Origin of the sequence: Aquaspirillum sp. LM1 (assembly GCF_002002905.1) — a bacterium.
Classification (GTDB): Bacteria; Pseudomonadota; Gammaproteobacteria; order Burkholderiales; family Aquaspirillaceae; genus Rivihabitans.
Genome location: NZ_CP019509.1, coordinates 2,878,221 through 3,100,992 on the forward strand (window position 1 = coordinate 2,878,221; position 222,772 = coordinate 3,100,992).

The following is a 222,772-nucleotide window of genomic DNA, read 5'->3' on the forward strand; positions in this document are numbered from 1 at the left end:
AACGACGTGGTGGTCAAGGCCCTGCCGGCCAACCTGCCGGCCTTTGTGGAAGTGGACCTGTCCGCCCTGCAAAGCGGCCAGTCGGTTCACCTGTCCGACCTGCCGGTGGCAGAAGGCGTCGAGCTGGTCGAACTGGCTCGCGGTCACGACCTGGCCGTGGCACAAGCTTCCTGATTCTCCCCTTCGGGGCGGTCAGAGCAGAACGGCTCGTTGCCTGCGCAGCGGGCCGTTTTGTCATCCTGCGCGACTGATTTCTGCCTTTCTGGTTTCTGGATTCATCATGGCCTCTATCCGTCTGATTGTCGGCCTGGGCAACCCTGGCCCGGACTACGCCGCCACCCGGCACAACGCCGGCTTCTGGCTGGTCGATCTGCTCTCCCGCCAGCAGCACGCGCCCCTGCGCGCCGAAGGCAAGTTTTTCAGCCTGTATGGCCGCGCGGGCGAGTTGCACCTGCTGGAACCGCAAACCTTCATGAACGCCAGCGGCAAGGCCGTGGCCGCCGTGGCGCGGTTTTACAAAATCCAGCCTGACGAAATCCTGGTGGTACACGACGAGCTGGATTTGCCACCCGGTGCCGCCAAGTTCAAACTGGGCGGCGGCCATGGCGGACATAACGGCCTGCGCGACATCCTGTCGGCGCTGGGCACACCCGATTTCTGGCGCTTGCGCCTGGGCATTGGCCACCCTGGCCACAAGGCCGAAGTGGTTAACTTTGTGCTCAAGCCACCGCGCAAGGAAGAACAGGACGCCATCGACCGCGCCATCGACCATGCGCTGGACGTGATGCCCGACGTGCTGGCGGGCCGCCTGCCCGAAGCGATGCAAACCCTGCACACCCGCGCCAAATAACGCCTGCCGCCCCGGCGGCGCCCCTGAATACACAAGGACACCCCATGAGCCTCAAATGCGGTATTGTCGGTTTGCCCAACGTTGGCAAATCCACCCTGTTCAACGCCCTGACCAAGGCCGGCATTGAAGCCGCCAACTATCCGTTTTGCACCATCGAGCCCAATGTCGGCATCGTTGAAGTGCCGGACGCCCGCCTGGACGCCCTGAGCAAAATCATCAACCCGCAACGCGTGCAACCGGCCATTGTCGAATTTGTTGATATCGCCGGCCTGGTAGCGGGTGCGTCCAAAGGCGAAGGCCTGGGCAACCAGTTTCTGGCCAACATTCGCGAAACCGACGCCATCGTCAACGTGGTGCGCTGCTTTGACGACGACAATATCGTCCACGTGGCCGGCAAGGTAGACCCCATCGCCGACATCGAAACCATCGGCACCGAACTGGCGCTGGCCGACCTGACCACCGTGGAAAAAGCCATCCAGCGCGATGGCAAAAAAGCCAAGAGCGGCGACAAGGACGCCATCAAGCTGGTGGCCCTGCTGGAAACCATCCGCGCCCACCTCGACCAGGGCCTGCCAGCGCGCAGCATGGGCCTGGACGCTGAGCAGCAAACCCTGATCAAGCCGTTCTGCCTGCTGACCATCAAGCCGGCCATGTATGTGGCCAACGTGGCTGAAGACGGCTTCAGCAACAATGCCTTCCTCGACCGCCTGACCGAATTCGCCAGCAAGGAAGGCGCACCCGTGGTAGCCGTCTGCGCCGCCATCGAAAGCGAAATTGCCGACCTGGACGACGCCGACAAGCAGGAATTCCTCGATAGCCTGGGCCTGGAAGAACCCGGCCTGAACCGGCTGATCCGCGCCGGCTACGAGCTGCTCGGCCTGCAAACCTACTTCACCGCCGGGGTAAAGGAAGTGCGCGCCTGGACCATCCACAAAGGCGACACCGCCCCGCAAGCCGCCGGTGTGATCCACACCGACTTTGAACGCGGCTTCATCCGCGCGCAAACCATCGCCTACGCCGACTTCATCGCCTGCGGCGGCGAAGCCAAGGCCAAAGAGGCCGGCAAAATGCGCTCGGAAGGCAAGGAGTACGTGGTGCAGGACGGCGATGTGATGAATTTCTTGTTTAACGTCTGACGTGTGAAGCAAGCCCGGCATTTGCAGTCGGTTTGTTGATGTTGCGAAAAAAAGCCCCGTGGATGCGGGGCTTTTTTGATGAATAAGGGGTTGTGCGGTGCATCCTCAATAATATCTTCCAGGTCATCAGAACCCAGTTTGCCTCACTCGCAGGGCCACACGTTGTCGGTATCCAGGTCACCGCCTTGCACAGTGATTCACTCCCGGTTCACATCGAATGTCAGTCGCGAGATATCAATGCACGTTTGATTTGTCAGGACATCATCCGGACGCTACCATACCGATAGTGTCAAAACATGGGGGTTACCATGAGCGCCTCGAATCTCTCTAAAACCGAACGGATCGATGTCCGCGCCAGCAGTGCGGTCAAACAGTTGCTGCAGGAGGCTGCGCGCTCTTGCCATAAAAACGTCAGTGAATTCCTGCTGGATGCCGGGGTGATCGCGGCCAACCAAGCATTGGCAGACCGTCGTTGCTTTGTGCTGGACGATGAGCAGTGGCAGGCGTTTCAGCAGGCGCTGGATCGTCCCGTGCAAGCCAAGCCGCGCTTGAAGAAACTGCTCAGTGAACCTGGGGTTCTGGGTTGAGTGCAGCGTATGAGTCCGTCCGCAAGCTCACGCCTGCGGACTCGACCGAAGGCTTTGACTGCGGGCAAGCGCCACTCAACCAGTTTTTGCAACGCTACGCTCTGGTCAACCAGCAAGCCAACAGCGCCCAGACTTATGTGTGCTGCCTTGGCGGCCAGGTCGTGGGCTTCTACAGTCTGGCGGTTGGAAGTATTGATCCGCAGGGCACCCCAGCGCGCGTCATGAAGGGCTTGGCCCGGCATCCCGTGCCGGTCATGATCCTGGCGCGGTTGGCCGTGGATCGTGATCACCAGGGACAGGGTCTGGGCAAGGCGCTGCTCAAGGACGCGCTGCTGCGCACCGCACAGGCCGCTGACATTGCGGGCATTCGCTGCCTGCTGGTTCATGCCAAGGATGAGGCCGCGCGGCAGTGGTATGAGTCCTGGGAGTTCGACCCCAGTCCGACCGACCCTTATCATCTGTTCTTGATGCTCAAGGATCTCAAGGCGCTACTGGCGGGTTGATTTGATCAGGAGCGGAAATTTTTTGCGAGTGTTTTCCGAAACCTGGTTGAATCCCGTCTGTCCTGATCTTGATTTTCCAGCGTGCCCAGCCCTGGGAGCCAGGGACGCGCTGATTTATTCAGAAAAATCGTGTTTGCCAAAAGCAAAACCCAGCAAAATCAACACCCTGGATTCCCGCCTTCGCGGGAATGACGATTTTTTCAGCGTATCCCTAGGGATATTCTTAGCGTGAAACACCCTGATTTTTGCGAGCAAAAAAGCATCGCGAACAATCAAGGCGCGATGCGAGTAGCAAAGAGCAGGGACTTGACACTGTTCAATTTCTCGGTTGTCTATATCAGAGCGACCCTCCACGTGAAACCGACCACCTCGACGACAACGCCTCGGCCTGTTGCAGCACCGTTTGAACTGCCGTGTCTTGGAGGTCGGGCGGGTAGCCATACTTGCGGAGGGTGCGCTTCACCAGCACCCGCATCCGTGCGCGGGCAGAGTCCCGGTGGGCCCAGTCAACCGACACGTTCTCGCGCAGGCTCATCAGCAATTCGTGGGCGATCAGCTTGAGCTTGTCGTCGCCCATCATCTGCACCGCGCTTTCGTTCTCGGCCAGGGCGTCGTAGAAGGCAATCTCTTCGTCTGACAGCCCGGACTCTTCGCCACGCTGGCGAGCCGCTCGGATGTCCTTGGCCAACTGGATCAGCTCCTGCAGCACCTCGGCGGTGGTGATCGCATTGGCGTGATAGCGTGCCACGGCGTCTTCCAATCGCACCGAGAAGGCCTTGGTCTGCACCACGTTGGCCTTGCTGCGTGAGCGAATGCCGTCGTTCAGCAACTTGCGCAGTGCTTCCAGCGCAAGATTCCTCTTCTCCATCTGTTGCACTTCGGCAAGAAACTCGTCGGAGAGGATGGAGATGTCCGGGCTCTTGACTCCCGCAGCCGCCAAGATGTCCACGATCTCGGTCGAGACCACAGCACGGCTAACGATTTGCTGGATAGCCAACTCGCGCTCTTGCTGGGCCATGCCAGACCCAGTACTGCTCTTGACCAACGCAGCGCGAATCGCCTGGAAGAAGCCAACCTCCTCTCGAATTTCTCGGGCCTCGTCAGAGGCAGAGGCCAGAGCGTAAGCCTTGGACAATGCGAGCACGGCATCCTGGTATCGGCGGTGAGCGTTCTTCTTACCCTCCGCCGCTCTTTCCTTCTCAGCCAGCTTCTGCTGCAGATCGAGAATCCACTCGATGGCCCCCGCCATCATGGCCAGGCGCTCCTGCGGCGTGCCACTCAGCGCTGACGCATAGTCGAAGCCGTGGAACATGTCCCGCACGACCTCGTACTTCTCCATCATCACCGCAACGGCCTGTGCTTCGTCGATGCCTGTGCTCTCTTGGTCGCCCTTGGAATACCGCTGCAGGGCGGTTTTCAGGTTTTGTGCAATACCGATGTAGTCCACGATCAGCCCCGCAGGTTTGTCGCGGAACACGCGGTTCACGCGCGCAATGGCCTGCATCAGTCCGTGACCCTTCATCGGCTTGTCGACGTACATCGTGTGCATACACGGCGCGTCAAAGCCGGTGAGCCACATGTCCCGAACGATCACCAGCTTGAGTGGGTCTTGGGGATCGCGAGCCCGCTTGGCCAGCAGATCGCGCCGGGCCTTATTGCCGATGTGCTGCTGCCACTCCTGCGGGTCGCTTGCTGCGCCCGTCATCACGATCTTGACCGCCCCCGCGTTGTCATCGGCGCTGTGCCAATCCGGGCGCAACTTAACGATCTCGTCGTAAAGCTTGACGCAGATGCGGCGGCTCATGCACACCACCATCGCCTTACCGTCGAGGGCGGCCACGCGATCTTCGAAGTGGGCGACCATGTCTTGGGCCACCAGAGCAAGGCGCTTGTCGCTACCCACCAGGGCTTCAACCGTTGACCACTTCCTCTTGAAGCGCTCTTGATCGGCCTCGGAATCTTCCTCGGTCAGATCGTCAACTTCGGCATCGATCTTCGACTTTTCTGCTTCGTCGAGTTCGATGCGCGCCAATCGGGACTCGTAGTAGATCGGAACGGTCGCGCCATCCTCGACTGCACGGCTGATGTCGTAAACGTCGATGTAGTTGCCGAACACTGCCGGGGTGTTGACATCGTCCGCCTCGATGGGCGTGCCGGTAAAACCGATGAAGGATGCGTTCGGCAGGGCGTCGCGCATGTACTTGGCAAAGCCATAGGAGATTTCGCCGGTCTTCGCGTCCACCTTGGCCTTGAAGCCGTATTGGCTGCGGTGCGCTTCATCTGCGATCACGACCACGTTGCGGCGCGTGGTGAGCGGCTCCGCAACCTCGCCGAATTTCTGCAAGGTCGTGAAAATCACCCCGCCCGAGGCCCGGCTCAAGACCCTCTGCAAGTCTTCGCGGCTCCCGGCCTGCACTGGGGTTTGCCGGATCAGGTCGCGGCACATCGAAAAAGTTGAGAAAAGCTGATCGTCGAGGTCGTTGCGGTCAGTCAGCACCACCAGCGTTGGGTTGGCCATTGCCGGGTGTTTGACCAGTTGCCCGGCGTAGAACGCCATCAGCAGGCTTTTGCCGGAGCCCTGGGTGTGCCAAATAACGCCCGCGCGTTTATCGCCTTGACGTTGAGTCTTCACACTTGGCAAACCGTAGTCAGCAGGGTCTTCTGCCACACCTTGCACTGCCATCGAAGCACGAACAGTCGATGCCACCGCGTGTCGCACCGCATGGAACTGGTGGTAGCCCGCGATGATCTTGGCCAGCCCGGAACTGGTTTCGCCGAAGACCGTGAAGTAGCAGAGCAGATCGAGCAGGCGGCGATGCTCGAACACGCCTTCGATCAGCGTCGAGAGTTCCGGCGCACCTTTCGGAGCAACGTCCTTGCCGTCGGTGGTACGCCAAGGCATGCAGCGCTCAAGGTCTGCCGAGAGCGAACCCACCCTGGCTGCAATGCCATCCGAGGTGACCAGCAGCGCGTTGGTGTTGAACAGCGCCGGGATTTGCTTCTTGTAGGTCTGCAACTGGTTGAACGCGCCCAGCAGATGCGCCCCTGCGCTGCCCGGCGCTTTCAGCTCGATCACGCCCAGCGGCAAGCCGTTCACGAACACCACCACATCGGGCCGCCGGTTGTTCTGGCCGTTGATTACTACGAACTGGCTCACCGCCAACCAGTCGTTTTGCTCTGGGTGTTCGAAGTCGATGAGCGCGACCTTGCCCGCTGTTAGCGTGCCGTCGTCCGCGTAGTACTCGACGTCCACACCTTCCGTCATCAGCTTGTGGAGACGGCGGTTCTCTTCGAGCAGCGATGGCAGCTCGGACTGCATCACGCGCCGCACGGCATCCTGACGCGCTTCCAACGGAAGGCCAGGATTCAGACGCGCGACGGCGTCTTCAAACCGCTTCTTGAGCACAACCTCATCGTAACTTTCGCGCTCCGGTCGGTGTCCATCGGGGCCGATGTCCTCCTCGCGTTCGATGCTGTATCCCAGCCCTCGCAACTGTTCCAGTAATGCCAGCTCTACGGCGGCCTCCGACAGAAACGCCATTACGGTTCTCCTTGTTCTTCGATGGGCTGAATCGCCACCAGCTTCAATAGCCCGTCGTAATGCTCACGGTCGACAGCCATCATCATTTCGAGTGTGTCGCGCAATACGGGTTGGGTTTCTGCGAGCAGAGAAAGATCGTGCCCCGGATCAGCAATTGCGCCAGCGTGTGAGTAAGTGTTGAGCAGGCGGAGGATGCGGGTCTTTTTCGCATTGTCGAAATTCACACGCTCGAGCCGTGGGCCGAGATCCCCGCTCATCTCAGGAAAACGAAACGCGAGAAAGGCTTCGATCAACCGGCGCGCGACATTGGGCAAACCGTAGTGATGTTCCAGTTGAACAACGTCATTACGGTGGGCCTCCTCGTAGACTCGCTTGAACAGATACTGGTACTCCGACTCGTACTCCTCAAGCAGAGGGTCAAGATGGTCCAATTCGCTTGTGCGCGATCCGTTGGCGTGACACCGGGCGCGAAGCAGAAAGAAACGGCCTGGTCGGTCTTCAGTCTTTTTCTTCCGTTGTCCTGGCAGGTGATGAAACCAGTTCTTCACCAGCCGGAAAAACGAAAAGCTGTGGGTAAAGATGAACAGCTGCCCAGCTTCCTTGGTGCGATCCTTCATGTAGCCGAAGGCCGAGAACAGAGCGTTGTCATCCAGGCTCGATACCGGATCGTCAATGACCACAATGCCGTTCTTCAAGTCGAATGCTCTGTCCTGCAACGACTTGAGGAAATAGAGGAACGCAATCGCCGTACGCTCTCCATCGCTCAAATTCGCTACATACTGGCCGTTGCGGGTCAGCGCGTAGCCAGTGCCCTTCACCTCGAAGCGCAGTTCGTCGCGCCCAAGGTAGGCGCGCAGTTCTGCCGTCAGCTCCTCGGCAGGGCGGCGGTGTTCGAGAATCGCACGCTCCAGTTCATTGATCTGTGTCTGGGTGCTTGCCTGCGTAGCTTTTATGCCTTCCAGTTTCGAAGTCGCGGTCTTTACCGCATCGGCGAGCTGGACAAATTCGGCGTGTGCCTCGGCCACATACGACGCCTCAAGCTTCTTGCACGCACTGTCGACCGAGGCCGTGAACTCTGCGGATATACGGTTGTGCTTCTCTACGATCTCGTTGAAAGCAGCGACTGCATCAGTGATCGAGGAGGGTTTCGTCGCCGCTGGTGTCTGCGTGGCAGTCGGTGCGAACGGCTGATCGCGCTTTGCCTCGACACGCGCGATTAAGACCTCGAGCGCGGCTTGGGTCTCTGACTGCGCCGTCACCACCATTGCGCCTGCGGATGGCACATCGGATGCGAGCGCTTCATAGAATCGCGAAACATCGGGCAGCGAAAGCGAGGCCACAGCCTGCGTGGCTGCCTTCAGCTTTGAGAGAAGAACGGCCAGGTCTTTCTGGAAAATCGCGAAGGCATCGTTGAAGTGCGCTTCGAGCGCGGAGCGACGCCCTGCCTGAAGCGGCTGTTGGCAGAAGCGGCAAGTGTCGGTTGCGTGTTCTCCTGAGTGCAGATGAATCCCCTCCTGCACCCATGAGGCAAGCTTGGCATTGCTGGTCAGCTCATCAAGCGTCTGCGCGACGACGGAGCGTGCAACCAAGGTGTCGACCTCACGCGTCAGCGCATCAAGCTCGATAGATGGCGTGGCGACCTTCTCGACAAGGGGCTTTGGCTGAGCGTTCTTCTGGCTGTGGAGCGGCGTTTTCTGCTCGTCGGTCAGCGTCGCGGCCATCGCCTGCTGCGCATCCATTGCTTCAACGGCACGCCTGAAATTTCGCTTGTCATAGTTGTTGTAGGTCCGGCTGTTCGCGGTGGTCAACAGCTCCTTGATGAGCTTCGCCTTGTCCTTACAGACATCGTCCAGCTTCGACTCTGCTCTTGTCTTGTCGGTCTGCGCAGTCCGCAACTTGATGTCGGTCGTGGCAAGCTCCTTCTTGAGCTGCTCAACCCGCGTCTGTTTCTCAATACTGTCTTCGCCGAGAAAATAGATCGGCGCAATGCCGCCGCCCGCCTGCGACAGGGTGGCGTTGACGAAATCGCGGTTAAACACGCGCACTTGGGGAAGCGGTGACGAAGCAAAAGCGGTTCCTGCTACCTTGGTCGCGCCGTCGAGCTCCAGCTCCGCGTCACCCTCGATGAGTGCGATTTTTTTCTCAACAAGCGAAAGCAGTCCAGACAGCGTCGTCTTTCCACTGCCATTCCACCCGTAGATGACATTGAACTGGGCGAATGGGTGCAGATCCTTTGACCAAGCAAAGTCGCGAAACACTCGGAGCCGTAGCTTGGCGATGCGCGTCAACTTCATGCTGACTCTCCTTGTCCTTCGACGGGCTCCACAGCCGGAGCAGGTGCGCCGCGCGCCGCGTTCAGCGCTTCGACGTAGGCATCCCGATCCAGTTGGTAAAGCAAACGGCTGACTTCTATGTTGATGGGCAGCTCATCACCGCCCGGCAGCAGGAAGCGCAAGGTTGGCGAGTCGCCGTCCTCGGCATCCACTGTGAGCCCTACGTGCGCGTCGATCAGCGTGTTTTCTTCTGCAAATCGCTCCCACGGCTCGCGGGAGCTGACCGGGTCGAGCTGCGCATCCAGAAAGGCCTGATGCAGAAAGGCCACGATGGCATCAGCAGCCAAAACCGCGCTGCGCCGGTGGTGCTCTGCCAATCGCGCCAGATACGGGTCTTTGCCGTGGCTGGCGGGGCCCGCCTTGTTGCGCAGGTCGTTCAGTGCGTCGGCCAACTTGTGATGGCTGGACACCAGCTTCTTGAACCGGTCGTCACGGACATCGCCAAGTTTGAGCGCGCGAATTGCAGCCGTCAGCCAGTCCGAAAGCGATGGCGTCTCCTGTGTGGGCTTGAGCGGGTTTTGCTGGGTGTGAAAACTTTCCACCACCACGCGACAGACCACCTCGACGACGGTCTTGGCGCAGTCGATGCACGCATCGTTGTTGTGCTCCAGATTGTTCTCCATCGCCTCGAAGGTCTGCTGCAACATTGGCGCGTCGCGCCAATGGCCGCAGGCCTCGCGAATCCCCGGGCACCAATCCAAGGTCATACCGCCGCTCCGACGATGCGCTCGACATCCGGTACACGCAGCTCACCAGAAACCAGTTTCGGGAGAAGGGTGTCACGGAGTTGGGCGAGCGCGCGGGATTGCTGCGCGCTGCTGACCAATTGATCAAATTGCGAAGCAATGACGGCGTCAAACTTTTTCATGCTTTCCGGTGGTGCAACAGCAATGCGAGCCTCCGTGAGGTGTTTGCGCTGAATGTGGCCCATCGTGGTGGCCTTGCCAGCGGCAATAGCGCGGAAATCCGACAAATGTTGACGGGTGGCGAAGAAGTAGAACCACTTTGGCACCTCGTTGGACGTAACCTTAAACAGATGCTGGTTCAATGCGCCCCGCCCACCATTCCACACTTCAACCTCGAGGGAGCCCGACCACGAGAACAGCACGTCGCCGTCGACGACGACATATTCAGACTTAATTTGCGTGCTCGCCTTGTCTGCTCCAGTCGTATTTCCAGCGCGCAGTTGTGCGATCTTGATGACCGGAAGGAACTCGGTTTCGCTTTCGGGCGGAAATTTTTGTAGCGCAAGGCCATTGAGATAGCTCGCAATCGAGTCAAGCGAACGCATCTGCCAGCCCTCCGGAATCTCCCCCAACTCCGATTCGACGAGTCGGTCGGGAAAGACGTCGTAGAGGTGCGCAGGTAGGCCGGGCAGCGATTGTCCACGCTGCCAGCGGCCTTCCAGCTTGGCGCGCACCGGCTCGAAGTCCACGAACCACGCCTTGAATAAGGTGCGTGCCATCGCCTCCAACGCTTGAGTGACCCGGCGATTGTTGGATATGAGGTTGTCCATCGATGACAAAACACTTCCGATTCCACTTCGCTCAAGGCTGGAAAAGTCAGGAATATCGTAATCTGCGATTGCTTGCCAAGAGACCCTTTGTCGCCCGGAGGTTCCTTCCATACGGCCCTTCGCATAGGCTCGAAAGTCGGGATGCCTCGCAACGTAATAGACAAAATCTTCATCAATGCTTGGGTCTTTCGCGGCCATGACGATGAATTCGGTCGAGCCATGACTAACGGCGTTGCTGGGCAGACCGCTCACCTTCGCGGTTTTACCGTTTTCGAGGCAAGGTGTAATCCGGGCGAATAGCGTGTCGCCGTTCTTGAATTTGCTGCCGCCACCGTTGAATACACGGCTACCGATCCCTGAGACATCTCGCTCTCCCTCAGGCAAATCCGCCATCTCAATGAATGGCGTAAGGGCACCCTTTTCGAGCGGACGCTTCGGGTTGAAATCGATCAAATCGGACAGCTTCATTGCTCGAGCTCCACAATTGGAAACCCAATGAGCTTTAGCTGCTCTCGCATCGTCGCTTGAAGGCCTGCTGACTCTGCGAGCTGCTCCCCTAGCTCTATCGTGAGTCGAGTCATTCGTTCTTCGAAGGACTCATCGTCCTTGACGAGGTCCCCAGTCCCAACATAGCGCCCGGGAGTCAGCACATGGCCGTGTTTGCGGATCTCCTCCATCGATGCCGACTTGCAGAAGCCAGCCACGTCAGCGTACTCCCCGGCGTCTTTCTCGCCGCGCCAAGCGTGGTAGGTGTCAGCGATCTTCTGGACCTCCTCGTCGGCGAGTTCGCGCCGGGTGCGATCCACCAGAACGCCCATCTTGCGGGCGTCGATGAACAGCACTTGCCCACGCCGGTCACGCAGACCACGGCCAGGGTTCTTGTTGCGGGCCAGGAACCACAGGCAAGCGGGGATCTGCGTGGAGTAAAAGAGCTGCCCAGGTAGCGCCACCATGCAATCCACCGCGTCGGCCTCGAGCATCGCCTTGCGGATATCGCCTTCGCCCGACTGGTTAGAGCTCATCGAGCCGTTGGCCAGCACCACGCCCGCTGTGCCGTTGGGTGCAAGGTGGTGGTAAATGTGCTGGAGCCAGGCGTAGTTGGCATTGCCCACGGGCGGCACGCCGAACTTCCAGCGCACGTCTTCACGCAGGCGGTCGCCGCCCCAGTCGGAGATGTTGAAGGGCGGGTTGGCGAGGATGTAGTCGGCTTTGAGGTCGCGCAGTTCGTCCTTGTGGAAGCTGCCCTCGTTGTTCCAGCGGATGTCGGAGTCGATGCCCCGCACCGCCAAGTTCATCTTGGCTAGCCGCCACGTGGTGTAGTTCGACTCCTGCCCGTAGATCGCGATGTCCCCAATGCGACCACCGTGCTCCTGCACGAACTTTTCCGACTGCACGAACATCCCGCCTGAGCCGCAGCACGGGTCGTACACGCGGCCCGTGTACGGTTCCAGCATTTCGACCAGCACGCGCACCACGGAGCGAGGCGTGTAGAACTCACCGCCGCGCTTGCCTTCGGCACCAGCGAACTGGCCCAAAAAATACTCGTACACGCGCCCGAGAATGTCCTTGGAGCGGTCGCCTTCCTCGTTGAGCGCAATGCCGGAGATCAGGTCGATCAGCTCGCCCAGCATCACCTTGTTGAGCGCGGGCCGGGCGTAGTCCTTGGGCAACACGCCCTTGAGCGATTCGTTGTCCTTCTCGATGACGCGCATCGCGTCATCGATCAAGGTGCCGATGGTGGGCAGCTTGGCGTTGGCCTGCAGGTGCGACCAGCGCGCCTCCTTCGGCACCCAGAACACGTTGTCCGCGATGTACTCGTCCTTGTCCTCTGCGGCCTGTGCGTCTTCAGTCAGCAGCGCCTTGTGCTTGGCCTCGAAGGCGTCGGAGATGTACTTGAGGAAGATAAGTCCGAGCGCGACGTGCTTGTAGTCGCTTGGCTCCATATTGCCGCGCAGCTTGTCGGCGGTCTTGAAAAGATCCGCCTCGAAGCCGAGGTTGCCCCCGTTACCGTTTTTGGCGGTGTCCTTCTGTGCCATCGTGCTCTTATCCTTTGCGTGATGTCTTTGCTGCCGGGGCTTGATACCCCGGCGCGAGCTTTGCGTTCTCAACGCCGTACAGCGCCAGCGGATCGCTGAGCCATAGGCGGTACTGTTCTTCCTTTAGACGGTGATCGGGCGAGCAGTCCACGCGCCAGCGCAGCAGCATGTAGCCAGCGACAGCGGCGCGAACGCGCATCCGAATCGAGCCGTCGGTCATCTCATAGTCCATCTTGATGATCTCTGGGCGCTCAAGGCGCGGGTGCGGCACGAAGTCCAGCTCGACGATCCGCGTCCACTGGATGTCGTTGTCCGGCTGTTCGTTGGCCTGTGGCTCCTCATCAAGCAGCGTTGGCGCTTCGATACGTGTAACGACGAAGTCCCGAAACTCTCCGCTCTTGCGATCAAAGGCCCGGACATGCCAGCGCAGGCCGGTATCCACCAGCGCAAATGGCACGATGACCCGCTCGGACTCACCGCTGCTCATCGAGTGGTAGCGGATGGCGATTGGCCGCTTGGCGTGGATTGCCCGGCAGACCGGGGCCAGCACGTCCATCCTGGGGTTGCTCAGGGCAGAGGGTGACTCGCACGGCAGCAGCGACTGCGTCGCGCTGTTCACGCCATCGCCGAAACCCAGCGCCAGCGCCGATAGTACGCGCTGCGATGCGTGATCGAACAGCGGAGCGAACGCCTGCCCGATGCGGTAGATCTTGTTGCTACCGTCAAAGGTGATGTTCTGCGGCGCGATTTCCCGGTATAGAGCCGAATCGCGTGCCGCCCCTGCCGGAGCTACACCGAAGCGCTCAATCAGGTCAGGGCGACCGATCTCACCGAAGAAGCAAAGCTGGAAGTCGATGTAGGCCAGCCGCTCGCGCTAAACATGGCTCAAGCTCTCGACGCGCTGGAGTTTAGTCACCAAAATCTCCTTATCTGAGACGGACGACTAAAAGGCTGTAATTGGTTTTATATTTTTTCATTGACATGCGCATAATATCATCAAATTGATAATTTTGCGCCACAAACTTAACTCCTACAACACGGCATTACTTCTGCCTCGGATAGTGAAGTTCGAGACAGGCCTGAGCCCAATCTGATGCAAACGATCTACTGCCTTTGCTAGGGAGTCAACCGCTCAAGCCTGCACAGGCGCAGGGCTGAGCCGGTATTGTCTGAGGCCACGCCCCCCAGAGCAAAGCCAGTGGACAGAAAGCCCCCCGCTCACCGCCCCTTCCTCACCCCCAGCGGCACCACCTCCTCCATCGACCATTGCACTCGTGGCCGGTTGGCTTCCACCTCGGTCAGCGGCGCGGTGGCGGTCATGCTGGCCAGGCTGCGGCGGGCCAGCGCCTGGTAGCAGGCGGTACCGTCGCGTTTCCATTGCCGCTCGGTGTCGGTCAGCGGGCGCACCACCTTGGCTGGCACGCCGGCCACCAGCACGCCAGGCGGAATCTCCATGCCGGCTTTGACGAAGGCCGAGGCGGCGACGATGGCGGATTCGCCCACGCTGGCGTGGTCCATCACCACCGCATTCATTCCCACCAGCGCATTGCGCCCTACCCGGCAGCCGTGCAGCACTGCGCCATGGCCGATATGGCCTTCTTCTTCCACCACGGTGTCGGTGCCCGGAAAACCATGCATCACGCAGGTGTCCTGCACATTGGCACCGGCTTGCAGAATCAGCCGGCCAAAGTCGCCGCGCAGGCAGGCGCATGGGCCTACGTAGCAGTCCGGGCCGATGATCACATCGCCAATCAGCACGGCAGAGGGATGAACATAGGCGCTGGGGTGAACCACCGGGATCAGCCCTTCCAGGGCATAGACAGACAGAGTGTGCATTTGCGGCGCTCCTGTGGGTGTGCTGTAATATTCTGTATTAAGAAATCAATTTCTTATATCAGAACTATAACGCAAGGAATTCTGTCATGCATGAAGATCTGGAAGGCAAACACGGCGTGCAGTCGCTGGAAGTGGGCATGAGCCTGCTCAAGGCGATGGTGGGCGGGCAGCGGGCGATGATGCTCAAGGACATCGCCGCCGCCGCCGACATGCCGGCGTCCAAGGCACACCGCTATCTGGTCAGCCTGATTCGCAGCGGGCTGGTGGAGCAGGACCCGCTGTCCTCGCGCTACACCCTGGGGCCGTTTGCGCTGAACCTGGGCCTGGTGGCGCTGGACCGGCTGGACCGGGTGCGGCTGGGGCTGACCAGCATTACCGAGCTGCGCGACGCCATCAACGAAACCACGGCGCTGGCGGTGTGGGGCGGCCATGGGCCGGTGATTGTGCGCTGGGAGCGCCCACGCCGGCCCATTACCGTGAATGTGCTGACCGGCACCACGCTGGGCCTGCTGTCATCGGCGGCAGGCCGGGTATTTGCCGCCTGGCTGCCGGCCAGCCAGATTGATCCGCTGCTGCAGCAAGAGCTGGACAACGGCAAGGCCCCTGCCGGGGTCAGTACGCTGGCCGACGCCCACGCGCTGCTGGCCGAGGTGCGCGCCAGCGGCATGGCGGCGATTTCCGGCAGCAGCTATATGGTGCGCGGGGTAGAGGCGCTGGCCGCGCCAGTGTTCAATTTCAAGAATGAAATCTCGCTCACCCTGGTGGTAGTCGGCGTGGAAGGCAGCATGGATCTGTCGCCAGACAGCGCGCTGGTGGGCCAGCTGCGCCAGGCGGCCCAGGCCTTGTCGATGCGCATGGGTGCCACGCTGTTGTCCCTGCCGCAATAAGTCTTTCGCGGTTTTCGCCGCATCCCCGCCACGCCTGCCACACCCGGCATGCCGGGTGTGGCGCGTCTGTTCTGCTCAAGCTGGCAAACAAGATACAACAAAACACAAAATTTACCAATAATTTGTGTCATTTTGCCTGCCGGCCATTCATGGCAAAAAGCTGTTTTCAAAGTCAATTTCTGCTGTATCCCAATATTGCTCTGCACAAAAAGCGATACATAAAATTTCGTTGACAGAATTTATTGTGTCATTTCTAATGTACGTAACACATTACACAATACAGAATATCGGGCGGCCCACGCTGACCCGACCCCGTGTTCATCATCCACCAGAGGAGGCCAGGATGACTCACTTTCACACCATGCCCACACCGGCAGGGAGGGCATGATGCTGGCGCAGCTGCTGCAATTCCTGTTTTCCGGCCTGACGGTGGGGGCCACCTACGCGCTGGCGGCGCTGGGGTTCACCCTGATTTACAACGCCAGCCATGTGATCAACTTTGCCCAGGGTGAATTCATCATGCTGGGTGGCATGCTGGCGGTGATGTTTGTCCAGCTGGGCCTGCCTTTGCCGCTGGCCTTGCTGCTGGCCATCGTGCTGCCGGCGCTGGTGGGCATTCTGGTGGAAAAGCTCGCCATCGAGCCGGTGAAGGGTGCCGAAACCGTGTCGCTGATCATCATCACCATTGGTGCATCGCTGGTGATTCGTGGCCTGGTGCAGGTGTGGCTGGGCAAGGGCGCGCACAGCCTGCCGGCGTTTTCTGGTGACACGCCTATTGTGCTGCTGGGGGCCACGCTGATGCCGCAAAGCCTGTGGGTGCTTGGGGTCACCGCCGTGGTGGTGGCGCTGCTGTGGTATTTCTTCAAGTTCACCCTGCTGGGCAAGGCCATGCTGGCCACCTCGTACAACAGTCTGGCTGCCGAGCTGGTGGGGATTCACACCGGCAAGGTGCTGTTCATCAGCTTTGCCCTGTCGGCAGCGCTGGGTGCGCTGGGCGGGGTGCTGGTCACCCCCATCACCCTAACTTCTTACGACGTGGGCATCATGCTCGGCCTGAAAGGCTTTGTCGCCGCCGTGGTGGGCGGGCTGGGCAATGGCCTGGGGGCGGTGCTGGGCGGCTTGCTGGTGGGGCTGCTGGAAGCCTTGGGCGCGGGCTATGTGTCATCAGCCTACAAGGACGCCATCCCGTTTGGCCTGATTCTGTTCATCCTGTTTTTCATGCCTCAGGGGCTGTTTGGCGCCCGAACCACGGAGCGGGTGTAACCATGCAAGCACGTACTCAAGCTTCCCGCTCCCATCTGGGCCTGATTCTGCTGATTGCCGGCCTGGCCGTCTTGCCCTGGCTGCTGCCCAACAGCTTTTACCTTGATCTGGTCATCCGCATGGCGATCAACGCCATTATCGTGCTCGGGCTTAACCTGTTGATTGGCTTTGCCGGGCAAATCAGCCTGGGCCATGCCGGTTTTCTGGGCATTGGCGCGTATGCCTCGGCGGTGCTGCCCAGCCACTTTGGCTGGCATCCGTTGCTGGCCATGCTGGCTGGCATGCTGATCACCGGCGCGCTGGCCGGGCTGGTGGCGCGGCCGATTTTCCGGCTGAAGGGCCATTACCTGGCGATGGCCACCCTCGGGCTGGGCATCATCATCAATATTGCCGTGCGCAACGAAGCACAGTGGACTGGCGGCCCGGATGGCATGCCGGTGCCGGTGTTCGAGCTGTTTGGCTTTGCTCTGTCGGGTGACCGCAGCTGGTACTGGGTGGTGGCGGTGTTGCTGGTGGCCAGTGTGTGGATGTCACAAAACCTGATGGACTCCCCTTTTGGCCGCGCCCTGCGCGCGCTGCATGGCTCGGAAGTGGCGTCGCGCGGGGTGGGGGTGGACGTGGTGCGCTACAAGGTGGCCATTTTTGTCCTGTCAGCGATGTTTGCCAGCCTGATGGGCAGCATCACCGCGCATTACGTCGGCTTTGTCACCCCCAATCTGGCTGATTTTTTCCATTCGATCGAGCTGGTCACCATGGTGGTGATTGGCGGCATGGCGTCGGTGTATGGCTCGCTGATCGGTGCCATGCTGCTGACCGCGCTGCCCCAGCTGCTGGCCACGTTTGAAGGCTGGGAAACCGTGGCGTTTGGCAGCATCCTGATGTTGTGCATGATTTTCATGCCCAAAGGGCTGGTGCCCACGCTGGCCGCCAAATTTGGCAAGGGGGGATGAGATGGCTTTACTTGATGTCAGCCACCTGTCGATTCAATTTGGCGGGGTCAAGGCGGTGCAGGATGTCAGTTTCAGTATTGACGCCGGGATTGTCTACGCGGTGATTGGCCCAAACGGGGCCGGCAAGACCACGCTGTTCAATCTGATTACCGGGATCTACACCCCCACCCAGGGTGAAATTCGCCTGAATGGCGAGCCGATTCATGGCCTGGCCCCCGACACCCTGGCCCGGCGCGGCATGGCGCGCACCTTCCAGAACCTGCAGATCTGCATGAATATGCTCGCCATCGAAAACGTGATGGTCGGTGCCCACCTGCAGCTTGACCGCAATCTGTTCAAGGCCGCCGTGCGCTGGCCGGCGCTGGCCCGGCGCGACCATCAGCTGCGTGAACAGGCGGCGGAGTGGATGCGCTTTGTCGGTCTGGACGCCTATCTGGATGCCCGCGCCGACAGCATGCCCTACGGCGCGCTCAAGCGCCTGGAAATTGCCCGGGCACTGGCCATGCAGCCCAAGCTGATTTTTCTGGATGAACCCGCCGCCGGGCTGAACCCGAAAGAAACCCAGGAGGTGGATGCGCTGGTGCGCAAGGTGGCCGACGCCGGGGTGACCGTGGTGCTGGTGGAGCACGACATGAAGATGGTGATGAATCTGTCCGACCGGATTCTGGTGCTCGACTACGGCAAAAAACTGGCCGAAGGCGATCGTGACGCCATCCGCAGCAACCCGGAGGTGATTGCCGCCTACCTGGGTGCCCACGCCTGACGCAGAGGACTGTTCATGCACGCATTGCACATTATTCAGGACGAACACCGCAATCTGTGGCGCATCGCCCTGACCCTGGAGCAGGTGATTGACGACCTGCACGGCTCGCCGCGCAGCGAGCTGGCGTTTTTTTACGCGGTGTTTGATTACTTCGACCAGTTTGTCGATCAGGCTCATCACGCCAAGGAAGACCGCCATCTGTTCTGTCGGTTGCGCCAGCGCACCGAGCTGGCCAACGCCGCGCTCGACCAACTGGAAAGCGAGCACCGCCACGCCCCGGCGCGGCTGGCCAATCTGCGCCAGCTGCTGGCCGACTGCCTGCATGGCCAGGCCAGCCTGGACACGCTGACCACCGCGCTGCGCCAGTACACCAACGACCTGAAGGCGCATATCCGTACCGAAGAACAGCAGGTGTTTCCGCTAGCCAGCCAGTGGCTGACCGAACAGGACTGGGACGAGATTAACCAGGCCTTTCGCAGTCACCAGGATCCGCTGTTTGGCGATGAAGCCCGCGCCGAGTTTCGCGAGCTGTTCCACCGCGTGGCCAGCCTGGCCCCGGTGTCGGTGGGTCTGGGCGCGCACAGCGGCGGCGAACTGGCCGCCCCGGCGCAGGACTGGCTGCTGCAGGTAGAACAGATGGAAAGCGCCTATGGCCGGATTCAGGCGCTGAAAGGCATTTCGCTGAGCGTCCGTCGCGGCGAGACGGTTGCGCTGGTGGGGGCCAATGGCGCGGGCAAAACCACCTTCTTGCGCACCTTGTCCGGTGTGCATCCGCTACAAGGCGGCAAGATTGTGTTTGATGGCGAGGACATCTCGCGCCTGCGCGCCGACATGCGCATGCGTCGGGGCATCTGCCAAAGCCCGGAGGGGCGTCAGGTGTTTGGTCCGCTGAGCATCGAAGACAATCTGCGTCTGGGCGGCTACACCCAGCCCAAGCCGCAGGTGGCCAGCGACCTGGAGCGGATTTACAGCATGTTTCCCATCCTCAAGGAAAAACGTGCCCTGCCCGCCGGCACCTTGTCTGGCGGCCAGCAACAAATGCTGGCGATTGGCCGCGCGCTGATGGGCCGGCCCAAGCTGCTGTTGCTGGATGAGCCATCCATGGGTCTGGCGCCGCTGCTGGTGGAGGAGGTGTTCAACGTGGTGAAAAGCCTGAAAGCCCAGGGCATGACGCTGATTCTGGCCGAACAGAATGCGTTTTCGGCACTGGCGCTGGCAGATCGTGGCTATGTACTGGAAACCGGGCATATCACCCTGACCGGTAGCGGGCGTGAGCTGATTGAAAACGAACAGGTGCGTGCGGCGTATCTGGGGATGTAGGCGGTGCGTCGCCCGGTTGGGCCGACGCATCCGGCAGCAGTCAAGCCAGACTAGTCGTCAGTCACGTTGAAACAAAGGGTTCATGTGAGCCAGTTTATGCCGGGCATCTTGGTTTAATTTCTGTTAAAACATAGCCTTAATTTGCCACAGCAAACTGTCTTCCGCACCCCACCGCGTCATTCCCGCACAGGCGGGAATCCAGGCGTGTCCACAGCGTACAGCGGGGTGAGCGCTCATCAGCGCTACCTGCGCCATGCCCACCGCGCACGCTGTGGCGCGGTCTGGGTTCCCGCCTTCGCGGGAACGACACCTGAGGTGACACTCATGCCGAAAGCGCTCTAATCGCCTGTCAGTCGATTCAGATCATGGTGACTGGCTACTAGGGATACGCTGAAAAAATCGTCATTCCCGCGAAGGCGGGAATCCAGGTTATTGATTTTGCTAGGTTTTGATTTTGGCAAACACGATTTTTCTGAATAAATCAGCGCATCCCTAGCGCCACCACAGCAGCGCCAGGCCTCCGCCCAGCAGCAGCACCAGCACCGCCAGCAAGGCGTTCTGGCGTTTTTGTTCGCGCAGCAGGGTGATATAGCCCTGAATCAGCACGTCGCGGGTGTCGCTGGACAAGGCTTCGTTCAGCTTGCGCGGAATGGCCGGCAGCAGGCTGGCCCATTGCGGTGCTTCGTCGCGCAGGTTGCGCAGCAGGCCGCGCCAGCCAATCTGCTCGTTCATCCACTTCACCAGAAACGGCTTGGCGGTTTGCCACAGGTCGAGGTCGGGGTCGAGCTGGCGGCCCAGGCCTTCGATGTTCAGCAGGGTTTTTTGCAGCAGCACCAGCTGCGGCTGGATTTCCACATTGAAGCGCCGGCTGGTTTCAAACAGCCGCAGCAGCACATAGCCAAACGAGATTTCCGACAAGGGCCGGTCGAAAATCGGCTCGCACACCGTGCGTACCGCAGCCTCCAGCGCTTCCACCCGGGTGTCTTTCGGCACCCAGCCAGATTCGATATGGGCAATTGCCACCCGCTTGTAGTCGCGGTTGAAAAACGCCAGAAAATTCACTGCCAGATAATGCTTGTCGTAGTCGGTCAGGCTACCGACGATGCCAAAGTCCAGCGCGATATAGCGCCCGTCCGCCGCCACCAGAATATTGCCCGGATGCATGTCGGCATGAAAAAACCCATGGCGAAACACCTGGGTAAAGAAAATTTCCACACCAAAGCGGCTAAGCTGTTTCAGATCCACGCCAGCCTCGCGCAGCCGGTCGATCTGCCCCACCGGAATGCCGTCCATCCACGCCAGGGTGAGCACGTCGCGGGTGGTGGTGTCCCAGAACACTTCCGGCACAATCAGCATGTCCGAGTCGGTAAAGTTGCGGCGCAGCTGCGAGGCATTGCCGGCTTCGTGCATCAGGTCGAGCTCATCGTGCAGATAGGTGTCGAACTCGGCCACCACTTCACGCGGGCGCAGGCGCTTGCCGTCCACCAGCAGGCGCTCGACCCAGCCGGCCAGGGTACGCAGCAGCGCCAGATCCTGCTCGATCACCGGCAGGATGCCGGGGCGTAACACCTTGACCGCCACCTGGCGGCCATCGTGGCGACGCGCCTTGTGTACCTGCGCCACCGAGGCGCTGGCAATCGGCGTTTCATCAAACTCGGCAAACGCCTCATGCACCGAGCGGCCCAGGCTGGCCTCAATGACCGCGCGCGCCTGCGCACCGGGAAACGGTGCCACCCGGTCCTGCAACAGCGCCAGCTCGTCGGCGTATTCCGGCGGCAGCAGGTCGCGGCGGGTGGACAGCACCTGGCCAAACTTGACGAAAATCGGCCCCAGGCTTTCCAGCGCCAGCCGCACCCGACGTGGCAGCGGTTCGGACACATCGCGCGGCAAGGGCAGCAGGCGCAACAGCAGATGAATCACCCGCAGGCGGGAATGGTTGACGAAAAACTCGTCCAGTCCATAACGGTGCAGGGTACGAAAAATGGTGCTGAAACGGGACAGTCGCATGGTGTGGGGCTCTCGCCGGCCAATGGCCGGCGGAAAAAGGCAGGGTCAGTCGGGGTGTGCCGGCGCAGGCAGGCGCGGGGCCAGTGCGGCTTCCAGCCGGGCCAGACGCTTGTCGGCCCGCGCCACATCGTCGCGCAAGTGGTCTACCTGGCTGTGCCAGGCGTCCACCTGGGCATGCTTGCACAGCAACGGGGTTTCTTCTTTCAGGTGCTCGGCGTAGGCGCTGGCCAGCCGCCAGGCCACTTCGCCCTTGATGCCCAGCGCGCCGCGCACCCAGCGTTCGGCCCGATAGGCCGCCACATCGCCCACCAGCCGCGACAGGTCTTCCACCGCGTCCCAGCGCAGGTCGGCCAGAATGCGCGCCAGCGCCAGGCCCAACTCGTCATCACCGCTGAGCCGCACATCGCCGGCCCCTGGCGTGCCGCCGGTGGCGCGCTTGATCAGCGCCGACGACGACAACTGCACGGTGGCTTCCGGTTCGCCGTCGGTTTGCCCGGCGTAACCATCGCCCAGAATCACTGCGGTGACCCGCAGCGGTGGCAGCTCGACACGGATGCGCCGGCCAGCATGCTCGGCCAGACGCAGGCGGAGGGCTTCCTGCTGGGCCAGCAGGTGGTTGAGTACGGCAAGTTGCGGGCGGTTCATGCGGATTTTCCTCGTGACAACACCATTGGCCCGGCATGGCTGCCATGCCGGCGGACACAGCAGACAATTTTTTCCGTGCAGCCTAGCGCGGTGCCCAATTAGGCCGTATTACGGCCCTGGCCAAGCCCGCCGCAGACAAGTACAGGCGAGTACGGCGGACACCATCAGGCCAGACGTGTTGGGTGAACAGCGCTTAAAACTTCCAGCCCTTGTGCAACGCCACCACCCCCGCGCTGAGGTTATGGTAGTCCACCTTGCCAAAACCCACCTCCAGCATCAGCTGTTTCAGGGTTTCCTGGTCCGGGTGCATGCGGATGGATTCGGCCAGATAGCGGTAGCTGTCGGCGTCGTCGGCCACCAGCTTGCCCATCAGCGGCAAGGCCTTGAACGAGTACAGATCATACGCCGGCTTGAGCGGGCCCCACACCTGGGAAAACTCCAGCACCAGCAGTTTGCCGCCCGGCTTGAGCACGCGCAGCATTTCTGCCAGCGCCAGGTCTTTGTGGGTCATGTTGCGCAGGCCAAACGCCACCGACACCAGATCAAAGTAATTGTCCGGAAACGGCAACTTCTCGGCGTCGGCCAGTGCCACCGGCAGCAGCACGCCTTCGTCGGCCAGACGGTCGCGGCCCACGGTCAGCATCGAGCTATTGATGTCGGTCAGCCACACTTCACCACTGCGCCCCACCCGCTTGGCCCAGCCACGCGCCAGGTCGCCGGTGCCACCGGCGATGTCCAGCACTTTCTGGCCGGCGCGCACGCCGGCGGTGTCCAGGGTGAAACGCTTCCACAGCCGGTGCATGCCAGCAGACATGAAATCGTTCATCACGTCGTATTTATTGGCCACCGAGTGAAACACCTCGGCCACCTTGCCGGCTTTTTGTGCGGCGTCAACGGTTTTGAAACCAAAATGGGTGTGTTGTTCCATGCCTGTGTATCCGGTTGTGGCCAGAGAGCTGGCCGGAAATCATCAATAAGGGTGCGCGCGGCACCACGCCATCAGCTGGCTACGGGGTCGCGGCTGGCACCGGCGGCGGCCAGCCGGGCCAGATAGTCCGCCCAGCGCTGGTCGTGCTCCTGACCCAGCTGGTACAGATAATCCCAACTGTACAGCCCGGAATCGTGACCATCGGAAAACACCAGCTTGACCGCATAGTGCCCCACCGGTTCGATGCTGACGATGTTCACCGCGCGCTTGCCGGTTTGCAGCACTTCCTGCCCCGGTCCATGACCGCGCACCGACGCCGACGGCGAGCACACCCGCAGGTACTCGCATGGCAGGGAAAACTGCGCGCCATCGTCAAATTGCAGTTCCAGCACACGCGACTGCTGATGCAGGCGAATTTCACTCGGAATCGGGGTATTGGCGTTCAGGCCGCTCATGGTGTGTTCTCCTGCCGGACAGGCCGGGCGGAATGGGGTCAGGCGCTGGCTGCCTTTTCCAGCAGCATGGCGTCTCCGTAACTGAAAAAGCGGTATTGCCCGGCAATGGCATGCTGGTAGGCGGCGCGAATCGGCTGCAGGCCGGCAAATGCCGACACCAGCATCATCAGGGTGGATTTGGGCAGGTGAAAATTGGTCAGCAGCCGGTCCACCACGCGGAAACGATAACCGGGGGTGATGAAGATGTCGGTTTCCCCCTGGCCAGCCAGCAGGCTGCCGCTGCGCGCGGCGGATTCCAGCGCGCGCAGGCTGGTGGTGCCCACTGCCGTCACCTGCCGGCCCTGGGCATGGGCACGGGCAATGGCGGCCACGGTGTCGTCGGGCACATGGTAAATCTCGCTGTGCATGCGGTGCTCGGCGATATTGTCCACCCGCACCGGCTGAAAGGTGCCCGCCCCCACATGCAGGGTGACAAACGCCAGTTCCACGCCATGGCCGCGCAGCGCATCGAGCTGGGCGTCGGTAAAGTGCAGGCCAGCAGTGGGGGCCGCCACTGCGCCCTGATGGCGGGCATACACGGTCTGATAGCGTTCGTCGTCCGGCGCATCCGGGGTGCGGGTGATATACGGCGGCAGCGGTAGCTTGCCGGAGGCGTCGAGAATATCCAGCACCGGCGTGTCGCCGCTAAAGCGCAGACGGAACAGTTCATTCTGCCGTTCGACCATCTCAGCTTCCCAGCGGCCTTCCAGCAGCAGCCGGCTGCCCGGCTTGGGCGACTTGCTGGCGCGCACATGGGCCAGCACCTGCTGGCTGTCCAGCACCCGCTCCACCAGCACTTCCACCTGGCCACCGCTGAGTTTCTGACCAAACAGGCGGGCCTTAAGCACGCGAGTGTCGTTGAATACCAGCACATCGCCAGCACGCAGATAGTGAATCAGCTGGCTGAAGTGGTCATCGTGACAGTTCAGGCCATCCACATGCAGCAGGCGGCTGTTGCCGCGCACTTCGGGCGGAAACTGGGCGATCAACGCCTCGGGCAGTTCAAAATCAAAATCGGACAGTTGCATGAAAAAGACAGTCGGGCACAATGCCGGCCAGTATACCAGTTCGGCGCAAAGGCGCGGGGCCGGCAACCGGCAAACCCCATGCAAACAAATGTTTGAATCCCGGGAAAAGCTGGACTTTCTGCGGCCAATTGCGGCAAACTCGCGGCCATGATGACAAATTCTGTACAGAACGTCGCCCCGGCGCCTGGTGTTCTGGCGCTGCATGGCCCGAACCTGAATATGCTTGGCATGCGCGAGCCGCATCTCTACGGGGCCGATACGCTGGCCGATATCAATGCCCGTCTGGCGGCGCAAGCCCAGGCAGCAGGATTTGGCTTTGACAGCCTGCAAAGCAACGCCGAATACGTGCTGATCGAACGCATTCACGCGGCCTATACCGACGGCACGGCGTTTATTGTCATCAACCCGGCCGCATTCACCCACACCAGCGTTGCCCTGCGCGACGCCCTGGCAGCCGTCAAGATTCCGTTTATTGAAGTACACCTGTCCAATGTGCATGCGCGGGAAGCATTTCGCCACCATTCCTATTTCTCCGATCTCGCCGTTGGCGTGATCTGCGGTCTGGGTGCCAAAGGGTATGAATATGCTCTGGCACATGCACTGAATCATCTCCACGCCCGAGCCTGAGCCGCTGCCCCCAGGCAGCCGGCCCGACTCGTCGTCAAAGAAGGAACCCCATGGATCTTCGCAAGCTGAAAAAACTGATCGACCTGGTAGAAGAATCCGGCATTGCCGAGCTGGAAGTGACCGAAGGCGAAGAAAAAGTCCGCATCACCCGGGTACAAGCCGGGATGACGATGGGCTACCCCGGCCCGATGACCAATGTGGTCATGCCGGGTGCCGCGCCTGCCGCCGCGCCAGTGGCCGCCGCTGTCGAGCCGGCCAAGCCGAGCACGCAAAACGCGGTCAAGTCGCCGATGGTAGGCACCTTCTACCGTTCGGCCACGCCGGGCGGCAAGGCATTTGCCGAAGTGGGCCAGAAAGTGAATGTGGGCGACACCCTGTGCATCATTGAAGCCATGAAGCTGATGAATGAAATCGAATCCGACCGCGCTGGCGTGATCAAGGCCATTCTGGTTGAAAACGGCGAGCCGGTGGAGTTTGGCGAACCGCTGTTTGTCATCGAATAATTCCGTCGGGCATGCCGGCGGCCACGGCGCTGCCGTGCCATCGCCCATGCCTGCCGGAACCGGGCCCGACCGGAGACCATGCCGCCCATGATCTGTGCGGCATGCCCGGACGCCGTGGCGGTTGGGGTTTCTCGCCAGCCGCCCCACTGCTGGCACACCCCCTAGACTGTGCCGGACGCTGTTCAGGAATTCCCATGTTCGAAAAAATCCTTATCGCCAACCGTGGCGAAATCGCCCTGCGCATCCAGCGCGCCTGCCGTGAAATGGGCATCAAGACCGTGGTGGTGCATTCCGAGGCCGACCGCGAAGCCAAATACGTCAAGCTGGCCGACGAATCCGTCTGCATCGGACCGGCCTCGTCCTCGCTGAGCTACCTGAATGTGCCGGCGCTGATTTCTGCCGCCGAAGTGACCGACGCCCAGGCCATTCACCCTGGCTATGGCTTTTTGTCGGAAAACGCCGACTTTGCCGAGCGGGTCGAGCAATCCGGCTTTGTGTTCATCGGTCCGCGCCCGGACACCATTCGCCTGATGGGCGACAAGGTCAGCGCCAAAAACGCCATGATCGCCTCCGGCGTGCCCTGCGTGCCCGGCTCGGAAGGCGCGCTGCCAGATGACCCGGCGTATATCGCCAAAGCCGCCAAAAAAATCGGCTATCCGGTGATCATCAAGGCCGCCGGCGGTGGCGGCGGGCGCGGCATGCGCGTGGTGCACACCGAAGGCGCGCTGCTGAATGCCGTGCAGATGACCCGCACCGAAGCCGGCGCGGCGTTTGGCAACCCCACCGTGTACATGGAGAAATTCCTCGAACAGCCGCGCCATATCGAAATCCAGATTCTGGCCGACGAATACGGCAACGCCATTTATCTGGGCGAGCGCGACTGCTCGATGCAGCGCCGTCACCAGAAAATCATCGAAGAAGCCCCGGCACCCGGCATTACCGACAAACAGCGCAAGCAAATTGGTGAAGCCTGCGCCGCCGCCTGCCGCAAGATTGGCTACCGGGGTGCCGGCACCTTTGAATTCCTGTTTGAGAACAACGAATTCTACTTTATTGAAATGAACACCCGCGTACAGGTGGAGCATCCGGTCACCGAGCTGATTACCGGCATCGACATCGTGCAGGAACAAATCCGCGTGGCCGCCGGCGAAAAACTGCGCTACACGCAAAAACAGGTACACATCAAGGGCCACGCCATGGAATGCCGGATCAACGCCGAAGATCCGTTCACCTTTGTGCCCAGCCCGGGCCGGATTGAAGGCTACCACCCGGCGGGCGGCCCTGGCATCCGCATCGACTCGCACATTTACCACGGCTATACCGTGCCGCCGTACTACGATTCGATGATTGCCAAGCTGATTTCCTATGGCGACACCCGCGAGCAGGCCATGGCGCGCATGCGCGTGGCGCTGTCGGAAATGGCGATTGGCGGCATCAAGACCAATATCCCGCTGCACCAGGAATTGCTGGTGGATGCGGCGTTCAAACGGGGCGGCACCTCAATCCATTATCTGGAAGAGCGCCTGGCCCAACTGAAAAAGTCCGAAGTATGAGCTGGCTGCAAGTCACCCTCGACACCGATTCCGCCGTGGCGGAAAAACTCGCCGATGCGCTGATGGAGCTGGGCGCGCTGTCCGCCGCAATTGAAGACGCCGCTGCCGGCACCGATGCCGAAGAACCGATTTTTGGCGAACCCGGCGAACCGGTGGACCGCATGTGGCGTACCAGCCGCATTCTGGCGCTGTTCAACCCGGAACAGGACATCGCCCTGCTGATTGCCGCCGCCGCCGGCGAGTGCGGGCTGAGCACGCCCAGCTGGCAGGTGGAAGAAGTGGCCGAGCAGGACTGGGTACGCGCCACCCAGGCCCAGTTCGACCCGATCCGCATTTCTGACCGGCTGTGGATCACCCCCACCTGGCACGACGCGCCCAACCCGGACGCGATCAACCTGCAGCTTGATCCTGGCCTGGCGTTTGGCACCGGCAGCCATCCCACCACCCGGCTGTGCTTGCAATGGCTGGACCGCGAACTGAGCCCCGGTGCATCAGTGCTGGACTACGGCTGCGGCTCGGGCATTCTGGCCATTGCCGCGCTCAAGCTGGGCGCAGGCCGGGCGCTGGGCGTGGACATCGACCCACAGGCAGTACAGGCCAGCCGCGACAATGCCGTGCAAAACAGCGTGGAAGCCGATTTTTACCTGCCTGGCCAGTTGCCCGACGTGGAAACCGACGTAGTCGTGGCCAATATCCTGGCCAATCCGCTGCGCTTGCTGGGCGCCTTGCTCACCCGCCATGTGCGCGTGGGTGGGCACATTGTGCTGTCGGGCATCCTGGCCGAACAGGCTGACGAAATCCAGGCCATCTACCAGCAATGGTTTGACATGGACGCACCGGTGTTTGACGACGGCTGGACCTGCCTGTCCGGACGCAAACGCTGATTTCCCCCGCCGGCCTTGCCCCCGCCATCCCTGGCGGGGCGGGCAGGCGGCTGTCATTGCCCACGCGGCATTCAGGCATTTCTGCTATGCTCTTGCCACTGCAAAACGCTTAAGAGTTGTCTCCCGCCATGTACATCACGCAATGCCCGCACTGCCAGACCCGCTTCAAGGTCCAGCCGGGTCAGCTTGACGTCTGCGACGGCCAGGTCCGCTGTGGTCGCTGTTCCACCGTGTTTGATGCCCGCGCATCGCTGGAGCCGGTGGATAACGCCCCGGCTGTCGCACCGTCCGCGCCAGCCCCGACGCCCGCCAGTTCCCAACCCAGCAGCCCCAGCCAGTTGGCGGCGGAAGACGCCTTGCCGGCAGAAGCCGGCCATCTGGTGCGAGCCCTGGCCAATGCCCCGCAAAACGGCCAGTGGAGCAGCCCGGCCCCGCAGGACGAAGCCACCGCCATTCCGCTGCCAGCGGATCGCGACCTCGACCGCATCAGCAAAAACATCGACCTGGAACTCCCTGATTTTGCCGCGCCAGCGCCCCGCAAGCCCGCAGGCCGCCAGGAGCCGGTGCTGCGCCCCGATCCGCTGCCACGCCACGCCACGCCGCCCGCCAGCAGCAAACCGGCGGCACCAGCCCCGGCCCCCAGCCCGGCCCCCGCACCAGCCAAGCAGCCAGAAGTCATCCCGGATGAACAGGACGACGACGCCTTCCTGAAAAAGCTGCAGGCAGCCCGTCAGCACCTGAACGCCGCGCCGGCCAGCGAAGCCAAGGCCGAACCGGCCCCCAGTGGAGGCCGGGTAGAACCCAGTTTCAAAACCGAAGTCTTGCCCGATGACGACGACGATGACGATGGTGCCATCTATCAGGGCCGGCCACAGGCGGCGGATCCCAAGGTGGAGCCGGCACCGTTTATCGCCCACAGCGCCGAGGTACTGAAAAACACCCCGGCAGACAAGCCGGGCAAAAAGTTCAGCCTGCCCAGCTTCAGCTTGCCCAAGTTCAGTCTGCCAAAGATCAACTTCCCGGCATTCAACTTCCCGGCAGCAGCACCCAAGGCCGGCGGTGGACGGCTGCTGTGGCTGTGGACCGCCGCCTCGGTAGTGGCCGCGCTGGCCTTTATCGTGCAGGTGGTGTACGTGTACCGCACGCCGATTGCCGCCGAACTGCCGGGCTCGCGCGGGGTGCTGGAATCGCTGTGCAAGGGCTTTGGCTGCTCGGTACCGTTGCCGCGCCGCAGTGAGCTGCTGCGCACCGAATACTCGGAACTGGCCGCCGTGCCCGACCAGCCCAATCTGATTCGGGTGTCCGCCACTGTGCGCAATCAGGCGGCTTATCCGCAAGCCTACCCGCATCTGGAGCTGACGCTGAAAGACGCCGAAGACCATGTGCTGTCGCGCAAGGTGTTCGACCCCAAGGCCTATCTGAACAAAAACGACTTTGCTCTGGGCCAGTTCAATGGCAACAGTGAAGTGAAGGTGAACATGCAGCTGGACATTGGCATGCTGCGTGCCAGCGGCTACAGCCTGATGTGGTTCTATCCATAACCCAGCCGCCAAGCCCGATTGACAGCAAAACAGCAAAAAAGCCGCCAGACCCTGTTATGTCTGGCGGCTTTTTTGTCTGCCCGGCACGCTAACCAAGCCGGGCCAGCACTGCCTCGGCAAATGCCTGCGTGCCCACCCCGGCGGTGCCCAGCACATCCGGCGTGGCAATGCCGGCTGCCAGCGTGGCGCTAACGGCGTGTTCCAGCCGAGCGGCTTCGGTCGGGCGCTGCCAGGTGTAGCGCAATAGCAAGGCCACGCTGAGCAGTGCCGCCACCGGATTGGCAATGCCCTGGCCGGCAATATCGGGTGCCGAGCCATGCACGGGCTCGGCAATCGCCACGCCGTGCTCGCCCAAGTTCAGCGATGCCGCCAGCCCCAGCCCGCCGCCATGCGCCGCCGCCAGGTCAGACAGGATATCGCCATACAGATTGGGTGCCACCAAGGCCTGAAACTGCTGCGGCGCGCGCACCAGCTGATAGGCGGCAGTGTCCACCAGCAGCTCGTTGAGCACAATCTCCGGATATTCCGCCGCCACCTCACGACAGCAGTCGCGAAACAGCCCGTCGGTCAGCGGCATGATATTGGCCTTGTGTACCACCGTCAGCCGGGTCAGGCCCTGGGCGCGCATCACCTCGCAGGCGGCGCGAGCCACCCGGCGCGAAGCGCCTGCGGTAATCCGCTTGATGGCGGTGGCGGTGTCGCCGTCGCGCTGTTCCTCGCCGATGTACAGGTCTTCGGTGTTTTCCCGCACAATCAGCAGACGGACATCGTCGCGGGCAGTGGGAATCGGCAGCGGCGACACCGGGCGCAGATTGGCGTAGGCGTTCAGCGCCCGGCGCAGCGCCACAATTGGCGAACGGTAGCCTTCCACCTTGCGCGCGGGCGAGCTGACCGCGCCAAACAGCACCGCCCCGCACGCCTGCGCCTGCGCCAGGCTGGCTGCCGGCAAGGCCTGGCCGGTGCGGACAAAGCAATCCCAGCCCGCGTCGGCGGTGTGCACTTCCAGCTCCGGCAGCAACCGCTGCAAGGCGGCCACCGCCACCGGTGCCACTTCCTGACCAATCCCGTCGCCGGGCATCACACATAATTTCATTGGCAGCATCATCCACAAGATTGCACGGCCAATCAGTGTACGCCTGCGGCCAGGCCGGGGAAACGCTTACGCCGCGCTCAGTTGCCCCAGCGCCTGACTGGCATTCGGGCACAGATGCGCTTCAAACTGGCGGGTGGCCGCCGCCCAGCTGAAGCCCTCGGCGTACTGGCGCACCTTCTGGCGGTCCAGGCTCATGGCGTCCAGACACGCCTGACGCAAGTCCTCGCTGAGCACACCCGCGCCGCTGCTGGCCACCACATCCAGCGGCCCGGCCACCGGAAACGCTGCCACCGGCGTGCCGCAGGCCATGGCTTCCAGCAGCACCAGACCAAAGGTATCGGTCAGGCTGGGAAACACAAACACATCGGCTGCCCGGTAAAACCGCGCCAGTTCGGCTTGCGGATACACCCCGGCAAACCACACATTCGGGTAGCGGCGCTTGAGCGACTCCATCAGCGGGCCGTCGCCCACCACCCATTTGCTGCCGGGCAAGTCCAGCTGCAAAAACGCCTCGATGTTTTTTTCCACCGCCACCCGGCCAATGTAAACAAAGCGCGGCGGGATGGAATCGTCCAGCCGGTCGCGCTCGCCGGGGCAGAACAGGTCGGTATCCACCCCCCGGCTCCACACCACCACATTATTGAAGCCCCAGCCTTCCAGCGCCGTCTTGATTGATGGCGTGGGTGCCATCACTGCCGCGCTGGGGCCATGAAACCAGCGCATGAACGCATAGCTGGCCGACAGCGGCAGGCGCACGCGGGCGTGGATGTATTCAGGAAAGCGGGTGTGGTACGCCGTGGTGAAGCGCAGGCCATGCTGCATGCACCAGCGCCGCGCCGCCAGACCCAGCGGGCCTTCGGTGGCAATGTGAATGGCGTCGGGGGCAAACGCTTTCAGCATCGCTGCCACCTTGGCATAAGGCCGCCACGACAGGCGGATGTCCGGGTAGGTGGGGCAGGGAAAGGTGCGAAAGTCCAGCGGGGTGATCATGGACACGTTGTGGCCCAGTTCGCCCAGCTCGCGGCAGGTTTCGGTCAGGGTGCGAACCACGCCGTTGACTTGCGGACGCCAGGCGTCGGTGACAATCATGATGCGCATGAAGAAGCTTCCTCGGGGTCGGGATCGGGCTGGGCCGGTTCCGGCTTGCCCAGAATGCGCGGCCAGTGGACGATGTCCAGCTGACCATCCAGGGTTTCGACCAGGGCGGTCAGGCTTTCCACCCAGTCACCATCGTTGCAGTACAGCACGCCGTCGATCTGGCGGATCTCGGCCTTGTGAATATGCCCGCACACCACGCCGTCAAACCCGCGCCGCCGCGCCTCGTCGGCCAGCACCCGCTCAAAGTCGCTGATGAAGTTCACCGCGTTTTTCACCTTGTGCTTGAGGTACTGCGACAGCGACCAGTACGGCAGGCCAAAATGCCCGCGCAGACGGTTGAACCAGCGGTTCAGGTGCAGGATGCCGGTGTACAGGCTGTCGCCCAGATAGGCCAACCACTTGGCGTATTGGATCACCCCGTCAAATTCATCGCCGTGCAGCACCAGCAAGCGGCGGCCATCCACCAGGGTGTGCACTGCCTCCTGACGAATGGCAATCCCGCCAAAGTCCAGCCCGGCAAACTGCCGGCCTGCTTCATCGTGGTTGCCAGGGATGAACACCACCTGGGTGCCCTTGCGCACCTTGCGCAGGATTTTTTGCACCACATCGTTGTGCGCCTGCTTCCAGTACCAGGATTTTTTCAGCTGCCAGCCATCGACGATATCCCCAACCAGATAGAGGATGTCGCTGTCGGTGTGGCGCAAGAAATCCAGCAAATACTCGGCCTGGCAGCCTGCAGTGCCCAGGTGGATGTCAGACAGCCAGATGGCCCGGTAATGGCGGGCAATCGGCAGCGACAAGCTGAAAGAGGGGAGGTCGGTTTCAGGTTTCACGCTGCACATGCTGCCGGTGTGGCATTGCAGGGCGGGGTCAACCGGGTGACGGCGGCAAGAAGGTTTTTTGAAGGGAAGGTGAAGCGGCAGCGCGGCAAGCGCGGGCACAACAAGAATGCGCTAGAATAGAAAAAAACACACTGAATACAAGCGATTGTTTGCACAGCCACGACATTAGCATTGAACGCACATGAAAAAACCATCGCCCTACCACGCCATCGGCCTGCCTCGGCCCCCAACGGAACGATATGTCTCTCACGAACAGGCCGCCGTTGAGATTATCGAGGCAGGCAAGCGCCACGCCGCCACCCCGCAAACTGCACGCGCCTTCTTGCAACGGGTCGGCATTCTGGACGCTGACGGCCAACTCTCGCCCCACTACCGCTGATGTACAGCCGTCCGCCGGCCTTTGTGCAGTATCCCGGTCCAGTTTTTTCGACCCCCCCGATAGGGAATCAAGCGCTCAAGCCTGCACGGGCGCAGATTTGAGCCGGTATTGTCTTGCAAACTCTGCTGAGCTCATGTTGCCCAGGGCCGAGCTTAAAGCGTTTCTGGTTGTAAAATGTCAGCAGGTTTTTTGCCCCCAGCAGCATGTGTTTGCTATCCGTGGTGTGAGCAAATTTGCGCGTCCAGCAGGTTTTTAGGTCAACCGCTTTCAACAGCTTACGCACTTTGTCGCGCCCAAGCCGCACGCCGCATTCGGCCAGCGCGCAGTGCATTTTGCTGCTGCCATTGAGCCTTGGAGGTGAGCCTTACAGTTGGCTGATGATGGGCTGCATCATCGATAAGTGCGGGCGAACAAGGAGGAGGGGGTTTTTAGGATTTCGTTGTCCTTTTTGGCAATGCGCAGTTCAGCTTCAAGTTGGCGGATGCGTTGCCGGTCTAAGATCAGTGGCAGGCCGATGCCCGGCTGGCCGTTGAATTCGGCTTTGTACTCGGCGACCCAACGGTAGACACCGGTTTCGCCAAGGTTCAGTTCATGGCAGAGCTGGGTGATGCAGTGCTGTTACTGAACGATTTTTTTGGCGACTTCGAGTTTGAACTCGGGGGTAAAGTGGAGACGGGTTTGTGGCATATTCGATGTCCTTTGGGTGGTGGGATTGTTCCACCCATCGGCTTGTTCTAAAAAATTAGACTATGCACGTTATGGTCGAAGAAGCTCTTGATTAGGTGCTAAAATACCAGCCCAGTCAACGTGCTGCGCACAACGAAACAACTCGTAGTACGCGCAGCAAAAGATTCCAAAAGAGCCGTTGCAGTGTCTGTAAGTATGCTCCGTTGCCAACACATCAACCACAAGTTACAAGAGGAGCGGACCCCTCCCCCTGAAGTGCTTAATTAGGGGAGCACGTTACATAACAGAATGAGCAGAGACGATATTGTTGTATCTCTTTTTGCTGGGGCGGGCGGGTTCTCAACCGGATTTTCCCAAGCCGGGTTAACTCCGCTTTTCGGGGCTGAAATTAACTCTGACGCCTGCCAAACTTACCAGCTAAATGTAGGCAGCCCCTGCCATCAGCTCGATTTGAGCACGACCGAGCCTGCTCAGCTCGCACAGCTTACCGGTGGTCGCAAGCCATTTGTTGTTATCGGTGGTCCGCCGTGTCAAGGGTTTAGCACTGCAGGCCCCCGAAACTCTGCCGATCCCCGCAATCAGCTCATCTTCAATTACCTCAACATCGTTGAGAAGCTCTCACCTCGCTGGTTCATCTTCGAGAATGTCGAGGGACTTTTGACTTCTGGTGGCGGTAAGGACCTTGCACGCTTGGTCCGTGAGTTTATCAACATGGGGTACTCGATCCGGCTACAGAAGGTGAACCTCGCCTCGTATGGCGTACCTCAGACGCGCAAGCGAGTACTAATAGTCGGCAACCGGCTTGGCATCGACTTCCAATTTCCCGAGGAACTGTTTTCATTTGACAGCGGGAAGGCCAAGAAATCTTCTGACAAGCCCTTGGCACCTAGTCTCGCCGAAGCAATCGCAGGTCTTGGTCATGCAGCAACTACAAAGGGGGTACTAGTTCCGTACTCCAGCCCTTATCCAGTCAACGCATTCGAAGCTCGCATGAGGGAGGGCAACGTCGCAGGTACCGTGACTCACCACATCCGAGTGGAGCCCGCCGAACGAATGCAGGTGGAACTGCTTATGCCTGGTCAGACGATGAAAGACCTTCCACCCGAGCTTTGGCATGATAGCTACAAGCGGCGTGCAAACCGGAGGGTTTCGGACGGGACTCCGACCGAGAAACGAGGCGGAGCACCATCAGGCATCAAGCGCATGCATGGCAACTTGCAGAGCCTCACAATTACGGGAGCCGCCGCGAGGGAGTTTATCCACCCCACAGAACACCGTCCGCTCACCATTCGAGAGTGCGCTCGCATTCAAACCTTTCCTGACAAGTACCAGTGGGTCGGCAACAGCTCTAGCGTTATTCAACAAATTGGAAATGCAGTCCCACCACTCGCTGCAGAGCGGCTTGCCAAGCACTTGCAAGAGATTGACGGGTCTTTTGGCGCAGATATGCAGCCAGCGGGCGTGAAAACAGCAAAGCTTCTAGGGTTTGTCCTTACCGAAGCAGCGGGTATGAGCCCTGCTCTCAAGTCAACAGAAGCACTACTCAGAGAATTGCATCAAGGGGGATTTGTTTTTGATGATCACACGGCAACGGCTTAGTGCGGAAAGATCGCAGCAGCTAACTAAACTGCTCACTATCACGAAAACCGCAAACATGAGAGCTCTCATGGATGCCAGCGAGCTGGCAAAGGTAATTGCGCTTGTGGCCGTCGACATTGGCAAGGGCGACGAAATGGAGCGAGCCTTTCCAGTGCTTTGGCCGAAACTGGCTCCGCCGCAGGAATACTACAGCACAGCGGTCGATTGGTTCACTGCCCCTGACGCAACGATTACATCCTTCGACATAGTCGACATGCTCGATGCAGGTACGTCACTGGATCAGGACTTCATGACGTACCTAAAGTGCCTAACCGAACTGCACAAGCGGCGACGCAAATATGGGCTGATTCTTCAGAGGCAACCCCTGCCGACGATGGTGCAGATTTCGCCCAGGGCACTCATGGAATACGGCCCAGACTTTCCACCAGAAGCGCTTGCTTCGTGGCTAACTTGGCGCAAATTCTTCTACGACCTTGACAACCGGTCCGCACAGGAAACCGGCTACCTCTTCGAGCCCATCCTTGCCGCTGCCATCGGCGGCGAACCGAAGTCAGCACGCGAGCGCGTTGTCCGACGCACCGATGACTCGACGAAGGGTCGGCAGGTTGACTGCTGGAAAGTACTGCCAGATGGGACTCCGCTTGCATACGAACTGAAGCTACGCGTGACTATCGCAGCCAGCGGTCAAGGGAGGTTCGGTGAGGAGCTTTCCTTCGCCCGTGACTGCAGAAGCTCAGGAGCAAAGCCGATTCTTGTCGTACTAGACCCGACAGAAAACGACAAGCTGACTGGACTCCAAGCCGCGTACCGCGATGCGGGCGGCGCTGCTTATGTGGGTGATGCGGCTTGGGGTCACCTTGAGGACGAAGCAGGAGCAACAATGGCGTCGTTTATTGAGCGCTACGTCCGCGTGCCCGTGGCTTCTGTGTCAAGCTTTGAAAATGCTATCGAAGCTGATTCAGCTAACCGTAGTCGTATCCTACAGGACCTGCGGGCGAAGCTCGAGGGTAACGAGCTGACCATCTCGCTGGGTGAACATCAGCGTCGTATCGAGCGTCACGAGGACCAGAGCATGGCAGCCGACGAGGACGATGGTAGCGAGCCGCTCTAGTTGCTAAGAATCATGTACTGGTCAAGTTTTTTCGAACATCCCGATAGGGCGTCAACCGCTCAAGCCTGCACGGGCACAGGGCTGAGCTAGGGATACGCTGAAAAAATCGTCATTCCCGCGAAGGTGGGAGTCCAGAGCTTTGATTTTGCTGGGTTTTGCTTTTGGCAAAAACGGTTTTTCTGAATAAATCAGCGTGTCCCTAGCATTGTCTTTCAAACTCTGCCGGGCTCATATTACCCAGCGCCGAGTTCAAGCGTTTCTGGTTGTAAAACAATGGTGCCGCCACGCCAACAAGGCTTATTTGAACGTGGTTCAGTCAATCTAAGTTCTGCTTAAGCCTGCCCCTGCATACTGTCTCCCATGCCGTGACTGACACGGTCTTGTCACTGACTTCAGGAGATTTCCATGCAACGCATCGCACTCGCCGCCGTACTGTCCATCGCCTCCCTGTCTGCCTTTGCAGGCCAATCCTGCACCGACGCACCGAAGAACACCTGGATGACCAAGGAACAAATCACCACCCAGGTCAAGGGCATGGGCTACACCATCAAAAAGCTGGATGTGGAAGACAATTGCTACGAAGTGAAAGGCCTGGACAAGGATGGCAAGAAAGTCGAAGCCTACTTCAACCCGGTAGACGGCAAGCTGGTGAAAACCAAGTAATTCGCCTCACGCGCACGCTCAAGCCGTGTGTCCCTGGGGGGTCATGCACTTGAGTGATTCAGGCGGATGGTCAGCACACCCCGCAGCCCTGGCGGTGCGCTGGCCGGTCTGCCGGATAACTGCCTTGTCGCCCACATGGACACCACCATGCGGGCGTTTTTTTCTGGCTGGCGCGGCAGTCCGCCCAGTCACGCCAAAGGAGCTGCAGATGTCTGCTTCCCTGCCTGCCACCCCGTCCGGACAACCGGTTAAAGTTTGGGATGGTTTTATCCGTCTGTTTCACTGGAGTATGGTCGCCATCGTGGCGCTGAACCTGTTCATTCTGGAAGAAGGCGATGTCGCCCACCGCTGGCTGGGCTATGTGGCGGCTGGCGGCGTGCTGGCGCGGCTGGTGTGGGGCTTTGTTGGCAGCCGCTATGCCCGGTTCAGCGACTGGTTTCCCACTCCGGCCCGTCTGCGCGCCCACCTCAGCGCCCTGCGCCGGGGCGAGCCGGAAACGCATCTGGGCCACAACCCGCTGGCCGGGTTGATGATTCTGACCCTGCTCAGCCTGCTGCTGGCGCTGGCGCTCAGCGGCTGGCTGATGGGCACTGACGCCTATTTTGGGGTGGAATGGGTGGAAGAGCTGCACGAAGGGCTGGCCAATGGCCTGCAGGGCCTGGTGGTGCTGCATGTGCTGGCGGCGGTGCTGATGGGGCGCAAACTGCGTCAGCCGCTGATCCAGGCCATGGTCACCGGCTACAAGAAGGGCTAAGAACACGTTCAAAGTCTGCGAGATTCGGGTGATCCTGCGTTGAAATGCCCCCAAAAATCCTCATTGACCGCGTGTCAACTGCGTTTTTTGGGGGCATTTCGCCTTGGCTGACCCGTCGTTCGCTAGACTTTGCACACGTTCTAAGGCAAAGCAAACGCCCGGTGCATTGCTGGCGTGCGCTACACCGCCAGCACCATGCCTGAGGTCAGCTGCTGCACATCACAGGGTGCCAGGGCGGCGATTTGCGCCAGCGTGCGTTCGGCATCGGTGGGTTTCAGGTGGCTGATCCACACCTGCGCTGCGCCAGGCAGGCGGGCGAGATCTTCGGCCAGCCGGCTGGGAGAATAGTGGCAGGCTTCCCGCGCCAGCGCGGCTTCTTCATCCGGGAAGGCGCATTCAATCAGCAGATGGCGCAGGTCTGGGCAATTTTCCAGCTGCTGCCAGAAATCCGCGTCGTGCAAGGTGTCGCCGCTGAACACCAGGCTGCCAGTCGGGCCTTGCAGCCGGTAGCCCACCGCTGGCACGGTATGTCGCGCTGGCAGCACTTCCAGCACGCCATCGTCCACCTCAAAGCGCTCGCCCACCGCCAATGGGCACCAGCAAAGACGGGGAGATTGCGGGCTGGGCAGCTGGGTGAAGTCTGGCCAGATCTGCCAGTTGAAAATATGCTCGCGCAGGCTGTGCAGGGTTTCGGGCAGCGCCCATACCTGCAGCGGGCGTGAGCGGGTGGCCCCCACCGAATCAATCAGCAAGGGCAGCAGGGCAATATGGTCCAGGTGCGCGTGGGTGAGGAACACCTGGTCAATCGCGGCCATTTCTGACAGCGACAAGCTGGCCAGGCCGGTGCCGGCGTCAATCAGCGCGTGCGCACCCAGCTTCAGGCAGGTGGTGTGCCGGGCGCCGCCAATGCCGCCATCGCAACCCAGGACGGTGAGTTTCATGCAGTAATCCCTCTAAACCTGTCGTCACACGCCGGTCTGGCGGTGTGGGGGCATGTGCCGTGGCGCAGGCGGAGCACGCCGGGGTGGGCCATCCCGTTTTTATCTGGCCCCGGCGCAAGCGCGCTGCGTCGGGGAGGATTGCCCGGCGGCATGACGCGGGCCAACGCCGCCGGGGCTATATTGTGCGGGCCGGGCCGACGCAGGGCAAGGGCGGGATTGACCCCAGGCCAGCGCTGCGGTATCCCTTGGGCTTCCCGTGCCGGACGCCTGCCTGCCATGTCCCATTTTTCTGCCACGCCCATCCCGGATATCTACATCAACCGCATTTACAATGAAGCGGACCCGGATTGCGACGTCCACTGCGAAACCTTTGGCCGGCTGGCCGATGTGCTGGGGCGCAACACTCCGGCACACCGGCATTCACGCTTTTACCAGCTGCACCTGCTCAGTCGGGGCAGTATTCGCCTGCAGCTGGACGATCAAGCCTACTACGGCCACGCCCCGCTGGTGTTTTTTACCCCGCCGGCCATCCCGCACGCGTTTTATTCCGACGAAGACACCGAAGGCCATGTGCTGACCGTGCGCCAGGACGTGGTGCGCAGCTGGTTTGCCGCCCTGCCCGGCCAGTGGCCGGACAGCCAGCTGCGCGACGCCAGCTTTGTGCTGCTGGGTGAGCTGGATCCGGCGCTGCACGGCGAAGTGCAGCGTCTGTTCACCCTGGCCGAGCTGCTGCATCAGGAATTCACCGGCAGCGACAAGGGACGCTCGGTGGCGGTGCGCTCGCTGGGCCAGTGCGTGTTCATCAGCCTGAACCGCCTGCTGGCCGCGCATGCCTGCACACTGCCGCTCAAACGCGAGCGCGGCGAGGATTTACGGATTTTCCTGAGTTTTTGTGATCTGATCGAAGCACACTTCCGCGAACACCTAACCCTGACCGTGTATGCCCGTCAGTTGGCGGTAACCGAAGCGCGACTGAATGAGGTGTGCCGGCGCATGGTCAATCAGGCCAGCAAGGAAGTGGTCCACGACCGCCTGTTGCAGGAAGCGCGGCGCATGCTGCGCTTTTCCACCACCCCGGTGGGAGAGCTGGGTTACCAGCTGGGATTTACCGACCCAGCGTATTTTTCCCGGTTTTTTGCCCGCCGCGCCGGGATGACGCCAAGCCAGTTTCGCGAACGCTATCAGAAAGGCGGCTAAAGGCCGCGAGCAAAAGCTCGGGGTGCCGCTGAACCACAAGACACGCCACGCAGACAGGACAAGGCCGTGCAGCAAGGCAGCGCAACCCAGGAAACCCAGGATCAGGGGACGTTGTGAGTGGCGCGCCAAGGGCTGCCTCACAGAAATGCGCTCAGCGCTTACGCAGCACCACGCTGCCCATCGAATACCCGGCACCAAACGAACACACCACGCCAATGGCCCCGCTGGGCAGGTCGGCCTGGTGCAAATGCAGGGCGATGATCGACCCGGCGGAACTGGTATTGGCGTAACGGTCCAGAATCACCGGCGCTTCGTCGGCGCTGGCGTCTCGCCCCAGCAAACGGCGGGTAATCAGCTGATTCATTCCCAGGTTGGCCTGATGCAGCCAGTAACGCTGCACATCGTTGGGGCGCAGTTGCAGGCTGTGCAGATGGCCGGCGATATGCTCGGCCACCATTGGACAGACCTCCTTAAACACCTTACGCCCCTGCTGGACAAACAGCTTGTCAGTCTGGCCAATGCCGGATGGGTCGGCGCGGTTGAGAAAACCAAAGTTGTTGCGGATATTGTTGGAAAACACCGTGGCCAACCGGGTGCCCAGCACGTCGAAGCCCAGCCCTGGCCGGACGCTGTCGGCGCGCTCCAGCACCACAGCAGTGCAGGCGTCGCCAAAGATGAAATGGCTGTCCCGGTCACGGAAGTTCAAATGCCCGGAGGTGATTTCCGGGTTGACCATCAGCACAGCCCTGGCTGAACCATTGCGCAGCGCATCCACCGCCGTCTGAATGCCAAAGGTGGCCGACGAGCAGGCCACATTCATATCAAAGGCAAAGCCCTGGATCCCCAGCGCCTGCTGCACTTCGATCGACACCGCCGGGTAGGGGCGCTGCATATTGGAGCAGGCCACCAGCACCATATCCACCTCGGCAGCGCTGCGCCCGGCAGCGGCCAGCGCATCGCGGGCCGCGGCTATGGCGATTTCGGCTTGCAGCGACAGGCTGTCGTTGCCACGCTCGGGCAGGTTCGGGCACAGGCGTGCGGGGTCGAGAATGCCGTCGCGGTCCATCACATGACGGCTGTGAATGCCCGAAGCCTTGACGATGAACTCCGCCGAAGAGGGCTCGCGGGCCGGGCGCAAACCAGCGGCAATGTCGGCGGCGTGGGCGCGGTTGTCGGCATCCACCCAGGCGTTGAAGGCATCAACCAGTTCCTGGTTGCTGATACTGGCTGGCGGGGTGTAGAGGCCGGTGCCACTGATGACAATGTCGGAGGGCATGGTGCAGGAATCCTTGCGGGAGGGTGGCGGGCAATCGTTTGTTTGAATGATACCGCAAGGGGACAAGCACAGCCAGATGACTGTAACAAGGCAATGCCATGAATAAATATTGATCAGTTGCACGGCAAACCTCGCCCTTCAGGGCGAGGAAGGATAGCGCGGACAACCTAGTAGCCAGTCACGTTGAAACACGATGGCTCACGTTCCACGACGAACCACTCGCCGCGCCCCACCGCGTCATTCCCGCGCAGGCGGGAATCCAGGCGTGTCCACAGCGTACAGCGGGGTGAGCGCTCATCAGCGCTACCTGCGCCATGCCCACCGCGCACGCTGTGGCGCGGTCTGGGTTCCCGCCTTCGCGGGAACGACACCTGAGGTGACACTCATGCCGAAAGCGCTCTAATCGCCTGTCAGTCGATTCAGATCATGGTGACTGGCTACTAGCCGTCCTTGCCTTGCCGTGTTACGTCTGTGGCTGCTCACTGTATTGTTGACTGCGCTGCGCGCAGGGTTGATTGAGGCGAGAGTGCGTCTGAACTGTGGTCGGCGGCGGGGGAAGCCCCGCGCGCCCTTCTTTCTTTGCTTCGCCAAAGAAAGAAGGCAAAGAAAGGCGACCCGACTTCCGCGCCCAGCCTACGGCTGGGTGCCCTGCGCTTCTCAACCCTCAGGGCCGGCCCGGGAACTCGCGTCGGCTACGCCGCCGCTCAAACAACCGTGCCGGACGTCCCCCTGAGGGTCTGCGATGCTCGGCGCTGCACACGGGAAAATAAGGCGGTTAAGCGCCTCGGCAAGCACATATCGCTTGCCTTCACACCGCCCCGGCACCGCCTCATGACAGCAGACTTTCTGGCGCAAAACGCCACACGCCATTCTTGACCAATTTACTCGGATATTATACGCTACAGTCTGTCAGGAGCCGAACATCAGGCCAGGCTGCGCGCCGGTGCTCCGCTTCGCCAAGGTGCATTTTTCTTACCCTTATTTGCGGCCTGTTGCCGACCCAGGAGACTTTTGCCATGCGACTCACGACCAAAGGGCGCTTTGCTGTCACCGCCATGCTCGATCTGGCCATGCGTGACGTAAATGGTCCGGTGACGCTGGCCGGCATCAGCGAGCGCCAGGGGATTTCCCTGTCTTATCTCGAACAGCTGTTTGGCAAGCTGCGCCGCGCCGAACTGGTGGAAAGCGTACGTGGGCCGGGTGGCGGTTACTGTCTGGCGCGGCTGGTGGAAGACATCACCGTGGCCGACATCATCATTGCGGTAGACGAACCGCTGGATGCCACCCAGTGCGGCGGGCATGAAAACTGCCACGACAATCACCGCTGCATGACCCACGATCTGTGGACCGACCTGAACAAAACCATTTTTGCCTACCTTGCCAACGTCTCGCTGGCGAGCCTGGTGGTGAAACAGCGCGCCAAGGAAACCGCCGTGATGCAGGACCGCCGCCGTGTCGCCGCGCCTGCCCAGGATGGTGCCGCCCCCGCCTTGTAAGCCACCGTTGCGCTGGAGATTTCGCTCACATGACTGCATCCACTCAAAACTACCCGATTTATCTGGATTACTCGGCCACCACGCCGGTTGACCCACGCGTGGCCCAGGCGATGATTCCCTGGCTGACCGAACACTTTGGCAACCCCGCCAGCCGCAGCCATGCCTACGGCTGGGAAGCGGAAGAAGCGGTGGAAAACGCCCGCGCCGAAGTGGCCAAACTGGTGAACTGCGACCCGAAAGAAATCGTCTGGACCTCGGGTGCCACCGAATCCAACAACCTGGCGATTAAGGGCGCTGCCCAGTTCTACAAGACCAAGGGCAAGCACCTGATCACGGTCAAGACCGAACACAAGGCGGTGCTCGATCCCTGTCGCGAGCTGGAGCGCCAGGGCTTTGAAGTCACCTATCTGGTGCCGCAGGACAATGGCCTGCTGGATCTGGACGCTTTTCGTGCTGCCATCCGCCCGGACACCATCCTGGCCTCGGTGATGTTTGTGAACAACGAAATCGGCGTGATTCAGGACATCGCCGCGCTGGGCGAGATCTGTCGCGAACGCGGGGTAATCTTCCACGTCGATTCGGCCCAGGCCACCGGCAAGGTCGAGATTGACCTGGCCAGCCTGAAAGTGGACCTGATGAGCTTCTCGGCGCACAAGACCTACGGCCCGAAAGGCATTGGCGCGCTGTACGTGCGCCGCAAGCCGCGCATTCGCCTGGAAGCGCAAATCCACGGCGGTGGTCATGAGCGCGGCATGCGCTCCGGCACACTGGCCACCCACCAGATTGTCGGCATGGGCGAAGCCTTCCGCCTGGCCCGTGAAGAAATGGCCAGCGAAAATGTCCGCATCGGCGCACTGCGCGACCGCCTGTGGGCCGGCCTGTCCGACATCGAAGAAGTGTATCTGAACGGCGACCTCACCCATCGGGTGCCGCACAACCTGAATGTCAGCTTCAATTTTGTCGAAGGCGAAAGCCTGATCATGGCGATCAAGGAGCTGGCGGTGTCGTCCGGCTCGGCCTGCACCTCGGCCTCGCTGGAACCTTCTTACGTGCTGCGCGCACTGGGCCGCAACGACGAACTGGCGCACAGCTCGATCCGCTTCAGCATTGGCCGCTTCACCACCGAAGCCGATATCGAGTTTGCCATCCACCTGCTCAAGGCCAAGATTGGCAAGCTGCGCGAACTGTCGCCGCTGTGGGACATGTTCAAGGAAGGCGTTGATCTGAACACCGTGCAATGGGCTGCCCACTAGGCAGCGCCCCCGACGCCCTGCCCTGTTGCCGCCATCTGGCACCATCGGTTGGCCACAGGGCAGGGGCGCGGCGCGGCATTTTGTCCGCGCAACTGACGCGCCGATACAGAAACAAGGAGAATTCTCATGGCATATAGCGAACAAGTCCTCGACCATTACGAAAACCCGCGCAATGTGGGCGTATTTGACAAGGGCGATGACTCGGTTGGCACCGGCATGGTGGGTGCCCCGGCCTGTGGCGACGTGATGAAGCTGCAGATCAAGGTGAACGAAGCCGGGGTGATCGAAGACGCCAAGTTCAAGACCTACGGCTGTGGCTCGGCAATTGCTTCGTCGTCTCTGGTCACCGAATGGGTGAAGGGCAAGACCCTGGACCAGGCGCTGGCCATCAAGAACACCGACATTGCCGAAGAACTGGCGCTGCCGCCAGTCAAGATTCACTGCTCGATTCTGGCCGAAGACGCCATCAAGGCAGCGGTGTCCGACTACAAGGCCAAACACGGCCACTAACCTTTTATTGGGGGCATCATGGGCATTACCCTGTCTGAACGCGCAGCCGAGCATGTGCAAGGCTTTTTGCAAAAACGCGGCAAAGGGGTCGGCCTGCGCCTGGGGGTGAAAACCTCCGGTTGTTCGGGCATGGCCTACAAGCTGGAATTTGTTGACGAAGTGGACGGCGAGGATCTCAGCTTTGAATCGCACGGCGTGACACTATTCACCGACGCCAAGAGCCTGGCCTATATCGACGGCACCGAGCTGGATTTCGTCAAGGAAGGCCTGAACGAAGGCTTCAAGTTCAACAACCCCAACGTCAAGAACGAATGCGGCTGCGGCGAGAGCTTTAACGTGTAACGCCCCGGCGGCCCGGCCTGGCTTTCACCGCCGGGCCGCGCTGCTTTAACGGGCACGCTCTGGCCTGCCCGCCCCCTTTGCGGAACCCCTTGCGCATGAACTTCAACCAGGATTTTTTTGCCCTGTTCAACCTGCCCCGGCGCTTTGCGCTGGACCGTAGCGCACTGGACACCGCCTACCGCCAGATTCAGGGCGAGGTTCACCCCGACCGCTTTGCCGCCCGCCCCGACGCCGAGCGCCGGCTGGCGCTGCAATGGGCTACCCAGGTGAACAAAGCCTACCAGACCCTGCGCCAGCCGCTGGCCCGCGCCCGCTACCTGCTCAGCCTGTCCGGGGTGGACACCGCCGAAGACAGCAACACCGCCATGCCCACCGAATTTCTGATGCTGCAGATGGAATGGCGCGAAGCAATCATGGACGCACGCGCCGCGCAGGATGCCGGCGCGCTGGAAACCCTGGCCGCCGAGGTGCGCAGCGACGCGCAAACCCTGGAAGCCGAACTGGCCCAGGCGCTGGATCAGGCCGCCGACTTCGACAGCGCCGCCGGCCTGGTGAGAAAATTGCGCTTTCTGGACAAACTCGAAGCCGATATCGGCGACGCCCTGGAAGCCTTACTTTTTTAATGTGAACCGCTGCATGCCCGGCCCCGGCCAGGTGGGCGCGGCCTCAGACAGTGGATACGCTCATGGCCCTGCTGCAAATTGCCGAACCCGGCCTCTCCTCTGCCCCGCACCAGCATCGCCTGGCCGTCGGCATCGACCTGGGCACCACCAACTCGCTGGTGGCCACCGTGCGCAACGGTGCCGCCGTGGTGCTGCCCGACGAACACGGCCACACCCTGTTGCCCTCCGTCGTGCGCTACCACGACAGCGGCGACTGTGTGGTGGGCCACGCCGCCCGCGCCCGGCAAAGCGAAGATCCGCACAACACCATTGTGTCGGTCAAACGCTTCATGGGCCGTGGCCTGGCCGACCTGGATAACCCAGCCGCCATGCCTTACCAGTTTGTCGATGCGCCAGGCATGGTGCAACTGGTCACCCGCGCCGGGGTGAAAAGCCCGGTGGAAATCTCTGCCGACATCCTGCGTGCGCTCAAGGCCCGCGCCGAAGCCAGCCTGGGCGGCGAACTGGTGGGCGCGGTGATCACCGTGCCGGCCTACTTTGACGACGCCCAGCGCCAGGCCACCAAAGACGCCGCCCGGCTGGCCGGGCTGAACGTGCTGCGCCTGCTCAACGAACCCACCGCCGCCGCCATCGCCTATGGCCTGGACAACGCCAGCGAAGGCGTTTACGTGGTCTACGACCTGGGTGGCGGCACCTTTGACGTGTCCATCCTGCGCCTGTCACGCGGGGTGTTTGAAGTGCTCGCCACCAGCGGCGACTCGGCGCTGGGCGGCGATGACTTCGACCACCGCATCTACTGTTGGGTACTGGAACAGGCCGGCCTGTCGCAGCTGCCCGCCGCCGACACCCGTCTGCTGCTCACCCACGCCCGCGCCGCCAAGGAACACCTGACCGACGCGCTGGACACCGTGATTCAGGCCACCTTGTCCGACGGCAATCTGGTGCAGCTCACCCTCACCCTGGACACCTTCAACCAGATCACCCGTACCCTGGTGGACAAAACCCTGCTGCCGGTACGCAAGGCGCTGCGCGACGCCCGGCTGGGCGTGGACGACATCCAGGGCGTGGTGATGGTGGGCGGTGCCACGCGCATGCCGCATATCCGCAAAGCCGTGGGCGAGTTTTTCCGCCAGCCGCCGCTGACCAACCTCGACCCTGACCAGGTGGTGGCGCTGGGCGCCGCCATGCAGGCCAATGTGCTGGCCGGCAACAAGGGCGACGACGACTGGCTGCTGCTGGACGTGATCCCGCTGTCGCTGGGGCTGGAAACCATGGGCGGGCTAGTGGAAAAAATCATCCCGCGCAACAGCACCATCCCCACCGCGCGCGCGCAGGAATTCACCACCTTCAAGGACGGCCAGACCGCCATGGCGCTGCATGTGCTGCAAGGCGAGCGCGAACTGGTCAGCGACTGTCGCAGCCTGGCGCGCTTTGAGCTGCGTGGCATTCCGCCCATGGTGGCCGGCGCGGCGCGCATCCGCGTCACCTTTCAGGTAGACGCCGACGGCCTGCTGGCAGTCAGCGCCCGCGAACAAAGCAGCGGCGTGGAAGCGCGCATTGAGGTGAAACCCTCGTATGGCCTGACCGACGATGAAGTCAGCCGCATGCTCACTGAATCGATTGCCCATGTGCAGCACGACATTACCGCGCGCAAGCTGGCCGAAGCCCGGGTTGACGCCGAAGGCCTGCTGGCCGCCATCGACGTGGCGCTGGCCAGCGACGGCGACCTGCTTGACGCCAGCGAACGCCAGACCGTCGATCAGGCCATCGTTGCCACCCGCGCCGCGCTGGGCGCAGACAAAACCGTCGTCATCAACCAGGCCATGGCCGCGCTGAACACCGCCACCGCCGAACTGGCCGCCCGGCGCATGGACCGCAATATCCGCCGGGCGCTGACCGGCCAGAAAATCAGCGAGCTATAAGCCCCATATCCTCCCAGCGGCGGACGTGCCCCCGCCGCTGGCTTAGCCCAAGGACTGCCCATGCCAAAAATCATTGTATTGCCCCACGCCGACCTGTGCCCGGATGGTGCCCTGTTTGACGCCGACCCCAGCCTGAGCATCTGCGAAAACCTGCTGCGCCACCATGTGGATATCGAGCACGCCTGTGAAATGTCCTGTGCCTGCACCACCTGCCATGTGGTCATCCGCGAAGGCTTTGAATCGCTGGAGCCATCCGACGAACTGGAAGACGACCTGCTGGACAAGGCCTGGGGCCTGGAAGCCAGCTCGCGCCTGTCGTGCCAGGCCATGGTGGCCGACGCCGACCTGGTGGTGGAAATCCCCAGATACACCATCAATCACGCCAAGGAGAGCCATTAAGATGAAATGGACCGATAGCCTGGACATCGCCATCGCCCTGTGCGACACCCACCCGGATGTAGACCCGAAAACCGTGCGCTTTACCGACCTGATGGCATGGGTGATGGCTCTGCCGGAATTCAACGACGACCCGAAGCATTGCGGCGAGCGGATTCTGGAGGCGATTCAGCAGGCGTGGATGGACGAGGTGGAGTAACCTCACCTGCTGGTGTCACGGCGTCTTTTACTGATGGATGATCTGCTGCTGACGCGTCAGGCACGCCTCAAGGTGCTTGAGTGCGGGCGCTTCTACCCCCATGGATTCAAACAGGGGGTGCCAGTGCCCGACGCCCTGTAGCACCTCAGAGATAATCTGATCCGCTGCCGGTGTTGAGAGGCCAAAATGCCCCGCCTGGCTGCGCGCCAGCGCCAAACTGGGCGTCATCTGTTCTTCCACGATAGCCATGCTCATATAGCCCAGATTGGTGAGCTGTGGCACCAGATCGTAAGCGGGAGACAGCACATATAGATTATTGCCCGCATGCAAAACACCATGGTTCTTAACATGGTCATCGCTGTTATCGATCGCCATATTGAACACCATGCGACGGAACAGCTGGCTCAGATCGACAGCGACATTGGCACCGTATTTGCGCAGATGCTGGGCAAGCTTGACGTAACTGCCGGCATTGCTGTCATAAGGGCTGTTGGTGAAGGCCGCAGCAGACAAGAAGTGAATGCGTCCGCCGCTGTCTACCTTGCCTGGCCGATCAAAGCGGCGCAGTAGCAGGGTGTGGATTTTTCCCAGCCGCACCAGCTCGAAATCTGGTGTCTGAATACCGCACAGTCTGGCCAAAGCCAAGGTGCAGGCTTCAATCAGTTGCACATCCAGTTCATCGTCTTTGGCGGGAAACTTGGCAATCCACAGCGCGCCATCGCGCACAATAGAGGCCTTGGGGCGCGCGCCGCCCAGGCTTCCGCCATTATTGAGCAATCGCCGCAGGCTCGGCGGAACATCCATGTCGAATTCAAGCGCGTGGGCGGCTTGGGCCAATTCTTCAAGACTGAATGATTCTATCGCCAGGTCGAGGCTGGGGAGATCGGCGCGCTGTTCAGTAAACACCATGGAGCCCACGCGATCTGCGTTGGTTTGCAGCAGAACGTCTATATCGCTGAGTGTTTGCCATCCGTTGCGTGCTTGTATGACTAAAAGAGTCGTTCACAAAACTCAGCGAAGCGATCCTGGCTAGGCGTGTGACCGCAGACAGTACGAGTAGTACGGCAAGGTCACACAACAACGCCAGGAGAGGTTTGTTAGCGACGCTAAACGGCCCCAGGCATCGGGCAGCGCATTTTGCAGAGTCAGATGCAATGCGCCGCCATCGCGGGTGCGGGTGCGCGGCATGGCAAACACTTCAGGGCTCAATGGCAAATAAGCCGGATTAAGCGCAATAGGATGCGCGCAAGACAAATATTGGCGACCATAAGCCAGCGTGCCTTCTTCAAAGCCATTGTGTTGCTCAAACTTGATCAGGGCGACGGCATCTGCAGTTTGCTGGCCTGGCACCAACAGACCCGCATACATTTCTCGAATCATCCTTAGAAATCCAGTTCCTGGTGTGCGATGGCCGTTCCAATGCCTGTGCCCCGTTTGGCTCTTCTGCCATCAGCCAAAGAAGCCGGCACTGGCGCTACTGCATGGAGTGACTCCAGTTGACTGAGCAGCCAGAGCGCGGTGGCGAAGTTGCCCAGGCTGGCGCTTGGTTTGCCGGCCTCCAGATCGCGGTAGGTATTAATTGAGCAGAGCATTTTTTCGGACATCTGCGCGATGGTGAGCTGGCGATCAATTCGACAAGCGCGCAGGCGCTTGCCTAACTGCACGAGTGCCTGGGTGACTTCTGGCGTCAGTGTGGTGGCGAGGTTCTTCTTGGTCATTGTCAATATATCAATACTTAACGGCTTTAATAGTCATTATATTGAATGTTTTTGCTTGGGCAAGCAAGCAGGGCTGACACTATGCAGCGGGCTAGTAGCCAGTCACCATGATCTGAATCGACTGACAGGCGATTAGAGCGCTTTCGGCATGAGTGTCACCTCAGGTGTCGTTCCCGCGAAGGCGGGAACCCAGACCGCGCCACAGCGTGCGCGGTGGGCATGGCGCAGGTAGCGCTGATGAGCGCTCACCCCGCTGTACGCTGTGGACACGCCTGGATTCCCGCCTGCGCGGGAATGACGCGGTGGGGCGCGGCGAGTGGTTCGTCGTGGAACGTGAGCCATCGTGTTTCAACGTGACTGGCTACTAGGCGTGTGGCCGAAGACAGTTCGACGACCTGATGCAATGGACGCTGGTGCTCACCCGGCGCACTGCGGCGATCGCATTCAAAAAAAACCGCCCAGGGCCGGGGAGCCGTGGGCGGGTCAAGACACGAGCCGGCGTTGCACCGGCAGCGGAAACACACTGCTCAGCCCTGGCGGCGCAGGCCGCCGGGGCAAAAGGGGTTACTGTGGAATCATCCCGGTCAGGTAGTAGGCCTGGATATAGGTGATGATGCCGACCATGGTGGCAAACATCAGGCTGTGCTTGACGGTGAAGCGGAACAGGTCGGATTCCTTGCCCACCAGGCCCACGGCGGCGCAGGCCACGGCGATGGACTGCGGCGAGATCATCTTGCCGGTGACGCCGCCGGTGGTGTTGGCCGCCACCAGCAGGGTATCGGACACGCCAATCTGGTGCGCGGTGGTGGCTTGCAACGAGCAGAACAGCGCATTGGACGAGGTGTCGGAACCGGTCAGGAACACGCCCAGCCAGCCCAGGAACGGTGAGAAGAACGGGAACAGCGCACCCGTACCGGCCAGCACCAGCGCCAGAGTGGACGACAGGCCGGAGTAGTTGGCCACAAAGGCAAACGCCAGCACCATGCCAATCGAGTAGATCGGGCGCTTCAGCTCCAGCACAACTTCAGCAAAGGTACGGGCAGCTTCAGCCGGCTTCATGCGCAGCAGGGCAATGGAAATCAGCGCCGAGATCAGGATGGCGGTGCCAGTGGCCGACAGGATGTCCAGCTTGTAGATGGCTTCGTACGGCTTGGCGCTGGCCACAATCGGCGCGGCTTTGATCACCAGGTTATGCAGATGCGGCACTTCCCACTTGAACACCAGGCCAGCCAGCGGGCCGCCTTTGTCGAACAGCATCTTGAACGGCTTCAGGCTCCACACCGTCACCATGGCGGTCAGGATGATGAACGGGCTCCAGGCCTTGAACACCTGGCCACCGGTAAAGCCCAGCGCGCTGCCGGATTTGCCGCTACGTGCCACGCACACGCCCTTGGTGCTGCCGTCGTTGGCAAAGCGGAAGTTTTCTTTCGGGTGCCACACCTTCAGGAACAGGGTCAGGCAGATCAGGCTGACCAGCGCCGAGGTGATGTCCGGCAGTTCCGGGCCGACATAGCTGGCGGTAAAGAACTGGGTCACGGCAAACGACAGGCCAGCCACCAGAATCGCCGGCCAGGTCTGACGGATGCCACGGAAACCGTCCATCATGAACACCAGCCAGAACGGCACGATCACCGACAGCAGCGGCAGCTGATGGCCAGCCATCTTGCCAATCAGGAACGGGTCGATCCCGGTCACCTTGCCGGCCACCAGAATGGGAATGCCCATCGCGCCAAACGCCACCGGGGCGGTGTTGGCAATCAGGCACAGGCCAGCGGCGTACAGCGGGTTAAAGCCCAGGCCGACCAGCAGCGCGGCGGTGATGGCCACCGGGGCACCAAAGCCAGCTGCGCCTTCCAGGAAAGCGCCGAAGGAAAAGCCCACCAGCAGCATTTGCAGGCGTTGGTCTTCGGTGATCGACAAGACCGAGGCGCGGATAATGTCAAACTGGCCGGTTTTCACCGTGACCTTGTACAGGAACACTGAGCAGACAATGATCCAGGCAATTGGCCACAGACCATACAAAAAGCCATAGCCCGCAGCGGCAAACGCCATGTCCACCGGCATTTGGTACACCAGCACGGCAATCGCCAGGGCGATGGCCACGGTGATGGTGCCGGCCACATGGCCTTTCATGCGCAGCACAGCCAGCGCGATAAAGAAAAAGATGATAGGCAGCGAGGCCACCAGTGCCGACAGGCCCAGGCTGCCCAGCGGCGCATAAACTTGCGTCCAGGTTTCCATGAAACAATACTCCTCCGCGCAGCCCTGAAAAGGGTTGCGACACGATCAATTAGGGGTGTCCGGCCAGGTAGGCCGGGGGAGCGCACCAAAGCGTCCTCGTGTGCTGCCGGGGTGACCGGTCAGCACGCGGGCCTGGGCAATAGCGTCAGGGTGCTGACGCCGGGCCATCAGGCACCTGGCGAGGGGCGCTAGCGCAGCAAGGCAGTGGGCAGGGGCATGATGTTCTCCTCAGCGGGTTATTCGGGCCGGTTTCGCCACGCGCTTGGCCAAGCACGTGTGCTCGGGCCTGCCCCGAAGGGCGGCCCTGGTCAATGACCGGTCTATCAGGGGGGCAACACAGCCTGGTTTGACGCGGTACAGGCGTCGAGCAAGGCTTCGATACTCTGGTAATCCACGCCGGTATGCGTGGTCAGGCCAATCTGGCAGGTGCGGCTCATCGACACGCCGTGCGTGCAGCCCGCCGGCAATTGCAGGCGCTGCAGGCTGTTGGCGTTCAGTTCCGGGGTGGTAAAGCCCTTGTCGCCGGCAAAGCCGCAGCAGGCGATGTCTGGCACGCTCAGCTGTTTGGTGCAGCGGCGCGCCAGCGCAGTGAGCTTGCCGCCCACGCCCAGCTTGCTGGCGCTGCACGGCACATGCAGGGCCAACTGCGCCAATTGCTGGGTAAAAGTCAGCCGTGGGGCGATGAATTCACTCAAAAAGCTGGCGGCGTCGTATAGCTTGAGCCGGGCGTCCACCCGGCCTTCGCGCTGGGCGGTGATCAGCCGCTCGGCGCAGGGGCCGTTGTCGATGTACACCGGGATGCGGCCATTGTCGCTGGCGGCCAGTAGCGCCAGTGCGGTCTGGCTGCTGGCCAGCTCGGCGGCATCCGTGGCGTTTTTTGAGTCAAACGGCTGGCCGCAGCACAGTGCGTCCAGATTGTCCGGGTAGCGGGCGGCAAAGCCGGCCTTGGCAAACAGGCTCAAGGTGTGTTCCGCCACGCTGGCCACGCCGTCGCGGCCTTCGGCCAGGGTGCGGTTGACGCAGCTGACGAAGTACACCACCGGCTCGCCCTGTGCCAGCGGCGTGGGCAGGCGACGCGCCGGGCCAGGCGCGCCCAGCGGCACGATGGGAATGGATTTAAAGGTGTGGTGCAGGCCACGGTTCAGCGATTGCACCGCCGGCTTGCCCAGCAGCTTTTGTGCGCTGGCGCGCACGCCCAGGCCCAGCCGCGCGCCGGCGGTAAGCAGGCGCATATGGCCGGCAGCCCAGCGCGCCGCATCCGGGCGCGGACTGGCACCCTTGAGCTGCTTCATCAGCGTGCCGGTGTTGATGCCCACCGGGCAGCGGGTGGCGCACATGCCGGTGGCGGCGCAGGTGTCGATGCCCAGATAGCGATACTGGCGCTGATGATTGGCCAGCTCGGCAGAGGCGTCGCCGCTGCGTTGCAGGTGGTTGATGCGCCGCCACAGCACAATGCGCTGGCGCGGGGTCAGGCTCAGGCCGTTGGACGGGCAGGCTGGCTCGCAAAAGCCGCACTCGATGCAGCGGTCCACCAGCGGATCCGCCGCCGGCATGGCCTTGAGGTTTTCCAGGTGCAGTTGGTCGTTGTCGGTGATGATCACGTCCGGGTTGAGCACACCGTGCGGATCGAACAGCGTTTTGATGTCGCGCATGATGGCGTAGGCGTCGCTGCCCCATTCCAGCTCGACAAACGGGGCCACATTGCGGCCCGTGCCGTGCTCGGCCTTGAGCGAGCCGCCAAACTCCACCGCCACCAGCTCGCTGACGGCTTCCATGAAATCGTTGTAGCGTTTCACCTCGGCGCTGGTGTCAAAGCTCGGGGTGAACACAAAGTGCAGATTGCCTTCCAGCGCGTGGCCAAAAATCAGCGCCTCGCGGTACTGGTATTGGTCAAACAGCGCAGTCAGCCGGCGCACGCCTTCGGCCAGTGCCTCCACCGGGAAGGCCACGTCCTCAATCACCACCGTGGTGCCCACCGGGCGCACCGCGCCCACCGCCGGGAACAGGCCCTTGCGCACCGCCCAGTAGGTTTCACACACCTGGCTGTCGGTGGAGAAACCACTATTGGCCGCCGGGGCAAAACCGGCCACGCAGGCGTCGATCACCGCCATTTGTTCGGCCAGCGCTTCGGCGCTGGGCGCGCGGGTTTCAATCAGTAGCGCCGCCGCAGACGGGCCGATGTCGCCATACAGAAAATCCGGCAGGCCGGCTTTGTTTTGCACGGCGCGGATGCCCCGGCTGTCGATCAGCTCCACCGCTTCCACCGGTGCGTCGGCCTTCAGCGCGGTCACCGCGCGGCAGCACGGGTCGAGCTGGTCAAACAGCACCAGGCAAGAGGCCTTGTGCGGGTAATCCGGCACGGTGTCGAAGGTGATGCTGCTGATAAAACCCAGCGTGCCTTCCGAGCCGATCATCACATGGCTGAGCATGTCCACCGGGTCGGTGAAGTCCAGCAGGGCGTTGATGCCGTAGCCGGTGGTGTTTTTCAGCCGGTATTTGTGGCGGATTTTTTCCGCCAGCGCCGGGTTGCCATGAATACGCGCCGCCAGCGCCGACAGGCCATCCAGCAGGGGGGCGTGGCTGGCGCGAAACGCCGTGACGCTGGCAGCGTCGGCAGTGTCCAGCACCGTGCCGTCGGCCAGCATCACCCGCAGCGCCGACAGCGTGTGGTAGCTGTTTTGCGCAGTGCCGCAGCACATGCCCGAGGAATTATTGGCTGCCATGCCGCCAATGCGCGCGGTGGCAATCGAGGCTGGATCCGGGCCGATCTTGCGGCCCAGCGGGGCCAGGGTGTTATTGGCGTGCTGGCCAATCACCCCCGGTTGCAGGCGGATGCGTGCGCCGTCGTCCAGCACGTCCTGGCCGGTCCAGCCAGTGCCCAGGGTGACCAGCACCGAATCGGTCACCGCCTGACCCGACAAGCTGGTGCCGGCGGCGCGGAAGGTCACCGCCACGCGGTGCTGGTGGGCCAGCGCCAGCAGGGCGGCAATTTCGCTTTCGCTATTCACCTGGGCAACGATCTTGGGCACCAGCCGGTAAAAGCTGGCGTCGGTACCATAGGCCAGGGTGCGGGTGGGGTCGGTGATCAGCCGCGCCGGGTCGATATGCGCCGCCAGCGCAGCATGAAACGCCTGATAGTGGGCAGGTAAATTCATTTCACAGCGCTCCTGGCTCAGCGACGCGACTGGCGCTCGCGCACCAGCTCATGCAGGGATTTCGGTGCCGGGGTCAGCGGCGTGCGGTGTTCGGTCCAGCCCAGTTGTCGGCGTGGGGTCAACCCACGCAGGCGGGTGGCCAGCCAGCTGAAGGCGCGATACAGCGTCGGGCGGCTGTACAGCGTGCGCCACAGCGCCCATACCCGAGCCTGTTGTGGCGTATACGCCGCGCCCTGACCGGCCAGCGGATGCGGCACTTTTTCTTCAGGGTCACGCGCGGCTTCTTCGCGCAGGCGCATCAGCATTTCCGGGATGGGAATACGCACCGGGCACACCTCACCGCAGGCCCCGCACAAACTGGAAGCCGTGGGCAAATCCTGGGTATCGCTCAGGCCAAGCATGTGTGGCGAGATGATCTTGCCAATCGGGCCGGGGTAGACCGTGCCGTAGGCGTGGCCGCCGATGCGGCTGTACACCGGGCAGTGGTTCATGCACGCGCCGCAGCGGATGCATTGCAGCGTTTTGCGCAGCTGTTCGTCGGCGTAAGCTTGCGAGCGGCCATTGTCCAGCAGCACCAGATGCACCTCGCGCGGGCCGTCTAGCTCACCCGGCTGGCGCGGGCGCGAGATCATATTGAAATAGGTGGTGATAGCCTGGCCGGTGGCCGAGCGCGGCAGGATGGAATACAGCGGCACCACGTCGCTGAGTTTTTCCACCACTTTTTCAATGCCGGTGATGGCGATGTGCATATCCGGCACGGTGGTGCACATGCGACCATTGCCTTCGTTTTCCACCAGACACAGCGTGCCGGTTTCCGCCACGGCAAAGTTCACCCCGGAAATCCCCACATCGGCCTTCAGATACATGCCGCGCAGCGCATTGCGGCCCAGCTGGATAAGCGCGTCCACGTCCTCGGTGTACGGTGCCGCAGGAATATTGTCGTGAAACAGCTTGGCGATCTGCGCCTTGGTCTTGTGAATCGCCGGCATGATGATATGGCTGGGCTTTTCGCCAGCCAGCTGGACGATGTACTCGCCCATATCGCTTTCCACCGCCTGCACGCCGTGCGCTTCCAGGTAGTGGTTGAGCTCGGTTTCCTCGCTGACCATCGACTTGCCCTTGACTGCCAGCGTGCCCTGGCGGGCGGCAATCAGGCCATGGATGATGGCGTTGGCTTCTTCTGGGGTTTCTGCCCAGTGTACCTGCACGCCATTGGCGGTCAGCCGGGTTTCCAGGGTTTCCAGCAGTTGCGGCAGCTTGGCCAGGCAGCGCTGGCGCACGGTTTCGCCCAGGGTGCGCAGCGCTTCCAGCTCGTCATGGTCGGGAAACTGCGCGGCGCGCTTGGCCATCAGGAAGTCCATCGCGCCGCGAAAGCTCTGGCGCAGATGCGGGTTATTCACCGCGTCGTGACTATTGGCCTTGAAGCCGCGCGCCGGGTGTACGGTAATCGGATGGGTGCTCATTGCGCGGCCTCCAGTTCGGCAAGGTCGATGTCGTCAGGCGTCACCACCAGCACAATCAGCTCGCGCGGGCCGTGCGCGCCGTAGGCCAGTGTTTGCTGGATGTCGGCGGTTTTGGACGGCCCGGAAATCAGCAGGCTGTTGGTCGGCAAGCCGTTGGCCCAGCCTTCCTGGCTGATGGCCTGGTAAAAGTTTTCGTACAGGCGGCTGGCATCAAACAGGGCGATATGCACCGGCGGCACCAGGCTCATGGCGCGTGGCTCGTGCGCATCCGGCCAGACAATCAGCGTGCCGGTTTCGGCAATGCCGGCGCGGGTGGTGGTAAAGGCGGCGTCCACCTCGTTGAACAGCTCGGCTTTCCAGTCGTCGATGGGCCGGTCGTAGGCTTTCAGTTGCGGCGGCGTGGCCAGACCCTGCAAGGCCTGGGCGGCGCGTGCGCCATGCACGGTGTTCGGTGCCAGCAGCACATGCTGCCAGCCGGCCTGGGCAGCACGCTGGGCCAGCGCCTGCGGCCAGCTGTCGGCGCGGGTAAAAATCAGCTCGGTGTGCACCGCGCGCATCATCAGGCTGAAGTGCTGCAGGCGCGCCAGCAGCGGGGTATGCAGGGTGTGCCGGGCGTAATAGCCCGCCACGTCCGGCTCTACCGGGGTTTGAACGGGCGCAGCACGCAGCTTGCCCAGAATGCGGTCGCGCGCGCTCATGCCTTGCCTCCGGTGCGTTCCAGCAGAAAAGTGGCCAGATGCTTGCCGCGAAACGCCTTGCCATCGTGGGCCAGCTTGCCGTTGATATTCATCAGACAGCCGCCATCGGCGGTGACAAATTCCACCGCACCGCTGTTTTGCAGCGCGGTGCTCTTGTCGCTGACCATCGCCCCGGAAATATCCGGGTGGCGCAGCGAGAACACCCCGCCAAAGCCACAGCATTCCGATTCGTGGTCGTGTACCACCCGCTCCACCTGGGACAACTGGTCTACCAGCGCCCAGCCGTGCACATGGGTGTTCATCTCGCGCCGGGCCGAGCATGACGTATGCACCGCCACCTTGGCGGGCGCGCCCTGGTCGCGCAGTTCAATCTGCAGCACATTCAGCAGAAAATCGGCAAATTCCACCACCCGGCTGGCCACTTCACTGGCCTGCGCGGCATCGGCTTCGCCAGCAAACAGGGTAGGCCAATGGTGTTTCATCATGCCGCCACAGGAGCCAGATGGCACCACAATCGGCCACGGCTGATCAAACAGCCCCAGCTGCGCCCGCGCCACCGTGCGCGCTTCACCCGACTGGCCGCTGGTGAACGCCGGCTGGCCACAGCAGCTTTGCCCCTGCGGAAAATGCACCCGCACCCCTTCGCGCTCCAGCAGGGCGATGGCGTCCAGCCCGGCTTCAGGCAGGAACAGGTCAAGCAGGCAGGTGCCAAAAAAATACACGTCGCGGGGACGTGATGCGGCAGCGGTGGACGGGGGCATGGCTGTCTCTCCGTGGTTAATTGGTATGACCAATATTTTTTGTGTTCAGTGAATGTAAAATCAATGACTTCTGCTGTCAATCGCCACTAACTTAAGCACTTTTCTAACTAAGCGGATCGGGGTATCATTGGTAAGACCAATGTTTTCCATTGCGCGCACCTCGTGCGCGAGCTTGAGCATTTTTGGTGAAATTCACTGCGCGTTCGAACAAAAACGAAAAAAACACTGTTCGATTTGGCAATTTCCCCCCGTGTTGCGCAACATCGAAAATTTGCCCGACCCCAACCCGTTTTAGAGGAAGAGGCTGCCATGGCCGCACATAAAATGCCCGTTCAGCGCGTTAACGTGCCCAAACTTTCCGACGCCATCATGCACCAGCTGGAGAGCATGATCCTGGAAGGCTCGCTCAAACCCGGCGACCGTCTGCCACCGGAACGTCAGCTGGCCGAACAACTGGGCGTGTCGCGCCCCTCGCTGCGCGAAGCCATTCAGCGTCTGGCCGCGCGCGGCATGCTGCTCAGCCGCCAGGGGGGCGGCACCTATGTCACTGACCAGCTGGAAGCGGCATTTTCCGACCCCTGGCAGCAACTGCTGATGGAACACCCCAACCTGCACCGCGATGTGCTGGAATTTCGCCGCACGCTGGAAGGTGCCGTGGCCGAATGCGCCGCGCGGCGCGCCACCGAGCCCGACCGCGAACGGCTGGCCATGCTGATGGATGAACTGGAAGCCGCCTACGCCGGCAACGACTTGCTGGCGCTGTCGCGCATGGACGTGACCTTTCACCAGGCCATTGCCGACGCCGCGCACAATGTGCTGTTCGCTCATTTGTCGTCCAGCCTGCTGGCCATGCTGAAAACCCATGTGCGCGACAATATCGCCAACCTGTTTGACGTTGCCCCGGTGTCTGGCCAGTTGCTGGCCCAGCACCGCGCCATCTGGCAGGCCATCCACGAACGCAACCCGCAGGCCGCCCGCGCTGCCGCCGAGGCTCATATTGATTTTGTAGACCAAACGCTGAATGTGATCCGGGTGGAACACGAACGGGAAGAACGCGCCATGCGCCGGGCGCAGGCGGTGGAGAAGGGGTAAGACCTATTTCATCCGGCTGATTCAGAACATCACGGCAAGCGAGCTTCTCGGCGATGGAACACCCTTCACCCCCCGAAGCTCGCTTGCCCATCGCGCCTGAGTACGCCTGGCGGTGTGGTGTGGCGGTAAGCAATGCTGAACGACTTTTCGAAGATTTTGCGTGATTTGGCGCTGATGTCAAAATATGCGCCATTTTGGCAAACTGGCCTCACCAGCAAGCAAAATAGCGCCAATCAATCTGGCTGAGTGTCAGCACGGCGTACAGTCATTTTTCCAAACAGTAGGCGATCGGCCAGTACACCGAATACCAGGCCCCAGCAAGCCGCACCGATCCCAAAAAATGAAATACCTGAGGCTGTCACTAAAAAGGTGATTAAGGCAGGCTCGCGCTGGCTTTCATTAGCCAATGCCACGCCCAAGCCATTGGCCAGGGCGCTAAACAGCGCCAGTCCAGCAATGGACGCAATCAAGACCCCTGGCAGGGAAGCAAACACGCTTGCCATGGTGGCACCAAAAGACCCCACCAACAGATAGAGTAACGCACATGACACGCCTGCCACATAGCGGCGCGCCAAAAGCGGATGGGATTCTGCGCCCGTGCAAATCGCGGCAGTGATGGCCGCAAGGTTGATGCCATGCGCACCAAATGGTGCCAGCAACACGGAAGCCAGCCCGGTGACGGTCACCAGAGGATTGACAGGCACGTCATATCCAGCGGTACGCAATACCGCAATTCCAGGGGCGTTTTGTGATGCCATGGTCACAAAACAGAGCGGAATGCCCAGGCCAATAATGGCAGAGAGCGAGAAGCTGGGTGTGGTCCACTGCGGCTCAGCCAATGTGGCAGAAACGCCCTGAAAATCCAGTAGGTTCAGAAAAAAAGCACACAATACGCCGGTGATCAATGCCGCCATGATGGCGTAGCGTGCGCCTGTTCGTCGCGCCACCAGGTAAACCAGCAAAATAGGGAGCACCAAAGCAGGTCCTTGCGCCAATGAAGAAAATACCCCCACACCAAAACGAAACAGCACCCCGGCCAGCATGGCCGCCACCACGGCGACAGGCAACCGAGCCATCAGCCGTGAAAATAACCCGGTGACACCTAACAGGGTAATCAGCAGTGCAGAAAACACATATGCGCCAATTGCATCAGAATACCGATACTGTGCCAGGCTGGTGACCAGCAAAGCAGCACCAGGGGTAGACCATGCGGTAATAACAGGGGTTCGATAACGTAAGCTGAGCCATAAGCCACTGACGCCACTCCCGATGGAAATGGCCCACAGCCAAGAAGATAATTGCTCAGGCGTCAACTGCCCACTTTTTGCTGCTTGAAATACAATCACTAAAGGGCCGGCATAAGATACCATCACCGCAACCAGCCCTGTCACAACAGCAGAAACAGAACAATCTTGCAAAAAAACTTTCAGCGCGCGCATGGATAGGGTCATAGATACACCAAGATAATTCGACAATCACCAACCATAATGGATAAAATAAAAATGCGCCGTATCCCAGCGCATCTACTAAGGAACGCGCTGATTTATTCAGAAAAATCGTGTTTACCAAAAGCAAAACCCAGCAAAATCAACACCCTGGATTCCCGCCTTCGCGGGAATGACGATTTTTTCAGCGTATCCCTAAGAAAAAACACGTACACACCAAGCCTGCTGCCAGGCCACGGCGAGAGGGCATAGTATTCAATTCACCATAAAAAGATAAATACACAGACAGGACCGATTTATGCGATACAGAATGAAACCGGCAAAAACCCCCAGCCTACCGCCTCAGTCATCCAGCGCTTTCCGATACCAAGAAATAGCCAGCCGGCTGTGCGCGCAGATCACTGCCGGCGTATACCAGGCCGACAGCCGGCTGCCCTCGGCACGCACACTGATGGCGCAGGAACAAGTCAGCCTCACCACCGCAGTGCGTGCTTTGCGTTTACTTGAGCAGGATGGCCACGCTTATGCACGTCATCGCAGCGGCTACTTTGTGCGTGGCCACTCACCGGAAACCCGATGGAATGCACCTGTCAGCCCCCCGGAAGAAACCTTGTTTGACGGTGTGCCCGTGACCGTGAATGACTTGGTGGTGGACATGCTGGGACAGTCTGCGGTAGCCGATATCCTGCCGTTAAGCTCGGCGGTGCTTGCAGATCAATTGATTCCACAAAGCCAGCTTGGGCGGGTTCTGGCGACAGTTGCCAGGCGTAGCGCAGCACGCAGCGCAGCGCATGCCTCTGCGCCAGGTTTGTTTGAATTGCGCTGTGGGATTGCTCGCATCATGAATGCCCGAGGGGTGCTGTGCGGGCCAGACGACATCATCATTACCGCCGGAGATGGTGCGGCAATTGAATGCGCGTTACGCCTGGTAGCCAAACCCGGCGACAGCATCTTGATTGAAAGCCCTACCTATTTTGGCTTGTTGCAAGCCATTGAAATGGCAGGCATGAAGGCGGTAGAAATCACCACACATCCTCAAACCGGCATCGATATTCCGCAATTGCAATGTGCCATCCACGCCAACCGCAATATTGCCTGTGTGGTGCTCAACCCCACCTTGCACAATCCGCTTGGCTACACCATGGCGTGTTCACAGCGCAAGAAAGTGGTTGATTGGCTGGCGATGGCGCGCATCCCCCTGATTGAAGACGATGTTTTTCATGACCTGTACGCGGGAGATGAGCCTGTATTCGCCATGAAAAGCTACGATCAGCAGGGAATGGTGTTGTACTGCTCGTCCTTTTCCAAGGTGCTGTCTCCTGGCTATCGTGTTGGCTGGTGCGTGCCTGGCCGCTTTCATCGCCAAATGATGAATGACTTTCTGGGCCGTAATCTGTCCATCAGCAGTTTGCCCCAGCAAGTCATTGCTGAATTTCTGCGTAAAAACTACTACACACCACATACCGCCAAACTACGCATGCTGTTTGCCGCCCAGGGACACAAGCTGGTTTCATCCATCGAAAAACACTTTCCGGCCCACACCCATATCAGCAAGCCTGACGGCGGCTTCATTTACTGGATCCAGCTGGCCAAGCCAATCGACATGTCGCAGTTCTATGCCGCCTCGCTGTCTGCCGGGATATCCATCGCACCGGGTTCGATTTTTCACGCATCAGGGCAATGCAACACCGCTTTTAGGATTTGCCTGGGACAACCCTGGAGCCCAGCGATTGACCGTGCCATTGCCATGCTTGGCACACTCTGCACACGCCTCAGCGCCCAACAACATTACCCATGATCACCTGGTCCGTCAGGATATTGTGCTCACAATCAACCATCGCAGAGGATCCGGCGGCTACAAGCCACGGCGAAACTGGATGGCCTCGGCAATATGCCTGGCCGTGATCTGGGCCACCCCATCACCATCCAGGTCAGCAATGGTGCGCGCCAGGCGCAAGATGCGGTGGTAGGCGCGGCCCGACAGGTGAAAGCGCTCAATCGCCAGCGCGGCCAGGCCTGCGCCTTCTTCATCCGGGGTGGCCACCTGGTCGAGGGTGCTGCCTTGCAGTTCGGCATTGCTGCAGCCCTGGCGGGCCAGTTGCCGGGCAAAGGCGTGCGCCACCCGTTCGCGCACCACGGCGCTGGCTTCGCCTGGCGCGGCGCGTTGCAGGTCTTGTGCGGGCAGGCTGGGCACGTCGATGCGCATGTCGATGCGGTCAAGCAGTGGGCCAGAGATACGCAGGCGGTAGCGGCTGATCTGCTCGGGCGAGCAGCGGCAGCGCCCGGAGGGATGGCCGTGGTAGCCGCAGGGGCAGGGGTTCATCGCAGCTATCAACTGAAAGCGGGCAGGAAAATCCACCTGGCGGGCGGCGCGTGAAATGGTGATGCGCCCGGTTTCCAGCGGTTCGCGCAGCATGTCCAGCACCTTGCGGTCAAATTCGGGCAGTTCGTCCAGAAATAACACGCCGTGCAGCGCCAGGGAAATTTCTCCGGGGCGCGGATTGCTGCCCCCGCCCACCAGCGCCGGGGCCGATGCGGAATGATGCGGGCTTCTGAAGGGTCGCATCCAGAACTGTTCCGGGTCCAGGCCGTTGGCGCTGAGTGAGCGCACGGCAGCCACTTCCAGCGCTTCGTCTTCGCCCATGTCCGGCAGGATGCCGGGCAGGCGGGCAGCCAGCATGGATTTGCCCGTGCCGGGCGGCCCGGACAGCAGCAGGCTGTGGCGACCCGCAGCGGCAATTTCCAGTGCGCGCCGGGCGGCCAGCTGGCCTTTGATATCGGCCAGGTCCGGGTAGGCGCGGACGGTGCGCATGCAGGGCGGTGGCGGCACACTCAGGGTGCAGCGCCCGTCCAGCATGGCGCATACCTCCAGCAGGGTATCGGCCTGAGCCAGGCTGGCCCCTGGCCACAAGGCGGCTTCGGCGGCGCTGGCGCGCGGCAACACCAGGGTGCGTCCAGCCCGGCTGGCGGCCATCGCCATCAGCAATGCGCCGCGAATCGGGCGCAATTCGCCGCTGAGCGCCAGCTCGCCAACAAATTCATGCCGGGCCAGCAGGCTGGCGCTGATATGCCCGGCGGCGGCCAGAATGCCCAGTGCAATCGGCAGGTCAAACCGGCCAGATTCCTTGGGGAGATCAGCCGGTGCCAGGTTGATGGTGATGCGCCGGGCGGGAAACTCCAGCCCGGCCAGCAAGATGGCGGCGCGCACCCGCTCGCGACTTTCCCTCACCTCGGTGTCCGGTAGCCCAACCAGGGTCAACGACGGCAAGCCGTTGGCCAGATGGACTTCCACGGTCACTTCCGGGGCGTCGGTGCCGGCCAGTGCCCGGCTATGGATGCGCGCCAGTGACACAGGTGGCCAGAATCAGGAATGACCTTGCGCAGCCTGTTCGGCCTCAGCTTCCACCGGCGCAGCCTCGGCCACGGCTTGTGGTGGCAGCACCAGTGCTTCCAGCTTGGCCAGCCGGGCTTCCAGCTGCTCCAGCTTTTCGCGGGTGCGGGCCAGCACTTCCTGCTGCACGTCAAATTCTTCGCGGGTGACCAGGTCTAGCTTGGTGAACGCCGAGCCCATCAGGCTGCGCAGGTTTTTTTCCAGATCCTTGGCCGGGCTGGCCGCCAGGGTATCGCCAATCTTGGCGCTGATTTCGTCAAACAGTTTTTGGCTCAGCATGGCTGGCTCCTTGGTGAAGTAATAATTCAGGGGGCAATGCGAAGGACACGCACGCAGACCATCGGTTCAGATTTCAGTGTAGCAAAACCCGGCAACTGACGGCTGACAAGTGAATAGCCATCGGCAAAAAACCACAGCAATGGCATGCACCAAGCAGGTGCCAGGTGGTGAGCCAGCCTTGTCCAACACAGTGCATTGCACTGCGGGAGTGCGCCGGATCGGGCTATTTGCGGGCTGCCAGCGGGATTTTAAGGATGGCACGGATTATGCAAGCCTACCGCCGAAGCATCACGGGCGCCATTGTGTGACCCCTTCCCTCTCTACATCATCAAGGAGCTTGTATGAAACTGGTATCCGCCGTCATCAAGCCGTTCAAACTCGACGAGGTGCGCGAAGCCCTGTCGACGATCGGCGTTCAAGGGGTCACCGTGACCGAAGTCAAAGGCTTTGGTCGTCAAAAAGGTCATACCGAGCTGTATCGCGGTGCCGAATATGTGGTGGATTTTCTGCCCAAGGTAAAAATCGACATCGCCATCAAGGATGAGCTGCTCGAGCAAGTGCTGGAAGCCATCGAGAAATCCGCCCACACCGGCAAGATTGGCGACGGCAAGATTTTTGTCTTCGAGCTGGAGCAAGTGGTGCGTATCCGCACTGGCGAAACCGGGCCAGACGCGGTTTAAGCCACGCGCCAGAGCCAGAGGGACTCCAATATGAAAAAACTGATCGCAACCTTGTGCATGGCCGGTGCGTTGCTGACCAGCGCGCCGGTGTTTGCCGAAGATGCAGCGCCTCCCGCTGCGGCGGTGACTGCCCCGGTTGCCACACCTGACGCAGCACCGGCCCCGGCTCCGCTGGCGGGCCTGCAACTGGTGGACGCCAGCACCATCAATTCGGGCGATACCGCCTGGGTGCTGGTGTCCACTGCGCTGGTGCTGTTCATGACCATTCCGGGTCTGGCGCTGTTTTACGGTGGCATGGTGCGCAAGAAGAACATCCTGTCCACCCTGATGCAAAGCTTTGCCATCACCGCATTGATCACCGTGCTGTGGACCCTGATTGGCTACAGCCTGGCCTTCACACCGGGCAACGGTTTCATTGGCGGTCTGGACCGGGTGTTGCTGGACGGCATGACCTACGCCAAGGAAGCCGGCAAGCTGACGGTGAACGCCACGCTGGCCGGTACCATTCCGGAATCGGTGTTCATGATGTTCCAGATGACCTTTGCCATCATCACCCCGGCGCTGATTACCGGTGCCTTTGCCGAACGGATGAAGTTCTCCGCCATGCTGGCCTTTATGGCGCTGTGGTCGCTGCTGGTGTATTCGCCGGTGGCGCACTGGGTGTGGGAGCCGGGCGGCTGGATGTTTGAAAAGGGCGTGCTGGACTTCGCTGGCGGTACCGTGGTGCATATCAATGCCGGCATTGCCGGCCTGGTGTGTGCCTTTGTGCTGGGCAAGCGGGTGGGCTTTGGCCGCGAAGCCATGGCTCCGCACAATCTGGTGCTGACCCTGGTGGGCGCATCGATGCTGTGGGTGGGCTGGTTTGGCTTTAACGCTGGCTCTGCGGTGGCCGCAGATGGCCGCGCCGGGATGGCGATGGCCGCCACCCAGATTGCCGCTGGCATGGCGGCGCTGACCTGGATGTTTGCCGAATGGCTGGCCAAGGGCAAGCCGTCGGTGCTGGGCATTGCCTCGGGCGCGGTGGCGGGTTTGGTGGCCATCACCCCGGCGGCGGGCTTTGTCGATCCGAAGGGCGCGCTGGCCATTGGTGCCATCTCCGGGGTGGGCTGCTACTGGGGGGCCACCAGCCTGAAGCATATGCTGGGCTACGACGACTCGCTGGATGCTTTTGGCGTGCACGGCGTGGGCGGCATCATCGGCGCGCTGCTGACCGGCGTGTTTGCGGTCAAGGAAATCGGCGCGGTAGAAGGCAGTGTGCTGACCCAGCTGATTGGCGTGCTGGCCACGGTGGCCTACAGCCTGGTGATGACCTTTGTCATCCTCAAGGTGATTGATCTGGTGATTGGCCTGCGCGTGACCGAAGAGGAAGAGCGCGAAGGGCTGGACGTGGTGTTGCACGGCGAGCGCGTCGAGTAATCGGCTGCGGGTGCCGCGTTGGGGTGAAACCCGACAGTCACGGACCTTTCCTGCCAACCCCCTTGCTACGGCAAGGGGGTTTTTTGTGGGAATAACAGCAAAAACCAGCCCGTTTCAGCCAGAAACCCAGGGTTTTTTCGCTGGGCAGGCGTGTGCACTGGCCTGCGCAAGCAGGCACGAAACCTGCTCAAGAAGAAATGTACGCCAGGCATGACCCTGCCGACCGGTTGGTCGGCACACCCGCCTGGCACTCGCTGAGGAGAGCATCATGATGGGAAACCGGGATCGCGAACTGGCCATTTTGCAAAGCCGCCTGTTTCTGGAACTGCGCCGCACCCACTGCCGGGTGATTGACCTGAAATGGATGAATGAGGACGCCCGCTATGCCCGCCATGTGCTGGATTTGGCGGGTGCCTGTGACGAAGAGGATATCCGCGAGCTGGGGCGCAAGATTGCCCAGCACATGCGCATGCCGCCCAGTCAGGAGGTGGAACTGCGCACTCCGGCAGTCAGCCCGCGCCGCGCCGCCGATGTGGGCAGCGGCCATCAGGGCCAGGGCGGCTGGTGGCGGGCCTTGCAATTGCAGCGAGGATAAACGCCGTGGGCGCATGCGCTGCCGGGCAGCATGGGACGCACAACAATGGCACAGTCTGAAAGCAGGCTGTGCCATTGTGTTTTTGGCCCAGGCGGTAGGGGTCAGGCCAGGCGCTTAGGCTTCTACCAGCGGCACCCGTGGTGCCACCGCGCACATCAGTTCATAGCCAATCGTGCCGGCGGCATCCGCCACGGTTTCGATTGGCACACCCTCGCCCCACAACACCACCTTGCTGCCAATACCGGCAGCAGGCAGATGCGTGAGATCCACCGCCAGCATGTCCATCGACACCCGGCCCACCGTGCCGCTGGCCTGGCCATCCACCTGCACCGGCGTGCCCGACGGCACAATGCGCGGGTAGCCATCGGCGTAGCCACACGCCACCACGCCAATGCGCATCGGTCCCGAGGCGGTGAAGCGCGCGCCGTAGCCCACTTCATCGCCAGCCTGCAGGGTTTGCACGCCAATGACGTCAGCCTCCAGCGTCATGGTTGGGCGCAGGCCCAGTTGTTCGCCGGTTTCGCCGGCAAATGGCGAGCAGCCGTATAGCATGATGCCAGGGCGGATGAAGTCGGCACGGGCAGCCTCGTGGCGCAAAATCGCCGCCGAATTGGCCACGCTGACCGGCAGGCCCAGCGCTGCAGCCACCGGCTGAAAGCGTGCCATTTGCCCGGCAATGCCGCGTTCATCGTCGGCGGTGGCAAAGTGGGTCATCAGCGTGGTCAGCCGGACACTGTCCAGTGCGCGCAGGCGCTGCGCCACCGCCAGCGCAACTTCCGGGCGAAAGCCCAGCCGGTTCATGCCGGTGTTGAGCTTCAACCAGACGCTGACCGGACGCGGCAGCGGCGTGGATGCCAGCAGCGCCAGCTGGTGTTCGCTGTGCACCGAGGTCCAGATATCGTGCGCGGCGCAGGCCAGCAGTTCTTCGCGGTCAAAGAAACCTTCCAGCATCATCAGCGGTCGCACTTCTCCGGTCTCGCGCAGGGCAATGGCGTTTTCCAGGTTGAGCATGGCAAAGCCATCGGCGTGCGGCAAGGCGCGCACCACGCGGGCGTAGCCGTGGCCATAACCGTCAGCCTTGATCACCGCCAGTGCCTGGCTGCGGGGGGAAAGTTGCTTGGCCACGGTGTAGTTGTGGGCCAGGGCATCGCGATGGATGCGCGCTTGAATCGGACGGGTCATAGGGGCGATGGGGAATTCACAACAGGAAGTGGGCCATTATACCCCGCTTGGAGTACACTCACGGCCAGCGGGAGCGCCCCTGACGCGCCCGAGGACGCTCAATGGATATTTTGCAAGTACTTATCGACTTTTTCACTGGATATGGCTACTTCGCCGTATTTTTCGTGCTGCTGATCTGTGGTTTTGGCGTGCCGATCCCTGAGGATATTACCCTGGTGGCCGGCGGGGTGATTTCCGGCCTGGGCTATACCAATGAGCATGTGATGTTTGCCGTGGGCATGGCCGGTGTGCTGGCCGGCGACGCCATCATGTTCACCATTGGCCGGGTGTATGGCAAGTCAGTGCTCAAGCTGCGTTTTGTCGCCCGCACGCTGACCCCGGAACGCTTTGTCGCGGTACAGGAAAAGTTTGAAAAGTACGGTGTGTGGGTGCTGTTTGTCGCCCGCTTTCTGCCCGGCTTGCGTTCGCCGATTTTTCTGACTGCCGGGCTGACCCGCAAGGTGCCATTCTGGCGCTTTTTGCTGATGGATGGCCTGGCTGCGCTGATCAGCGTGCCCATCTGGGTGTATCTGGGCTATTTTGGCGCGACCAACCGCGACTGGCTGCTCACCTGGGTGCATCGCGGCCAGACTGGCCTGCTGGCGCTGATCGGCATTGCCGCTGCCACGCTGCTGGGCTACTGGTGGATCAAGCGCCGGCGCAAGGCGCACGCCAGCGAGCTGCGTCGGGCGGCTGGGCGGGAATAAACCGCACGCAAAAGGGGGCAATGCTGAGCATGCCCCCTTTTGCTTGGCACATGGCCTGCCCAGTGTCAGTCAACCGACAGCAATTCCACCTCGAACACCAGAGTAGCATTGGGCGGAATCACCCCACCAGCGCCACGTGCGCCGTAGCCCAGTGCAGCCGGAATGGTCAGCTTGCGCACCCCACCCACCTTCATGCCCACCACGCCCTGATCCCAGCCCTTGATCACATGGCCCGCGCCCAGCGGAAAGGTAAACGGCTGCTTGCGATCCTTGCTGGAATCAAACTTCTCGCCATCGGTCAGCCAGCCGGTGTAATGCACGGTCACTTCCTTGCCGCTGACGGCTTCGCTGCCCTCACCCACGGTAAGGTCTTCAATCAACAGTTCTGTTTGGCTCATGGGAGCTCCCTGAAATCAATCGGAGGGTTAAGCACCGCCCTGCGGGCGGTACAAAGGGGACACACGCCGGCATTGTAAGCGGGCCGGCGCGGAAAACGAAGCTGACCGAGGTGGGCTGGAACGCAAGCGCGCGGTGTGCATCGGCTGACGCAGCAGGGTAATCCGGGGCGGGAGGGCGGGCGCAAGCGATTTCCCGTCCTGGCAAAATCAGGCATGCTTGCCAGCCCCCATCCCCCTGTTTGTGGAGATTTTGCGATGACCTCGATTGTGTTTCTCGACCGCGCCAGCCTGCCGGCGGCGCTACCCGCCCTGCCCTTGCCGCATCACTGGCAGGATTACCCGAACACCCTGCCGGCCCAACTGCTCAGCCATGCCGCCGGGGCCGAGGTGTTGATCAGCAACAAGGTGGCGCTGCGGGCGGAACACTTTGCCCAGCTGCCGGCGCTCAAGCTGGTGGCGGTGGCGGCCACCGGGGTGAATCAGATCGACCTGGATGCGGCGCGGGCGCATGGGGTGGCGGTGTGCAATGTGCGCGACTACGGCGCTGATGCGGTGGCGGAACACGCCATGATGTTGATGCTGGCGCTGTCGCGCAATCTGCTGGGCTACCGGGCGGCGGTGGAGGCCGGCGAGTGGCAGCAGGCCGAACAGTTTTGCCTGTATCGCCCGCCGATGCGCGACCTGCGCGGGCGCACACTGGCGGTGCTGGGACGCGGGGCCATTGGCGATGCGCTGGCCGACAAGGCGCGGGCGTTTGGCATGCAGGTGATCCACGCCGAACGCAAGGATGCCACCACGCTGCGCGATGGCTATGTGCCCTTTGCCCAGGCGCTGGCCTGCGCCGATGTGGTCAGCCTGCATCTGCCGCTGACCGATGCCACCCGGCAACTGATTGGTGCTGCAGAGCTGGCGCAGATGAAGCCGGATGCGCTGCTGATCAATACCGCGCGCGGTGGGCTGGTGGATGAGGCCGCGCTGCTGGCGGCCTTGCAGGCGGGACGGCTGGGCGGGGCCGGGCTGGATGTGTTGAGCAACGAGCCGCCACGCGACGGCAATGTGCTGCTGTCGGTCAATCGGCCCAATCTGATCATCACCCCGCACGCCGCCTGGCAGGGCGACCAGGCGCTGGCGCTGATGGCGCAGCAACTGATTGACAATATCGCGGCATTTTTGCGCGGCGCACCGCAAAACCGGGTGGCCTGAGCCTGCGCGCCAGGACTACCGTGCTTTCAGCGCGGCTTCCACCCGGCTGACGCGGTCTGCCGACGCCGGGTGCGACGACAGCATGCTGGCTGAATCACCGCCCAGCGCCTGCAGCTTGCGCAAGGCCGACACCGCCGCCGCAGGTGGATAGCCGTGCCGGCGCATGAAATCCACCGCGTACAGGTCGGCGGCGTTTTCCTGTGATTGCGAGAACTGGGCATTGACCAGTACTTCGGCCAGCCCGCCAATCGCCGAGGCGCTAAGCTGGGCGATGGTCTGATAGCCACTGCCGGCGGCCAGCCCGCGCACGCCTGACGCAGCGTAAGCCACCTGCATGGCTTTTTTCGAGTGACCCAGCTTTACATGGCCAATTTCATGGCCGATGACAAAGCGCACCTCGTCATCCTGCATTTTGTCCAGCAAGCCGCTGTAAACCCGCACCGTGCCGTCGGCCATGGCAAAGGCGTTGAGCTCCGGGGTCAGGTACACCTTGAAATTCAGCACCAGCCCATCTTCCTGCTGCAAGCCGCGCACCATGCGCGACAAGCGCTGGGCATACGGATGTGTGGCCGGTGCCACCTGGTGCTTGCTGTCCTGATAGCGCGAGGCTTCAAATGCCAGCGCCTTGGCGTCGCTGTCGGTCAGCGTGGCCGCCTTGGTCAGCTCAATCAGCCCGCCGGCCAGATTGCCCAGGTCCAGCGCCTGCGCCGGCAGGCTGGTCAGCGCCGCCAGCAGGCTAAGCGCGCCCCAAAAAACACGGATTGTCATGCGATTGATCCCTTTCAGATTCACCCCTGCGCGTGGCCGTCATGGATTTGGCCTCACCGCGACATGCGCCGGTCAGTTTACGACCCCGCGCGTGGGCTGGCGAGTTCCCGCCGCCTGGCGCGGGCTGGCCCTGGCCGGCCACACACGCTGCGTCTTGGCATTCTCCGACGATTACATGCTGATATGGCATAATATGCGCCGATAGTTTGTGATTCACCGCCCATACAGGAAGCCCTCCCATGACCCAAGCCGGACAGCCCCAGCCTGCCAGTGGCCTGCCCATCAGCGTGGTGGAGCGGGAAACCGGCATCCCCAAGGATTTGCTGCGCATGTGGGAACGGCGTTATGGCTTTCCCCAGCCGGGCCGCGACGCCCAGGGCGACCGGGTGTATCCGCGCGATCAGGTGGACAAGCTGCGCACCGTGCGCCGGCTGATGGACCAGGGCTTTCGCCCCGGCAAGATCATTCACCTCAGCCCGGAAGCGCTGGCAGAACTGAGCGAGGCCCGCCGCCCGCGCGCCAATCCCCCTGCCGTGTGCGCCCGACTGGAAAGCCTGCTGAAAAGCCAGGACGGCCACGCCATTCGCGATGAGCTGCAAAGCCAGCTACACGGCCAGGGCCTGCGCCACTTTGTCTGTGATTTCCTGCCCGCCGCCAATCAGCTGGTGGGGGAATTATGGATGCGCGGGGTGGTTGAAATCCACGAAGAGCACCTGTACACCGAGCAGGTCACGCGGATTTTGCGGGAAACCCTGTCGGTGCTCAGCGCGCCGCCAGCCCAGCCCAGGGTGATGCTGACCACCTGCCCTGGCGAACAACATGTGCTGGGTTTGCTGATGGCCGAAGCGCTGCTGCGTCTGGCCGCCTGCGATGTGCTGGCCTTTGGTGCCGAAATGCCGCTGACCGACATTGCCCAGGCCGCCCGCAAGCATCAGGTGGATATTCTGGCGCTGTCTTTTTCCCAGTCATACGACGGCAACCCGCTCGACACCCTCGACAGCCTGCGCAGCCTGCTGCCCGATCGCGTCACCCTGTGGGTGGGCGGTGCCGGCTGCCAGACGGTCAAAACATCTGCCGGGCGCTGGCAGGTGTTGCGCAGCCTTAACGAGCTTGAGCCGCTGCTGCACCACTGGCGGCAATGCCATCCGGGCTGATAGCCCGTTCCGTTTTCAGGGGAGGTTTCTTTCCCGTTCTGCATCTTCCTGGCGAGTGTTAAGTCAGCATTAAGCTTGGCGCGCTTTACTCCATGGCTGCCCCAATCCGGCCTGCCTGATGCGCAGGCCCTGCTGACCTGAATGGAACCCATGAAAGCACTCCGCCCGGTTTCGCCGGAACGCCTGGCCCTGCTTGCCGCAGTGGGCCTGGTGCTGGCCTTCAATCTGCCGTTCTGGCAACGCCTGCTCGATATTGTCAGCCCGCTGGACGGCCATGGCCTGAAAATGCTCGGCCTGGCGTTTGCGCTGGTTACCACGTTTTTCTACTGGGTGCTGCTGCTGCTGATCTGGCCGCGCATCGGCAAGCCACTGCTCGGCCTGCTATTGCTCGCCACCGCCGCCATCAGCTACTTCATGAACCAGTACGGCGTGCTGATTGACCAGGACATGGTGCGCAATGCGCTGCAAACCGACGGGGCTGAAGTACGCGACCTGCTGACCGTGCGCATGGCGCTGACTGTGCTGCTGCTGGGCGTGCTGCCCTGCTGGCTGATCTGGCGGCTGCCGGTGGCCTACCGTCCCGGCTGGCGCATGCTGGGCCGCCGGCTGGTGCAGTTGGGCGTGGCCAGCAGTGTGCTAGTGGCCATTGCAGCGGTGGGGTATCAGGATTTTGCCTCGCTGTTTCGCAACCACCGCGAGCTGCGCTTTGCCCTCACCCCGCTGAACTACCTGCAGGCCACCTCTTCCTACCTGCGCCGGGTCAACGCCAAGGCTCAGCCGCTGCAGCCAATTGGCCTGGACGCCAAGGCTGCTCCGGCACACGACAAGCCCAGGGTGCTGGTGCTGGTGGTGGGCGAAACCGCCCGCGCCGACCACTTTGCCCTGAATGGCTACGCTCAGCCAACCAATCCGCAGTTGTCCCGGCGCAGCGACATTGTCAACTACCCGAACACCTGGTCATGCGGCACCGAAACCGCCGTATCGGTGCCGTGCATGTTCTCCGCCCTGCCGCGCGAACAATTCGACACCGACCGCGCCCGCCATCAGGAAAACCTGCTGGACGTGCTGCAGCGCGCCGGGCTGACGGTGTGGTGGCGTGACAACAACTCGGGCTGCAAGGAAGTGTGCAACCGGGTGGAGCGCGACATGCGCTACGACGAGCAACACCCGAAATATTGCAAGGACGGCGAGTGTTTTGATGAAATCCTGATCGACGGCCTGCCGGAGCGGCTCAGCCAGCTCAAGCGTGATGCGGTGATTGTGCTGCACCAGAAAGGCAGCCACGGTCCGGCGTACTACAAGCGCTATCCAGAACGATTCGAACAGTTCAAACCGGTGTGTCGCACCAGCGAGCTGCAGCAGTGCAACCGCGAAGACATCATCCATGCCTTCGACAACACCATTCTTTACACCGATTTCTTTTTGAGTGAAGTCATCCGCACCCTGGAGGCGCAGCCCAACGTGGACAGCAGCCTGGTGTATCTGTCCGACCACGGCGAATCGCTGGGTGAAAACGGCATGTACCTGCACGCCACCCCCTACCTGCTTGCCCCGGATGCGCAAAAGCACATTCCGATGCTGGCGTGGTTTTCTCCCGGCTGGCAGCGCAGCAGCGGACTGGGGCTGAGCTGTCTGCAACAGCAACGCCAGGCACGCTACAGCCAGGACAACCTGTTCCACAGCGTGCTGGGCCTGATGGGCGTGAGCACCGCGCTGTATCAGCGCGAGCTGGATATGTTTGCTGGCTGTCGCACCAAGTCTGCGCCTCCAGCGCTGTGAGCATGGCGATGCGGCGAGCTGGACAGCTGGAGTGACAATGCGCGCCGACGGTGACGGGCCATTATGTTTTTCCGGCTGCTTGACATCCTCCCCCGCCTAAAGTCGGGGGATTCCTACGGCGCTCATCTCGGCATCAAGCTGGCATAAGTCGCTTCGGCGGGTTCCTGCTGCTGGCGGCATGACCGCACCGCTCACTTCACAGGCTAACCGGGCGTGTCCCGCCCTTAATACGTTGATCGCGCCGACCACATCGGCGTTTTCCTCGAAACCACACGCCACACACTCGAACCTGGCTTGCGTCTGGCGATTCGCCGCCGACACATGGCCGCAACATGGACACGTTCGGCTGGTGTTCTGCGCCGGCACGGCAATGAGATGCCCGCCGTTCCACGCCAGCTTGTAGTCCAGTTGGCGACGGAATTCGAACCAGCCTTGATCGAGGATGGACTTGTTCAGCCCGGACTTGGCCCGAACCTGCTTCCCCGGCTTTTCGGGGCTGCCTGCCGACGATTTGGACATGTTCCTCACCTGCAAGTCCTCGATACACACCATCGCGTGGTTTTGGCTGATCGTGGTCGTGGCTTTGTGCAGATAATCGCGGCGGGCGTTGCCGATGCGGGAATGGATGCGCTGGACGCGGGCTTTCGCCCTCTTCCAGTTGCAGCTGAATTTGGTCTTGCGGCTCATGGCCTGCTGCGCTTTGCGCAAGCGGGCTTCGTGCCGCCTGAAGCTGTTGAGCGGCGCGTAGAACGCGCCATCCGAGAGCGTGGCGAACCGTGCAATGCCCATGTCGATGCCGACTGAGCCTCCGGTGGGTATCGGCTGCTCGACCTCGCGTTCGGTCTGGATCGACACGAACCATTTGCCGCAGGACTGGCTCACGGTGATGTTCTTCACCGCGCCCAGCACCTCGCGGCTGTTGCGGTAGCGCAGCCAGCCGAGCTTGGGCAGGAAGATTCGGCTGTTGGCCTGATCGAGCTTGATCTGTTTCGGGTCGGGATAGCGAAAGCTGTCGGACTGGCCCTTCTTCCTGAAACGCGGGAAGTCGGCCCGCTTGGCGAAGAAGTTGGTGTAGGCCCGTTCCAGGTCCTTGAGCGTCTGCTGCAGCGGATGAACGGGCGCATCCGCCAGCCATGCTGTCTCCGCGCTGTGGCGCCACTCGGTGAGCAGCTTGCACAGCCCTGCGTAGCCGAGCTTCTTCTTGCCTTGCTCGTAACGCTCCTTTTGCAAGGCCAATGCCTTGTTGAACACGAAGCGGCACGAGCCAGCGAAGCGGCGCATGTCGCGCTGCTGTTGGCCGGTCGGCATCAGTTCGTATTTGTAGGCTTGAAGGCGTTGCATACCGGTATTTTATACAGCCCACCCCCATCGACGGCAAGGACGGCTACGCCGTCCGCGCCATCCTTCTTCCCCGCCCTGAACGGCGGGGCTTGCCGCGCACTGGGTCATGAGAACGCCATGCTCGGTCTGGCAAGCAGCATTGCTGAACATATGGCTGTTGTTGTGGTGCGTTCCCCTTTGGCCATGGCCCCAGGCGCGTATTCAGCCTTCTCGGTGAGTTTCACCGCCGAGGGGCCCAAAATCGACGCCGCCGCCGCTGAAGCCAGCCGGCAAAAGCTCGTTCAGTTCATTCCCGAACTGCAATTGCGTTATGGCATGACCGCAGCGCAAACACTGATTGCCGGATTTAGCCAGGGGGGCATCATGTCGGCCAGCCTCGCGCTGACCGCCCCCCAATGCGTCCGTGGCTTCGCCCTGCTTTCCGGGCGCATTCTCCCGGAAATTGGCCCCCTCATTGCCCCGGCGGGAGATCTGAAGCACCTTTCTGCGCTGATCATCCATGGTGAAAACGATGACCGGCTGCCCTATTTCTGGGCCGAAAAAAGCGCTGCGCTGCTTCGGGAACATGGCATTCCATTCCGTCTGCAGCAGTACAAAATGGGCCACGAAATCACCCGCGAGGCAGCAACTGATTTTGCTGACTGGGTTTACCACAGTATTGGGCGCTGATTTTGGTAGCGGATCCGACCGTGATCCATACGCCGAAACCCTGCTCAATCCGCCTGTTCAGGCCACTGCCGCGAAATGAGCCCAGGGCAATCGCATGAATGCTTTTATCATGCACTTGACTGGGTTTTACCAACAACCAACAAGCCAGAGACTGTTTACACCGTCTTTACTTGTGGTGTTTTTAGACGGAATCATGGATAAAGAAGGCCAGTAGCAGCTGATATCCGTGTCGCTGTTAGGGACGCGCTGATTTATTCAGAAAAATCGTGTTTACCAAACAAAATCAACACCCTGGATTCCCGCCTTCGCGGGAATGACGATTTTTTCAGCGTATCCTTAGCAGCATTACGCGGTCCAGAAGCGGTATCTGTCCCAGCGGCTGAGGGATCAGGCGTCGATCGACAGGATGAGGCCGGCGTTGTTTGATGGGATAGCCGGACAGATCACCAAACGACGGCCTGACAAGCCCGCCCCGCAGCGCAAACCAAACCGAAAAAAGCCACGCCATCACCCCGAGCTTACAAATCAGCATTACTTGTAAGCCAAATGACTGTTTCCGCGGCAGTGCACAGCGCCCTCCCCCCGCACCGTCATATCCGGTTAAACTCTGGTTTTACCCGCCTGACCACACAGACTTCCTCCCGTGCTTTCTCCCATCCAGCAACGTCTTGAAGATTTTCGCCAGCAAGGCCGGGTACAGGCAGGCTCGCTGATCATTTCTGTCTTTGGCGACGCCGTGGTGCCCCGTGGCAGCCGCATCTGGCTGGGCAGCCTGATCCGCCTGCTGGAGCCGCTCGACCTGAACGAACGCCTGATCCGCACCTCGGTGTTTCGTCTGGCCAAAGAAGAATGGCTGCGTAGCGAGCCTTCTGGCCGGCGCACTGACTACCTGCTGGCCCCGTCTGGCCAGCGCCGCTTTGAAGAAGCCTCACGGCATATCTACGCCGCCAGCGCCCCGCAATGGGACCGCCGCTGGCGCTTGATCCTGCTGGTGGGCGAGCTCAGCCCGAAACAGCGCGAACAGCTCAAGCGGGCGCTGTTCTGGCAGGGCTTTGGCGTGCTGGGCAATGACTGTTTTGTTCACCCCGGTGTCGACCTGACCAGCGCCTTTGACGCGCTGATTGCCGAAGGGCTGGGCGAGGTGCTGGGCAAGCTCAAACCGCTGATCGCTGCCGACACCCCCTACGGCAGCGCCGCCAGCGATCTGGACATGGTGCACGGCGCGTGGAACCTGGACAAGCTGGCCACGGTGTACGCCGACTTTGTCAGCGCCTACCAGCCGGCGCTGGCGCAGCTGCGCGGCGACAACAGCCAGGAAATTGACGACGAAAGCGCATTCTTGCTGCGCATTTTGCTGATTCACGACTACCGCCGCCTGCTGCTGCGCGATCCGGAACTGCCGGAAGTGCTGCTGCCTGCCGACTGGCCAGGACAAAAAGCCCGCCAGCTGTGCCAGGAAATTTACCACCGCCTGTTGCCCGGCTCGGAGCGCCACCTCGACCGGCATTTTCAGCTGGCCAATGGTGACACCCCGGAAAGCGCCGTCAGCGTGTTTGCCCGCTTTCGCGCAGCGGACCCGCTGGGGTGACGGTGGCGTGGAAAATTCGACCGTGCCAATTTTAGGATACGGTTTTTCTGCCTGACGTCATCCACGCCGAGCGCACGGTCAGCCAGATGCCCCTGAGCGTACGGCCATCCCAACCCACCCTTCTGCCCCATGGCCCCCAGCCGGCAGCGCATGGGGCACGCAGCGCATGCCGCCCTGCGGCCCCGGCGCTGCACTGCACCATCCACAATCCCATGAAAAGTACCAGCCAATAGCGCTAACGTGCATTCACTCATATCTTAGTATTTGATTGAATAGCGCCTCACAGCAAGTGTTTTACCGCTTGCCCCTTCATCACTGCCCTAGCGGGCATGCAGGGGAAAATCATCGGAAAAAGACAAGCAGGAGGTGTTATGGCCACAGCCACATTCGATCCTGAACGCAAGTTTGTCCGGGTGATCGAGCAGCATGCCAACGGTTTGGTTGAATTTGAATTTGCCGTGGGCGAACCCGAACTGTGCGCCGAGCTGGTGTTGCCCCAGGCCGCGTTCAGCGCATTTTGCGCCAGCCATCAGGTGGTGTTTCTGCCATCCCGGCCTGCGCCAGCCGCCGAGCCCAGCGACTGGCAGTGGAATCTGCGCGACGCCACCCACCAGCGCTTTCGCTAACAGCCGGCGCGATCAATCGACAAGACAAGAGGAGACACAGCATGCAAATGGATTTGCGCACCGTCAGCATCACCCCGCTGCGGCAGACCTTTGGCCACCTGGCCCGGCGCATGGGCGCGGACAAGCCGGCGTCGCGCTACCTGGAAGGGACAATGGATTTGCAGCCGGTGGAAAACTACCACTACCGCCCCACCTGGGACCCGGCTCACGATATTTTTGACCCCCGCCACACCGCCATCCACATGAAAGACTGGTACGCGCTGAAAGACCCGCGCCAGTTTTACTACGGCGCGTGGACACTGGCACGCGGGCGGATGCAGGAAACCACCGAGGCCGACTTCAGCCTGGTGGACGAACTCGGCCTGGCCGCCAGCTATCCGGACGCCGGACGGCAGCGGGCGCTGACCGTGCTGCTGCCGCTGCGCCATGTGGCCTGGGCGGCCAATATCAACAATTCCTATGTGTCGGCCTACAGCTACGGCATCGCCATTTCCCAGGCGGCCATGTACGCCACCATGGACCAGCTGGGCGTGGCGCAATACCTCACCCGTCTGGGCCTGGCGTTCAACGACCTGGACGCGCTGACGGAGGCCAAACAGGCCTGGCTGCACGGTGCCGACTGGCAGCCGCTGCGCCAGTATGTGGAAGACCTGATGGTGGAAAAAGACTGGTTCGAGCTGCTGATTGCCCACAATTTTGTGCTGGATGGCCTGCTCTACCCGATGATCTACGGCAATTTCAACGACCTGCTCAATGCCGAATACGGCCCGGTGTTTTCCATGCTCACCCGCTTTCAGCGCGAGTGGCACGCCGAGAACCTCAAATGGGTCGATGCCGTCATCAAGGCCGCCGCCGCCGACAACCCCGACAACCAGGCACGGCTGTCTGGCTGGGTGCGCCAGTGGCGCGAGCGGGCGCAGGGTGTGCTGGCCCCGCTGGCCACGCTGGCATTTGCCGATCAAGCCGACAGCATTCTGCAAGAAGTGGTTCAGCAACTTGACGCCCGCGCCGCCAAAGCCGGCCTGACCGTATAAAGGATTTGATCGATGGCCTCCCACGCTTTTATTGCTTTTCAGAAAAACGAAGAATCGCGCTGCATCGTCGAGGCGATTGTTGAAGACAACCCCGGTGCCATCGTCAGCGACCAGCCGGCCATGGTGAAAGTGGACGTACCCGGCCAGCTGGTGATCCGCCGCGCCACCGTAGAAGACAAAATGGGCCGCGCCTTTGATCTGCAGGAACTGCAACTGCACCTGATCACCATTTCTGGCCACCTGGACGAAACCGACGACGAATTCACTCTGAGCTGGAACGCCTGATTTCGGCAACAAAGGAGACAACAATGGACATGAAAGTAGCCAAAAAGCTCGGCCTGAAAGAGCGCTATACGCTGATGACCCGCGACCTGGCCTGGGACACCACCTACCAGCCGATGGACAAGGTTTTTCCGCAGACTAGCTACGAAGGCATCAAGATTCACGACTGGGACAAGTGGGAAGACCCCTTCCGCCTGACCATGGACGCCTACTGGAAATACCAGGCCGAGAAAGAGCGCAAGCTGTACGCCATTCTGGATGCCTTCAACCAGAACAACGGCCATCTGACCGTCACCGACGCGCGCTACATGAACGTGCTCAAGCTGTTTCTGGGCTCCACCCCGCCGCTGGAGCTGATGGCGGCACGCGGTTTTTCGATGATGGGCCGGCAAATGGCCGGGGCTGGGCCACGGGTGGCTTGCCAGATGCAGGCGGTGGACGAATACCGTCACTTCCAGACCCAGATTCACTCAATCAGCAACTACAACAAGTACTACCACGGCATGGACGAGTTTGCCCACCAGCAATCACGCATGTGGTACTTGTCCGACGGCAAGTCGTTTTTTGATGACGCCATCACCGCCGGCCCGTTTGAATTCATGGTCGCCATCGGCTTTGCCTTTGAATACGTGCTGACCAATATCCTGTTTGTGCCGTTTATCTCTGGCGCGGCCTACAACGGCGACATGGCGGCAATGACCGTCGGCTTCTCGGCCCAGTCCGACGAAGCCCGGCACATGACCCTGGGCCTGGAATGCATCAAGTTCATGCTGGAGCAAGACCCGGACAACCTGCCCATCGTCCAGCGCTGGATCGACAAATGGACCTGGCGCGGTACGCGCAAGCTGGCCTCAGTGGGCATGATGATGGATTACATGCTGCCCAAGCGCATCATGAGCTTCAAGGAAGCCTGGGAAATTTACTTTGAACAAAACGGCGCGGCGCTGTTCACCGACCTGGCCCGCTACGGCATCACCATTCCCAAGTGTTTTGCCCAGACCATCGAAGAAAAAGAACACGTCACCCACCAAAGCTGGATCGGCTTTTACATGAAGCCGGATGCCACGCCGTTCCACACCTGGATTCCCTCGCCAGACGAAATGGACTGGCTGTCGGAGAAATACCCCAACACCTTCGATCAATACTACCGCCCGGTGCTGGAATACTTTGACCAGCAGGAAAAAGCCGGCAACCGCTTCAACAACCAAACCCAGCCGATGAACTGCCAGGTGTGCGTGTCCACCATCAAGTTCAACGAGCCGGGCGACCCGATGGAAATGTGCTTTCGCGAAACCGAATATCAGGGCGAGAAATACCATTTCTGTTCCGACCACTGCCAGGAAATCTTCGAGAACGAGCCGGAAAAATACGTGCAGACCTTTATCTCCTCGCACCAGGGCCTGCAGGGCAATTGTGAGCCGGATGGCGTGGATGTCAACGCGCCGGATTACCGTCCGGGCACCCACATGCGCGAATACTGGCGGATGGACCCGCGCGCTTCCGGCGACTTCAACGGCTCGGAAGACCAGAAAAACTTTGCCCAGTGGCGCGACCAGGCCACCAAGAACTGAGGAGACTGCCATGACCCTGCTGAAAACCCTGGCCGACTACGATTTTCCGTCACGCGACGCGCTGGAAAACTACCAAGGCCGCCAGCTGCTGTACATCAACTGGGAAAAACACCGGATGTTCTCGCGCCCGTTTGTGCTGGCGCTGCCGCCGGACACCCCGTTTGCCCAGATCATCGACCAGCACATGGCCGGCTGCTTCAGCTACCACCCCGACTGGGCGCAGATTGACTGGCACAGCGTGCAGTGGCTGAACGGACGCACCCCGTTCACCCCCGACCGGGACAAAAGCCTGCGCGACAACGGCATCGGCCACAAAGACCTGATCCGCCTGATTACCCCCGGCCTGAATGGCATTGCCGGCAGCGGTTACTAAGGTGCTGCCAAGGATACGCTGAAAAAATCGTCATTCCCGCGAAGGCGGGAATCCATGACTTTGATTTTACTGGATTTTGCTTTTGGCAAACACGATTTTTCTGAATAAATCAGCGTGTCCTTAGCGGCTCTAAATCTCTCACCTCGCCCGTGCGTGCGCGGCCCATGCCGACAGCACGCGGGCGCATCCCCCTGCGGAGACCCCCATGAGCTATGAACTCACCATCGAACCGCTTGGGCGCAGCATCGACGTGGAAGAAGGCCAGACCATTCTCGACGCCGCCTTGCGCGCCGGCATCTACCTGCCCCACGCCTGTGGCCAGGGCTACTGCGCCACCTGCAAAGTGTGCATCACCGACGGCGAAGTGGACCACGGCAGCGCCTCCAACTTTGCCCTGATGGACTACGAGCGCGAAGAAGGCAAGGCGCTGGCCTGCTGCGCCCGGCTGGAATCCGACATGACCATCGAAGTGGAAATGGACCTCGACGCAGACGCCCGCGACATCCCGGTACGCGACTTTTCCGGCGTAGTCAGCCGCATCGACACCCTCACCCCCACCATCAAGGGTATCTGGATCACCCTGGATCACGGTGCCACGCTGGATTTTCAGGCCGGCCAGTATGTGAACCTGCACCTGCCCCATGAACTGGGCCACCGCGCCTTCTCGCTGGCCAACGCACCCTCGCGTGGCAATGAAATCGAACTGAACATCCGCCTGGTCCCCGGCGGTGCCGGCACCAGCTGGATCCACCAGCACCTGAAAGTAGGCGATCCAATTACCGTCTCTGGCCCGTATGGCCGTTTTTTCGTCCACAAATCAGCCCAACTGCCATCCTTGTTCATGGCCGGTGGCTCCGGCTTGTCCAGCCCGAGATCGATGATCCTCGACCTGCTGGAACAAGGCAGCCCCCTGCCCATCACCCTGGTATACGGCGCACGCCACCAGGCCGAGCTGTACTACCACCAGGACTTCCTCGACCTGGCTGCGCAACACCCGCACTTCACCTACCAGCCCGCCCTGTCCGACGAACCCGCCGACAGCGACTGGACTGGCTTTCGCGGCTTTGTCCACGAAGCGGCCAAGGCGCATTTCAACAACGACTTTCGCGGCCACAAAGCCTACCTGTGCGGCCCGCCAATCATGATCGAAGCGTGCATCACCACGCTGATGCAGGGACGCTTGTTCGAGCGGGATATTTACACCGAGAAGTTCTTCTCTGCCGCAGACGCGCAACAGGTGCGCAGCCCGTTGTTCAAGCGGGTGTGAGGGGAAGCGCACGGCACAGCAGCATCAATAGGGGAGTGACAACGGCGCAGACGAGAGGGGCTGCGCCGTTTTTTTGTGAATCATGGCCGGTATGTACTGGTTACATTTTTTCGAACATCCCGATGGGGCGTCAACCAACCGAGAGAGCAGTGCTCATCTTGCGATTGTGGATTGTCTGAGCTACATTGTATCTCAGACAATCGCATCAGGAGGCCAATATGGCTGCCACCACCATGGTTCATGTCCGCGTGGACGAAACCCTCAAAGCGCAGGCGACGGAAACGCTGGCCTCGATGGGCCTGACCCTCTCCGATGCCATTCGTGTGTTCCTCACCCGCGTTGCCGCCGACAAAGAACTGCCGTTTGCGCTCAAGGCACCAAACGCCGCCAGCCGTGTCGCCATCGCTGAGGCCAATGAGATCATCAACAGCCGCCGCACACACTTTGCCACTGCAGATGACTTGCTGAATGCGCTTGAAGAAGCCAGCCGAAAGTAAGCGAGCGACATTCCCGCGCGCATCGGATTACACCAAATCTTTTCTTAAAGACTGGCAGCGCCTGTCTCACTCTGGCCGTTACGACATGAACCGGCTAAAAGAGGCCATGATGCTGCTGGTCGCCAACAATGGGCCACTGCCGCCGGAATGGCTCGACCACCCGCTGACGGGCGACTGGGCGGGCCATCGTGAATGCCACATCGGCGGCGATTTCCTGCTGATCTACACCCTGGACGACTCAGGCAAGAACGGACTGGTTGTTTTTGTGCGCAGCGGGACGCACGCCGAGTTGTTCGGGTGACTCATACACCAAGCCATGCTGGCTCTGCTCTCAGAGTGCTTTATAGTAACCGCAAAATTAATACGCAATTTTCATTAGAAACCCAGAAGGCAGATCACTTGTCAGGAGGAATATCATCAATAGCCACAATTCTACTTGGGCAAACAATTTCTCCAAAAGAATTGAAGCAGCCGAATGATTTACCCGAAGCAGTGACAACATCCTCGCCATCTTTGCCATCTTCTACATCATATAAATAGGTTGCTGCATCAGCTAGTTCAGATTCACCTGCCTCCGCCCAAAAAGAAACAACATATGGCTTGGTGATGGATTGGAAGCGCTGCATTAGAAGCTCCCAATTTTCTCCTAAAAGCTCACCAGCAATCTCCTCAACGGCTTCTGGCCTGTTATAAAAGTCATGAAAAATGCCGTGCTTATTAATGACAGAGTCTTTAATTAGAAACCCATACGGCCCATCATGCATGGCATTGTCTTTCTTTACCGAAGATGACCACTCAAAAGGGTTTTTCCCTGTTTTTGTCAAGCCTACGGCCAACTCTGACAGAATAGGACGAAGCAACTCTAATGCGCGACTTCTGGTAAGAATTCCTTGCGTTTTAAAAGATGCTATATCGCCTGTTCTTGTCCCATGAAACCACTTGGTATGCGTATGATTTTTAGGCTCCCCAAATTGCCCGCACAAAGCCTGGTAGATATTTGGGTCCAGAATTTTTTCTGGGCCTGAAGCCTGTTGCTTTTGTTTTTTTGTGGATTCAACGATTGACCTCAAGAATCCGATGAGCACTATCTCATTGATGCCAAAAATCGCTGCCAACGATTTCTTGGCGGAAGAATAAGTTGAGCAGTCGAGCATGTGCCCCATTGTTAAAATCGATTGTGACATATTAAGATAAATTTACCGTTGAATATCAATTTTTCTTTGTAGGGTGAGTTCAAAAAGTTAAGCGCAACAGTCAATAGGCAAATCAATTCAATAATTCGACTCCCTCAAACAGCATTCTGGGCGTCTTCCAGCCCAGCCGCTTTCTGGGGCGATTATTCAATTTTCTTTCTACTTCCGCCAGTTCGTCACGCGTCACCTTCCTGAAATCCGTCCCCTTCGGAAAGTATTGCCGGATCAGCCCGTTCAGATTTTTGTTGCAGCCGCGTTGCCACGAACGGTACGGCTCAGCAAAAAAGCACTGAATCCGCCTCATCCCTTGACTCTTCAAATGAGTTGGAAACCGTCCACAAAGCCCATAGAGGGAGTTTTGGGGTTTATGACCCCCACGGCACCGACCGAACACCAAAAAGCAATTGTAACGGGGTTTTAACACTGCTTTATGGAAATTTCCGTGCGCTACTGGACGCGGACCGTTGCCGTTCTGTTTGCACTTTTCCCGAAAAGGCGACTGTCGGTCAGCTTGATTTACCCAACAACATTCACCACCTCCCGCCCCTAAACCCCCTCCCCCAACCAAACCACTCGCCCCTGCCCTGCCTCATTCAGCCGGGCAATCAACGCCGGCACTTCGTTTTCCGCCAGCCGGAAAACACAGCTTACCCGCTCGCCGTGCTCGATGCGGGTCAGGTTCGCGCCCACCGCCTCGATTTCCCGCCGCAGCTGGCCTTCCAGCGCGTAGGGCAGTTCGCAGCTGAGCTCGCGCTGCTTAACGATGGGGATCTTGCGGGCGTCGCGCAGGGCCTGGGCGATGCTGTCGGTGTAGGCGCGCAGCAGGCCGCCGGCACCGAGCTGGATGCCGCCGTAGTAGCGCACCACGCTGGCCAGCACGCCGTCGAAATCCTGGTGGCGCAGCACTTCCAGCATGGGGCGGCCAGCGGTGCCGCTGGGTTCGCCGTCATCCACTGCCGCCGATTGTCCGCCGGCGAGCAAGGCCCAGCAGACGTGCGCGGCACCGGGGTGGGTGACGCGCAGCTGGGCCACGATGGCCTGTGCGCTGGCGCGGTCGGCGACGGGTTGCACGCAGCCGAGAAAGCGGCTTTTTTTGATTAGCAGTTCGCTATGGACGGCAGCGGCGAGGGTGTGGGCCATGGGCGGAAAACAGGGTGAGGGCGGAGGGTGTCGGTATTTTACGCCGTCCGGGCGGTCTGGTTTGCCTGCTGGTGTTCTGCCTGATGTGCCTGCCTAACGCCATGCTGAGAGCCGCTAACAAAACTCAGCGCAGCGGCCCTGGCTAGGCGTGCGGCCGCAGACAGTACAAGCAGTACGGCAAGGCCGCACAACGACGCCAGGGGGTTTTGTTAGCGGCTCTTAATCCAGACTCAGCCTGACCGCTGGGTCAATACCCACTTCATCGCAGTTATCGCCCGGCCCTGAACGGTCAATCACCAGAAAATCGCCAATTGCATTGAGCGCCAGCAGCGGATGGTGCCAAACACCGGGAGCGTAGTTCACCCCCTGGCCGGGTTGGGCGAGAAAGGCACGCAGATCGTCCGCGCCGGGGGCTGGGCCGGGGCGGGCCACTACCACCAAGTAGGGCTGCTGGCCAAGTGGCATGAAGGCCTGCGACCCCAGCGGGTGGCGTTCCATCATGCTGACCACAAAGGGCAGCGTGCGCGGCTGGCCGCGAAAAATGCTGACAATCAGCCTGCCGTCCGGGCCGGCATCCAGCCTGGCCAGGTCATGGTAGCGCGCGGTATTGCCGGCGTTGATGGACAGGCACTGCGCGGCGGCGTCAGCCGCGATGACTTCGCCAAAGGGCGCGAAGGCGGCGGCGGTCAATGCTTCGGGAACGAGCGTGTTCATCAGGCCACCTTGCCCCACAGCCGCAGCCGCGATACCCCGCCATCCGGATGGATGTTAAAGCGCACATGGCTGACCACGCCCAGCGCAGCGATGCCTTCACGGAACCCATGCTCGGCGTCCATCGACAGCGACGTTTCGCCAATCAACGTGGGCCAGAACATGCTCTGGGTAATCACCGATTGGTCGGTGCCGCCGTCCACAAGCGCCGCCTGCATGGAAAAACGGTCTGGGTAATTGCCCTTGAAGTGGGCGGTGTCCACCTCGATGCGCTCAATCACCCCCGGCGCGCCCAGTTCAATAATGCACCAGTCGTGCCCCGGCTCGCGTCGGCGGCGGGTTTCCCAGCCGTCGCCCATATTCACCCCGCGCCCCGGTGCCAGCAGATTGGCCGCCTGGCCAAAGTGGGCATCGTTCCAGGCCAGCGCGCGACCGCCGTTGATTTGCGCGGCCAGGTCGGTCAGCCCGTCCGGGCCGGCGCTGATTTCCGCCGGGCGGCCATACACGCGCAGCCGGGCCACGCCGCCATCCGGGTAGATGTGCACACGCAGATGGCTCCACACCCCGTCGTCTACCACCGCCAGCAGGTGGTGGCTGTCGCCGCGCAGACTGGTGGAAGTCAGCAGCGGTGTCCAGCGGGCGTGTGCCAGCACGTCGGGGTTGTCGCTGGGGCAGTCGGTGGCTTCGATGGCGATGGCCGGGGCGTAATTGCCGGTGAAATGGCTGGTGTCCACGTCAAAGCCAAACACCCGGCCACGCCGCGCCAGGCCGATGATGCTCCAGTCATGGCCTGGCCCGCGCTTGCGCCGGGTTTCCCAGCCGTCCATCCACTTGCCGTGGGCATCGTACTGGCCGGGCACAAACACCGCCGGTTCCGGGTTGAGCATGCGCGCCAGCGGGGCAAAAAATTCGTCGCTGGCGCACACCGCGCGCGCGCCCAGCCGGGCATCGGCCAGGTTGATCCCCCGACGCGCCCAGTCGGGCAAGTCTACAGCGGTGGCCACCCGCACGGCGGCAGAAACAGGATGACTCATGGCGTGTTCCTCAATTCAGTTTAATCAGGTGCCCGTGTCGGGCGGGTTATTAAATTTAGTTGGTGCAACTGGCCCACACCGTGGCAAAGGTCACGGCAGCTCGCCGTGGTGAGGTCTGGATTCCTGCCTGCGCGGGAATGACGCGGTGGGGTGCGGCGGGTGGTAAATGTCGTTCACGGATGCACAGATGCTGCGAGTAGCCGACTGATCGCACTATCCACACACACACCATCGCTGTGCACCACACCGGGTGTTTTACCCACCACCGCGTCGCCCCCGCGCAGGCGGGGGCCAAGGCAAACATCCACAGCGTGCCGCCGGTGAAATCTCGTTGACCGCTGTTTGTTGCGTGACGATACCGCCCCACGCCGTGGCGCGTGCTCAGCGGCGCTTAGCGCGCTGTCGGCGCATAGGGATGCACCTCACACCAATGGCGGGCAATATCCACCCGGCGGCACACCCACACTCGCTCATGGCTGGCGATGTAGTCCATAAAGCGGCGCAGCGCGGCAAAGCGGCCTGGGCGGCCAAGCAGACGGCAGTGCATGCCCACCGACAGCATTTTGGGCGCTTCGTCGCCTTCGGCGTACAACACGTCAAAGCTGTCTTTCAGGTATTGATAAAACGGCTCGCCGTGGCTGAAGCCCTGCGGCAGGGCAAAGCGCATGTCGTTGGTGTCCAGGGTGTAGGGCACCACCAGGTGCGGCGTGGCCACGCCGTCGCTGCGGGTGACTTCGGTCCAGAACGGCAGGTCGTCGCCGTAGTAGTCCGAGTCGTACAGCAGGCCGCCGTCGTCCACCACCAGCCGGCGGGTGTTGGGGCTGTCGCGGCCGGTGTACCAGCCCAGCGGGCGCTGGCCGGTGAGCGCGGTGAGCGTGTCCAGCGCCAGGCGCATGTGTTCGCGCTCGGTGGCTTCGTCGATGTGCTGGTAGTGAATCCAGCGCCAGCCGTGGCAGGCGATTTCATGGCCCAGCTCGACGCAGGCGGCGGCCAGCTCGGGGTGGCGCTGCATGGCCATGCCGACGGCAAATACGGTCAGCGGCCAGCCACGGCGCTCGAATTCGCGCAGGATGCGCCACACCCCAGCGCGCGAGCCGTATTCGTAGAGGGATTCCATCGACAAATGCCGCTCCGGGTAGCTGGCCGGGTTGAACATTTCCGACAGAAACTGCTCGCTGCCGGCGTCGCCGTGCAGCACGCAGTTTTCGCCGCCTTCTTCGTAATTGAGCACAAACTGCACGGCAATGCGCGCCTGGCCCGGCCAGCGGGCGTGTGGTGGGGTGCGGCCATAGCCGCGCAGGTCACGCGGGTAATGTGGGTCGGGTCTTTGGTTCATTCGGCTTGCCCTCTATACTGCCGGTTTGTTGAGTGAGGAATGAAGCATGGAACACGCTGCCAGCAGCCCCTACCGTGACGATGTGGTGATCTCCTGGCCGGAACTGCACCGCGATACCCGTCGGCTGTGCCACCAGTTGATGGCCAAGGGGCCGTTCAAAGGCATTATTGCCATCGCCCGTGGTGGGCTGATTCCGGCTGCGCTGGTGGCGCGCGAGCTGGAAATCCGCCTGATCGACACCATTTGTGCCGCCAGCTATGAAGCCAGCGACGACGACAGCGCACAAACCCAGCGCAAGCAGGTGCGCATTCTCAAGGGCATCGAGCACGACGGCGAAGGCTATCTGCTGATCGACGACCTGGTGGACACCGGCAACACCGCCAAGGTGATTCGTCAGCTGCTGCCCAAAGCCTACTTTGCCACCCTGTACGCCAAGCCAATGGGCCGCGAGGTGGTGGACCTGTGCGTGAAGGAGTTCAGCCAGGACAAGTGGATTTACTTCCCGTGGGATATCGATTACCAGTTTGTGCCACCGATCAAAAAACGGCTGGATAACGGCCAGGCCTGATTCAGCGCAAAAATCCCCCCGCCGCCCAGCGCGCCAGCAGCGCGCGCTCGGCGTCGGTCATCTGGGTGACATTGCCCAGCGGCATGGCTTTCAGCCGCACCGCCTGGTCCACCACACGCTGACGCTGGGCGTACAGCGCTTCGTCGCTGTCCAGCGTCAGCCCGGCTGGCGCGGCAGCCATCAGCGTGGGCGCGCTGGCGTGGCAGGCCAGGCAGCGCGCGGCAATCACCGGGCGCACTTCCGCCAGCGTTGGCACCGGTGCGCTGCCTTGCGCGGCTGGGGCGGGGGGTTTTGGTGCCAGCCAGATAAACACCCCCAGCAGCAGCGCGGCACCCGCCAGCGGGTAGCGCCAGGCCAGCCGGCCATGGTGGCGTAAATTGAAAAAATGCCGGATCAGCACGCCAGCCAGCAGAATCAGCGCCAGCACCAGCCAGGCCTGCGGGTGGGTGTAGGTCAGCGCGTAGTGGTTGGAGATCATGCAGAACAACACCGGCAAAGTGAGGTAGTTGTTGTGTACGCTGCGTTGCTTGGCGCGCTGGCCGTGGATGGGGTCGGGCGCGTCGCCCCGGCGCATGGCGGCCACGGTTTTTTTCTGGCCGGGGATAATCCAGAAAAACACATTGCCGCTCATGGTGGTGGCCAGCATGGCACCGACATGAATAAACGCCGCCCGGCCCGACAGCCAGTGCGTCAGCCCCCAGGCCACCGCCACCACAAAGGCAAAGTACAGCGCGGCAAACAGCAAAATCGAACGGCGCATCAGCAGTCGGCACAGACCGTCGTACACCAGCCAGCCGCCGGCCAGCGTGGCCAGGCCCAGCGCCACCGCCTGGCCAGGTGACAGCGCCGCCTTGGCCGGGTCGATCATATAGCTGTCGGCCTGGGCGTAATACAGCACGCTGATCAAGGCAAAGCCCGACAGCCAGGTGGAATACGATTCCCACTTGAACCAATGCAGCTCATCCGGCAGTTGCTTGGGGGCCACCAGGTATTTTTGTGGGTTGTAAAACCCGCCGCCGTGTACCGCCCACAGCTCGCCGCCCACGCCTTTTTCCCGCAAGGCCGGGTCAGTCGGCGGGCGCAGGCTGTTGTCCAGCCAGACAAAATAAAACGACGAGCCAATCCAGGCGATGCCGACAATCAGGTGCAGCCAGCGCAGCAGCAGCGAGGCAATTTCCAGCCAGTATCCGCTGTCCATCAGCTGCCCCGATAAGTGGAGTAGGCCCACGGCGACACCAGCAGCGGCACATGGTAGTGGCCGGCGGGGTCGGCCACGCCAAAGCGCAGGCACACCACATCGACAAACGGCGGCTCGGGCAGGGTCACGCCCCGACCGCGAAAATACTCGCCTGCGGCAAATTCCAGTTCGTACACCCCGGCCAGCAGGGCGGCGTCGGCCAGCAGCGGCGCGTCGGCGCGGCCATCGGCATTGGTGTGGCCGTGGGTCAGCGGCTGGCGTGCGCCAGCGTCAAGCCGGTACAGGGTGTAGGCAACGCCGGCTGCCGGGCAGCCGTGGGCGGTGTCAAGGGCGTGGGTGGTCAGGCGTCCCATGGGCGGCTTTCGCAAAACAATGTTCGATGCGCCTGATTATAGGGAGCTTGCCGATGGGCGGGGAGGCATGAGGACTATTGCGGTTTGCGCATAACCCCACGGAATGAAGCGTTTGCCCCGGATCGGTGCGGTCATATATCGCCACGGGCAAGAGCATTATATCCCGCCGCCGCTTGCCGAATGGGCGGGCAAGTTCGTAGGCTAGCAGCATGAACCACAGCCTGGCCACTGATATGCCTGCTTCTTTGACTCTTGCCCAACTGTCCGCCCTGGACGGCGAGGATTTTGTTGCCGCCGTCGGCGCGGTGTTCGAGCATTCGCCGTGGGTGATGCGCCGCGCCTGGGCACGCCGCCCGTTTGCCGACCGCGCCGCGCTCACCGCCGCGCTCACCGCCACCTTGCAGGCCGCCAGCCGCGATGAACAGCTGGCGCTGATGTGCGCCCACCCGGAGCTGGCCGGCAAGGCGGCCATTCGCGGTGAACTGACGGTGGATTCCGCCCGCGAGCAGGCCGGCGCTGGGCTGAACGCGTGCAGCCCAGCGGAGTTTGCCGAGTTGCAGGCGCTGAACCTGGCCTATCGCCAGCGCTTTGGCTGGCCGTTCATCATCGCCGTCACAGGCCTGAGCCGGGCAGATATTCTGGCCGCCATGCGCCAGCGGCTGGGGCACGCGCCGGAAGATGAATTTGCCGAGGCGCTGACCCAGATTGTGCGCATCGCCAATATCCGGCTGGATGCGCTGCTGACGGCGTGAGCCCCCGTCAGGCGGCTGGCCACTGCGGTTTGCCCTGAGGCACGCCATCGGCCACCCCGCCGGCTGGCTCGCTGCCGTCCTTCACCTGCAACACAATAAAATACATCGGTGCCTCGCCAGCGTTGCGGTAGGCGCGCGAGCCGCCAGGGGCAACGCGCACCACCGAGCCTTCGCCCACGGCAAACACCTCGTCATCCACCATGAACTCCCCCTGACCACTGAGGAACAGGTACACCTCTTCGTTGTCGCGGTGGGCGTGCAGAAACGGCATGCTGAACCCCGGCGGAAAACAGTTGTACGACATTTCCACTCCGGTCAGGCGCAGGGCTTCCTTGATGAAAACCTTGCCGGGCACTTCCCGGCCATTGAGCGCGGGCGCGCTGAAGCGGTAGTTGAGCAGTTCGGCAAACGGGCCAAGGTGGCCGACGCTGAAGTGTGCGCCATGCTGGGTGGGAAACGCTGCGGTCTGGGACATGTCGGGCTCCTGAGGGCGAGGAAGGGGGGTGCGGACGCACCAGCGGGGCTGGCGTGGTAGGCGCTTATCTGGGCCACAAGATCATCTGTGTGCAACGAAACAGCGCCAGCTTGCGTCCGCTGGCTTCGTCCGTCACCACCGCGTCCCACACCTGAGTGGTACGCCCCAGATGTTGGGCGGTGGCAATGCAGGCCACCGCGCCTTCGGTGACGGTGCCCAGGTGATTGCTTTTCAGCTCAATGGTGGTAAACGACTGCGCGCCCTCGGGCAGGTGGGCGATGGTGGCGTAGCCACAGCTGGTGTCCGCCAGCGCCACCACACTGGCCGCATGCAGAAATTCATTGGGCGCGATATGCAGTTTCTGGATGGGCATGCGGCTGGTCAGCTGACTGGCGGCCAGCTCGGTGATTTCAATGCCGAGATAGCCCGGCAGATATTCCTTGCCGCGTTCGTTCAGCAGCGCAACGCTGATGTCTGGGCGTAATAGGGCCACGGTGATCTCCTGGTTGGGGCGTTAAGCGCCGCTAAGAAACGCGGGCCAGGCTGTGCTCTGCCTGGCCCGCTTACCCACAGTCTGCCCTGGCCCCCTGCCTGGCGACAGTGGCAGGATTGCCATTTTCAGGGTTGATCTTGCCAGTGGCGTGCCAGCGTGCCCTGCTTCGCGGCCTGTTTTGCTATCCGCGATTGCACGCCTGCCTTCTGCTACATGGTCGGCATGCCGATGGCTCCACCAGCAGGTGTGGCAGCCAAGACATCACGCGGGAGAGATCATGAAGGGCCTTGTCGGCGCATCAGGCTGATCTGGCTGCGTCGTAACGTAAACGCGTCAACGCAATCTCCAGTGCACGATCGTTAAATAGCCGGACTTTGCGCGCCGCTGCGTCGGGGCCGCCTTGCCAATGGCGCAGACCCTCGCGCAGCGCTGGCACAGAGGGGGGAACACCGTTACGACACAACAGCCAATCTACCGTGGCCAGCAATTCCATGCCAAATGGTGACTCAAAGCCATCAATCAGCGTAGCGCTAGCCTCCAGCGCGGGAGTGTACTCACTGGCTTCGGTTTTCAGATAGGTTTGCAATACGGTTTTGCGGCTATCGTCAAACCAGATCACATCCAGGGGACTTGCATCACTGATACGTTTTTCGCAGTGCAGATAGCTGCCATCCAGCCCTGTCAGCAGATGGCGCAAACGGTCAGCGTATGGCCCATATTTGTGCGCTTGAAAGCGTAGATCCAGGGATGGCAGGCCAAACTGTGCAATCTTGCGCTCCAGAAACCAGGCAAGCTTCTGAATTTCCAGCAGGCTGCATTCCATACCAGGCACCCAGTAGCGCCGCACCAGTTCGGCAATTAAGGCGCGTGCGGGCGTGAGGTGTGCAACGCCTGTGCGTTTGGCGATATTCTGGTACTGCCTGGTGGGTTCAAACACCAGGATGTCGATATCGAGATCACCCAACGCTGCTTCAATGCATGGCCTGACTTCCGCCCAGTCCAGTCCGCCATGACCGGCCCCCAGTGGAGGAATCGCGATCGACTTGATCTGGTTTTCCAGCAAAAAGCGACGCAAATCCTGCAAGCCCTCTTCCACCCAGCTCAACTGCGACGGTGAGCGCCAGTGCTGTTTGGTGGGAAAGTTCACCACCCAACGAGGCCCTTCCAGTTCGTTGACCTGGGTGATGAACATCTTGCCGGTTTGTACTTGCTGCGCTTTGCATGCAGCGGCGTACAAACGAAAATTGTCAGCAAAGCGCTCTTTGAACATCAGCGCAATGCCCTTGCCCATGACGCCCACGGTGTTGACCGTGTTGACCAGCGCCTCGCTGCGGGCCTCCAGTAAATTACCTTGTGTAAACGTAATCATCAGAAATACCACCCTGTTCGAACATGCACCGGCAGATTGAGCTGACGGATTTGCACGGCCTGTTCAATGTCTTGCTTCAGTGTTTCGGTGTAGCACACGATGCCAAGTAATCCATTGACAGGCAGATGCTGATGAACCAGCGCTTCAGCCTGGTAACGCTCGAATTTGGCAGGATCATCCGCATCCCGTTTAAAATCTCGTCGCTGCAACAGCGGCCAGTCAATTTTATCGAGGTCGGCGAGGTTGGAATAAAACTGTGCCCATTGGTAGTAGGCATGGCTATCGGTAAACAAACACGACACACCTTGCTGCTGCAGATGATGCATGCTGGAGACCAGAATCACGATCTCGTCATTTTGCCGTTTCTGAACCCCTCTGCCCGTATGGATATTGCTCAGCATTGGCGAGAATGGGGTGAAGTAGAACGGCACATAGTCGTTCAAAAACCCACCGGGTGGCAATGGCACGGGATGGGTGGCGCGTTTGCCGATCAACTCTGGATGGCCAATGCTCACCCACTGCAAGGCATGAATGGCACTGTTTCCGCAGTGCAGGCCATGGTCCAGAATCCAGGGCAGATTATCGCGATGAACGATGCGCCAGATCAGGGCTTTTCCCGGGTTGAGGCTGGTATAGCGCATGGCAGATGAACTGGCTGACAGCCGTCTCCATTGTGGTTGGGCCAGCGGTGGTGGCCTGCGCACCATTGTACTGCAGCACGGCTATTTGCCATGACTGGTTTTGACGCTTCAACGGGCGCGCTGAAACGCATGCCAAACCCACCCCGCCCGTGTTCAGGCGCGGATGCGCTGGCGCTGTGCGGGTGCCGGTTGTTGTAGGGTGTCCACGGTTTCACGGATGACGTCCACCACTTGCTCGCGGAACCAGCGGCACTCCTCGCCGTGGTGGGCGCGGTCGTGCCAGAGCAGGTAAAAACGCATTTTCGGGAAGGGTACCGGCGATTCGGCCATGCACAGCTCGCCCAGCGAGCAACAGTGCTCGGCAAACAGGCGCGGGGCGGAGAACAGGATGTCGTTTTGCAGCAGCACATACGGTGCCAGGCTGAAGTAGGGCACGCTGGCCACCACCTTGCGCTTGAGCCGGTCGCGCGCCAGCTGCATGTCGATCACCCCGCGCTGGCCAACGGCGTAGGGGGTGGGCACCAGATGGTCGGCGTTGAGGTAGTCTTCCTGGCTGAGCGGGCGTCCGGCCAGCGGGTGGCTGTTGCGCATCAGGCACACCACATCGTCTTCAAACAGCGGGGCCAGGCGCAGGTGCTCAGGCGGGTTGGGCCAGTTGCCGATCACCACGTCAAGCTCGCCGGATTCCAGCGCGTGGGTATAGTCGTAGTCGGGGCCAAACGAGTGCAGGGCCACCTGCGCCTGCGGGGCCAGCGCCCGAAAACGGGCCACCAGCCGGCCAATCAGGATGGCATTGAGGTAGTCCGGGGTGGCGATATTGAACACCCGCTGCGACTGCGCCGGGTCGAAGCGGAACTGGCGCAGGCCAATGGCTTCGATTTGCGCCAGCGCCACCTTGACCGGCTCCAGTAGCGCCTGGCCGCGTTCGGTGGGGGCCATGCCGTTGCGGCTGCGCACCAGCAGCGGGTCGCCGGTAATGTCGCGCAGGCGGCGCAGTGCGGTGCTGACTGCCGGTTGCGACTGGTTCAGCCGGCGCGCGGCATTGGACACGCTGCATTCGGTGAGCAAGGCGTGCAGCACCTGCAGCAGGTGTACGTCGATGGATTTCCAGGAACAGTTGGCGGCCATGTTTTCCCCGTGGTGCGCAATGGTGAAGGCTTGGGGACAAGCAATAAGCGGGCCTTGTGCCGTGCTGCGGGCCACGCAACACGGGGGCAACCGGGATGGGATCAGACCGCCGTGGCCGCCAGTTGGCGCGGCTGGCGCGCCTGGGTGATGCGTTCGGTGACGGCGCTGATGTCGTATTCGCCCATCCAGCGTTCCAGCTCGGCACCGGGCATGGATTTGGCCAGCCACCAGCCCTGCACATAGGCGCAGCCCTTGGCGGCCAGGAAGGCAAACTGGGCGTCGGTTTCCACGCCTTCCGCCACCACCGACAGCCCCAGCGACTGGGCCATGGCCAGGATGGCTTCCACAATTGGCGCAGCGTGCGGGTCGGTTTCCAGGTCCTTGACAAACGAGCGGTCGATTTTCAGCTCGCCAATCGGCAGGTGGCGCAGATAGGACAGACTGGAATAGCCGGTGCCAAAGTCGTCGATCGACAGTTGTACGCCCAGTTCGTCGAACTCGCGCAGGGTGTCGAGCATGGCGTCGATGTTTTCCATCAGCGCGCTTTCGGTCAGCTCCAGCTCCAGGTAGGACGATTCCACCCCGGACTGAGCCAGCGCCTGATAGACGTCGTTGAACAGCCCGGTGTGGCGCAGCTGCAGCGCCGAGAGGTTGACCGCCACGGTCAGCAGCAGGCCACGGCTGTGCCAGTCGGCCATTTGCCGGCAGGCTTCTTGCAGCACCCACTGGCCAATCGGCTGGATCAGGCCGGTTTCTTCGGCCAGCGGAATGAACTTCACCGGAGAAATCCAGCCCAGCGTGGGGTGGCGCCAGCGCAGCAGGGCTTCCACCGCGCTGACCTGCTGGGTGTTGAGGTTGAGCTGTGGCTGGTATTCCAGCAGCAGGTCGCCGCGTTCAATGGCCTTGCGCAAGTCCTGTTCCAGCGCGTGGCGCTCTTCTTCGCCCTGCTGCATGTTCGGGTCGTAGCACAGCGCCCGGCTGCCGCCGGTGCGCTTGGCCTGGGTCATGGCCAGTTCGGCGTGCTTGAGCAGCAGCGAGGCGCTCAGGCCGTGTTCCGGGTAGCAGCTGACCCCCACCGAGGCGGCAATCGACAGGTCATACGGGCCTACCCGGTAGGGCTGGGTGAGCATGCCCACCATCATTTGTGCCAGTTGTTCGGCTTCATCGGCAGACACATCGGCGGTAAATACCATGAATTCATCCGCCGACTGGCGCGCCACCACGGCCAGATCGCCCATCACTTCGGTAATCCGCTCGGCCACCCGGCGCAGCAGGTCGTCGCCCACCTTGTGGCCCATCATGTCGTTGATCGGTTTGAAGCGGTCCAGGTCAACAAACATTACCGCCAGCCGCCCGCCGGGCAGGCAGCTGTCCAGCTGGCTTTCCAGCCGCTGCATAAAGGCAAAGCGGTTGGCCAGGCCGGTCAGCTCATCGTGCTCAGCCAGATAGCGCATGCGCTGCTCGGTGGCGATGCGCTCGCTGATATCAGAAAACAGCGCAATATAGTGGCTGATCTGGCCATCGTCGCCCAGCGCCGGCGCGCAGGACAGCCACACCGGAAAACTTTCGCCATTGCGTCGGGTCATCCAGTGCTCGCCCTGCCAGCGGCCTTCGCGTTGCAGGGCCGTCAGCAGCGCCGGGTTGCGCGGGTCGGTCTGGCGGTCCAGCGCCGGCAGCACCTGGCCAGCCAGGCTGAGCGTATCCCAGCCGGTTTGCTGGACAAACGCCGGGTTGACCATACACACGCGGAAATCCGGGTCGGTGACCAGAATGGCTTCCGAACTGCTGTCGTACACGGCAGCGGCCAGGCGTTGTTCCACCGCCGCCTGCTTGCGCTCGGACAGGTCGCGCACCAGGCACCAGCCGCCACGATGCACCCCCTGGCTGTCGGCCAGGCGCATGCACTTGGTGGCCACCGGCAGGCGTTCGCCGCTGGCGGTGAGCAGGTGCAGTTCAAATTCGTCGGTATAGCCACGGGCTTCCAGCTGTTCGCGCATTTGCCCCTGCCAGTCGGCCTGGCTGTCGGTGTCCAGGCGGATATGGAAGGGCTGGCCCAGCAGGGAGTCCTGGCTGACGCCGACCAGGCGGCGGAAGGTGGGGTTGGCGTCGATCACATCGCCCACGTCGTCGAGCAGCACAATCCCGTCCAGATTGGATTCGAACAGCGCCCGGTAGCGGGCGGAGGATTCGGTGATTTCAGCCTGCTGGGTGGCCAGTTCGCGCTGGTGGGTAGCCAGTTGGTCGGCCATATCGTCCACGGCATGGGCCACCTGGGCCAGTTCGTCACGCCCGGTCAGCCCCACCCGGCTGGTCAGATTGCCGTCGCGCATGCGGGCAATGCCGCCAATCAGGCGCTGGATGCGCCGGCCAAACGACAAGTGAAACAGCGCATAGATGGCAAAGGAAATGGCCGCAATTGCCAGCCAGTCAGCCAGCGCGCTGACCATTGAATCCCGCGCCGCCTGGGCCTTGGCCCGACGCAGGTCGTGTTGCAGCAGCAGGCCACCCATCTGGCTGGAGCGCAGTTCACCGGGATCTGGGGCAAACACCAGCCGGGTTTCGGCCACAATCATCTGCTGGTCGGCGCTGGACACAATCCGGCTGACGTCGGACTGGCGCACATAGGGCAGCATGGCCGGGTCCACACCCGGCACCTGCAGGTAGGCCATGCCCACCCATTCAAAGCGGTTGGCGGCACGCACCACGCCGCGCGGGTCCACCACCAGCAGCGCCAGCACATCGCTGTCGGCGCTGACCATCGACACCATGTGCTGGACCGCCGGCAGGTCGTCGGTCAGCAGGCTGTCGGCAATCAGGCCATGCAGTTGGTCAAGCTTTTGCGTGACGCGCTCTACCGCCTGCTGTTCAATCCGCGCCTTGCCCTGATAAAGATTGAGTCCCACCGTCAACGCCAACGTGCCGGTCAGCATGACCAGCAATGTCAGAGGCAGCGTCAGCCGCAAGGAAAACCGGTGGAACACATTCATCCTGCAAGTCCCTCGACAATACAACTATCCAGATGATTCATCGGCTGCAATGGTCGGTTGACCAGCCCCAGCTCGCGCATGGACAAGCCCAGATTGCCCATCACCGGGCCCAGCGCCAGGCTGGCCTGCCCCAACGCCAGCTGGTTTTGCTTCAAATCCTGCAGGCGCAACAGCCCCAGCGCCTGTTCCAGCGCGGCGGGCGAGATTTTTTGCCGCTGCACCATTGCCGCCATCGCCACCGGATCGCGCTGCTGGATCTGTTTGACGGCGGTAAACCAGGCTTGTCCCAGTGCCACCAGCGCTGGCGTGCGCCGTCGGGCGGTGTCCTCGCGGAACACCAGCACATCGACAATTTCGCCAGGCATCGCCCGGCTGTCAAACAACACCTGCCCGCCCTGTTCGCGCAAGCGCGCCAGCACCGGGTAAAAAGTGACCACCGCGTCCACCTGGCCACGGCTGAACGCCGCTTCGTGGGTGTCCAGCGGCAGCGGCACCATGTGCACATCGCGTGGCGACAGCCCCACCCGCTGCAGCGCCCGCCCCAGCAGATACGCGCCCACGCCAAAGCTTTCCACCCCGACCGAGCGGCCTTTCAGGTCGACCAGCTGACGGATATCAGGACGCGCCACCAGTGCATCTGCGCCGTTGGAGTAGTCGAGCACCAGCCCCACCCGCAGGCTGGGGTCGTGCTCGGCCAGGCTGATGGCTTCATCCAGGGTGACGGCGGCCAGATCAATCGAGCGGTTGCGAAACGCGCTGAGCACCTCGGCCCCCGACGCATACTCCACCAGCCGCACCGAGGGCGGCAGCTGGTTTTGCTTGCGCGCCACGTAAAACGGCTCAAACCCCAGCCAGATATTGGTGCCCAGCCGCAATGGCGCATCGGCCGCCGCGCCGCAGCCGGCGCACAACACGATCAGGCAGCACAGCGCCAGACGACACAGCAGGGAGGGCAGGACACGCATGAAGAAGGCATGATGACAGTAAGGTGAGGGGATTCTACTGGAGTCTTTGACAAAATTTCCAATATTTGAGACGAGCTTGTATTCCCTCTGACCAATTAAGCTGGTCTGGCAATCATTTGCGCTCAGGCGAATGCCAATGGAAAGCCGAATGCCATCGCCGCCATAGTCGCCAGCCCAGCAAAAGCGCCAGCGCGGCAGCGTAAATCAGCGGCTCGGTCAGGTCTTTTTTCACCAGCCACAGATCATGCAGCACGGCCAGCATGGCCGCCGGATACACCAGCCGGTGCAACAGCCCCCAGCGCCGCTTCAGCCGGCGCATCCAGCCATCGGTCGAGGTGATGGCCAGCGGCAGCAGCAAGACAAAACCGGCCATGCCCGCTGTGATGAATGGGCGCTTGAACACATCGCGGCCAATCTCGGCCCAGTCCAGCTGCTGGTCGAGCAGCAGGTAAATCAGCAAATGAATCAAGCCGTAAGCAAAGGCCAGCAAGCCCAGTGGCCGGCGCAAATGCCACAGTGCCGGCCAGCCGCTCAGCTGGCGCAGTGGGGTGATTGTCAGGGTCAGCAGCAGGCCGGTCAGCGCCCAGGTGCCGGTGCTGCGGGTGAGCAGTTCCACCGGATTCACCGCCTCGCCCAGCCGCCACAGCGCGCTGCCCAGCGGCAGCAGACCAATCAGCCAGGTCAGCGGGGTGGCCCAGCGCGGCCAGTGACGCAAGCCGGCCATTTAAAAATACTTCCGCAAATCCATGCCGCGATACAAGCCGGCCACCTGATCGGCGTAACCATTGAACATCAGCGTCTTGCGCTTGAGCAATTCGCCAATCCGCCGTTCGCTGGCCTGGCTCCAGCGCGGGTGATCCACCTCGGGATTCACATTGCTGAAAAAACCATACTCCTGCGGATTGGCCTGCATCCAGCTGGTCAGCGGGGCTTTTTCCACCAGCCGGATGGCCACAATCGACTTGATACTCTTAAACCCGTATTTCCACGGCACCACCAGACGCACTGGCGCGCCATTCTGCCGGGGCAATACCTCGCCATACAGGCCAAAGGTCAGCAAGCTGAGCGGATGCATCGCCTCGTCAATGCGCAGCCCCTCGCGGTACGGCCACGCCAGCACCGGCTGACGCTGCCCCGGCATCTGTTTGGGGTCGTGCAGAGTGACAAATTCGACAAACTTGCCCGCCGCCGTCGGCTGCACCTGCTTGAGCAAGGCCGCCAGCGGAAAGCCAATCCACGGAATCACCATCGACCAGCCTTCGACGCAGCGCAGCCGGTAGATCCGCTCCTCCATCGGTGCCAGCGCCATCAGCGCGTCCAGGTCGAAGGTGCGCGGCGTCTGCACCGCGCCTTCCACCCGCACCGTCCAGGGCCGGGTATTCAGGCTGCCAGCATTCGCCGCCGGGTCGGACTTGTCGGTGCCGAATTCGTAAAAATTGTTATAGCGGGTGATGTCCGACAGCTTGTTCATGGGCTCGCTGGTGGACAACGGGCTTTTTTGCGCGCTCAACGCGGCCTGCGCCGACTCAGCCAGCCACGGCAGCGTGGCCAGAGCCAGCCCAGCCTGCATGAAGCGGCGGCGGTCGCGGTAGACCTCGGGCGGGGTGATCTCGGAGGGATAGGGGGCGGAAGGGTCGGGGAGGCGGATGAGGGGCATGGTGAGGCTCCAGAGGCACGGCGGCGCGCCAGATCGTTGCAATGCCGTTCTGTCGTGCCAATCAGGAAAACCTTACGCACACGATTCGTGCGTAAGGATTGTGCGCTTGGAGTTCATCGTAGAAACAAGGTTCCAGACTGGGTCCATCCATCGGGTTGCTCTCAACGACAGCACAGCCTTCCGAGAGCCGCCAAGATCCATCGGCCTGTGCTTTGCGTATTTTTTCGGTGATGTCCTGAGGTTGACTGTTAATTTAGGGATACGCTGAACAAATCGTCATTCTCGCGAAGACTGGAATCCAAGATATTGATTTTGCTAGATTTTTATTTTGGCAAACACGATTTTTCTGAATAAATCAGCGCCTCCTTAGGTATTTGCGTGGTGATTTACCTGGGGGGTGTGGTGCGTTGCCAGAGCTCAAGATAGGCACGGTATTCCTCGCCCAGCGCATCCAGTTCTCCGGCATCCAGCTTGTTGGCGCGGTAGGTCAGGAAGGGAGGATGCCATGGCAGTTTGCAGCGGTAGGCCAGGGCTTCCAGTGGTTGCAGCAATGTTTCTAGGGCAAAGAAATTTTGCCCGCTGGAAGTGTAGGCCTGCGCGTGATTGCCTGCGGTGGCCGCTACCAGCAAAGGGGTGTTTTCCAGACGTAACCCGGTTTCAGGGTAAGACAGGTAGTACATGGTGGTAAATACATCGTCCACCCATTGCTTGAGCAATGCTGGCGGTGCATACCATTGCACGGGAAACTGTAAAACAATACGCTCGGCACTCAGCAGGCGGTCGATTTCTTCGGGCACGTCGATGGGGCAGTTGGCGTACAGACCGTACAAGTCGATTACTTCTACGTTTGGCATGCTTTGTGCTGCGCGGGCCATGGCAGCGTTGGCATGTGATTGGGCCAGGTTGGGATGAAAAAGCAGAATTTTTGTGTGCATCGGACAGACTCCAGTGGGGATAATGGGGGGTGAAGGGATGCCGGCATGGTGCGCGGTTTGACGTGATGAATCCAACAGATTGCATCCATGAGAGTATATTCACGCCATGAATCTTCGACGCATTGATTTGAACCTGTTGGTCATCCTCGACGCTTTGCTGGATGAGGCGCATGTCACGCGTGCAGCGCAACGTTTGCTGTTGTCGCAATCCGCCATGAGCAATGCGCTGGCGCGTTGCCGCGAGCTGTTTCACGATCCGCTGCTGGTTAAGGTGGGTGGTGGCATGAAGCTTACGGCCAAGGCGCAATCTTTGCGTTGGCCGTTAAAGCATGCGCTGGCAGGGTTGGATGCGGTGTTTGCGCCGGATCAACCAGCTTTGGCAAGCGTGCAGGCGAATGTGCGCATCGGCATGGCCGATGCGTTGCTGAATACGGTGGCAGCACCGATCCAGCTCGCACTACAGGTGGATGCACCGGGCATTGCGCTGGTTTATCTGCCGTGGAGCGGTGGCCGCGAGATGGTGCGTCAGTTGGTCAACGATGATTTGGATATTGCTGTCTCGGTCATGCCGCAGACCGATGCCAGCTTGCGTCGGCAGATGCTGGCGATGGAGCACTATCAGGTAGTGATGCGTTTGGGGCATCCGGCGGCGGCAGATTTTACGCTGGATGCGTGGCTGGCGCATCCGCATGTGGTGGTGTCTCCGCGCGGCACCCCTCGCGGGGCATTGGATGATGCACTGTTGCGGATTGGCCGCCAGCGCCGCATCGGTCTAGTACTGCCCAGCTTTGTGACGGCACTGCAGATTGTGGCACATACCGATTTGATAGCCATGGTACCCAGCCGTTGCCTGACGGATGATGACCACCAGTGCTTGGCCATTTTTGTCCCTCCGTTGTCGGTGGAAACATTTCCGCTGCATCTGGCCTGGCACTCGCGTAACGACGCTAATCTGGCGGTGCAGCATGTTTGCATGTTGCTGCGGAAGTGGATTGACGGCGCGGACGGTTGAGCGGCGCATGTCGCGCTGCTGTTGGCCGGTCGGCATCAGTTCGTATTTGTAGGCTTGAAGGCGTTGCATACTGGATATTTTATACAGTCCACCCCCATCGACGGCAAGGACGGCTACGTCGTCCGCGCTATCTTTCCCCGCCCTGAACGGCGGGGCTTGCCGCGCACCGGGTCAAAAAAGCCAATCAGCCCCGGCAGCCATGGTCGCACCGCATCGGTCAGTGGGCCGTAAAAACACAGATGGTGGATGACAATAGTCAGACAGGCGAACGCTTTCAGGGCGTCCACCAGTGGCATGGCGGTGGGGGTCTGGCGCATGGCGCGAACAATCTCCGAATCGCGGCCTGAACATCATGCACGGCAAACGCCCGGCCAGTAGGGCCGGGCAAGCGGTGGCAACAGGCCAAGGGGCGGGATGATATCGCTGCACCGCACAAAAAAGATAGCGCCATCGCACCCGGCAGGGCAATCGCATGAATTCACGCCCGCCCAAGTCCGAAGAGCTGCTCACGGTATTCATCCGACGTCGCCGCAATCAGTCGGCGCACCTTGATGCCCCCCTTGCGCGGAATCGGATCCAGCCGAATCAGATTCAGCGTGATGTGCTTGAGCACCGCCAGGTTGTGCGCGGCATGGCCCGTACGGGCACGCATCTGATCATCACCAAACACCACGTCCATGCACCAGTGCAGGCGGTTCTCAACTGACCAATGCGCCCTGATGGCATGCGCCAGGCGTTGTGCATCCGCTGCCAGACTGGTGAGGTAGTAGCGCTGCTCGCGGGTGGTTTTGCCTTTGACCAGACGCTCTGAATCCATCACCACAAAAGCATATAAATCAGGCCATTGCGTTGGTTTGTACAGACAATCCAGTTGGTCGAAGACGTAGCAGCGACGATGTTCAATACGTCCGTGATCCTTCTCTATCTGCTCATGAAAGCTGTGCGGGGTTTGTTCCGCCGGGGCAGATTGGAACTGTGTGAAGAAGTCGCGCATTGAGTCGGCGAGCGTAGGGTGGTTGTCCTTGACCGCCAGAACATAGTCAGCTTTCTTGTCGCGGATGGCCTGGGCAATGTTGGTTTGCGTGCCCATCGCGTCGATGGTCACGATGCAACCTTCCAGCGCCAGGGTATTGAGCAGCGTCGGGATGGCGGTTTTTTCATTGGATTTTTTTGCCGTTGCCGTTTGTCCCATCACCAGCCCGGCCCCGGCGGCAAAGGCGCTGACCAGATGCAGTGCGGTGGCGTCCACCTTGCCGGAGCGTCGGCTGGTTTTGCCGTCGATTGCCACCACATCCTGAGCAGCCAGAGCGGGCAGTATGCTGCGAACCCAGCGTTGAAAGGCAGACTCGAATTCTGTTGGATCAATCAGCCCGAACAGCCGCCCAAACGTGTCATGAGAGGGAATGCCGTGTTCCAGCTTGAGATAGCGACGAAACCATGTCAGTTTCTCGTTGGCCCAGGCTTCGATCTCGACGAAGGTGTCGGCACCGGCCAGTACGCCGTTGACGGCGACCACGAGCACTTCGACCAGATCGTGCCGTGTCTTGCGGGTTTGGCGAGGGTCGGTGATGGAGACAAACACATCCGCTAGCTGCAACTTGCCTTCTGTCTCCATGAGTCGCTCCCAAAAAGCGGGACGCTACACAAATCAGGGGCAGGTGAACAGTCTGGGGCGTCATGGCTTGTAGGCGTTAGGGCAATGGCATTCATGCGATTGCCCTGCTGGACCAGCTGTAGCGCTGATTTCAGTTATACTTCCACGTAAACCTGCATCGCGCCCACGCGCCGATGCCCTGTCGGCCCCGGGCGCTTCGTTCGGGGCCACGGCTTTTGGGTGTTGCGCCAGAAGCCAACTGAATTTGCGGATGCCGCCCGAACATGAACGCTAACACCCTTTCCCTGCCTGCTGGTCCCGAACTGCCAGACCGATGGCGTGCCCAGGCCAGCGCCCAGCTGGCACCGGGTGAAACCTTGCTGGGCTGGATGGAAGTCGATCTGAACACCCAGCTGCGCTTTACCGCCGGGGTGATCCTGCTTACCGACCGCCGCCTGCTCAGCCAGCCAGCGGAACAGGCGGCGTGGCACAGCTGGCCTTTGCATGCCGAGCTGCAATTGCATCACCACGATCACGCCGGGGTGGGCAGCCTGGAGCTGCAGGATGGCCACCAGCAGCTGGCGCTGTGGCGCTACACCCTGAATGTCAACGCCCAGGCGCTGCGCTTGCTGGCGCAGTGGGAGCGTCAGCTCAATCTGCTGCGCCATGGCGAGCCGGCCATGTTGGCCGAGGAAGAAGAACTCAGCTGCCCCAGCTGCCATAACCCGATGACGGCGGATCAGGACGAGTGCCCGGTGTGCGCCCGCGAACTGCACACCCCGCCCTCCACCTGGACTTTGCTGCGGCTGTGGCGCTTTGCCCGGCCCTACCGCTGGCAGCTGCTGGCCGGATTCCTGCTCACGCTGGCGTCCACCGCCGCCACCCTGGTGGCCCCGTATCTGACCATGCCGCTGATGGACAATGTGCTGATTCCATTCCAGAACGGCAAGCCAATTGACTGGTCGCTGGTCAGCCTGTATCTGGGCGGGCTGTTTGCCGCTGCCTTGCTGGCCTGGCTGCTGGGCTGGCTGCGCACCTACATTCTGGCGCTGGTGTCCGAACGGATTGGCCGCGACTTGCGCACCACCACCTACGAGCATTTGCTGAAATTGTCGCAGGAATACTTTGGCGGCAAGCGCACCGGCGACCTGATGGCGCGGATTGGCTCGGAAACCGACCGCATCAATGTGTTTCTGTCGCTGCACCTGCTGGATTTTGCCACCGACGTGCTGATGATCGTGATGACCTCGGCCATCCTGTTTTCCATCAACCACTGGCTGGCCATTGTCACCCTGCTGCCGCTGCCGTTCATCGCCTGGATGATCCACTATGTGCGTGACAAGCTGCGCACCGGCTTCGAGAAGGTAGACCGGGTGTGGGCAGAAGTCACCAATGTGCTAGCCGATACCATTCCCGGCATCCGCGTGGTCAAGGCATTTGCCCAGGAAAAACGTGAAGCCGAGCGTTTTCGGGAGGCCAACAAGCACAATCTGGCGATTAACGACCGGTTGAACAAAACCTGGTCGCTGTTCTCGCCCACTGTCACCCTGCTGACTGAAGTGGGCCTGCTGGTGGTGTGGGGCTTTGGCATCTGGCAGATTTCCAAGGGTGACATTACCGTCGGTGTGCTGACCGCGTTTCTGGCCTATATCAGCCGCTTTTACACCCGGCTGGACTCGATGAGCCGGATTGTCTCGGTCACGCAAAAAGCCGCTTCGGGGGCCAAGCGGATTTTTGACATTCTCGACCATGTGTCCAGCGTGCCGGAGCCGGCCAAGCCAGTGCATCTGCCGCAGCTGTCCGGGCGCATCGAACTGCGCGACGTGGGCTTTCGCTACGGCAATCGCGCGGTCACCCGTGGCGTCAGCCTGGATATCCAGCCGGGCGAGATGATTGGCCTGGTGGGCCATTCCGGCTCGGGCAAGAGCACGCTGGTGAACCTGATCTGCCGGTTTTACGACGTCTCGGAAGGCTCGATTCGGGTTGATGGCGTGGACATCCGCTCGCTGCCGGTGGCGGAATATCGCCGCCATATCGGCCTGGTGCTGCAAGAGCCGTTCCTGTTTTTTGGCACCATTGCCGAAAACATCGCCTACGGCAAACCCAACGCCAGCCGGGCAGAAATCATCGCCGCTGCCCGCGCCGCGCACGCGCACGAGTTCATCCTGCGCCTGCCGCATGGCTACGATTCGCTGGTGGGCGAGCGCGGTCAGGCGCTGTCTGGTGGCGAGCGCCAGCGTATTTCGATTGCCCGCGCGCTGCTGATCAACCCGCGCATCCTGATTCTGGACGAGGCGACGTCTTCGGTGGATTCCACCACAGAAAAAGAAATTCAGAAGGCGCTGGACAATCTGGTCAAGGGCCGCACCACCATTGCCATTGCCCACCGCCTGTCTACCCTGCGCAAAGCCGACCGGCTGGTGGTGCTCGACCGTGGCCGCGTGGTGGAAGAAGGCAGTCACGACGCGCTGATGGCGCGCCAGGGGGCCTACTGGCAGTTGTACCAGGCGCAGGCGCGCCAGGCCGAGGCCGACCGTGCCGAGGCCGAAGCCGAGTGGGCCGGCGACAGCCCGGCCAGCGCCTGACGTCAGGCAAGCCCGAAACAGTCGTTATCCCCAGCGAGGTTTGGTATGCATCCCCCTGATTTCACCCTGCAGCGCAACGCCTTTGGCCAATTGGTGCTCAGCCGCGATGGCAGCGACCACACCGGCGTGACCGTGGTGCGCGCCTTTCCGATTGGCGCGCCGGACGATGGCCTGTCGCTGGTCAGCCCGGATGGCCACGAGCTAGCCTGGATCGACCATATCGACCAATTGCCGCCGGCCATGCGCCCGCTGATTAGCGAAGCGCTGGCCAGCCGCGAATTCATGCCAGTGATCCAGCGCATTCGCAGCGTCAGCAGCTTTGCCACCCCCAGCACCTGGACCGTGGATACCGACCGGGGTGCCACCCAGCTGGTGCTCAAGGGCGAAGACGACATCCGCCGGATGACCGCGCCCGCGCTATTGATCAGCGACAGCCACGGCATTCACTACCTGATTCGCGACCCCGGCCTGCTGGACAAGGCCAGCCGCAAACTGCTGGACCGCTTTTTATGAGCCATGCCTACTTCATTACCGGCACCGACACCGAAATCGGCAAGACCCATAGCGCGGTGCGGCTGATTGAGCACTGGCGCAGCCAGGGCTTGCGGGTAGCGGCAATGAAGCCGGTGGCGTCGGGTTGCAGCGTCGGTGCCGATGGCCAGCTGGTGAACGACGACGTCGAGCGGCTGATTGCCGCCAGCGGCCAGACCGACCGCGACGCGATGAACCCCTACCGCTTTGCCCCGCCGATTTCGCCGCATCTGGCGGCGCGCCAGGCCGGCGTGGACATCGACCTTGACCTGCTGCGCCAACGCTTTGCCGCCCTGCAGGCCGATGCCGATATGGTGCTGGTGGAAGGGGCGGGCGGCTGGTATGCGCCGCTGACCGACACGCTGAGCATGGCCGACCTGGCCTGTGCGCTGGAGATTCCGGTGGTGCTGGTGGTGGGGTTGCGTCTGGGCTGCATCAACCACGCCCGGCTGACCGCCCAGGCCATTCGCGCCAGCGGCGCGCCGCTGGCCGGCTGGATTGCCAACCAGCCGGTGGCGGATGTGGCGTGTCGTGACGAGGTGATGGCCACGCTCAAGCGCACGCTGGACGCGCCGCTGTGGCGGGAAATCGGTTTTGGCGGCTGAATTGGCCGGCGCGGGGTTAATCCACTTCCGGCAGCAAGGCCGGTAGAGCAGGCATGGCCAGCTGCGCCGCCAGCACCTTGCTGCGCAAGCGGCCATCCGCCAGCACCCGGCCACCCTGGCGCAGGTACAACGCCCGCACGGCCTTCACATACTGTTCGGTTTCTTCATACGGCGGAATCTTGCCCAGCCGCTGCACCACGCCCTCTCCGGCGTTATATGCCGCCAGCGCCAGATCCAGCTGGTGGTTGAACAAGCCCAGCAAAAAACTCAGATAGCGCGCGCCGGCCTCCAGATTGCGCCGGGGTTCGCTTACCGCGTCGCCGCTGACGCCAAAACGGGCGGCAGTGTCCGGCATCAGCTGCATCAATCCCTGCGCGCCCTTGGGCGAGGTGGCGCTGACGTGGTAGCCGGATTCCACGGTAATCAGCGCATGCAGCAGCGCCGGCTCCAGCTGGTGGCGACGGGCGGTGCTGTCAATCAGCGGGCCCAGCGTGCTCATCGCCCGGGTGTCCCGCCCGGCCAGATAGTGGCTGACATCCACTGCCGGCCCGGTTTGCGCCGTGGGCAAGCTGCCGCGCTTGAACAGCCGATAACGCTCGTCCAGCGCCTTCGGGGCCAGATGCGCCATACCCTGTTCGTCGATGAAGCCATACACATCCGCCCAGACCGGCGCACACCACGCCGCGCACAGCCAGACCATTCCGATCATGAACCTTGGCAAAAAATTCTCCTCTATGGTGATGCAAGTGAGAGACAGGCTGTCACACAAACCCACATGCGAAACGGCGGCCAAACGGGTTATGCTGTGATGGTCGCACTCACCAATGTCTGACCCCGGCCAGCCGCCAGGGTTCAGCATTTTACTCAAGCACATGCAAGGGAGTTTCAACCATGGGATTGCTGGACCAGATTACCGATGCCATCAGCGGTGGCGCACAACAGGTGCAAGACACACTGGGCAATGCCAGCGGCGCGCTGGGCAGCCTGCTGGAAAACACCGGCGGCCTGAGCGGGCTGGTGGACAAATTCAACCAGGCTGGGCTGGGTGAAACCGTGCAAAGCTGGATTGGTCAGGGCGAAAACCTGCCTGTCAGCCTGGAGCAAATCCAGTCGGTGCTTGGCCCGGATACCCTGAATGCGCTGGCCGAACGCGTCGGCATCGACCCGGCCCAGGCCGCCAGCTGGCTGTCGGACAATCTGCCGGAATGGGTGAACCAGCTGACCCCGGATGGCCAGTTGCCGGATGTGGGCGGTCTGCTCGATCAGGGTGTGGCGGCGGTGAAGGGCTTGTTTGACCGCTTTTGAGTGGGACGGTGGGCGCAGCTGTTTGCGCTGACGGTGCTGACGGCGGCCCGGTTGAGCCGGGCCGTCAGGCCAGCGCATAGCTGTGCCATGCGCCGCGCTGCACACAGCGCTTCTGTGGCCCATCATCAGGCCAATACTTCAGCCAATACTCCAGAAAAACTTGCCGCCATCCGGATGCTTGCGTATCATGCTCAGTTCCCCGCGAAAATGTCCGTGGGGCGAGCGAATTTTTTAGGAGCTTAACGAATGTATGCGGTCGTAAAAACCGGTGGCAAGCAGTATCGCGTTGTCATTGGCGAAAAACTTAAAGTAGAACAGATACCTGCAGACATCGACAGCCAAATCGTCCTGGATCAGGTACTGATGGTTGCAGATGGTGATCAGGTGGCAGTGGGCACCCCGCTGGTGGCTGGCGCTACCGTGACGGCGACTGTCGTGTCGCATGGTCGTGGCGAAAAGATCCGCATCTTCAAGATGCGCCGTCGTAAGCACTACCAAAAACACCAGGGCCATCGTCAGAACTACACCGAAATCCGCATCGACGCGATTTCGAAGTAATCCGGGAGAATCCTCATGGCACACAAAAAAGCAGGCGGTAGCTCGCGTAACGGTCGTGATTCCGAATCGAAGCGCCTGGGCACCAAAGTTTACGGCGGCGAGCTGATCCCCGCTGGCAGCATCATCATCCGTCAGCGTGGCACCCGTTTCCACGCCGGTGACAACGTTGGCATGGGCAAGGATCACACCCTGTTCGCCAAGGTGGATGGTTATGTGAAGTTTGAGGTCAAGGGCGCTGCCAAGCGCAAGACCGTGGTTGTTCTGCCGTACACCGGCGAAGCCGAAGCCGCGTAATTTTTACGCTGTCTTTCGCGTGAATCAGAGCCCTATCCTGTGATAGGGCTCTTTTTGTTGCGGTGCAGCCGTGAACCATGAAGCGCCACCGGCTGCGACGCTTCATGCCTCACCGTTGCCCGCCCCCAAGGAGTGCAAGACATGAAATTTATCGACGAAGCCCGGATTGAAGTCTCCGGCGGCAAGGGCGGCAATGGTTCGGCCAGCATGCGCCGGGAAAAATTTGTCCCGCGCGGCGGGCCGGATGGCGGTGACGGTGGGCGTGGCGGCAATGTGATTGCCGTGGCGGACAAGGACATCAACACCCTGGTGGACTACCGCTTTGTGAAAAAATACATCGCCCGCAATGGCGAAAACGGTCGCGGTGCGGATTGCTATGGCAAGGGCGCTGACGATATTTTCCTGCGCATGCCGGTGGGCACGCTGATTACCGATTCGCAAACCGGCGAAGTGGTGGCCGACCTGACCACCGACGGCGTGCAGGTGATTATTGCCCGTGGCGGCAAGGGCGGGCTGGGCAATATTCATTTCAAAAGCTCGGTCAACCGCGCCCCGCGCCAGTTTACCCACGGTGAACCGGGCGAATTGCGCGAGCTGAAGCTGGAGCTCAAGGTGCTGGCCGACATCGGCCTGTTGGGCATGCCCAACGCCGGCAAGTCCACCTTTATCCGCTCGGTGTCCGCCGCGCGGCCCAAGGTGGCGGATTACCCGTTCACCACCCTGCACCCCAATCTGGGCGTGGTGCGCATCGACGAAAACCGCAGCTTTGTGATTGCTGACATCCCCGGCCTGATTGAAGGCGCAGCGGATGGCGCGGGCCTGGGACATCGTTTTCTCAAGCATTTGCAGCGCACCGGCCTGTTGCTGCACATTGTCGATCTGGCCCCGTTCGACCCGGACACCGACCCGGTGGCCGAGGCGCGCGCGATTGTGGAAGAGCTGCGCAAGTACGACGAATCGCTGTACAACAAGCCGCGCTGGCTGGTGCTGAACAAACTGGACATGGTGGACGACGACGAGCGCGCCGAACGGGTGCAACAGTTCCTGGCTGACTACGGCTGGCAGGAAAACCCTGATCCCTACGCCGACTTTAATCCGATGGCGCCACGTCACTTCGTGATTTCAGCGCTGACCGGCGAAGGCACCCGCGAGCTGACCTACGCGGTGATGGATTATCTGGAAACCGTGCGCCAGCGCGCCGAGCAGGACCGTCTGGCCGCTGCGGCGGCTGCGCGACCAGGTGAGCTGATTACACCGGTGGCCCCGCCGCCGGCAGAATAAGCTGGTGCGGTGTTGCGCCGCTGGAGGTACATGGGGGGTCAACGCCCGCTGATTCAGGCTGCCTGCGGGCAGCCTGAATGCATGATGGCCCAGCGCTTGCTTGGGTTTTTGCGCAAACAGTCAGCCGTCCGGCATGACGGGGCGGCGGTTTTGCGGCACTATGTGATGTTCGTGGATTCGCCCACTGGCAAACAGCGTGGGCGACAGGTTTAATCCTTACAATGGCGTCCGGCGGACCCCGGACGAAAACTCCATGGCGCTTCTTGAAATTCGTAATGTGGTCAAGCAGTTCGCTGACTTTACCGCAGTGAATCATGTCAGCCTGTCGGTGGAAGCCGGCGAGTTCTTCACCCTGCTCGGGCCGTCCGGCTGCGGCAAGACCACCCTGCTGCGCATGCTGGCTGGCTTTGAACAGCCCGACAGTGGCGAAATCCTGCTCGATGGCAAGGATGTGTCCACTGTGCCGCCGGAAAAGCGCCCGGTGCATACGGTATTCCAAAGCTACGCGCTGTTTCCGCACATGACCGTGCGCGAAAACATCGCCTTCCCGCTGAAAATGGCCGGCTGGGCCGCCGACAAAATCGCCCCGCAAGTGGACGAATTGCTGGAAGACGTGCGGTTGGGCAAATTCGGCCAGCGTTACCCGCACGAGCTGTCCGGCGGCCAGCGCCAGCGGGTGGCGATTGCCCGTGCCCTGGTGGATCGTCCGCGTTTGTTGCTGCTGGACGAGCCGCTGTCGGCGCTGGATGCCAAGCTGCGCGAAGAAATGCAGATCGAGCTGATCAATCTGCAAAAGGAAGTTGGCATCACTTTTGTCTACGTGACCCACGACCAGGCCGAGGCGCTGGCGCTGTCGCACCGGATTGCGGTGATGAGCGCGGGTCAGGTGGAGCAGCTGGACAAGCCGGAAACCATCTACAGCTACCCGCGCAACCGCTTTGTGGCGGACTTCATCGGCCAGTGCAATGTGCTGGACAGTGAAGTGAAGGCCATTCATGGTGATGGCAGCATGACCATCGCCATCAAGGGCTGTGGAGAAATGAAGGCGCTGGCGCGCGACGGGGTGACGGTGGGGCAGCAGGGCTGGCTGGCGCTGCGCCCGGAAAAAATCAAGCTCGACCGCGAACTGCCGGAACTGCCCAACGAAGCCTACTTCAAGGGCCGGGTGCATGACTGTCTGTACATGGGCGACGTGACGCTATACATCGTCGAAGTAGGCGAGGGTGTGCGCATCGAGGCCATGCTGCCCAATTCGGCCCCCGGCCTGGCCAAGCTGTTTGACGACAATGACCCGGTTGAAATCGCCTGGCGGTTTGACGCCGGCAGCTTCCTGACGGAGTAAGCCATGCACGATCGTTTGGGAAAATGGCTGCTGTCGTGGCCGCCGCTGGTGTATTTGCTGGTGTTCTTCCTGATTCCGTCGCTGATCATGATGTTCGCCGCGTTCCGCTATCCGGGCGACTACGGCGGGCTGATGCCGCTGACCTCGGAAGACCCGGCCACCGGCAAGCTGGTGGTGGACGTTACCCTGGCCACGCTGGGGGACTATCTGACGCTGGAAAGCTTTGCCCGGCTGGTGGATGAACCGCTGTATATCGAGCTGTTTATTAAATCACTGTGGTATGCCACGCTGACCACGCTGATCTGCATCGCCATGGGCTACCCGCTGGCCTGGCTGATTGCCCGCAGCCCGAAAAAATTCCGCGACCTGCTGCTGCTGCTGGTGATTCTGCCGTTCTGGTCGAACTTTCTGATCCGGATTTATGCCTGGATGATTCTGCTCGGCCCGCAATCGGCGCTGACCAAGGTGGTCAATCTGGTGGTCACCGCCTTTGGCCACGAACCGGTCAGCCTGCTGTTCACCCCGTTTGCGGTGATTGTCTGTCTGGTCTACGTGCATCTGCCATTCATGGTGCTGCCGCTGTACGCCAATCTGGAAAAACACGACCTGGCCCTGCTGGATGCCGCCCAGGATCTGGGTGCCACTGCCTGGCAGCGCTTCTGGAAGATCACCTGGCCTTTGTCGCTGCCCGGCGTATATGCCGGTGCCGCGCTGGTGTTCATCCCGGCGCTGGGCATGTTTGCCGTGCCGGACATCATCGGCGGCACCGAAGGCATCATGATCGGCAACCTGATCAAGCAGCAATTCCTGGAAACCCGTGACTGGCCGTTTGGTGCCGTGCTGTCGATCATGCTGACCGGCGGCGTGCTGCTGATGGCGGCGCTGGCGGCGGCGGTGAGCCGGGGCAAGAAAAAGGTGAAGCATGGCTAAACGACACTCCTGGTGGCTGTGGGGCGCAGCCGCGCTGGCCTATCTGTTTCTGTACCTGCCGCTGGTGATTGTGGTGGTGTATTCGTTCAACGATTCCAAGCTTAACGCCGAATGGGTGGGGTTTACCTTCAGCTGGTACGACAAGCTGTTTCATAATCGGGAAATGCTGACCGCCGCAGGCAATTCGATGGTGATTGGCGTGGTGTCTGCCGTGGTGGCCACCTTCTTTGGCACCCTGGCCGGCATGGCCATGCACCGCTACAAGCTGCGCCTGCTGCCGTTTCTGGTGCTCACGCCGATTGCCATCCCGGAAATCCTGATGGGGGTGAGCCTGCTGATTTTCTTTGTGCTGCTGAATGTCACCCTGGGCATGACCTCGATCATCCTGGCGCATGTGGCGTTTTGCATCGGCTTTGTGGCAATTGTGGTGCGCGCGCGCATGCAGGGCATGGACAACAGCCTGGTGGAAGCCGCTCGCGATCTGGGGGCCACGCCGTGGCTGGCGTTCCGTCTGGTGACGCTGCCGCAGATCATGCCGGGGATTCTGGCGGGCGGGCTGATGGCGTTTACCCTGTCGATTGATGATTTTGTGATTACTTTCTTTACTGCCGGGGTGGGCTCGTCCACCTTGCCGCTGCAGATTTATTCGATGATCAAGATTGCTGTGACGCCGGAGGTGAATGCGATTTCGACGCTGTTGATGGTGTTGACCTTGTGCTTGATTGTGCTGGCGTCGAAACTGTCGCCGGGGGCGTTGCGGGCGGAGTAGCGCGGCGTGGGTAACCGGCAGCGCTTTGCCTGAACATGAGAAACGCTGGAGAAAATCGTCGTCCCCGCGTGGGCGGGGACCCAGGCAAGGTACTACGGCGTGCTGACGGTAAAATTACCCTGGCCGCTGTTTGTTGAGTATTCACCCGTCCCACGCTGTGGTGAGTTTCTGGATTCCCGCCTTCGCGGGAATGACGGGGTGGGATGCGATGGGCGGTGGATTGAATTGCGGGGAATGACGTATCTCAGGCCGTGGCATTTCGCCTGGTGGCAGTCAGGTAACGGTCGCGCGTCTCCGTCTGGTTTTTCACCCTCTGTCGCGTCGTCCCTGCGCAGGCGGGGACCCAGGCAAGGTACTACGGCGTGTTGACGGTGACATTGCCCTGGCCGCCGTTTGTTGAGGATTTATCCATTCCACGCTGTGGTGAGTTTCTGGATTCCCGCCTTCGCGGGAATGACGAGGTGGGGTGCGACGGGCGGTGGATTGAATTGCGGGGAGTGACGTATCTCAGGCCGTGGCATTTCGCTTGGTGGCAGTCAGGCAACGGTCGCGCGCCTCCGTCTGGTTTTTTGCCCTCCGTCGCGTCGTCCCCGCGCAGGCGGGGACCCAGGCAAGGTACTACGGCGTGTTGACGGTGACATTACCCTGGCCGCTGTTTGTTGAGGATTCACCCGTCCCACGCTGTGGTGACGCTGGATTCCCGCCTGCGCGGGAATGACGGGGTGGGGTGCGATGGGCGGTGATTGAATTGCTGGGTGTGACGTATCTCAGGCCGTGGTATTTCGCTTGGTGGCAGTCAGGCAACGGTCGTGCGTCTCCGTCTGGTTTTTCACCCTCCGTCGCGTCGTCCCCGCGCAGGCGGGGACCCAGGCAAGTTTCTACGGCGTGTTGACGGTGAAATTACCCTGGCCGCTGTTTGTTGAGGATTCATCCATCCCACGCTGTGGTGAGTTTCTGGATTCCCGCCTGCGCGGGAATGACGGGGTGGGGTGCGGCGGGTGGTGCGTGGTGGAAATGACCCGCCGAGCGGGCTGGCAGTGCGTACTGTCTGTTTTTCTGACTTGATTTTGATCGAACCTTGAAGGGAACAAGATGAAAAAGCTGCTGCTGTCGATGTCCTTGCTGGCCAGTTCCATGGCGTTTGCCGCTGATGAGCTGCACCTGTACAACTGGAACAACTACCTGACCGAAGCTACGGCCAAGCGCTTCGAGCAATCCTGCAAGTGTAAGCTGGTGCAGGATTACTACGGTGACAACGAAGAAATGCTGGCCAAGCTGGCTGCCGGTGCCAAGGGCTACGACATTGTGGTGCCTACTGGCTTTGCCGTGCAGACCCTGATTGGCCAGAAAGCCGCTGCGCCGCTGGACAAGGCCCAGCTGGCTAATCTGAAGAACGTCAACCCTGGCTATATGGGCGGCTTCTTCGACAAGGCCAATGCCTACTCGGTGCCGTACTCGTTTACCACCACCGTGCTGGGCTACAACGAAACCCAGCTGCAAAAAGCCGGCGTGCTGGACAAGGCCAATAGCTGGGCGCTGATTTTTGATCCGGCAGTGGTGTCCAAGATCAAGGGCAAGGTCACCGTGCTGGATTCGCAGCGCGAGCTGATGTCGGCGGCGCTGATGTATCTGGGCTACCCGGCCAATGAAACCGACCCGGCCAAGTGGAAGCAGGCCCAGCAGGTGATCCTCAAGGCCAAGCCGTACTGGGCCGCTTTCAACAACCAGAGCTATATCAAGGAACTCACCCTGGGCAACGCCTGGGTGTCGCTGGGCTATTCCAGCGACCTGTTCCAGGCCCAGCAGGATGCCATCAAGGCCAAGCGTCCGTTCAAGCTCGGCTTTGGCCTGCAACAGGAAGGCAACACCCTGTCGCTGGATAATCTGGTCATCCTGAAAGATGCGCCGCGCAAGGATCTGGCGCACAAGTTCATCAACTTCATGCTGGATGGCAAGAACGCCGCCGACCTGACCAACGAAGTGGGTGCCGGCAACCCCAACCAGGCGGCGATGCCGAACGTCAAGCCGGAAATCACCAAGCTGTCGGCCATTTTCCCCAGCAAGGAAGCCCTGCCCAAGCTGCAACAGCTGCAGGACCTCAACAGCAAGCAGCGTCGTGACATGAACAAGCTGTGGTCGGAAATCAAGCTGAAGTAAGCCCGCCCATGCTCACCCCCGGCCCCGTGCCGGGGGCGTGTGCCCACCATGCCAGCTGACCTTGCGCGGCGATGACCGCGCCCATTCTGCCTACGCTGCCACCTGCGCCCCATCGGGTGCCGCACTGGTTCGCCCTGTGTTATCTGGGGGTGATTGTGGTGGTCAGCCTGTATCCGTTTACCGACTGGGAAGACAGCGGCCAGCCCTGGCTGGAGTTTCTGTTTTACCCTCTGCCGTATTACCGCACCAGTTTTGACATTGGCGTCAATGTGCTCGCCTACCTGCCCTATGGTCTGGCGCTGGCCAGGGTGTTTCGTCCGGCCTGGCTGGGCGTGCTGGCGGCAGTGTGCCTGGGCGGGCTGACCAGTGTGGTAATTGAAATTGCCCAGCTGTATCTGCCGGTGCGGGTGGCGTCCAACCTGGACGTGCTGTGCAACACTGGCGGTGCCTTGCTGGGGGCCTTGCTGGCCACCGTGCCGTGGAGCGTGCGTCTGGGCCTGCTGCTGCGCCGTGCCCGTCGGCGCTGGCTGGTGGCCGACAGCAGCGCCGATTACGCGCTGATGCTGGGCGCGTTGTGGTTTCTCACCCAGATCAACCCGGCCACCACGCTGTTTGGCGTGGTGGTGATGCCGGAAGGCCTGCCGCAGCCGTTTGAATCGCCGCTGGCCAATCCGGCCTTATTTCTGTTTTTGCTCGAAGCTGGCGGTGCCATGCTCAATCTGACCGCCACCTTGTTGTTCATCGCCAGTTTTCTGGCCCGTCGTCGCGACCATGCTCAGGTGCTGGCCGGGTTTTTTCTGCTGGCCTGGCTGTTCAAGGTGGTGGCGGCAGCGGCCATGCTCAAGCCGGTCGCTTACTTTGCCTGGATCAACCCGCATGTGCTGGCCGGGCTGGCGCTGGGTGGGGTGCTTACCTGGTTGCTGACCTACGCCCAGCGCTGGCTGCAAACCGCCATTGCGCTGGTGCTGCTGGCCTTGGCCCAACTGGTGGCGGCGCAGTGGCCGCTGGTGGCCACCCACGACGACCAGCGCGGCCTGTTCCGCTGGGCCTACCATCTGACCAACATCAATGCCTTATCCGAGTTTGCCAACCATCTGTGGCCATGGGCAGCGATGGCATGCTTGCTGATTTCTGCACTGCGCCAGTTCCGACGCGAACAGTGGTAGGCCCACGCCGGGTCAGCGCGCTGCCTCTGGCGGCGCATGGCATACCACGCATAGCTTGTTGCCATCCGGATCGCGAAAGTACGCCCCGTAATAGTCGGCGTGGTAATGCGCACGCAGGCCGGGCGCGCCGTCACATTGGCCGCCGTGCACCAGTGCCAGCTGGTGCGCCGCATCCACCTGCGCCCGGCTGCTGGCCGACAGCGCCACCATCTGCCCATTGCCTGGCTGATGCGGCTGGCCATTGTAGGGATGGCCAATCAGCAGCAAGGGCCGCTGGCCACCTGGGCTGTGCCAGCCGGCCCAGGGCGTGTCTGGCTGGCAAAAGCGCTGTTCCAGGCCCAGTGTGGCCATGAGGGGCGAGTAGAACGCCAGCGCCCGGTCAAACTGGCTGACGCTGATGAATACATGGGAAAACATGGCGCGCTCCTGAACAATTGGTTTTTCTCAATGCCCGTCCGCCAGATGGTGCTCTGCCGGTTCGGCGCAGCGCCGGGCAAATTCGGCCAGCGAAATATCCAGCGCTGCCTCGCCGGGGGCCAGCACCCCGCGCAAGACTTGCGCCTGCACGGAATGACGACGGAACGGCAGTGGCGGCAGGATGAACAACTGGTACAGCTCACCCAGCAAGATATGCTCGGCCCGGCCTGTCAGCAGCCAGCCATCCTGCCGGGTGCGGCTGACATAGCCGGCGCGTGCCAGAGTGTCGAGCAGGTGGCCCAGCTCATCATAGCCCGTGTGCACCCGGCGGCGCAGGTCGGCCAGCTGCAGACTGCGGCCCTGCTGTTGCGCCTCGTTCAGTTGCAGCAGGATTTCCAGCACATGCAGCAGACGCCGGCTGTTGTTGGCCGGCCCTTGCCAGGCGCGGTCGGCCCAATAGGGCAAGGTGGCGGTGAGCACGGCACCAAACAACACCACCAGCCAGATCAACTGCAGCCAGATCAATAAAATCGGAAACGCCGCAAATGCGCCGTACACCAGTTGGTAGGACTTGGCCAGATCCAGATACAGGGCAAACCCGGCCTGGGTCAGCTCCAGCAGCAGCGCGGCACAGCCAGCCCCCATCAGCGCATGACGGCGCGGGACATGCCGGTTGGGGGTGAGGCTGTACAAAATCGCCAGAATCAGCGTGGTCAGCAGCAGCGAAGTCAGCCATTGCAACAGGCCGGATATCAGCGGTGCCTGGCTGCCCAGCCCGCTGGCGCGCATCAGCCGCGCCAGGCCAGACAAGCCCCCGCCCAGCAGCAAGGGGCCCAGGGTCAGGATGGCCCAGTAGGTGAGCATCTGCCGGGCAAACGGGCGCGGGGTGTTCACCCGCCAGATGGTGTTGAAGGTGCGTTCGATGGTCAGCATCAGCGACAGCGCCGTGGCCGCCAGCAGCACCAGCCCCACCGCCGTCAGCCGGCCAGCGTTGTCGGCAAACTGGCGCATGTATACCGAAATGATCTTGCCGGCAAAGTCGGGCACCAGATTGGCCAGCAGAAACAGCTTGATGCGGGCGCTGTAGTCGGCAAACACCGGAAACGCCGACAACACGATCAGGCCCAGGGTCAGCAGCGGCACCAGCGACAGCAAGGTGGTAAAGGTCAGACTGGCGGCCACCTGCACGCAGCGGTCTTCCACCAGCAGGCGACGCACGACAAAGGCCAGAAAGCTGACCAGTTCGCGCAGGCGACGGGGCAGCAGACGGGCAAGCGCAAGGCGGGGAACGGCAATCACGGGGCGGCTGACGGAAGCGGTAAAGCGGCTATTGTCCGGGCAAGGCTGGTCTGGGCACAAGCCCGGCCTTGCCCCGAGGTACAATGCCAGCTCTGGCGGCCTATGGGCCGTGCGTAGTTCTCAAGAGGAGCCTGTTCATGCACGATATCCTGGTGCTGTATTACAGCCAGCATGGCGCGGTCAGACAGCTGGCGCAGCTGATTGCCCGTGGCGTGGAATCCGTCCCCGGTTGTCAGGCGCGGCTGCGTACCGTGCCGAAAGTGTCTACTGTATGCGAAGCCACTGCCCCGGCCATTCCGGACTCTGGCGCGCCGTATGTCGAGCCGATTGACCTGGTGGAATGCGCCGGCCTGGCGCTGGGCAGTCCCACCCGGTTTGGCAATATGGCGGCGGCGATGAAGTATTTTCTGGATGGCACCACCGGGCACTGGCTGAATGGCGCGCTGGCGGGTAAACCGGCCTGTGTGTTCACCAGCACCTCCAGCCAGCACGGCGGCCAGGAAAGCACCCTGCTGTCGATGATGCTGCCGCTGCTGCACCACGGCATGCTGCTGGTGGGCTTGCCCTATACCGAACCGGCGCTGTCCGCCACCCAGACCGGCGGCACCCCCTACGGCGTCAGCCATGTGGCCGGGGCCAACAACGACCGGCCCATTTCCGACGACGAACGCAAGCTGGCGCTGGCCCAGGGCAAGCGGCTGGCCGAGGTGGCGCTGAAGCTGCGGGGATAAAAAAAACCCGCCAGGCCCCAGGCCCGGCGGGTGAACACAACACCCTTGCAGCACATCAACCGAGAATCTTGCCTTAACGCTTGCCGTGGCGCGGCTGCGGCATGGCTTGATCGAACGCGGTTTTTTGCGTGTCGGTCAGCGTGTCGTAGAAGCGGCGGGTTTCGTCCTTCATCGCTTCCATCGACTTCATGCGCAGCTGCATATGCTCGCTCATGCGCTCCATCCGTTCCGGGGCGCGGGTGGGTGGGGTTTGCTCGCGCATTTTGTCAAACTGCTCGCGGTGCTGCTTGGCCTGTTCACGCACAAAGTCGGCATAACGCTGCCAGCCGGCTTGCTGGCCATTGCTGAGCTTGAGCGCGCTTTTGAGTTTATCCAGCCGGGCATCCACCTTGGCCGGGTCCATGGCGGCGTGCATGTGGCCCATCATGCGGCCATGCATCGGGCCATCACATCCGGCGGGGGGCATCGCCCACGCCCCGGCAGACAGCAACCCGGCACTCACACCCACCACCACCAGCAGACGACGCAACGAGGTACGCAACATAATCAGTTCTCCTTCACTCAGTTTGAGATGACACGGCCACGACCGCTGTCGTGATGGAGCCATTAAACGCCAGTGATGTAACCTGGGCATGTCCTGCCGCCGGCAAAATGTAACGTAGTGTTGCCAGCGCCAGACCGGTTAACTGCTGTTACCCGAAACTTGCCCGCAGGCCGGAACGGCGTTGGATAATGCCGGCATGGATACTGCTGATCATCTGCTGGTCGTTGACGACGACCGCGACATTCGCGAACTGCTGACCAACTACCTCACCCGCAATGGCTTTCGCGCCACGGCGGTGGCCGACGGGCGTGCCATGCGCGCCGCACTGGCGGCGCATGCGTTTGATCTGGTGGTGCTGGACGTGATGCTGCCCGGCGAAGACGGCCTGACCCTGTGCCGCGAACTGCGCGCGCGCTCCAACCTGCCGATTCTGATGCTGACCGCGCGCGGCGACGACCTCGACCGCATTGTCGGGCTGGAGATGGGGGCTGATGATTACCTGCCCAAGCCGTTTAACCCGCGTGAACTGCTGGCGCGGATCAAGGCCGTGCTGCGCCGGGCGCGCTCCCTGCCAGACAATCTGCACGCGCCACAGCACAGCTTTGCCCGGTTTGACGGCTGGACGCTGAACTTCGACACCCGCACCCTGCACGACCCAGCCGGTGAGGCAGTGGAATTGTCTGGTGCCGAGTTTCGTTTGCTGAAAATCTTTGTCGAGCGCCCGCACCGGGTGCTCAACCGTGACCAGCTGATGGACCTGCTGCATGGCCGCGATACCGAGCCATTTGACCGCAGCATTGATGTGCAGGTCAGCCGCCTGCGCCAGCGCCTGGGCGACGACGCCCGCGAGGCGCGGCTGATCAAAACCGTGCGCGGTGAAGGCTATGTGTTCACGGCACCGGTCAGCTTGTCTGGAGAGCCGGCATGCGACTGATGCCCCGCTCGCTGTTTGCCCGGCTGGCGTGTTTGCTGGTGGCCGCGGTGGCAGTGGCCCTGGCGGCCAGCACCTGGCTGATGCACCGTGACCGGGGCGAGCAGTATCTGCGCAGCCGCATCGAGTTCAATGCCCACCGGCTGACCGATCTGGCGCGCTGGTACGACTCGCTTGGCCGCGCCGAACGCGAGCGCCTGGCCCCGCTGGTGTCCCTGCCTGGCCTGCGCATCCGCCTGGCCGTGCCTGGTGCCCGCCCGCCCGAGCGCGAGTTTTTGCCGCCCGGCGCACAATTGCTCGAACTGGCGCTGCGTGACGCTGATCCGCAGCGCAGCGTGGAACTGCACCGGATCGAGCGCCAGCCGCCCGACCTGGATGCCCCGCCGGGCCGGCGCGTGCAAGTGTGGTTGCGCCTGGCCGATGGCGACTGGATGGTGGCGCAGGTGCGCCTGACCGGCGGCGGTCACGCGCCGCCGCCCCCGCCGTTTCTTGGCCAGCTGGCCGCCACCCTGGCAGCGGTACTGCTGGTGGCACTGATTGCCGCGCGCAGCATGACCCGCCCGCTGGATCAACTGGCCGATGCCGCCGATGCGCTGGGGCGCGACCTGAAACGGCCACCGCTGACCTTGCGCGGCGCGCAGGAAGTCCAGCGCGTTGCCCAGGCGTTCAACCGCATGCAGGCGCAATTGCTTGAGCACCTGGACACCCGGATCAAGCTGCTGGCGGCGATGAGCCACGACCTGAAAACGCCAATTACCCGGCTGAAGCTGCGCGCCGAACTGCTCGACGAGGACGAGGTGCGGGAAAAATTCATCCGCGACCTGGATGAAATGCAGGCGCTGGTACAGGAAACCCTGGCCTATCTGCGCGATGAAGTGGCCGGAGTCAGCCCCGAGCTGTGCGACCTCAACAGCCTGCTCGACGCCTGGCTGGCCGACCGCGCCGAACTGGGCCAGCAGCCGCAGCGCCACGGCCAGGCACAACGCCCCTTGCGCACCGCCCCGGCAGCGCTGCGCCGGATTGTGGACAACCTGCTGGACAATGCTTACCGCTATGCACCGGGCGACGTCAGCCTGACGTTGCACGACGAGGGCGATAGTGTGACCCTGAGCATTCGTGACCACGGGCCGGGGATTCCCGCCGAGCAGTTGGAACGGGTGTTCGAGCCGTTTTACCGGCTGGACAGCTCACGCAATCGCAGCCTGGGCGGCAGCGGCCTGGGCCTGACCATTGCCCGCCATCTGGCCCATCAACTGGGCGGCAGCTTGCGGCTGGATAGCCCGGCGGAGGGTGGGTTGTGCGCGGTGGTGTGTTTGCCAAGGCGTTAAGTTGCGCGTGACATGGCGCGGGGCACCGCCACATCGCCAGCCTCTCTCGCCAGGTTTTTTGCTGGTGTCTGACCCGGTGCGCGGCAAGCCCCGCCGTTCAGAGCGGGGAAGGATAGCGCGGACGGCGTAGCCGTCCTTGCCGTCGATGGGGGTGGACTGTATAAAATACCAGTATGCAACGCCTTCAAGCCTACAAATACGAATTGCGGCCAGACGGCCAGCAAGAGCGGCAAATGCGCCGCTTCGCTGGCTCGTGCCGCTTCGTGTTCAACAAGGCATTGGCCTTGCAAAAGGAGCACTACGAGCAAGGCAAGAAAAAGCTCGGCTATCAGGGCTGTGCAAGCTGCTCACCGAGTGGCGCAATGGATCTGAAACGCCGTGGCTGGCCGATGCGCCCGTTCATCCGCTGCAACAGACGCTCAAGGACCTGGAGCGCGCTTACGCCAACTTCTTCGCCAGACGCGCTGATTTTCCGCGTTTCAAGAAGAAGGGCCAGTCCGACAGCTTTCGCTATCCAGACCCGAAACAGATCAAGCTCGACCAGGCCAACAGCCGAATCTTCCTGCCCAAGCTCGGCTGGCTGCGCTACCGCAACAGCCGGGAAGTGCTGGGGGTGGTGAAGAACGTGACCGTCAGCCAGTCCTGCGGCAAATGGTTCGTGTCGATCCAGACCGAACGCGAGGTCGAGCAGCCAATTCCAAAGGGTGGAGCAGTCGGCATCGACCTGGGCGTGGTGCGCTTTGCCACGCTCTCGGATGGCGCGTTCCATGCCCCGCTCAACAGCTTCAAGCGACACGAGACGGCCTTGCGCCGCGCGCAGCAGGCCATGAGCCGCAAGACCAGATTCAGCAGCAACTGGAAGAAGGCAAAGTCCAGAATCCAGCGCATTCACGCCCGCATCGGCAACGCCCGCCGCGACTTCCTGCACAAAGCCACGACCACGATCAGCCAAAACCACGCGATGGTGTGTATCGAGGACTTGCAAGTGAGAAACATGTCCAAGTCGGCAGCAGGCAGCCCCGAAAAGCCGGGGAAGCAGGTTCGGGCCAAGTCCGGCCTGAACAAGTCCATCCTCGATCAAGGATGGGCCGAGTTCCGCTGCCAATTGGACTACAAACTGGCGTGGAACGGCGGGCATCTCATCACCGTGCCGGCACAGAACACCAGCCGCACCTGTCCGTGCTGCGGCCATGTGTCGGCGGACAACCGCCAGACGCAAGCCCGGTTCCAGTGTGTTGAGTGCGGTTTTAAGGAAAACGCCGATGTGGTCGGCGCGATCAACATCCTGTCTTGCGGGATGCAACGATTGCGAGACGAAGGGCAGGACACGGCGGACGCTTCCGCCGGGCGGGAAGCCGCAGCCCGGATCGCCTGTGAAGTGAGCGGTGCAGTCATGCCGCCAGCAGCAGGAACCCGCCGAAGCGACTTATGCCGGCTCGATGCCGGGATGAGCGCCGTAGGAATCCCCCGACTTTAGGCGGGGGAGGATGTCAAAGTTGCCATCCTGGTCTCACCCCGAGACCACACATCAGTTAAAATGCTGGCTTGGTTTGTAAAAAAATGACGAATTCATGGGTGTGGGCAAGGCGATTTGCTTCAGCGGTTGAGTGGGAGACGACGCTTGAGCGCTATGTGAACACTTACAACCAGCAGATTCCGCAGCGTGCGCTCAACCTTCTTTCGCCCATTCTGGTGCTGAAAGAATGGCAGAAGAAGAAACCCGAATTGTTCAAGAAGTGCGTTTATAACCAGGCGGGACTTGACGCTCTGGGTTCTTGAGGCCACCGTAAAACATGCCCACTCAAACGCTCCCTTCCCCGCTCGCCCACGCCCTCACCCCAGACGGCCTGATTGTGTGCACCTTGCGCGCACTCTGGCCCGAAGCGCTGGCGGTGTATGCTTTTGGCAGCCAGATGCAAGGTCAGGCCGGCCCTGACAGCGATCTTGATCTGGCGCTATTGCTACCCGCTTATGCCGACCCCCTAGTACGCTGGGATGTGGCCCAGCAGCTGGCGATTGCGCTGGGCTGTGACGTGGATTTGCTCGACCTGCGTGCTGCCAGCACGGTGATGCAATATCAGGTGATTACCACGGGCCAATGTCTTTGGGCGCAGCAGCCGGCAGCGGGTTTGTTTGAATGCTTTGTGTTGAGCGAGAAACTGGATTTTGACGCCGCTCGCGCCGGGTTGCTGGCGGATATTGCCCAGCAAGGAAAAGTCTATGCGTGATGATGTGTTGTTCAACAAGGCGGCCACGATTGAGCGTTGTGTGGCGCGGGCAAAAGAAGAATTCACCGCTGCTGGTGATTCTTTTGCTACTGATTTCACTCGCCAGGATGCGGCAGTGCTGAATGTGCAACGGGCGTGCGAAGCGGCGCTGGACATGGGGCAGCACTTGATTCGCCACGAAAAACTGGGCATTCCACAAAGCGCACGCGATGTGTTTGCTTTGTTGCATGCTGGCGGCTGGATTGATTCGGCCTTGGCGGTCAATCTGCAAAAGATGGTCGGATTTCGCAATATCGCCGTGCATGACTATCAGGCCTTGCTGATTCCGATTGTCACCGAGGTGATTCGTCATCATCTGGACGACTTTTTGCGCTACAGCCAGCATCTGCTTCAGCGCGCCCATAAGACCCCTTAGGCTCACCTCAAGAAACGCTAAAAATGGCCATTCCCACCCCAACGGGAATCCCGTATTTTGATTGTGTTGGGTTTGGCTTTTGGCAAAGGCGGTTCTGGGGCGATTGTGCCAGGCCGGTCATGCACGTTTTCTGTCCGGCTGCTTGTCCGTTTCCCGACAAGCCACACGACACGACACGGTGGGTGTTCAACAAGTAGTTGATATAAATCAATATTCCTCATGGCGCGGGTTTTGCTCGCATCCCTGTCAGCACCAGCTCTTGAGGAGTGTCATCGTGGAACTACCCGTTATCAGCAGCGCGCCCACCAGTGGCTCAGGCTGTTCATCCAGTGGCTGTGGCTCGGCGCCTGATGCCATGGCGCACTTGCCCGACGCGATCCGTCAAAAAGTGCAGGATCACCCCTGTTACTCGGAAGACGCTCACCACTATTTTGCCCGCATGCATGTGGCAGTCGCGCCGGCCTGTAATATTCAGTGCAACTACTGTAACCGCAAATACGATTGCGCCAACGAATCCCGCCCCGGCGTGGTGTCCGAGCTGCTCAACCCGCAGCAGGCCGTTACCAAGGTGCTGGCCGTGGCGGCCACCATTCCGCAAATGACCGTACTGGGCATTGCCGGCCCCGGCGACCCCCTGGCCAACCCGTCGCGCACGTTTGAAACCTTCCGCGAGCTGTCGGAAAAAGCTCCGGACATCAAGCTGTGCCTGTCGACCAACGGCCTGACCCTGCCGCAGCATGTGGACGAGATTGCCAAACACAATATCGACCACGTCACCATCACCATCAACTGTGTGGACCCGGAAATCGGCGCGCAGATCTATCCGTGGATTTTTTGGGAAAACCGGCGGATTCGCGGGGTGGAAGCGGCGCGCATCCTGATTGAGCAGCAGCAAAAAGGGCTGGAAATGCTCACCGCACGCGGGATTCTGGTCAAGGTCAACTCGGTGATGATTCCGGGGGTGAACGACCAGCATCTGAAAGAAGTGTCCAAGGTGGTCAAGGCCAAGGGTGCTTTCCTGCACAACGTGATGCCGCTGATTGCCGAAGCCGAGCACGGCACCTACTACGGCCTGATGGAGCAGCCTTCGCCCACGCCGGAAGAATTGCAGGCGCTGCAGGATGAATGCGGCGGCGATATGGCAATGATGCGTCACTGTCGTCAGTGCCGCGCCGATGCGGTGGGCCTGTTGGGTGAAGATCGCGGTGCCGAGTTTACCCTGGACAAGCTGGAAGACATGCACGTCGATTATGAAGCGGCGATGCAAACCCGTCAGGAAGTGCGCGAAAACCTGCTGGAACAGCTGGCCGCCAAGCGCGCCGGCGGTGCCCCGGCCCGTCCGGCTGGCGTGGCGGCAGACAGCCGGCCTGTGCTGATGGCGGTGGCCGCCAAAAACGGCGTGGTCAGCGAACACTTTGGCCATGCCCGTGAGTTTCTGGTGTACGAAGCCTCGCCAACCGGCGTGCGGTTGATGGGTCATCGCAAGGTAGACCTGTACTGCAACGGTGCCACTGACTGTGGCGATAGCGGCGAAGGCGGCCAGCCCGCCGGGTCGATTCTCGACCAGATCATTCACGCCCTGTCTGGCTGTGAGCAGGTGCTGTGCGCGCGGATTGGCTTTGAACCGTGGGGCCAGCTGGAGGCTGCCGGCATTCAGCCCAATGGCGAACACGCCATGGAGCCGGTGGAAGACGCCGTGCTGGCGGTGTATCAGGAAATGGCAGCTGCCGGCAAGCTGGCGGCTCCGGTCAGCAAACTGGACAAGGTGGCGTAAATGGCTCTGCAAATTGTCGATCTGTGCGTCAACTGCTGGGCGTGCGTGGACGTCTGTCCCAATCAGGCCGTGGTGGAAGACATCCCACACTTCCTGATCAACGACCAGGCCTGCACCGAGTGTCTGGGCGACCACGCCGAAGCGCAGTGTGCGGCGATTTGCCCGGTGGAAGGGGCCATTGTCAACGAGCTGGGCGAGCCGCTCAACCCGCCCGGCTCGCTGACCAACATTCCGCTGGAGAAGCTGCGCCAGCTGGGCCTGCTTGATCGGGAGGCCGCGTAATGGCCGAGCTGATCTTTTATGAAAAGCCCGGCTGCCAGGGCAACGCCCGACAAAAAGCCCTGCTGCGTTCGGCTGGCCACCAGCTGACCGTGCGCAATCTGCTGACCGAACCATGGACAGCGGAGCGCCTGCAGGGGTTTTTTGGCGATCTGCCGGTGGCGCAGTGGTTCAACCGCAACGCCCCTGCAGTGAAGTCTGGCGAGGTCAACCCCGACGCGCTGGACGCCAGCAGCGCGCTGGCGCTGATGGTGAAGCGACCGATCCTGATCCGTCGCCCGCTGCTGGAGCTGGGCGACGAGCGCTGGGTGGGCTTTGACCCGGCGGCGCTGGATGCGCGCATCGGCCTGAATGGCGTGGCAGTGCCCAACGGCAATCTGGAAGCCTGTTCACACCACGGCGCCGACGCGGCGGCGCATGCCGCCGCGTGCCATGCAGAGGGGCACGCACATGAACATTGTTCACCCTGACCAGGCGGTTGAACTGGCCCCCGGCGTGCACTGGATTGGCGCGCTGGACCCTCACCTGCGCCGTTTCGACATCATCCTGTCCACCGCCAATGGCACCAGCTACAACGCGTATCTGGTGCGTGGCGAACACGGCGTGGCGGTGATCGACACGGTGAAGGAAGGTTTTGCCGACGATTTTTTTCGCCGGCTGGAGTCGGTGGCCCGCTACGACGAAATCACCACCATCGTGCTCAATCACCTGGAGCCCGACCACAGTGGCGCGTTGCCCGAGCTACTGCGCCGTGCGCCCAATGCCCGCGTTTACCTGTCGGTGCGCGCGCAGATGATGCTCAAGGCGCTGCTGAAGCCTTCTGCCGGCGTGGCTCCGCCCGAATACACGCCGGTGACCACCGGCGACACCATCGACCTAGGCGGGCGCACGCTGGCTTTTTTCCATACGCCCTACCTGCACTGGCCAGACACCCAGTGCACCTGGCTGGTGGAAGAAGGCATGCTGTTTTCCGGCGACGTATTTGGTTGTCACTACTGCGACCCACGCCTGTTCAACGACCGGGTGGGCGATTTCCGTTTTTCGTTTGAATATTACTACGCCCACATCATGCGTCCGTTCCGCGCGCATGTGCTGGATGCGCTGGAACTGCTCGATCCGCTGGACATCCGCCTGATTGCCCCGGCGCACGGGCCGATCCTGCGCCACCGTCCGCGCGACTACCTGGCCCGTTACCGGGAAATGGCCACCCCGCGTCTGGCGCTGGATACCGACGCCCAGGGCGAAAAAACCCTGGCGGTGTTTTATCTGTCTGCCTACGGCAATACCCGCAGCATGGCCGAGGCGATTGCCGTGGGTGCCGAGCGGATTGCCGGCGTGCGCGTGTCGCTGTTTGATCTGGAAGGCGGCGAAACCGCGCATTTTATTGACCTGATCGAAGCCGCCGACGGCCTGGCCTTTGGCAGCCCAACGCTGAACGGCGATGCCGCGCCGCCGATCTGGTCCTTGTTGTCATCGCTGACCACGGTCAACGTCAAAGGCAAGTTTGGCGCGGCGTTTGGCTCCTACGGCTGGAGCGGCGAGGCGGTGCGCCTGATTGAAGACCGCCTGCGTGGCCTCAAGCTGCGCGTGCCGGTGGAAGGCCTGCGCCTGAAGCTGGTGCCCGACGCCGCCGAGCTGGACGCCTGCCGCACCCTGGGCGAAACCCTGGCCCGCCACCTGGTGGGCGAGGCCATGCCACGCGAACTGGACATGGCCAGCCTGTGATGACTTCGTACTGTTCCCGACCTTTTACCCTGGAGCCCGCTCATGGCCAAAGCCAAAGTCACGTTTGAAGATATCGGTGTTTCGGTCACCGTTCCCGCCGGCACCCGGCTGATTGAAGTGTCGGAAAAAGTGGGAGCCGGCATTACCTATGGCTGCCGCGAAGGCGAATGCTGCACCTGTCTGACCAAGGTGGTGTCGGGTGCTGAAAACCTGGCCAGCCCATCAATGCTGGAAGACCAGGTGCTGAAAGACAATATGGCCCCGCGCAACCACCGACTGGCCTGTCAGGCGCAGATTCTGGGGGGCGAAGTGGTGGTGCGGCCTGCCTAACTGGCCTGGGCCGGGCTGGGCGCATCGGGACTCCTGACGCCCTGCCGGCTTGCAGGCTCGCCGCGCCGTGCGCGGCACCTTATCGCGATTTGTTCAGGGCGTGTTGTGCCGGGCAAATCGCCCGGTTTTTTCCCACCCCAGGAGCAACACCATGGCGCTGATTACTTTTTCCAGCCATTTGCACAAAGACAAGACGGTGTACGCCGTCGCCGGCAGCCTGACCCAGACCATTCTGTCGCTGGCCAAGGAAAACCACATCCCGATCGACTTCGGCTGTGGCAATGGCGAATGCGGCACCTGTCTGGTCAAGGTGTCGTCGGTTGACACCAAGCGCTCGCCGATGGGCGGCCCGCTGACCGACCGCGAAATCAATGTGCTGAAAGAAATGGGCCACATCACCCAGGCGCAGATCGAACAAATGCGCGTGGACGACATTCCGCCGACCCAATGGCGGCTGGCTTGCCAGATGATCGTGCGTGACGAAGACATTCTGGTTGAATACCCGAGCAAATAAGCCCGGCACGCTCCGCCATCTGGCCTGACTGCGCCAGACGGCGGGGATGCTGCGCTGTGAGTTGGAGAGTTCTCATGAACGGTCCGGACCGCCTTGAATACCGCGCCATGCTGTATACCAGCCTGCTGCAAACTGCATCTGGCCCGATGCAGGCAGGCGATCATCCGAACCGGCTGTTGCTGGCCAGCCTGCTGGCCGGCCAGCGCAGCGGCATGGGCTGCCTGCCTGCCCAGCTGGGGCTGGAGGCCGCCGATTTCCAGCAACTCTGGCTGGACTATTTTCCGCACGCCGGTTTGCCCACCAGCCGACCGGCGGCTGTTCCTGACCGGGTGCCGGAATGGGACGAGCTGTACCAGTTTTTGCTTGATCACCGCGCCGGCCAGCAGCCGGTGGAAGCCTGGATGGCCACCATCCTCACCACCGCCTGCGCCGGGCGTGACCACCTCTGGCAGGATCTTGGCCTGGCCAGCCGGGGGGAGCTCAGTCAGCTGATTGCACTGAATTTCCCGGCTCTGGCCCAGGCCAACCAAGGTGACATGAAATGGAAAAAATTTATCTACCGGCAACTGTGCGCCCGCGAGGGGATTTACGTTTGCCCGGCGCCTTCCTGCAACGCGTGCGCCGATCGACCTCAGTGCTTTGGCCCCGAATGCTGAATCTGTCCTGCGCGGCCTTGCGCCCGCAGGCTCCGCTGACGGTGGAAGCCCGCGCCCTGGCCGCGTATCTGGGTCTGGCGGTGGGCGATGCGCTGGGCGCTACGGTCGAGTTTCTCACCCCCAAGGAAATCCAGCTGCAGATTGGCGTACACCGCAACCTGACCGGCGGCGGCTGGCTCAAGCTGCGCCCCGGCGTGGTGACTGACGATACCACCATGAGCCTGGCGCTGGGCGATGCCATCCTGGCCTGCCAGGGTCAGGTAGAGCCGCTGGCTGCCGCCCAGGCATTTGACCGCTGGATGCGTGGCAAGCCGGTGGATATTGGCAATACCGTGCGGCGCAATCTGGTGCGCTTTCGCCAGACCGGCGAGCCGCACGCACTGCCATCGGAACACGACGCCGGCAACGGTGCCGCCATGCGCCTGCTGCCGGTGGCGCTGGCCACCCTGGGCCAGGACGCCGACAGTGTGCGTGCCGCCGTACACGCCCAAGCGCATGTGACCCACCACAACGCCTTGTCTGACGCTGCCTGCGAAACCCTGGTGGCAATGGTGCACGACCTGCTGGCCGGTGCCGACAAAAAAACCGTGCTGCAACGCCATGTGCAGCCGCTGGTGCAGCAATACCCGCTGTTTGCCTTTCGCTGCCGCCGTTGCGACAACCCCAGCGGGTATATCGTCGATACCCTGCACGCGGTGTTTCAGGCATTTTTTGATACCGACGGGCTGGAAGACTGCCTGGTGGATGTGGTCAACCGGGGCGGCGATGCCGACACCACCGGGGCGATTGCCGGCATGCTGGCCGGCGCGCACTACGGGCCGAAAGCGATTCCGCGCCGTTGGCTGGCGGTGCTGGACGCTAAAACCCGCACGGCCTGCGAAACCCAGGCCTGGCTGCTGTTGCCGATGCATCGTTGAGTGGGCCAATACGACTTTGGTCGTATTGACGCGGTTGGCGGGTCAAAATGCTGTGCGCCCTACGTAAAAATACCTATCCTTATAAAACGTTGCTCAGTTTCGTCTGGGGGCTGGTCCGGTGTCATTTGGCCAGTTTCTCCCAGGCGGTTGCCTGGCAAACCCTCCGTCAACCGTGTTGACACCCATACCCACAAAAAAAAACAGGGGTTTTTCATGCGCAACAACCAGCCAATCACCCAAGTGGAAACTTTGCTGCCTGAAGGGCAGTTCATTTATTCACGCACCGATTTGCACGGCAATATTGTCGAAGCCAACGAGGCATTTGCCCAGATAAGCGGGTACCTTCGTGAGGAAATGATAGGCCAGCCGCATAATATGGTCCGTCACCCGGACATGCCCGAGCAGGCGTTTCAGGACATGTGGCGCGACCTCAAGCAAGGCCGGCCCTGGCGTGGCCTGGTGAAGAACCGCCGTCAGGATGGCGGGTTTTACTGGGTGCTGGCCAATGCCTCGCCCGTGCGCGAGAACGGCCAGATTGTGGGCTATCAGTCGGTGCGCAGCTGTCCGTCGCGTGAGGCGGTGCAGGCGGCGGCAGCGATGTACCAGCGCATCAAGCAGGGCGACAAGTCGATTGCCGTGGTGCATGGTCAGGTGGTGCCGGTGTGCAAGCCGCTGTGGGCGCGCTTTGTCGGGCTGGGCAATCAGTCCTGGCTGTTTGGCGGTTTCATGCTGCTGGTCAGCCTCAGCCTGCTGGCCAGCAGCCTGCTGCCCACCGAGGGCTTGCGCACGCTGTGGCAGGGCATGGGCGCACTGGGGCTGGTGTGGAGCCTGGTGTTTTTGCTGCTGTTTGTGCCGCGCCTGCGCGCCGATCTGGCCAGCCTGGATGGCTATCTGGAAAACCTGCTGACCAGCGGCAACCTGAAGCAGCGCTTTGCCTTGTCGCGCCGCGATGAGCTGGGACGGGTGGCCAGCAAGCTGGACCGGTTTATTTCTTCGGTGCAAGCCACTGTTCAGGGCATGGCAGATTCTGCCACACAGGTGCAGTTGGTTTCCCGTGAGGTGGGCCAGGGCGTGGGCGGGGTCAGCCACTCGGCCAGGGTGCAAAGCGATGCCACCAGCTCGGCAGCGGCGGGTATTGAGCAAATCACCGTGTCGATTGGCGAGGTGACTTCCCACGCCAGCGCCACCCGCGAGGCTGCCGCACACGCTTCCATCCAGGGCGAAAAATTGTCCGAACAAGCCTGTCAGACCATTTTGTCGCTGGCCGATACGGTAAAAACCTCGGCGGCTCAGGTGGAGCGGCTGGGGGTGCAGTCGGAAGAAATTTCCCGGATTACCGGGGTGATCAAGGACATTGCCGACCAGACCAATCTGCTGGCGCTGAATGCCGCCATTGAAGCCGCCCGTGCTGGCGAACAGGGCCGGGGTTTTGCCGTGGTGGCTGACGAAGTGCGCAAACTGGCCGAGCGCACCACCAAGGCCACAGCAGAAATCAGCACGATGATCAGCTCGGTGCAAAGCGAAACCGGCAAGGCGGTCAATGGCATGCGCGCTGGCGCGGTGCAGGTGGAGCAGGGCGTGCAACTGGTACAAAACGCCCAGGGCGCGCTGCGGGAAATCAACAGCCAGATGGCGCACACCATGGGCATGGTCAACGATATCAGCCACTCGGCCCAGGAGCAGGAGCGGGCCATGACGGTGATGGCGCGCAGTGTGGAACAGGTGGCCTCGATGACCGAACAGAATATGGCAGTGGTGAGCCAAACCACTGCTACGGTAGAATCACTTAATAGCATGGTGGGACGCATGCATAAATCGGTGACTCAATACCAGGTGTAAGCCGCGTTCCAGCGGTGTTCCAACAAGGACAAAACATGTGCAGTGCCGGTGCCGTGCGGATTTCCCCGTGGCCTTCCCCTTTTTTTGCTCGGGCTTCTGTGGCGCGTGATGCGCGCCATGGGGCGGGGTATTGACCATGCACGGCGTGACACTGTCTGTGGTGGTGCTGGGGCCTTGCCCTGGCCCGGACGCCTTGCTGGCCACCCGCCTGGCCGCCCACCACGCCGAACCCTGGTGGTGCCCGACCCTGGCCGACCTCCACCGTGCGCCGACCCGATCGGCCATTCTGCTGGTGGAATGGCACTGGCTGACTCGCCTGAGCCTGGCCGAGCAGGCCCAACTCAGCCAGCAGGCAGGTGACCGCGCCGGCTGGCTGGTGTGGAGCGCCAGCCCGGTGGCCTTGCCGGCGCAACTTCACTGGAAACGCCAGGGCGTCAGCGGCTTCTGCCTGCTGTCGCCTCCGGACCTGAATCCGCTGCTGGCGCGTATCGATACCCTGCTGGACAGCCTGGCCGGCCCGCCATTGCGGGTGCTGCTGCTGGATCAGGCCGACAGCCTGGCGCTGCACGCGCCCATGCTGCGCCAAGTGGGCCTGCAGGTGCTGACCCTGGCCGACCCGCTGCAACTGCTGGCCAGCCTGGAGGCGTATCACCCGGATGTGCTGCTGATTGGGGCGGCCTTGCCGGGCTGTTGCGTACCAGATGTGCTGGGTGTGCTGCGCCAGACCTTGCCGGGCCAATGTCTGCCCGTACTGGTGCTGGCCGATGCAGAAGCGTATCCCGCCGTGCTGCACTGGCCGGTGGCGGTGCAGGGCTGCCTGCTCAGGCCGGTGGCCGCCAGCGCGCTGCTGGCACAAATTACCGCCCAGGGCCGGGCCGGGCGGGCGCGTTTATCCACCCGGCTGGCACTGGCCGAGCAGCCCTTGCCGCTGGAGCCGTTGCGTCAGGCGGTGGATGAACACGCGATTGTCAGCGTGGCGGATGCCGATGGCAATATTGTCCATATTAACGACAAATTTTGCGAAATCAGCGGGTATTCCCGTGAGGAATTGCTCGGTCGCAGCCATCGTCTGGTGAAATCCCACTGTCACCCCCAGTCCTTTTACGAAGACCTGTGGCACACCATTTCGTCTGGCCACAGCTGGCGCGGCGAAGTGTGCAACCGGCGCAAGAATGGCGAGCTGTACTGGGTGGAAGCCAGCATCCTGCCGGTGCTGGATGAGCAGGGCCTGCCGGTGCAGTATTTGTCGATCCGCACCGACATCACCCACCTGAAGGCGGTTGAGCAGGCGCTGCAGGAAAAAGAAGCCCGCTACCGCTCGCTGGTGGATACCGTGGCCGATGGCATTGTGCTGTACGACCCCAATGGCCAGGTGATTGAGTGCAACCCGGCTGCCGAGCAGATACTGGGCCTGAGCCGTGAGCAGATACTGGGCCATTCGGCGCTCAGCCCGATCTGGCGTTGTGTTTACCCCGATGGCCGCCCGTGCCGGGGTGACGCCCATCCGGTGATGCAAACCCTGGCCACCGGCCTGAGCCAGCAAAATATGCTGATGGGCGTGGAGCGCCCGGATGCCTCGCTGGTGTGGGTGAGCATGTCGTCAGCCCCCATTGCCGCCGCCAACGCCCGCCAGGCTTCGCTGGGGGTGGTGGTGTCGTTTTCCGACGTAACCCGCATCCGCGAAATGGACCGGGCCGCGCGCGAATCACTCAGCAAGCTGGAAGCCACCATCCGGGCGATTCCCGACCCGCTGTTTGAAATGGACCGGGACGGTCGCTACTGCGACATCCACCCCAGCGATATCGGCCTGCTGGCCGCGCCGGTGCATGCGCTGCTGGGCAAGACCGTGGACGACGTGCTGGAGCCAAAAGCCGCCCGCACCGTACACCAGGCGATTGCCGAGGCCGCCGCGCAGGGCGTGTCGTATGGCCACCAGATCTGGGTGACCACCCCGCGCGGGCGGCGCTGCTTTGAATTGTCGCTGGCGCGCAAGCTATTGCCCGAGCAGGCCGACGCCCTGCGTTTTGTCCTGCTGGCCCGCGACGTGACCGAGCGCAAGCATATCGAAGCCCGCTACGCCTTTGCCGTGGAAGGTGCGGGCGACGGGGTGTGGGACTGGAATATGCTGACCGGCGACATGCCGTTGTCCGGCCACTACGAAGACATGCTGGGCTTTGCCAAGGGCGAACTCCCTCCCAGCATCGAAGCCTGGAAGCGCAGTGTGCATCCGGATGACTGGGCGGCGGTGCAGCAGGCGCTGAATGGCTACCTGGACGGCCAGCTGCCCAACTACGCAGTGGAACTGCGCCTGCGCTGCAAGGACGGCAGCTATAAGTGGATTCTGTGCCGGGGCACCGTGGTCGAGCGCGACAGCGCCGGTGCGCCGGTGCGCATGATTGGCATCCACAGTGATATTTCCGAACGCAAGCGCGCCGAAGAAGCGCTGCTGGTGTTTCGCCGGCTGGTGGAAACCACCAACCAGGCCATCCGGGTGGCCGATGCCGCCGGGCGCATCCAGTATGTCAATCCGGCCTATGAACAACTGCTGGGCTACACCCTGGCCGAGGTGGCCGACAAGCCATTCACCCAGACCGGCATTGTTTCCGAGCAGCAGGCGCTGGTGAATGAAATCCTCGACCGCCTGCAGCAAGGCGGTGGCTGGCAGGGTTTTCTCAAGCTGCGTGACAAGGGCGGGCGCGAATTTGTCAGCCTGAGCAATATCCGCAGCATCACCTCACCCGACACCGGCGAGCTGCTGCACAGCTTCAATATGTTTGTCGATTACAGCGAGGAAATTGCCCGCCAGGAAGCGCTGGAGCAGGCGGTGGCGCAGGCCAACGCCGCCAACCAGGCCAAGTCCACCTTTTTGTCCAGCATGAGTCACGAACTGCGCACACCAATGAACGCCATCATCGGGTTTGCCCAGATGCTGGAATACGACAGCGAGCTGAATGCCGACCAGCAGGACAATGTGTATGAAATTCTCAAGGCCAGCCACCACCTGCTGGCCTTGATCAACGAAGTGCTCGACCTAGCCAAGATCGAATCCGGACGGATCAACCTGTCGCTGGAGTCGGTGGAATTACTGGCGCTGGCCGACGAATGCTGCCAGCTGATCCAGCCGCTGGCCACCCCGCGCGGGATTCAGATCCAGCTAGAGATTCCCGCCGACATCCAGATGCGCGCTGACCGGGTGCGGCTGAAGCAGGTGCTGCTCAACCTGCTGTCCAATGCCATCAAGTACAACCGGGAAAATGGCCAGATCCATCTGCACGCACACGCGCACGGCAGCCATGTGCAACTGAGCGTGGCCGATACCGGCATTGGCATTCCGCCCGAGCGGCTGACCGAAGTATTCCAGCCGTTCAACCGGCTGAACGCCGAATGCAGCGAAGTGGAAGGCACCGGCATCGGCCTGACCATTACCCAGCGCCTGGTGGAAATGATGGACGGCCATATCGGCGTGGAAAGCCAGCCCGATGTTGGCAGCCGCTTCTGGATAGAGTTGCCGGCAGAACACTACTGCCCCCCCGAACTGGCCGGCGAGGCGCTGGACGACGACGGTGCCGAACCGATGGCCAGCGCCAGCGTGCTGTGCATAGACGACAACCCGGTCAACCTCAAGCTGGTGACGCAGATTCTGGGCATGCGTCCGCATCTCCGGCTGATGACCGCCCACGCGCCGGAGCTGGGCATTGAACTGGCACTGGGCCATCTGCCCGACCTGATTCTGCTGGATATCAACATGCCCGGCATGGATGGCTACCAGGTGCTGGAAGTGCTCAAGAGCGAGCCCCGGCTCAAGCATATTCCGGTGGTGGCGGTCACCGCCAATGCCATGCCACGTGATATCGCCCGTGGCAAGCAGGCTGGCTTTGCTGACTACCTGACCAAACCCCTGCATATTCATCACTTCTTGCAGGTGCTGGATGCCTTGCTGGCCACACCCACCGCCGCTGTGCCGGAGGTCGCCCAATGAGGCGCACGCCTGCCGGCCTGGCGCGCGCGGCATTGCGCCAAGGAAGCCCTGATGACGCCTGATTTACTCTGTGGTTCGCGCATTCTGATAGTCGATGACGAGCCGGCCAACCTGAAGCTGCTGGACAAGATGCTGGCCAGCCAGGGCTATGAACAGCGCATCCTGATCCAGGACCCGCGCGAGGTGCTGCGCCACTACCAGGAAGCCCGCCCCGACCTGATCCTGCTGGACATCAACATGCCGCATCTGGATGGCTACCAGGTAATGGAACAACTCAAGGCGTTGAACGACCCGCTACCGGCACCCATTGTGATCCTGACCGCCCAGCATGGCCGCGATTACCTGCTCAAGGCGCTGGCGGCGGGTGCGCGCGATTTTGTTGGCAAGCCGTTTGACCGGGCCGAACTGCTGATGCGGGTGCGCAATCTGCTGGATGCCCAGCTGGCGCACCGCATGGTCAACGACCAGAAAGACGTGCTGGAAGAAATGGTGCGGGTGCGCACCGAAGAACTGCACCAAACCCGCCTGCAAGTGGTGCGCCGCCTGGGGCAGGCGGCAGAATTCCGCGACAATGAAACCGGCCTGCATATTGTGCGCATGAGCCAGTACGCCACCTTGCTGGCGCGCAGCCTGGGCTGGAATGACGCCGACTGCGAGCTGATGCTCCACGCCAGCCCGATGCACGATATCGGCAAAATTGGCATTCCTGACGCCATCCTGCTCAAGCCGGGCAAGCTGGAGCCGCATGAGTGGGCCATCATGCAAACCCATGCCCAGATTGGCGCCGACCTGCTGGCTGGTGACGACACCCGCCTGCTGCAGCTGGCGCATGAAATCGCCCTGAACCATCACGAAAAATGGGACGGCAGCGGCTACCCCAACGGCCTGGCCGGCGAGGCCATCCCGCACTCGGGGCGGATTGTGGCGGTGGCCGATGTGTTTGACGCGCTGACCTCGGCCCGGCCATACAAACCGGCCTGGGCGGTGGACGCCGCCGTGGCATTCATTGTCGAGCAGGCCGGTCGCCATTTTGATCCGGAAGTGACCGTACATTTCCAGCGCTGTCTGGTCGATATTATGGATATCCGCAACCGTCATCTGGAACCCCATGATTAAGCCCGCACGCCGTGTCCCTGTCGTCTGTTTATCCTGTGGTCTGCTGGCATGATGCACGCCCGCCCCAAGACGGATGCGCCCGCTGCGCTGCGCTGGCAGCCGCGCGCCCTGGTGGGCCTGGCCTGGATTGCCATTTTATGCGTGATCTGGCTGGGGGCCGGGTTTGAACTGCAGCGCAGCCGCAGCACCATATTGCGCGAAGCAGACAAAACCGCCGCCTTTCAGGCGCATACCTACGCCGAACACACGCTGGCCACCCTCAAGCGGCTGGATGGTGTGCTGCGCGATTTGCGCGAGCAATGGCGGGACAGCCCCGACACATTTGCCACGCACGTGCGCTACGAAATGGAATATTTGAACGATGTGGCGTTCCAGATCAGCGTGATTGATGCCCAGGGCTATCTGGTGTTTTCCAATCTGGCGGCAACCTCCAGTCGGGTCTATCTGGGCGAGCGCGAGCACTTCCGGGCGCAGCGTGACCAAGCCGGTGACCGCCTGTTCATCAGCTCGCCGGTCAAGGGCAAGGTGTCGGGCAAGTGGTCAATCCAGTTTACCCGGCCCATTTTGCGCCAGGGGCAGTTTGCCGGTGTGCTGGTGGTGTCGGTCAGCCCGGACAGCTTTGCCACCTTCAACGAAAAACTCGGCCTGGGCGACAGCGCCGTCACCGGCATGGTGGCCGACAGCGGGGCGATGCTGGCGCGCCAGCCAGATAATGAACTGGCCATGGGCAAAAAGCTGGTGGATCTACCGTATTTGCAGCCCAACGCACCGCGCGCTGGCAGCTTCAGGCAACCGGCGGCCCAGTCGGACGGGGTGGCGCGCATCTATGGCTTTTACCGCATGCCGGAATACGGCCTGACCTTTACCGTCGGGCACGCCACCGCCGACATCCTGGAGCCGTATTACTACCACCGTAACCAAGTGCTGCTGGCGGCAGTGCTGGCCAGCCTGATTGTCAGCGCACTGGTGATGCTGCTGCGCCAGACCATGGCGGCACAAAACCAGATTGCCGCCCGCCTGCGCAGCAGCGAAGCGCGTTTGCGCGCGATAGTCGATACCGAGCCAGAATGTGTGAAAGTGCTTAACCCGCGTGGCGAGCTGATTGAAATGAACCTGGCTGGCCTGAGCATGATCGGTGCCGATTCGTTCGAGCAGGTGAAGGGGCGTCCGGTGGTGGACCTGATTGCGCCGGCCTACCGCGATGCCTATCTGCAGATGCATCAGCAGGTGATCGGCGGGGCGCGGCAGATCATGGAGTACGAACTGAATAACCTGAAAGGCCGGCGCTACTGGGTGCAAACCCACGCCGTGCCGATGGAAATCAACGGCGAAGTGCTGCATCTGGCGATTACCCGTGATATTTCCGAGCGTAAACACGCCGAAGAAGCGCTGCGCAATCAGGCCGAGGCGCTGGCGCGCTCGAATACCGAGCTGGAACAGTTTGCTTATGTGGTGTCGCACGACCTGCGCCAGCCGCTGCGCATGGTGAACAGCTATATGCAGATGCTGATGCGCCGGCTGGCCGACAAGCTGGACGACGACACCCGGCAGATGATGCGCTTTGCCAGCGAAGGGGCCACCCGGATGGACCAGATGCTGGTGGCGCTGCTGGAATATTCCCGCGTGGGCCGCAAGGGCGCGCCGATGGGGTTGTTGTCCAGCCGGGACGGTCTGGACGAAGCCCTGCGCTTTTTGGCTCCGGCCATTCGCGAAGCGCAAGCCGAGGTGCAGATCAGCGGCGACTGGCCGGAGGTGATTGCCTGTCGGGATGAATTTACCCGGCTGTTGCAAAACCTGATTGGCAATGCACTGAAATACCACGCGCCAAACCGCCCGCCAGTGATTGAAGTGGGCGTGGCCCCGCTGGCCGATGGCTGGCGCTTCTGGGTGGCTGATAATGGCATCGGGATTGATCCAGAGCAGTTTGACCGCCTGTTCAAGGTGTTCCAGCGTCTGCACACCCGCGAAAAATACGAAGGCACCGGCATTGGCCTGGCGGTGGCGCGCAAGATTGTCGAGCGCCACGGCGGGCGCATCAGCGTGGAATCCGCTGGCGACAATCAGGGCTGCCGTTTCAGCTTTACCCTGCCAGCCCAGCCGCCAGACTATGCCGAGCCGGAAGGCGGCGCGGCGTGAGGCGGAGGCTGCATGGGCTGATGGCGCTGCTGTGCTGGCTTGGCGTGCTGGCGCTGACCCCGGTTCAGGCGGAATCCAGCCTGCCGTCGTTTGCCCAGGTGTTTCGCGACCAGGGGGTGGTGATGCTGCTGATCGACCCGGCGTCCGGGCAGATTGTGGATGCCAACCCGGCTGCCGAGCGGTTTTATGGCTATCCGGTCAAGGCGCTGCAGGGCATGAGCATCCAGCAGATCAATACGCTGACCCCGGAGCAGGTGGCGGCCGAACGCCAGCTGGCAGAAAGCCAGGGGCGCAATTATTTTATTTTCCGTCACCGTCTGGCCAATCAGCGCGTGCACACCGTAGAAGTGTTTTCCCGCCCGTTTGACGTGGACGGGCGCAAGCTGTTGCTGTCGATGGTGCATGACATCACCCCTGGCCGCAACCAGACCCAGGAGATCTGGCACTACCAGCAGCGGCTGGAAGAAATGGTCGATGCCCAGGTGCGTGAAATCGAACACGGCAAGCGTTTGCAAATGGCCGGCTTGCTGGCTGCCCTGCTGATTCAGGCCGGGGTGATTGCCTGGCTGGTGCGCACCATTCGCCGCCGCCGCCGGCTGGAGCAGGAGCGCGACACCCTGCTGGGCACCCTGCAATCGCGCAATCAGGAGCTGGCCCGGCTGGGCGAAGTGATGGCCCACCATTTTCAGGAGCCCGCCCGCCGCTTGGTCAGCTTTGCCCAGCGCCTGCAGGGCAAGGCCGCGCTGGCTGACGACGAGGACAGCCGTCAGTCCCTGTCGTTTATCGACGCCCAGGCCCGGCGCCTGTCCGAGCTGGTGCGCGACGCCCAGCGCTATCTGGCGCTGGACCACACCCGGAACCACACCGGCCAGACCGACACCGCTGCGGTGTTTGCCGCCGCGCTGCAGGCCAGCGGGGCCACTGCCGCCGGCGTGGCCGTCAGCCTGCCCTCTGTCTGGCCGGCGGTGTGCCTGCCAGACAAAACCCTGCGCGAGCTGTTTGTGATCCTGCTCGACAATGCCCTGCGTTACCGCCATCCTGAGCGCCCCTTGCATCTGGTGCTCAGTGTCAGCGTGCGCGGCAAGCGGGCCGAGTTTCGCCTGGCTGACAACGGCACCGGCATTGCCCCGGAATACCGCCAGCAGGTATTGGGGCTGTTCACCCGTCTGGTGCCCAACAGCGTGCCGGGAACCGGCATGGGCCTGGCGCTGGCCTACAAAATGGTCAGCCTGAGCGGCGGTCAGCTGCAGATCGACGACGGCCTGGACGGGGGCACCTGCATCATCTTTGATTTACCGCTGGAGAATGACTGAATGAGCCAAAAATTGACCGTCCTGCTGGTGGAGGATGAACCCGCTGATGCCCATCTGGTGCGCCTGGCTTTTGAAGAAGGCCACGTGCTGGCGGATTTGCACCATGTACTGGATGGCGTCGAGGCTTTTGCCTTTTTGCGTCGCGAGGGCGACTACGCCCACGCGCCCACGCCGGAGCTGATTCTGCTCGACCTGAACATGCCGCGCATGGATGGCCGTCAGTTTCTGCGCAAAATCAAGGACGACCCCACCCTGCACACCCTGCCGGTGGTGGTGCTGACCACATCGGACGCCGAGCGCGACATGCTCGACAGCTACGACCACTTTGCTGCCGGCTATATCGTCAAGCCGGTGGACGTGGACGATTTCATCAAGGTGGTGCGCGGCATTGGCGACTACTGGATCAACCTGGTGCGTTTGCCTGGGCGCAGCTGACCTACCCTGCCGGAAGAGGCCGCGATGACACCGACAGAGACTGATGACGCCCTGCAGACCCCGGTGGTGCTGCTGATCGAAGACGAACAAGGCGATGCCGAGCTGATTCGCTGGCAGCTGCTGGAGCGCGCCGACGATGCATTTGTGGTGCATATTGCCGACTCATTGGCCAGTGCGCGCCTGCTGATTGAGCGCGAGCGGCTGATTCCGGACGTGATCCTGCTGGATTTGAACCTGCCCGACTCCAGCGGCCCGCAAACCGTGCCGCGCTGCCGCAGCCTGACCGACGCGCCGATTGTGGTGCTGACCGGGCTGGACGATGTGGCCGCCACCCAGCGCGCCATTGACCTGGGCGCAGAAGACTATCTGACCAAGGGCGGCGAAGGCTCATCGCTGCGCCGGGCCATCCGCTACGCCATGCTGCGCCACCGCCGCGAAGCGGATTCGCGCCTGGCCGCCACGGTGTTCAGCCATTCCCGCGAAGGCATTGTCATCACCACGCCAGACGGGGTGATTATTGATGTCAACGAAGCGTTTTCGCGCATTACCGGCTACCCGCGTGACGAAGTGATTGGCCGCAACCCCGGCCTGCTCAAGTCTCACCGGCAAGGCCCGGCATTTTATGCCCAGATGTGGCGGGCACTGATTGACGACGGCTACTGGGCCGGCGAACTGTGGAACCGGCGCAAGGACGGCGAAGAATACGCCGAGCTGCTGACCATCAGCGCCGTGCGCGACAGCACCGGCAACACCCGGCATTACGTGGCGCTGTTTACCGACATCACCGCGCAAAAGCAGCACCAGCAGCAACTGGAATTCATTGCCCACTATGATTCGCTCACCCGCCTGCCCAACCGCATGCTGCTGGCCGATCGGCTGGGCCACGCCCTGACGCAAACCCGCCGCCACCGCCAGTTGCTGGCCGTGGCGTATATCGATCTGGACGGCTTCAAGGCGGTCAACGACACCTACGGCCACGCAGCGGGCGATGTGCTGCTGGTGACAGTGGCCGAGCGGATGAAGCACTGCCTGCGCGAAAGCGACACCATCGCCCGGCTGGGCGGCGATGAATTTGTCGCCATCCTCACCGAACTGCCAGACATGGCCGCCAGCACGCCGCTGATTGGCCGCCTGCTGGCCGCTGCTGCCGAGCCGGTGGACTACCAGGGCGCCGCCTTGCAGGTGTCGTCCAGCATCGGCGTGACTTTCCACCTGCCGGACGACGACAGCGACGCCGACCTGCTGCTGCGCCAGGCCGACCAGGCGATGTACCAGGCCAAGCTGGCGGGTAAAAATGGCTACTATGTGTTTGCTAATCGGGTAGGGTGTGTGGGATAAGCTCGACAGGGGAAACGCTGAAAAAATCGTCATTCCCGCGAAGGCGGGAATCCAGGGCTTTGATTTTGCTGTGTTTTTTTGCAGGTGGTACGGTTTTTCTCAATCAGTCAGCGCTTTGTGCGTGGTGGGGAAAACCGGGGCGATTGTGGCATGCAAGGCAGATGTTTATTTTTTTGGGATGCTGGTTGCCACAGGGTGTGAGATGGTGTTGTAATCCTAGTTACATAAAGCTGCGGTGTTTGTGGGCTGTGGTGCGTGGGCCGAAGCGTTGCTGGGCTGCTGCGAGTTGTTTGGGCGGTGAGGTTGGGGGCGTGAGCGGAGTAGACGACACTATGGCGCGTTTGCTTGGTGGTTTATCTTTTAAAAACAGTAGGTTGTCGTGGTTTTTTGACTTATGCGACAGTCGTCTAAGTCGATTAGGGCGACAGTTGTCGTATAATCTAAGTTAGGCATCTTGGAGAAACTATGTCACGCGAAATCAAGTATCTATTGAACAAAACCCAAGGTGAAGAACACGATCTTCCTTGCGTTAAATGCTCAGGGAAAACTGCGCACAAGGTATTAGCATCGATGGATGTTCGTGGATCGGAGGGGGATCGCGACTATTCGTTTGAATGGTCTACTGATTACCAAATCGTTCAATGTCTAGGCTGTAAAACAATTTCATTCAGGGAAGCCAGTTCGAATTCAGATGACTATTACTCCATTAGTCATGACGAATATGAGTACGCCGTCTCTGAAAATCTATACCCATCTCGCATTGACGGGGTCAAAGGCTTAGGGAACGAAACCCATTACCTGCCGTCGAACGTGAGGCGTATTTATGATGAAACGCTTCATGCCCTCTCTAGCCAATCACCAGTTCTTGCCGCAATAGGTCTTCGTGCATTGCTTGAAACCGTCTGCAAAGAGAAAAATGCGGCGGGAAAAGACTTGCTGAAAAAAATTGATGATTTGGTTACTAAAGGAATTCTTACGCCGGAGGGTGCAGCGATTCTTCACAAAATTCGTTCTCTTGGAAATGCAGCGGCACATGAAGTAAAGCCGCACAGTGACAAGCAACTGGCTCTTGCAATGGACATTATTGAGCACCTGCTTAAAGACGTTTACATCTTGCCAAAACAAGTTGAGACTGAGTTTTAAGATGATGCCTAACATCACAATCCACCGGACCGACGGCCAGCTACGCTGTCCGCCGTCCGGTGATTTTCATCGTTATGTTTCAATCAATCAACAAATAACGCGAGCAGAAAAAAATGAATGACAGCTATATCTATCAGTCGGACAGCTATGATAGACAATCGCAGAGGTTTGTACTTCCTTTATACATTAAGGATGAATTGGGAGGCTACAATTTCTCATCTACAGGCACGCTTGTAAAATACAAAGGCAGCCACTATATTATTTTCGCTGCACACGCACTAGACGGAGGGGTTGATTTTGAACGTGTTTTTTTGTTTTTTGCTGACGGGACTTTTCATCAAATAAAAACATTCGCAATTGGCCATCAAATATTCAAAGACGATGACATTGTTGTTGTTGATTGCTTTAATAGGGTTCTTGAGCAAAAAAACTACTTTGACATTGAAAAAAAATCCCTAAATGGATTTGAGAAGCGTTTTTTTGCATGGACTGGATTTCCGATAAGCCAGTCAACTACTAAGAGTGTACATAAAAGCAAGTCACCAGAAGCACTGAAGGAAAATTTTGTACACACCGACGAAAGTGGGAATTATTTCAAAAGCGCTAAATATTTCACAATAATTTCAAAGATTCGCACAAATAATAGATTGGAAATAACTGGGGATTACTGTCGAAATAATGCAATTTTAAAATACAAAGGCAAAGTCAGTATGGCCACTCACCCCAAAGGGATGAGCGGTGGTGCAATTTATTTTTTTTCAAAACATGAGGTTTTGAAAGATGATCTTGATCTAAGTTTTAGATTTGCTGGCATTGGAATTGAATACAAAAACAACAAATTAATTATTGGTGTAGCAAGAGGTAGAATAATCGAATTGCTAGATGAATTTGACAACGAAAATCCTATTCCATTCATACTGTCAGAAAACTGCACCAGGGCGGCAGGCGAAATAGAAACATAACAAATCGTTCCGGCGGACCACCAAAGCTTCGCTTTTGCCGCCCGCTGAACTCAAACGTTAGCCACAATACATGATTTAATAATAGAGGGCAGCCCAGAGTGGCACTTACTTAAGCGATAAGCAGTTGAATGAGAAAGGGAAAGCGGGCTGGCGGGATGGTAGGCTTAAGTCGCCAAACCATTGCCACCACCGAAGAGCTAGCCACCCAAACCCCCAGGGCCTCCGCACTCGGATGACATACAGCGTAAAAGTAGGAAATCTGCACAAAATTTAAGCAGACCTATGGTGCAGACAGCCCAAAAAACGGCTTTGACTGCTCAAAACTGAATGAATACCACTCAAAATTGTCTTGACTTATTCTGGCATCTCAAAAACGGGAAGATCGCCACGCTTGACAGGCACTTTTTTGATGCTTTTCTGCCTAAAATTTGTGCAAAATGGCCTGTTTCTACAATATCCATTCCGAGTGCGGAGACCCTGCCCAAACCCCCACCCCATGAAAGCCATCCTATACCAACAATATGGGCCACCCGATGTCCTCCAGATGGCAGAAATTGCCAAGCCCACCCCCAAGTCCAATGAAATCCTGATCAAAACCTATGCCACCACGGTCACATCCGGGGATTGGCGGGTGCGCAGTCTGAATGTGCCTGCCGGTTTTGGCTGGATGACCCGTTTGGTGTTTGGCATTTCCCGACCCAGGCAGCCCATATTAGGTTCGGAGCTGGCCGGGGTGGTGGAGTCGGTCGGCAAAGCGGTCAGCCGATTCAAGGTAGGGGATGCGGTGTTTGCGTTCAGCGACGCCCGTATGGGCTGTTACGCCGAATATAAATGCATGCTGCAGGATGGTGCGGTGGCGCTTAAACCGCCCGGTTTGTCTTATGGCGAAGCCGCTGCCTTGTCTTTTGGTGGCACGACGGCATGGGATTTTCTCCGCCGGGCCAGGCTTCAGCGTGGGGAAAGCGTGCTGATCAATGGCGCGTCCGGCGCGGTGGGCTCTGCTGCGGTTCAGCTGGCCAAGTATGTTGGCGCGAGTGTCACCGGGGTGTGCAGCACGGCAAATGTGGCGTGGGTCAGGGCGCTGGGTGCCAGCCATGTGATTGACTACACGCAGGAGGATTTCACCCGGAACGGTCAAACCTACGATGTGATTGTGGACACCGTTGGCACTGCGCCGTTCTCCCGCAGCAAAGCGTCGCTGAAAGATGGCGGGCGTTTGTTGCTGGTGTTGGCTGGGTTGGCAGACATGCTGCACGCGCCATGGGCGTCGATGCGCAGCGGCAAGAAGGTGATTGCCGGGCCGGTTTCGGTGCGTGTTGAAGATTTGTCGTTTCTGGCGGAGCTGGCGGCGGCGGGGGTATGCAAACCGGTGATTGACCGGCGCTATCTGTTCGAGCAGATGGTCGAGGCGCACCGCTACGTGGATAGCGGGCGCAAGAAGGGCAATGTGGTGGTGGTGCTGGGGGATGAGGGTTGAGCTTGGTCTTGCTAAAGATACACTGATTGATTTGGAAAAATTGGTTTGACCACAAGTAAAACCCATTAAAAGCAACATGCTGGATTACTGTCTTCGTGAGAATGACGGTTGTTTCAGCATGTTTCTTTGCAGCGCAAAATGCCCGGACTGGCCGTGCCCGATGCCGAAGAATTGACGAAAGGGATGGAAATGCTGGAAACCAATATTGACCGCTGGGAAGCGCAGGCGATTGCCAGGGGCATGCAGCAGGGCATGCTTCAGGGGGTGCAGCAGGGTATTCAGAAAGGTATTCAGCAGGGGATGCAGCAGGGTGAAGCCTTGTTGCTGCAACGCCAGCTCACCCGCCGTTTTGGCGAACTGTCCGCTGCCCTGCTGGCCAAGCTTTCCGCCGCCACGCCCGCCCAGCTGGAAAGCTGGGGCGACCGGGTGCTGGATGCCACGTCGCTGGACGAGGTGTTTGGCGACACGCGGCACTGACCCACCGTTACCTACAGGCACCAAGCCAACGGCTATCCCCATCCGGTCGCCGCAATGTATCTTTTTCTTCATGTTCCTTCATGAACGCCCCCGCACTGTGGGAAGCGACACGCCAAGCAACATTCCAGATGTCAAACCGCCCCGCGCCGGAAAAACCGGGGCGGGGCGGTTTGGGGGGGCCGAGAGAGAAAATCAGCCTTGCTGCTGGTCCTGCTGCTTCAGGCTGGCCGCCAGCGCGGCGTCCATGGTCAGCAGGTGGGTGTTGAACCAGTCGGGGAGCTGGCGGACGTAGCTGCGCACCGGAAAAATCCGCCCGGCGTCCACCTGACGCTGCATGAAGGCCAGTTCGCCCAATACCCGGCTATGGTCGTTTTCATGTTCGCCAATGGCGGAAAAACGACAGGCCCGCATCAGCCGGCTTTCATGCTCGAAATGGCGCTGGGTATGCGCCACCAGGCGGGCAAATCCTTCGGCAAACTCGGCCTTGTCCGCCTCGGCCAGCCAGCTGACCAGCTCGATGAATTCGCGGTGGGTGGCGTCCATGCTATCCACCCCGAGCAGGGTGAAGCTGGCGGCAGCGTGCGCTTCCCCGACCACTGTCATCAGACAGCGCCCCACATTTCGCGCTTGGCACCGTTGCTGGCGGCCATGGCGTCTTCTACCGACACCACCGGGAAGGCTGGCTTGTAGCCAGTGACGGCCTTGTACAAGGTCACCACCTTGTCGGCGGCAGACTGGCCCTTGAAGTCGCTCTTTTCCAGCGCCAGCAGGTCAATCAGTTCATTCCAGGCCATGCCTTCCGACAGCGGCACCATGTATACCTTGGCGCCGTTGACTTCCAGCGCCATTTCCTTTTTGGCGTCCACCACAAACAGCACCACGGCAGTGTCGGCACTGATATCAGCCGAAAACTTGCTGATCAGCTCAGGCAGCTGTGCCAGCGCATCCAGCGAGCCAGTGAGGAATTTCAGGCTGTCGCCTTCAGCCAGCACGGCCACTTGCTTGAGCACTTCGGTCGGCGGCTTGCGGCGGCCCTGGGCGTCGGTAATTTCGCCTTCGCGCAGGGCCAGCTCGCCACGGTAGGCAACGTACTGGCCGTTGCTGGAGGTTTCGGTGAAATTGGCGTTGAACAGCAGCGGTTCGTAGCGTTTGAGCAGCATGGGTCGGTTCCTTAATTATCGAGAGGAGGAAGGGTTGATACTCGGGAGTCAGGCTGCCACGGCGGTGTCGTTCATCAGCGCGTGCAGGTCTGCCTGAATAATTTCCAGGCCCAGCCGTGCACAGAAGCGCTCTTCTTTGGCCGTGGGTTCGCTAATCAGCACCCAGCCCGGCGCGGGGTCGGCGGCGTAGATGATGTCGGCCATCACCATGCGCTCGGTGTCGCGATTCAGGCGCAGGCCCATCAGCAGGTAACGTTTGCCCTGGCGCAGGGTTTTCAGCGTGGGCGGAATGGCCAGACCGCCCATCAGTTCGGTGATGTAGTCCACATAGTCGGCATCCGAGGCGATATAGCCGGCACCTGCCGGGCGCGGGGTGCCCATCGGCTTGAACAGGATGGGCAGGCCGGGTTGCAGGTCATCGCATGGCGTGTACTGGCTGCCATCCCAGGCAAACAGGCGAAAGCGGGTGGCGTCGCCGCTGATGCGCGCCACGCCAACAATCAGGGTGTGCGGGGTGTCGGCGTAGCTGTCCTGCAGCTGGGTGTCGCGGTTGACGTCAATCACATACGGCGGGCGCAGCGCGCGTAGCCAGTCGTGTGCGGCGGCGCGGGTCCAGCGGCTGTCGCTGTATACCTGGTCAAGAAAGCGGGTGACCGCGCCACGGCCACGCTTGAGCTCGACATTCATCGCGGCGCGGGGAAATTCGTACATCAGCTTGGGCGACATGGGCCGGCCATTGTTCATGGCCAGAATCAGCGAGTCGCTGTCTGCCGGAATGGCAGCGCCGGTTTCGGTGTGGCGCACATCGGCCAATACCCCGCAACCGAGGTAGGGAACGATGCTGCCGTCTTGGATGCCGGCAATCAGGGTGGTGCGCAGGGCAGGAGTCATGGCGGGTATCCGGGGGAGGAAAAAAGGGGACACCAGCGCCACAGCAAATTCCACACCCGCCCGCAAGCCATGTCAAAACAATGGCTTATGACGGCGTGTGTGGGGGTTTGTCGGATGTGCTACAGGGTGGAGAGGGCGACATCGTACACCCCGCCCAAGGCCAGATATTCGTTTTCGCCGCGCAGCACGCCGGGTAACAGCCCGCAGTAACACACAATCAGCGGGGTCGGAACGGCCACGGTGAGAATGAAATCGCCAAATTCGTCGGCGCGTTCGCGTTCGGCAGTGAAGGAATTCAGATTGTTCAATAACAGGCGTGGCCGACTGGCACTGCCGCCGAGTTGTTCGAAGTCGCCCATGCGGTTGACGCCGCGATACAGCGTCAGCCGGGTGTCCGCCGGGTACGCCCTGGTCAGTTCGTACTGACAATAGCTATAGACCAGATCGAGCTGGGCTTCGAGCGCATGGGTGCCATATAGGCCGGCAGCGCGCATTTCCAGATAGTGGCGGTAGGCCGGGGCCGAGGGGTCGCGCAGCGGTTCGCCATGAAAGCGCGGAGTCAGGCCAAAGCGCGATTCCACCCAGCCCTTCATCACTGCGCCTTCGCGGCTGTCGGCGTTGACGCTCCAGCCGCGCAGCACGCTGGCGTAGTGCGCGCCGCAGCGACCTCCCCGGCTGGCGTTATAGCCGGCGTCTTCCGGATGGTTCAGCCGGAAGTGTACGGTCAGGTAGTCGGTAAAGATGGCGGCGCGCTGGCTGGGGTGGGGGGCATGGTCCAGCCGGCGGAACAGGTCGCGATGCAGCTCGGCCACGCCATCCAGCGCCAGCGGCATGGGGGCGTCGTGGTAGGTGGGGCTGCCCAGGATCACCGCCGGCAGATTGCAGCGGTTGATGGGCAGACAGGCGTTCCGTGGCAACACCGGGGTTTTGTTGTTAGCCCTACAAAGCGTAGGGGAATTGTCACAAGCCGACACGTCTAGTCTTTGCGGGGTAAAATTAAAAATCGTTTTAAATCAGTTTGTTACGGTGAATCTTCGCAGTTGGCACGCTCCATGCACAAAGACTGGGGCGAAAGCTCCTCATCTACCTCGCTAACTGTCTCACTGACCTAGGAGATTACACCATGGCAAAACTGCGTCAATGCGCCATCTACGGCAAAGGCGGTATCGGCAAGTCCACCACCACCCAGAATCTGGTGGCTGCGCTGGCCGAATCCGGCAAGAAAGTCATGATCGTCGGCTGCGATCCGAAAGCTGACTCCACCCGTCTGATCCTGCACTCGAAGGCCCAAACCACCGTGATGCATCTGGCTGCTGAAGCCGGCTCGGTGGAAGACCTCGAACTCGAAGACGTGCTGTCCGTTGGCTTCGGTGGCATCAAGTGCGTTGAATCCGGTGGCCCGGAACCGGGCGTGGGTTGCGCCGGCCGTGGCGTGATTACCGCCATCAACTTCCTGGAAGAAGAAGGCGCTTACGACGAAGACCTCGACTTCGTGTTCTACGACGTGCTGGGTGACGTGGTTTGTGGTGGCTTCGCCATGCCGATCCGCGAAAACAAGGCTCAGGAAATCTACATCGTCTGCTCCGGCGAAATGATGGCCATGTACGCCGCCAACAACATCGCCAAGGGCATCGTGAAGTACGCCAACTCCGGTAGCGTGCGTCTGGCTGGCCTGATCTGCAACAGCCGCAAGACCGACCGCGAAGACGAACTGATCATGGCGCTGGCTGCCAAGCTGGGCACCACCATGATTCACTTCGTGCCGCGCGACAACACCGTGCAACACGCTGAAATCCGTCGTATGACCGTGATCGAATACGATCCGAAGGCCAAGCAAGCTGACGAATATCGTCAACTGGCCAAGAAGATCAACGACAACACCAACTTCGTCATCCCGACCCCGATCGAGATGGAAGAGCTGGAAGACCTGCTGATGGAATTCGGCATCATGGAAGCCGAAGACGAATCCATCGTGGGCAAGACCGCCGCTGAACTGGCTGCCGACGCAGCTGCTGCCGCAGCCTGATGCCCCTTGCAGGTCGGTGACGCTGTCCGACCGGCCTGCCCTGAATGCTGCTGACCCGGCAGGTAGTAAGCCATCCCCCTGGCGCCTGCCACCTTCAACCCCTGCGTACACCACAGATTGATGGTGACGCGATGGAGGCCACTATGAGCATGACGCGCGAACAAACCGAAGCCCTTATTGCCGAGGTGCTTGAGGTTTACCCGGAAAAAGCCCAGAAAGATCGTAAAAAGCACCTGACGGCCAACGATCCGTCGGTGGAACAGTCCAAAAAGTGCATCACCTCCAACCGTAAATCCCTGCCGGGCGTGATGACCATCCGTGGTTGCGCTTACGCTGGCTCCAAGGGTGTGGTCTGGGGTCCGATCAAGGACATGATCCATATTTCCCACGGCCCGGTTGGCTGTGGCCAATACTCCCGCGCTGGTCGCCGCAACTACTACGTTGGCACGACTGGTGTGAACAGCTTTGGCACGATGAACTTCACTTCCGACTTCCAGGAAAAAGACATTGTGTTTGGCGGTGACAAAAAGCTCACCCAGCTGATTCAGGAAGTGGAACAGCTGTTCCCGCTGCATAACGGTATTTCGGTGCAGTCCGAGTGCCCGATTGGCCTGATCGGCGACGATATCGAAGCCGTATCGAAAAAATCTGCTGTTGCCATCAACAAGCCGGTGATTCCGGTCCGTTGCGAAGGCTTCCGTGGCGTGTCCCAGTCGCTGGGTCACCACATCGCCAACGATGCGATTCGTGACTGGGTGCTGGACAAGGCCGACGGCAAGACTTTTGACAGCACTCCGTACGATGTGGCCATCATTGGTGACTACAACATCGGCGGCGATGCCTGGGCAACCCGGATTCTGCTGGAAGAAATGGGTCTGCGCGTGGTCGCCCAGTGGTCTGGCGACGGCACCCTGGCCGAAATGGAAAACACCCCGAAGGTCAAGCTGAACCTGCTGCACTGCTACCGTTCGATGAACTACATCAGCCGTCACATGGAAGAAAAGTATGGCATTCCGTACATGGAATACAACTTCTTCGGCCCGACCAAGATCATCGAATCGATCCGCCGCATTGCTGCCTTCTTTGACGATGGCATCAAGGCCAACGCGGAAAAAGTGATCGCCCGTTATCAGCCGATGATGGACGAGATCATTGCCAAATTCAAGCCGCGCCTGCAAGGCAAGAAAGTGATGCTGTACGTGGGTGGTCTGCGTCCGCGTCACGTGATTGGTGCCTACGAAGATCTGGGCATGGAAGTGATCGGCACGGGCTACGAATTTGCCCACAACGATGACTACGATCGCACCATGAAAGAAATGGGCAACGCCACGCTGATCTATGACGATGTGACTGGCTTCGAGCTGGAAGAATTCGTCAAGAAGATCAAGCCTGATCTGGTTGGCTCCGGCATCAAGGAAAAGTACATCTTCCAGAAGATGGGCATTCCGCTGCGCCAGATGCACTCCTGGGACTACTCGGGTCCGTACCACGGCTACGACGGCTTCGCCATCTTTGCCCGTGACATGGACATCGCCCTCTCCAGCCCGGTGTGGGGCAAGCTGGTCCCGCCGTGGAAGAGCGCTCCTGCCGCTGCCGAAGAGAAAAAGGCCGCCTGACTTTCGCCATTCGCCCCAACTTCGCCCCCGCCACGGATGAGTGGCGCGGGCAAGGGAGACCATGATGCAAACTGCTGACAAAATCAAACCTTGCTACCCGCTGTTCGGCGATGATGACTACAAGGCATCGCTGAAGGCCAAGCGCGACCTGTACGAAGAAGGCCATAGCCCGGAAAAGGTCATGGAAACCTTCCTGTGGACCACCACCAAGGAATACCAGGACCTCAACTTCAAGCGCGAAGCGCTGACCGTGGATCCGGCCAAGGCCTGCCAGCCGCTGGGTGCCGTGCTGTGCTCGCTGGGCTTCGAAAAGACCCTGCCGTATGTGCATGGTTCGCAAGGTTGCGTGGCTTACTTCCGCAGCTACTTCAACCGTCATTTCAAAGAGCCGGTGTCCTGCGTCTCTGACTCGATGACCGAAGATGCAGCCGTGTTCGGCGGCCAGAAGAACATGTTCGACGGCCTGGAAAACGCCCGCGCCCTGTACAAGCCGACCATGATCGCCGTGTCCACCACCTGCATGGCCGAGGTGATTGGCGACGACTTGAACGCCTTCATCGGCAACGCCCGCAAGGCTGGCCATGTGGCTGATGACTACCCGGTGCCGTTTGCCCACACCCCGTCGTTCGTCGGTTCGCATGTGACCGGCTGGGACAACATGATGGAAGGCATCCTGCGCTACTTCACGCTGAACAAGATGGAAGGCAAGGTTGTCGGTTCCAGCGGCAAGCTCAACGTGATTCCGGGTTTCGAAACCTACCTGGGCAACTATCGCGTCATCAAGCGCATGCTGACCGAGATGGACGTCGATTACACCATGCTGTGCGACCCGACCGAAGTGCTGGACACCCCGGCTGATGGCGAATTCCGCATGTACGCTGGCGGCACCACCATCGCTGAAGTCGAAGCTGCGCCGAATGCCATCACCACCCTGCTGCTGCAGCCGTGGCACCTGGACAAGACCAAGAAACTGGTCGAAGGCACCTGGAATCAGGACGTGCCCAAGCTGAACATCCCGATGGGTGTGGACTGGACCGACGAACTGCTGATGAAGGTGTCGGAACTGACCGGCAAGCCGATTCCGGAATCGCTGGCCAAGGAACGTGGCCGCTGTATGGACCTGATGTCCGACAGCCACGCCTGGCTGCATGGCAAGAAATTTGCCCTGTACGGCGACCCCGACTTCGTGCTGGGCATGGTCAAGATCCTGCTGGAAGTGGGCGCAGAACCGACCCACATCCTGTGCCACAACGGCAACAAGCGTTGGGCCAAGGCGGTGGAAAAGCTGCTGGCTTCCAGCCCGTTCGGCACCAACGGCAAGGTTTACGTCGGCAACGACCTGTGGCATCTGCGCAGCCTGTGCTTCACCGACAAGCCGGACTTCCTGATTGGCAACAGCTACGGCAAGTACATCCAGCGCGATACCAAGTACAAGGGTGACGAGTTTGAAGTGCCGCTGATCCGCATCGGCTTCCCGATCTTTGACCGTCATCACCTGCATCGGATGACGACCCTGGGCTACGAAGGCACCATGTACGTGGTCACCACGCTGACCAACGCCGTGCTGGAACAGCTCGATCGTGAAACCGTCGGTATGGGCACCACTGACTACAACTTTGACCTGGTGCGTTAATTGCCAGGATGGCCGGGCGCATCGCGCCCGGCTGTTTGCCCTTATACGCCCAGCATTGCCCGACCCGCCAGCAAGGAGCCGCACATGGCCAATATCATGATCCGCCAATCCGAAAAAGGCGGGCTTTCGTTTTACCTGCCCAAGCGAGATCTGGAAGCTTCCATTGAATCCATCGAATTCGACACCCCGGAAAAATGGGGCGGCGAACTGAAACTGGACAATGGCGGCAGCTATTACATCGACCCCATCGCCAAACCGGCGCGTCTTCCCATTTCCCTGCGCGCCAAGCGCCTGGGCGCGGCTGAAGACTGACTTTGTTTCTTTCAGGAGGATTTCATCATGGCCATGACTATTGATTCCGATATGTGCACTGCCTGTGGCGACTGCAAGCCGGTTTGCCCGACCAAGTCCATCAGCAGTGGCAAGGTGTTCTACAAGATCGACGCCGCCACCTGTACCGAGTGCGACGGTCATTCCGATACGCCGCTGTGCGTGGACGTGTGCCCGTCCGGCTGTATCAGCCCGGCCTGACCTTCATTTCGCCTCCAGGAGCCTGTCATGTCCGACACCCCGATCGCATCCCGTGAAGCCGCGTTGCGCATTGCGCTGGCGGCGCGCACCCTGAACAACCTCAATGTTCGCGCCCTTGTCGATGGCCTGGCTGAAAAATGCGGGCTGCCGATCACGGAAGACCGTTTGGCCCAGCTAACGGTGGAAGACCTGCGCGCGCTCCTGGCCGGCGACTTTGCCGACCAGAGCTGCCATGTCGGCGTGGACGCCGACACCCTGAAATCCGCCATCCGCCTGTTGTGGGGCGAAGGCGTCACCGGCAGCGACCTGCCTACACCGCAAGCCTATGCCGAGGGCGACATGCCTGGCTCGCTGCGTGTGGCCATTGCTTCCAACCATAACGAACAACTGGATGGCCATTTTGGCTCCTGTGAACGCTTTCTGATTTATCAGGTCAGCCCGGACGAAATTCGCCTGGTGGGCATCCGCAGCACCCTGGGTACCGACGACGCCGAAGACAAAAACGCTGCGCGCGCCGATCTGATCAACGACTGCCAGATTCTGGGTGTGCAATCCATTGGTGGCCCGGCGGCTGCCAAAGTGGTGCGCGCCGGTGTCCACCCGGTCAAGCGCCCGGTGGGTGGCCATGCCAACGATATGTTGGTGGAGCTGCAAGGCCGCCTGACCGCCCCGCCGCCCTGGCTGGCGCAAATTATTGGCGTGCCCGCCCATTCGCTGGCCAAATTCGACACCGACGTCGAGGAGGTCTAGCCATGATTGCCGCTGACATGCTCGATACCATTGCCGATGCAGTGGCACACACCCCGGACGCCGCCAGCCTGCGCAGCCGCTTTCCCGACCTGCATGTCACCGAATGTAGTGAAGACGACATGCCGGTGCGAGCCAATCCGGTGCGGGAAACCGCCGGCCACCTGATTTATCTGGTAACCGGTGCCAGCGGTCACTGTTTGTCGCTGACCCACGAAACCGACCTGGCCACTGGCATTGTGGTGGCCTGTCGCAGCACGGACGATTGACCCCCCTCGCCCCTGGCGCGCTGCCTCAGCCGCCGGGGGTTTCTGCTGACCTTGTCCTCGCCGCCCCCGGTGGGAAACAAGGCGGTTTTGCACAGCCGATACTCGCGTGTGGGATGTGCAAAACCGAAGGACAGCCCGTCGGGCCAGCATTTGCCGGCCTGTGTCTGCGACTGCTCCCGAATTGTTGAGCGCTTTTTTCCGGGCGCGCCACCGTGGTGAAATGTCACCCGGCCCGGCCATGCCCATTTTGTGACTGCGACAAGGAACGCCGCATGAAAGATATCGCCGCCTGGCCCGAATACTGCAAATCGCTGACCCCGGCCCTGATCCAGGCCTGCACCATGGCCCCGGTATCCACCGGCCCGGCGGCTTTGGTGCGCGAACTGGCCAACACAGCACCAGACTGGCCATTTCGCCATGCGGTCTGTCGCGGCGGCTGGCACCGGCTGGGCGGGCTGATCGACGCCAATGGCAAACGGCTCAGTGATAACCTGGAAGAATGGGCCGAAACCGAGCTGAACGCCCGTCAGGGCGACATCGCCTGGCTGGCCGAAGACTTTGCCGAGCAAAAACTGCTGGCCACCCGCCTGGTTGGACGCACCCATTATCTGGTGGCCGCCGCTGGCGATGGCCCGGCGGATTTCTTGCAGCTGGAAATTGAAGAACTGCAGGAAATTGCCAGCCATACCCTGTTTGCCGATGGTGAACTGCCATCCACCCTGGACGAACTGATCGACCCGCAACTGCCGGCGCACAGTGGCCGCCCGCTGGGCCTGCCCTACTACACCTTCCGCCGCATCAGCCATGTCGGGGCCTTTCTGGCGCGCATGCGCGTGCAGCACCCGGAACAGGCACCGATTCACCGCATGGTGGACGACTGGGCCAAAAGCAGCGCCGGCCACACCAGCGACTTCTGCAACCACTGGGTGCTGGCAATGAGTGAACATCAGGACCGCTACCTGCAATCGGTGTTCCGCGCCAAGCCAATTGCCACCCTGGAAGGCATCCCGCCGGTATTCAAGGGCGAGCCGGGTCAGACCAACGCCACCCTGCGCACTGCCCTGTCTGCCTACGACCGTGCCTGCGGCTACCCGATGGCCTGGTACTTCCACATGCTGGTCACCCACGCCGTACCGCACTGGGTGGCGCAAACCGTGGTGGAAGACGCCCAGGCCGGTTTTGAATACCTGCCGGAACGCGATCTGGCGGTGGTGCGCCACTGGCTGCATCAGCCATACGCCTTGTAAGGCCCAGGTAGCCCGGTGGCACATCGGGCTGCTCTTGTCTCAAATCGAAACGGTCTTGCCCCCGCTTGGTGGGGCAAGACCGTTTTTTTGGGCTGAACAGAGCGATGGCGCACCATGGCTTACCCATTGTCAGCCCCTCTGCGCCCTTCTCACACGCTTTGTCAGCTTCACAACAAGCTGGTAACAAAAAATATCATTAAAAATCAAGGGTCTGAAAGTGGCATGCGAATTGCGAGTTCCATCACGAACCCAAAGGGAGAAGCGCATGAAAGCAAGCGACATTCAGGCTTTGCTGGATGAACCAGCCTGTAGCCACAATCACAAGGAAAAGTCCGGTTGCGCCCGTCCCAAGCCGGGTGCCACGGCGGGCGGCTGTTCGTTTGACGGCGCACAAATTGCTCTGCTGCCGATTGCCGACGTGGCCCATATCGTCCACGGCCCGATTGCCTGTGCCGGGGCATCGTGGGACAACCGGGGCACCCGCTCGTCCGGGCCGGCGCTGTACCGTATTGGCATGACCACCGATCTGTCGGAAACCGACGTGGTGATGGGGCGCGGTGAAAAGCGTCTGCTGCATGGTATCCGCCAGGCGGTTGAAACCTATCACCCGGCGGCGGTGTTTGTGTACGCCACCTGTGTGACCGCGCTGATTGGCGACGACCTCGACGCCGTATGCAAGGCCGCCACCGGGTTTTGGGGTGTGCCGGTGATTCCGGTGGACGCTGCCGGGTTTTACGGCACCAAGAATCTGGGCAACCGGCTGGCCGGCGAGGCGATGTTCAAGCATGTGATCGGCACCCGCGAGCCCGCCCCGGCACTGCCGCGCCCGGATGGCCTGCCCACTTACGATGTTGGCCTGATTGGCGAATACAATATCGCCGGTGAGTTCTGGCATGTGGCACCGCTGTTTGACGAACTGGGCCTGCGCATTCTGGGCACCTTGTCCGGCGATGGCCGCTTTGCCGAGGTGCAAACCATGCACCGCGCCCAGGCCAATATGGTGGTGTGCGCCAAGGCATTGCTGAATGTGGCGCGCAAGCTGGAAGACAACTTTGCCATTCCATTTTTTGAGGGCAGTTTTTATGGCGTGGCCGACACTTCGGCAGCGCTGCGCGACTTTGCCCGGCTGATTGGCGACCCACAGCTGATGCACCGCACCGAGATGGTGATTGCCCGCGAAGAAGCCCTGGCCAATGCCGCGCTGGCACCGTGGCGGGAAAAACTGGCCGGCAAGCGCGCGCTGCTGTACACCGGCGGGGTGAAATCCTGGTCGATTGTCTCGGCGCTGCAGGATCTGGGCATGACCGTGGTGGCCACCGGCACCAAAAAATCCACCGAAGAAGACAAGGCGCGCATTCGCGAACTGATGGGCGAGGATGCGCTGATGATTGAGGACGGAAGTCCCAAGGCGCTGCTGTCTGCCTTCCACGACTACCAGGCCGACATCCTGATTGCCGGTGGGCGCAATCTGTACACCGCGCTGAAGGCGCGGATTCCCTTCCTCGACATCAACCAGGAACGCGAATTCGGCTATGCCGGGTACACCGGCATGGCGGAACTGGCGCGCCAGCTGCATCTGTCCATCAGCAGCCCAATCTGGTCCGCCGTACGCCAGCCGGCCCCCTGGGCTGACAGCCGTTCGCTGGGGCAGGTGTTGAGCGCATAAGCTGGCGCGCCAAAGTTGGCAGGATTGCCCTGTGTACCCTGCTGCCAACGAGGGCCAGCAAGGCCGGTTTGGGCCAGGTTTGGCCTGAACCACGCCCGCTTGGTTCAAGGCCAGGTTGCGTTCTGCTGTCTGTTCGGTGCCACAGCGGGTTGAGATTTTAGTGGAGGTCGTACGTCTCTTGTACTAACATTGGCATCTTGATCACCTCATCAACGAGGTCTTGCCATGGCCACTCATGCCCTCTCGCCTGCTGCCCGCTCTGCCCGCCTGGGGCTGCGGGCCACACCCGAGCAGGAAGCCATCCTGCGTCGGGCTGCCAACGTGGCGCGCAAATCCCTGACCGACTTCATTCTGGATAGCGCCTGTCTGGCTGCCGAGCAAACCCTGCTTGATCAACGTCTGTTTGTGGCTTCTGGCAGTCAATGCCAGGCGCTGATGGCGTTGCTGGAGCGCCCCACGCAGCCCAATGAGGGCTTGCAGGATCTGTTCTCCCGCCAGACCCCCTGGGATGCCAAGTGAGCCTGTGCGCGCCCAGTGCCCTTGAGGCGCGGCATCAACTCGAACACTTTGATTGCGGCAAGCCTGCCTTGAATGCATGGTTGTTCCGGCATGCCCGGCAAGCGCAAGGCAGCGGCTCGGCCAAAACTTTTGTCGTGGCAGACGATGATCGTGTGGTGGGCTACTTCAGCCTGACCGTAGGCCAGGTTGATACACTGGAAGCCCCTGAGCGCATCCGCAAAGGGATGGGGCAGTACCCGATTCCGGTTGTCATCCTGGCTCGCCTGGCAGTTTCTCTTCAGGAGCAGGGGCGGGGCATTGGTTGTGGCATGCTTCAGGATGCGATCCGACGCACGTTGCTCATTGCTGAGCAGGCCGGCATCCGGGCGATGCTGACTCACCCGATTGATGCGCAGGCGTCTGCTTTCTACACCCGCTTTGGGTTCATTGCATCACCGCTGAGCGAACAGCAATTGCTGCTGCTGCTGAAGGAGGCAAGACATGCATGGGGGTAATGCCATGCTGTCTGTGCCTTGGCGGTGAAAGCATGTTGCCAGCAGCAGCAAGCGTCACAAGGCGGCTTGGCGCAATGCATGCTGTACCTAAACCGCACAGGAGCATCTTCCCCATCTCACGGCAAGGCAGCCGGATGGATGGCTCGAGTGGGGGAGATTGGGGAGGGGGACGGTCTATGCCGTCCCGTCGTCGTTCAAAGCGACAGCTCGGCTTTCAGGCTGTCAATCCACGCCGCCAGGCGGGCCGGGGTTTTGTCTTCTTCGTTGACATTGTCAAACGGGAAGCCAACAAACTTGCCGTCGCGCTCGGCAAACGAATACTTGTAGGTGTAGCCGTCGGTGGGGAAGCTGCCCACCAGCGTGGCACCGCGTGCCTTGAACTTGTCGTACAAAATGCCCAGCGCGCTGACAAACTGCTCGCCGTGCGCCTTGTAGTCGCCTGCGCCAAACAGGGCGATGGTTTTGCCGGAGAAGTCCGGCTTGTCGTTGTCCAGATCCAGCAGCGGGTCGCGCCAGTCATTCTGCACTTCACCAGAACCCCAGGTTGAGCAGCCAAAAATCAGGATGTCGAAGGCAAACATGTCGTCGAAATCGGTGAAGTCCTCTTCCATATTGAAGACATTGAAATCCTCCACCTCAAACGCTTCGGCAATGTGCTCCGCCACTGCCTTGGTGACGCCGGAGCTGCTGCCATAGAAGCAGCCGATGCTGGCCATGATTGTCCTTTCCTTATCGTAGAGAGTGCGCGTGCGGTTTAAGGTCACAGGTGGGGAAACCCCTGTGCAAAACCGGGTAAAGCAAAAACGGAGCCACAGCGGAAAAGCTTGCTGCAACAGGGGTTTCCAGCATAGGGCCAGGTGCTGTTGCACAGATGTTGTCGGGAGGGTTTCACCTGTTTGCTGGCTGTTGGCGCATGCACTTCCTTCCTTGGCGGCCTACGTCTGATGCCGTCATTTTTCTTGTCAGATCAAGCATTTCTGTGCGCTGGCCCGTCACTATCGCTTGGTGTCGGTGTGCGTGCTTATCCGCACGCGCCCACCGCATGAGCGGCCCGATCTGGCCGGGTACGCACCAGGCCGGCTGGAAGGGGGGATTCCAGCGACACTTTGTCTGGTTTACGACAGACGGATTCTGCTAACCAGTTGTTTTTGTGTGAATTGTCTATTGGCGCGTTCTTTGCTGTGAAGTTTACAACTCCACCGAGGGAGGTCGTCATGGCCGAAATCGTACTGTCGAAAAAAGCGCTGGCGGTCAATCCGCTTAAAGTCAGCCAGCCCCTGGGCGCGTCGCTGGTGTTTCTCGGGCTGAACAAAAGCCTGCCGCTGATGCATGGCTCACAAGGCTGTACGGCGTTTGGCAAAGTGTTTTTTGTGCGCCATTTCCGCGAGCCGATTCCGCTGCAGACCACGGCCATGGACCAGGTGTCCAGCATCATGGGCGCTGACGACAATGTGATCGAAGCGCTGCGCACGCTGTGCGACAAGCAGAAACCCGAAATCATCGGCCTGGTGACCACCGGTCTGTCGGAAACCCAGGGCACCGACATCCACCGCTGCGTGCGCGAATTCCGCGCCGCCCATCCGGAGTTTGCCGACACCAGCGTGGTGGCGGTCAACACCCCGGATACGCTGGGCTGTCTGGAAACCGGCTATGCGCTGGCGATGGAAGCGCTGATCGACACGCTGGTGCCGGCCAGCCAGTGCGTGGGCCGTCGGCCCAGACAGGTGAATGTGCTGGCCGGCAGTCATCTCACCCCCGGCGATCTGGAAGCGCTGCGCGACTGGGTGGCGGCATTTGGCCTGCGTCCGGTGCTGGTGCCGGATATTGGCGACTCGCTGGATGGCCACCTGACCGAGGCGGAATATTCGCCGCTGACCATCGGTGGCACCCCGCGCAGCGAAATCCTCACGCTGGGCGAGTCGATTGCCACCCTGGTCATTGGCGAATCGCTGTATCGCGCTGCTGACCAACTGCAGGCGCGCACTGGCGTGCCGGTACATCGCTTTGACAGCCTGATGGGCCTGGCCGCCTGTGACCGCTTCACCCACACCCTGAGCCAACTGGCCGACAAGCCGGTGCCGGCCAGCCTGGAGCGCCAGCGCGCCCAACTGCAGGATGCCATGGTGGACAGCCACTTCATGCTGGGCATGGCCCGGATTGCCGTGGCCGCCGACCCTGACCTGCTGGTGATGTTGTGTGATTTCCTGACCGGCATGGGCGCAGAAGTGCCTGCCGCCGTGTCGCCGGTCAAGACCGAAGGGCTGGCGCGGCTGCCGATTGCCAGCGTCACCATCGGCGATCTGGAAGACCTGGAAAATCTGGCCCGACGCCAGCGGGTACAACTGGTGATGTCCAATTCGCACGCAGTGGGCACGGCGCAACGTCTGGGGGTGCCGCTATTGCGTGCCGGCTTCCCGCAATACGACTGGGTGGGCGGCTTCGCCCGCGCCTGGGTGGGCTACCGTGGATCACGGCAAGCCTTGTTCGATCTCGCCAACCTACTGTTGAGCCAGCACCATGACATTCAACCCTACCGATCCCGGTACTGGTCAGCCGAACGTGACGGCCACGCGGCCGTCGCGCTGGCTGAAGCTGGAATGGTCCACTGACCGGGAGACACACACCATGTTGAAAATTGCTTTTGCCTCCGGCGACCGCGTTCGCGTCAACCAGCACTTTGGCGCGGCAGAGGGGTTTGTCCTGTATGAAGTCAGCCCGACCCGCACCAGCATGGTCGGGGTGGCCGAGTTTCCGCCCGAAGCCATGGACGGCAACGAAAACAAGCTGGGTGCCAAGGTGGCGTTTCTGGAAGGCTGCGCGGCGGTGTTTGTGCTGGCCATCGGCGCATCTGCCATCAAGCAACTGGTCGCGCAAGGCATCCGCCCGATCCGCATCACCGAAACCGACAAGATTGAAGACCTGCTCTACGACATTACCCAGGGCATGAAGCACGGCGGGGTGGCGTGGATCGACCAGGCCATGGCCGAACGCGCTCGCCCGGAACGCACGCCAGACCGCTTTGCCGCCATGCAGGAAGAAGGGTGGGAAGGATGATTGAGCACCTTGGCATCGTCGAATCGATCGACAACGGCCAGACCACGGTCAGCGTGGCCACCGGTGGCTGCCGCAGCTGCCACAAGGAAAGCGAATGCGGCATCGGCCAGGTGGCCGGTGGCCGTCATGTGACCCAGCTCACCCTGCCTGCGCCGCCAGGGCTGCAGGTGGGGGAATCGGTGCGGGTGCGCATTGGCGAAGACAGCCTGCGCCATAGCGCGCTGTTTGGTTATTTGCTGCCGCCCGTGCTGTTGCTGCTCGGTGCCGGGCTGGGTCATGCCAGCTACGGCAGCGATGTGGCCACTGCCGTGGGCGCGCTGATGGGCTTTTTACTGGCGCTGGGGCTGGCGCGGCGATTGCCCGCGCGCCTGCCAGAGCTGCTGACCGGCCCGGCCCCGGCGGCCCCGATGACATTTTCCCCTGCGCACGATATTCCGGCCAAGGCTGCCGGGAACGCGCATGGCCAGCCGCACAACCCGTAACCCGTGTTATCCCTGTCATTCCTACCGGAGACCCCCATGACCACTGAAACCGTCGTTCAAGACAATGACCCGATCCTCGACACCGATTTCATCCGTGAAATGACCCGCCAGATGCGCGCGCTGGACACCTACGGCGTGTACAACGGCCAGGCCCCGGCCAAGATTCTGGACCCGTTTGTGCTGACCCGCGCCCGCCGCCAGGAAATTCCGCTGGTGGGCGACCCGGACGAAGAAACCATCGCCCGCGTCAAGGCCTTCTACAACGCCATTGCCGTGCTGATCGAAAAAGAATGCCGCCTGCTGGCCGTGCCGCTGGTGCACCTGACCCATGAAGGCTTTGGCCGTGCGCTGATTACCGTGGGCAAGCTGGTGGTGATGGATCGCACCGTGCGCGACGTGCATCGCTTTGGCTTTGAAAGCCTGTCCAAGATGAAGGACGAAGCCGACAAGTATTTGTCGGTGGCGCTGGAGCGGATTGGCCAGTACCCGCAAGTGGCCGGTCTGTAAGCGCAAGGAGGCGATGAAATGACGGATGAAGAAATCCAGGCGCTTGACAAGGAAGTGAAGAAACTCAAGCGCATCGCCTCCGAGTGGGCCTCCCAGCTGCACGATCTGGTAGAAGATCGGCTGCCGGCGGGCTACGAGGAAATCCCGGGCATTGCCCAATCCACTTACGACGCCTGTCAGACCTGGGCAGAAGCCACTGCCCGGCTGAAGGCGGCACAGAAAGGTTGATTTTCATGCCGAATATTACCGGCCTGACCCGTGGCGGTGCCGAATGGATTCCGCAGTTTGTCACTGAGCTGAACCAGGAAAAATGCATCGGCTGTGGTCGCTGCTACAAGGTCTGTCCGCGCAATGTGCTTGATCTGGTGGAGCGCGAGCTGGAAGACGATGACGAAGACGACGACAACATGATGGTGATGGCCATTGCCAATGCCAGCGACTGTATTGGCTGTGGTTCCTGTGGTCGCGTGTGTCCGAAGGACTGCTACACCTACGAAGCGGTAGCCGCCTGATGACCGCATCCGTCCCAGATCCCGCCATCGGCGAGGCGGTTTGCGCTGCCCTGCGCGCGCGGGTGGCCAGCCTGGGTTTGTCCATCGGCGATGAGCCGGTCTGGGCGGATGCCGTTCTGGAACCCAAAACCGACCCCTACTCGCAGCAAACCAGTGTGGAAGCGTTCTGGCGTGGCCAGCATCGCTACGGCACGGTGGTGTTTTTTCCTGATGGCCGGGTATTTGCCGAATATCAGGTGTTGTTACCCCATCCGACCCTGCCGGATCGCTACGTTGAAGCGGTTCAAGCCTGGGGCTTCCCGGAAAAATTGCGCGGCGATGTGGTACTCGCTGAATGGCTGAACTAGCTTATGTCTGTCCAGGCCCGTCTGATCTTGCTGCACAAGCATCGCACCAGTGGCCGGGTGCGCTATCTCTGTTTACGCCCGGATGGGGTGACCATCCCGCCCTTGCCACTGTTGTCCGCGCTGCGTGACCCCGGTTATTCGCCCAAGCTGCATATTCATCCGGCAGCGGTGATTCGCGCCGCCGAGCTGACCCTGGGCCTGCCCGAAGGCGGCATTGAACTCGACGCCGAGTTTCATGCCTGGGTAGACACCCCGGAAGGGGATGTGCCGGTGCTGCTGGGCTTGCTGACCGGAATCGACCCCCCATTTGACGCAATTGCCCGCTGCGAAGGCCGCTTGATTGCCCTGACCGACGCGCGTCTGTTTCGCGATATCGAGCGTGAGCTGTTGCGGCTGACCTACGAGCACGTGCTGGGCTGAGCCGGTGCGCCGGTATGCGTGTACACCCGGCCCCCATTCAGTCGCAGAGCCGACAGCAATAATGTTTTCTTTACAACAATTGCGACAGGAATACTGGCAAACCCCTTGATTGGCAATGCTTTGGCGCGCTGCACAAAATGGCACGGCGTTTGCTGGATAAGCCTCAGAGCCAACCAGGAGATTTGCCATGATTACACTGACCCCCGCCGCCAAAAAGGCCATTGAGCGTTTCATTCGCGGTTCCACCACCCCGGTTGCCGGTTTGCGGCTGACGGTTTCCGGCGGCGGCTGTTCCGGTTTGCAATATGGCATGCGTCTGGAAGCCGAAAAGGCCGACGACGACTGGGAACTCAATATCGACGGCATCACCATTCTGGTCGATCCGATCACGCATCCGATGATTGACAGCGTGAATGTGGATTTCATCGACACCCTGACCCACACCGGCTTCCGCTTCGACAACCCCAGCGCCACCGCGCAGTGTTCCTGCGGCCAGTCGTTTTCCGTCTAAGCGGCACCCCCCCCGCCTGATGCTGCGCAGGCCGCCCCAGTGGCCTGCCGCGCAGCATTCTGTTAGCCGTTCCAAGGAGATTTCATCATGTGGGAATATTCAGACAAGGTTCGTGAACACTTTTTCAACCCGCGCAATGCCGGCCCGCTGGAAGAAGCCAACGGGATTGGCGATGTGGGCTCCATCCAGTGCGGTGACGCGCTGCGTCTGATGCTGAAAGTGAATCCGGAATCCGAAGTCATCGAAGACGCGCACTTTCAAACCTTTGGCTGCGGCTCGGCCATTGCTTCGTCGTCGGCGCTGACGGAAATGATCAAGGGCATGACGCTGGACGAGGCACTGAAAGTGTCTAACCAGGACATCGCCGACTTCCTCGACGGCCTGCCGCCAGAAAAAATGCACTGCTCGGTGATGGGGCGCGAAGCGCTGCAGGCCGCCGTGGCCAACTACCGTGGCGAAGAATGGTCGGACGACCACGAAGAAGGCGCGCTGATCTGCAAATGCTTTGCCATCGACGCCGTGATGATCGAAGACGTGGTGCGCGCCAACAATCTGAACACCGTGGAAGAAGTGACCTTCTACACCAAGGCGGGCGGTGGCTGTGCCGCCTGTCACGAAGGCATTGAGGAAATTCTGGCCAAGGTCAAGGCCAGCAGTCCGGGCGCAGGCGAAGTGTCGCCGCCGCCGGCTTGTCCGGCTACCCCGGAAGCGCCCAAGCCGCCGGCCAAAAAACTCTCCATTGTCGAGAAGATCAAGAAAATCGAAGAAGTGCTGGAATCCGTCCGCCCGATGCTGCAGCGCGACCACGGCGACGTGGAGCTGGCCGACGTGCAGGGCAAGAAGATTTACGTCCACCTCAAGGGTGCCTGCTCCGGCTGCATGATGGAAGCGGCCACGCTGGGCGGCATCCAGCAAAAAATGATCGAAACCCTGGGTGAGCTGGTGCAGGTGCTGCCGTCGTCGCATATGCCGGCAGAAGCCTGAGTCTCCCCGTCATCCCCCCACACCCAGGCAGGGTGCGCCATCCTGCCTGAGTCGGTTTTAGCTTGAGATACTTTCTGGAGTCGACCATGGAACCGATCTATCTGGACAACAATGCCACTACCCGGGTTGACCCCTCCGTGGTGGAAACCATGTTGCCGTTCTTTACCGAGCACTTCGGCAATGCGTCGTCCATGCACGCATTTGGCAGCCAGGTGGGCAAGGCGCTGAAAAACGCTCGTGCCCAGGTGCAGGCGCTGCTGGGGGCCGAGCATGACTCGGAAATCATCTTTACCTCGTGCGGCACCGAATCCGACTCCACCGCCATTCTGTCGGCGCTGAAAGCCCAGCCCGAGCGCAACACGGTGATCACCACCATGGTGGAGCACCCGGCCATCCTCACCCTGTGTGAGTGGCTGGAAAAAGAAGGCTATATCGTCCACAAGCTGAAAGTGGACAAAAAAGGCCGGCTGGATATTGATGAGTACAAGTCGCTGCTGAATGACCGCGTGGCGATTGTGTCGGTGATGTGGGCCAACAACGAAACCGGCACGATTTTCCCGGTGGAAGAAATGGCCGAGCTGGCCGCCGCCAAGGGCATCATGTTTCACACCGACGCGGTGCAGGCTGTTGGCAAGATTCCCATCGACCTGAAAAACACCAAGGTCGACATGTTGTCGCTGTCCGGCCACAAGCTGCATGCGCCTAAGGGCATTGGCGTGCTCTACCTGCGCCGTGGCTGCCGTTTCCGCCCGCTGCTGCGCGGCGGCCATCAGGAACGCGGTCGGCGTGCCGGCACGGAAAACTCGGCGTCCATTGTGGGTCTGGGCCAGGCCTGCCAGCTGGCGCTGGAGCATATGGAAGCCGAAAACACCACGGTGAAGGCACTGCGTGACAAGCTGGAGCAGGGCATTCTCAGCCAGGTTAGCCATTGCTTTGTCACCGGCGACCCGCGCAACCGCCTGCCCAACACCTGCAATATTGCTTTTGAATACATCGAAGGCGAAGCCATCCTGCTGCTGCTGAACAAGCTGGGCATCGCCTGCAGCTCCGGCTCGGCGTGCACCTCCGGTTCGCTGGAGCCCTCGCATGTGATGCGCGCCATGGGCATCCCCTACACCGCCGCCCACGGCACCATCCGTTTCTCGCTGTCACGCTACAACACCGAGGCAGAAGTGGACCGGGTGATTGCCGCCGTGCCGGGCATTATTGCCCAACTGCGCAAGCTGTCGCCGTACTGGGGCGAGCAAGGCCCGGCCAGCGCCAACGGGGGCAGTTTCACCCCGGCGTACGCCTGATTGATGCCTGCCGGGTGCCCGTGCGCCCGGCAGGCAGGTTTTTCCCTCCGGCAATGCTGTGTGGTTGCCAAGATTGCCCCCGGCTCTGGCCGGGGATTTTTTTGTGGGCGCGCGCCGCTGCACCGCACCGAGGGGCTGGATTGGCTGTATCCGTTTGATTTTTCGTTTTTTATCAGGAGAGCATCACCATGGCAAAGATTGGCATGTTTTTTGGCACCACCTCGGGTTCGACACGCAAAGTGGCCAAAATGATCAAGAAACGCTTTGACGACGAACTGATGGCCGCGCCGCTGAACATCAACCGCACCAGCGTGGAAGACTTCTCCAGCTACTCGCTGCTGATTCTGGGCACCTCCACCGTCGGCACCGGCCAACTGCCGGGGGTGAGCGCCGATAGCGAACCCAGCTGGGAAGAAGGCCTGCAAAAACTGGCCGATGTTGATCTCACCGGCAAAACCGTGGCCATCTTTGGCCTGGGCGACCAAAGCCGCTACCCGGAGCAGTTTGTCAGCGGCATGCGCGGCCTGTACGACTTTGTCGTGGCCAAGGGCGCTAATGTGGTGGGCGGCTGGCCGACCGAAGGCTATGAGTTCATTGCCTCGAAATCGGTGGTGGATGGCCAGTTTGTGGGCCTGGCGCTGGACCTGTCCAACCAGTCTGGCCTGACCGACAGCCGTCTGGATGCCTGGCTGAAGCAGATTGCTCCGGTGTTTGGCTTGCCGGTGTAAGTGATGTCATCCCGTGCGGCGCGGGCGCGGTGCGGGATCGACCTGAGGAAAATGCACTGTATGCATGTTGTGCATTTTGCAGCGCCATCGGCAATATCATGAGTGACCACCCTGGCCAAGCGGTAGCCATCTGTCAGTATGTACGGCAGATGCCGTGAATTATTTGCCGGGTTTGACCCCGCCCATACGACCCAGGCCAAATCCTACCCGGTAGAGATCGGGCATATCAATCCGGCCATCCTTGCGCGTGACAAAAATGCCTAGGTGCACCAAGTCTTGTTCAATGCCGCCCCATCCTTGTTCCTTGTGCTGTGGGGGCAGATGGTCGGAAGGAATGCTGCCTGGACCCGCAGGGAATGCGGTTTTCCATACCTGCACAATCTCTTCCCGTGCGCAGGGAACATTCATGCCCTTGAGCGGATGCATGACTTCTGGTGCCCACAAATCATCTTCGGCCACTTGATCCACCCGGATTTGCGACGCCCGCTGAATGCCGCGCTTGATGCTTTCATAGTGTAGCGCCAGGGCATAGTCGGCATAGCGTTGCTGGCTATCGTCAGCCGCACCGTGGATGGCGGCGAGAAAAGATCGCGGTGAGGTCCAGCCATGGCCATCGGCAAGATGGCTGACACTCCAGACATAAGGCACACCACGTCGGGCATCCTTGCCCATTTTATTGCCTGCCAGCGCCTCAAACAGCCCACGCTGACAGGGGCGTTCTGTAGTCAGTGCCGGGGGCAAACGCCATACGCCATCATCATGGCGCAGGCTTTCTTCACGGTGCAGCGTGTTGTTGACCAACTGACGCACACAATCGCCATGTGCGTCAGGCGCATTGATCAGCCGTTGCCACATCATGGCGTGCAGATCGTGGCGCTCCCAGGTCAGTTCAGCACGGGTGGCCAGAATTTTTGACGCATCGACAAAAGCCGTGACCGAGTGCTCCATTTGATCTGGGCGTAAAAACACTTTGGCGCGCAAGTGCGGAAAGTCGCGCAACCATAGCGCGACTTGCAAAAGGTCGCGCACGATGTCGTTCATGGTGTCCCACGCTGAACTGGTGCGGTCCAGAGCATCAAAAATAATCAGGCCAAAGCGCTGGTGGCTGGCAAGATGCTGATTGGCTGCTTCGGTAATGCGCGCCACTTCCTCGGCATGGCTGGCCACCCACGCCACGGTGCTATCCCAGTGTACGGTGGGAATCGTCGTGTTGGTGAGTGCTGCCAGCCAGCGCAGCACCACGGCTTGCCAGATCTGGTAAGGGGAGTGCTGGCGTTGAATCAGTTCAGCAAAGGTGGCGCGATCCGGATACTGTGCAATATTTGGCGTAGCAGCGTAGCCGATGTGGGCATCGGTGCGTGTCAGCTCAGGCACTGATTCGCCAATCTGGCTGCGCAAGGCCGCGTCGCGCAGGGCGGCTGTCCAGAATGATTTGCCCACCCCGCGCGCGCCGACCACCAGCACCGCATCTCTGGCAAGCGCCTTGCGGTGGGCCAGTGGAATATACAGGGTGCCGGGATGCGGGGTTTCTCCCCGGTTATCCAGCTCGAATGGCGCGGCAAGAATCGCCGCACGAATGGCGTGAGCAGAGGTCATGTGTCGTTCTTTGCGGTGGCGCGGTTCAAAAAATCCAGCAGTTCGCCGTATACCCCATTGACCTCGTTTTCATCCACCTGCTCCATGCGTTGCTGAAGCCCCAGCAGGCCAAACCAGCCACGGTTCCATTTGATGGGCAACGGTGCATGGGGGGCATTGCTATCATCCTGCTCAAAACTCCAGTCGCTGATTTCACCGGGTCCAGTTTCATCGTAGCTGCTGACAAACAGCTCATAGGCATCGGCACACAGTGCATCGAGATAGGTTTGTTTGCGATCATCATCTGGCACCAATCCGGCCACCAGTTGCAGCCGCTCGCGCAGCATAGCGATCACGCCACGCTGTTGCCAGTGGGAAAATAGCACACGGTAGCCGGTCCAGGTTTGCTGTCCCTGAATGGCAAACATCAGAATGGTGTGTGCGCCGATATCAGTGACGCATGCTGCCGCCACTTCATCAATGCCTGCGCGGGAATCGATCAAGATCACATCCGGTTGGATCTGTGTTTCCAGTTGCTGGATCAGACGATTCAAGCGACGTGACCAGGTTTCAACACCTCCCTGAGCCAGGACTTTAGGCATCCAGACCCGACCAAGCTTGGCGACGTATTCGCCAGGCTCATGACCATGGGCTGGCACGAGGTAGATTTGCCCGGCAGTAGGCCAATTGCTGGTGGCGTAAAGATCGTTCAGCAGCCCATCGCCATTGCCGACCAGATCTTCCACCAGCCAGTCGGTTATGCCATATTTGGGTTGCCGGTCTACTGGCAGCAAGGCGCTGGACAGCCCGGGCGATTCCAGATCCCCATCCAGCACCAGCACCCGTTTGCCCTGTCTGGCCAGGCTCCAGGCGCTGGCGGCCAACGCTGTCGAGCGGCCAACGCCGCCCTTGATCGAGAAAAACACGATGCGTGGCGCGCCGGGGGCAACTTCTGCAATGCGTGCCCATTGGGTGTCCGTGGCCAGGCGGTCAACCACCTGCACTTGCGCAAAGCCCTCCAGCGGAAATGCTGACACACCCTGACAGGCTTCTTCCGGGGTAGCTTCGTACAGAATGCCATGGGTGGCAGGGTAGGCGTGGGGAGCAAGTCGCATGGCCAGCGCCTGGTACATCGCTTCGACCTGGGTGCGCAGGGAAGGCGTGTGTGCCAGTGTGTCCGGCGCGATAAATCGTACCCGCCCGTTGAGGTCGCGGTTGATCAGCAGCCACGCCAGTGCGTCCACCACCGGGCGATGTGCTTCAAGAACATCAGTGGCAATGGGCAAAATCTGATCAAAGGTGGTCATATCAACCCGTCTTTTTGTGCTTTTTTGAGCAAGGCATACACCGCCTGGGCACCTGTCTGATGGCGTTCGATCCGGCTTTGATCAAAACTGGATTGAGGGGCATAACGTTGCGACGCTTCCCAGTCAGCAAACGGATTCGCCGACAGGACATACCCTACACCCTCGGTATGGCGATGGCGATAACTCTCGAAACGCGTCCAGATGCCATCGGCGTGTTGCCTGTCTTTTTTGTCGCTTGGGCTGCCCTGCGCATCAATCGACATGCCGAACGCCATCATCAGGCGTTTCAGACCGCACTCGACGGACATCCCATACAGATGGTCGGCATTGGCCCAACGTTGGGCCTGGTGCAGATATTCTGCATCATTCCAATGACGTTGATGGGCATCGAAAAAATCCGTTTGCATGGCGGTTTCCTTCAAAGTCAATGCGGCCAGTACCGGGCGGCCATTTTAGCGTACTTGTGCCCAACGCCCGTGGTTTTCCCGTGTTGCAGCGTAGCTGGCATTGTCATGCTGTGTTCATCCCCCCACCCGCCCAGCCCAGGCCAGCGCATCTTCCAGCCGGTCGTCCCCCCAGAACATCTCTTGCCCTACCCAGAACGTGGGCGCGCCAAACAGGCCGCGTTGCTGCGCCCACTCGCTGCGCTGGTTGGCGGCGTGATAAATCCCGCTTTGCCGGGCCAGGGTGAGCCAGTGTTGTGGCTGGGCGGTCAGCCCTTGCAGCGCGGCCAGCAGGCAGTCCGCCTGGCGGATATCCTGGTCGTGGACAAAGTTGGCGCTCAGCAGGCGTTGGCAAAACTGCGCTGCCCATGGCGTGGCGGCGGCGAGCATGGCTAGCTGGGTGGCATGCCGGGCATGGCGGGGAAACTCACTGGGCGGGGTAAACGGCAACTGGTATTTGTCTGCTTGACGGGCCATGTCGCGCCAGAGGTAGGCCCGTTTGGCTGGCTGGGCATTGAACGGTGAATCTTGCCAGCCCTGCGCCCGAAAAATCGGTCCGAGCAAAAATGGCCGCCAGCGCACGGCCACCCCGGCGGCCTTGGCCAGCGGGGTGATGCGCAAGGCAGACAAATAACAGTAGGGGCTGGCCAGATCCAGCCAGAACTCGATGGATGGGGCTGACATGATGTGTTGTCTTTGAACACGCTCTTAGGTCGGGCCGCTGGCATGCGCGTAGCGCATGCCAGACAGCAAGAAATACGGTTGAACCAGGTCGGGGCGGTGGCTAGAGTCAGCGTTAACCTTACCCCGACGAGCCTGTGATGAAGCCTACGGATTCCCGACTGATGCCGCAAGCGGTGCACTTTGCCGCCACCGATGGCTACCCACTGCATGGCCATGTCTGGCGCTGCGCCGAGCCTGACCGGCACCGGGCGGTGGTGGTGATCAACCCGGCAACCGCCGTGCACAGCCGCTACTACGCGCGCTTTGCCGCGTTTCTCCACAGCAGGGGCCTGGATGTGCTGACCTACGATTATCGCGGCATTGGCGGCTCACGCCCGGCCAATTTGCGCGGCTTGCAGGCCGGCTGGCTGGAGTGGGGCGAGCGGGATTTTGAAGGGGCGTTGCGCTGGCTGGAGCTGCATTGTCCGGAGCAGCCGGTGCTGGCGGTGGGGCATAGCGCTGGTGGGCTCTTGCTCGGGCTGGCTGCATCCAACCGGCGGATTGTGCGCAGCCTGACGGTGGGAGCCCAGTTTGCTTACTGGCGCGACTACGCCCGCGACCAGCGTTGGAGCATGTGGTGGAAGTGGCATGTGCTGATGCCGGCGCTGACGGCGGTGTGCGGGTATTTTCCTGGCCGGCGGCTGGGCTGGCTGGAAGACACCCCGCAAGGCGTGGTGCGCGACTGGACCTCGCGTCACCCGCGCTTTGAACACGGGCTGGGGCGCGGTCGGACGCCCAGCGCCGACCGGCCTGCGCGGCTGACCGCGCGCTGTGCTGCGCTGGGCGGCGAATTGCTGGCGCTGTCGGCCAGTGACGACCCGTTTGCCACGGTGTCGGCGGTGCAGCGGCTGCTGGGCTATTTTACTGGCAGTCGCCGCTGTCATCTGCAGCTGGAGCCGGCCAGGGTGGGGGTGGCGTCAATTGGCCACTTTGCTTTTTTTCATGCCCGCTTTGCCGATTCGCTCTGGCCGCTGGCTGGGCAATGGCTGCAGCAGGGCTGCCTGCCCGCTGCCGTGCCTGGTGAATGGATTGCGCCCTATCTTCCCGATTGATCTGGGGGCTGGCGGGGATGTGTGCCGGATGCGCAAGCGTGCGCTTTATTCGCTCTGGCGTGCTGCTGCCAGGCTCAGGCGCACCGCCCGCACATAGCCCAGTACGCCAAGGAAGAACAGCGTGCTCAGCAGCACCTCGCCACCGGCCAGCCATTGTGACAAGCCCCGGTCAGCCCAGGCACGGGTCACGCCTTCGGCAAAAAAGGCCAGGATGAACATGCTCGACCACTGGTAGGTGTATACCCGGTTGCGCAAAATGCCAAAGAGCGGCAACAGCAGCACCACGGCCTTGAGCACCAGAAAACTGCCGCCAGGGCGCAAGGGAGCCAGCCAGAGCTCCCAGGCCAGGGTGAGCAGGATCAGGCCAATCAGGCTGGCGATGCTCAGCCAGTGACAGAAATTTTTGCTCGGATTCATGCGTCACCTTCGGCAGGGCTGTCTGGGGTGGCGTCTTTTGCCGCCGGTTTGACCAGCCAGGCGGCCAGCACGATCCCCAGCTCATACAGCAGCCACAGTGGCACGGCCAGCATGATCTGCGACAGCACATCGGGCGGGGTGACCACTGCCGCGACCACAAACGCGCCGACAATCACATAAGGCCGGGCTTCCTTGAGTTTGGCAATGTCCACAATGCCAAAGCGCACCAGCAGGATCACCACCACCGGCACTTCAAAGGTGATGCCAAAGGCCAGAAACATGCCCAGCACAAACGACAGATATTTGTCGATGTCGGTCATCATCGACACGCCATCCGGGGTGACCGAGCTCATGAAGCCAAACACTACCGGAAACACCAGAAAATACGCAAAGGCCATGCCGATGATGAACAGCAGCACGCTGGAGGCAATCAGCGGCACAATCAGCCGTTTTTCATGGGCATACAGGCCAGGGGCAACAAAGGCCCACACCTGATAGAGCGTATTGGGCAGTGCCAGTACAAAGGCCACCATCATGGTGACTTTCATCGGCACAAAAAATGGCGTGGTCACGTCGGTGGCAATCATGGTGGCACCGACCGGCAGCACCTTCATCAGCGGCAAGGCCAGCAGCCGGTAAATATCGCCTGACCAGTGAAACAGGCCAAGAAACAGCACCAGCAGGCCAATCAGCATCCGGACCAGCCGGGTGCGCAGCTCAATCAGGTGGGCAAGCAGGGGTTGGGCTTCGGTCATGTCGGCTTGGGAGAAGGGGCGGAGGAAGAATCCGGGGCAGCCGGGGCGTCAGGGTCTGGTGCCATGGCAAGGGTCGGACGCGGGTGGGCCGGATCAACTGCTGCGGTGTCCAGCGGAGCCGGCGCGGGGGGGCTTGGTGTGGCGTCCACTGCCGGGGCCACCGCGTCGTTAACTGTCTGCTGGGCCTGGTTGACGGCTTCGCTGACCTCGCTGGCCGTTGCGTTCAGCTGCGACTGCACCTCGCTGACCGTTTGCCTGGCGTCGCTGACTTCACGCTGCACCGAGTCCTGCAGGGTTTGCGCGGCGGTTTGTACTTCGCTTTGCAGCTGCTTGAGTTCGGTCAGGTTGACCTCGCGCTGGATGTCGGCCTTGACGTCGTGCACATAACGCTGGGCGCGCCCCACCAGCGCGCCCACTGTGCGCGCCACCTTGGGCAGTTTTTCCGGGCCGATCACCACCAGCGCCACCACGCCGATCACGGCCAGTTCGCCAAAGCTGATATCGAACACGGCGACTTACTTTTTGTCGGTTTCGACGTCGATCACCCGGCCTGTGTCACCCGGCTTGGCCGGCGGCTGGGCTTCTTCGCTCTTCATGCCATCCTTGAAACCTTTGACTGCGCCGCCCAGATCCTGGCCAACATTACGCAGTTTTTTGGTGCCAAAAATCAGAACCACCACCACCAGCACGATCACCCAGTGCCAAATGCTCAAAGAACCCATGTGTCAAAACTCCTGTAACGGGCTGCCGCGCGGGGGGACGCGAACTCAGCCCTTGTGACCAAATACGTGGACGTGCAGGTGATACACTTCCTGCCCGCCCAGTTTGCCGGTGTTGATCCCGGTCTTGAAACCGGCGGCCAGCCCTTGCTCGCGGGCCAGTTCCGGCACTTTTGTCATGATCTTGCCCAGAATGTCCGCATCGTCAGCCGTGGTGGTCAGCAGCGATTCGATATGGCGTTTGGGGATGATCAGAAAATGCACCGGCGCAATCGGACGGATGTCATGAAAAGCCAGCATGTCATCGTCTTCATACACCTTGTTGCACGGGATTTGCCCGGCAATGATCTTGCAGAACAGACAGTCGCTCATGGATCCCTGCCTCAGTCCTTGGCGGCGCGGGCCGCTTTTTCATCATGGCCGGAAATGCCTTCGCGGCGCTTGAGTTCAACCAGCACATCGTCCGGGCGCAGGCCGTGATAGGTCAGCAGCACCATCGAATGAAACCACAGGTCGGCCACTTCGCGCACCAGATGCAGCTTGCTGCCATCCTTCGAGGCCATCAGCACTTCGGCACATTCTTCCGCCACTTTTTTCAGCACGGCGTCTTCGCCCTTGTGCAGCAGTTCGGAAACGTAGGACGATTTCGGGTCGGCGCTCTTGCGCGCTTCCAGGGTGTCGGCAATGTGGAACAGCACTTCGGCGTGAATCATGGCAGTCTCTTGGGTAGGAAGTGAACAAACCGGTTGTTGGCTGCCACAGCAGCCAACGCTATCGTGTAGTGCGCATATTACCGTGTGATGGCGCGGCGCGTCATGCGCGCAGGCCATGGCCACCGGCGCGGGTGTTCAGTGCCCGTGCGGCGCAGCGTAAATGCTGGCCGGATCTTTCAGCACCGCGTCCACCACCTGCCAGTCCTGGCCATCCAGCCGGCGGAAAAAGCAGCTTTCCCGCCCGGTGTGGCAGGCAATGCCGCCGGCCTGGTCGATGATGAACAGCACCACGTCGCCATCGCAATCCAGCCGCACTTCGTGCACGGTTTGCAGGTGGCCGGATTCTTCGCCCTTTTTCCACAGCCGGTTGCGCGAGCGGCTCCAGTAGTGGGCAATGCCGGTGTCGGCGGTCAGCTGCAGCGATTCGCGGTTGACGTTGGCCACCATCATGATGCGCTGGGTGTCGTGGTCCTGGGCGATGGCGGTCACCAGGCCATTGGCGTCCCATTTGACCGCGTCCAGCCAGGCGGATTGTGCTGTCTGGCTCATAAGCGTACCTCAATGCCATGCTGTTGCATCAGGCGCTTGGCCTGTTCGACAGTGTATTCGCCAAAGTGGAAGATGCTGGCGGCCAGCACCGCGTCGGCGTGGCCTTGCAGCACGCCGTCGGCCAGGTGTTGCAGATTGCCCACGCCGCCCGAGGCAATCACCGGAATCGACACCGCATCGCTGACCGCGCGGGTCAGCGGCAGGTTGAAGCCAATCTTGGTACCGTCGCGGTCCATGCTGGTGAGCAGGATTTCTCCTGCACCCAGTTCCTGCATCTTTTGCGCCCAGGCCACCGCGTCCAGCCCGGTGGGATTGCGCCCGCCGTGGGTGAATACCTCCCAGCGGTCGTTGTCCGGAGTGACCGCCTTGGCGTCCACCGCCACCACAATCGCCTGCGAGCCGAACTTGTCGGCGCATTCGCGCACCAGATCGGGGTTGGTCACTGCGCTGGTGTTGATGCTTACCTTGTCGGCCCCGGCGTTGAGCAGCCGGCGCACGTCTTCCACCTTGCGCACGCCACCGCCCACTGTCAGCGGGATGAACACCTGTTCGGCCACTGCTTCGATGATGTGCAGGATGATGTCGCGGTCGTCGCTGGAGGCGGTGATGTCGAGAAAGGTCAGTTCGTCAGCGCCCTGCTCGTCGTAGCGGCGGGCAATTTCCACCGGGTCGCCGGCGTCGCGCAGGCCGACAAAATTGACGCCCTTGACCACGCGACCGGCGGTCACGTCCAGGCAGGGGATGATGCGTTTGGCTAAAGACATGGCGGTTTGGATTCGTCTCGGTCAGATAAAGCCCCGCCCGCGCAGGCGCGCGCAGCGGGGAAAAGCAGGCAGCTGCGCTCAGCTGCCCAGCGTATCGGCCAGATCCTGGGCTTCGCGGAAGTTGATGCTGCCCTCGTAAATGGCCCGGCCCGTGATCGCGCCTTCAATGCCTTCGCTTTCCACTCCGCACAGCGCGCGCACGTCGTCCAGGTTGGTCAGGCCACCGGAGGCAATCACCGGAATGCTCAGCGCTTGCGCCAGCTTGACGGTGGCGTCGATGTTCACCCCGCTCATCATGCCGTCGCGGCCAATGTCGGTGTAGATCACCGACACCACGCCGTAGTCCTGAAAGCGGCGGGCCAGGTCGATCACATCGTGGTGGGTCACCTTGGCCCAGCCATCGGTGGCCACTTTGCCGTCCTTGGCGTCCAGGCCAACGATGACCTGGTTGGGGAAGGCGTCGCAGGCGTCGTGCAGAAAGCCGGGGGTTTTCACCGCCGCCGTGCCGATGATGACGTACTGCAGGCCCATGTCGAGGTATTTCTCGATGGTGTCCAGGTCACGGATGCCGCCACCGAGCTGCACCGGCATGTCATTGCCCACTTCGGTCAGGATGTCGCGGATGACCGCGAGGTTTTTCGGCTTGCCGGCAAAGGCACCGTTCAGATCGACCAGATGCAGGCGACGGGCGCCCTGATCGCGCCAATGGGCGGCAACCTTGACCGGGTCGTCGGAAAACACGGTCGCATCGTCCATGACGCCTTGTTTCAGGCGTACACACTGGCCGTCTTTCAGATCAATCGCGGGAATCAGCAGCATGATGTGTCTCGGGTTGTTCGGGTGTTCAGGGTTATCGCTGACCATCCCAGCCAATGAAGTTGTCCAGCAACTTCAGGCCGGCGGCCGCACTTTTTTCGGGGTGAAACTGGGTGGCGAATACATTATCACGGCCCAGGATGGCGGAAAATGCAAACGGGTATTCAGCATAGCCCAACGACAGGCCAGGGTCGGCAGGGGCCATATAATAACTGTGGACAAAATAAAAGCGGCTGCCGTCGGCCACGCCGGCAAACAGCGGGTGGCGCACGGTTTGCCAGACTTCATTCCAGCCCATATGCGGCACCTTCAGCCGTGCGCCCTGGGTGTCCAGCTGGCCATCGGGAAAGCGCTTGACCAGGCCGGGGTAGATGCCCAGCGCGGCGGTGTCGCCTTCTTCGCTGTGGTCCAGCAGCAGCTGCGCGCCCACGCACACGCCAAAGAACGGCTTGCTGGCGGCAGCGTCGATCACCGCTTCCTTCAGGCCCGAGGCAATCAGCTCGGCCATGCAGTCTTTCATCGCGCCCTGGCCAGGAAACACCACTTTGTCGGCGCGGCGCACCACCTCGGGATCCTGCGTCAGCGCCACCTCGGCACGGCCTTGTGCCACATGCTCCAGCGCCTTGGTCACCGAGCGCAGGTTGCCCATGCCGTAGTCCACCACGGCGATTGTCGGTTTGGCGGCGCTCATGCGGTCAGGGTTCCTTTGGTGGACGGGGTGACGCCGGCCATGCGCGGGTCAGGTTCCACCGCCATGCGCAGCGCGCGGCCAAAAGCCTTGAACACGGTTTCCGCCTGATGGTGGGCGTTCACCCCGCGCAGGTTGTCGATGTGCAGGGTGACCATGGCGTGATTGACAAAGCCATGGAAGAATTCAGAAAACAGATCGACGTCAAACTGGCCAATACAGGCGCGGGTGTAGTCGATGTTGTACACCAGACCGGGGCGGCCGGAGAGATCAATCACCACCCGCGACAGTGCTTCATCCAGCGGCACGTAGGCATGGCCGTAGCGGCGGATGCCCTTTTTGTCGCCAATCGCCTGGGCAAACGCCTGGCCCAGGGTGATGCCGATGTCTTCCACCGTGTGGTGGGCGTCGATGTGCAGATCGCCCACGGCAGTAATGTCGAGGTCGATCAGGCCATGGCGGCAGATCTGGTCCAGCATGTGCTCCAGAAACGGCACGCCGGTGGCAAAGTGGCTGCGCCCTTCGCCGTCCAGGTTGATCGAGACGGTAATCTGGGTTTCCAGAGTGTTGCGTGTAATGTCAGCCTGACGCATGAGATACCATAGCGAGAAAAGGATTCGGGCCGTGCGCAGCGGCGCGGCGCGGTGGCACAGTGCTGCCATGATACCATTTCACCCGAAATCATTTCACGGGGATTGCACGGCGACACCCGCGCCGCCCGCCCCCCGCCTGCCTGTGAAAGCCGAGACGACTATGAGCCAATACTGGAGCGCCGTGGTACACGGCCTGACCCCCTACACCCCGGGCGAGCAGCCCAAGCTGCCCGATCTGATCAAACTCAACACCAACGAAAACCCCTACGGCCCGTCGCCCAAGGCGCTGGCGGCCATTCAGGCCGAGGTGAGCGACCATTTGCGCCTGTACCCCGACCCGAATGGCGACCGCCTGAAGGTGGCGGTGGCCGCCCATTACGGCGTCACCACCCGTCAGGTGTTTGTCGGCAACAGCTCGGACGAGGTGCTGGCCCATGTGTTTCAGGCCTTGCTCAAGCACAACGATCCCATCCTGTTTCCCGACATCACTTACAGCTTCTATCCGGTGTACTGCGGGCTGTACGGCATTGGCTACCGCGAAGTGCCGCTGGATGCTGAGTTTGCCATCCAGCCGGACGACTACCACACCCCCAACGGCGGGATCATCTTCCCCAATCCGAATGCGCCAACTGGCCGGCTGCTGGCGCTGAGCGCCATTGAGCAGATTGTTCAGGCCAACCCGGACAGCGTGGTGGTGATCGACGAAGCCTATATCGACTTTGGCGGCGACAGCGCCATTGCCCTGGTGGACCGCTATCCCAACCTGCTGGTGACGCAAACCCTGTCCAAATCGCGCTCGCTGGCCGGCTTGCGCGTGGGCTTTGCCGTGGGCCACCCGGATTTGATCGACGCGCTGGAGCGGGTGAAAAACAGCTTCAACTCCTATCCGCTGGACCGCCTGGCGCTGGCGGGGGCCACTGCTGCCATCAACGATGTCGATCACTTCAACCACTCCCGCCATGCAGTGATGGCCACCCGCGAGCGGCTGAGCCAGGCGCTGACCGGGCTGGGGTTTGACGTCTTGCCGTCGGCGGCCAACTTTGTGTTTGCCCGCCACCCGCAGCACGACGCCGCCACGCTGGCCGCTGGCCTGCGTGAACGGGCGATTATCGTGCGTCACTTCAAGCTGCCGCGCATTGACCAGTTTTTGCGCATTACCGTGGGCACCGACGCGCAAAGCGAAGCCCTGCTGGCCGCGCTGACGGCCCTGCTCAAGCCGTAACATCACCCTGCCGCGCCAGCCAGCTTGCCGCTGGCGCGGCACCTTTGTCCGGTCATGCACCCACCGTCTGGTGGGTGCATCAGGGCGATGCGCCAGACCCTGGCGAGTTAGCTGGCTGGAATATCCCGTGCATGACAAAAAATTTATCAAAAAAATATTCTGCGCCGCGCGCAAGTTGCTGGCCGGCGGTTCAGCCCTGAGTGGCTGCGTGATCGCTGCTGGGCCAGGCAGGGCGTGCCCTAGCGCTCCTACGTCAGTTTTGGCGCACTGAACCTTGGTTCAGTGCAAACCCCCCACTTTTCATTGACCATGCCAGTTGTGTGGTTTTTGTCTTAAGTCATTGAGCAGGATGGGGTTTTACCTTAACGTTAACCCTGACTTGCCGTGGACGCAAACGGAAAGGAAATTACCCGCACGGAGTAGGGTTTTTTCCTGATAATCCAGCTACCCCTTACCGTGCGTGCAGCTGCCACCACGCGGTGCTTTGCGGGTGATTGCGGGTGCCAAACACACGACGCAAGGCGCAAACCCACAGTAAACCCCCGTTTGAAACAGCGCCGTTAGGCAAATCTACGAATTGTCGGAACTGGCCGGGCACGCGATGATAGCCACTCGTTTGACGGAGTTTGCCCATGGTTAACCTGATTACTGAATCCCCAATGATTATTCCTGTGGCATTGCTTGCTACGGTCAGCTACCTGTGGGTATGGCGCCGTCGACAGCTGCGCAGCGTCAGCCATCGCGCCCGGCGCATCGACCCCATCGGCGAGGCCGAAGTGTTTCTGGCGTATGGTCGCAGCAAGGATGCCCTGCGCGTCTTGCGCGCGGCGCTGAACCAGGAGCCGGGCAATATCAAAATCAAGGTGGTGATGCTGCGGGCGCTGGCCGAGCTGAACGATGTGCCCGGCTTCATCCACCTGGCCCGCGAAGTGCAGGCACCGCTGAGCGGCCAGCCGGTGTGGCAGCAAATCTGCAAGACCGGACAACGGCTGCAACCGGAAAACCCGCTGTTTCGTTGAGGCTCAGGCAGGGTGCATCACCCAAACCGGGCGACGCACCAGGCATCAGGTTGCAGGCGTGCCGGGCTTGGGCTGGCGGTCGCGCATCAGTGCCGCCAGCACCAGGCCAATCAGGAACATGAACATCTCCATCATGTGATCGCGGGTGATGTTTTCGATCACCATCCGCCCGGCAAAGCCGCTGATCAGGAACATGCAGGTCAGCGCCAGGGTGTCGTGCTGCTGCAGCAAGCGGCGCAGGCCCTGGGCAAACACGGCCAGCAAGAACGCCCCCCACAGTGCCATACCTGGCCAGCCCATGCCCAGGGTATATTCCACCAGACCGCTGTGTGAATGGCGCACTGCCACCCCGTATTTTTCCATCACCGCATTGCTGTACGCCTTGCGGGTGAAGCCCATCCCCAGTGGGTGTTCTGCCGACAGCTTCATACCGACAATAATCCACGCCGTGCGCTCGTAGGCCGAATCGTCCAGCGGCTGGCCATCGGACAGAATCGGGTAGGGGTAGCGCTTGGCGTCCAGCCAGCTCAGCACGGTATCGGTATGAAATGAGTAGGCGGTAGATTCGACAAACCGGGCCCAGCGCGAGTCGGTTTTCAGGTGCAGTCCGGTCAGCGTGCCGGCCAGCAACAGCAGCGCCACAAACCCACCCATCCGGTGGCTGCGCCGAATGGACGCTGGCGCGTAGTACAGCACCAGCAGCCCGGTGGAGATGCACAGCAGCACCAGCCCAATCAGGCCGTTGCGTGCCCCGGAAAAAAACGTCACCGCTGCCGCCAGCAAGGCCCAGCCAGCCAGCAGTGGCGACGGCACCTGGAAATACCGCCCGCCGCCGCTGAGCCGGCTGAACGCTTCGGCCATGCACAGCGACAAAAACAGATTGGCCAGGTAAGACACCTGCACCTTGCCGTTGAACACCCCGGTGGAATTAAATGGCGATTCGCCGTAAACCCCCCACGCCCATAGATAGTCCAGCGCCTGAATCAGCACCGCACAGCCCAGCGCCACAAACACCCCGTTGAGCACCTGCGCCCGGCCACTGCTGGCCTGGTGGCGGCCCAGGTACATCACCGCCATGCCCAGTAGCAGGGCCAGCGAGCTTTTCAGCCACTGGCCGCGCAATTCTTCCAGCGTTTCGCCCGGATGCAGCGCCACGGTGGGCACCTGAATCAGCAGCCACAGGCTGAGCAGCAGGTACAGCCACAGCGTGCGGCTGTGGCGCAGCTGCGTCCACAGCGCCTGGCGCACGCTGGCCACGCTCAGGCAGCACAGCAGGCTGGCGCTCATCAGGCCATAGCGCAGGGCAATGGTGTGCGGAATCGACCAGATAATCAGCAGAATAAACGACATCCACGCTACTGCCTGGTAGCGGGTCAGGGTAAACGGAAGTTTCACACGACAGTCCTTGTGGCCGTTAGCAGACTGAGGGTGGCCTGGGCAATCTGCTCGGCAGAAATGCCGTCAATACAGGCGCGCGTGCCGGTGTGGCAGCGCGAGGGCGTGGCAAACACAAATGCGCACGGATAACAGTGCAAGTCCACCGGGGCAATGCGGATCACCCGCTGACCCAGTGCGCGTTGTTCGCGTGGGTCGGTGGGGCCCACCACGGTGACAATCGGTGCGCCCACCGTGTCGGCCAGATAGGTAATGCCGGAATCCACCCCAACATACACCGCCAGCCCGGCCAGCAGCGCCGGCAGCTCGTCCAGGCGGAAGCGCCCGCTGGCGTCGATCACCCGTGGTGACGCCAGCTCGCGCTGGATGTCCTGCGCCAGCGGCGTGTCGCCAGCGCTGCCAATCAGCACAATCGTGGCATTGCTGTTGGCCAGCAGTTGACGGACCAGCGCCACCAGCTTGGGCACACCCAGTTCCTTGAGCTTGTTGGCGGCGCTGACGCCCAGGCCAATCCATGGCGTGGCCGGCAAGTTCAGCGCGGCCAGCGCGCTCGCTGCGCTGGCCGCCCATGCGATGGATTTATCCTGACCCAGCGCAATCTCGTGGCGAGCCAGCAGCCGGGCCAGCGTCTCCAGCACCAGCTCGCCCGGCTGGTGGGCTTCGCCATCGCTCAGGCAGGGGCGCGCCGCGCGCAGGGTGCGCCCCGGCCAGGTGGGCACAATCGACCAGCGCCGGGGAATGCCCGCCCACAGCGGAACCAGCCAGAAGGCCAGATTGGGTGACAGGGTGAGCACGGTGTCGTAGCCGCCGGCGCGCAGCAGGCGCAGCAGCGCCCAGCGGCCACGCAGCCCGCGAAACGCCCGCGTCGGCAGGGCCAGCCGCTGCTGCACTGCCGGATGACGGGCGATGATCTGCGTGGTGACCGGGTCGTGCAGCACGGTGAGTTCGGCCTGTGGGTGGGCGCGCTGTAAGGCGGCCATCACCGGGGTGGCGCACAGCATGTCGCCAATTTTGGCGGTCTGGATCAGCAGGATTTTCCGGGGCGGGCCACTGCGGGCGCGGGCGCGCCAGATCAGCCATGGCCAGCACAGCCAGGTCAGCAATAGCGCAATCATGCCAGCACCTCGTCAAATACCTGTTGCACCCCAGCCACACAGGCGTCCAGGGAATAGTTGGCCAGCACCCGCGCCCGCCCGGCCTGGCCCATGGCCTGGCGGCGGGCCGGGCTGGCAATCAGCGTGGCCAGTGCGGCGGTCAGCGCGGGTCGGTCAGCATAGGGAAACAGCAGGCCGGTATGGCCGTCCACCACTAGCTCGGCGGAGCCGCTCACCCGCGACGCCAGCACCGGTTTGCCCAGCAGCATGGCTTCCAGCAGCACTCTGGGCAGCCCTTCGCTGGCGCTGGCCAGCACGCAAATATCCAGCGCGGCGGTCCAGTCCAGCACCTGCGCCTGAAAACCGACAAAGCGCACATACTCCTCCAGCCCGGCGGTGTGGGCCTGGTGTTCCAGTGCCGCACGTTGTGGGCCGTCGCCAATCACCAGCAGGCACAGCGGCGTGCTGACCTGGCCAAGCAGTTGCGCCAGTGCGGCGATCAGGTCGGCCACGCCCTTGCGCGGCAGCAGCGAGCACACCGTGCCAATCACCACGGTGTCGGCGCTCACCCCCAGCCGGGCGCGGCAGGTGGCCGGGTCGGGCAGCGGCTGGAGGGGGTCGATGCCGTTGGGCACCACCCGAATCCGCGCCCGCGCTACCCCCTGTGCCACCAGGCTGTCGGCAATGCCGTGCGACACGGCAATGATGCGCGCTGCCTGGTTGGCGGCAGCCACTGCACGTGGGCTGAGTTGCGGATTGCTGCGGCAATGCTGGATCACCGGCACGCCGGCTTCGGCGGCGGCCAGATAGCCTTCCAGATTGGACAGCGGCTGGTTGTTCATGTACAGCGCCCGATAGCCGCCGGCACGCAGTTGGGCGGCCAGCCGGCGGGCGTTGGGGCGGATGCGCCAGGCCAGTTCAATCTGTTCCACCGCAGCGGCGCGCCACTGGCGGCAGGGGGTGAGCAGGCCACGGGCGGCTTCCTTGCCCAGCTTGGCCCACAGCGGCTGGCGGCGTGGCGGGTGCAGGGTGAGCGGCACGTCCAGCGCGGCCAGGGTCTGGCTCAGGCATGGGCCGTGGCCACGCGGGTAGTCGTGGTAAAACACCGCGTCAATCGCGTAGCGCTGGCGTGGCAGGCGGGCAAGCAAGGCCAGCAGGCTGTTGGTGCCGCCGCCCCATTCCTGGCCGGTGTCCAGCAGCAGCAGGCGCTGCGCCGCGCTCATGCCGGCTGCTCCAGCCGTTGCCGGCAGGCCGCTTCTACTTCGTCCACGCTGATCAAATCCATGCACGGTGGTTCCGGGTAGGGGCAGCGCTTGGACAGGCAGGGCGTGCAGGTGCGCCATTTCTGGATCACCGTGTGGCGCTCCAGTGCCGTGGCCGGGCCGCTGCGCTGCCAGTCGGACACGGCAAACAGCGCCACCACCGGGGTGTTGACCGCCACGGCCAGATGCAGGGCACCGGTGTCTGGGGTGACCAGCAGCTGCATGCGTGCCAGCAGCGCCGGCCACAGCGGCAGGGGCAGTGCGCCGGCGCTGACCACGGCACGCGGGCTGGCAATCTCGGCGGCAATGCACTGGTTCAGGCCAAATTCGGCGGGCGAGCCGGTCAGCACAATGGCCAGTTCCGGGTCGGCGGCCAGCAGCCGGCGGGCCAGTTCGGCCAGCCGGCTGGCCGGCCAGCGCCGGCTGATGGTGGACGCGCCAGCCTGCAGGCCCACCACGCGCTGATGGTTGGCAATGCCGCGCTCGGCCAGCCAGTCGCGCACCTGCTGGCGGGCATCGCAGCCCACCGGCATGTCCATCTCCCAGCCGGTGGCCGCACCGCCGGCCAGCGCGGCAGTGGCCAGCCGTTGTTCGATGCCGTGACGGAAGTCTTCCCAGCGCAGCTGCGGCTCGCGGTTGCTGAGCAGAAAGCGGAATGGATTGCCGGCGTTGGGCAGCTTGAATACCCAGCGTGCGCCAGACAGATACGCCAGTGGCGTGGCCTGCGGCTCGTTGCCGTGCAAAATCACCGCCAGATCGGGATGCAGCTGGCGCAAGGTCCAGGCCAGGCGGGCAAAGCCTTTCCAGTTGCCGCGATAGCCCATCAGCTGGTCCACGCCGGGCAGCCGGGCAAACAGCTCGCGGTAGGCCGGGTGGACCAGCAGGGTCAGCCGTGCCTGCGGGTAGGCCAGGCGCAGGCTGCGAATGGCCGGGGTGGACATCAGCGTGTCGCCAATGGCCGTGCAGGATATCACCAGAATCTGGCGGATGGCGGTGCTGCCCAGTTCGCCGGGGTCGGGCTGGCGGCGGTCCAGCCGCTTGGCCAGGCGCATGGCCAGCTTGAGCGCGTGTTCGCGCAGGTGAACGCCCATCAGGATGACTTCCGGCTCAGATACCAGTTGGCCAGACCAGGCTGCCGATAGGCCCACAGCCGGGGGGCAAACCAGCCCAGCCCCTTGTCTTTCACCACAATCCGCGCCAGACAGTCCTGGGCATCACCAGGATGGATCACGCCGGGGCGGGTGGTGTACAGATGGTCAAAGCCCGCGCTTTTGGCCACATGCAGGTAATCGTCGTCAAAATACCCCTGCGGCCAGCACAAATGCCGGCTGGCCTGGCCCAGCCGCTCGCTCAGGGTGCGCCGGCTGTTGGCCAGGTCGTGCGCCAGCGCCTGCATCTTGTTTTCGGCATCGCCGGGGTAAACTTTGTCCCAGCGGGTGTGGGTGTGGGTGTGGCTGTGAAACTCAAAGGTGCCGGCGTCGCGGGCGGCGTGTACTTCGCTCCAGCGCATCATCACCAGATCGTGCTGGCCGGCGTCGATGGCGGTTTTGCTGGCATTGTGGGCCAGACAGGGCGGCAGCGGCGCGCCCTGGCCGGCATGATGGCGCACCGGGCCGTCGGTCAGCCAGCGGGTAATCACAAACAGCACGGCATGCAGGCCAGTGGCCTCCAGTACCGGGTGGGCGTGTACCCAGTTGTCAACGTAACCGTCGTCAAAGGTAATCACCACCGATTTGTCTGGCACCGGCTCGCCCGCCAGAAAACCGGCCAGCGCGTCCAGGGTCAGCGTGGTGTAGCCATGGCGCTTGAGCCAGTGCATCTGGGCGGTAAAATGGTCGGGCGACACGGTCACCAGCCCCGGCGAGGGGCTGATATGGTGGTACATCAACACGGGAACAACTCGTGATGCCATGGTGTTAGCGGCTCCGTCCCGCCAGCAGGCGGCGATACAGCAGCACCATGTGCTCGCACATGGTGTCGGTAAGGAAATGGCTGACCACCCGGTCGCGGCTGCGTGCGGCCATGGCGGCGCGGGTGGCCGGGTCGGACAACAGGCGGATGATGGCTTCCGCCAGCGCCGGGCTGTCGTCCACCGGCACCAGCAGGCCATTGTCGCCGTCGCCCACCACCTCGGGCACCCCGCCCACCTGGGTGCCGACAATCGGCAGCCCCATCGCCATCGCTTCGATATAGGCGGTGCCCAGCGCTTCTTCGCGGGTGGGCAGCACAAACAGGTCCAGCCCGGCCAGCACATTGGCCACGTCGCGGCGCAGGCCGAGCAAATGCACCCGCCCGCTCAGGCCCAGTGCGGCAATTTGCGCTTTGAGGTTATCGGTTTGCGGGCCGTCGCCGGCAAACACAAAGTGCGCGTCCGGCACCGCCTGCAAAATGTGCGGCACGGCGTCCACAATCAGATGGTGGCCTTTTTTCTGGCGCAGGATGGCCACCGTGCCTACCAGCGGCACTTCCGGCCCCAGGCCCAGTTCGCCGCGCAGCGACGACGGGCCATCCAGCGCCAGCGCGTCGGGTTCGATGCCGGTATAAATGGTGCTCACCCGCTCGGCGGCCACGCCTTCGCTCATCAGATACTGGCGCACATATTCGCTGACCGCCACCACATGGTGCGGCAGTACCGAATAGGTAAAGCGCGAGGTGATCGGCAAGGCCAGGTGGCGGGTGCGCACCACCAGCGGCTGGCGCCAGGCCAGCCGGCCAGCCAGCCCGGCCAGCAAGCTGTCGCGGCCACTGTGGGTGTTGACCACGTCCACCCGCTCGCGCTGAATCAGCTTGACCAGCGCGCTGACTGCGGCAAAGTCCACGCTGCTGCGCATGCGCACGCGGGTGACGGCAAAGCCTTCGGCTTCGGCGCGCTCGGCCAGCCGGCTGCCCGGCTGGCAGGCAAACAGCACCCGCACGCCATGGCGGGCCATGCCGCGCGCTTCCTTGAAGGTGCGATGCTCCTGCCCGCCCCAGCCCTTGGACGATTCCGTGTGCAGCACCACCAGCTCAGCCATGTTGCGGTTCCTTGAATTGCAAACGATGCAGATTGGCGTACAGGCCGTTGCACGCCAGCAAGTCGGCGTGGCTGCCCATTTCGGCAATCTGGCCCTGGTTCATCACCACAATCCGGTCTGCATTTTCGATGGTGGACAGGCGGTGTGCAATCACAATGGTGGTGCGGTTTTCCATCAGCCGCTCCAGCGCCGCCTGCACCAGCCGTTCCGACTGAGTGTCCAGCGCGCTGGTGGCTTCGTCCAGAATCAGCACCGGGGCGTTTTTCAGCAGTGCGCGGGCAATCGCCAGCCGCTGGCGCTGGCCGCCAGACAGACGCACGCCATTTTCGCCAATCAGCGTATCCAGCCCCTGTGGCATGGCTTCGATAAAGTCCAGTGCATTGGCTGCGCGTGCGGCTTCGACGATTTGTTCGCGGCTCACCTGCTCCAGTCGGCCATAGGCAATATTGGCCGCCACGCTGTCGTTGAACAGCGTCACATCCTGGCTGACCATGGCAATCTGGCTGCGCAGATTGGCCAGGCGCAGCTCGGTCAGCGGCACATCATCCAGCAGAATCTGCCCGGCGCTTGGGTCGTAAAAGCGTGGCAGCAGGTTGACCAGCGTGGTTTTGCCACTGCCGGAACTGCCCACCAGCGCCACGGTTTCGCCGGGGCGAATCTGCAGGTTCAGCTCGGCCAGCGCGTCGCGCTCGGCGTTGGGGTAGCGAAACTGCAGCTGGCGGAATTCAATCTTGCCCTGCGCCCGGCCCAGCTCGCGCTGGCCTGGGTCGTGCTCGGCGGCTTCATCCAGAAAGCCAAACACGCTTTCGGCAGCGGCCAGGCCTTTTTGCAGCGACTGGTTGATGCTGGTAATGCGCTTGACCGGGGCAAACAGCATGATCATCGCGGTCAGAAACGACATGAAATCGCCAGCGGTAAACTGGTTATGGCTGGCGCGCACGCTGGCAAAGTAGATGATTACCGCCAGCGCCACCGACACAATCAGCTGGGTGATGCCGGTATTTGACGAGGTGGTGGCTGCCTGCTTGACCCCGTTCAGGCGCAGCTGGTTGGCCGAGCGCATAAAGCGTTGCGCCTCATACTTTTCGCCGCCATACACCTTGACCACCCGCTGACAGTCGATCGACTCGCCCAGCACCTGGGTCATCTGCCCCATGGTGGCCTGGTTTTGCCGCGACAGCGCGCGCAGGCGGCGGCCCACAAAGCGGATGCTCACCCCCACCACCGGAATCATGGTCAGGCAGATCAGCGTCAGCTGCCAGTCGGTGTAAAACAGCAGGGTGAGCAGGCCCAGAATGGTGATGCCGTCTTTGACCGTGACAGTAATGATATTGAAGCCGGCTTCCGTCACCTGGTTCACATCGTAGGCAATCCGCGACAGCACCCGCCCGGAGGCGTTGTCGTCGTAGTAGCTCACCGGCAGGCGCAGCAGTTTTTCAAACATCTCCTCGCGCAGCCGCATCACCAGATGCCCGGCCAGCCAGGTGGTGGAGTAGTCGTTGATGAAGCTGGTCACCCCGCGCAGCAGGAACAGCCCAACAATGGCCAGCGGGGTCCAGATCATGCTGGCCCCGTCGCGCTCGACAAACCCGCCATCCACCAGCGGCTTCATCAGCCGGGCAAACGCCGGCTCGGTGGCGGCTGCCACCGCCAGCGCCAGCAGCGAGAGGGCAAAGAGTTTCCAGTACTGCTTCAGGTAGCCAAACAGGCGCTTGTACAAGCCGAAACTGTCGATGGCGTGCGGGTCGGACATGGTAAGAGGGAAACCCGATGAAAACCGTGGATTGTAGCGTAAAACGGCGGGGGGACGCGTGGTGGTCGCGGGGGAGGGGGTGTTTCTGCGCGGGGGGTGTGCGGGCACGCACGCCAGCATCGTACCGGGTGGCAGCAGTGCTTGAAAAATATAGGCAGAAAACAAGTATTTTTACGGTTGACAGCATATTCATTTGTTTTTAAAAATATTGAATAAATATGTAAAAACAAGTGTTTGCTGCGCTGAGCCATTGTGATGGCTGGACGCGGAATTGACCTGTTACCACTTCTGCCATTGCCCGGTGAGACCATGCGATTTACTTATATCAAGCTATTTTTCTCCGCGCTATTCTGGGGTGCCTCGGCAATTGCAGGGAAATGGCTGTTTACCGTCCTGCGTCCGGCGCAAGTTACGTTTTTGCGCTTTGCACTGGCGGCACTGGCTTTGGGCGGCGTGGTGACATTGGCGCGGCGGCAGGCCGGCCCGGTTTCGCTGGGCGAACATGCCCGGCTGGCGGTGCTGGGTGCGGTTGGCGTGTCGCTGTGTTATTACTTTTATTTTGAAGGGTTGTATTACAGCTCGGCGTTTAATGCCGGCTTGATTGAGGCAACCATACCGCTGGTAACCTTGGCGTTGTCCGTATTGATGAAGGAAGAACGCCTGGATACTGCGCAAACAACCGGTTTTACGCTGGCTTATATCGGCGTGCTGATCATTGTGACCCGGCTGGATCTGGCGGTTATTCGCGCCTTCGACTACAACCGTGGCGACGTGCTCTTGCTGCTGGGCACGCTTTGCTTTGGCCTGTACAACGTGCTATTGCGCAAGTTCCGCTTTTCGTTCACCTCACAGAACACCAAGCTGTTTTACATTTTTCTGTATGGCAGTCTGCCGTTGTTGGCTTGGGTGTGGCTGGATGCGCAAAATGCGCCACTGAATTGGGCGCTGGATGCGCACGGCTGGCTGGCACTGGCCGTGCTGGCGCTGGGGGCTTCGGTGCTGGCGTATGTGTTTTTCAATCAGGGCATTGAACAGATTGGTGCATCGCGTGCGTCCAGCTTTATCAATCTGGTGCCGGTCATTACCGCCAGTCTGGCATTTGCCTTGCTGGGGGAGCGCCCGGATTTCAGCCAGCTGCTGGGGTCGGCGGTGATTCTGCTTGGTGTGTCGCTATCGCAATATGGCTGGCCAAAGTGGCTCACCACCCGTGTGACTTCGCCTGCTTCCTGATCGCGATGGCGCTGAAATGGTGTCGTTCTGGCGAAGGTGGAGGCCCTGTCGCCCCTGACGGCTCTCCCCTTCGGTTTTCCATCCTCCCGCCGATAAAGCACACTGGCGCTTTCCATCTCCCACTCGCCATGGGACTTGCAGGCTGAAGGATGCATATGAGCACTTACGCAATTGTCGATACCGGGCAAACCAGCTACTACGGCAGCACGACCACCATCACTACCCCCAGCAGCACGGCGGCGTTTTACGGCCAGGATGCCAGCTACCAAGGTTTGCAGCCGTCGTATACCGACAACAACAATGGCACGGTCACCGACCGCAACACCGGCCTGACCTGGATGAAAAGCGTCACCAGCCAGGAGATGACCTGGGAGCAGGCGGTGGCCTACGCCGACAGTGCGGTGATTGGCGGCTACGACGACTGGCGGCTGCCGTCGATCAAGGAACTGTATTCGCTGATCCAGTTCACCGGCAACACCGCACAAACCGCCAGCGCATCCACGCCGTATATCAATACCCAGTACTTCACCTTTGCCTACGGCGACACCAGTAGCGGCGAACGGATGATCGACGCCCAGGAATGGTCGTCCACCCGCTATGTCAGCACCACCATGAACGGTGATCCCACCGCATTCGGGGTGAACTTTGCCGATGGCCGGATCAAGGGTTATCCCATTTCGATTGGCGGCAGCACGCAAACCATGGATGTGCGTCTGGTGCGCGGCAATACCGATTACGGCAAGAATGCTTATGTCAATAATGGCGACGGCACGATTACCGACACCGCCACCGGGCTGATGTGGCTGCAAAACGACAGTGGCAAGGCCATGACCTGGCAGCAGGCGCTGGCGTATGCCGAGGCCAGCACGGTGGATGGCTACAGCGACTGGCGGCTGCCCAATGCCAAAGAGCTGCAAAGCATTGTCGATTACACCCGCTCGCCAGACACCACCGGCACGGCAGCCATCGACCCGCTGTTCCAGACTACCAATATTGGCAGCACCAGCGCGCCGGAATATGGCTTTTACTGGACTGGCACCAGCCATGTGGAAGGCGGCACCGGTGACTACGCGGTATACGTGGCCTTTGGCCGCGCGCTGGGCTGGATGCAGCAAAAAGATGGCAGCTATACCTTGATGGATGTTCACGGTGCCGGTGCGCAGCGCAGTGATCCCAAAACCGGCAGTGCCAGTGATTACCCGCACGGTTTTGGCCCGCAGGGCGATGTGATCCGCGTGGAAAATATGGTGCGGCTGGTGCGTGATGTGGGCAGCAGCGGAAGCAGTACAGGTTCTGGCAGCACCACAGACAGCGCCGCCAATCAGGTGTTTGCCGGCACCAGCGGCAACGACACGTTTACCGGCGGTACTGGCAACGACACCCTTGACGGTGCTGCCGGCGTCGATACAGCGGTATTCAGCCTGGCCTACAGCAATTACACCATCAGCAAAACCAGCAGCGGTTATACCGTCAAGGCCAATGCCGGCACGGATGGCACCGACACGCTGAGCAATATCGAGCGCCTGCAGTTTGCCGATGGCAATGTGGCGCTGGACAGCAGCGGCACCAGCGGCCAGGCCTATCGGGTGTACCGCGCCGCCTTTGCCCGCGAGCCGGATTCCGCCGGGGTGGGCTACTGGATGACCAAAATGGACCAGGGCATGAGCTTGCAGGAGGTGGCCTCCGGCTTTATTGCTTCGGCAGAGTTTCGCACCCTGTATGGCAGCAATCCGGGCAACGCCAGCTTTGTGACCAAGCTGTACGCCAATGTGCTGGGCCGGGCGCCGGATCAGGGTGGCTACGACTGGTGGCTACAGCAGATGGACGGCAACGGGATGAGCCAGGCCAGCGTACTGAGCGGGTTTTCTGAATCGGCAGAAAACCAGGCGGCGGTGGCGCAGCTGATTGGCAATGGCTTTAGCTATACCGAATGGCTGGGTTAAGCAGACACTCGCGGAAAAAATCGCGTCCCCGCCGCAACGGGGAGCCTGGTTGTGACGTTGACCGGGCGCTGCTGTTGCCCGCGTGAATTGGCTGTATCACGCTGTTTTGCTGATGGGGGGGTGGGCTGGCGCGCCGCCCCTCGTCTGACCCTTGCGCCTGCCGGCCACTTATAAAGATCAATTTGTGCCGGCTGTCACAGACATTGGCTATTTTCCCGTCCCTGCTTCGCGCTACACTGCTGGCCTGATTCGCCGGCCCCTGAAAAGCCGGTGCCACATTGCTCCGGTTTCCTGATGATGCTGACCCGCTTTCTGCCCCTGTGTGTGCTGGTTCTGGCTGCCTGCCAGCCCTCTGCGACGCCCGACGCCAAAAAATCCGGCCCGCCGGCGGTGAGCATCACCACCGCCCCGGTGCAACTGCGCCCGATGGAGCAGCGCATTGGCAGCCTGGCCAGTATTGAGGCGGTGAACAGCCCGCAAGTACTGGCCGAGGTGGCCGGGCGGGTGGCGGCGGTGAGCGCCGATGTGGGCATGCAGGTCAGGCCCGGTCAGTTGCTGCTGACGCTGGATCCCGCCGAACTGCGCAATAGCCAGCTGGCGCTGGAGGCCGAGGTGGCCCGTTTGGGCGCGCTGGCCGGCCAGCAACGGCGTAATGTGGCGCGCTACCGCGATCTGCTGGCCCAGGGGTTTATTTCGGACGCCAAGATGGATGAACTGGTGGCGCAGTCGAGCGCCATCGACCAGCAATGGGCGGCAGCCCAGGCGCAGGCGGCCAATAGCCGCCGGATGGTGGATAAAGCCCAGGTGCGTGCGCCGGTGGCGGGAGCGATTGATACCCGGCTGGTGAATATTGGCGAGTATGTGGCGGTGGGCAAGCCCTTGTTTACCCTGGCCAGCGGCGGGGCCTTGCGTGCGCGCTTTGCCTTGTCCGGGCGTGAGGCGGCCAGCGTGAAGCCGGGGCTGACCGTGCGGCTGGAAGCCGAAGGCGAGCAACTGGCCACCCGCATCAGCGAAACCCGCCCGGCCATCGACGCGCGCAACGGCATGATCGAGGCGTTGGCCCCGCTGCCGGCCAGCGGCCCGTGGCGGGCCGGGCTGGCGGTACACGCCGATGTGGTGCTGGCTGAACGCCAGGCGCTGGCCGCGCCGCAGATGGCGGTGGTGGAGCGTCCGGCGGGCAGCACGGTGTATGTACTGGCCGGTGAGCAGGTGCAGGCCCGCGTGGTGCACACTGGTATTCGTCAGGATGGCTGGGTGGAGCTGCTGGACGGGGTGAAGGCGGGTGAGCTGCTGGCGGTGGATGGTGCCGGTTTTCTCAGTGACAAGGCCAGGGTGAAGGTGAAAAAACCGGCCAAGGGCAAGGATGCCGCCAAGCCGGCAGGGGCCAGCCAATGAAGCTGGCCGAACTGTCCATTCGCCGTCATGTGCTGGCGTACATGCTGTCGGCGGTGCTGATTCTGTTTGGCCTGATTGCCTACCAGAAAATCGGCGTTGACCGTTATCCCAATATCGAACAGCCGGTGGTGTCCATCAGCACGGCATTGACCGGGGCCACGCCCGAGGTGATGGACAGCAGCGTCACCCAGGTGATCGAATCGGCGGTGAATAGCGTGCCGGGCATCGACAGCATTGAATCCACCTCGCAACCTGGGCGCTCCAGCGTCAAGATTACCTTCAATCTGAACAAAAACATCGATGTGGCCTTCAACGAAGTGCAGGTCAAGGTCAATCAGGCGCAACGCCGGCTGCCCGACGAGGTGGATATCCCGGTGGTGTCGAAAACCGACGCCAACGGCAGCCCGATTGTCTGGCTGGCGCTGACCGGCGACCGCACGCAAAAGCAGCTGTATACCTACGCCAATAATGTGGTGAAAAAACAGCTGGAAACCGTCGATGGCGTGGGCGAGGTGGTGCTGCGCGGGCGCGGCGCGCGGGTGATCCGGGTGGAGCTGGATCCGGTCAAGCTGGCCGGCTTCAACCTGACACCGGTGGAAGTGAAGGCGGCGTTTGGCCGCGAGCATTTGCAGCAGCCGGGCGGCACGGTAGTGACCGGCAGCCGCGAGCTGCTGGTCAATCTGGACCTGGAGTTCAAGTCGGTGCGCGCCCTGCAGGATCTGGTGGTGGCCTGGCGCGGCGGTGGGGCCATTCGCCTGGCCGATGTGGCGCAGGTGATCGACGGCGAGGGCGATTTGCGCAGCCTCACCCGCTTCAATGGCAAGCCGGCAGTGCTGGTAGGCATTGTGCGGGTGGCCAACAGCAACACCGTGGCGCTGAGCGACGCGGTGGTCCAGCGGGTGGAGCAGCATATCCGCCCGGCGCTGCCGCCAGGCATCACCCTGACGCTGGCCGCCAACGACGCCAGCTTTGTGGTGGAGATGATCGACGCGCTGAAAGACCATCTGTTTGAAGGCACGCTGCTGGCCGGGCTGATTGTCTGGCTGTTTTTGCGCAGCCTGCGCTCGACGCTGATTATTTCGCTGGCCATTCCGGTGTCGCTGCTGGGGGCGGTGGCGGTGATGTATTTTCTTGGCTACACCTTTAATACCGTCACCCTGCTGGGCCTGCTGCTGCTGATTGGCGTGGTGGTCGATGATGCGATTGTGGTGCTGGAAAACATCCACCGCCTGCGCGAGGCCGGGCATGACAACCCAATCGAGGCAGCGATTCTGGGCAGCCAGCAGGTGGTGTTTGCGGTGATTGCCGCCACCTTGTCGCTGGTGGCGATTTTTGTGCCGGTGGCATTTCTGGGCGGGATTGTGGGCCGGCTGTTCAATTCGTTTGCGCTGGTGGTGGCCAGTGGCGTGCTGGTGTCGCTGTTTGTGTCGGTGACGCTGACGCCGATGCTGTGCAGCCGTTTCCTCAAGGTGGAAAAACAGCATGGCCGGCTGTACACCACGCTGGAAAGCGGCTTTCGCTGGCTGGAAGATGGCTATCGCCAGGTGCTGGACTGGACATTGCGCCATCGCGGCAAGGTGCTGCTGGCAGCGGTGCTGACCATTGTGGCCAGCGTGGGCGTGTTCATGCTGCTCAAGGCCGAGTTTTTGCCGGAAGAAGACGAAAGCCGCTTCCTGATCAATATCAAAACCCCGATTGGCGCGTCGATTCATTACAACGACAGCAAAAGCCGTGAAGTGGAGGCGATCTTGTTGCGCCACCGCGAAGTGCGCAATCTGCTGACCATCATTGGCGGTGTCAGCGGCAGCCAGGTGAACCAGACCACCTTTGTGGTGCGCCTGATTCCGCGACATGCGCGCAGCCTGCGCCAGGGCGAACTGCTGGCCATGGTGCGCAAGGAGCTATCTGCCGTGCCCGGCATCCGCGCCTCGGCGTTTCCGATTCCCCGCGTGGGGGAAAGTCGCGGCGGCAAGCTACAGTTTGCCGTGGTTGGGCCGAATTTACAGGAAGTGGCGCAGTACGCCGATGCCCTGATGCGCCAGCTGGGCCGCCAGCCCAGCATTGGCCGGCTGGACATCGACCTGGACCTGGAACAGCCGCAGCTGTCGTTCGACATCGATCGCGCCGCTGCCGCACGGGTGGGGGTGTCTACTGAAAGCATTGCCAGCGCGCTCAACCTGCTGACTGCCGGCAGTAATGTGGCGAAATTCTCCGATGGTGACGGCGAGCGTTACGATGTGCGGGTGAAGGCCGCCGACTTGGCCATTGGCCGCGCCGAAGACCTGAATGCGATTTATCTGCGCAGCCAGAACGGCGAGCTGGTGCGGCTGGATGCCGTGGTGCGAGTCAAGCGCACGCTGGGGCCCACGGTGATTGCCCGGCAAAACCTGCAATACGCGGCTAATCTGAAAGGCTCGCCCAGCGTGGCGCTGGCCGAAGCGGTGCAGACGGTGCAGGCCGCCGCCGCAGAAACCCTGCCGCCCGGTTATCGGGTGGAAATGCAGGGTGAAGCCCGCGAGCTGGCGCAAGGCGGGGGCCAGGCCGGATTTATTTTTGGGTTGGCGTCGTTGTTGCTGTATATGATTCTGGCCAGCCAGTTCAATTCGTTTGTTCAGCCGGCCATCATCATGCTGGCTGAGCCGCTGGCGGTGGTGGGCGGGCTGCTGCTGCTGTGGCTGACCGGGCATACGCTGAATGTGTATTCGATGATCGGGCTGATCCTGCTGATTGGCCTGGTGGCCAAAAATTCGATTTTGCTGGTGGATGTGACCAACCAGTTCCGCGCCGACGGCTATGCGGTGGATGCTGCGCTGAAGGCCAGCTGCCCGCTGCGGCTGCGTCCGGTGCTGATGACCTCGCTGACGGTGATTCTGGCCATGCTGCCGGCGGCGCTGGGTTTTGGCGCGGGAGCCGAAACCAATGGCCCACTGGCGGTGGCGGTGATTGGCGGGATGATCAGCTCCACCCTGCTGACCCTGGCCGTGGTGCCAGCGGCGTATTCGCTGCTGGAAGGCCGGCGCATGCCATCAGCGTGAAATGAAAAAACTGCACACGGCGGTGCTTGTCACTGGCGTGCGCAATGTGGATGATAGATTCCCCGTCCGGTGGCTGCGCCCCGGTCGGGCTTGCTTGCGTTCAGCCTGCCCCCGCAGCTGTACCGCTGACCTGGCCATCAGGCGGCTTATTGAGGATTGAGTGCCATGAGTGAATACGACGACGCCCCGGAATCTCCCTTTGGTTTGACCATGAAGGAAACCGACGCTGGCGAATTGCGCCTGATGTTTGAACCGGATGACTTCCGCTTCAAGATCGACGCCACCGGCTTGCGGCACATGGCCATCGAAAAAGGCTTTGGCGAGCTGGATTTTGACGAAAACGCGCTGGCGGTGGCCGCACAGCATATCGGCAAAAACGAAGCCTTTGTGTCCACCATCGCCAACCGGCGCAACGCGGAATACCGGGTGTACATCTCGGCAGACCGGCTGGTGGCGCAGTTGCAGGTCACGCCATCGTATGGCGGCACGCCCATTTCGGTGGATGCGGCGCGCAAGGAGCTGGAAAAAGCCCGGGTGATGTACGGCATGGATGAAGCGGCGTTTCAGTCGGCGCTGACCAACAAGCTGGGCGAGCCTGTCACTGTGGCCAAGGGCATTGCCCCGGTGCCAGGCAAGGACACCCGTTTTGAGCCGCTGGTGGATGTCAACCGCGAGCGAGTGCCGCGCGCGGGTGAGGATGGCCGGGTGAACTGGCGCGATCTGGGCGATATCCCCATGGTGTCGCCGGGCGATGTGCTGATGCGTCGTCATCCACCCCTGCAAGGCACGCCTGGCCGCGATATCTTTGACAATGTGCTGACCGCCCCGGACGGCAAGAATCTGGACTACCCCTACCGGCTGGAAGGCGTGGAGCGCGACCCCAACGACGGCGATCTGCTGCGCGCCACCTCCACTGGCCAGCCGGTGCTGATGCGCGATTCGGTGAAGGTGGAGCCCGTGATCAAGATGCCGGGGGTGAATGTCAGCACTGGCAATGTCACGTTTGTCGGCAGCCTGGTGATCAATGGCGATGTGCAAAGCGGCATGCATGTGAAGGTAGACGGCGATGTGACGGTGAATGGCACGGTGGAAGCCGCCACCATCGAGGCCGGGGGCAGCATCACTGTGCAGGGCGGCATTGTCGGGCAGAACAGCCAGCAGCGCGACGCCAATGGCGGCTCCAGCACCAGCCTGCACGCCAAGGCCAATGTGCGGGCCAAGTACGCCGAAAACGCGGTGATCATTGCCGAGCAGTCGGTGTATATCGACGAAGCGGCGATTGAATGCGACATCACCGCGCTGAACCGGGTGGAAATCGGCACCCGTGGCCGGCGCAAGGGTTACATCATGGGTGGCCGGGTGCGCGCCACGCTGGGCATCAAGGCCGAATACCTGGGCGGGCCGGGCAGCCGGCAAACGCGGGTGCAGGTGGGGGTGAACCCGCTGCTGCAACAGCGCATCGACGAGAAAAAAGCCCAGATTGCCGCGCTGGCCAAGGAAGAAGCCGACCTGAACAAGCTGATCCGCTTTCTGGCGGACAAGCCGGACAAGCAGGATGTGGTGGTCAAGGCGCAAAACACCATGCGCCGCCTGCTCGACCGCCGGCGCGAATGCTTTGCCGAAGAGCGTGCGCTGGTGGCCGATGCCAATCTGTCGGAGTCGGCCAAGGTGGAGATTTCTGCCGGGGTGTATTCTGGCTCGACGGTCAACATCGGCAAACAATCGACATTTGTGACCGAAGATACCGGTTTTGGCGTGTTTCGCCTGGAAGAAAACCAGCTGATCTTCAGCAAGACCTGAGCCACGGGCCTGTGCAACCGGTGTGGGCGGCGTGCCCATCGCCGGTTGCTATTGATTTTTCAGGACAAATAGCCTTAATCAATCGCCACAATTATATTAATCAATTGGCTTAATCTGCGGCAGCTGCCTAACATGGTGTTGTGTCATCACCCAACCCCAGTCAAGGAGACCGCCCAGATGTCCCTCATCAATACCCAGGTTCAACCGTTCAAGGCCCAAGCTTTCCACAACGGCAAGTTCATTGAGGTCACCGAAGAAAGCCTGAAGGGCAAATGGTCCGTGCTGATTTTCATGCCGGCCGCCTTCACCTTCAACTGCCCGACCGAAATCGAAGACGCCGCCAACAACTACGCCGAATTCCAGGCTGCCGGTGCTGAAGTGTACATCGTCACCACCGACACCCATTTCTCGCACAAGGTCTGGCACGAAACCTCCCCGGCAGTGAGCAAGGCCCAGTTCCCGCTGGTGGGCGACCCAACCCACGCCCTGACCAACGCCTTTGGCGTGCACATTCCGGAAGAAGGCCTGGCGCTGCGCGGCACCTTCATCATCAACCCGGACGGCGTGATCAAGACCCTGGAAATCCACTCCAACGAAATCGCCCGCGACGTGTCGGAAACCCTGCGCAAGCTGAAGGCCGCCCAGTACACCGCCTCCCACCCGGGTGAAGTGTGCCCGGCCAAGTGGAAAGAAGGCGCAAAAACCCTGGCTCCGTCGCTGGACCTGGTTGGCAAGATCTAAGCATCACCCTCGGTGCCGGCGCGGTCTGCGCCGGCCACGCGCCAGCGTTCTGCTGGCGCGGATTGCACAGTGATGCGTGGCCAGTGCGCATCACTGTGCAATCCGGCTTTCATGCGGAATTCACATCAGGAGACACCCATGCTCGACGATACCATCCAGAGCCAGCTCAAAGCCTACCTCGAACGCCTGCAACGCCCGATTGAACTGATTGCCAGCCTGGACGACAGCGCCAGCAGCCAGGAAATGCACAGCCTGCTGACCGACATCGCCGCCCTGTCGGACAAGGTCAGCCTGCGCACCGACGGCAGCAATGCTCGCCGCCCGTCGTTTGCCGTGGCGCAGCCAGGCGAAACCCCGCGCATCCACTTTGCCGGCCTGCCGATGGGCCATGAGTTCACCTCGCTGGTGCTGGCGCTCTTGCAGACCGGCGGCCACCCACCCAAGGTTGAGCAGGCGGTGATCGACCAGATCAAGGCGCTGCCGGGTGAATTCCAGTTTGAGACGTTTATCTCGCTGTCCTGCCACAACTGCCCGGACGTGGTGCAGGCACTCAACCTGATGGCTGTGCTCAACCCCGGCGTGACCAGCACCATGATCGACGGCGCGCTGTTCCAGGACGAAGTCAACGCCCGCCAGATCATGGCGGTGCCCACGGTCTATCTCAATGGTGCCGAGTTTGGCCAGGGCCGCATGAGCGTGGAAGAAGTGCTGGCCAAGGTGGACACCGGTGCCAGCGCCCGTGCCGCTGCCGAAATCGGCCAGAAAGCCCCGTTTGACGTGCTGGTGGTGGGCGGCGGCCCAGCGGGTGCCGCTGCGGCTATCTACGCTGCGCGCAAGGGCATCCGCACTGGCGTGCTGGCCGAGCGCTTTGGCGGCCAGGTGATGGACACCCTGGGCATCGAGAACTTCATCTCGGTAAAAGAAACCGAAGGCCCCAAGTTGGCCATGGCGCTGGAACAGCACGTCAAGGAATACGACGTGGACGTGATGAACCTGCAACGCGCCACCAAACTGCTGCCCGCCAGCCAAGCCGGTGGCCTGATTGAAGTGCAGCTGGATAACGGCGCGGCGCTGAAATCGCGTTCGGTGATTCTGGCCACCGGCGCACGCTGGCGCGAAATGGGCGTGCCCGGCGAAAAAGACTACAAAGCCAAGGGCGTGTGTTTCTGCCCGCACTGCGACGGCCCGCTGTTCAAGGGCAAGCGCGTGGCGGTGATCGGCGGTGGCAACTCCGGCGTCGAAGCGGCCATTGACCTGGCCGGCATCGTCAGCCACGTCACCCTGCTGGAATTTGCCGACACCCTGCGCGCCGACGCCGTGTTGCAGAACAAGCTCAACAGCCTGGCCAACGTCACCGTGATCAAGTCGGCGCAAACCACCGAAGTGACCGGCGATGGCCAGAAGGTCAACGGCCTGAGCTACAAAGACCGCGTCAGCGAAGCAATCAAGCACATCGAGCTGGAAGGCATTTTTGTGCAAATCGGCCTGCTGCCGGCCACCGACTGGCTGAAGGACAGCGTGGAACTGAGCCGCTTTGGCGAAATCGTCATCGACGCCAAGGGCCAGACCAGCGTGCCCGGCGTGTTTGCCGCCGGCGACTGCACCACCGCGCCGTACAAGCAGATCATTATCGCCATGGGCAGCGGTGCCACCGCCTCGCTGTCGGCGTTTGATCATCTGATCCGCACCTCGGCCCCGGCCTGATGCGCACGCGACTGGCCATCCTGCTGCTGACCTGCGCCAGCCTGGCGCAGGCCGCTGCACTGGGCGTGGGCGATGCCTTGCCCACGCTGAAATTGTCTACCCAGCACGAGCAGCCGGCCAGTCCGGCAGCCAACGCCCGGCAATGGCTGTTTGCCGCCGACAACGACGCCGCCAATCTGGTCAGCGCCCTGCTCGACAGCCAGCCGGCCAGCTGGCTGGCTGACACCCAGCGGGTATACCTGGCCGACATCCACAAAATGCCCGCGCTGATTGCCCGCATGGTGGCGCTGCCGCGCCTGCGCGACAAACCCTACCCCATCCTGCTGGGGCGTGAGCCCGCCGACCTGGCCATGCTGCCGCGCCAACGCGGCTGCGTCAGCGTGCTGGACATCCAGCAGCACAACATCAGCGCGGTGCGCTTTGCCTGTGACCAGGGCGGGCTGGCGGCGCTGGTGCGCTAAGCTCGGCCAACAACACTCCCCTGGCAAAGCTGTATTTGCTGAGCCAAACGCATGTGCAGGTTCTTTCTGGCTGCCGCTGCCGCTACAATCATGGATATTTCTTGCGCGCCCGCCTGTGGCGCGCGCGTTTGTCCTCGTTTTTGTCTGGAGCGCCTGCATGCCCCTGTCTGCCGCCCACCGCGCCGCCCTCAAGCAGCTTTACACCGCCTTGGCCGACCGGGTGTTGACCCCGGATGACCCGGTGTATATCGCCGAGTTGAACCGCCATGGCGACGCCGACCCGGTGGCCGACATCGCCACCGAAATCGACTGGCAAGCCGGCGGGGGCGTGTGTTTGTTCACCGGCCAGCGCGGCACCGGCAAAAGCACCGAATTGCAACGGCTCAAGCGCGAGCTGGAGGATCTGGGCGCGCAGGTGTTTTATGTCGATCTGTCGGAATACCTGCTGCTCAGCAAAGAAGTTGAAATCAGTGATTTTCTGGTGTCGATGGCAGGTGCGCTGTCTGAGCAAGTGCAAAAGAAATTTATCGATACCCCTGGTGAATTGGGCTATTGGGAGCGCTTTACCCTGTTTTTGCAAAGCCGGGTGACGGTTGATGAAATCAAATTCAAACTGCCAGGCGCCGAAATCAAAGCGGCGCTGAAAAGCGACCCGGATTTCAAACGCCATATGCAGGAAACCATGCGCGGCCATGTTGCCCAACTGGTGCAGGACACGCATGCGTTTTTCTTGCAGACGGTGAATTTCATCCGTGCGCGCATGGGCCGGCCAGACGATGGCAAGGTGGTGTTGCTGGTGGATTCGGTCGAGCGGGTGCGCGGCGTGGGCGATGAGGCCATGAAGGTGTACGAAAGCGTGCGCAATCTGTTTTTCAGCCACGCCGAACACCTGTGCATTCCTGGCCTGCATGTGGTGTACACCGTGCCGCCTTATTTGTCGGTTCTGGCCGCTGGCGCAGGTGGACTGATGGGTGGTGCCACCACGCGCCGGCTGGTCAGCACCCATATTTTTAAAGATCGCAGCCGTGAGCCCGACCCGGATGGCCTGGCCATTTTGCGCCAGGTGATTGCCGCCCGCGACCCGGATTGGGCGTCGTTATTTTCAGAAGCGGCGCTGGACAGCCTGGCGCTAAGTTCAGGCGGCGATTTGCGCGAGTTCTTCCGCTTGATTCGCCTATGCCTGCCCGCAGTGCGCGATGACAGCCAGTTGCCGCTTAGCGCTGCCGCCGTGCAGGCGGCGCAAAATGCCGCACGCAATGAAATGCTGCCTATCCCGGATGACCAGCTGGCCTGGTTGCAGCGTATCACGCAAACCCACGTCCCCTGCCTGAAAACCGACGCCGAACTGCCGATGCTGGCGCATTTTCTGGATAACCGCATGGTGCTGAATTATCGCAACGGCAGCGATTGGTATGATGTTCACCCGCTGCTGCGCGAGGTGGTGGATGGCTACGCGCCCGCCGCCTGACTGGTTTGACGGCGATGGCGCGCAACAACTGCTGCGCCATCTTGAATGGCAGCCAGAAGGTTTCTCGCTGCTGTTTCTGTTTGCCGATGCCCAACCGGCACAATGGCTGGCCGACTGGCTAAACGCCGAACTGCGTCCCGCTGGCTTGCCGCTGCAACAACCAGCCTGCGCGGCGCTGCTGGCGCATGATCCTGATGCGCTGGTGGAGGCATTGATGGCCGAGCTGACCACGCTGCAAGCCGCGCCCGGCGCGGTGTGGCTGCCCATGCTCGCCCACCCGCAACAGCCCGACTGGGACGCCGCCCGTCGCCGCCTGCTGGCGCGGCTGAACGAGCGGCGCTTTTTGCTGGAGCGCGACCTGCCGCGCCCGCTGCTGCTGGTGCTGCCCGCCAATTTTCGCCCCATTACCCGCGAAATCGCCCCGGACATCTGGCATATCCGGGTGTTGAGTCAGCAATGGCATGCCCCGGCGCTGACGGCGGCACAGGATTGGTGTTGGGAGAGGCTGCCGGCAGGGTTTCCGATTTCTCTGGATCGCCAGCCATGGATGGGGCGTGCCGAGGATGCTGAGGCGTTATTGCAGGAGTGGCGGCGGAGTCAGCAAAACGAGAATAAGGCCGTCATGTTGGCGACTGGTTGGCAGGCATGTGAAGCATTGACCACAATGGGACGACTACTGGACGCAAAAGAGATAATAAATCCAACTCTCCTGTATATGCAGAATCACATGCAAGATAATATTTTTGCAGAAAATGCTAAAGATGACCGGTTAAATTTTTTCCTGGCATTCATAAACTGGAGCGCTCAGGCTGAAGATGAATTTTGGAAGAACACCACTATTGCAGTGCTGAAAATGTTCGTCATAAGTATAGGGAATAGTTTTAGGATGAGGGGTAAAGCTAAACACGATGCTCCGCTTTCTTTGATTTCTATGCTTATATTATTATCTGATGCTGGAAAAAATTTATATTTATTGGGGGCGGCAGATGAAGCTTCTCGTGCATACAGGTTAGCCCATGAATTAGGTGATGTTAATTTTCATTTGCCTTACAGCTTCCTTAATCCCACCGTGCTGTCCAATATTATATATGGTCGAGCAAGGAGCTCCTCTTTAGCTGGCGACCACACTAAGGCCCGGCTCATTTATCAAAATGTACTAGAATATTGCGAACGCGCCATTACTATCGCTCCTTCCTTCGCTTTTTCTCTGCAGCGAGACCTCGCCCTGATTCAGCTTGGCCTGGCCGACGCGCACATGGGCTTGCAGGACTGGCCCGCCGCCGAGCAGGCGCTGGCCAAGAGCGTGGCCATTTTCCGTCAACTGGCTGCTGCGCCGCGCGCGCCGCGTCATGCGCGTGAAGATTTGGCGATTGCGCTGGCGCGGCAAGCCTTGCTGCCGCCGGGCGATCTGGCACCCTTGCAGGAGGCGGAAGATCTTTTACTGCAACTGAGCGCCGAGTTTGTCGAAGTGCCAGCTTACCCGCGTGAATTGAACGCAGTGCGCGAGCTGCAAAGCTTGGTGGCAGTGTCTTCTTGCTACGCTGACTGAGATTTTGCTACGTATATGCGCCACAGGCCGGCAGGGAATCCTCCCTGCCGGCCTGTGGCCGTTATTGCCTAGTCGTCAGTCACGTTGAAACACCGGCGCACATGCGAGCAAGCTTACGTCGGCGTCTCTATGTCATGGCTGCTCCCTTTGCGCTCCACCCCGTCATTCCCGCGCAGGCGGGAATCCAGGGGCATCTACAGCGTACAGCAGATGCGAGTTCTCACCACCACCACGCCACGCTCAACGCCCACGGCGCACGATGTGGCGAGGCCTGGGTTCCCGCCTACGCGGGAACGACAAGTTAGGTGAGGCTCATGCCGAAAGAGGTCGAGTCACCAATCACCTTACTCGCCGTCGTACGCCACATCCGCCCGGCGGTTTTGCGCGTTGTCAGCGTCGCTGGTGCCGGTGGCTTTCGGTTTTTCCTTGCCGTAGCTGACCGCTTCCAGCTGACCTTCCGGCACGCCGAGCACGCGCATCATGTTTTTCACGCTTTCAGCGCGGCGCTGGCCCAGTGCCAGGTTGTATTCGCGGCTGCCCAGCACGTCGGTATTGCCCTGAATCTGCGCCTTGCGTTGCGGGTTTTTCTTCAGAAAGGTGGAGTGAGCTTCCACCAGCGGCTTGTATTCGCCCTTGACCGTGGCGCTGTCGAAGTCAAAGTACACGCTGCGCTTGGACAGGATATTGCGCGGATCTTTCAGCGCGCTGTTGCTGTAAGCCCCGCTGCCATCGGCCCCAGTGGCACCATTGGCCCCGTTTGCGCCATTTACGCCCACGCCGTTACGCACATAGCCTGCTGCGCTGGGGTCGTTTTCGCCGTTGGCACCGTTCAGGCCGTTGGCCCCATTTGCGCCATTGGCACCGTTACCCGCTGTGTTGGTGGGGCTGGTGCTGGAGCAGGCGGCCAGGGTGGCGGCCAGCAGCAGGCTCAATACAAGCTGGGATGCTTTCATCGTTTACGTTCTCCATGTCTTGGGGGATAGGTCAGCGGGGGTAAGGCCCCCAGGCGGGTTCCTGCACGTCGCCACCGAGGGTGGCCAGCCGGGTTTTGGTCAGCCCGTCACGGGTGACGGTGTACAGCACACCGCGCCCACCCTGTTCCGACGCATACAAAATCATCTTGCCATTGGGGGCAAAGCTGGGCGATTCGTCGTGGGCGGTGTCGGTGACCGCATTGGCCTGGCCGGTGGCGAAGTCGTGCACCATCACCCGATAGCGCCCGCCTTCGCGGCGGATAAAGGTAAAAGACTTGCCATCCGGAGCAAAGTTCGGCGAAACATTGTAATTGCCTTCAAATGTCACCCGGCTGGCGCTGCCGCCACTGGCGGGCATGCTGTATACCTGCGGGCTGCCGGCACGGTCGGAGGTGAACAGGATGCGGCTGCCGTCGGGGGCATAATCCGGTTCGGTGTCGATGCCCTGGCTCTGGCTCAGTCGCACGGCTTCTCCACCGCCCACCGGCACGGCGTAAATCTGCGAGTTGCCGTCGCGGGTCAGCACCACGGCCAGCCGGCTGCCGTCGGCGCTCCAGGCCGGGGCCGAGTTGCTGCCCTTGAACGCGGCCACGGCCTGGCGGGCACCGTTGGCCAGCGAGTGCACGTAGACCACCGGCTTTTTGCTTTCAAACGACACATACGCCAGCCGGCTGCCATCCGGGCTCCAGCTGGGCGAGATGATGGGTTCTGCTGAGCGCAGCAGGGTTTGTGCGCCGGCCCCATCGGCGTCGGCCACTTGCAGCTGGTAGTTGCGCCCGGCTTTCAGCACATAGGCAATCTGGGTGGAAAACACTCCGCGCTCGCCGGTAATCGCCTGATAGATCATGTCGGCAATCTGGTGGGCGGCAGCGCGGCTGTCGCTTACGGGTACGGTCAGCGTGCCGCCGGTCAGGCGCTTGCGCTGGGCGGCGTCCATCAGATTGAATTCCACCGACAATTGCCCACCGGCCACGCTGACCCGACCAACTGCCAGGCTCATCGCGCCCGCGCCTTGCCAGGCGGGGTAGTCAATTTCGCCCGGTGTGCTGGGCGCTTGTGCCACTGCGCCGGGTTCGAGCACCTTGAATGCGCCAGAGCGGCTCAGGTCGCTGCGAATGATTGGGGTGATGCCGCCGTTGACGCTGGCTTCGGCGGCAAAGGCGGGCAGCGCCAGCACATGGCGGTTGGCTCCGCCGCCAACAATTTCAATGGTCATGTCGGCTCGGGCTGGCAGGCAGGCCAGCATCAGCACCAGGCTGCTGAATACAGCGTGCGACAGGCGATGCAGCATAACGCGTCCTTTTTTGAAGTAATGGCAATGATGAGGTGGGCACATCCGTCGGGGAGGCGCGGCGTGCGTCAGAAAATCCATTTGAGTCTGTTTTTCCGGGGGTTTTTCCTGGGTCAGCGTGGGCGGAATTCCAGTTTTAGCCGGCGGAAGTCGGCAAATTGCACGCCAGCGGGCAGCGGCGGGAAGGTTTTGGCTGCCCACACCGCGCGTTGCACCGCTTCATCGTAAGCTGGATTGCCTGAGGATTGCAGCAGTTTTACCTCACGCACTTCCAGGCTGGGCAACAGGGTGACTTCCACCACGGCTTTCGGGTTGCCGCTCATGCCGTCTGGCACTTGCACATGCGGGCGCACCCGTGCCACCACCAGGCCGATATAGTCGCCGTTGGCGTTTTTGGCCCCGCTGGCGGCACCGCCCGGCGCGCCATCGTGGCTGCCGGCCTGGGTGGTTTTGGCCGTGGGCTTGTGCGTGGCGTTGCTGCTGTTCAGGTCGGCCAGCAAGTCGTCGGCAAACGGGTTGTTGGCCTTGGCGTTGGTCTTGCCATTGGCGGCGCTGCCTTCTCCCTTGGCGGCTTTCGGGTCACCCTTGCCATCGCCCTTGGCGTCGGGCTTGGCTTTGGCGTCGCCCTTGCCGTCGCCTGCCTTGCTGTCGGTTTTGGCCGCGTCGGGTTTTTTCACCTCGGGCTTGGTGTCGGCTTTGACTTCGGGCTTGCTGTCGGTTTTCTTGGGCTCAGGCTTGGCCTCGGGCTTTTTCGGCTCGGGTTTGGGTTCTGGCTTGGGTTCGGGCTTAGGCTCTGGCTTTTTCGGTTCCGGTTTGGGTTCGGGTTTTTTGGGCTCAGGCTTGGGTTCCGGTTTCTTGGGCTCGGGTTTTGGCTCTGGCTTGGGCTCGGGCTTCTTCGGCTCGGGTTTCGGCTCAGGTTTTTTCGGTTCCGGCTTGGGCTCGGGCTTTTTCGGTTCGGGTTTCGGCTCAGGTTTTTTCGGCTCGGGCTTGGGTTCGGGCTTTTTGGGTTCCGGTTTTTTATCAGCCTGCTTGTCTTCGCGTTTTTCTTCGCGCTTTTTCTCTTCGCGGGCTTTCAGCGCGATATCCGGACGCACGGGCGGCAGCGGCTCGGCTTCGGGGGCGGCGCGTACCGGGGCTGCGGGGCGTGCCGCTGGGGTGGGCGGGCTCACTGGGGCGGGGGGCGGTGGCGCGGGCGGTTCGGGTTCAGCTGGCTCGGCTTCGGCGGGCGGCGTCGGGGTGGCAGCGGGGGCCGGGCGGTCAGGCGTGCCGCCACCGGCCATCGGCGGCGGAGCCGACCACAGCTCAACTCCCACCGGGGCTTGCACGCGCACTGGCTCCGGGCTGACCGACAGCGACAACACCAGCACCAGAAGGGCGTGCAGCAGCAGGGAAATCCCCAGGCCTAGCCGGGTGCGCGGAGGGTGCGACGGGGCCACGGCTTACGACTCCGTCTTCACCAGCAGCCCAATGCGGGCATAGCCGCGCTGTTGCAGCTCGCGCATGACTTCCATCACTTTTTCGTAGGCGACGGTTTTATCCCCGGAAATCACCACCGGTCGTTGCCGGTCGCCGCCGGTCAGGCTGTCGAGCTGGGCGCTGAGCGCCGGCAGGCTGTCCACCGGGTGGGCGCTGCCCTTGTCGCTGACGCTGTAGCGGCCTTGGTCGTCAATCAGCACCTGCACCGGTTCGGTTTCAATCTGGGCGGCCTTGCCCACGCTGGGCAGGTTGATCACACCGGGGGAAAACATCGGGGTGGTCACCATGAAGATCACCAGCAGCACCAGCATCACGTCGATGTAAGGCACCACATTCATCTGACTCATGGAGCGGCGGGGGCGGCGGTTAAGCATGGGGTGTCAACAGGCAGGGCAAAGAGGCAGTCATGATACACCGGCAACGGCTAAAGCCGTGCGACGCTGGCGGACAGAAAAAGTTCGCCGCCTGATACGGGAAACCAGGGCGCGCGGGCGGGGCAATGGGTCAGCAGAAAACGGCAGCAGACCCCGGCCAGGCGCGCTGCCGCATTGGGCAAGGCTGGCGTCAGGCGGGGCGGGCCTGGCTCAGTCCGGCTGGTAAACGTAGGGCTTTTGCGTCACTTTGGCGTCCAGAAAGCGCTGCTGTTCGGCCCAGTCCACTTTCTTGTCCCACCAGGTCAGGCGCAGGCGTTGCTGGTCTTCGGCAACGCTTGGGTTGTCCTGCAAAAACTGGTTCATGAAATCGGTGTAGTCAGATTGATACATGGCGGGCGGCTCCCTGGGTGGCGAATGCCGGCATTGTAGCGGAAAAGCCTGCCGGGCTGGGTCAATGGCGGGAAAACAGGTCGCGCAGCTTGCACAGTGTGGTGGTGATGTCAAAGCGCGGGTCGGTCAGCGCTTCGCCGGCCAGAATCTGGGTCAGCGCGGTGGCCGGGTCTTCTTCGCCGGTCAGCAGCACATCGGCACCGCGTTCGCGCATATGGCGGATGAAGCCATCGCCGGCGCTGCCGGCCACCACCAGATCCACCCCATCCAGCGGATGCGGGGCGTCGTCCTTGAAATAATGCATCACCTGCTCCGGGGCCAGCTTGATCAGCGTGGGGGCGGGCAGCAGCTGCTCGGGGCGATGGTTGCCCAGCATATACAGCAGCCAGTGGCGGGCCTTGCCGGCATGGCCGGTCACCCGGGTGTAGTTGTCAGTGGCGATGGCAATTTTCATGGTGACTCACGGCAAAGGATCGGACTCAGACTGCGGTTAAAATAAAAAAACAGCGGATCCACGCGGCACGGTACCGCCCGGCCCGCCGGGCGGGTGCGCTCAGCCAGCGGTCAGCGCCCGGATGCTGACGGCCACGTCTTTGGGGGCCGCACTGTACGGCGCGCTGCTGACCAGGATATCGGCACCGGCCTGGGCGTAGGCAGCGGCGTTGGCCTGGGTGACCCCCCCGGCAGCGGCAATCAGCGGGCGCGGGCTGCGCTGGCGTGCCACGGCCACCACCTCGGCCAGTTGTGCCGGGGTGCATTTTTCCAGCTGGATCACCTCGGCCCCGGCATCAATCCATACCAGCGCTTCGGCCACGCTGCTGACTTCCACCACCACCTTGCGTTCACCCCAGCCTTGCTGCAGGCGGCTGACCACCTCGGCTGGGCTGTGCTCCGCCAGAAATGTCCGGTGTTCGGCAAACAACAGTAAGGTTTCCGACAGTCCCAGCCGGTGTGGCGTGGCCCCGCCGGCCAGAATGGCCTTGATGGCGGCGGCTTTGGCCCCGGGAAACGACTTGCGGGTGCAGGCCACGCTGGCGTGCGGATCCCCCTGACGGGCGGCGGCCACCAGCGCGGCAGTGGCGCTGGCAATGCCGGACAGGTACTCCATCAGGGTTTGCGCCGGCTTCCACACTGCATGCAGGGCGTCCGCCGCGCCTTGCACCGACAGGATCGGGCTGCCGGCGCTCAGCACGCTGCCGCTGGGCTGCGCGGGCAGCACAATCTGCAAACCACGCAGCTCGGCCATCCGCTGGGCCTCCTCGCTGCCGCATAGCACCATGTCGTAACGGGCGGTACAGTGCATCACCCCCTGATGCTGGCTCAGCCCGAGGGCAAAGCTGGTGGCGTCACCGTATGGGGTGTCTTCCAGCAATAATTGTTCCAGCAGGCTGTCTGGCAGGCGATAGGGGCTCATGGCAGGTCATAGCCATACGACTGGATGATGGCCTTGGCCTTGGCCCCCTTCAGGTAGGTCAGCAGCGCTTGCGGGGCCGGCTTGTTCTGGCCCTTGTTCAGCAGCACGGCATCCTGGCGGATCGGGCTGTACAGGCTGGCCGGCACACGCCAGACCGAACCGGAAGTCAGCTTGCCGTCGGCGTACACTTGCGACAGGGCGACAAAGCCCAGCTGGGCGTTGCCGGTGGCAGCAAACTGGTAGGCCTGGGTGATGTTTTCGCCCAGCACCAGCTTGGGCTGCAGCGCGGGCAGCAGCTTGAGCTTGCCCAGGGTTTCCATGGCGGCCTGGCCGTAAGGCGCGGTTTTCGGGTTGGCCATCGACAGGTGGGTAAAGTCGCCCTTGCTCAACACCTCGCCCTTGTCATCCACATAACCCGGCTTGGCCGACCACAGCACCAGCTTGCCAATGGCGTAGGTGAAGCGGCTGCCGGCGACGGCGGCCTGTTCTTTTTCCAGCTTGGCCGGGGTTTCGTCATCGGCGGACAACAGCACTTCAAATGGCGCGCCATTGTTGATCTGGGCGTAAAACTTGCCGGTAGCACCAAAGGCCAGCATGGCCTTGTGGCCGGTGTCTTTTTCAAATTCGGCAGCGATTTTTTGCATCGGCGCGGTGAAATTGGCGGCCACTGCCACCGCCACTTCGTCTGCCTGCGCCAGCGTTGGCAGCGCCAGCACCACGGCCAGTGCGGCCAGCATCGGGGTTTTTTGCAGCATGGTTGAGCTCCTTGAAAAAAATGATCAGGCAAGCCGGGCCGGCAGTTGGCCGTGTGGGCTTACTGGTACAGGCAGATAATCACCGCCGAGGCCTTGAACACCGCACAGGCCTGGCCGCCCACCACCAGCCCGAGGCGGTCGATGCTGTCGTGGGTGACCACGGCGCACAGGGTTTTGCCGCTGGGCATCACCAGGGTGACTTCGGCATTCACCGGCCCATCGACAATCCGGCTGACTTCGCCCCACAAATGGTTGCGGGCCGTGGTCTTGATCTTGCTGTCGGTCAGCAGCAGGATGGAAGACGACTTCACCAGCGCGTATAGCTCCTGGCCCATGTGTACGCCCAGGGTTTCTGCCGATTCGCGGGTGATCACCGCCACCAGTTCGTTGTCGGCGTCCAGACGCAGGCGCACTTCAAAGTCCACATCGCCTTCACGCAGCGCGCACACGCTGCCGGCAAACTGGTTGCGCGCGCTGCTGCGCATCGACATGCGGCGCAGCAGCTGGCGAAACTGCTGGAAGTCGCCGTGCTCGCTGCTGTGCATGCTGGCCGACAGCCGGTCGAGTGCGGCCTGGTATTCGCTTTCCAGCGCCCGGTACAGGGCAATCACTTTTTGTCCGTAGGGGGTCAGCGAGGTGCCGCCGCCGTGGCGTCCGCCAGTGACGCGGGTGACCAGCGGGTGCTCGGCCAGGTTGTTCATGGTGTCAATCGCGTCCCAGGCTGCCTTGTACGACAGCGGCACGGCCTTGGCGGCTTGCGAGATGGAGCCGTGCTGGGCAATCGCTTCCAGCAAGCGAATGCGGGTGTCGCCCAGAAAGGCCCCCAGTTCGGTGTCCACTTCCAGCTTGCCGCGCAAGCGTGGTAAAGAGGCGTTCATATCGCGCTCCGTTTCATGCAAAAAATGACCGGTTGGCCAGAAAAAATCCGTCTCAGGCCGATCAGCGTTATGGTTGTTCTGGCATAGCGTATGCTTATGCGATCAATTCAAGACTGGCCGGCACAGGCTGAGTGTCAGGTTGGTAGAATATACCGCTTAGCTGGCCATTTATATTTTTACCCATGCAAAAAGGAAGCCATCATGCAAGTCAGCGCCCGAAATGTATTTACTGGCACGCTTACCGCTGTCGTCAACGGCGCGGTGAATGCCGAAGTTGAACTCACCACTGCCGGCGGCGACAAGCTGGTGGCCGTGGTGACTGAAGGCAGCGTCAAATCGCTGGACCTGGCGGTGGGCACGCCGGTGGTGGCCTACGTCAAGGCACCGCTGGTGATGCTGCTGGTTGGGGTGGACGGCATGCGCTTCTCTGCACGCAACCAGCTGTCCGGCACGGTGTCGGCGCTGACCAGGGGCGCGGTCAACACCGAGGTGGCAATTACCCTGCCGGGGGGCGCTGTGGTGTACGCCGTGGTCACCAACGAAGCCGTGTTGGAACTGGGCCTGGCCGTGGGGGCCACCGCCACCGCCTTGATCAAGGCCAGCCATGTGGTACTGGGCGTGCCGGCCTGAGCGCGACCGCCATCAGCGCGGCATGTCCGGGCTGATCAGGTAAAACCCCCGTGGCAGCACCGTGCTGCCGGTGCCAATCAGGCGGAACACCAGCCAGCGCTCATCACGCAGTCGCCACGCCGCCAGCACTTCCGAATACGCCACTTCTGCCGGGTTTTCCGGGTGGCGCTGTGCGGGCAGCGCATAGTGGTGGGCGGTGTAGCAGGGCTGCTCGTCGGCGTCGTAGCCAATCCAGCGCTGGGCATCCAGCTGGTATTCTTCAAATTCGTCCACCCATAGCGGCGCTTCCACCCGCTCGGCCCAGGCATCCGGCAGGTAGCCGCGCCAGTTGTGCGCCGGTATTGCTTCACGGCTGATGCGCCGACTTTGCGGCCCTTCGCGTCCCTCCAGCCTCATGGTGCTGCTCCTTGTGCTGACTGCCTGCCCAATTCTGGTGCGTGGGTGATTGCCGTACCCACTCTAAAAAATATGTTTTATGCATTGTTGTTGCATGGCCAGCCTGTGCAAGCCGGCAAGCGGTAATATCACACCGGCCCGGTGGATGCGTGCTGTGTGATGAATGGCTGAGCAGACAGCGTGCCAGAAGGTTTTTGCTTATAAATCAACAGATATTACCCTTTGCTTCCAGTGTGGCTGTTCGATATATAACAAAATATACAACGATTGTCCGACATCTGCCATGTGGGCGTGCTGTGCATCAGTATGGGGGAGGAGAACAGCAGCACGCCCCCAGGCCGGCAGGCAGCCAGGGGGCGTGAATCAGGCGCTGGGCAGAGCGGGTGCGCTGAGGGGGTTAGCCCTGCAGGCGTGCCCGGTGACGGGCAATCTGCGCACGCACCTGCGCCGGTGCGGTGCCGCCGATATGGTTGCGCTGGGCCAGCGAGCCTTCCGGGGTGAGCACGGCGTACACGTCATCGTCGATCAGTGCGCTGAACTGGCGCAGCACGTCCAGCGACAGCTCGGCGATGTCCACGCCTTGCAGCTCGGCGTGGCGCACGGCGCGGGCCACCACTTCGTGGCTGTCGCGGAAGGGCACGCCCTTCTTCACCAGATAGTCGGCCAGGTCGGTGGCGGTGGCAAAGCCTTGCAGCACGGCGGCGCGCATGGCTTCGGGCTTGACGGTGATGCCGCGCATCATGTCGGCGTAAATGCGCAGCGTGTCGATCAGGGTGTCCACCGTGTCGAACAGCGGTTCTTTGTCTTCCTGATTGTCCTTGTTGTAGGCCAGTGGCTGCGATTTCATCAGCATCAGCAGCGCCATCAGGTGGCCGGTGACGCGGCCACTCTTGCCGCGCACCAGCTCGGGTACGTCGGGATTTTTCTTTTGCGGCATGATCGAGCTGCCGGTGCAGAAGCGGTCGGCGATATCAATAAAGCCCACGCGCGGGCTCATCCACAGAATCAGCTCTTCCGACAGGCGCGACAGGTGGGTCATCACCAGCGAGGCCGCAGCGGTAAATTCGATGGCAAAGTCGCGGTCGGACACCGCATCCAGCGAGTTGTGGCACACGTCTTCAAAGCCCAGCAACTGGGCGGTGTAAAAGCGGTCGATCGGAAACGTTGTCCCGGCCAGCGCGGCGGCACCCAGCGGCAGACGGTTGACGCGCTTGCGGCAATCCACCATGCGCTCGCCGTCGCGGCCCAGCATTTCCACATAGGCCAGCATATGGTGGCCAAAGGTGACCGGCTGCGCCACCTGCAAATGGGTGAAGCCCGGCATCACCGTGTCGGCGTGCTGTTCGGCCAGGTCGAGCAGGCTGGTTTGCAGCGCGGCAATCAGGGTAACGATATGGTCGATGGCGTCGCGCAGATACAGGCGGATATCGGTGGCCACCTGGTCGTTGCGGCTGCGGCCCGTGTGCAGGCGCTTGCCGGCGTCGCCGATTTTGTCGGTCAGGCGCTTTTCCACGTTCATGTGTACGTCTTCCAGGTCCACGCTCCATTCAAAGCGGCCTGCCTGGATGTCGTGCAGAATCTCGGCCATGCCGGCTTCGATGGCGTGCAGATCCGCCTCGGACAGCACGCCGGCACGGGTAAGCATGGCGGCGTGGGCCAGCGAGCCCTGGATGTCGAATGCGGCCATGCGCTTATCGAAGTCAACCGAGGCGGTGTATTTTTTGACCAGTTCGGAAACCGGTTCGGAGAATCGGCCAGACCAGGCGTGCGCGTCTTGCATGGTAAAGGTGTCCTGAAGGTGTGTGGGTCGGCCTGTCTGTGCTCAGACGGGCAGTGGGGTTGCACGAAAAACTGGATTATATCGCCTGTCGGGGGCAGGTTTTGCCCTGAGAACGCGTTCAAAGCCTGCGAGACTCGGGTGATCCTGCGTTGAAATGACCCCAAAATGCGCATTGACCGCGTGTCAACGGCGCTTTTTGGGGTCATTTCGCCTTGGCTGACCCGTCGTTCGCTAGATTTTGAACACGTGCTGAGTGGCCAGGCCGGGGCGTCGCATGCTTAACGCTGCTTCATCCGTTTGATCACTTCTGCCACATTGCGCGCCGGGCTGCGGTCCGGGCACAGATAGTCTTCTTCCACCGTGCGCAACACCGCCTGGCCTTGTTCCAGCCGACGCCACTGCGCCAGGCGGGATGGTGACCAGGTTTGGGTGTCGCTGCGGCCAATGGCGTAGCGTTTGTGCTCGCGGGTTTCGCAGCGCAGGCCGTCAAAGGTGAGGGTTTCGGCACCATCCGGGCTTTGCACGCGCAGGGCAAAGCGCACCACGCCGTCTTCGCCAATGCTCAGGCTTTGCGTATCAATGGCATGCTGGTTACGGGTGGTGGGTCCCACCTCAAATGATTGCCAGTGCGCGCCATCCGGGTAGGCTGGCAAGGGGATGGGTTTTTCTTCCCAGGGTTTGTCGGCTTCCCAGACATAGTTCTGGTTAAAGCGTTCGTTATGGTATTCGGCCTGCGCCAGCGGGCTCAGGCAGGCCGCGCCCAGGGCGGCCAGCAGGGTAAGGCGGATCACGGGGTTGGAATCCTTTGTCGAATCGGCGCTCAGCGGGGCTGAACAGTAAAAGTGAGCCGGCGGGCACCTTGTGGCCGGCCAGCATGAAAACTGCGCTCCACCAGCGTGCCGCGCCCCCGGCTGGTCAGCGTCAGCAGGGTAGAAGCGCGGGTGCCGTAGTCATCGCCAGCAATGAAAACCGGCGACAGGAATTTTTCCAGCGCCAGGCCCACACCGGTATTGGGCAGCGCCTCGACTGGTGCCGGGGTGCGGTCGGCCAGCCAGTCAAACAGCACCTCTTCGCCAGGCAGGGTGGTGGTGGCCGACAGCCAGCCACGCAGCCGCTCGCTTTTGGGCCAGGGCGCATCGGGCAGGCCGTTGCACAGAATGTGCACACCGGGGCGCAGCCGCGTGAGCAGCGCGCGCGGGCTATGAAAACAGTACAGATCGCCCATGCTGCCAAACAGCAGATTAAAGGGCGCGTAGTCACCGCGCTGGCGGGTAAGCTCGGCGGCAAACTCGGCAGCAGACAGGGGGCTGGTCAGCCAGGCGGGCACCAAAGCGCCACGCGAGAGACGCCCGCTGGCCCGGCTGCCGGTACGCACATTGGTGACTGCCGCCACCCGGCCATTTTCGCTGACCGCCAGCCAGCTGCCGCCCGCCTGCGTGTCGCGGCCACCCAGCAGCTGTGGCACGTCGTCCCAACGGGCAATCGGCTGCGCGGGCCGGGCGTAGTATTCATCGCGATTGGCCAGCACCAGCAGCGGCACTCCGGCAATCTGTTGGTAGGCAATTCCAATCAGGCACATGGCAGGCAGCGTGGGCTAAAATAAGGTTCCTGCATTCTACCTGACCCTGCGCGCCATGACCGCTGACAAAGACATCGACCTCTCCGGGCTGAACTGCCCCCTGCCCATTCTGCGCGCCAAAAAGGCCCTGGCCGAGCTGGCCAGCGGCCAGGTATTGCGGGTGACCGCCACCGACCCTGGCGCGCCGGGGGATTTTGCCGCCTTTTGCCGGCAAACCGGCAATGTGCTGGAAGACAGCCAGACCACGGCGGACGGCAAATTTGTGATGGTGCTGCGCCGCAAATAATCTGCCCGCAAAAGTGTTATAATATAACGTTTTTACCTTGCACGAGCCCGTTGCCATGACCCAAACCCTGACCCTCACCCGCCCGGACGACTGGCATCTGCACCTGCGCGACGGCGCGGCGCTGGCCGCCGTGCTGCCCGACACCGCCCGCCAGTTTGCCCGCGCCATCGTCATGCCCAACCTCAAGCCGCCGGTCACCTCCGTGGCCGACGCCGAAGCCTACCGCGCCCGCATCCTGGCCGCGCTGCCGGCGGGCATGACCTTCGAACCGCTGATGACGCTGTACCTGACCGACCGCACCACCCCGGATGACATCGTCCGCGCCAAGGCCAGCGGCATCGTGCACGGCGTCAAGCTCTACCCGCTGGGTGCCACCACCAATTCCGACGCTGGCGTCAGCGCGCTGGAACACTGTCTGCCGGTGCTGGAAAAAATGGCCGAAGTCGGCCTGCCCTTCCTGCTGCACGGTGAAGTCACCGACCCGGACATCGACATCTTCGACCGCGAAGCCGTGTTCATCGAACGCACCCTGGCCCCACTGATTGCCCGCCTGCCCGAACTGCGCGTGGTGCTGGAGCACATCACCACCGCCCAGGCGGCAGAATTTGTTGCCGGCGCGTCGGCCAATGTGGCCGCCACGCTGACCGCGCACCACCTGCTGATGAACCGCAACGCCATGCTGGTGGGCGGCATCCGCCCACACCACTACTGCCTGCCGGTGCTCAAGCGCGAAACCCATCGCCAGGCACTGCTCAAGGCCGCCACCAGCGGTTCGGCCAAGTTTTTCCTCGGCACCGACAGCGCCCCGCACGCCCGCCATACCAAAGAAGCCGCCTGTGGTTGCGCTGGCATGTACACCGCGCACACCGCGCTGGAGCTGTACGCCGAGGCGTTTGACTCGGTGGGCGCGCTGGACCAGCTGGAAGCCTTCGCCAGCTTCAACGGCCCGGATTTCTACCGCCTGCCGCGCAACACCGATACGGTGACCCTGCGCCGCGAAAGCTGGACCGTACCGGCCACCCTGGCGTATCTGGATGACGCCCCGCTGGTGCCGCTGCGCGCCGGCGAAACGCTGGGCTGGAAGCTGCAGGGCTAAGCGCTGTTTTTAGCGTGGCAAAAGACAACGCCCTGGCGGATTCGCCAGGGCGTTGTGCATGGCAAACCCGCCTGCCGAGGCGCTCAACTGGCGCGTTGAATGATATCCAGCCACAGCACGTCTGGCCGGCACGACACCTGCAGCAGTGGCTGCGGCGCGGGCTGGTTAGCAGCAGCGCGCCAGCTAAAGCGTTGCGCCAGCAAGGCGGCCAGTATGGTAAGCATCATCATCGCCTGGTGCTGGCCCAGGCACACGCGCGGGCCCAGACCAAACGGCAGCCAGTGTGGATGCGTACTGGCGTCGCGCTCGGCAAAGCGCACCGGACAGAACGTGTCTGGCTGGGCAAACGCCTGCGCGTCGTGTTGTGCCAATTGCACCGGCAACAGCAGCAGCGTGCCAGCCGGCAGTTGCCACGGGCCCACTGTAACCGGGCGGATGGCGCAGCGGGTGCTTAACAGCGGTGCAGCCGGGTGCAGGCGCAGGGTTTCTTCCAGTGAGCGGTGCAGCGCGGTCAGCGCTGGCGCATCCGCCGCAGTGGGCACCCGCCCGCGCAGGATGCGGCAGGCTTCGGCGCTGACCTCGGCCTGAATCTCGGGCTGGCGCGCCAGTTCCCACATCCACCAGGCCAATGTCGCGCCAGTGGTTTCGTGCCCGGCCAGCAAGGCGGTCATGCATTCGTCGCGCACGGCGCGCAGCGGCCAGGCGGCTGGATCGGCGCGGTGCAGGCGCAGCCAGCGGCTGAGCAGATCGTCTGGCCAGACATCGTCGGCCAGCGCCAGCCGGGCGTGCAGCTAGCGCTGAATCCACCCATCCAGCCACCGCCGGGCCTGGCGCTTGCCGCGCTTGTGTGGCAGCCAGTCCGGCCAACTGGCTGGCCAGAACAATTCCGCATGGCTGGCGGCCAGCACCGTGCGCACCGCCTGCGCGGCGGTGGGCGCTGCCTCACCCAATTCCAGCGAGAACAACAAGCGGGCCATCACCTCCAGCGTCAGCGTGGCCAGTGCGTGGTCGGCACGCCAGGCGGGATGGGCGCTGGGCCAGCCGGCCAGCGCCTGTTCGGCAGCCTGCGCCATTGCCGGCACAGCATCCTGCGCCGCCTGTCGGGAAAACCCTGCCGCCAGCGCCCGCCGCTTATCGCGCCAGGCCTGGCCTTCGGCAATGAATACGCTATGGCCATACAACTGGCCAAACACCTGCATGCCGCGCGGCCAGCGCGTCAGCGAGTCGTGCTGGTTCACCAGCAGCTCGCGCAGCAAGGCCGGATCGCTGATCACCACCTGATGCAGCGGCCACACGCGCAAATGCACCACCTCGCCATACTCGGTGCGCCATCGCGCCAGGGTTCCCAGCGCATCGCGCGACAAATCGGCCAGCAAACCCCAGCCGCCCAGCCCGGCGCGCGGGCCGGGCGGCCAGTGAGTGGACACAGCATGGGTGGCACCAAAGCGCCAGGGACAACGGGGAGACGCCGACATGATGACCTCCAACGGGCATGAACAGGCCGCCAGTATCGGCAGCGGCCAGCCGCGCGGTCTTGAACGCAAACGACATCAAAGCCAGCCATCGACGTCCATCATTGCCGCGCCTATACTGCCCCGTCATGAGCGCCGATTTCACCGCCTGCCCCAACCCGCTCGCCCGCGCCCCGCGCGCTGGCGGGCGCGCCAGTGTGCTGATTGCTCCGCCCAGCCTGCAAGGCGCGCTCAGCGCCGTGGTGTGCCGCG

General features: G+C 61.7%; 227 protein-coding genes and 2 pseudogenes (2 of these 229 only partly in view). 130 read left to right on the top strand and 99 right to left on the bottom strand.

Annotation, left to right across the window (positions count from 1 at the left end):
- The 5 genes from BXU06_RS12315 to BXU06_RS12335 all read left to right on the top strand — a co-directional run.
- Positions 1-174, top strand: partial view of a 50S ribosomal protein L25/general stress protein Ctc gene (locus BXU06_RS12315; protein WP_077300015.1) — the 3' end only. 387 nt of this gene lie to the left of the window's left edge; only the last 174 of its 561 coding nucleotides appear in the window; its start codon lies off the left edge, out of view; the stop codon is at positions 172-174.
- A gap of 106 nt (positions 175-280) precedes the next feature.
- Entirely contained in the window at positions 281-850 is a 570-nt protein-coding gene (gene pth / locus BXU06_RS12320) for an aminoacyl-tRNA hydrolase (RefSeq protein ID WP_077300017.1), read from the top strand.
- A 44-nt stretch (positions 851-894) separates the two neighbouring features.
- Positions 895-1,986, top strand: a complete 1,092-nt coding sequence (gene ychF, locus BXU06_RS12325; RefSeq protein WP_077300020.1) for a redox-regulated ATPase YchF — start codon at positions 895-897, stop codon at positions 1,984-1,986.
- A 308-nt stretch (positions 1,987-2,294) separates the two neighbouring features.
- Positions 2,295-2,573 (top strand): DUF1778 domain-containing protein, encoded by a 279-nt coding sequence (locus tag BXU06_RS12330; protein WP_077300023.1) that lies wholly within the window; start codon positions 2,295-2,297, stop codon positions 2,571-2,573.
- Positions 2,570-3,076, top strand: coding sequence for a GNAT family N-acetyltransferase (locus BXU06_RS12335; RefSeq protein WP_077300026.1), 507 nt, complete (start codon positions 2,570-2,572; stop codon positions 3,074-3,076). The genes BXU06_RS12330 and BXU06_RS12335 overlap by 4 nt, the downstream gene beginning before the upstream one ends.
- Positions 3,077-3,413: 337 nt before the next feature.
- Here BXU06_RS12335 and BXU06_RS12340 read toward each other — a convergent pair whose 3' ends face one another.
- From BXU06_RS12340 to paaY, 7 genes are all read right to left on the bottom strand, one after another.
- Positions 3,414-6,617: a type I restriction endonuclease subunit R gene (locus BXU06_RS12340; RefSeq protein ID WP_077300029.1), complete on the bottom strand. Its 3,204-nt coding sequence runs from the start codon at positions 6,615-6,617 to the stop codon at positions 3,414-3,416.
- The gene (locus tag BXU06_RS12345; protein WP_077300032.1) at positions 6,617-8,911 is read right to left on the bottom strand and encodes an AAA family ATPase; all 2,295 of its coding nucleotides are present in this window, start codon (positions 8,909-8,911) and stop codon (positions 6,617-6,619) included. Before BXU06_RS12345 ends, BXU06_RS12340 begins: the two co-directional genes overlap by 1 nt.
- Complete coding sequence (locus BXU06_RS12350; protein ID WP_077300035.1) at positions 8,908-9,657, bottom strand: abortive infection family protein; 750 nt, start codon at positions 9,655-9,657, stop codon at positions 8,908-8,910. Before BXU06_RS12350 ends, BXU06_RS12345 begins: the two co-directional genes overlap by 4 nt.
- A complete protein-coding gene (locus BXU06_RS12355; RefSeq protein WP_077300038.1) occupies positions 9,654-10,934 on the bottom strand; it encodes a restriction endonuclease subunit S in 1,281 nt (426 codons plus the stop codon). The genes BXU06_RS12350 and BXU06_RS12355 overlap by 4 nt, the downstream gene beginning before the upstream one ends.
- A complete protein-coding gene (locus tag BXU06_RS12360; RefSeq protein ID WP_077300041.1) occupies positions 10,931-12,502 on the bottom strand; it encodes a class I SAM-dependent DNA methyltransferase in 1,572 nt (523 codons plus the stop codon). Before BXU06_RS12360 ends, BXU06_RS12355 begins: the two co-directional genes overlap by 4 nt.
- A 7-nt stretch (positions 12,503-12,509) precedes the next feature.
- A complete protein-coding gene (locus tag BXU06_RS18225) occupies positions 12,510-13,058 on the bottom strand; it encodes a WYL domain-containing protein (protein WP_253189460.1) in 549 nt (182 codons plus the stop codon).
- Positions 13,059-13,720: 662 nt separating this feature from the next.
- Positions 13,721-14,338 carry a phenylacetic acid degradation protein PaaY gene (paaY, locus tag BXU06_RS12370; protein WP_077300044.1) on the bottom strand — a complete coding sequence of 206 codons (618 nt, stop codon included), beginning with the start codon at positions 14,336-14,338 and terminating at the stop codon, positions 13,721-13,723.
- An 86-nt stretch (positions 14,339-14,424) separates the two neighbouring features.
- Here paaY and BXU06_RS12375 point away from each other — a divergent pair, with 86 nt between their 5' ends.
- The 6 genes and pseudogenes from BXU06_RS12375 (at position 14,425) to BXU06_RS18655 (ending at position 19,521) form a co-directional block, all read left to right on the top strand.
- On the top strand, positions 14,425-15,225 hold the full coding sequence (locus BXU06_RS12375) for an IclR family transcriptional regulator (protein WP_077300047.1): 801 nt from the start codon (positions 14,425-14,427) through the stop codon (positions 15,223-15,225).
- Positions 15,226-15,609: 384 nt separating this feature from the next.
- Positions 15,610-16,488: a branched-chain amino acid ABC transporter permease gene (locus tag BXU06_RS12380; protein ID WP_216352470.1), complete on the top strand. Its 879-nt coding sequence runs from the start codon at positions 15,610-15,612 to the stop codon at positions 16,486-16,488.
- A gap of 2 nt (positions 16,489-16,490) precedes the next feature.
- Positions 16,491-17,438, top strand: a complete 948-nt coding sequence (locus BXU06_RS12385; protein ID WP_077300050.1) for a branched-chain amino acid ABC transporter permease — start codon at positions 16,491-16,493, stop codon at positions 17,436-17,438.
- 1 nt (position 17,439) lies between these two features.
- Positions 17,440-18,201: an ABC transporter ATP-binding protein gene (locus tag BXU06_RS12390; protein ID WP_077300053.1), complete on the top strand. Its 762-nt coding sequence runs from the start codon at positions 17,440-17,442 to the stop codon at positions 18,199-18,201.
- Between the two features lie 15 nt (positions 18,202-18,216).
- Positions 18,217-18,615, top strand: a pseudogene (locus tag BXU06_RS18650) (hemerythrin domain-containing protein); the annotation flags it as partial.
- A 222-nt stretch (positions 18,616-18,837) separates the two neighbouring features.
- Positions 18,838-19,521: an ABC transporter ATP-binding protein gene (locus tag BXU06_RS18655; RefSeq protein WP_374754332.1), complete on the top strand. Its 684-nt coding sequence runs from the start codon at positions 18,838-18,840 to the stop codon at positions 19,519-19,521.
- A 492-nt stretch (positions 19,522-20,013) separates the two neighbouring features.
- On the opposite strand, the gene ubiB is transcribed toward BXU06_RS18655, so the two are convergent.
- The 5 genes from ubiB to queA form a co-directional block, all read right to left on the bottom strand.
- Positions 20,014-21,528 carry a ubiquinone biosynthesis regulatory protein kinase UbiB gene (ubiB, locus tag BXU06_RS12400; RefSeq protein WP_077300059.1) on the bottom strand — a complete coding sequence of 505 codons (1,515 nt, stop codon included), beginning with the start codon at positions 21,526-21,528 and terminating at the stop codon, positions 20,014-20,016.
- A 45-nt stretch (positions 21,529-21,573) separates the two neighbouring features.
- On the bottom strand, positions 21,574-22,173 hold the full coding sequence (locus tag BXU06_RS12405; protein WP_077300062.1) for an SCP2 domain-containing protein: 600 nt from the start codon (positions 22,171-22,173) through the stop codon (positions 21,574-21,576).
- A gap of 193 nt (positions 22,174-22,366) precedes the next feature.
- Entirely contained in the window at positions 22,367-23,101 is a 735-nt protein-coding gene (gene ubiE, locus BXU06_RS12410; RefSeq protein WP_077300065.1) for a bifunctional demethylmenaquinone methyltransferase/2-methoxy-6-polyprenyl-1,4-benzoquinol methylase UbiE, read from the bottom strand.
- Between the two features lie 71 nt (positions 23,102-23,172).
- The gene (locus BXU06_RS12415; protein ID WP_077300068.1) at positions 23,173-23,556 is read right to left on the bottom strand and encodes a gamma-butyrobetaine hydroxylase-like domain-containing protein; all 384 of its coding nucleotides are present in this window, start codon (positions 23,554-23,556) and stop codon (positions 23,173-23,175) included.
- A 38-nt stretch (positions 23,557-23,594) separates the two neighbouring features.
- The gene (gene queA, locus BXU06_RS12420) at positions 23,595-24,623 is read right to left on the bottom strand and encodes a tRNA preQ1(34) S-adenosylmethionine ribosyltransferase-isomerase QueA (protein ID WP_077300071.1); all 1,029 of its coding nucleotides are present in this window, start codon (positions 24,621-24,623) and stop codon (positions 23,595-23,597) included.
- 150 nt (positions 24,624-24,773) lie between these two features.
- Between queA and aroQ the strand changes: the two genes are divergently transcribed.
- The 5 genes from aroQ to BXU06_RS12445 all read left to right on the top strand — a co-directional run bounded on the left by aroQ (position 24,774) and on the right by BXU06_RS12445 (position 29,731).
- Positions 24,774-25,250, top strand: coding sequence for a type II 3-dehydroquinate dehydratase (gene aroQ / locus BXU06_RS12425; protein ID WP_077302868.1), 477 nt, complete (start codon positions 24,774-24,776; stop codon positions 25,248-25,250).
- Between the two features lie 50 nt (positions 25,251-25,300).
- Positions 25,301-25,753 (top strand): acetyl-CoA carboxylase biotin carboxyl carrier protein, encoded by a 453-nt coding sequence (accB, locus tag BXU06_RS12430; RefSeq protein WP_077300074.1) that lies wholly within the window; start codon positions 25,301-25,303, stop codon positions 25,751-25,753.
- 194 nt (positions 25,754-25,947) lie between these two features.
- Positions 25,948-27,306, top strand: a complete 1,359-nt coding sequence (accC, locus tag BXU06_RS12435; protein WP_077300077.1) for an acetyl-CoA carboxylase biotin carboxylase subunit — start codon at positions 25,948-25,950, stop codon at positions 27,304-27,306.
- Positions 27,303-28,190, top strand: a complete 888-nt coding sequence (gene prmA / locus BXU06_RS12440; RefSeq protein ID WP_077300080.1) for a 50S ribosomal protein L11 methyltransferase — start codon at positions 27,303-27,305, stop codon at positions 28,188-28,190. Before accC ends, prmA begins: the two co-directional genes overlap by 4 nt.
- A gap of 128 nt (positions 28,191-28,318) precedes the next feature.
- Positions 28,319-29,731: a DUF3426 domain-containing protein gene (locus tag BXU06_RS12445; RefSeq protein WP_077300083.1), complete on the top strand. Its 1,413-nt coding sequence runs from the start codon at positions 28,319-28,321 to the stop codon at positions 29,729-29,731.
- A gap of 88 nt (positions 29,732-29,819) precedes the next feature.
- Here the strand turns inward: BXU06_RS12445 and BXU06_RS12450 are convergent, their stop codons facing one another.
- The 3 genes from BXU06_RS12450 to BXU06_RS12460 all read right to left on the bottom strand — a co-directional run bounded on the left by BXU06_RS12450 (position 29,820) and on the right by BXU06_RS12460 (position 32,755).
- Complete coding sequence (locus BXU06_RS12450; RefSeq protein ID WP_077300086.1) at positions 29,820-30,824, bottom strand: isocitrate/isopropylmalate dehydrogenase family protein; 1,005 nt, start codon at positions 30,822-30,824, stop codon at positions 29,820-29,822.
- A 66-nt stretch (positions 30,825-30,890) separates the two neighbouring features.
- Positions 30,891-31,922: a glycosyltransferase family 1 protein gene (locus BXU06_RS12455; RefSeq protein WP_077300089.1), complete on the bottom strand. Its 1,032-nt coding sequence runs from the start codon at positions 31,920-31,922 to the stop codon at positions 30,891-30,893.
- Positions 31,910-32,755 (bottom strand): UDP-2,3-diacylglucosamine diphosphatase, encoded by an 846-nt coding sequence (locus tag BXU06_RS12460; RefSeq protein ID WP_253189461.1) that lies wholly within the window; start codon positions 32,753-32,755, stop codon positions 31,910-31,912. The genes BXU06_RS12455 and BXU06_RS12460 overlap by 13 nt, the downstream gene beginning before the upstream one ends.
- 190 nt (positions 32,756-32,945) lie before the next feature.
- Here BXU06_RS12460 and BXU06_RS12465 point away from each other — a divergent pair, with 190 nt between their 5' ends.
- Positions 32,946-33,143, top strand: coding sequence for a hypothetical protein (locus BXU06_RS12465; protein WP_077300095.1), 198 nt, complete (start codon positions 32,946-32,948; stop codon positions 33,141-33,143).
- Positions 33,144-33,210: 67 nt separating this feature from the next.
- On the opposite strand, the gene BXU06_RS12470 is transcribed toward BXU06_RS12465, so the two are convergent.
- A complete protein-coding gene (locus BXU06_RS12470; RefSeq protein ID WP_077300098.1) occupies positions 33,211-33,474 on the bottom strand; it encodes a hypothetical protein in 264 nt (87 codons plus the stop codon).
- Between the two features lie 644 nt (positions 33,475-34,118).
- Between BXU06_RS12470 and BXU06_RS12475 the strand changes: the two genes are divergently transcribed.
- The 4 genes from BXU06_RS12475 (at position 34,119) to BXU06_RS12490 (ending at position 37,957) form a co-directional block, all read left to right on the top strand.
- Complete coding sequence (locus tag BXU06_RS12475; protein ID WP_077300101.1) at positions 34,119-35,429, top strand: DNA cytosine methyltransferase; 1,311 nt, start codon at positions 34,119-34,121, stop codon at positions 35,427-35,429.
- A gap of 67 nt (positions 35,430-35,496) precedes the next feature.
- Positions 35,497-36,540, top strand: a complete 1,044-nt coding sequence (locus BXU06_RS12480; RefSeq protein WP_077300104.1) for a hypothetical protein — start codon at positions 35,497-35,499, stop codon at positions 36,538-36,540.
- 405 nt (positions 36,541-36,945) lie between these two features.
- Positions 36,946-37,203: a PepSY domain-containing protein gene (locus tag BXU06_RS12485; protein ID WP_077300107.1), complete on the top strand. Its 258-nt coding sequence runs from the start codon at positions 36,946-36,948 to the stop codon at positions 37,201-37,203.
- 208 nt (positions 37,204-37,411) lie between these two features.
- Positions 37,412-37,957 (top strand): cytochrome b/b6 domain-containing protein, encoded by a 546-nt coding sequence (locus tag BXU06_RS12490; protein WP_077300110.1) that lies wholly within the window; start codon positions 37,412-37,414, stop codon positions 37,955-37,957.
- A gap of 179 nt (positions 37,958-38,136) precedes the next feature.
- Here BXU06_RS12490 and BXU06_RS12495 read toward each other — a convergent pair whose 3' ends face one another.
- Positions 38,137-38,898, bottom strand: coding sequence for a 3',5'-cyclic-nucleotide phosphodiesterase (locus tag BXU06_RS12495; protein WP_077300113.1), 762 nt, complete (start codon positions 38,896-38,898; stop codon positions 38,137-38,139).
- A gap of 276 nt (positions 38,899-39,174) precedes the next feature.
- On the opposite strand from BXU06_RS12495, the gene hpaA reads away from it, so the two are divergent.
- A complete protein-coding gene (hpaA, locus tag BXU06_RS12500) occupies positions 39,175-40,095 on the top strand; it encodes a 4-hydroxyphenylacetate catabolism regulatory protein HpaA (protein ID WP_077300116.1) in 921 nt (306 codons plus the stop codon).
- A gap of 151 nt (positions 40,096-40,246) precedes the next feature.
- Here hpaA and BXU06_RS12505 read toward each other — a convergent pair whose 3' ends face one another.
- The gene (locus BXU06_RS12505) at positions 40,247-41,371 is read right to left on the bottom strand and encodes a beta-ketoacyl-ACP synthase III (protein ID WP_077300119.1); all 1,125 of its coding nucleotides are present in this window, start codon (positions 41,369-41,371) and stop codon (positions 40,247-40,249) included.
- A 1,016-nt stretch (positions 41,372-42,387) separates the two neighbouring features.
- On the opposite strand from BXU06_RS12505, the gene iscR reads away from it, so the two are divergent.
- The 8 genes from iscR (at position 42,388) to iscX (ending at position 48,112) form a co-directional block, all read left to right on the top strand.
- Positions 42,388-42,867: a Fe-S cluster assembly transcriptional regulator IscR gene (gene iscR, locus BXU06_RS12510; RefSeq protein WP_077300122.1), complete on the top strand. Its 480-nt coding sequence runs from the start codon at positions 42,388-42,390 to the stop codon at positions 42,865-42,867.
- A gap of 29 nt (positions 42,868-42,896) precedes the next feature.
- Positions 42,897-44,120, top strand: coding sequence for an IscS subfamily cysteine desulfurase (locus BXU06_RS12515; RefSeq protein WP_077300125.1), 1,224 nt, complete (start codon positions 42,897-42,899; stop codon positions 44,118-44,120).
- A 126-nt stretch (positions 44,121-44,246) separates the two neighbouring features.
- Positions 44,247-44,630 carry a Fe-S cluster assembly scaffold IscU gene (iscU, locus tag BXU06_RS12520; protein ID WP_077300128.1) on the top strand — a complete coding sequence of 128 codons (384 nt, stop codon included), beginning with the start codon at positions 44,247-44,249 and terminating at the stop codon, positions 44,628-44,630.
- An 18-nt stretch (positions 44,631-44,648) separates the two neighbouring features.
- Entirely contained in the window at positions 44,649-44,972 is a 324-nt protein-coding gene (iscA, locus tag BXU06_RS12525) for an iron-sulfur cluster assembly protein IscA (protein WP_077300131.1), read from the top strand.
- Between the two features lie 95 nt (positions 44,973-45,067).
- A complete protein-coding gene (hscB, locus tag BXU06_RS12530) occupies positions 45,068-45,595 on the top strand; it encodes a Fe-S protein assembly co-chaperone HscB (RefSeq protein WP_077300134.1) in 528 nt (175 codons plus the stop codon).
- Between the two features lie 62 nt (positions 45,596-45,657).
- On the top strand, positions 45,658-47,517 hold the full coding sequence (hscA, locus tag BXU06_RS12535) for a Fe-S protein assembly chaperone HscA (protein ID WP_077300137.1): 1,860 nt from the start codon (positions 45,658-45,660) through the stop codon (positions 47,515-47,517).
- Positions 47,518-47,577: 60 nt separating this feature from the next.
- Positions 47,578-47,916 (top strand): ISC system 2Fe-2S type ferredoxin, encoded by a 339-nt coding sequence (gene fdx / locus BXU06_RS12540; RefSeq protein ID WP_077300140.1) that lies wholly within the window; start codon positions 47,578-47,580, stop codon positions 47,914-47,916.
- On the top strand, positions 47,912-48,112 hold the full coding sequence (gene iscX / locus BXU06_RS12545; RefSeq protein ID WP_216352602.1) for a Fe-S cluster assembly protein IscX: 201 nt from the start codon (positions 47,912-47,914) through the stop codon (positions 48,110-48,112). Before fdx ends, iscX begins: the two co-directional genes overlap by 5 nt.
- A 27-nt stretch (positions 48,113-48,139) precedes the next feature.
- Here iscX and BXU06_RS12550 read toward each other — a convergent pair whose 3' ends face one another.
- The 8 genes from BXU06_RS12550 to BXU06_RS12585 form a co-directional block, all read right to left on the bottom strand.
- On the bottom strand, positions 48,140-49,021 hold the full coding sequence (locus tag BXU06_RS12550) for a type II toxin-antitoxin system HipA family toxin (RefSeq protein WP_077300146.1): 882 nt from the start codon (positions 49,019-49,021) through the stop codon (positions 48,140-48,142).
- A gap of 120 nt (positions 49,022-49,141) precedes the next feature.
- Positions 49,142-49,492: a hypothetical protein gene (locus tag BXU06_RS12555; protein ID WP_077300149.1), complete on the bottom strand. Its 351-nt coding sequence runs from the start codon at positions 49,490-49,492 to the stop codon at positions 49,142-49,144.
- A 2-nt stretch (positions 49,493-49,494) separates the two neighbouring features.
- On the bottom strand, positions 49,495-49,830 hold the full coding sequence (locus BXU06_RS12560) for a helix-turn-helix domain-containing protein (protein WP_077300152.1): 336 nt from the start codon (positions 49,828-49,830) through the stop codon (positions 49,495-49,497).
- Positions 49,831-50,394: 564 nt separating this feature from the next.
- A complete protein-coding gene (locus tag BXU06_RS12565) occupies positions 50,395-52,071 on the bottom strand; it encodes a lactate permease LctP family transporter (protein WP_077300155.1) in 1,677 nt (558 codons plus the stop codon).
- Between the two features lie 323 nt (positions 52,072-52,394).
- The gene (locus tag BXU06_RS12570; RefSeq protein ID WP_077300158.1) at positions 52,395-55,226 is read right to left on the bottom strand and encodes an FAD-binding and (Fe-S)-binding domain-containing protein; all 2,832 of its coding nucleotides are present in this window, start codon (positions 55,224-55,226) and stop codon (positions 52,395-52,397) included.
- 17 nt (positions 55,227-55,243) lie between these two features.
- On the bottom strand, positions 55,244-56,689 hold the full coding sequence (locus BXU06_RS12575) for a LutB/LldF family L-lactate oxidation iron-sulfur protein (protein WP_077300161.1): 1,446 nt from the start codon (positions 56,687-56,689) through the stop codon (positions 55,244-55,246).
- On the bottom strand, positions 56,686-57,387 hold the full coding sequence (locus tag BXU06_RS12580) for a lactate utilization protein (protein WP_077300164.1): 702 nt from the start codon (positions 57,385-57,387) through the stop codon (positions 56,686-56,688). Before BXU06_RS12580 ends, BXU06_RS12575 begins: the two co-directional genes overlap by 4 nt.
- Entirely contained in the window at positions 57,384-58,148 is a 765-nt protein-coding gene (locus BXU06_RS12585) for a (Fe-S)-binding protein (RefSeq protein ID WP_077300167.1), read from the bottom strand. The genes BXU06_RS12580 and BXU06_RS12585 overlap by 4 nt, the downstream gene beginning before the upstream one ends.
- A gap of 309 nt (positions 58,149-58,457) precedes the next feature.
- Between BXU06_RS12585 and BXU06_RS12590 the strand changes: the two genes are divergently transcribed.
- On the top strand, positions 58,458-59,240 hold the full coding sequence (locus BXU06_RS12590; RefSeq protein ID WP_253189462.1) for a GntR family transcriptional regulator: 783 nt from the start codon (positions 58,458-58,460) through the stop codon (positions 59,238-59,240).
- Positions 59,241-59,473: 233 nt separating this feature from the next.
- Here BXU06_RS12590 and BXU06_RS12595 read toward each other — a convergent pair whose 3' ends face one another.
- Positions 59,474-60,679: a benzoate/H(+) symporter BenE family transporter gene (locus tag BXU06_RS12595; RefSeq protein ID WP_216352471.1), complete on the bottom strand. Its 1,206-nt coding sequence runs from the start codon at positions 60,677-60,679 to the stop codon at positions 59,474-59,476.
- Between the two features lie 316 nt (positions 60,680-60,995).
- Between BXU06_RS12595 and BXU06_RS12600 the strand changes: the two genes are divergently transcribed.
- The gene (locus BXU06_RS12600) at positions 60,996-62,483 is read left to right on the top strand and encodes a PLP-dependent aminotransferase family protein (protein ID WP_171982218.1); all 1,488 of its coding nucleotides are present in this window, start codon (positions 60,996-60,998) and stop codon (positions 62,481-62,483) included.
- A gap of 57 nt (positions 62,484-62,540) precedes the next feature.
- On the opposite strand, the gene BXU06_RS12605 is transcribed toward BXU06_RS12600, so the two are convergent.
- Together BXU06_RS12605 and BXU06_RS12610 are read right to left on the bottom strand one after the other, a co-directional pair.
- Positions 62,541-64,037, bottom strand: a complete 1,497-nt coding sequence (locus tag BXU06_RS12605; protein ID WP_077300176.1) for a YifB family Mg chelatase-like AAA ATPase — start codon at positions 64,035-64,037, stop codon at positions 62,541-62,543.
- Between the two features lie 12 nt (positions 64,038-64,049).
- Entirely contained in the window at positions 64,050-64,355 is a 306-nt protein-coding gene (locus tag BXU06_RS12610) for an accessory factor UbiK family protein (RefSeq protein WP_077300179.1), read from the bottom strand.
- A 341-nt stretch (positions 64,356-64,696) separates the two neighbouring features.
- Between BXU06_RS12610 and glnK the strand changes: the two genes are divergently transcribed.
- The 3 genes from glnK (at position 64,697) to BXU06_RS12625 (ending at position 67,046) form a co-directional block, all read left to right on the top strand.
- The gene (gene glnK, locus BXU06_RS12615) at positions 64,697-65,035 is read left to right on the top strand and encodes a P-II family nitrogen regulator (RefSeq protein ID WP_077300182.1); all 339 of its coding nucleotides are present in this window, start codon (positions 64,697-64,699) and stop codon (positions 65,033-65,035) included.
- A 30-nt stretch (positions 65,036-65,065) separates the two neighbouring features.
- Positions 65,066-66,451, top strand: coding sequence for an ammonium transporter (locus BXU06_RS12620; protein WP_077300185.1), 1,386 nt, complete (start codon positions 65,066-65,068; stop codon positions 66,449-66,451).
- A gap of 268 nt (positions 66,452-66,719) precedes the next feature.
- Positions 66,720-67,046, top strand: coding sequence for a hypothetical protein (locus tag BXU06_RS12625; RefSeq protein ID WP_077300188.1), 327 nt, complete (start codon positions 66,720-66,722; stop codon positions 67,044-67,046).
- 114 nt (positions 67,047-67,160) lie between these two features.
- Here the strand turns inward: BXU06_RS12625 and alr are convergent, their stop codons facing one another.
- Positions 67,161-68,228: an alanine racemase gene (gene alr, locus BXU06_RS12630; protein ID WP_077300191.1), complete on the bottom strand. Its 1,068-nt coding sequence runs from the start codon at positions 68,226-68,228 to the stop codon at positions 67,161-67,163.
- 101 nt (positions 68,229-68,329) lie between these two features.
- On the opposite strand from alr, the gene BXU06_RS12635 reads away from it, so the two are divergent.
- Positions 68,330-68,974 (top strand): DedA family protein, encoded by a 645-nt coding sequence (locus BXU06_RS12635; protein ID WP_077300194.1) that lies wholly within the window; start codon positions 68,330-68,332, stop codon positions 68,972-68,974.
- A gap of 65 nt (positions 68,975-69,039) precedes the next feature.
- Here the strand turns inward: BXU06_RS12635 and BXU06_RS12640 are convergent, their stop codons facing one another.
- Positions 69,040-69,372, bottom strand: coding sequence for an FKBP-type peptidyl-prolyl cis-trans isomerase (locus tag BXU06_RS12640; protein WP_077300197.1), 333 nt, complete (start codon positions 69,370-69,372; stop codon positions 69,040-69,042).
- 255 nt (positions 69,373-69,627) lie between these two features.
- Here BXU06_RS12640 and BXU06_RS12645 point away from each other — a divergent pair, with 255 nt between their 5' ends.
- Positions 69,628-70,575, top strand: coding sequence for a D-2-hydroxyacid dehydrogenase (locus BXU06_RS12645; RefSeq protein WP_077300200.1), 948 nt, complete (start codon positions 69,628-69,630; stop codon positions 70,573-70,575).
- A gap of 15 nt (positions 70,576-70,590) precedes the next feature.
- Here the strand turns inward: BXU06_RS12645 and BXU06_RS12650 are convergent, their stop codons facing one another.
- On the bottom strand, positions 70,591-71,343 hold the full coding sequence (locus BXU06_RS12650) for a M48 family metallopeptidase (RefSeq protein ID WP_077300203.1): 753 nt from the start codon (positions 71,341-71,343) through the stop codon (positions 70,591-70,593).
- Positions 71,344-71,582: 239 nt separating this feature from the next.
- On the opposite strand from BXU06_RS12650, the gene BXU06_RS12655 reads away from it, so the two are divergent.
- Both BXU06_RS12655 and BXU06_RS12660 read left to right on the top strand, forming a co-directional pair.
- On the top strand, positions 71,583-72,497 hold the full coding sequence (locus BXU06_RS12655) for a MerR family transcriptional regulator (protein ID WP_077300206.1): 915 nt from the start codon (positions 71,583-71,585) through the stop codon (positions 72,495-72,497).
- A gap of 150 nt (positions 72,498-72,647) precedes the next feature.
- Positions 72,648-74,276, top strand: a complete 1,629-nt coding sequence (locus BXU06_RS12660) for a phosphoethanolamine transferase (protein WP_077300209.1) — start codon at positions 72,648-72,650, stop codon at positions 74,274-74,276.
- 96 nt (positions 74,277-74,372) lie between these two features.
- On the opposite strand, the gene BXU06_RS12665 is transcribed toward BXU06_RS12660, so the two are convergent.
- Positions 74,373-75,617, bottom strand: coding sequence for an RNA-guided endonuclease TnpB family protein (locus tag BXU06_RS12665; protein ID WP_077300212.1), 1,245 nt, complete (start codon positions 75,615-75,617; stop codon positions 74,373-74,375).
- A gap of 117 nt (positions 75,618-75,734) precedes the next feature.
- On the opposite strand from BXU06_RS12665, the gene BXU06_RS12670 reads away from it, so the two are divergent.
- The 10 genes from BXU06_RS12670 (at position 75,735) to BXU06_RS12715 (ending at position 83,825) form a co-directional block, all read left to right on the top strand.
- Positions 75,735-76,286 (top strand): alpha/beta hydrolase, encoded by a 552-nt coding sequence (locus BXU06_RS12670; protein ID WP_077300215.1) that lies wholly within the window; start codon positions 75,735-75,737, stop codon positions 76,284-76,286.
- Positions 76,287-76,929: 643 nt separating this feature from the next.
- Positions 76,930-77,874: a phenylacetic acid degradation operon negative regulatory protein PaaX gene (gene paaX, locus BXU06_RS12675; protein ID WP_077300218.1), complete on the top strand. Its 945-nt coding sequence runs from the start codon at positions 76,930-76,932 to the stop codon at positions 77,872-77,874.
- Positions 77,875-78,245: 371 nt separating this feature from the next.
- The gene (locus tag BXU06_RS12680; protein ID WP_077300220.1) at positions 78,246-78,500 is read left to right on the top strand and encodes a phenol hydroxylase subunit; all 255 of its coding nucleotides are present in this window, start codon (positions 78,246-78,248) and stop codon (positions 78,498-78,500) included.
- A 41-nt stretch (positions 78,501-78,541) separates the two neighbouring features.
- The gene (locus BXU06_RS12685) at positions 78,542-79,534 is read left to right on the top strand and encodes a phenol hydroxylase (RefSeq protein ID WP_077300223.1); all 993 of its coding nucleotides are present in this window, start codon (positions 78,542-78,544) and stop codon (positions 79,532-79,534) included.
- Between the two features lie 12 nt (positions 79,535-79,546).
- Complete coding sequence (locus BXU06_RS12690; protein ID WP_077300226.1) at positions 79,547-79,819, top strand: MmoB/DmpM family protein; 273 nt, start codon at positions 79,547-79,549, stop codon at positions 79,817-79,819.
- Positions 79,820-79,842: 23 nt separating this feature from the next.
- Positions 79,843-81,387 carry a YHS domain-containing protein gene (locus BXU06_RS12695; RefSeq protein ID WP_077300229.1) on the top strand — a complete coding sequence of 515 codons (1,545 nt, stop codon included), beginning with the start codon at positions 79,843-79,845 and terminating at the stop codon, positions 81,385-81,387.
- 10 nt (positions 81,388-81,397) lie between these two features.
- The gene (locus BXU06_RS12700; protein ID WP_077300232.1) at positions 81,398-81,760 is read left to right on the top strand and encodes a phenol hydroxylase subunit P4; all 363 of its coding nucleotides are present in this window, start codon (positions 81,398-81,400) and stop codon (positions 81,758-81,760) included.
- A gap of 205 nt (positions 81,761-81,965) precedes the next feature.
- Positions 81,966-83,027, top strand: coding sequence for an NADH:ubiquinone reductase (Na(+)-transporting) subunit F (locus BXU06_RS12705; RefSeq protein ID WP_077300235.1), 1,062 nt, complete (start codon positions 81,966-81,968; stop codon positions 83,025-83,027).
- A gap of 218 nt (positions 83,028-83,245) precedes the next feature.
- Positions 83,246-83,524, top strand: a complete 279-nt coding sequence (locus tag BXU06_RS12710; RefSeq protein WP_077300238.1) for a type II toxin-antitoxin system RelB/DinJ family antitoxin — start codon at positions 83,246-83,248, stop codon at positions 83,522-83,524.
- Entirely contained in the window at positions 83,496-83,825 is a 330-nt protein-coding gene (locus BXU06_RS12715; RefSeq protein ID WP_077300241.1) for a type II toxin-antitoxin system YafQ family toxin, read from the top strand. Before BXU06_RS12710 ends, BXU06_RS12715 begins: the two co-directional genes overlap by 29 nt.
- 94 nt (positions 83,826-83,919) lie before the next feature.
- Here the strand turns inward: BXU06_RS12715 and BXU06_RS17465 are convergent, their stop codons facing one another.
- From BXU06_RS17465 to puuE, 6 genes are all read right to left on the bottom strand, one after another.
- A complete protein-coding gene (locus tag BXU06_RS17465) occupies positions 83,920-84,708 on the bottom strand; it encodes a hypothetical protein (protein ID WP_150125198.1) in 789 nt (262 codons plus the stop codon).
- A gap of 82 nt (positions 84,709-84,790) precedes the next feature.
- Positions 84,791-85,021 carry an IS30 family transposase gene (locus BXU06_RS12720; RefSeq protein ID WP_077300244.1) on the bottom strand — a complete coding sequence of 77 codons (231 nt, stop codon included), beginning with the start codon at positions 85,019-85,021 and terminating at the stop codon, positions 84,791-84,793.
- Between the two features lie 242 nt (positions 85,022-85,263).
- Complete coding sequence (locus BXU06_RS12725) at positions 85,264-85,857, bottom strand: YigZ family protein (RefSeq protein WP_077300247.1); 594 nt, start codon at positions 85,855-85,857, stop codon at positions 85,264-85,266.
- Between the two features lie 219 nt (positions 85,858-86,076).
- Complete coding sequence (locus tag BXU06_RS12730; RefSeq protein ID WP_077300249.1) at positions 86,077-86,571, bottom strand: ureidoglycolate lyase; 495 nt, start codon at positions 86,569-86,571, stop codon at positions 86,077-86,079.
- Positions 86,571-87,602 carry an allantoicase gene (gene alc / locus BXU06_RS12735; RefSeq protein ID WP_077300252.1) on the bottom strand — a complete coding sequence of 344 codons (1,032 nt, stop codon included), beginning with the start codon at positions 87,600-87,602 and terminating at the stop codon, positions 86,571-86,573. The genes BXU06_RS12730 and alc overlap by 1 nt, the downstream gene beginning before the upstream one ends.
- A 391-nt stretch (positions 87,603-87,993) precedes the next feature.
- A complete protein-coding gene (puuE, locus tag BXU06_RS12740; RefSeq protein WP_077300255.1) occupies positions 87,994-88,938 on the bottom strand; it encodes an allantoinase PuuE in 945 nt (314 codons plus the stop codon).
- Positions 88,939-88,984: 46 nt separating this feature from the next.
- Here puuE and gpt point away from each other — a divergent pair, with 46 nt between their 5' ends.
- Complete coding sequence (gene gpt, locus BXU06_RS12745) at positions 88,985-89,506, top strand: xanthine phosphoribosyltransferase (RefSeq protein WP_077300258.1); 522 nt, start codon at positions 88,985-88,987, stop codon at positions 89,504-89,506.
- 1 nt (position 89,507) lies between these two features.
- Here the strand turns inward: gpt and BXU06_RS12750 are convergent, their stop codons facing one another.
- The gene (locus BXU06_RS12750) at positions 89,508-90,704 is read right to left on the bottom strand and encodes a urate hydroxylase PuuD (RefSeq protein ID WP_077300261.1); all 1,197 of its coding nucleotides are present in this window, start codon (positions 90,702-90,704) and stop codon (positions 89,508-89,510) included.
- Positions 90,704-91,057, bottom strand: coding sequence for a hydroxyisourate hydrolase (uraH, locus tag BXU06_RS12755; RefSeq protein WP_077300264.1), 354 nt, complete (start codon positions 91,055-91,057; stop codon positions 90,704-90,706). The genes BXU06_RS12750 and uraH overlap by 1 nt, the downstream gene beginning before the upstream one ends.
- A 233-nt stretch (positions 91,058-91,290) precedes the next feature.
- Between uraH and uraD the strand changes: the two genes are divergently transcribed.
- On the top strand, positions 91,291-91,809 hold the full coding sequence (gene uraD / locus BXU06_RS12760) for a 2-oxo-4-hydroxy-4-carboxy-5-ureidoimidazoline decarboxylase (protein ID WP_077302872.1): 519 nt from the start codon (positions 91,291-91,293) through the stop codon (positions 91,807-91,809).
- 7 nt (positions 91,810-91,816) lie between these two features.
- On the opposite strand, the gene BXU06_RS12765 is transcribed toward uraD, so the two are convergent.
- The 10 genes from BXU06_RS12765 to BXU06_RS12810 form a co-directional block, all read right to left on the bottom strand.
- The gene (locus tag BXU06_RS12765) at positions 91,817-92,284 is read right to left on the bottom strand and encodes a cupin domain-containing protein (RefSeq protein ID WP_077300267.1); all 468 of its coding nucleotides are present in this window, start codon (positions 92,282-92,284) and stop codon (positions 91,817-91,819) included.
- Between the two features lie 64 nt (positions 92,285-92,348).
- Entirely contained in the window at positions 92,349-92,777 is a 429-nt protein-coding gene (locus BXU06_RS12770; protein ID WP_077300270.1) for a PaaI family thioesterase, read from the bottom strand.
- 298 nt (positions 92,778-93,075) lie between these two features.
- The gene (locus BXU06_RS12775; protein WP_216352472.1) at positions 93,076-94,158 is read right to left on the bottom strand and encodes a macro domain-containing protein; all 1,083 of its coding nucleotides are present in this window, start codon (positions 94,156-94,158) and stop codon (positions 93,076-93,078) included.
- The gene (locus tag BXU06_RS12780) at positions 94,146-94,787 is read right to left on the bottom strand and encodes a DUF4433 domain-containing protein (RefSeq protein ID WP_077300276.1); all 642 of its coding nucleotides are present in this window, start codon (positions 94,785-94,787) and stop codon (positions 94,146-94,148) included. Before BXU06_RS12780 ends, BXU06_RS12775 begins: the two co-directional genes overlap by 13 nt.
- 153 nt (positions 94,788-94,940) lie before the next feature.
- Positions 94,941-95,915 (bottom strand): LysR substrate-binding domain-containing protein, encoded by a 975-nt coding sequence (locus BXU06_RS12785; RefSeq protein WP_077302874.1) that lies wholly within the window; start codon positions 95,913-95,915, stop codon positions 94,941-94,943.
- Positions 95,916-96,016: 101 nt separating this feature from the next.
- Positions 96,017-98,902 carry a bifunctional diguanylate cyclase/phosphodiesterase gene (locus BXU06_RS12790; protein WP_077300278.1) on the bottom strand — a complete coding sequence of 962 codons (2,886 nt, stop codon included), beginning with the start codon at positions 98,900-98,902 and terminating at the stop codon, positions 96,017-96,019.
- Positions 98,899-99,867, bottom strand: a complete 969-nt coding sequence (locus BXU06_RS12795) for an ABC transporter substrate-binding protein (protein WP_077300281.1) — start codon at positions 99,865-99,867, stop codon at positions 98,899-98,901. Before BXU06_RS12795 ends, BXU06_RS12790 begins: the two co-directional genes overlap by 4 nt.
- A gap of 112 nt (positions 99,868-99,979) precedes the next feature.
- The gene (locus BXU06_RS12800; RefSeq protein ID WP_077300283.1) at positions 99,980-100,591 is read right to left on the bottom strand and encodes a sulfite oxidase heme-binding subunit YedZ; all 612 of its coding nucleotides are present in this window, start codon (positions 100,589-100,591) and stop codon (positions 99,980-99,982) included.
- Positions 100,592-101,524, bottom strand: coding sequence for a protein-methionine-sulfoxide reductase catalytic subunit MsrP (msrP, locus tag BXU06_RS12805; RefSeq protein WP_150125199.1), 933 nt, complete (start codon positions 101,522-101,524; stop codon positions 100,592-100,594).
- Between the two features lie 386 nt (positions 101,525-101,910).
- Positions 101,911-102,459 carry an NAD(P)H-dependent oxidoreductase gene (locus BXU06_RS12810; protein ID WP_077300286.1) on the bottom strand — a complete coding sequence of 183 codons (549 nt, stop codon included), beginning with the start codon at positions 102,457-102,459 and terminating at the stop codon, positions 101,911-101,913.
- 106 nt (positions 102,460-102,565) lie between these two features.
- On the opposite strand from BXU06_RS12810, the gene BXU06_RS12815 reads away from it, so the two are divergent.
- Positions 102,566-103,471 (top strand): LysR family transcriptional regulator, encoded by a 906-nt coding sequence (locus tag BXU06_RS12815; protein WP_077300289.1) that lies wholly within the window; start codon positions 102,566-102,568, stop codon positions 103,469-103,471.
- Between the two features lie 113 nt (positions 103,472-103,584).
- Here BXU06_RS12815 and BXU06_RS17740 read toward each other — a convergent pair whose 3' ends face one another.
- Entirely contained in the window at positions 103,585-103,788 is a 204-nt protein-coding gene (locus BXU06_RS17740) for a hypothetical protein (RefSeq protein ID WP_077300292.1), read from the bottom strand.
- Between the two features lie 161 nt (positions 103,789-103,949).
- Entirely contained in the window at positions 103,950-105,086 is a 1,137-nt protein-coding gene (locus BXU06_RS12825) for an ISAs1 family transposase (RefSeq protein ID WP_077297545.1), read from the bottom strand.
- Between the two features lie 263 nt (positions 105,087-105,349).
- Here BXU06_RS12825 and BXU06_RS12830 point away from each other — a divergent pair, with 263 nt between their 5' ends.
- The 3 genes from BXU06_RS12830 to bioD are packed head-to-tail and all read left to right on the top strand — an operon-like array spanning position 105,350 to position 108,786.
- Entirely contained in the window at positions 105,350-107,650 is a 2,301-nt protein-coding gene (locus BXU06_RS12830) for an ABC transporter ATP-binding protein (protein WP_077300295.1), read from the top strand.
- 45 nt (positions 107,651-107,695) lie between these two features.
- Positions 107,696-108,163, top strand: a complete 468-nt coding sequence (locus tag BXU06_RS12835) for a DUF1854 domain-containing protein (RefSeq protein WP_077300298.1) — start codon at positions 107,696-107,698, stop codon at positions 108,161-108,163.
- Positions 108,160-108,786, top strand: coding sequence for a dethiobiotin synthase (bioD, locus tag BXU06_RS12840; RefSeq protein WP_077300301.1), 627 nt, complete (start codon positions 108,160-108,162; stop codon positions 108,784-108,786). Before BXU06_RS12835 ends, bioD begins: the two co-directional genes overlap by 4 nt.
- 16 nt (positions 108,787-108,802) lie before the next feature.
- On the opposite strand, the gene BXU06_RS12845 is transcribed toward bioD, so the two are convergent.
- Positions 108,803-109,495, bottom strand: a complete 693-nt coding sequence (locus tag BXU06_RS12845; RefSeq protein ID WP_077300304.1) for a lytic transglycosylase domain-containing protein — start codon at positions 109,493-109,495, stop codon at positions 108,803-108,805.
- 182 nt (positions 109,496-109,677) lie between these two features.
- On the opposite strand from BXU06_RS12845, the gene BXU06_RS12850 reads away from it, so the two are divergent.
- The 9 genes from BXU06_RS12850 (at position 109,678) to BXU06_RS12895 (ending at position 118,588) form a co-directional block, all read left to right on the top strand.
- Positions 109,678-110,091: a YidB family protein gene (locus BXU06_RS12850; protein WP_077300307.1), complete on the top strand. Its 414-nt coding sequence runs from the start codon at positions 109,678-109,680 to the stop codon at positions 110,089-110,091.
- 246 nt (positions 110,092-110,337) lie between these two features.
- Positions 110,338-110,649 (top strand): 50S ribosomal protein L21, encoded by a 312-nt coding sequence (gene rplU / locus BXU06_RS12855; RefSeq protein ID WP_077300310.1) that lies wholly within the window; start codon positions 110,338-110,340, stop codon positions 110,647-110,649.
- A gap of 15 nt (positions 110,650-110,664) precedes the next feature.
- Positions 110,665-110,943, top strand: coding sequence for a 50S ribosomal protein L27 (gene rpmA / locus BXU06_RS12860; RefSeq protein WP_077300313.1), 279 nt, complete (start codon positions 110,665-110,667; stop codon positions 110,941-110,943).
- 141 nt (positions 110,944-111,084) lie between these two features.
- Positions 111,085-112,224 (top strand): GTPase ObgE, encoded by a 1,140-nt coding sequence (gene obgE / locus BXU06_RS12865; RefSeq protein ID WP_077300316.1) that lies wholly within the window; start codon positions 111,085-111,087, stop codon positions 112,222-112,224.
- A 253-nt stretch (positions 112,225-112,477) separates the two neighbouring features.
- Positions 112,478-113,566 carry an ABC transporter ATP-binding protein gene (locus tag BXU06_RS12875; protein WP_077300322.1) on the top strand — a complete coding sequence of 363 codons (1,089 nt, stop codon included), beginning with the start codon at positions 112,478-112,480 and terminating at the stop codon, positions 113,564-113,566.
- Positions 113,567-113,569: 3 nt separating this feature from the next.
- Positions 113,570-114,496 (top strand): ABC transporter permease, encoded by a 927-nt coding sequence (locus BXU06_RS12880; protein WP_077300325.1) that lies wholly within the window; start codon positions 113,570-113,572, stop codon positions 114,494-114,496.
- Positions 114,489-115,265, top strand: coding sequence for an ABC transporter permease (locus BXU06_RS12885; RefSeq protein WP_077300328.1), 777 nt, complete (start codon positions 114,489-114,491; stop codon positions 115,263-115,265). Before BXU06_RS12880 ends, BXU06_RS12885 begins: the two co-directional genes overlap by 8 nt.
- A gap of 1,092 nt (positions 115,266-116,357) precedes the next feature.
- Positions 116,358-117,422, top strand: a complete 1,065-nt coding sequence (locus BXU06_RS12890) for a PotD/PotF family extracellular solute-binding protein (RefSeq protein ID WP_077300331.1) — start codon at positions 116,358-116,360, stop codon at positions 117,420-117,422.
- Between the two features lie 71 nt (positions 117,423-117,493).
- Positions 117,494-118,588, top strand: coding sequence for a VanZ family protein (locus BXU06_RS12895; RefSeq protein ID WP_077300335.1), 1,095 nt, complete (start codon positions 117,494-117,496; stop codon positions 118,586-118,588).
- Positions 118,589-118,600: 12 nt separating this feature from the next.
- Here the strand turns inward: BXU06_RS12895 and BXU06_RS12900 are convergent, their stop codons facing one another.
- Positions 118,601-119,005: a VOC family protein gene (locus tag BXU06_RS12900; protein ID WP_077300338.1), complete on the bottom strand. Its 405-nt coding sequence runs from the start codon at positions 119,003-119,005 to the stop codon at positions 118,601-118,603.
- A gap of 27 nt (positions 119,006-119,032) precedes the next feature.
- Complete coding sequence (locus BXU06_RS12905; RefSeq protein ID WP_253189463.1) at positions 119,033-120,304, bottom strand: YihY family inner membrane protein; 1,272 nt, start codon at positions 120,302-120,304, stop codon at positions 119,033-119,035.
- A gap of 137 nt (positions 120,305-120,441) precedes the next feature.
- Here BXU06_RS12905 and wrbA point away from each other — a divergent pair, with 137 nt between their 5' ends.
- Positions 120,442-121,035, top strand: coding sequence for an NAD(P)H:quinone oxidoreductase (gene wrbA / locus BXU06_RS12910; protein ID WP_077300341.1), 594 nt, complete (start codon positions 120,442-120,444; stop codon positions 121,033-121,035).
- 73 nt (positions 121,036-121,108) lie between these two features.
- Here wrbA and BXU06_RS12915 read toward each other — a convergent pair whose 3' ends face one another.
- Positions 121,109-121,579 carry a Spy/CpxP family protein refolding chaperone gene (locus tag BXU06_RS12915; protein ID WP_077300344.1) on the bottom strand — a complete coding sequence of 157 codons (471 nt, stop codon included), beginning with the start codon at positions 121,577-121,579 and terminating at the stop codon, positions 121,109-121,111.
- 196 nt (positions 121,580-121,775) lie between these two features.
- On the opposite strand from BXU06_RS12915, the gene BXU06_RS12920 reads away from it, so the two are divergent.
- The 25 genes and pseudogenes from BXU06_RS12920 to BXU06_RS13045 all read left to right on the top strand — a co-directional run bounded on the left by BXU06_RS12920 (position 121,776) and on the right by BXU06_RS13045 (position 148,891).
- A complete protein-coding gene (locus tag BXU06_RS12920) occupies positions 121,776-122,513 on the top strand; it encodes a response regulator (protein ID WP_077300346.1) in 738 nt (245 codons plus the stop codon).
- Positions 122,504-123,838: a HAMP domain-containing histidine kinase gene (locus BXU06_RS12925; RefSeq protein ID WP_077300349.1), complete on the top strand. Its 1,335-nt coding sequence runs from the start codon at positions 122,504-122,506 to the stop codon at positions 123,836-123,838. The genes BXU06_RS12920 and BXU06_RS12925 overlap by 10 nt, the downstream gene beginning before the upstream one ends.
- Before the next feature lie 253 nt (positions 123,839-124,091).
- On the top strand, positions 124,092-125,315 hold the full coding sequence (locus tag BXU06_RS12930; protein WP_253189464.1) for a transposase: 1,224 nt from the start codon (positions 124,092-124,094) through the stop codon (positions 125,313-125,315).
- Between the two features lie 110 nt (positions 125,316-125,425).
- Positions 125,426-125,617, top strand: a pseudogene (locus tag BXU06_RS12935) (IS481 family transposase); the annotation flags it as partial.
- A 14-nt stretch (positions 125,618-125,631) separates the two neighbouring features.
- Positions 125,632-126,066, top strand: coding sequence for a nucleotidyltransferase domain-containing protein (locus BXU06_RS12940; protein ID WP_077300355.1), 435 nt, complete (start codon positions 125,632-125,634; stop codon positions 126,064-126,066).
- A complete protein-coding gene (locus BXU06_RS12945) occupies positions 126,059-126,481 on the top strand; it encodes a DUF86 domain-containing protein (RefSeq protein WP_077300358.1) in 423 nt (140 codons plus the stop codon). Before BXU06_RS12940 ends, BXU06_RS12945 begins: the two co-directional genes overlap by 8 nt.
- 274 nt (positions 126,482-126,755) lie before the next feature.
- A complete protein-coding gene (nifB, locus tag BXU06_RS12950; protein ID WP_077300361.1) occupies positions 126,756-128,255 on the top strand; it encodes a nitrogenase cofactor biosynthesis protein NifB in 1,500 nt (499 codons plus the stop codon).
- Positions 128,256-128,537 (top strand): 4Fe-4S dicluster domain-containing protein, encoded by a 282-nt coding sequence (locus BXU06_RS12955; protein WP_077300364.1) that lies wholly within the window; start codon positions 128,256-128,258, stop codon positions 128,535-128,537.
- A complete protein-coding gene (locus BXU06_RS12960) occupies positions 128,537-129,004 on the top strand; it encodes an ArsC/Spx/MgsR family protein (RefSeq protein ID WP_077300367.1) in 468 nt (155 codons plus the stop codon). Before BXU06_RS12955 ends, BXU06_RS12960 begins: the two co-directional genes overlap by 1 nt.
- Positions 128,985-130,259: an FprA family A-type flavoprotein gene (locus BXU06_RS12965; RefSeq protein WP_077300370.1), complete on the top strand. Its 1,275-nt coding sequence runs from the start codon at positions 128,985-128,987 to the stop codon at positions 130,257-130,259. Before BXU06_RS12960 ends, BXU06_RS12965 begins: the two co-directional genes overlap by 20 nt.
- 42 nt (positions 130,260-130,301) lie before the next feature.
- Complete coding sequence (locus BXU06_RS12970; protein ID WP_077300373.1) at positions 130,302-130,589, top strand: 2Fe-2S iron-sulfur cluster-binding protein; 288 nt, start codon at positions 130,302-130,304, stop codon at positions 130,587-130,589.
- A gap of 151 nt (positions 130,590-130,740) precedes the next feature.
- The gene (locus BXU06_RS12975) at positions 130,741-131,103 is read left to right on the top strand and encodes a 2Fe-2S iron-sulfur cluster-binding protein (RefSeq protein WP_077300376.1); all 363 of its coding nucleotides are present in this window, start codon (positions 130,741-130,743) and stop codon (positions 131,101-131,103) included.
- Between the two features lie 74 nt (positions 131,104-131,177).
- The gene (locus tag BXU06_RS12980) at positions 131,178-131,759 is read left to right on the top strand and encodes a nitrogen fixation protein NifQ (RefSeq protein WP_077300379.1); all 582 of its coding nucleotides are present in this window, start codon (positions 131,178-131,180) and stop codon (positions 131,757-131,759) included.
- On the top strand, positions 131,753-132,676 hold the full coding sequence (draG, locus tag BXU06_RS12985; protein ID WP_077300382.1) for an ADP-ribosyl-[dinitrogen reductase] hydrolase: 924 nt from the start codon (positions 131,753-131,755) through the stop codon (positions 132,674-132,676). The genes BXU06_RS12980 and draG overlap by 7 nt, the downstream gene beginning before the upstream one ends.
- Positions 132,677-132,889: 213 nt before the next feature.
- Positions 132,890-134,515 (top strand): methyl-accepting chemotaxis protein, encoded by a 1,626-nt coding sequence (locus tag BXU06_RS12990; protein ID WP_077302880.1) that lies wholly within the window; start codon positions 132,890-132,892, stop codon positions 134,513-134,515.
- A gap of 145 nt (positions 134,516-134,660) precedes the next feature.
- Positions 134,661-138,494: a PAS domain S-box protein gene (locus BXU06_RS12995; RefSeq protein ID WP_150125201.1), complete on the top strand. Its 3,834-nt coding sequence runs from the start codon at positions 134,661-134,663 to the stop codon at positions 138,492-138,494.
- Between the two features lie 51 nt (positions 138,495-138,545).
- The gene (locus BXU06_RS13000) at positions 138,546-139,610 is read left to right on the top strand and encodes an HD-GYP domain-containing protein (protein WP_077300388.1); all 1,065 of its coding nucleotides are present in this window, start codon (positions 138,546-138,548) and stop codon (positions 139,608-139,610) included.
- A 48-nt stretch (positions 139,611-139,658) separates the two neighbouring features.
- Positions 139,659-141,746, top strand: a complete 2,088-nt coding sequence (locus tag BXU06_RS13005) for an ATP-binding protein (RefSeq protein WP_077300391.1) — start codon at positions 139,659-139,661, stop codon at positions 141,744-141,746.
- The gene (locus BXU06_RS13010) at positions 141,743-143,059 is read left to right on the top strand and encodes an ATP-binding protein (RefSeq protein WP_150125202.1); all 1,317 of its coding nucleotides are present in this window, start codon (positions 141,743-141,745) and stop codon (positions 143,057-143,059) included. The genes BXU06_RS13005 and BXU06_RS13010 overlap by 4 nt, the downstream gene beginning before the upstream one ends.
- Positions 143,060-143,494 (top strand): response regulator, encoded by a 435-nt coding sequence (locus tag BXU06_RS13015; protein WP_150125203.1) that lies wholly within the window; start codon positions 143,060-143,062, stop codon positions 143,492-143,494.
- Between the two features lie 24 nt (positions 143,495-143,518).
- Positions 143,519-144,832 (top strand): diguanylate cyclase domain-containing protein, encoded by a 1,314-nt coding sequence (locus tag BXU06_RS13020; protein WP_077300397.1) that lies wholly within the window; start codon positions 143,519-143,521, stop codon positions 144,830-144,832.
- 465 nt (positions 144,833-145,297) lie between these two features.
- Complete coding sequence (locus BXU06_RS13030) at positions 145,298-145,975, top strand: DUF4145 domain-containing protein (protein WP_077300403.1); 678 nt, start codon at positions 145,298-145,300, stop codon at positions 145,973-145,975.
- Positions 145,976-146,088: 113 nt separating this feature from the next.
- Positions 146,089-146,937: a hypothetical protein gene (locus tag BXU06_RS13035; protein ID WP_077300406.1), complete on the top strand. Its 849-nt coding sequence runs from the start codon at positions 146,089-146,091 to the stop codon at positions 146,935-146,937.
- 544 nt (positions 146,938-147,481) lie between these two features.
- Positions 147,482-148,414, top strand: a complete 933-nt coding sequence (locus tag BXU06_RS13040; protein ID WP_216352473.1) for an NAD(P)-dependent alcohol dehydrogenase — start codon at positions 147,482-147,484, stop codon at positions 148,412-148,414.
- Between the two features lie 138 nt (positions 148,415-148,552).
- Positions 148,553-148,891, top strand: coding sequence for a DUF4351 domain-containing protein (locus BXU06_RS13045; protein ID WP_150125204.1), 339 nt, complete (start codon positions 148,553-148,555; stop codon positions 148,889-148,891).
- A gap of 192 nt (positions 148,892-149,083) precedes the next feature.
- Here BXU06_RS13045 and BXU06_RS13050 read toward each other — a convergent pair whose 3' ends face one another.
- The 4 genes from BXU06_RS13050 to BXU06_RS13065 form a co-directional block, all read right to left on the bottom strand.
- Positions 149,084-149,494, bottom strand: coding sequence for a bacteriohemerythrin (locus BXU06_RS13050; protein ID WP_077300415.1), 411 nt, complete (start codon positions 149,492-149,494; stop codon positions 149,084-149,086).
- A complete protein-coding gene (locus BXU06_RS13055) occupies positions 149,494-150,051 on the bottom strand; it encodes a hypothetical protein (RefSeq protein ID WP_077300418.1) in 558 nt (185 codons plus the stop codon). The genes BXU06_RS13050 and BXU06_RS13055 overlap by 1 nt, the downstream gene beginning before the upstream one ends.
- Before the next feature lie 48 nt (positions 150,052-150,099).
- A complete protein-coding gene (locus tag BXU06_RS13060; protein ID WP_077300420.1) occupies positions 150,100-150,942 on the bottom strand; it encodes an SIR2 family protein in 843 nt (280 codons plus the stop codon).
- A gap of 119 nt (positions 150,943-151,061) precedes the next feature.
- Positions 151,062-151,862 carry an NAD(+)--dinitrogen-reductase ADP-D-ribosyltransferase gene (locus tag BXU06_RS13065; RefSeq protein ID WP_216352474.1) on the bottom strand — a complete coding sequence of 267 codons (801 nt, stop codon included), beginning with the start codon at positions 151,860-151,862 and terminating at the stop codon, positions 151,062-151,064.
- 203 nt (positions 151,863-152,065) lie between these two features.
- On the opposite strand from BXU06_RS13065, the gene nifH reads away from it, so the two are divergent.
- The 11 genes from nifH (at position 152,066) to BXU06_RS13120 (ending at position 161,690) form a co-directional block, all read left to right on the top strand.
- On the top strand, positions 152,066-152,968 hold the full coding sequence (gene nifH, locus BXU06_RS13070) for a nitrogenase iron protein (RefSeq protein WP_077300426.1): 903 nt from the start codon (positions 152,066-152,068) through the stop codon (positions 152,966-152,968).
- A 143-nt stretch (positions 152,969-153,111) separates the two neighbouring features.
- A complete protein-coding gene (gene nifD / locus BXU06_RS13075) occupies positions 153,112-154,584 on the top strand; it encodes a nitrogenase molybdenum-iron protein alpha chain (protein WP_216352475.1) in 1,473 nt (490 codons plus the stop codon).
- A gap of 64 nt (positions 154,585-154,648) precedes the next feature.
- Positions 154,649-156,217 (top strand): nitrogenase molybdenum-iron protein subunit beta, encoded by a 1,569-nt coding sequence (gene nifK, locus BXU06_RS13080; protein WP_216352476.1) that lies wholly within the window; start codon positions 154,649-154,651, stop codon positions 156,215-156,217.
- 84 nt (positions 156,218-156,301) lie between these two features.
- Positions 156,302-156,529 (top strand): putative nitrogen fixation protein NifT, encoded by a 228-nt coding sequence (gene nifT, locus BXU06_RS13085; protein ID WP_077300432.1) that lies wholly within the window; start codon positions 156,302-156,304, stop codon positions 156,527-156,529.
- 27 nt (positions 156,530-156,556) lie between these two features.
- Positions 156,557-156,748, top strand: coding sequence for a 4Fe-4S binding protein (locus BXU06_RS13090; RefSeq protein ID WP_077300435.1), 192 nt, complete (start codon positions 156,557-156,559; stop codon positions 156,746-156,748).
- Between the two features lie 27 nt (positions 156,749-156,775).
- Entirely contained in the window at positions 156,776-157,498 is a 723-nt protein-coding gene (locus BXU06_RS13095) for a dinitrogenase iron-molybdenum cofactor N-terminal domain-containing protein (protein ID WP_077300438.1), read from the top strand.
- 2 nt (positions 157,499-157,500) lie between these two features.
- Positions 157,501-157,764: a DUF6129 family protein gene (locus tag BXU06_RS13100; protein WP_077300441.1), complete on the top strand. Its 264-nt coding sequence runs from the start codon at positions 157,501-157,503 to the stop codon at positions 157,762-157,764.
- A 272-nt stretch (positions 157,765-158,036) separates the two neighbouring features.
- Positions 158,037-159,011: a hypothetical protein gene (locus BXU06_RS13105; RefSeq protein ID WP_077300444.1), complete on the top strand. Its 975-nt coding sequence runs from the start codon at positions 158,037-158,039 to the stop codon at positions 159,009-159,011.
- A 265-nt stretch (positions 159,012-159,276) separates the two neighbouring features.
- Positions 159,277-160,677 carry a nitrogenase iron-molybdenum cofactor biosynthesis protein NifE gene (nifE, locus tag BXU06_RS13110; protein ID WP_077300447.1) on the top strand — a complete coding sequence of 467 codons (1,401 nt, stop codon included), beginning with the start codon at positions 159,277-159,279 and terminating at the stop codon, positions 160,675-160,677.
- 225 nt (positions 160,678-160,902) lie between these two features.
- Positions 160,903-161,196, top strand: a complete 294-nt coding sequence (locus BXU06_RS13115) for a DUF1778 domain-containing protein (protein WP_077300450.1) — start codon at positions 160,903-160,905, stop codon at positions 161,194-161,196.
- Positions 161,193-161,690, top strand: coding sequence for a GNAT family N-acetyltransferase (locus tag BXU06_RS13120; protein ID WP_077300452.1), 498 nt, complete (start codon positions 161,193-161,195; stop codon positions 161,688-161,690). Before BXU06_RS13115 ends, BXU06_RS13120 begins: the two co-directional genes overlap by 4 nt.
- 194 nt (positions 161,691-161,884) lie before the next feature.
- On the opposite strand, the gene BXU06_RS13125 is transcribed toward BXU06_RS13120, so the two are convergent.
- Complete coding sequence (locus BXU06_RS13125) at positions 161,885-162,406, bottom strand: flavodoxin (protein ID WP_077300455.1); 522 nt, start codon at positions 162,404-162,406, stop codon at positions 161,885-161,887.
- 498 nt (positions 162,407-162,904) lie between these two features.
- Between BXU06_RS13125 and nifN the strand changes: the two genes are divergently transcribed.
- The 12 genes from nifN to BXU06_RS13185 all read left to right on the top strand — a co-directional run bounded on the left by nifN (position 162,905) and on the right by BXU06_RS13185 (position 170,530).
- Positions 162,905-164,299, top strand: coding sequence for a nitrogenase iron-molybdenum cofactor biosynthesis protein NifN (gene nifN / locus BXU06_RS13130; RefSeq protein WP_077300458.1), 1,395 nt, complete (start codon positions 162,905-162,907; stop codon positions 164,297-164,299).
- 16 nt (positions 164,300-164,315) lie between these two features.
- Positions 164,316-164,744 carry a NifB/NifX family molybdenum-iron cluster-binding protein gene (locus tag BXU06_RS13135; RefSeq protein ID WP_077300461.1) on the top strand — a complete coding sequence of 143 codons (429 nt, stop codon included), beginning with the start codon at positions 164,316-164,318 and terminating at the stop codon, positions 164,742-164,744.
- Positions 164,741-165,226, top strand: a complete 486-nt coding sequence (locus tag BXU06_RS13140; RefSeq protein WP_077300464.1) for a SoxR reducing system RseC family protein — start codon at positions 164,741-164,743, stop codon at positions 165,224-165,226. The genes BXU06_RS13135 and BXU06_RS13140 overlap by 4 nt, the downstream gene beginning before the upstream one ends.
- A gap of 36 nt (positions 165,227-165,262) precedes the next feature.
- Complete coding sequence (locus tag BXU06_RS13145; protein ID WP_077300467.1) at positions 165,263-165,733, top strand: NifX-associated nitrogen fixation protein; 471 nt, start codon at positions 165,263-165,265, stop codon at positions 165,731-165,733.
- Between the two features lie 18 nt (positions 165,734-165,751).
- Positions 165,752-165,961 (top strand): CCE_0567 family metalloprotein, encoded by a 210-nt coding sequence (locus BXU06_RS13150; protein ID WP_077300470.1) that lies wholly within the window; start codon positions 165,752-165,754, stop codon positions 165,959-165,961.
- A 5-nt stretch (positions 165,962-165,966) separates the two neighbouring features.
- Positions 165,967-166,245, top strand: coding sequence for a ferredoxin III, nif-specific (fdxB, locus tag BXU06_RS13155; protein WP_077300473.1), 279 nt, complete (start codon positions 165,967-165,969; stop codon positions 166,243-166,245).
- Positions 166,245-166,592 (top strand): hypothetical protein, encoded by a 348-nt coding sequence (locus BXU06_RS13160; RefSeq protein ID WP_077300476.1) that lies wholly within the window; start codon positions 166,245-166,247, stop codon positions 166,590-166,592. The genes fdxB and BXU06_RS13160 overlap by 1 nt, the downstream gene beginning before the upstream one ends.
- Before the next feature lie 3 nt (positions 166,593-166,595).
- A complete protein-coding gene (locus BXU06_RS13165) occupies positions 166,596-167,012 on the top strand; it encodes a hypothetical protein (protein ID WP_077300479.1) in 417 nt (138 codons plus the stop codon).
- 187 nt (positions 167,013-167,199) lie between these two features.
- The gene (locus BXU06_RS13170) at positions 167,200-167,523 is read left to right on the top strand and encodes an iron-sulfur cluster assembly accessory protein (protein WP_077300481.1); all 324 of its coding nucleotides are present in this window, start codon (positions 167,200-167,202) and stop codon (positions 167,521-167,523) included.
- Positions 167,524-167,610: 87 nt separating this feature from the next.
- Positions 167,611-168,507, top strand: coding sequence for a Fe-S cluster assembly protein NifU (nifU, locus tag BXU06_RS13175; protein ID WP_077300484.1), 897 nt, complete (start codon positions 167,611-167,613; stop codon positions 168,505-168,507).
- Positions 168,508-168,593: 86 nt separating this feature from the next.
- A complete protein-coding gene (gene nifS, locus BXU06_RS13180; protein ID WP_077300487.1) occupies positions 168,594-169,802 on the top strand; it encodes a cysteine desulfurase NifS in 1,209 nt (402 codons plus the stop codon).
- A gap of 188 nt (positions 169,803-169,990) precedes the next feature.
- On the top strand, positions 169,991-170,530 hold the full coding sequence (locus BXU06_RS13185; protein WP_077300490.1) for a flavodoxin: 540 nt from the start codon (positions 169,991-169,993) through the stop codon (positions 170,528-170,530).
- Positions 170,531-170,689: 159 nt separating this feature from the next.
- Here the strand turns inward: BXU06_RS13185 and BXU06_RS13190 are convergent, their stop codons facing one another.
- From BXU06_RS13190 to BXU06_RS13205, 4 genes are all read right to left on the bottom strand, one after another.
- Positions 170,690-172,126: a hypothetical protein gene (locus BXU06_RS13190; protein ID WP_077300493.1), complete on the bottom strand. Its 1,437-nt coding sequence runs from the start codon at positions 172,124-172,126 to the stop codon at positions 170,690-170,692.
- Positions 172,123-173,412 (bottom strand): KGGVGR-motif variant AAA ATPase, encoded by a 1,290-nt coding sequence (locus BXU06_RS13195; protein WP_077300496.1) that lies wholly within the window; start codon positions 173,410-173,412, stop codon positions 172,123-172,125. Before BXU06_RS13195 ends, BXU06_RS13190 begins: the two co-directional genes overlap by 4 nt.
- A complete protein-coding gene (locus tag BXU06_RS13200) occupies positions 173,409-173,819 on the bottom strand; it encodes an SAM-dependent methyltransferase (RefSeq protein WP_077300499.1) in 411 nt (136 codons plus the stop codon). The genes BXU06_RS13195 and BXU06_RS13200 overlap by 4 nt, the downstream gene beginning before the upstream one ends.
- Before the next feature lie 114 nt (positions 173,820-173,933).
- Positions 173,934-174,539, bottom strand: coding sequence for a 2-hydroxychromene-2-carboxylate isomerase (locus BXU06_RS13205; protein ID WP_077300502.1), 606 nt, complete (start codon positions 174,537-174,539; stop codon positions 173,934-173,936).
- 137 nt (positions 174,540-174,676) lie between these two features.
- Here BXU06_RS13205 and BXU06_RS13210 point away from each other — a divergent pair, with 137 nt between their 5' ends.
- Positions 174,677-175,630, top strand: a complete 954-nt coding sequence (locus BXU06_RS13210; RefSeq protein WP_216352477.1) for an alpha/beta fold hydrolase — start codon at positions 174,677-174,679, stop codon at positions 175,628-175,630.
- Between the two features lie 45 nt (positions 175,631-175,675).
- Here the strand turns inward: BXU06_RS13210 and BXU06_RS13215 are convergent, their stop codons facing one another.
- From BXU06_RS13215 to hisB, 11 genes are all read right to left on the bottom strand, one after another.
- Entirely contained in the window at positions 175,676-176,047 is a 372-nt protein-coding gene (locus tag BXU06_RS13215) for a DUF2069 domain-containing protein (protein WP_077300508.1), read from the bottom strand.
- Positions 176,044-176,802, bottom strand: coding sequence for a twin-arginine translocase subunit TatC (gene tatC / locus BXU06_RS13220; protein ID WP_077300511.1), 759 nt, complete (start codon positions 176,800-176,802; stop codon positions 176,044-176,046). Before tatC ends, BXU06_RS13215 begins: the two co-directional genes overlap by 4 nt.
- Positions 176,799-177,311 (bottom strand): Sec-independent protein translocase protein TatB, encoded by a 513-nt coding sequence (gene tatB, locus BXU06_RS13225; RefSeq protein ID WP_077300514.1) that lies wholly within the window; start codon positions 177,309-177,311, stop codon positions 176,799-176,801. The genes tatC and tatB overlap by 4 nt, the downstream gene beginning before the upstream one ends.
- A 6-nt stretch (positions 177,312-177,317) precedes the next feature.
- Complete coding sequence (gene tatA, locus BXU06_RS13230; protein WP_077300518.1) at positions 177,318-177,524, bottom strand: Sec-independent protein translocase subunit TatA; 207 nt, start codon at positions 177,522-177,524, stop codon at positions 177,318-177,320.
- A 45-nt stretch (positions 177,525-177,569) separates the two neighbouring features.
- Positions 177,570-177,893 carry a histidine triad nucleotide-binding protein gene (locus tag BXU06_RS13235; RefSeq protein ID WP_077300521.1) on the bottom strand — a complete coding sequence of 108 codons (324 nt, stop codon included), beginning with the start codon at positions 177,891-177,893 and terminating at the stop codon, positions 177,570-177,572.
- 11 nt (positions 177,894-177,904) lie between these two features.
- The gene (locus BXU06_RS13240; RefSeq protein WP_077300524.1) at positions 177,905-178,234 is read right to left on the bottom strand and encodes a phosphoribosyl-ATP diphosphatase; all 330 of its coding nucleotides are present in this window, start codon (positions 178,232-178,234) and stop codon (positions 177,905-177,907) included.
- A gap of 135 nt (positions 178,235-178,369) precedes the next feature.
- Positions 178,370-178,783 (bottom strand): phosphoribosyl-AMP cyclohydrolase, encoded by a 414-nt coding sequence (hisI, locus tag BXU06_RS13245; protein ID WP_077300527.1) that lies wholly within the window; start codon positions 178,781-178,783, stop codon positions 178,370-178,372.
- Positions 178,780-179,547 carry an imidazole glycerol phosphate synthase subunit HisF gene (gene hisF / locus BXU06_RS13250; RefSeq protein ID WP_077300530.1) on the bottom strand — a complete coding sequence of 256 codons (768 nt, stop codon included), beginning with the start codon at positions 179,545-179,547 and terminating at the stop codon, positions 178,780-178,782. The genes hisI and hisF overlap by 4 nt, the downstream gene beginning before the upstream one ends.
- A gap of 78 nt (positions 179,548-179,625) precedes the next feature.
- On the bottom strand, positions 179,626-180,366 hold the full coding sequence (hisA, locus tag BXU06_RS13255; RefSeq protein ID WP_077300533.1) for a 1-(5-phosphoribosyl)-5-[(5-phosphoribosylamino)methylideneamino]imidazole-4-carboxamide isomerase: 741 nt from the start codon (positions 180,364-180,366) through the stop codon (positions 179,626-179,628).
- A gap of 31 nt (positions 180,367-180,397) precedes the next feature.
- Positions 180,398-181,054 (bottom strand): imidazole glycerol phosphate synthase subunit HisH, encoded by a 657-nt coding sequence (gene hisH / locus BXU06_RS13260; RefSeq protein ID WP_077300536.1) that lies wholly within the window; start codon positions 181,052-181,054, stop codon positions 180,398-180,400.
- Positions 181,051-181,644: an imidazoleglycerol-phosphate dehydratase HisB gene (gene hisB, locus BXU06_RS13265; protein WP_077302886.1), complete on the bottom strand. Its 594-nt coding sequence runs from the start codon at positions 181,642-181,644 to the stop codon at positions 181,051-181,053. The genes hisH and hisB overlap by 4 nt, the downstream gene beginning before the upstream one ends.
- Before the next feature lie 160 nt (positions 181,645-181,804).
- On the opposite strand from hisB, the gene hisC reads away from it, so the two are divergent.
- Both hisC and BXU06_RS13275 read left to right on the top strand, forming a co-directional pair.
- Positions 181,805-182,866 carry a histidinol-phosphate transaminase gene (hisC, locus tag BXU06_RS13270; protein ID WP_077300539.1) on the top strand — a complete coding sequence of 354 codons (1,062 nt, stop codon included), beginning with the start codon at positions 181,805-181,807 and terminating at the stop codon, positions 182,864-182,866.
- 632 nt (positions 182,867-183,498) lie between these two features.
- Entirely contained in the window at positions 183,499-183,885 is a 387-nt protein-coding gene (locus tag BXU06_RS13275) for a FimV family protein (RefSeq protein WP_150125207.1), read from the top strand.
- A gap of 45 nt (positions 183,886-183,930) precedes the next feature.
- Here the strand turns inward: BXU06_RS13275 and BXU06_RS13280 are convergent, their stop codons facing one another.
- Genes BXU06_RS13280 through msbA form a run of 7 tightly spaced genes read right to left on the bottom strand, consistent with a single transcriptional unit; the run spans position 183,931 to position 192,403 of the window.
- Positions 183,931-185,280, bottom strand: a complete 1,350-nt coding sequence (locus BXU06_RS13280) for an O-antigen ligase (RefSeq protein ID WP_077300545.1) — start codon at positions 185,278-185,280, stop codon at positions 183,931-183,933.
- Positions 185,277-186,395: a glycosyltransferase family 9 protein gene (locus BXU06_RS13285; protein ID WP_077300548.1), complete on the bottom strand. Its 1,119-nt coding sequence runs from the start codon at positions 186,393-186,395 to the stop codon at positions 185,277-185,279. The genes BXU06_RS13280 and BXU06_RS13285 overlap by 4 nt, the downstream gene beginning before the upstream one ends.
- On the bottom strand, positions 186,392-187,597 hold the full coding sequence (locus BXU06_RS13290) for a glycosyltransferase family 4 protein (protein ID WP_077300551.1): 1,206 nt from the start codon (positions 187,595-187,597) through the stop codon (positions 186,392-186,394). Before BXU06_RS13290 ends, BXU06_RS13285 begins: the two co-directional genes overlap by 4 nt.
- A complete protein-coding gene (locus BXU06_RS13295) occupies positions 187,594-188,727 on the bottom strand; it encodes a glycosyltransferase family 9 protein (RefSeq protein WP_077300554.1) in 1,134 nt (377 codons plus the stop codon). Before BXU06_RS13295 ends, BXU06_RS13290 begins: the two co-directional genes overlap by 4 nt.
- A complete protein-coding gene (locus BXU06_RS13300; RefSeq protein WP_253189579.1) occupies positions 188,727-189,521 on the bottom strand; it encodes a polysaccharide deacetylase family protein in 795 nt (264 codons plus the stop codon). The genes BXU06_RS13295 and BXU06_RS13300 overlap by 1 nt, the downstream gene beginning before the upstream one ends.
- A gap of 31 nt (positions 189,522-189,552) precedes the next feature.
- Positions 189,553-190,650 (bottom strand): glycosyltransferase family 4 protein, encoded by a 1,098-nt coding sequence (locus BXU06_RS13305; RefSeq protein ID WP_077300560.1) that lies wholly within the window; start codon positions 190,648-190,650, stop codon positions 189,553-189,555.
- Entirely contained in the window at positions 190,643-192,403 is a 1,761-nt protein-coding gene (gene msbA, locus BXU06_RS13310) for a lipid A export permease/ATP-binding protein MsbA (protein ID WP_077300563.1), read from the bottom strand. The genes BXU06_RS13305 and msbA overlap by 8 nt, the downstream gene beginning before the upstream one ends.
- A 309-nt stretch (positions 192,404-192,712) precedes the next feature.
- Here msbA and BXU06_RS13315 point away from each other — a divergent pair, with 309 nt between their 5' ends.
- The 10 genes from BXU06_RS13315 (at position 192,713) to BXU06_RS13360 (ending at position 207,729) form a co-directional block, all read left to right on the top strand.
- Positions 192,713-193,633 carry a DMT family transporter gene (locus BXU06_RS13315; protein ID WP_171982219.1) on the top strand — a complete coding sequence of 307 codons (921 nt, stop codon included), beginning with the start codon at positions 192,713-192,715 and terminating at the stop codon, positions 193,631-193,633.
- 155 nt (positions 193,634-193,788) lie between these two features.
- Positions 193,789-195,576, top strand: coding sequence for a DUF1566 domain-containing protein (locus tag BXU06_RS17470; RefSeq protein WP_171982220.1), 1,788 nt, complete (start codon positions 193,789-193,791; stop codon positions 195,574-195,576).
- Between the two features lie 294 nt (positions 195,577-195,870).
- On the top strand, positions 195,871-196,971 hold the full coding sequence (locus tag BXU06_RS13325; protein ID WP_077300569.1) for an efflux RND transporter periplasmic adaptor subunit: 1,101 nt from the start codon (positions 195,871-195,873) through the stop codon (positions 196,969-196,971).
- The gene (locus BXU06_RS13330) at positions 196,968-200,006 is read left to right on the top strand and encodes an efflux RND transporter permease subunit (protein ID WP_077300572.1); all 3,039 of its coding nucleotides are present in this window, start codon (positions 196,968-196,970) and stop codon (positions 200,004-200,006) included. The genes BXU06_RS13325 and BXU06_RS13330 overlap by 4 nt, the downstream gene beginning before the upstream one ends.
- A gap of 165 nt (positions 200,007-200,171) precedes the next feature.
- A complete protein-coding gene (locus BXU06_RS13335) occupies positions 200,172-201,806 on the top strand; it encodes a DUF342 domain-containing protein (RefSeq protein ID WP_077300575.1) in 1,635 nt (544 codons plus the stop codon).
- Between the two features lie 177 nt (positions 201,807-201,983).
- Positions 201,984-202,547: an alkyl hydroperoxide reductase subunit C gene (ahpC, locus tag BXU06_RS13340; RefSeq protein WP_077300578.1), complete on the top strand. Its 564-nt coding sequence runs from the start codon at positions 201,984-201,986 to the stop codon at positions 202,545-202,547.
- Between the two features lie 138 nt (positions 202,548-202,685).
- Positions 202,686-204,251 carry an alkyl hydroperoxide reductase subunit F gene (ahpF, locus tag BXU06_RS13345; protein WP_077300581.1) on the top strand — a complete coding sequence of 522 codons (1,566 nt, stop codon included), beginning with the start codon at positions 202,686-202,688 and terminating at the stop codon, positions 204,249-204,251.
- A complete protein-coding gene (locus tag BXU06_RS13350; protein WP_077300585.1) occupies positions 204,251-204,712 on the top strand; it encodes a hypothetical protein in 462 nt (153 codons plus the stop codon). The genes ahpF and BXU06_RS13350 overlap by 1 nt, the downstream gene beginning before the upstream one ends.
- 157 nt (positions 204,713-204,869) lie before the next feature.
- Positions 204,870-206,180, top strand: a complete 1,311-nt coding sequence (locus BXU06_RS13355) for an ATP-binding protein (RefSeq protein ID WP_077300588.1) — start codon at positions 204,870-204,872, stop codon at positions 206,178-206,180.
- A complete protein-coding gene (locus BXU06_RS13360; RefSeq protein WP_150125209.1) occupies positions 206,125-207,729 on the top strand; it encodes a hypothetical protein in 1,605 nt (534 codons plus the stop codon). The genes BXU06_RS13355 and BXU06_RS13360 overlap by 56 nt, the downstream gene beginning before the upstream one ends.
- Before the next feature lie 344 nt (positions 207,730-208,073).
- Here BXU06_RS13360 and BXU06_RS13365 read toward each other — a convergent pair whose 3' ends face one another.
- From BXU06_RS13365 to BXU06_RS13410, 9 genes are all read right to left on the bottom strand, one after another.
- On the bottom strand, positions 208,074-208,682 hold the full coding sequence (locus BXU06_RS13365; protein ID WP_077300594.1) for an OmpA family protein: 609 nt from the start codon (positions 208,680-208,682) through the stop codon (positions 208,074-208,076).
- 31 nt (positions 208,683-208,713) lie between these two features.
- Positions 208,714-209,994 carry a Tol-Pal system beta propeller repeat protein TolB gene (tolB, locus tag BXU06_RS13370; protein WP_150125210.1) on the bottom strand — a complete coding sequence of 427 codons (1,281 nt, stop codon included), beginning with the start codon at positions 209,992-209,994 and terminating at the stop codon, positions 208,714-208,716.
- 113 nt (positions 209,995-210,107) lie between these two features.
- The gene (locus BXU06_RS18510; RefSeq protein WP_150125211.1) at positions 210,108-211,430 is read right to left on the bottom strand and encodes an energy transducer TonB; all 1,323 of its coding nucleotides are present in this window, start codon (positions 211,428-211,430) and stop codon (positions 210,108-210,110) included.
- Between the two features lie 3 nt (positions 211,431-211,433).
- A complete protein-coding gene (locus tag BXU06_RS13385; protein WP_077300603.1) occupies positions 211,434-211,844 on the bottom strand; it encodes an ExbD/TolR family protein in 411 nt (136 codons plus the stop codon).
- A gap of 210 nt (positions 211,845-212,054) precedes the next feature.
- Positions 212,055-212,234, bottom strand: a complete 180-nt coding sequence (locus BXU06_RS13390; protein WP_077300606.1) for a DUF3460 family protein — start codon at positions 212,232-212,234, stop codon at positions 212,055-212,057.
- Between the two features lie 61 nt (positions 212,235-212,295).
- Positions 212,296-212,688, bottom strand: a complete 393-nt coding sequence (locus tag BXU06_RS13395) for a hypothetical protein (RefSeq protein WP_077300609.1) — start codon at positions 212,686-212,688, stop codon at positions 212,296-212,298.
- A 99-nt stretch (positions 212,689-212,787) separates the two neighbouring features.
- Positions 212,788-213,648 carry a ModD protein gene (modD, locus tag BXU06_RS13400; RefSeq protein ID WP_077300611.1) on the bottom strand — a complete coding sequence of 287 codons (861 nt, stop codon included), beginning with the start codon at positions 213,646-213,648 and terminating at the stop codon, positions 212,788-212,790.
- Positions 213,645-214,403 (bottom strand): molybdate ABC transporter substrate-binding protein, encoded by a 759-nt coding sequence (modA, locus tag BXU06_RS13405; RefSeq protein ID WP_077300614.1) that lies wholly within the window; start codon positions 214,401-214,403, stop codon positions 213,645-213,647. The genes modD and modA overlap by 4 nt, the downstream gene beginning before the upstream one ends.
- A 59-nt stretch (positions 214,404-214,462) precedes the next feature.
- Positions 214,463-215,281, bottom strand: a complete 819-nt coding sequence (locus tag BXU06_RS13410) for a TOBE domain-containing protein (protein WP_077300617.1) — start codon at positions 215,279-215,281, stop codon at positions 214,463-214,465.
- Positions 215,282-215,482: 201 nt separating this feature from the next.
- Here BXU06_RS13410 and BXU06_RS13415 point away from each other — a divergent pair, with 201 nt between their 5' ends.
- Positions 215,483-215,911, top strand: coding sequence for a molybdopterin-binding protein (locus tag BXU06_RS13415; RefSeq protein ID WP_077300620.1), 429 nt, complete (start codon positions 215,483-215,485; stop codon positions 215,909-215,911).
- A gap of 12 nt (positions 215,912-215,923) precedes the next feature.
- On the opposite strand, the gene BXU06_RS13420 is transcribed toward BXU06_RS13415, so the two are convergent.
- From BXU06_RS13420 to BXU06_RS13435, 4 genes are all read right to left on the bottom strand, one after another.
- Positions 215,924-216,307 (bottom strand): hypothetical protein, encoded by a 384-nt coding sequence (locus BXU06_RS13420; RefSeq protein WP_077300623.1) that lies wholly within the window; start codon positions 216,305-216,307, stop codon positions 215,924-215,926.
- A 397-nt stretch (positions 216,308-216,704) separates the two neighbouring features.
- Positions 216,705-218,087 (bottom strand): argininosuccinate lyase, encoded by a 1,383-nt coding sequence (gene argH / locus BXU06_RS13425; protein ID WP_077300626.1) that lies wholly within the window; start codon positions 218,085-218,087, stop codon positions 216,705-216,707.
- A gap of 278 nt (positions 218,088-218,365) precedes the next feature.
- Complete coding sequence (locus tag BXU06_RS13430) at positions 218,366-218,878, bottom strand: CNP1-like family protein (protein ID WP_171982221.1); 513 nt, start codon at positions 218,876-218,878, stop codon at positions 218,366-218,368.
- A 29-nt stretch (positions 218,879-218,907) separates the two neighbouring features.
- A complete protein-coding gene (locus tag BXU06_RS13435) occupies positions 218,908-219,666 on the bottom strand; it encodes an NRDE family protein (protein WP_077300632.1) in 759 nt (252 codons plus the stop codon).
- A gap of 55 nt (positions 219,667-219,721) precedes the next feature.
- Between BXU06_RS13435 and BXU06_RS13440 the strand changes: the two genes are divergently transcribed.
- Together BXU06_RS13440 and pyrC are read left to right on the top strand one after the other, a co-directional pair.
- On the top strand, positions 219,722-219,952 hold the full coding sequence (locus BXU06_RS13440) for a sulfurtransferase TusA family protein (RefSeq protein ID WP_077300635.1): 231 nt from the start codon (positions 219,722-219,724) through the stop codon (positions 219,950-219,952).
- Between the two features lie 55 nt (positions 219,953-220,007).
- On the top strand, positions 220,008-221,048 hold the full coding sequence (pyrC, locus tag BXU06_RS13445) for a dihydroorotase (protein ID WP_077300638.1): 1,041 nt from the start codon (positions 220,008-220,010) through the stop codon (positions 221,046-221,048).
- Between the two features lie 83 nt (positions 221,049-221,131).
- Here the strand turns inward: pyrC and BXU06_RS18660 are convergent, their stop codons facing one another.
- Together BXU06_RS18660 and BXU06_RS18665 are read right to left on the bottom strand one after the other, a co-directional pair.
- On the bottom strand, positions 221,132-221,734 hold the full coding sequence (locus tag BXU06_RS18660; RefSeq protein ID WP_374754317.1) for a cytochrome P450: 603 nt from the start codon (positions 221,732-221,734) through the stop codon (positions 221,132-221,134).
- Positions 221,735-221,839: 105 nt separating this feature from the next.
- A complete protein-coding gene (locus BXU06_RS18665) occupies positions 221,840-222,523 on the bottom strand; it encodes a cytochrome P450 (RefSeq protein ID WP_216352479.1) in 684 nt (227 codons plus the stop codon).
- 125 nt (positions 222,524-222,648) lie between these two features.
- On the opposite strand from BXU06_RS18665, the gene BXU06_RS13455 reads away from it, so the two are divergent.
- A protein-coding gene (locus BXU06_RS13455) for a helix-turn-helix domain-containing protein (RefSeq protein WP_077300641.1) crosses the window boundary here: on the top strand, positions 222,649-222,772 show its beginning. The gene runs 788 nt beyond the window's last position; only the first 124 of its 912 coding nucleotides appear in the window; its start codon is at positions 222,649-222,651; its stop codon lies off the right edge, out of view.

What these genes read in the sequence shown, in the direction of transcription:
- BXU06_RS13195 (WP_077300496.1), bottom strand. Translation starts at nt 173,412, where the DNA reads ATGACCACCTTTGATCAGATTTTGCCCATTGCCACTGATGTTCTTGAA.
- BXU06_RS13365 (WP_077300594.1), bottom strand. Translation starts at nt 208,682, where the DNA reads ATGAAAGCATCCCAGCTTGTATTGAGCCTGCTGCTGGCCGCCACCCTG.
- BXU06_RS13415 (WP_077300620.1), top strand. Translation starts at nt 215,483, where the DNA reads ATGCAAGTCAGCGCCCGAAATGTATTTACTGGCACGCTTACCGCTGTC.
- BXU06_RS13295 (WP_077300554.1), bottom strand. Translation starts at nt 188,727, where the DNA reads ATGGGCGTTCACCTGCGCGAACACGCGCTCAAGCTGGCCATGCGCCTG.
- BXU06_RS12355 (WP_077300038.1), bottom strand. Translation starts at nt 10,934, where the DNA reads ATGAAGCTGTCCGATTTGATCGATTTCAACCCGAAGCGTCCGCTCGAA.
- BXU06_RS12405 (WP_077300062.1), bottom strand. Translation starts at nt 22,173, where the DNA reads ATGAACCGCCCGCAACTTGCCGTACTCAACCACCTGCTGGCCCAGCAG.
- hpaA (WP_077300116.1), top strand. Translation starts at nt 39,175, where the DNA reads ATGTCCCATTTTTCTGCCACGCCCATCCCGGATATCTACATCAACCGC.
- BXU06_RS13385 (WP_077300603.1), bottom strand. Translation starts at nt 211,844, where the DNA reads ATGCTTAACCGCCGCCCCCGCCGCTCCATGAGTCAGATGAATGTGGTG.
- BXU06_RS13160 (WP_077300476.1), top strand. Translation starts at nt 166,245, where the DNA reads ATGACCGCATCCGTCCCAGATCCCGCCATCGGCGAGGCGGTTTGCGCT.
- BXU06_RS12965 (WP_077300370.1), top strand. Translation starts at nt 128,985, where the DNA reads ATGAACATTGTTCACCCTGACCAGGCGGTTGAACTGGCCCCCGGCGTG.
- iscA (WP_077300131.1), top strand. Translation starts at nt 44,649, where the DNA reads ATGGGCATTACCCTGTCTGAACGCGCAGCCGAGCATGTGCAAGGCTTT.
- BXU06_RS12780 (WP_077300276.1), bottom strand. Translation starts at nt 94,787, where the DNA reads ATGCGCTATACCAGCCTCAACCCGGGAAAAGCCCTGATCTGGCGCATC.
- BXU06_RS13305 (WP_077300560.1), bottom strand. Translation starts at nt 190,650, where the DNA reads ATGGCTGAGCTGGTGGTGCTGCACACGGAATCGTCCAAGGGCTGGGGC.
- BXU06_RS12890 (WP_077300331.1), top strand. Translation starts at nt 116,358, where the DNA reads ATGAAAAAGCTGCTGCTGTCGATGTCCTTGCTGGCCAGTTCCATGGCG.
- BXU06_RS12945 (WP_077300358.1), top strand. Translation starts at nt 126,059, where the DNA reads ATGCGTGATGATGTGTTGTTCAACAAGGCGGCCACGATTGAGCGTTGT.
- BXU06_RS12485 (WP_077300107.1), top strand. Translation starts at nt 36,946, where the DNA reads ATGCAACGCATCGCACTCGCCGCCGTACTGTCCATCGCCTCCCTGTCT.
- BXU06_RS12570 (WP_077300158.1), bottom strand. Translation starts at nt 55,226, where the DNA reads ATGAATTTACCTGCCCACTATCAGGCGTTTCATGCTGCGCTGGCGGCG.
- BXU06_RS13005 (WP_077300391.1), top strand. Translation starts at nt 139,659, where the DNA reads ATGATGCACGCCCGCCCCAAGACGGATGCGCCCGCTGCGCTGCGCTGG.
- hscA (WP_077300137.1), top strand. Translation starts at nt 45,658, where the DNA reads ATGGCCCTGCTGCAAATTGCCGAACCCGGCCTCTCCTCTGCCCCGCAC.
- BXU06_RS17465 (WP_150125198.1), bottom strand. Translation starts at nt 84,708, where the DNA reads ATGTCACAATCGATTTTAACAATGGGGCACATGCTCGACTGCTCAACT.
- BXU06_RS13440 (WP_077300635.1), top strand. Translation starts at nt 219,722, where the DNA reads ATGACCGCTGACAAAGACATCGACCTCTCCGGGCTGAACTGCCCCCTG.
- ubiE (WP_077300065.1), bottom strand. Translation starts at nt 23,101, where the DNA reads ATGGAACAACACACCCATTTTGGTTTCAAAACCGTTGACGCCGCACAA.
- hisF (WP_077300530.1), bottom strand. Translation starts at nt 179,547, where the DNA reads ATGTCTTTAGCCAAACGCATCATCCCCTGCCTGGACGTGACCGCCGGT.
- BXU06_RS13115 (WP_077300450.1), top strand. Translation starts at nt 160,903, where the DNA reads ATGGCCACTCATGCCCTCTCGCCTGCTGCCCGCTCTGCCCGCCTGGGG.
- ychF (WP_077300020.1), top strand. Translation starts at nt 895, where the DNA reads ATGAGCCTCAAATGCGGTATTGTCGGTTTGCCCAACGTTGGCAAATCC.
- nifT (WP_077300432.1), top strand. Translation starts at nt 156,302, where the DNA reads ATGGCCAATATCATGATCCGCCAATCCGAAAAAGGCGGGCTTTCGTTT.
- tolB (WP_150125210.1), bottom strand. Translation starts at nt 209,994, where the DNA reads ATGCTGCATCGCCTGTCGCACGCTGTATTCAGCAGCCTGGTGCTGATG.
- BXU06_RS12660 (WP_077300209.1), top strand. Translation starts at nt 72,648, where the DNA reads ATGAAAGCACTCCGCCCGGTTTCGCCGGAACGCCTGGCCCTGCTTGCC.
- iscR (WP_077300122.1), top strand. Translation starts at nt 42,388, where the DNA reads ATGCGACTCACGACCAAAGGGCGCTTTGCTGTCACCGCCATGCTCGAT.
- BXU06_RS13395 (WP_077300609.1), bottom strand. Translation starts at nt 212,688, where the DNA reads ATGAAAATTGCCATCGCCACTGACAACTACACCCGGGTGACCGGCCAT.
- BXU06_RS12585 (WP_077300167.1), bottom strand. Translation starts at nt 58,148, where the DNA reads ATGCCCCCGTCCACCGCTGCCGCATCACGTCCCCGCGACGTGTATTTT.
- BXU06_RS12695 (WP_077300229.1), top strand. Translation starts at nt 79,843, where the DNA reads ATGGACATGAAAGTAGCCAAAAAGCTCGGCCTGAAAGAGCGCTATACG.
- BXU06_RS12550 (WP_077300146.1), bottom strand. Translation starts at nt 49,021, where the DNA reads ATGGTGTTTACTGAACAGCGCGCCGATCTCCCCAGCCTCGACCTGGCG.
- nifU (WP_077300484.1), top strand. Translation starts at nt 167,611, where the DNA reads ATGTGGGAATATTCAGACAAGGTTCGTGAACACTTTTTCAACCCGCGC.
- BXU06_RS13040 (WP_216352473.1), top strand. Translation starts at nt 147,482, where the DNA reads ATGGCAGAAATTGCCAAGCCCACCCCCAAGTCCAATGAAATCCTGATC.
- BXU06_RS12390 (WP_077300053.1), top strand. Translation starts at nt 17,440, where the DNA reads ATGGCTTTACTTGATGTCAGCCACCTGTCGATTCAATTTGGCGGGGTC.
- BXU06_RS13095 (WP_077300438.1), top strand. Translation starts at nt 156,776, where the DNA reads ATGTCCGACACCCCGATCGCATCCCGTGAAGCCGCGTTGCGCATTGCG.
- BXU06_RS13275 (WP_150125207.1), top strand. Translation starts at nt 183,499, where the DNA reads ATGGTTAACCTGATTACTGAATCCCCAATGATTATTCCTGTGGCATTG.
- gpt (WP_077300258.1), top strand. Translation starts at nt 88,985, where the DNA reads ATGGAACACGCTGCCAGCAGCCCCTACCGTGACGATGTGGTGATCTCC.
- BXU06_RS12565 (WP_077300155.1), bottom strand. Translation starts at nt 52,071, where the DNA reads ATGGAAACCTGGACGCAAGTTTATGCGCCGCTGGGCAGCCTGGGCCTG.
- BXU06_RS12990 (WP_077302880.1), top strand. Translation starts at nt 132,890, where the DNA reads ATGCGCAACAACCAGCCAATCACCCAAGTGGAAACTTTGCTGCCTGAA.
- BXU06_RS12955 (WP_077300364.1), top strand. Translation starts at nt 128,256, where the DNA reads ATGGCTCTGCAAATTGTCGATCTGTGCGTCAACTGCTGGGCGTGCGTG.
- rplU (WP_077300310.1), top strand. Translation starts at nt 110,338, where the DNA reads ATGTATGCGGTCGTAAAAACCGGTGGCAAGCAGTATCGCGTTGTCATT.
- iscU (WP_077300128.1), top strand. Translation starts at nt 44,247, where the DNA reads ATGGCATATAGCGAACAAGTCCTCGACCATTACGAAAACCCGCGCAAT.
- BXU06_RS12555 (WP_077300149.1), bottom strand. Translation starts at nt 49,492, where the DNA reads ATGATTCGAGAAATGTATGCGGGTCTGTTGGTGCCAGGCCAGCAAACT.
- hisA (WP_077300533.1), bottom strand. Translation starts at nt 180,366, where the DNA reads ATGCTGCTGATTCCCGCGATTGATCTGAAAGACGGCCAGTGTGTACGC.
- hisC (WP_077300539.1), top strand. Translation starts at nt 181,805, where the DNA reads ATGAGCCAATACTGGAGCGCCGTGGTACACGGCCTGACCCCCTACACC.
- BXU06_RS12480 (WP_077300104.1), top strand. Translation starts at nt 35,497, where the DNA reads ATGGATGCCAGCGAGCTGGCAAAGGTAATTGCGCTTGTGGCCGTCGAC.
- nifH (WP_077300426.1), top strand. Translation starts at nt 152,066, where the DNA reads ATGGCAAAACTGCGTCAATGCGCCATCTACGGCAAAGGCGGTATCGGC.
- BXU06_RS13410 (WP_077300617.1), bottom strand. Translation starts at nt 215,281, where the DNA reads ATGAACGCCTCTTTACCACGCTTGCGCGGCAAGCTGGAAGTGGACACC.
- BXU06_RS12685 (WP_077300223.1), top strand. Translation starts at nt 78,542, where the DNA reads ATGCAAATGGATTTGCGCACCGTCAGCATCACCCCGCTGCGGCAGACC.
- BXU06_RS13235 (WP_077300521.1), bottom strand. Translation starts at nt 177,893, where the DNA reads ATGAGCGACTGTCTGTTCTGCAAGATCATTGCCGGGCAAATCCCGTGC.
- BXU06_RS13125 (WP_077300455.1), bottom strand. Translation starts at nt 162,406, where the DNA reads ATGGCCAGCATCGGCTGCTTCTATGGCAGCAGCTCCGGCGTCACCAAG.
- BXU06_RS13355 (WP_077300588.1), top strand. Translation starts at nt 204,870, where the DNA reads ATGCCCCTGTCTGCCGCCCACCGCGCCGCCCTCAAGCAGCTTTACACC.
- BXU06_RS12815 (WP_077300289.1), top strand. Translation starts at nt 102,566, where the DNA reads ATGAATCTTCGACGCATTGATTTGAACCTGTTGGTCATCCTCGACGCT.
- BXU06_RS13190 (WP_077300493.1), bottom strand. Translation starts at nt 172,126, where the DNA reads ATGACCTCTGCTCACGCCATTCGTGCGGCGATTCTTGCCGCGCCATTC.
- obgE (WP_077300316.1), top strand. Translation starts at nt 111,085, where the DNA reads ATGAAATTTATCGACGAAGCCCGGATTGAAGTCTCCGGCGGCAAGGGC.
- BXU06_RS18655 (WP_374754332.1), top strand. Translation starts at nt 18,838, where the DNA reads ATGGAAAGCGCCTATGGCCGGATTCAGGCGCTGAAAGGCATTTCGCTG.
- BXU06_RS12710 (WP_077300238.1), top strand. Translation starts at nt 83,246, where the DNA reads ATGGCTGCCACCACCATGGTTCATGTCCGCGTGGACGAAACCCTCAAA.
- BXU06_RS13185 (WP_077300490.1), top strand. Translation starts at nt 169,991, where the DNA reads ATGGCAAAGATTGGCATGTTTTTTGGCACCACCTCGGGTTCGACACGC.
- nifD (WP_216352475.1), top strand. Translation starts at nt 153,112, where the DNA reads ATGAGCATGACGCGCGAACAAACCGAAGCCCTTATTGCCGAGGTGCTT.
- BXU06_RS12655 (WP_077300206.1), top strand. Translation starts at nt 71,583, where the DNA reads ATGACCCAAGCCGGACAGCCCCAGCCTGCCAGTGGCCTGCCCATCAGC.
- BXU06_RS12465 (WP_077300095.1), top strand. Translation starts at nt 32,946, where the DNA reads ATGAAAAAACCATCGCCCTACCACGCCATCGGCCTGCCTCGGCCCCCA.
- msrP (WP_150125199.1), bottom strand. Translation starts at nt 101,524, where the DNA reads ATGCCCCTCATCCGCCTCCCCGACCCTTCCGCCCCCTATCCCTCCGAG.
- msbA (WP_077300563.1), bottom strand. Translation starts at nt 192,403, where the DNA reads ATGTCCGACCCGCACGCCATCGACAGTTTCGGCTTGTACAAGCGCCTG.
- BXU06_RS13325 (WP_077300569.1), top strand. Translation starts at nt 195,871, where the DNA reads ATGATGCTGACCCGCTTTCTGCCCCTGTGTGTGCTGGTTCTGGCTGCC.
- BXU06_RS12810 (WP_077300286.1), bottom strand. Translation starts at nt 102,459, where the DNA reads ATGCACACAAAAATTCTGCTTTTTCATCCCAACCTGGCCCAATCACAT.
- BXU06_RS13240 (WP_077300524.1), bottom strand. Translation starts at nt 178,234, where the DNA reads ATGATTCACGCCGAAGTGCTGTTCCACATTGCCGACACCCTGGAAGCG.
- rpmA (WP_077300313.1), top strand. Translation starts at nt 110,665, where the DNA reads ATGGCACACAAAAAAGCAGGCGGTAGCTCGCGTAACGGTCGTGATTCC.
- BXU06_RS12705 (WP_077300235.1), top strand. Translation starts at nt 81,966, where the DNA reads ATGAGCTATGAACTCACCATCGAACCGCTTGGGCGCAGCATCGACGTG.
- BXU06_RS13150 (WP_077300470.1), top strand. Translation starts at nt 165,752, where the DNA reads ATGACGGATGAAGAAATCCAGGCGCTTGACAAGGAAGTGAAGAAACTC.
- BXU06_RS13090 (WP_077300435.1), top strand. Translation starts at nt 156,557, where the DNA reads ATGGCCATGACTATTGATTCCGATATGTGCACTGCCTGTGGCGACTGC.
- BXU06_RS12845 (WP_077300304.1), bottom strand. Translation starts at nt 109,495, where the DNA reads ATGATCGGAATGGTCTGGCTGTGCGCGGCGTGGTGTGCGCCGGTCTGG.
- paaY (WP_077300044.1), bottom strand. Translation starts at nt 14,338, where the DNA reads ATGCACACTCTGTCTGTCTATGCCCTGGAAGGGCTGATCCCGGTGGTT.
- BXU06_RS13100 (WP_077300441.1), top strand. Translation starts at nt 157,501, where the DNA reads ATGATTGCCGCTGACATGCTCGATACCATTGCCGATGCAGTGGCACAC.
- queA (WP_077300071.1), bottom strand. Translation starts at nt 24,623, where the DNA reads ATGCAACTGTCCGATTTTGATTTTGAACTGCCCGAGGCGTTGATCGCC.
- BXU06_RS12385 (WP_077300050.1), top strand. Translation starts at nt 16,491, where the DNA reads ATGCAAGCACGTACTCAAGCTTCCCGCTCCCATCTGGGCCTGATTCTG.
- BXU06_RS12345 (WP_077300032.1), bottom strand. Translation starts at nt 8,911, where the DNA reads ATGAAGTTGACGCGCATCGCCAAGCTACGGCTCCGAGTGTTTCGCGAC.
- BXU06_RS13315 (WP_171982219.1), top strand. Translation starts at nt 192,713, where the DNA reads ATGCGATTTACTTATATCAAGCTATTTTTCTCCGCGCTATTCTGGGGT.
- BXU06_RS12635 (WP_077300194.1), top strand. Translation starts at nt 68,330, where the DNA reads ATGGATATTTTGCAAGTACTTATCGACTTTTTCACTGGATATGGCTAC.
- BXU06_RS12915 (WP_077300344.1), bottom strand. Translation starts at nt 121,579, where the DNA reads ATGTTGCGTACCTCGTTGCGTCGTCTGCTGGTGGTGGTGGGTGTGAGT.
- BXU06_RS13435 (WP_077300632.1), bottom strand. Translation starts at nt 219,666, where the DNA reads ATGTGCCTGATTGGAATTGCCTACCAACAGATTGCCGGAGTGCCGCTG.
- BXU06_RS13285 (WP_077300548.1), bottom strand. Translation starts at nt 186,395, where the DNA reads ATGATTGCGCTATTGCTGACCTGGCTGTGCTGGCCATGGCTGATCTGG.
- BXU06_RS13055 (WP_077300418.1), bottom strand. Translation starts at nt 150,051, where the DNA reads ATGCTGCTCAAACGCTACGAACCGCTGCTGTTCAACGCCAATTTCACC.
- BXU06_RS12610 (WP_077300179.1), bottom strand. Translation starts at nt 64,355, where the DNA reads ATGCTGAGCCAAAAACTGTTTGACGAAATCAGCGCCAAGATTGGCGAT.
- BXU06_RS12680 (WP_077300220.1), top strand. Translation starts at nt 78,246, where the DNA reads ATGGCCACAGCCACATTCGATCCTGAACGCAAGTTTGTCCGGGTGATC.
- BXU06_RS13210 (WP_216352477.1), top strand. Translation starts at nt 174,677, where the DNA reads ATGAAGCCTACGGATTCCCGACTGATGCCGCAAGCGGTGCACTTTGCC.
- BXU06_RS12640 (WP_077300197.1), bottom strand. Translation starts at nt 69,372, where the DNA reads ATGAGCCAAACAGAACTGTTGATTGAAGACCTTACCGTGGGTGAGGGC.
- ubiB (WP_077300059.1), bottom strand. Translation starts at nt 21,528, where the DNA reads ATGCGACTGTCCCGTTTCAGCACCATTTTTCGTACCCTGCACCGTTAT.
- accC (WP_077300077.1), top strand. Translation starts at nt 25,948, where the DNA reads ATGTTCGAAAAAATCCTTATCGCCAACCGTGGCGAAATCGCCCTGCGC.
- bioD (WP_077300301.1), top strand. Translation starts at nt 108,160, where the DNA reads ATGAGCCATGCCTACTTCATTACCGGCACCGACACCGAAATCGGCAAG.
- BXU06_RS17470 (WP_171982220.1), top strand. Translation starts at nt 193,789, where the DNA reads ATGAGCACTTACGCAATTGTCGATACCGGGCAAACCAGCTACTACGGC.
- aroQ (WP_077302868.1), top strand. Translation starts at nt 24,774, where the DNA reads ATGACAAATTCTGTACAGAACGTCGCCCCGGCGCCTGGTGTTCTGGCG.
- BXU06_RS13105 (WP_077300444.1), top strand. Translation starts at nt 158,037, where the DNA reads ATGAAAGATATCGCCGCCTGGCCCGAATACTGCAAATCGCTGACCCCG.
- BXU06_RS12720 (WP_077300244.1), bottom strand. Translation starts at nt 85,021, where the DNA reads ATGAGGCGGATTCAGTGCTTTTTTGCTGAGCCGTACCGTTCGTGGCAA.
- pth (WP_077300017.1), top strand. Translation starts at nt 281, where the DNA reads ATGGCCTCTATCCGTCTGATTGTCGGCCTGGGCAACCCTGGCCCGGAC.
- ahpF (WP_077300581.1), top strand. Translation starts at nt 202,686, where the DNA reads ATGCTCGACGATACCATCCAGAGCCAGCTCAAAGCCTACCTCGAACGC.
- BXU06_RS12575 (WP_077300161.1), bottom strand. Translation starts at nt 56,689, where the DNA reads ATGAGCACCCATCCGATTACCGTACACCCGGCGCGCGGCTTCAAGGCC.
- BXU06_RS12715 (WP_077300241.1), top strand. Translation starts at nt 83,496, where the DNA reads ATGCGCTTGAAGAAGCCAGCCGAAAGTAAGCGAGCGACATTCCCGCGC.
- BXU06_RS13170 (WP_077300481.1), top strand. Translation starts at nt 167,200, where the DNA reads ATGATTACACTGACCCCCGCCGCCAAAAAGGCCATTGAGCGTTTCATT.
- BXU06_RS13135 (WP_077300461.1), top strand. Translation starts at nt 164,316, where the DNA reads ATGTTGAAAATTGCTTTTGCCTCCGGCGACCGCGTTCGCGTCAACCAG.
- BXU06_RS12835 (WP_077300298.1), top strand. Translation starts at nt 107,696, where the DNA reads ATGCATCCCCCTGATTTCACCCTGCAGCGCAACGCCTTTGGCCAATTG.
- BXU06_RS13360 (WP_150125209.1), top strand. Translation starts at nt 206,125, where the DNA reads ATGATGTTCACCCGCTGCTGCGCGAGGTGGTGGATGGCTACGCGCCCG.
- BXU06_RS13000 (WP_077300388.1), top strand. Translation starts at nt 138,546, where the DNA reads ATGACGCCTGATTTACTCTGTGGTTCGCGCATTCTGATAGTCGATGAC.
- nifN (WP_077300458.1), top strand. Translation starts at nt 162,905, where the DNA reads ATGGCCGAAATCGTACTGTCGAAAAAAGCGCTGGCGGTCAATCCGCTT.
- BXU06_RS13030 (WP_077300403.1), top strand. Translation starts at nt 145,298, where the DNA reads ATGTCACGCGAAATCAAGTATCTATTGAACAAAACCCAAGGTGAAGAA.
- tatC (WP_077300511.1), bottom strand. Translation starts at nt 176,802, where the DNA reads ATGACCGAAGCCCAACCCCTGCTTGCCCACCTGATTGAGCTGCGCACC.
- BXU06_RS12690 (WP_077300226.1), top strand. Translation starts at nt 79,547, where the DNA reads ATGGCCTCCCACGCTTTTATTGCTTTTCAGAAAAACGAAGAATCGCGC.
- BXU06_RS13335 (WP_077300575.1), top strand. Translation starts at nt 200,172, where the DNA reads ATGAGTGAATACGACGACGCCCCGGAATCTCCCTTTGGTTTGACCATG.
- accB (WP_077300074.1), top strand. Translation starts at nt 25,301, where the DNA reads ATGGATCTTCGCAAGCTGAAAAAACTGATCGACCTGGTAGAAGAATCC.
- BXU06_RS13050 (WP_077300415.1), bottom strand. Translation starts at nt 149,494, where the DNA reads ATGACAGTGGTCGGGGAAGCGCACGCTGCCGCCAGCTTCACCCTGCTC.
- alc (WP_077300252.1), bottom strand. Translation starts at nt 87,602, where the DNA reads ATGAGTCATCCTGTTTCTGCCGCCGTGCGGGTGGCCACCGCTGTAGAC.
- BXU06_RS12380 (WP_216352470.1), top strand. Translation starts at nt 15,610, where the DNA reads ATGATGCTGGCGCAGCTGCTGCAATTCCTGTTTTCCGGCCTGACGGTG.
- BXU06_RS12620 (WP_077300185.1), top strand. Translation starts at nt 65,066, where the DNA reads ATGAAAAAACTGATCGCAACCTTGTGCATGGCCGGTGCGTTGCTGACC.
- BXU06_RS12560 (WP_077300152.1), bottom strand. Translation starts at nt 49,830, where the DNA reads ATGACCAAGAAGAACCTCGCCACCACACTGACGCCAGAAGTCACCCAG.
- BXU06_RS12940 (WP_077300355.1), top strand. Translation starts at nt 125,632, where the DNA reads ATGCCCACTCAAACGCTCCCTTCCCCGCTCGCCCACGCCCTCACCCCA.
- BXU06_RS13290 (WP_077300551.1), bottom strand. Translation starts at nt 187,597, where the DNA reads ATGAGCGCGGCGCAGCGCCTGCTGCTGCTGGACACCGGCCAGGAATGG.
- BXU06_RS13420 (WP_077300623.1), bottom strand. Translation starts at nt 216,307, where the DNA reads ATGAGGCTGGAGGGACGCGAAGGGCCGCAAAGTCGGCGCATCAGCCGT.
- uraH (WP_077300264.1), bottom strand. Translation starts at nt 91,057, where the DNA reads ATGGGACGCCTGACCACCCACGCCCTTGACACCGCCCACGGCTGCCCG.
- uraD (WP_077302872.1), top strand. Translation starts at nt 91,291, where the DNA reads ATGCCTGCTTCTTTGACTCTTGCCCAACTGTCCGCCCTGGACGGCGAG.
- BXU06_RS12960 (WP_077300367.1), top strand. Translation starts at nt 128,537, where the DNA reads ATGGCCGAGCTGATCTTTTATGAAAAGCCCGGCTGCCAGGGCAACGCC.
- BXU06_RS12455 (WP_077300089.1), bottom strand. Translation starts at nt 31,922, where the DNA reads ATGCGCATCATGATTGTCACCGACGCCTGGCGTCCGCAAGTCAACGGC.
- BXU06_RS13215 (WP_077300508.1), bottom strand. Translation starts at nt 176,047, where the DNA reads ATGAATCCGAGCAAAAATTTCTGTCACTGGCTGAGCATCGCCAGCCTG.
- tatA (WP_077300518.1), bottom strand. Translation starts at nt 177,524, where the DNA reads ATGGGTTCTTTGAGCATTTGGCACTGGGTGATCGTGCTGGTGGTGGTG.
- BXU06_RS13145 (WP_077300467.1), top strand. Translation starts at nt 165,263, where the DNA reads ATGACCACTGAAACCGTCGTTCAAGACAATGACCCGATCCTCGACACC.
- ahpC (WP_077300578.1), top strand. Translation starts at nt 201,984, where the DNA reads ATGTCCCTCATCAATACCCAGGTTCAACCGTTCAAGGCCCAAGCTTTC.
- BXU06_RS12825 (WP_077297545.1), bottom strand. Translation starts at nt 105,086, where the DNA reads ATGGAGACAGAAGGCAAGTTGCAGCTAGCGGATGTGTTTGTCTCCATC.
- prmA (WP_077300080.1), top strand. Translation starts at nt 27,303, where the DNA reads ATGAGCTGGCTGCAAGTCACCCTCGACACCGATTCCGCCGTGGCGGAA.
- fdx (WP_077300140.1), top strand. Translation starts at nt 47,578, where the DNA reads ATGCCAAAAATCATTGTATTGCCCCACGCCGACCTGTGCCCGGATGGT.
- BXU06_RS18665 (WP_216352479.1), bottom strand. Translation starts at nt 222,523, where the DNA reads ATGTCGGCGTCTCCCCGTTGTCCCTGGCGCTTTGGTGCCACCCATGCT.
- hscB (WP_077300134.1), top strand. Translation starts at nt 45,068, where the DNA reads ATGAACTTCAACCAGGATTTTTTTGCCCTGTTCAACCTGCCCCGGCGC.
- BXU06_RS12625 (WP_077300188.1), top strand. Translation starts at nt 66,720, where the DNA reads ATGATGGGAAACCGGGATCGCGAACTGGCCATTTTGCAAAGCCGCCTG.
- BXU06_RS12730 (WP_077300249.1), bottom strand. Translation starts at nt 86,571, where the DNA reads ATGAACACGCTCGTTCCCGAAGCATTGACCGCCGCCGCCTTCGCGCCC.
- BXU06_RS13330 (WP_077300572.1), top strand. Translation starts at nt 196,968, where the DNA reads ATGAAGCTGGCCGAACTGTCCATTCGCCGTCATGTGCTGGCGTACATG.
- BXU06_RS12590 (WP_253189462.1), top strand. Translation starts at nt 58,458, where the DNA reads ATGGCCGCACATAAAATGCCCGTTCAGCGCGTTAACGTGCCCAAACTT.
- BXU06_RS13140 (WP_077300464.1), top strand. Translation starts at nt 164,741, where the DNA reads ATGATTGAGCACCTTGGCATCGTCGAATCGATCGACAACGGCCAGACC.
- BXU06_RS12900 (WP_077300338.1), bottom strand. Translation starts at nt 119,005, where the DNA reads ATGTTTTCCCATGTATTCATCAGCGTCAGCCAGTTTGACCGGGCGCTG.
- BXU06_RS12450 (WP_077300086.1), bottom strand. Translation starts at nt 30,824, where the DNA reads ATGAAATTATGTGTGATGCCCGGCGACGGGATTGGTCAGGAAGTGGCA.
- BXU06_RS12970 (WP_077300373.1), top strand. Translation starts at nt 130,302, where the DNA reads ATGGCCAAAGCCAAAGTCACGTTTGAAGATATCGGTGTTTCGGTCACC.
- BXU06_RS12580 (WP_077300164.1), bottom strand. Translation starts at nt 57,387, where the DNA reads ATGAGCGCGCGCGACCGCATTCTGGGCAAGCTGCGTGCTGCGCCCGTT.
- BXU06_RS13045 (WP_150125204.1), top strand. Translation starts at nt 148,553, where the DNA reads ATGCCCGGACTGGCCGTGCCCGATGCCGAAGAATTGACGAAAGGGATG.
- BXU06_RS12470 (WP_077300098.1), bottom strand. Translation starts at nt 33,474, where the DNA reads ATGCACTGCGCGCTGGCCGAATGCGGCGTGCGGCTTGGGCGCGACAAA.
- wrbA (WP_077300341.1), top strand. Translation starts at nt 120,442, where the DNA reads ATGCACGATATCCTGGTGCTGTATTACAGCCAGCATGGCGCGGTCAGA.
- BXU06_RS12765 (WP_077300267.1), bottom strand. Translation starts at nt 92,284, where the DNA reads ATGTCCCAGACCGCAGCGTTTCCCACCCAGCATGGCGCACACTTCAGC.
- BXU06_RS12350 (WP_077300035.1), bottom strand. Translation starts at nt 9,657, where the DNA reads ATGACCTTGGATTGGTGCCCGGGGATTCGCGAGGCCTGCGGCCATTGG.
- BXU06_RS13020 (WP_077300397.1), top strand. Translation starts at nt 143,519, where the DNA reads ATGACACCGACAGAGACTGATGACGCCCTGCAGACCCCGGTGGTGCTG.
- BXU06_RS12975 (WP_077300376.1), top strand. Translation starts at nt 130,741, where the DNA reads ATGGCGCTGATTACTTTTTCCAGCCATTTGCACAAAGACAAGACGGTG.
- BXU06_RS12445 (WP_077300083.1), top strand. Translation starts at nt 28,319, where the DNA reads ATGTACATCACGCAATGCCCGCACTGCCAGACCCGCTTCAAGGTCCAG.
- BXU06_RS12790 (WP_077300278.1), bottom strand. Translation starts at nt 98,902, where the DNA reads ATGAATGTGTTCCACCGGTTTTCCTTGCGGCTGACGCTGCCTCTGACA.
- glnK (WP_077300182.1), top strand. Translation starts at nt 64,697, where the DNA reads ATGAAACTGGTATCCGCCGTCATCAAGCCGTTCAAACTCGACGAGGTG.
- BXU06_RS12750 (WP_077300261.1), bottom strand. Translation starts at nt 90,704, where the DNA reads ATGGACAGCGGATACTGGCTGGAAATTGCCTCGCTGCTGCTGCGCTGG.
- hisI (WP_077300527.1), bottom strand. Translation starts at nt 178,783, where the DNA reads ATGAGCCAGACAGCACAATCCGCCTGGCTGGACGCGGTCAAATGGGAC.
- hisH (WP_077300536.1), bottom strand. Translation starts at nt 181,054, where the DNA reads ATGAGCGCCGCCAAACCGACAATCGCCGTGGTGGACTACGGCATGGGC.
- BXU06_RS12700 (WP_077300232.1), top strand. Translation starts at nt 81,398, where the DNA reads ATGACCCTGCTGAAAACCCTGGCCGACTACGATTTTCCGTCACGCGAC.
- BXU06_RS12490 (WP_077300110.1), top strand. Translation starts at nt 37,412, where the DNA reads ATGTCTGCTTCCCTGCCTGCCACCCCGTCCGGACAACCGGTTAAAGTT.
- BXU06_RS12895 (WP_077300335.1), top strand. Translation starts at nt 117,494, where the DNA reads ATGACCGCGCCCATTCTGCCTACGCTGCCACCTGCGCCCCATCGGGTG.
- alr (WP_077300191.1), bottom strand. Translation starts at nt 68,228, where the DNA reads ATGACCCGTCCGATTCAAGCGCGCATCCATCGCGATGCCCTGGCCCAC.
- BXU06_RS12360 (WP_077300041.1), bottom strand. Translation starts at nt 12,502, where the DNA reads ATGGCACAGAAGGACACCGCCAAAAACGGTAACGGGGGCAACCTCGGC.
- BXU06_RS12415 (WP_077300068.1), bottom strand. Translation starts at nt 23,556, where the DNA reads ATGAGCGGCCTGAACGCCAATACCCCGATTCCGAGTGAAATTCGCCTG.
- BXU06_RS12880 (WP_077300325.1), top strand. Translation starts at nt 113,570, where the DNA reads ATGCACGATCGTTTGGGAAAATGGCTGCTGTCGTGGCCGCCGCTGGTG.
- nifS (WP_077300487.1), top strand. Translation starts at nt 168,594, where the DNA reads ATGGAACCGATCTATCTGGACAACAATGCCACTACCCGGGTTGACCCC.
- BXU06_RS12340 (WP_077300029.1), bottom strand. Translation starts at nt 6,617, where the DNA reads ATGGCGTTTCTGTCGGAGGCCGCCGTAGAGCTGGCATTACTGGAACAG.
- modA (WP_077300614.1), bottom strand. Translation starts at nt 214,403, where the DNA reads ATGCTGCAAAAAACCCCGATGCTGGCCGCACTGGCCGTGGTGCTGGCG.
- BXU06_RS12830 (WP_077300295.1), top strand. Translation starts at nt 105,350, where the DNA reads ATGAACGCTAACACCCTTTCCCTGCCTGCTGGTCCCGAACTGCCAGAC.
- BXU06_RS13060 (WP_077300420.1), bottom strand. Translation starts at nt 150,942, where the DNA reads ATGACTCCTGCCCTGCGCACCACCCTGATTGCCGGCATCCAAGACGGC.
- draG (WP_077300382.1), top strand. Translation starts at nt 131,753, where the DNA reads ATGCTGAATCTGTCCTGCGCGGCCTTGCGCCCGCAGGCTCCGCTGACG.
- nifE (WP_077300447.1), top strand. Translation starts at nt 159,277, where the DNA reads ATGAAAGCAAGCGACATTCAGGCTTTGCTGGATGAACCAGCCTGTAGC.
- BXU06_RS12670 (WP_077300215.1), top strand. Translation starts at nt 75,735, where the DNA reads ATGCTCGGTCTGGCAAGCAGCATTGCTGAACATATGGCTGTTGTTGTG.
- BXU06_RS13390 (WP_077300606.1), bottom strand. Translation starts at nt 212,234, where the DNA reads ATGTATCAATCTGACTACACCGATTTCATGAACCAGTTTTTGCAGGAC.
- nifK (WP_216352476.1), top strand. Translation starts at nt 154,649, where the DNA reads ATGCAAACTGCTGACAAAATCAAACCTTGCTACCCGCTGTTCGGCGAT.
- BXU06_RS12725 (WP_077300247.1), bottom strand. Translation starts at nt 85,857, where the DNA reads ATGGCCCACACCCTCGCCGCTGCCGTCCATAGCGAACTGCTAATCAAA.
- BXU06_RS12665 (WP_077300212.1), bottom strand. Translation starts at nt 75,617, where the DNA reads ATGCAACGCCTTCAAGCCTACAAATACGAACTGATGCCGACCGGCCAA.
- BXU06_RS13015 (WP_150125203.1), top strand. Translation starts at nt 143,060, where the DNA reads ATGAGCCAAAAATTGACCGTCCTGCTGGTGGAGGATGAACCCGCTGAT.
- BXU06_RS12475 (WP_077300101.1), top strand. Translation starts at nt 34,119, where the DNA reads ATGAGCAGAGACGATATTGTTGTATCTCTTTTTGCTGGGGCGGGCGGG.
- BXU06_RS12980 (WP_077300379.1), top strand. Translation starts at nt 131,178, where the DNA reads ATGAACGGTCCGGACCGCCTTGAATACCGCGCCATGCTGTATACCAGC.
- BXU06_RS12505 (WP_077300119.1), bottom strand. Translation starts at nt 41,371, where the DNA reads ATGCCCTCCGACATTGTCATCAGTGGCACCGGCCTCTACACCCCGCCA.
- puuE (WP_077300255.1), bottom strand. Translation starts at nt 88,938, where the DNA reads ATGAACCAAAGACCCGACCCACATTACCCGCGTGACCTGCGCGGCTAT.
- BXU06_RS17740 (WP_077300292.1), bottom strand. Translation starts at nt 103,788, where the DNA reads ATGCGCCAGACCCCCACCGCCATGCCACTGGTGGACGCCCTGAAAGCG.
- BXU06_RS12850 (WP_077300307.1), top strand. Translation starts at nt 109,678, where the DNA reads ATGGGATTGCTGGACCAGATTACCGATGCCATCAGCGGTGGCGCACAA.
- BXU06_RS12785 (WP_077302874.1), bottom strand. Translation starts at nt 95,915, where the DNA reads ATGGCCGCCAACTGTTCCTGGAAATCCATCGACGTACACCTGCTGCAG.
- modD (WP_077300611.1), bottom strand. Translation starts at nt 213,648, where the DNA reads ATGAGCCCCTATCGCCTGCCAGACAGCCTGCTGGAACAATTATTGCTG.
- BXU06_RS12800 (WP_077300283.1), bottom strand. Translation starts at nt 100,591, where the DNA reads ATGGCCGGCTTGCGTCACTGGCCGCGCTGGGCCACCCCGCTGACCTGG.
- BXU06_RS13200 (WP_077300499.1), bottom strand. Translation starts at nt 173,819, where the DNA reads ATGCAAACGGATTTTTTCGATGCCCATCAACGTCATTGGAATGATGCA.
- BXU06_RS18225 (WP_253189460.1), bottom strand. Translation starts at nt 13,058, where the DNA reads ATGGACGTGCTGGCCCCGGTCTGCCGGGCAATCCACGCCAAGCGGCCA.
- fdxB (WP_077300473.1), top strand. Translation starts at nt 165,967, where the DNA reads ATGCCGAATATTACCGGCCTGACCCGTGGCGGTGCCGAATGGATTCCG.
- BXU06_RS12645 (WP_077300200.1), top strand. Translation starts at nt 69,628, where the DNA reads ATGACCTCGATTGTGTTTCTCGACCGCGCCAGCCTGCCGGCGGCGCTA.
- BXU06_RS12375 (WP_077300047.1), top strand. Translation starts at nt 14,425, where the DNA reads ATGCATGAAGATCTGGAAGGCAAACACGGCGTGCAGTCGCTGGAAGTG.
- argH (WP_077300626.1), bottom strand. Translation starts at nt 218,087, where the DNA reads ATGCAAGACGCGCACGCCTGGTCTGGCCGATTCTCCGAACCGGTTTCC.
- BXU06_RS12875 (WP_077300322.1), top strand. Translation starts at nt 112,478, where the DNA reads ATGGCGCTTCTTGAAATTCGTAATGTGGTCAAGCAGTTCGCTGACTTT.
- BXU06_RS12920 (WP_077300346.1), top strand. Translation starts at nt 121,776, where the DNA reads ATGGATACTGCTGATCATCTGCTGGTCGTTGACGACGACCGCGACATT.
- pyrC (WP_077300638.1), top strand. Translation starts at nt 220,008, where the DNA reads ATGACCCAAACCCTGACCCTCACCCGCCCGGACGACTGGCATCTGCAC.
- BXU06_RS12595 (WP_216352471.1), bottom strand. Translation starts at nt 60,679, where the DNA reads ATGCGCGCGCTGAAAGTTTTTTTGCAAGATTGTTCTGTTTCTGCTGTT.
- BXU06_RS12495 (WP_077300113.1), bottom strand. Translation starts at nt 38,898, where the DNA reads ATGAAACTCACCGTCCTGGGTTGCGATGGCGGCATTGGCGGCGCCCGG.
- BXU06_RS13350 (WP_077300585.1), top strand. Translation starts at nt 204,251, where the DNA reads ATGCGCACGCGACTGGCCATCCTGCTGCTGACCTGCGCCAGCCTGGCG.
- BXU06_RS13165 (WP_077300479.1), top strand. Translation starts at nt 166,596, where the DNA reads ATGTCTGTCCAGGCCCGTCTGATCTTGCTGCACAAGCATCGCACCAGT.
- hisB (WP_077302886.1), bottom strand. Translation starts at nt 181,644, where the DNA reads ATGCGTCAGGCTGACATTACACGCAACACTCTGGAAACCCAGATTACC.
- BXU06_RS13300 (WP_253189579.1), bottom strand. Translation starts at nt 189,521, where the DNA reads ATGTACCACCATATCAGCCCCTCGCCGGGGCTGGTGACCGTGTCGCCC.
- BXU06_RS13035 (WP_077300406.1), top strand. Translation starts at nt 146,089, where the DNA reads ATGAATGACAGCTATATCTATCAGTCGGACAGCTATGATAGACAATCG.
- BXU06_RS12650 (WP_077300203.1), bottom strand. Translation starts at nt 71,343, where the DNA reads ATGACAATCCGTGTTTTTTGGGGCGCGCTTAGCCTGCTGGCGGCGCTG.
- BXU06_RS13205 (WP_077300502.1), bottom strand. Translation starts at nt 174,539, where the DNA reads ATGTCAGCCCCATCCATCGAGTTCTGGCTGGATCTGGCCAGCCCCTAC.
- BXU06_RS12600 (WP_171982218.1), top strand. Translation starts at nt 60,996, where the DNA reads ATGAAACCGGCAAAAACCCCCAGCCTACCGCCTCAGTCATCCAGCGCT.
- BXU06_RS12885 (WP_077300328.1), top strand. Translation starts at nt 114,489, where the DNA reads ATGGCTAAACGACACTCCTGGTGGCTGTGGGGCGCAGCCGCGCTGGCC.
- BXU06_RS12925 (WP_077300349.1), top strand. Translation starts at nt 122,504, where the DNA reads ATGCGACTGATGCCCCGCTCGCTGTTTGCCCGGCTGGCGTGTTTGCTG.
- BXU06_RS12330 (WP_077300023.1), top strand. Translation starts at nt 2,295, where the DNA reads ATGAGCGCCTCGAATCTCTCTAAAACCGAACGGATCGATGTCCGCGCC.
- BXU06_RS12795 (WP_077300281.1), bottom strand. Translation starts at nt 99,867, where the DNA reads ATGCGTGTCCTGCCCTCCCTGCTGTGTCGTCTGGCGCTGTGCTGCCTG.
- BXU06_RS12515 (WP_077300125.1), top strand. Translation starts at nt 42,897, where the DNA reads ATGACTGCATCCACTCAAAACTACCCGATTTATCTGGATTACTCGGCC.